Genomic DNA, 222,939 nt, shown 5'->3' on the forward strand with positions numbered 1-222,939 from the left:
GCCCTGTCTCCCGTTTTTTTCTCTCCTGGGGGGACTCTACCACACTTGTCCTGGCCCCCCCCACCACCCCATTGCTAGTACGTCGGGGCGTCGTTGACGACGAGGCGGGCCGGCACCTCCAGGCGCTGCGGGGCACGGGTCGGGTCGGCGAGGCGGTCGAAGAGGAGCTGCGCGCCGGCGCGGCCGACGTCGTACGGGTCGCTGTCGATCACCGAGACGCCGAACGCCGCCGCCAGTTCGAAGCGGTCGAAGCAAACCGTGTCGATCCGGCGGTTCGCGAACGCCTGCGACTGCAGCAGCCCGGTGCAGAGCCGGTTGTTGTCGACGAACACCGCGTCCGGCGCGGCCGACGGGAGCAGGTCGTCGGCGGCGCGCCGGGCGTCGTCCTCACTGACCAGGTTGTCCCGGACGAGCGCCGGGTCGACGGCGATCCCGGCGGCGCCGAGCGCGGCGACGTACCCGGCCCAGCGTTCCTCGGCACCGCTGCCGCTGCGCGGGTGCCCGAGGTACGCGATCCGCCGGCGGCCTTTCGCGAGCAAGTGCTCGATTCCGGCGCGGGTGCTGGCCGCGTTGGTGGTGGTAACCGAGTCCATCGACTCACCGAGGCCCGGGGGAGGGGAGTCGACGAACACGATCGCGGATCCGAAGCGCGCCTCGTTCGCCAGATACCCGAGGTCGTTCCCGACCGGCGCGATGATCAGCCCCGCGACCCGGTGAGCGAAGAACGACCGGATCGCCCGGTGCTCCAGCTCCGGGTCGTTCTGCGCGTCGGCGGTCAGGACGAGGTACCCGCGCTCCGAGGCGACCGAGTGGATCCCGCGCAGCATCGGCGCGAAGAACGGATTCGTACAGTCGCCGAGCGTGACCCCGATCGACGTCATCGCCTGGTTCTTCCGCCGCAACCCCGCCGCGACGTCGTTCAGCTGTACGCCGAGCCGATCCGCCTCCGCCACGATCCGCTGCCGCGTCGACTCCCGCACCTTAGGATCCCCACGCAGCGCCCGCGACACCGTCTTGATACTGACACCGGTAGTCGCCGCCACATCCTCGAGCCGCGGCCGCCGCGGAGTTTCACTCATACCCTGCATTGTAATGTCAACGTTGACATCGCAGCTCCGTCCATCCCAGCAGAGTACGACGACAGCTGACCGCGCCACGGTATTTCGGATAGGCGACGAGCACCTGGCGGGTCCGTCCTCTGCACGGCAACGGCACTCGCCTTCCAGACGAACACCGACCTCCCCACCACCAACACCGGTCGCCCACCACCACCCCGTCACCTCAGCCGCCCAACCACCCGCCCAACCACCCGCCCAACCACCCGCCCAACCACCCGCCCAACCACCCGCCCAACCACCCGCCCAACCACCCGCGCTGGCTACCCGCGCTGGCTACCCGCGTCGGCTACCCGCGTCGGCTACCCGCGCTGGCCACCCGCGTCGGCTACCCGCGCTGGCCACCCGCGCTGGCCACCCACGCCGGGCTCCCGGCCGGACACCGGCGGCGGGCATCCGCCCCGCTGACCCCTGGCCCGTTCCCCGCCGAGTCGTGCCGATCGGCTCCCGCAGCACCTGCCGAGTCGTGAGGTACGGCTGCCAAATCACAACCACCTCCCACGACTCGGCGGGCGGCGCCACCAGTCCTGTCGATGTTCGTGGAGAGGCGCGTGCTCGGCGCGACCACCTCGCCCGGTGGTGCCTTCCAACACGCCACCGAAGCCGGCCAACAGCTGCAAGCGACGTCCGCGCTGGTCTCGCGGACGGTTGCTGCCGCGGGACGGTTTCGGCTCGGGGTTCGGCTCGGGGTTCGGGGCGGTTGGTGCGGCCGGGTGGTGTCGGCTCGGGCTTGAAGCGGCGTTCCGCTTGGCGCCGGCGCCTTCGCCCGGGAGTACGTCCCGCGCACGCCGCCGAAGGCGGCCAACAGATGAGCCGCCGTGTAGCGGTGTCCGCTCTACCTGTCCCGGGGTGGTTGCTGCGGGCGGGGTCTACCCGCGGAGCAAGTCACTCGGCGCCGGCGCCTCCGCCCGTTAGCACCTTCCCGCGCGCCGCCGGACGCGGTAGACATGTGAGTCGCCGTGTCCGCCCTGCCTACCCCGGGGATGCGCGCGGGGTACCTCGCCCCACCCGCGGAGGAGGTCGCTTGGCGACGGTGCTTGCGCCCGGTAGCACCTGCCCGTGCACGCCGCCGGGGGCGGCCGACGGGCTGTCGCCGCGGAGCGGTGTCCGCTTTGCGTTCCCTTGCGCGTGGTTGCTGCGGGCGGGTCGGCTTGGTCCCGTCTACGGTGGGCGTTTGCTTGGCGCCGGTGCCTGCGCCCGGTGGTACCTTCCCGCGCGCCGCCGGAGGGGGCCGATAGATGAGCCGCCGCGGAGCGGTGTCCTTTGGGTTAGTTCTTTTTGGGGGCGGAGGTGGCTCGGATGTGGAGTTCGGTGCGGAGGGTGACGGTGGAGGGTGGGCGGCCGGGGGCGGTGGTGCGGTCCTTGAGGAGCATGCCGGCGGTGCGGCCGAGTTCGTATGTGGGCTGGGCGACCGTTGTCAGGCTCGGGATCACCAGGTCCGCCCACGGGATGTCGTCGAAGCCGACCAGGGCGATGTCGTCGGGTGCGCGGAGCCCCTTGCGGGCCAGACATTCCAGCGCGCCGACGGTCATCAGGTTGTTGGTGGCGAACAGCGCCTCGGGCGGATCCGCCAGCTCCAGCAGGCTCTCCATCGCGGCGTACCCACCCGCCTCGCGGAAGTCGGCGTGGCGCACCAGGTCCTTGTCGTACCGGATCCCACCCGCCCGTAGCGCCGACCGGTACCCGGCGAGCCGGTCCATTGCCGTCGACACCTTCCGCGGACCGGTGATGCACGCGATCCGCCGGTACCCGCCGTCGATCAAATGCTTGACGCCTTCGAAGGCCCCGTGCTCGTTGTCGACCAGCACCGTGTCCGCCTCGACGCCCTCGACCCGCCGGTCGATCATCACCAGCGGGATCTTCGCGTCCGCGAGCAGTTGCACGCCCTCCGCGGTGGAGGTCGGCGAGATCACCACCCCGGCCATCTGGTCGGTCAGCACCGCCGAGGCGTACGCCGCTTCCTTCGCCGGGTCCTCGTCGGAGTTGCACAGGACGACGTGGTATCCCTCGGTCTGCGCGACATCCTCGAGCCCGCGGACCAGCGAGGTGAAGAACGGGTTCTCGATGTCCGAGATGACGACCGCCCACAGGTTCGTGGAGGACTTCCGCAGGTTCCGGGCCACGCCGTTCGGCCGGTACCCGAGTTCGGCGACCGCCGCGCGGACCTTCTCGGACAGCTCGGGGTCGACGTTGCGCCGCCCGCTCAGCACCCGCGACACCGTCGCCGGCGACACCCCCGACCTACGCGCGACGTCGTAGATCGTCGTCATACCCGCTCCCCGCTGGAGATCCGATGGTCGTCTGGATCGCACTCTAACCCCGATCCCGCCCACAGGATCTCATGGAGAACGGGGAGTTGTGGGTGTGGTGCTCTGGAGCAGGGTGAGGGCGGCGGCGTGGGTGGGGGCGGAGGCGGCGGCGCCGTTGACGGTGGTGGAGAGGGCGCCGGCGGCGTTGGCGAGGCGGACGGCGTCGACGAGCGGGGCTCCGGCGGCCAGTGAGGCGGCGAGGGAGCCGCAGAAGGCGTCGCCGGCGCCGACGGTGTCGATGGTGTCGACGGTGTACGGCGCGATCCGTTCCTCGAAGCTGCCGGCCCGGTCGAGGACGTACGCGCCGCGCGCCCCGAGCGTGACGACGCAGCCGCGCAGGTCCCAGTCCTCGGCGAGTTTGCGGGCGATCATCGGGACCTGCGACTCGTCGTCGCAGTCCAGCCCGGTGAGCGCCGCGGCCTCGACCTCGTTCGGCACCAGGATGTCGACGTACGTCGCCAGCGCCGGGTCGATCGGCCCGACCGGGGCCGGGGTGAGGATCGTGGTGACGCCCGCGGCCGAGGCGAGCCGGAGGGCGGCGTGGCTCGCCTCGACCGGGAGTTCGAGCTGCACGCTGAGTACCTTGCTGCCGGTCAGGATGTCGCGCGCGGCCTCGACCTCGACGGCGGTGATCGCGGCGTTCGCGCGGGACACGATGATGATCGAGTTCCCGCCGTCGGGCAGTACCAGGGGCAGCCCGACGCCGGTCCCGAGCGACGGGTGCCGGACGACCCAGGACGTGTCGACGCCGTTGGACCGGAGCAGTTCGAGGAACTCCTCGCCGTACCGGTCCTCGCCGATCGTGCCGACGATCGCCGTCCGGGCGCCCATCCGGGCCGCCGCGATCGCCTGGTTCACGCCCTTCCCGCCGAGGTGCTCCGCGAACCCGGTGCCGTGCAACGTCTCGCCCGGCAACGGCCGCCGTTCCGCGGACGCGACCAGATCCTTCATGAACGACCCGAGCACACAGACGTCGTTCATCAAGACTCCTCCGACAGGCGCTTGCCGAGGGCACCGGACGGGTGGAACTGCGCGAAGTCCTGGTGGCTGAACTCCCGCAGTACGACGAGCGCGCACGCCAGCGCGTCGCCCATCGCGAGCGAGGCGGTGGTGGACGCGGTCGGCGCGAGGTTCAGCGGATCGGCCTCACGCAGCACCATCGTGTCCAGCGTGTACGTCGCCAGCTGGGCGAGGGTGGACTCCTCGCGCCCGGTCATCGCGATCACCGGGATCTGCCGTTCGCGCAGCATCCGGGCGAACGCGACCACCTCGGCGGTCTCGCCGGACGCGGACAGCGCCAGTACGAGGTCCCGCGACGTGACCGCACCGGAGTCGCCGTGCAGCGCGTCGCCGGAGTGGATGAACGTGGCCGGCGTACCGGTACTCGCCAGGGTCGCGGCGATCTTCCGCCCGACCAGACCCGACTTGCCCAGGCCGGTCACCACCAGGTGACCTTCGCACCGGGCGACCGCTGTCAGCACCTCCAGGAAGACTCCGTCCAGCCGGTCGGCGAGTGCGGACACGGCCGCTGCTTCGGTCTCGATGGCGTCTCGCGCCGCCTGCAGCCCCCGTGCCACCAGGTCCCTGGACAGCTCGTCGGCCGTGCGGTGGGCGGACGCACGGTTCGGCACAACTGGCATCCCCAGCGCCTCTCATCTCAGAAATCGATTTCCGCAGATTAGGCAGTGGGATGAGCCGGTGTCAACGTCTACGGCCAGCACAAAACCCTGTGTGCACGCGGGAATCGGCAGAGTTGATCACATCGTCACCCCGGCGGCCCTTGACCGGCCTGGATGGGCGCTCGTAGATTGCGAGAAATCGATTGCCCTTCGAGCTGACTGCTGCCGGGCTGACGGGAAAGGCCTCCTATGTACGGCGACTACGGGAGCAGTCTGCGTGACCTGCCGCGGCTGCGGGACTCCAAGCGCCGCCGGGCGTCCAGCTGGGACCGCACCGGCGGCAACGACGACCGGTTGACGATCCGCCCGGGCGAGACCGCCGTACTGGCGGACATCGAAGGGCCGGGCTCGATCAACCACATCTGGTGCACGGTCGCGCGGGACAGTCCGTGGGGGCCGGACGAGGCGGACGGGGACTACCTGCGGAAGCTGATCCTCCGGATCACGTGGGAGGACTCCGATCAGCCGAGCGTGCTCGTGCCGCTCGGCGACTTCTTCGGCGTCGGACACGGGAAGACCGTGAACTTCGTGTCCGCGCCGCTGCAGATGAGCCCGCAGGACGGGAAGGGCTTCAACTGCTGGTTCCACATGCCGTTCGCCTCCCGGGCCCGGGTCGAGATCGTCTCGGAGCTGACGGCGGCGCCGGTGTTCTTCTACTACTACGTGGACTACGAGCTGTACGACGGCGTACAGGACGGGCTCGGGTACTTCCACGCGTCGTACCACCGGCAGCACCCGACCGACGGGGTCGAGCAGGGCGCCGAGACGCTGCGGCAGTACCAGGTCGAAGGCACCAACCTGACCGGCGACGGGAACTACGTCGTCCTCGACACCGAAGGGAAGGGGCACTACGTCGGGTGCGTGGTGAGCATCCGGAACCTGCGCGAGTCGCCCGAGTGGAACTGGTACGGCGAGGGCGACGACATGATCTTCATCGACGGCGAGCCGTTCCCGCCGACGCTGCACGGCACGGGGACCGAGGACTACTTCAACACCGCGTGGTGCCCGAGCGAGGCGTACTCCGCGCCGTACCACGGCATCACGCTGCCCGGCGGACCCAACTGGAGCGGCGAGATCTCGCTGTACCGCTTCCACATCGAGGATCCGATCACGTTCTTCACCTCCATCCGCGTGACCATCGAGCACGGGCACGCGAACAAGCGCAGCGACGACTGGTCGTCGGTCGCGTACTGGTACCAAACCCTGAAGGGATAGCTCATGAAGCGTGGGGCTCTGCTCGCTGTCCTGCCGCTGGTCTTCGGAACGGCGGCACTGCTCACCCAATCCTCCGCCACCCCCTCCCCGACGCCCGCGACCACACCGATCGGCACCGTCCAGGTCGAGTCGAAGGGCACGCCGAGCAACAGCGACGGCGATCTCTGGCCGTCGTGCTGGGCCGGCAACGACAAGCTGTACGCCGCGAACGGCGACGGCAAGGGCTTCAGCACCGACGGGGCCTTCGCGGACGTCGCGGTCAGCGAGATCGACGGCACGCCCGGAAACTTGTCCGGGGCAACGATCTCGAAGGGCGACCAGGTCGGTCAGATCTGGAGCGGGGCCGGGTACAACCGGAAGCCGACCGGGATGGTGTGCGTGGGGGACACGCTGTACCTCGCTGTGCAGGACCTCGCGCTGGACTTCAACGACGTACCGGCGGCGACGATCCTGAAGTCGACCGACCACGGGCGCACCTGGACGTGGGACAAGTCCCGGCCGATGTTCTCGAACCACGAGTTCACGACGATCTGGTTCGCGGACTTCGGGCGCGGTGGTGCGTTGGCTCCTGATGGTTATGTCTACGCCTACGGCCTGGACGGGAACTGGCGGGACTCGTTCGACGACACGGTCGCGGATCCGCAGTCGGTGTTCCTGGCGCGGGTGCCCAAGGACGAGGTGCAGAACCGGAGCGCGTGGAAGTTCTACACCGGGTCCGGGTGGTCGCCGAAGCTCGCTGACCGGAAGCCGGTGCTGACGGACACGCGGCGGTTGTACGCGCAGACGTACGGCGCGAACGCGTCGAACCTCAGCGTGATCAGTCAGGGCGGTGTCACGTACCTGCCGGCGCAGAAGCGATATGTCTACACGTCGTGGACCGAGTACACCTTCGAGTTCTACGAGTCGCCGACACCGTGGGGTCCGTGGAAGCACTTCCTGTCGAAGGACTTCGGCGGGTATCCGTGGTCGACGTCGAAGTACGGCGGGTACGGCGTGACGATCCCGTCGAAGTTCGTCCAGCCAGACGGTAAGACGATGTACATCCAGGCCAACGTGTGCCCGTGCGGCGGGGGTGGGATCGGGACGTCGGTGTACAACTTCAACCTGCGCAAGCTGGTGCTGACGCCGTCGGTCGATACCCCTGCTGCCAACCTGCCCGGGTCGGACAACCTCGCGGCTGACGGTGTGGCGATCTCCAAGTCGTCGCAGTCGGGGAGTCTCGCGCTGATGAACGACGGGGCGCGGACGGGGAGCGAGTCGGACTTCGACGACGAGGTGAAGGGCGCTTCGTGGTGGGGGTACGAGTGGCCGGCGCGGCACAAGGTGAACAACGTGGAGTTCACGTCGGGGGCGGTGTCTGCTCAGGGCGGGTACTTCACCGGGCGGCCGCGGGTGCAGGTTCGTCGCGACGGGGAGTGGGTCGAGGTCGGTTCGCAGACGGTGTCGCCGGCGTACCCGGGTGATGCCTCGGCCGGGGCGAACACGACGTACACGATCACGTTCCCGACGCAGGAGACGGATGGGGTGCGGGTGATCGGGCTGCCGGGTGGGACGCGGTCGTACACGACGGTGTCGGAGCTGGCGGTGCGGTATGTGTCGCAGGTCGCGGACGGTGGGTTCGAGGGGACGGGCGGTGGTAAGCCGGCCTGGCTCTTCGAAGGTACGGCGGCCAACGGCGTCGACCGTGGCCTGGGTTTCGCCCACTCCGGCGCCAACAACGGCTGGATCCGCTGTACCTGCACGGGTTTCAGTGACCTCTACCAGAGCGTTCCGGTCGTTCCTGGGACGACGTACACCTTCGGCTCCTGGATCAACGCCTCGGCCAACCTCCCCACTGACCAGGGCCGCTTCGGCGTCCGTAACGGCACCACTGATGTGGCGAGCACGACGTTCGGCGCCGGCACGGGCTACGTCCACCACGAGGTCACCGTCAAGGTCCCACCAGGCGTCCACGAACTCACCGTCTACGCCGGCTTCAACGCCCCCAACAAAGACACCTGGATCCAGGTCGACGACTTCACTGTGAGCTGAGGTGCCGGAGAGACCCGGCTGCTCAGGCTGCCGTCAGCGCCGCGAGGGCGCGGTCCATCGCGGCGTTGAACTCTTCCGGCGTCAGCGGCAGCCGGCGCTTGACATCCCGGCTCCACTGGTCGGCGAGGACTTCGGCGGAGCCCGCCTCGATACCGTCGAGCGCCGCGTCGGCCAGGTCCGACGGCGCGAGCTTGTCCACTGGCCAGCCCGCGGACATGTCGGTGTCGGCCAGGCCGAGGTGCACCGCGGTGACGAGCGTGCCTTGGTCCGCGAGCTCCAGGCGGACGCCGTTGGTCATGGCCCACGCGGCGGCCTTCGTCAGATGGTAGGCGTTGGCTCCCTTCGTCCCGAACCACGACATGGCGGAGAGGACGTTCACGATCGCGCCGCCGCCGTTCCTGGCGAGCGCCGGCGCGAACTCCCGGATCATGCCCAGGTGGCCGAGCACATTGGTTTCCAGTTCGAGCCGCACCGCGGTCAGTGAGCCGGTCACCAGATCGGTACCGGTCTGGATGCCCGCGTTGTTGACGAGCAGGGAGACGTCAGGGGCAGCCTCGGCGGCGGCCCGCACGGAGGCGGGATCGGCGATGTCGAGCGGCAGCACCTCGACCCCGGGCAGATCCACGGTCTCCGGCCGGCGTGCCGTCGCGTAGACCTTGCGAGCGCCGCGTTCGAGCAGGCGCTGGGCGAAGGCGCGGCCCAGGCCGCGGTTGGCTCCGGTGACGAGAGCGACCGAGTCGTTGATATCCATGTCCGGTACGCTAAAACCTGACGTTGACGTCAGAGGCAAGTGTCGGTCGTCAAGATCGGAGTGAGAGGCATCACCATGACTGTCACGGAGACCTCGGCCGAGCGGCTGGTCCGCATCGGCGAGGTGGCGCGGGGTGCCGGCGTCTCGGTGCGCGCCGTGCGCTACTACGAGCAGCAGGGGCTGCTTGTCGCGGAGCGCAGCCCGTCCGGCCAGCGCCTGTACCGGCAGGACGCTGTCACCCTGGTGCGCTTCATCCAGCAGATGTACGCCGCCGGCCTGAGCAGCCGGAGGATCGCGGAACTCCTTCCGTGCTGGGACTCCGGGCACACCGATGCCGAGCAGCGAGCCATGCTGCGAGCCGAGCGCGACCGCATCCAGTCCAAGGTCGACGACCTACAGGCCGCCCTGGACCGCCTCGACGAAGTCATCACCATCACGGACAACCACCCGTAGGGCTGGATCCAGGCAGACGACGTCACAGTGTCATGACCATGAGCAGACAGGGGTTGCTTCCCCAGAACCCTTGCAGTTCCTCGAGCGAACGGAAGCCCACAGCTCGGTAGAACTTCCTGGTGGCCGCGTAGCCGGGCCCGGTGCGGCGGTGATGTGCACTTACGGCCAGGGAAGGAGGTCGGGGAGGGGGCCTGTGATGGGGGTTGGGGTGGGGCGGCCGGCATACCAGGCGGTGAGGGAGGTCAGGGGGCCGGTGAGGAGGACCTCGGCGCCGGTGCCGTTGTCCCAGGTGGTTTCCGGGGACTGGAGGATCAGGTGGGTGTTGTCGGGGGTGCGGGGGCGGAGGAAGTCGAGCAGGTGGAGGCAGAAGTCGTCGGGCCAGGTGGCGGGGGTTACGCCTAGGTCGAGGTCTGAGGTGTGGATGGTGAGCTCGCGCCAGGTCGCCTGGAGGCCGGCGGAGAGGTTGCTGTTGCGGTGCAGGATGGGGAGGGGCCAGTCCGTCGGGCTGACCTTGTCCCAGGAGGCGAGCAGGGCGGTGACCGCCTGCGTCAGGTGGGACTTGAGCTCGGCGGCTGGGCGGTCGGCGCCGGCTTCGATGGCGGCGTCGCGGGCGGGGCGGCCGCCGTCGTACACCTCGACGAGCCGGCCCTGGAGGGCTTCCTCGACCTGGCGGGTCATCGCCTCGGAGAAGTACGCGAGGTGCGTGATCACGTGACCGCGGGACCACCCGGGCAGCACCGACTCGCCGCGGGCGGTCGGGTCGTCGAGGTCCGCGGTGAGCGCGAGCAGCTGGTCGGCGATCGCGTGTACGTCGTTCAGGGCCACAGGAGCTCCTTCGTCCAGGTGTCGTCGAGGGTGTACCGCAGACGTACGTGCCGGCGGTCCGGGTCGGCCTGCCAGAACTCCACCTCGTCCGCGTGCAGCGTGTACAGGGTCCAGTTCGGCGCGACCAGGTCCGGGTCGAGCGCGATCCGGTCCTGCTGTTCCTTGACCGCGGCGTCGATGTCCGAGCGATCCGTGAGTACGGCGCTCTGCTTGCCGACCAGCGCCTCCGCCCGGGCCGCGACCGGCCGCAGCAGGAAGTCGCGCGCGGAGTCCTCGGCCGACGCGGGCACGACCCGCCCCGACACGCGGACCTGCCGGCCGAGCGGGATCCAGTAGAAGGTCAGCGCGGCGTACGGCGAGGTCGTCAGCTCCTGGCCCTTCCGGCTCGTCGACGTCGACGCGAACTGCCAGCCGTCCGGGGTGACGTCCTTGAGGATCAGCACCCGCGCGTTCGGCCGGCCGTCGGGGCGGACCGTCGAGAGGGTCGCGGCGCACGGCTCGGCGACCGGGTGGTCGATCGCGGCCAGCAGCCAGTCGACGAACAGCTCGTGCGGTGCGTCCGGGGCGGTCGACAGGTCCCAGCCTGGTGGGGTCCCGGTGAGCGTCGGTACGGCGCGCAGCCGGGTACGAAGGTCGGTCACGCTCCGAGACCCTAGGACAGGTATTCACATGGCAGCAACATGTTTTCCCATTAGTATCACCAGATGACCACCCTGGCCTTCGCCCTGGCCGCCACCATCAAGCACGACGGCCACGGCGGCATCGCCGACCTCCTCTCGACACCGGAGCAGACGGCCGCCTGGCTGCGTGATTGCCCAACCGACTTGGGGAAGTTTTTGCCCCCGATCGGGGCAGAAATCCTCCCCACCCTGGACGAGTGCAGGGTGTGGCGTGAGTTGGTGCGGATCAGGAGGGCGGTACGGGCGTTGTTCGCGCGGGCGGTTGCGCCGGGGGCGCCGTCCAAGGCTGATGCGGATCGGTTGATGGATCCGCACGAGGCACTGCGGATGGTGAACGAGGCGGCGGGGCGGTTGGGAGTGACCTACCTGGAGTGGGACGAGGCGCCGAGTACAAGGTGGGCCTACGCGACCGACGACCCGGTGGAACTGCTCGGTGGCGCGGTCGGGCGGTCGGCGATCGAGTTCTTGACCGGGCCGGATCGCACCAGGTTGCGGGCGTGTCCGGCGGCGCGGTGTGTGAAGTACTTCCTGCAGGACGACCCGCGGCAGACCTGGTGCTCGCCCGCGTGCGGGAACCGCGAGCGGGTGAACCGCCACTACCGGAAGCGGACCGCCGGATAGCCTTGGCGTTATGACTGTGGCGCGGTTCAAGGACCTGTGTGTGGACGTCGCCTGTCCGAGTGAGATGGCCGCGTTCTGGGGGCGGGTGATCGGCCTCACCGCGCCCGCCGACAACCCGAACATGCTGGTCGGCGACGTACCGGAGAAGACCGTCTGGATGTGCCAGGTCCCGGAGCCGAAGACTGTGAAGAACCGCGTTCACCTGGACGTGCACACCGGCGCCGTCGCGGACCTGGAGGCGGCCGGCGCGACCGTACAGATCCCGCAGTCCGACCAGCAGCACTGGAACGTACTGACGGACCCGGAAGGCGGCGAGTTCTGCGGATTCGTCCGCGACACCGACCCGGCGTACCGGCTGATGGAGCTGGTGGTGGACTCGGCCGACCCGGAGCGGCAGGCGCACTGGTGGGCGGACGCGGTCGGCGGCGAGGTCGCGAGTACGCCGGAACACCCGTGGTACTGGCTTGAGAACGTCCCCGGCCTCCCGTTCCCGTACTGGGTGTTCGTCCCCGTCCCGGAGCCGAAGACCGTGAAGAACCGCGTGCACTGGGACGTCACCGCACCCGCGCTGCGGCCGGTCCTCGACGCGGGTGCGACACTGCTCCGGCCCCGGGACAGCGAGATCGGCTGGCACGTCTGCGCCGACCCCGAAGGCAACGAGTTCTGCGTGTTCCTGCCCCCGGAGGCCTGATGACCAAGCTTGATCTCACTACCAGTGCACCCGATCTGACGGAGGCGCTCGTCAACGTCTCCTCGGTCAGCGGTACCGAGGAGAAGCTCGCCGACAAGGTGGAGAAGGCCCTTTCGGCGTACCCGCACCTGAAGGTGTTCCGGCACGGCAACACGGTCGTCGCGCGGACGGACCTCGGTCGCGACGAGCGGGTCGTCCTCGCCGGTCACCTCGACACCGTGCCGCTCAACGACAACCTCCCGGCCCGCCGCGCCGACGGGCTGATCCACGGCCTCGGCGCCTGCGACATGAAGGGCGGCGTCGCGGTCGCTCTCCGCCTCGCTGCGACCCTCGACGCGCCGAACCGGGACGTCACCTACGTCTTCTACGACTGCGAGGAGATCGAGGCCGAGCGGAACGGGCTGTACAAACTGACGCGCTCCAACCCCGAGCTGCTCGAAGGCGTGTTCGCGGTCGTGATGGAGCCGTCGAACGCGGTCGTCGAGGCCGGCTGCCAGGGCACGATGCGGATCGAGGTCAGCACCCGCGGCGAGCGCGCGCACTCGGCCCGCTCGTGGATGGGGTCGAACGCGATCCACGCCGCCGGCGAGGTGCTCGCCCGGCTGCAGGCGTACGAGCCGCGCCGGGTGCCGATCGACGGGCTCGAGTACCGCGAGGGGCTGAACGCGGTCGCGATCAGCGGCGGCGTCGCGGGGAACGTCGTACCGGACCTGTGCACGGTGACCGTCAACTACCGGTTCGCGCCGAGCCGGTCGGAGGCGGAGGCCGAGGCGCACCTGCGGGAGGTGTTCGAGGGGTACGACGTGGTCGTCACGGACTCGGCGCCCGGCGGACTGCCCGGGCTGGAGCGGCCGGCCGCGGCGGCGTTCCTGCAGGTGGTGGGCGGGGACCCGCGGCCGAAGTTCGGGTGGACGGACGTGGCGCGGTTCACGCTGCTCGGCGTACCGGCGGTGAACTACGGGCCGGGCGACCCGCTGTACGCGCACAAACAGGACGAATTCGTGCCGGAGGCCGAGATCGAGCTGTGTGAACAGCGGCTGAGGACTTGGTTGACAGACCGCGGATGAGCAGGACCGGTTACCGGTCAGGCAATAATCTGGAGGCATGTCAGAACCATCGATCCACCCCGACCGTCCGGTCGGCCAGCAGCAGCGCGGGCCGGTCACGATGCGGCGCAAGCAGGTGCAGCAATCCACCTCCGAGCAGCGGCTGCTGGACAGCCGCGGGCCGTCGGACTGGGTGCACACCGACCCGTGGCGGGTGCTGCGGATCCAGTCGGAGTTCATCGAGGGCTTCGGGATGCTGGCCGAGCTCGGGTCCGCGATCAGCGTGTTCGGGTCGGCGCGGACCAAGCCGGACGACCCGATGTACGCCGCCGCGGAGGAGTTCGGCCGGAAACTCGTCGACGCCGGGTACGCCGTGATCACCGGCGGCGGGCCGGGCGTGATGGAGGCCGCGAACAAGGGCGCGTCCGAGGCCGGCGGCGTGTCGGTCGGGCTCGGCATCGAGCTGCCGTTCGAGAACGGCATGAACGAGTGGGTCGACATCGGGATGAACTTCCGGTACTTCTTCACCCGGAAGACGATGTTCGTGAAGTACGCCCAGGGGTTCGTGGTGATGCCGGGCGGGTTCGGCACGCTGGACGAGCTGTTCGAGGCGCTCACGCTGGCGCAGACCCGGAAGGTCACGTCGTTCCCGGTCGTGCTGTTCGGTACGTCGTATTGGGGCGGCCTGGTCGACTGGCTGCGGACGACGATGCTCGAGGACGGGAAGATCTCCGCCGCCGACCTCGACATGTTCGTGGTCACCGACGACGTCGACGAGGCGATCAGCTACATCGTCAAGGCCGGCGAACTGGCCGACGCCGCCGCCGACGAAGCCGCCACAGCCCGCGACGGGAGCTGAAATCCTGGGTGATTGTGCGGGTGACTCGGGCGGCATGGCACGATCGGTCCCGTGATGTGGTTCTTCGGGCTGATCGTGGTGCTGTTGATCGGGGCTGTCGCGGTAGTGGCCTCGGGGCGTTGGGGTGCCATGAGTACGGCGTACGACGACCGTCCCGACATGACCGTGCCTGCGCGGCAGGCGCTGACCTCGACCGACATCGAGTCGGCCAGGTTCGCGGTCGGGGTGCGCGGCTACCGGATGGACGAGGTCGACACGCTGCTCGAACGCGTCGCGAAGGAGGTCGCCGAACGCGACCGCCGGATCGCCGACCTCGAACGTGCCGTCGCGCCGATCGTCGAGTCCCCCGAGGGCCACGGCTTCACGTCGAACCCGTACCGCACCCCCGAGTTCGACGACACCGGCACCCAGAAACCCATCCTCGTCGGCGGCGACTTTCCGGACCAGGCCGCCGACCCCACAGTTCCGCTGGCCGCCGCCGACGCGACCTCCACGGCCGGCGAGCCGGACGAGCCAACGGCGGCAGCTGCCACCGGCACGCCGGACGACAACACCACAGGTACGGCGAGCGCCGGCACGCCGGAAGGCACCGCGGCTGGTGCGTCCGCTGGTGGTGAGACAGCTGCTCCCGCGGAAGTAGCTGCAGATACGTCGGACCCTGCGGCGGATGACGAGCCGGAGACGCGGGAGTTGCCGCGGGCGAGCCAGGTGGCCGCGGACGAGTACGAGCGCCTGCAGGCGGAAGCACGCGCTGTACTGGAAGCCCAGTCCCAGCCGGTGACCCCCCGCCGTACCCCCGCCCCACAGCCGCCGCCGTACCAGCCTTCGCCGGATGCTTACCACCAGGCCGCGCAGAAGCCGTCGCAGGCGCCGCTGACTCCGGCGCAGCAGTACGACCAGTTGAAGCTCAGTCAGCCGACTGCTTCTGATGGAAACGCGAGTGCGACGCACTGGACCGCCCAGCCGGCACCTCAAACCGAGCAGCAGCCCCAGCAACAGGCAGGCCCAGCGCAGGACGCCCAGCAGGCGGACGCCGAGGAGCAGCAGTCGGCCAACGGACCGGCCGGTGACGCACAGCCTGGGTCGGCCAACGGGCAGGCGGCAGACGGCACGGCTGGCTCGGCCGGGGGCGAGGCGGTTGAGGGTGAGGAAGGGTGGCGGTTCTGGCCGCCGTCGGGGCAGGAGGGCGAAGGGGCTTATCAGCGGCCCAGCTGATGAGTGCTTCGGGGAGTTGTCACGCTGAGGCGTCGGTGGAGTTGGGGCTGGCGCCGGAGGTGGCGTGGGCGGTGGTGACGGACTGGGAGCGGCAGTCGCGCTGGATGGTGTTCACCCGGGTGTGGACGACCGCGAACGGCGGGTCCGGTGTGGGCGGGGGAGTCGCGGCGCGCACTTCTGTCGGTGGCGTCGGGTTCACTGACGACATGGTCATCACGCACTGGGATCCACCGCGCGAGTGCACGGTGAAGCACCTCGGCAAGATCGTCCGCGGCACCGGAACGTTCACCGTCGGCCCAGCCACGGCCGGCAGTACGTTCACCTGGTCCGAGGACGTCGTGCCGCCGTTCGGGCGGCTCGGGGTGCTGGCCTGGCCGGTCGTGCGGCCGGCGTTCGAACTCATGATGCGGATCTCGCTCCGCCGGCTCGTGCAGGAGGTCCAGTGACGGTGGCAGGCCCGGACGGGCAGCAGCGGTGCGGATGGGCGACGTCGGCCCCGGAGTACATCGAGTACCACGACACCGAGTGGGGCAAGGAGATCCGGAACGACGTCGGCCTGTTCGAGCGGATGACGCTCGAGGGGTTCCAGTCCGGGCTGTCCTGGATCACGATCCTCCGCAAACGCGAGAACTTCCGGACGGCGTTCGCGCGGTTCGACCCGGAGACGATCGCGAAGTACGGCGACGCCGACTTCGACCGGCTGATGGCCGATCCTGGCATCGTCCGGAACCGGTTGAAGATCAACGCGACGATCTCGAACGCGCGCGCCCTGCTCGACCTGGCGGACGGCGAGTTCACCGAGCTGCTCTGGTCGTTCAAGCCCGCGAAGCACAAGGCGCCGAGGACCCTCGCCGACGTACCGGCGACCACACCCGAGTCGGTGGCGATGTCGAAGGCACTCAAGAAGCACGGTTTCGTGTTCGTCGGACCGACCACGGCGTACGCGCTGATGCAGGCCACCGGCATCGTCAACGACCACCTGAAAACCTGCATCGCACGCTGAATCTCGTGCACGTGCATCTGCAAACGGCAACTGCATAAGGCTTTTTGCCGATTCCCAAAGACAAACGGCTGAACGAGTTGTGTTCCGGGCACAGAACGTGATGTGGTGTTCAGCGGGCTCCCCGACTGTCAGGTGGTTGTCCGGCCGTGACTCGCCCGGCCGGAACGCGGTCGTGGAGCCCACCAAACGTGTTACGGGTGTTTGTTCGTACCGTCCGCGGTGAAGCCGGTCCGGAACACATCGGTTGCGGTCAGCCCACTCAACTGCACGCCGTCCGCGGTAGTGCTGAGGTACAGGTTCGCTTCCGCATAAGCGTCCGCGGCGTCGTCGTCCGCGGTGCCGAACTGCCGCGTCCAGCCGCGCGCGTGATCCGGCGAGTACTTCGCGAGCACGCCGTCGAACCTGCCGAGCGGCGTCTCCAGCGCGCCGTCCGTGAACCCGCCGACGTACAGCGAACCGCCTGTGTCCACAGCGATCGCGGCGCCCTTGTCGTTCCCGGTCGTCCCGAACTGGTCGCGCCAGGTCAGTACGCCGTCCGCGTCCGCGCGCGCGACGACGATGTCCTTGTCGCCGATCAGTGTCCGCGCGAAGTCGCCGGCCGTGTACCCGGTCAGGTACACCCCGCCCGACGGATCTGCCGCGAGCGCCCACACCTCGTCGGACTCCGACGTACCGATCTGCTTGGTCCACACCGCTTCACCTGCGGCCGAGTAGCGCGCAAGCAGCCCGTCGGTGCCGCCCGTCATCCCGCCCAGGTACACCGAACCGCCCGACACCGCGACCGCCATGCCTTTGTCCTCGCCCGCGCCGCCGTTCTGCCACAACCACACCTGCTTCCCGTCGCCGTCGTACCGCGCGACGAACGTGTCCTTGTCGCCTTGGTTCGCCCCACCCAGAGCGCCCTTCGTATAACCGCCGACGTACACGTCCGTCCCGTCGACAGCCACCGAATAGCTGCGATCCGCCACCCCTGGTACGCCGAACTGCGTCAGCCAGCGCCGATTCCCGTCGCCGTCGTACTGCGCCACGAACGCGTCGTCGGTGCTGTTCCCCGGATGCGCCCCGTCCAGGTCGCCGTTCGTGTACCCGGTCACCACGACCCGCCCGTCGGCGTCCACGGCAACGCCGTACGCGCGGTCCGTCCCTGCCGACCCGAGCGTCCGCGTCCACGAACGCGAGCCGTCCGGGCCGTACTTCGTCAGCGACACGTCCGCGCCCGCGGCCGCCTGGTAAACGTTGCCTGAGGCATCGGTTGCGATCCCGCCCGCGCGGGTCGTCGCCGCCGAGGTCGGTGATCTCGGCCTGCATCGGCGTGGCCGGCGGCTTCCCGAGGTACTGGAAGACGTACTTCGCGCCCTCGGCGAACGTCGGCCCCCACACGTCCCAGTCGTGCCCGCCGTCGACGACGCGGAACTCCGAGGTCAGGTTCGGCACCCGGGACGCCTGGTTGTACACGAGGTGCGCCTCGAAGTCGAGGTCGTGGGTGGCGTCGATCGCCTTCGGGTTCTTGTACTCGTCGTCGCCGACCGCGATGAACAGATGCGACTGCTGCCCGCTCGCGGCGAACGACTTCAGCGCCGCCGGCCAGTTCAGCCTCAGGTACGTCGCCTCGACGAACGGGTCCTTACCCTTGCCGAAGGCACCGAAATCGCGGGTACTGGAATCGCCTGGCGGCAACGGGAAGTACACGGCCGGGCTGAGCACGATGCCCGCGCCGAACACGTCCGGGTGCGCCAGCGTGTAGCGCAGCGCGCCGGCGCCGCCCATCGAGTACCCGGCGATCGCGCGCCCGGTCCGGTCGGCGATCGTCCGGTACGTCGCGTCGATCTGCGGCACCAGGTCCTTGAAGAACGCGGTCTCCACCGGGCGGCCCGGGTCGGTGCCCTGGTACGCCGAGTCGACGTACCAGCTCGCCCGGCTGCTCCACGGCGCGTCCGGCATGACCGCGATCGCGGGCGGGATCTCACCGCTGCCGATCAGTTCGTCCAGGCGGCTCTTCACCTGGGTCCACGCGCTCATCGAGTCGCCGCGGCCGTGCAGCAGGTAGATCACCGGGTAGCGCCGCGTGGACGCGTCGTACCCGGCCGGGAGGTAGACGTTGTAGTTGATGTCCTCACCGAGCGTCGCGGACCGGACGGCGGCGGACTTGATGGTCCCGGGCTCAGCAGCGGGGGCGGCGCTGGATCCGGGGACGACGAGACTCCCGACCAGCGTGGCAGCGGTCAGGACAGGCGGCAGCAGTTTCCTCACACGGCTGTTTGTAATCGCTTACGTAAACGATTACAAGCCTTCGTTCACCGGCCGTGGAAAGTGGGCTTCTGCTTCGCGACGAACGAGGCGACGGCGTTGTGGTGGTCCTCGGTGGCGCCGGTCTCCTGCATCTTGCCGGCCTCGAAGGCGAGCGCCTCCGCGAGCGTGTGACTCGCCGAGTAGCCGAGCGACTGCCGGACCGCGCCGTACGCGACAGTCGGTCCGACGGCGAGCTTCCCCGCCAGCTCGGCCACTGTCCGCGCAAGCTCGGCAGCCGGTACGACGGACGTCGCCAGGCCGAGGTCCAACGCCTCCGCGGCCGGAACCGTGCGCGGGAAGTACAGGAGCTCGAGCGCGCGAGCATGCCCGATCAGCCGCGGCAGCGTCCAGGAGATCCCGGTGTCGCAGGACAGTGCGATGCCGGTGAACGCGAGGTTGAAGCCGGCCGTGTCCGCGACCACCCGGAAGTCGCAGGCGAACGCCATCGACGCGCCGGCCCCGGCGGCCACCCCGTTCACCGCGGCGATCACCGGCTTCGGCATCTCGGCGAGCGCCAGTGCGATCGGTGCGTAGTGGTCCGGCACCGTGCTCCACAAAGCGGCCTGGTCGTTGGCCTGCAGCAGACCGATGTGCTCCTTCAGGTCCTGCCCGACGCAGAACGCCCGACCGGTCCCGGTCAGTACGACGACGCGTACGGCGGGATCGTCGGCGGCGGCCTGGATCGTGTCGCGGAGCAGCACCTTGGTCGGCGTGTCGAGCGCGTTCATCGCGTCCGGCCGGTTCAACGTGACGGTCGCGACCCCGTCGGCGACGGAGTACGTGACGGAATCACTCATCGTGGTCAGCTCCTTGACTGTCAGTAAGAGGATTTTCAGTGTTGCGTCAGGCAGTCGTCGACGAAACGCCCGGCCGCGGGGCCCAATCGATCGGCGTGGAAATCGAAGAACGCGGCGGCCTTGGTCCCGGCCCAGCCGGCCGGCAGCAGCTCGTCCGGCAGCCCCGGATCCCGGAACAGGAACTTCCGCCATTCGTGCACCAGCTCGGACCGGACCGCGAACGCCTGCTCGTCGCCGGTGCCGGCGCAGTCCAGGCCGCCCGCGTCGACCAGCGCCTTCGCCTCTATCAGCCAGGCGTCGTACGACGCGCCGAGCTCGTCCAGCTTCCAGACCCGCCGGGCGAAGGCCGGAGCGCCGGCGTCGACCGGCGCCCGGAACCGGTCCGCGGCGACGCCCTCCATCTCGAGGATCTGGTCCACCTCGGCGTCGTTGCGCAGCCCGACCCAGGCGCCGTCGGACAGCGGAGCCCAACCCAGGAAGGAGAGTTGGCTCGCCAGCTGGTCGCGGCGCCGGGCGTTCGGGACCTCGCGGAGGATGCCCAGGTGCCAGTGCCGGTCCCAGTCGCCCGGGCCTTCGGCTCCGGTCACCACCGGGGTGCCGTCCGGCGCGGTCCGGTAGATCCGCGCGGCGGCGTCGTCGAGCCGGCGACGCGCCCGGGAAGTCAGACCGTATCCGGGCTGTCCCTCGATCCGGACCGGCTCCAGCCAGCCCTGCCGGACCATCCGCGACACGGCGGTCCGGACGGCCGGTGGATGCACACCCAGCGGTGCGAGCAGCCGGACGAGGGCCGCGACCGGAGCCTGCGCGCCGCGCGCGCGCAGGTGGTCGCCGTACAGGTCGAAAAGGGCTGAACGGGCGTGCACAAGACTCGAGTCTGCCGTATGGTGCACGGCCTTGGCCTGAGATCGGGAATAATGGGGTGCGGTACACACCGATTAACACTGCGATACGCGCCGACGGCGCATCACCGCAACGGCGCCGGCCACGGTCCCCCGCGCGGTGTCGTCGCTCAACACCGACACTGGGAAGGGGTGCGCGCATGGCGGCGATGAAGCCGCGGACGGGCGATGGTCCGCTCGAGGTCACCAAGGAGGGCCGCGGGATCGTGATGCGGGTTCCGCTCGAGGGCGGCGGACGGCTCGTCGTCGAGCTGAACGCCGACGAGGCGACCGAGCTCGGCAACGCACTGAAGGCCGTCGTCGGCTGACCACAACCTCCGGGGGTGCCAGCGCCCCCGTCTGTCACTCCGACCCCGGTGGGTGCCTTCGCAGGCACCGGCCGGGGTCGTTACGGTGGTCCAACTCTCTTTGATCAAACACCAGTGAGGTCGTCCTAGTGGCTCGCCGCAGCAGCTCGTCCCCTTTCCCCAGTCTTCCCGGTGTCACCTGGCAGCCCGGTCTGCCGGTGCACGGTTCCTCGACCTGGGTGGTCCTCGTTGGCGACGAGTTGCCGGCCGCCGCGAAGGAGGCGGGCGAGCGGCTCGGGGTCGACCTCGGCCGGCTGCTCGAGGTGCAGCGCGAGACCGGCTTCACGCCGTCCGCCGGCAGTACGGCGGCGTACCCGCTGCTGACCGGCGACGTGACCGAGATCCTGCTGGTCGGGGCCGGTGACGGCAGCGCGAAGGACCTGCGACACGCCGGGGCGGCGATCGCCCGGTTCGGCCGCGGCAAGGACGAGCTCACCACCGTCGTTGCCGAGGGCATCGATGACGCGGCGCTCCAGGCGTTCGCGGAGGGCGTGGTGCTCGGCTCGTTCACGTACACCCAGAAGACCGTCGACCCGGGCAAGCCCGCGGTCGGCACCGTGACGCTGACCGACGGTACGGACGCCGCACGGCAGGACGTGCTGGACCGCGGCGTCGTGGTCGGCCGCACCGGCTGGCTGGCGCGGCAGCTCGCGATCACCCCGTCGAACGAGAAGGACCCGGCCTGGCTGGCCGCGCGGGCGACCGAGATCGCCGCGGCGACCGGCCTGGTGGCGACGGTCTGGGACGAGCAGAAGCTGGCCGCCGACGGGTTCGGCGGGATCCTCGCGGTCGGCCAGGGCTCGACCCGCCCGCCGCGGTTCATCCGGCTCGACTACGCCCCGGCCGGCTCCGGCAAGGACACGCCGTACGTCGTGCTGGTCGGCAAGGGCATCACGTACGACACCGGCGGCCTGTCGCTGAAGCCGCGCGAGGGCATGGTGTCGATGAAGCGCGACATGACCGGCGGCGGCTCGGTGATCGCGACGATGTCGGCGCTCCGCGACCTCGGTGCGAACGTCCGGGTGACCGGCCTGGTCTGCGCGGCGGAGAACATGCCGTCGGGTACTGCGTACCGCCCGGACGACGTGATCCGGCACTTCGGCGGCCGCACCACCGAGGTGAAGAACACCGACGCCGAGGGGCGCCTGGTGCTCGCGGACGGGCTCGCGTACGCCGTCCAGGAGCTGAAGCCGGACGTCCTCGTCGACATCGCCACGCTGACCGGCGCGATCAAGGTCTCGCTCGGCGCGATGCTGTACGGCGGCCTGTTCGCGACCGACGACGCGCTCGCCGACAACCTCGCCGACGCCGGCCGGATCTCCGGCGAGGAGCTGTGGCGGATGCCGCTGCCGGCCGAGTACGAGGACCTGATCTCGACCCCGGTCGCGGACTCGGTGAACAGTTCGAAGGGCCCCGGCTCGATCACCGCGGCCCTGTTCCTGAAGGCGTTCGCGGGCGACCTGCCCTGGGCGCACCTGGACCTGTCGTCGATCGCCGAGTCCCCGGGCGAGAACTTCGAGTACTCCACCGGCGCGACCGGCGCCGGCGCGCGGCTGCTCAGCACCTGGCTGGCCTCCGACGCGCCGACCTCCGGCATCAGGTGAAGGCACCTCTGCTGGGTTGACGCCCCAGGTGCAGGGTTTGCGCCCAGGATCTCGGGCGCAAACCCTGCATCTGATGGGTGGACCCACCAAAGGGTTATCCACAGAGCGGGCTGAGGGGGCAGCGCGGAGGGCGTTCGGCGTCTGATGCTGGTGAGATGAACGGACGACTGAAGGCGATCGCGACGCGGCAGGGCGGCGTGGTCAGCCGGGCACAGGCGATGAGCGCCGGATATACCCGGGAGCAGATCCACCGGCGCCTGACCGACGGGCGCTGGGAGCGGATCAGGTACGGGCAGTACGCCGAGCGCTCGGACACGCGCCACCTGCCCTCCTGGGAGCGCGGTCTCGTCGCGCACCGGCGTCTCGTTCACGCCGCGATGAACTCCATGCGCCCCGGCACCGCGGTCGTGAGCCACCACTCGGCACTCGTCCTGCATGGCGTGCCTGTCTGGCTGGCCGATCTCTCGGAGGTCCAGCTGACGCGGACCGCGGGTGCGCGGAGCGGGCCGAGGACCGGCGTACGGCATCACTGGTCGGCGCTCAGCGCGTCGGACCTGACCACGGTTGACGGGCTCGCTGTGACCGCGTTGGCGCGCGCTGTGGTGGAAGTTGCCAGTACGTCGTCCTTCGAAGCGGCGGTGGTGAGTGCCGACGCGGCCTTCCGGAGGTCCGACGTGAACGGCGACGAGCTGCGGCGGCTGCGCGAGCTCACCGACAACTGGCCGGGCGGGCCGAGGATTCGTGCGGTGCTCGACTTCGCCGATCCCTTGTCCGAGTCCGTCGGCGAGACCAGGCTCCGGATCCTTCTCCACAACGAGGGCTTTCCGGCGCCGACGTTGCAGGCGGAGTTCGTGGATGCGGACGGCTTCGTCGGACGGGTGGACTTCTGGTTCCCCGAGTACAACACCGTCGTCGAGTTCGACGGCCTGACGAAGTACGGCGAGGGTTCACGCGAGGTGCTGATCCGGGAGAAGATGCGCGAGGACCGGCTCCGGGCGCTGGGGCTGGAAGTCGTCAGGATCACCTGGGCCGACCTCGAGCATCCGGCCCGTACGGCGATGCGCATCCGGCAGGCGTTCGACCGAGCCCGCCCACGCCGCTGGCCGGCTGATCTTTCGTGGGTTGACGTCCGAGATGCAGGGTTTGCGCCCAGGATCTCGGGCGCAAACCCTGCATCTGGTGGGTGGACCCACCAAAGGCCGGCTACCTGAACTTCGCGCAGAGGAAGTCGACGATTCGGTCGCGGGCCGGTTTTGCCTGGGGGACCAGGCTGGGCATGCTGATGAAGGCATGCCCGGCTTTGTCGTACTCGCTGACCTCGACCGGGGTGCCCGCCGCGCGCAGGTGGTCGGCGTACACGCGGCTGTGGTCCGCGACCGGGTCGAGCGTCGGGACCACCATCAGCGTCGGCGGCAGCCCGCTCAGGTCGTCGGCGTACAGCGGCGACAGCTCCCGCGGATCGGTTCCTTCGGGTACGGCGAGACGCCGGAAGAACTCAAGGCCCTCGCGGGTGAGCGTCGGCGTCTCCGGGTACTGCGTCACCGAGTCGTAGTCGAGCGCCGTCGAGGTCACGTCGACGCAGGCGTTGACCAGGACCTGTGCCCGCAACGACAGGCCGGCGTCCCGGGCCCGGAGCGCGGAGAGCGCCGCGACCATCGACCCGGCGCTCTCGCCGGCGACCGCCACGCGGGTCGGGTCGATGCCCCAGTCGGCGGCGTGCTGGAACACGTGCCGCAGCACGTCCCAGCCGTCGTCGACGATCGCCGCGAGCGGCGTGCCGTGGTCCATCAGCCGGTGCTCGACGGACACCACGACCGCTGACACGCGGGCGGCCAGGTGGCTGTTGATCCAGTCGCACTGCACCGCCGTACCGACGTAGCCGCCGCCGTGGACGTGCAGGATCAGCGGGAGCTTGGCCTGGGTGTCCGGGCGGTACACGCGGACTCGGATCGTGCGGTCGGCGAGCTGGACCTGCTGCCAGCCGATCGTCACGCCGCGGTGCGGGAAGCCGGTCAGCAGGTGCGCGAACCGGGACGTCACGATCCGGTGCGCGGCCTCGCCGAACGCGGCCAGCTCCGCGGGCGACATCGTGCGGTAGTCGGGCTCCTTGCGGAGCGAGTAGACCAGGCGGACGCCCAGCGGCGGCTGCTGCGTCGTGGTGGCGGCGGTCTTGAGCATCGGGCACCGTCCTGCGGTTTCGCTACGATTAGTATCGATACCGAAGGTAGCATAACTAGGTAGGGTGGGCCCATGGCTTCCAGCACCCGGCCGCCCGGCCGGCCCCGGTCCAGCGTCGACGCGGAGGTGTTCGCGGCGACACTGCGGACGATCCACGAGCTCGGGTACACCCGGGCCACGGTGGACCGGATCGCCGCCGCGACCGGGATCGCGAAGACGACGATCTACCGCCGCTGGCCGACGAAGGGCGCGCTGGTCACCGCGACGCTGGTGGATTCGTTCGGCCCGTTGCCGCTGACCGGGCAGGATCGCGACGCGGACATCGCGGCCGCGGTCCGGTACGGCGTTCGCGCGGTCGCCGAGCCCGGTGTGGCCGCGGCGTTCGCGGGTGTGTTCACGGACGCGATCGGGGATCCGGCGCTGCGGGAGATCCTTGCCGGACAGCTGCAGGACCCGTACCGGAAGGTGCTGATGGAGACGCTCGGGCTGTCCGAGCAGCGGGTGCTGTTCGTGATCGACGTGGTGATCGGGACGCTGCTGCACCGGATGGGCATGACCGGCGAGCCGATGGTCGAGGCCGATGTCGAGGACCTCATCCGGATGCTGCAACGCGAACTGCGCTAGCTTTCCGGAACTTTTCCGTCGCTCAGCGCCGGAAAAGTTCCGCTCAGACCGCGTCGAGCTCCGCGACGGCGTCGGCGGGGAGGACCAGGTCGCGGGCGGCGATGTTCTCGCGGAGGTGGGTCAGCGAGGAGGTGCCGGGGATGACGACGCTGGTCGTGGAGCGCTGCAGCAGCCAGGCGAGCGCGACCTGCTGCGGGGTGGCGTCCAGCCGGGCGGCGACCTTCGCGAGCGTCTCCGACTGCAGCGGGCTGAATCCGCCGAGCGGGAAGAACGAAGCGAACGCGATGCCGTGCGCGGCGCAGTACTCGACGATGTCGTCGTCTGCGCGGTTGACCAGGTTGTAGAGGTTCTGGACCGTGACGAACGGCGCGATCGCCGCCGCCTCGCGGACGTGCTCCATCGTGACCGCGCTCAGTCCGAGATGCCGGATCAGCCCTTCCTGCTGCAGCTCGGCCAGCACGGTGTACGGCTCGGCGATCGAGTCGCGGTTGACCTCCTCACGGGCCGCGGTCCGCAGGTTGACCACGTCGAGTACGTCGAGACCCAGGTGCTCGAGGTTCTCGTGCACCTGCCGCCGGAGGTCCTCCGGTTCGAGCGCCACGTCCCAGGACGCGTCGGGACCGCGCCGGGCGCCGACCTTGGTGACCAGGTGCAGACCCTCCGGGTACGGGTGCAGCGCCTCCTTGATGATCTCGTTGACCACAGTCGGGCCGTAGAAGTCGCTGGTGTCGATGTGCGTGACGCCGAGGTCGACGGCCTGCCGCAGTACGGCGATCGCCTGGTCACGGTCCTTCGGCGGTCCGAAGACGCCGGGGCCGGCGAGCTGCATCGCGCCGTACCCCATCCGGGTGATGGTGAGGTCGTCGGCGAGGGTGATGGTTGAGTTCGTCATGTCTCCACTGTTCGTCGGTACGCGCGGAACAGGGAGTACCCCGTCGTTCCTGGTAGTGCCAGGGCACAGGCTGTCACGGCGTACCCGGTCTACGGTGGAGGCATGGAGAACGCGCTGGGCGACTACCTGCGGGCGCGCCGCGAGCAGGTCGGTCCCGACGAGGTGGGAATCCGCAGCGCCGGCCTCCGCCGGGTGCCTGGGTTGCGCCGCGAAGAGGTCGCGATGCTCGCCGGGATCAGCTCGGACTACTACCTCCGGCTCGAGCAGGGCCGGGACCGGAACCCGTCGGCGCAGGTGCTCGAGGCGCTGGCCGGCGTACTGCGGCTCGACGCGGACGCGCGGAACTACCTCCTCGGTCTCGCCCAGCCGGCGCCGCACCCGCGGACCCGGGCGGAGCAGGCGCCGGAGAGCATCGTCGAGCTGATCGACGGCTGGCCGAACAACCCGGCGTACGTGCAGAACAAGTACACCGACGTGCTCGCGGTGAACGCGTTCGCCGCCGCCCTCTCGCCGAACTACCGGGTCGGCGTCAACCTGCTCACCGCCGTCCTGCTCGATCCGCGCGAACGCGACCTGCGCCGGGACTGGGAGGACCTCTCCGAGGAGGGCGTCGCGGTACTGCGCGCCGAACTCGGGCCGAACGTCGACGACCCGCGGCTGAAGGAACTGGTCGGCGACCTCTCGGTCCGCAGCGAACGGTTCCGCCAGCTCTGGGCGCGCCACGAGGTCCGCCCGCGCCGCGGCCGGCTCAGCCGGCTGACCCATCCGGAGGTCGGCGACCTCGACCTGCGCTCGGACAAGCTGACCGTGGGTGGGACCGACAGCGTCACGCTGGTCGTCTTCCACGCCGTCCCCGGATCGCGCGACGCGGAGTCCCTCGCCCTCCTCGGCAGCCTGGTGGCTAGGCCTGTCGAGCGAAGGCCCGAATGATCTCCGGGTACGCCGCGAACGCCGTACCGGTGTGGTCGACCGCGCCCATCGAATGCACCGTCACCTCCGCCCCGCGCCGGCGCAGCGAGACCGCGCACGAGTCGGCGTTGGCGGCGACGACGTCGGTGTCCTTGGTCCCGCTGTACAGGTGCACCGGTACCCGCGGCGTCCAGTCCTGGCAGACCTGATCGGCCGCCTGGACGGCCCGTAGCAGCTTCCCGGTCGGGTGCTGCAACCGAGCGGCGAACTCGGGCGTGAGCAGCTTCTCCGGTGCGTCCGGCAGCCCGGCGACGATCTCCTCGTCGCTGTGGGAGCCGTCGAACAATTCCTCGACCGTCGACGCGTACGGCGGCTGGAACGCCTGGCGCGGGTCGTCGTACAGGCCGACCGTCCGGTTCCAGGCGGTCACGAGGTACCCGAGGTAGAACGTGGCGGTCGGCGGGATCACGCGGCCGTCGAAGGCGGCCGGCAGTTCCTCGCCGAGCAGGTCGTACGGACCCGCGACCGCGCGCAGCGCCCCGAGCCGGAACGGCCCGACCTCGCCGCGACTCAGCGCGCGACCGAATGCGAGCGACGCCCGGCCGCCCTGCGAGAAGCCGGTGACGAGTACGTCGCGCTTGAAGGCGACGCCGTGCTTGGCCGCGAACGTGCGGGCCGCGAGCAGCAGGTCCGCTGACGCCGACGTCTCGGTCTTCGTGTCGAGGTACGGGTGCGGGCCGGGGCCTAGGCCGAGACCGAGGTAGTCGGGGGCGACACCGACCAGACCCTGGCCGGCGAACAGGGCCGTGACCAGGCGATCTGTGGACAGGTCGTCGACGGAGGCAGCGGCGGCCTTGGTCGCGTTCGTGCCATGCAAGTACTCCGTGACGGTGAGCGCGCCGCGGCGTCCGTCGGGGAGTACGACGATCCCGCTGGCTGTCGTCGGGCGGCCGTGGGTGTCGGTGGTGCGGTAGATGAGGCGGTATGCGGTGACGGCGTACGACGCCTTCGGGGCGCCGGGGAAGTCTGCTGCCGCCGCGTCGAGCTGAGCCGCTGTCAGGTGGGCGATCGGGGTTGCCGAGACGACCGTTCCGCGTTGGCCCAGAACTGTGGAGTGGGTGGGGCGGCCCGTACCCGCGAAGGCGGTGGTTGGGTGGGCGGTCGCGGCGAAGGCGGTGGTTGGGTGGGCTGTTGCCGCGAGGGCCGACGCGGGGTAGGCGAGGAGGGCGGCGGTGGCGAGGGTGGCGGCGACTGTCTTGGTGAGGCGTGGAGTCATAGGCCAAGCCAACCGTCGCGCGCCACCCCGGAGAATGGTGCGAACTCCCTGATGGCGGTGGGGTTTTGCCTACCCGAGCAGGCTGTTGTACAGCTCCACGGTCCGCTGCGCCACCGCGTCCCAGCCGAACTGCGAGACCGCGCGTTCACGTCCCGCCTTGCCCATTGCCGCGGCGCGGGACGGGTCGTCGACCAGCGCGTTGATCCCGTCCGCGAGCCCGCGTTCGAACGTGTCGGTGTCGTTCTCGTCGTACGGCACGAGGATGCCGGTGACGCCGTCGTCGACCACCTCGGGGATGCCGCCGACCGCGCTCGCGACGACCGCGGTCTCGCAGGCCATCGCCTCCAGGTTCACGATGCCGAGTGGCTCGTAGATCGACGGGCAGCAGAACGCCAGCGCGTGCGTCAGGACCTGCCGGACCTCCTCGCGCGGCAGCATCTCCGACACCACGAACACGCCGTCGCGGGCCAGCCGCAGGTCCTCGATCAGCGCGTCGGTCTCCGCCTTCAGCTCGACCGTGTCGGCCGCGCCGGCGAGCAGCACGAGCTGGACGGACGGGTCCAGCCGCAGACCCGCGCGGAGCAGGTGCGGCACGCCCTTCTGCCGGGTGATCCGGCCGACGAACGTCACGTACGGCCGGCTCAGGTCGACGCCGAGCCGCTCGAGCACGTGCGTCGCCGGGTCCGGGTGATAGAAGTCCGCGTCGATCCCGTTCGAGATCACGTGCACCTTCGCCGGATCCACGGCCGGGTAGCAGGCGAGTACGTCGTCGCGCATCCCGCGGCTGACCGCGACGACCGCGTCGGCGGCCTCGTACGCGGTCCGCTCCGCCCAGCTGGACAGCCGGTACCCGCCGCCGAGCTGCTCGGCCTTCCACGGCCGCCGCGGCTCCAGCGAGTGCGCCGTCGCCACGTGCGGGACGTCGTACAGCAGCTTCGCCCAGTGGCCGGCCATGTTCGCGTACCAGGTGTGCGAGTGCACGAGGTCCGCGTCGCCGACCGCCGCGGTCATGGTCAGGTCGGTGGACAGGATCCGCAGCGCCGCGTTCGCGTTCGGCATCCGCGGGTCGTCCTCGGAGTGCGCGGTCGCGCCCTGCCGGGGCTCGCCCATGCAGTGCACGTCCACGTCGATCAGCCGGCGCAGCTCGCGGACCAGGAAGTCCACGTGCACCCCGGCCCCGCCGTACACGTCCGGAGGAAACTCACGCGTCAGAATGGCGACCTTCACAATCCCCGACCATAGGTCATCCAGCGAGCTGTGTCGGCACCCAGAAGCGCAGCTTTCCGTGTCGTTCGTCTTCCAGTTCGCCACCAGCTGCCTCGATCACCTTGCGCGATCCGGTGTTGTCCACATCGCACGTGACCAGCGCGGGGTCGATTCCGAGCGCGGCCGCGATCGGCAGCGACTGGGCGAGCATCTGGGTCGCGTACCCCTTCCGGCGCGCGGACGCCCGGACCCAGTACCCGATGTGGCCGCCGACCTCGGTCAGCGCGGGCGTCAGGTCGTGGCGGATCGAGAGCCGGCCGAGCAGCTCCACGCCGTCGACGAACCACAGCACGGTCTGGTGCACGATGCCGGGCGGCATCACGGTCTCCGGCTCGGCCTCCCGCCGGATCGCCTCCACCAGGTGCCGGAACTCGGCCGGATCGGCCGCCCGGTCCCGGCTCCACAGCTCGTCGTCCCCGGCCACCGACTTCGGGCCGAGCCAGTGCAGGTCCTCCGGGGCGAGCTCGTCCCAGGCCTCGAGGAACGAACGGTGAACGGCAACGGTCGGAACGACGAGGATCGGCATCTTCACAGTGTCGCGACACTCGCAACCGCTTATGCAGCGGGGCATCGAGAGCTAAGGTGCCGACATGGCAAAGGCGCCCAATGTTCTCGGAATCGTGCTGGCCGGTGGTGAGGGGAAGCGGTTGATGCCGCTGACGGCGGACCGGGCCAAACCGGCTGTGCCGTTCGGCGGCAGTTATCGCCTCATCGACTTCGTGCTGTCGAATTTGGTCAATGCGGGCTATCGAAATCTCTGTGTGCTGACCCAGTACAAGTCGCACTCGCTCGACCGGCACGTCACGCTGACCTGGCGGATGTCCACCTTCCTCGGCAACTACGTGACCTGTGTCCCGGCGCAGCAGCGGCTCGGCCCGCAGTGGTACCAGGGCAGCGCGGACGCGATCTACCAGTCGATGAACCTGATCAACGACGCGGACCCGGAGTACATCGTGGTCTTCGGCGCCGACCACGTGTACCGGATGGACGCGTCCCAGATGGTCGCCGCGCACATCGAGCGCGGCAACGGCGTGACGGTGGCCGGCATCCGGGTGCCGCGGGTGGAGGCGACCGAGTTCGGCGTGATCAAGACCGGTGCGGACGGGCACGTGATCGAGGAGTTCCTGGAGAAGCCGGCCGACCCGCCGGGGCTGCCGGACTCGCCGGACGAGACGTTCGCGTCGATGGGCAACTACGTGTTCAGCCGCGACGTCCTGGTCGAGGCGCTCCGCAAGGACGCCGCCAACCCGGCGTCGCGGCACGACATGGGCGGCGACATCGTGCCGATGCTCGTTGCCGAGGGCAAGGCGGGCGTGTACGACTTCCAGGAGAACGACGTACCGGGCGCGCTGGACCGGGACCGTTCGTACTGGCGCGACGTCGGGTCGCTGGACTCCTACCACGAGGCGCACATGGACCTGGTGTCGATCCAGCCGGTGTTCAACCTGTACAACAACGAGTGGCCGATCTTCACCTCGCACCCGCAGTTGCCGGGCGCGAAGTTCACCGACAACGCGACCGTCGGCGAGTCGATCGTCTGCCAGGGCTCGATCGTGTCCGGTGCGCATGTCGACCACTCGGTGCTCGGGTCGAACGTGGTCGTCAGCGCGGGCGCCGACCTGCAGAACTGCGTGATCATGGACAACTGCAAGATCGGCCGCGACGTGGTGCTGAAGAACGTCATCCTGGACAAGAACATCGTGGTCCCGGACGGCACCGAGATCGGCGTCGACCCGGACTACGACCGGCAGCGCGGGTTCATCGTCTCCAAGGGCGGCGTCACGGTGCTCGGCAAGGGGCAGGTGATCCCGGCGGCCGTTGCTCCGGCCGCCGAGGAGGTTGCCTCGGAGGTTGCTGAGGCGTGACGCTCTCCGAGGCGGGTGCGCTAGCACTCGATGCGGCGGATCCCGGGCATCGGGAGCTCTTCGACGTACCGCCGGCGCAGGGTGGCGACTATCCCGAGGTGGCGTACTTCGCCGGGAACTCGCTGGGCCTGCGCCCGAAGGCGACCCGGACCGAGCTGCTCGAGGACCTGGACGCGTGGGCCGCGCTCGGCGTCGAGGGGCACCTGGACGCGGCGCGGCCCTGGCTGCCGTACCACGAGCTGCTGACCGGTCCGGCCGCGCGACTCGTCGGCGCGCTGCCGAGCGAGACGGTCGTGATGAACTCGCTGACCGTCAACCTGCACCTGCTGATGGTGTCGTTCTACCGGCCGACCCGGTCGCGGCACCGGATCGTGATCGAGGACGCGGCGTTCCCGTCGGACAGTTACGCCGTCCGGTCGCAGGTCCGGTTCCACGGGTACGACCCGGAGGACGCGGTGATCCGGCTGCGGCCGCGGCCCGGTGAGGACACTCTCCGAACGGCGGATGTCGTCGAGCAGCTCGGCGGCGACGTGGCGCTCGTACTGCTCGGCGGGGTCAACTACCTGACCGGCGAGTTGATGGACATCCCCACGATCACGAAGGCCGGGCACGTGGCCGGCGCGGTGGTCGGGTGGGACCTCGCGCACGCGGCCGGCAACGTGCCGTTGTCCTTGCACGACTGGGACGTGGACTTCGCAGCGTGGTGCTCGTACAAGTACCTGAACTCCGGGCCGGGGGCGCTGGCCGGGGCGTTCGTGCACGAGCGGCATCTCGGCGGGGACCGGCCGCGGTTCGAGGGCTGGTGGAGTACGGAGGCGTCGACACGGTTCGAGATGACGCCGGAGTCGCGGCCGCCGGCGACCGCGGACGCGTGGCAGGTGTCGAACCCGCCGATCTTCTCGATGAGCCCGGTGCGGACGTCGCTGGAGCTGTTCGACAAGGTCGGTATCGGCGTACTGCGGGAACGGAGTCTGCGGCTGACGGGCCGGCTCTCGGAGTTGCTGGCGGGCTTCGAGGTGATCACGCCTGACGATCCGGCGCGGCGCGGCGCTCAGTTGTCGGTGCGGGTCCCGGGCGGAGCCGGTGCGTTGTCGCGGCGGCTACGGTTCGAGTACGGCGTGATCGCGGACGCGCGGGAGCCCGACGTACTGCGGCTCGCGCCGGTGCCGCTGTATTCGACGTACCACGACTGCTGGCGGGCCGCCGCCGCGTTGACCGAGGTGATGGCATGAAGGTCGCGATCGTCGGGGCCGGGCTGACCGGGTCGCTGCTCGCCTGTTACCTGGCGCGGCGCGGGTTGACGGTGACGCTGTACGAACGGCGCGCGGATCCGCGGGTCGCCGAGGTCGAGCGCGGGCGGTCGATCAACCTGGCGATCTCCGAGCGCGGGCTGGACGCGCTGCGGCGGATCGGGCTCGTCGACCAGGTGATGGCGGACGCGCTGCCGATGAAGGGCCGGATGATCCACCCGGTCGCGGGCGAGCTGGACTTCCAGGCGTACTCGGCGTCGGGGGAGCGGGCGATCAACTCGATCAGCCGGGGTGCGCTGAACAACGCGCTGCTGTCGGCGGCGTCGGCTGCTCCTGGTGTGACGGTGTCGTTCGAGCATCGCTTGGTCGAGCTGGACTCGGCGGCGGGGGAGTTGGTGTTCGCGACGCCCGCGGGGAAGGTGTCGGCGGCGGCCGACGTGGTGCTGGGCGCCGACGGTGCGGGGTCCGCCGTACGGGAGCAACTGCTTGCCGAGGGCATCGTCGCGGAGAACGTCGAGTTCCTGGACTACGGGTACAAGGAGCTGTCGATCCCTGCTGCCGCGGGGGAGTTCGCGCTGGATCCGGGGGCGTTGCACATCTGGCCGCGTGGCACGTCGATGATGATCGCGCTGCCGAATCCGGATCGGTCGTTCACCTGCACGCTCTTCTGGCCGGCCGGGTCGTTCGACGCGTTGACCACGGCTGCTGGGATCTCGGCGCATTTCGAGGAGAACTATCCGGATCTGTTGCCGTTGGCCCCTGACCTGGTCGACGACTACCTGAACAATCCGGTCGGCGTCCTGGGCACGGTCCACACCTTGCCGTGGCAGGCGCACGGCCGCACGGCGTTGGTCGGCGACGCGGCGCATGCGATCGTCCCGTTCTACGGCCAGGGCGCCAACTGCGCGTTCGAGGACGTGGTCGAGCTCGACCGCTGCCTCGACGACACCGGCGGCTCGTGGGCCCGCGCGCTGCCGCTCTTCGAAGCCCGCCGCCGCGAGAACACCGAGGCGATCGCGGAAATGGCCCTGGCCAACTTCGTGGAAATGCGCGACAAGGTGGCGTCCCCCGTCTTCCGCCTCCAGAAGCAACTGGAACACACCCTCGAACGCCTCCTCCCCGGCCGCTACGTCTCCCGCTACGAACTAGTCTCCTTCACCACCACCCCCTACGCCGAAGTCCAACACCGAGTCCACCGCCAGCACCAACTACTCGCCGCCGCGGGAGCCGCAGCCGCCGGCGCCCTCCTCACCCTGGCCCGCGCCCGGAAACACCGATGACCCCGCCCACCGCGCACCGCGCGTCCCCCGCGCACCCCGCGCCCGCGGCGGGGCGGGCTGCCGCGTTTGGATGGTGGGGAGGTGGCGGGGCATGAACCTCTGGTCGCCTGAGCTGTTGAGCGGGCAGCCGTCGTCTGTTGGGGTGCTCCGGCACTTCGTGGACGGGGCGTTTGTCGAGAGTGCCTCCCGGTTCGCGAAGGTTTCGCCCGTGACGGGCGAGCAGATCTTCGACGTCTGTGAGGCTGATGCCGCGACCGTTGATGCGGCTGTAGGCGCGGCGCGGGCCGCCTTGAACGGCCCGTGGGGGCGGATGAGTGAGCAGGAGCGGGCCGTCGTACTGCGGCGGGTCGCGGACGGGCTCGAGCGGCGGTTCGAGGACCTGGTTGCGGCCGAGGTGGGGGACACCGGGAAGTCGATCAGCCAGGCGCGGACGCTGGACATCCCGCGCGGTGCGGCGAACTTCCGGGCGTTCGCGGACTTCGCGACCACGGTGCCGACCGAGTCGTACACCACCGTTCTCCCGGACGGGCGGCGCGCGCTGAACTACGCCGTACGGAAACCCGTCGGCGTCGTCGCGATCGTCGTACCGTGGAACCTCCCGCTGCTGCTGCTCACCTGGAAGGTCGCCCCGGCGCTTGCCTGCGGCAACACCGTGGTCGTGAAGCCCTCGGAGGAAACCCCGTCCTCGGCGACCGTACTCGCCGAGGTGATGGCGGAGGCCGGCGTACCGAACGGCGTCTTCAACGTCGTCCACGGCTTCGGACCGTCCTCGGCGGGGGAGTACCTGACCAAACACCCCGGCGTCGACGCGATCACCTTCACCGGCGAGTCCGCCACCGGCACCGCGATCGCCAAGGTCGCCGCGGACCGCGTGAAAGCGGTCTCCTTCGAGCTCGGCGGCAAGAACGCCGGCCTGGTCTTCGCCGACGCGTCGCTCGACGACGCGATCGAGGGCTCGCTCCGCTCGACCTTCACGAACGGCGGCCAGGTCTGCCTGTGCACCGAACGCCTGTACGTCGAACGCCCGATCTTCGACACCTTCGTGGAGAGGCTGGCCGCCCGCGCCGCCGAGCTGACCTACGGCTGGCCCGCCGACGAGGCCACCACCAACATGCCCCTCATCTCCAAACAGCACCGCGACAAGGTCCTCTCGTACTACGCCCTCGCCCGCACCGAGGGCGCCGAGGTCCTGACCGGCGGCGGCGTACCTACCTTCGGAGACGCCCGCGACGGCGGCAACTACATCCAGCCAACCGTCGTCACCGGGCTGCGCGCGGACGCCCGTACCAATCGTGAAGAGGTGTTCGGCCCGATCTGCCATGTCGCACCATTCGACACCGAAGAAGAAGCCTTCGCCCTCGCCAACGACTCGGAGTACGGCCTCGCGGCAACCGTCTGGACCCGAGACGTAGGCCGCGCCCACCGCTCCGGCGCGGCGTTGGACGTCGGCCTGTGCTGGGTCAACACCTGGTTCCTGCGCGATCTCCGGACGCCCTTCGGCGGGGTGAAGCTGTCCGGTGTCGGGCGCGAGGGTGGGCGGCATTCGGTGGACTTCTACACCGAGACTACGAATGTCTGCGTGGACCTGACATGACCCTTGTGCCTGGAAAAGCGGTGCCTCGTGGGCGCTTTCCGCATGTGCAGGTGTCCGGCGGGTTCGCGTTTGTTTCGGGTACGTCGAGCCGGCGGCCGGACAACTCGATCGCCGGGGCCTCCGTCGACGAGTTGGGCACGGTGGCGCTGGACATCCGGGTGCAGACGCGGGCCGTGCTGGAGAACATCCGGGACATCCTCGGCGCGGTCGGGGCGGGGCTCGAGGACCTGGTCAGCGTGACGACGTACCTGGTGTCGATGAACGACTTCGGGGGGTACAACGAGGTGTACGGCGAATTCTTCGACGAGACCGGTCCCGCGCGGACGACGGTCGCAGTACATCAGCTGCCGCATCCCCAGCTGCTGATCGAGATATGCGGAATCGCGGCGATCCCGCAGAAGGAGTAAGGACATGGCCAACCTGGAGTCGACGAACTTTCCGCAGTGGATCGAGGACAACAGGCACCTGCTGAAGCCGCCGGTCGGCAACAAGCAGATGTTTCCGACGGGGGACGACTTCATCACGATGGTGGTCGGCGGACCGAACCAGCGAACCGATTTCCACGTCGACCCGTACGAGGAGTTCTTCTACCAGATCAAGGGCACCATGCACGTCGACGTGATGACCGACGACGGACCGGCCCGGGTGGACATCAACGAGGGCGAGATGTGGATGCTGCCGCGCAGCATGCCGCACTCGCCGCAGCGGGACGCGGACTCGATCGGCCTGGTGATCGAGCGGGTCCGCGAACCCGGCACGCTGGAGAAGTTCCGCTGGTACTGCGCGAACTGCAACGGCATCGTGCACGAGGTCGAGCTGCAGGTGAACGACATCGTCGCGGACCTGCCGCCGGTGTTCAAGGCGTTCTACGAGAGCGTGGAAGCCCGCACCTGCCCGGCCTGCGGCACGGTGCACCCAGGTAAATGACTGTCGACGTCCACACCCATCTGGTCCCGCACGGCTGGCCTGATCTCGCCGCGGCCTGCGGCGGGGACGGCTGGCCGTGGCTGCGAATCGACTCCGAGCGGGCCGCGATGATCATGGTCGGGTCGACCGAGTTCCGGCCGGTCGGGCCGCAGGCCTGGGATCGCGGCGTACGGCGTGCCGATATGGATGCCGACGGCATCGACCTGCAGGTGGTGTCGCCGACGCCGGTCTTCTTCTCCTACGAGCGGCCGGCGAAGCAGGCGGTCAAGCTGGCCGAGATCTTCAACGACCTGACGCTGGAGACGCTGGCCGGCGATCCGCGGTTCGTACCGTTCTGCCAGGTCCCGTTGCAGGACCCGGACCTGGCGTGCACCGAGCTGGACCGGGCTCGCGCCGCCGGGCACGTGGGCGTGGAGATCGGCAACCACGTCGGCGACAAGGACCTCGACGACGCCGGGATCGTTGCCTTCCTCAAGCACTGCGCGGAGACCGGTACGCCGGTCCTCGTGCACCCGTGGGACATGCCGGGGGGACCGCGGCTAGACCGCTGGATGGCCCGCTGGCTGACCGGGATGCCCGCCGAGACGCATCTGTCACTGCTGGCGATGATCCTCGGCGGCGCGTTCGACGTACTGCCTCGGGAGCTGAGGATCTGTTTCGCCCACGGGGGCGGGAGTTTCGCGTTCTGGCTCGGCCGGCTGGAGAACGCCTGGCACCGGCGCGGCGACATCGTCCGCGGTTGCTCGGAGCACCCACCGTCGACGTACCTGGACCGGATCCTGGTCGACACGGTGGTGTTCGAATCAGCACCTTTGCGACTACTTGTCGATACCTTGGGGGAAGACCGCGTTCTGGTCGGCAGTGATTATCCCTATCCACTGGGTGAACGGCCGGTCGGGGAGGTGGTACGGAAGTCCGGCTTCCTGACCGCGGAACAGCAGCACAAACTGCTGACAGCGAACGCCTTGCGCTACCTCGGGAGGTCGGAATGAGTGAGGACCGGTCGGTTCTGTCGCGCAAGGCGCCCGATCCCGATCAGGAGCTGCGGTACGGCGACCACGCGGACCAGGTGATCGACTACTGGCACGCGAAGGACTACCGGCCGCTCGTGGTGTTCATCCACGGCGGGTTCTGGCGTCCGCAGTACGACCGGGTGCACGCCCGCTCGCTGGGTGCTGCCCTGTCCGACCTCGGCTGGCCCGTGCTGCTGCTGGAGTACCGCCGCGAGCCCGGCAACCCCGACGTCTCCACGGCCGACATCCGTACGGCGCTGGACGTGCTGCCGGACCTGGTCGACGTACAGGCCGGGTACGTCCTCATGGGCCACTCCGCCGGGGGACAGTTGGCGCTCTGGGCCGCAGCCACCCTCAACCCGGTCCGCCTGCGCGGCGTGCTCGCCCTTGCGCCGGTAGCCGACCTCTTGATGGCGGACCAGCAGAAACTCGACAAGGGCGCCGTACAGGCCTTCATCGGCGGCGGCGTCCGCAACGACCTCGACCCGGTCCACCTCCCCGCCCCGATAGCCCCCGTCACCCTCCTCCACGGCGTCAACGACTCGGTGGTCCCCATCTCCCTCACCGAGTCCTACCACTCCGCCCACCCCACCTCCCACCTCCACCGCGTCGACAAGTGCGGCCACTACCAACTGATCGACCCCCAGTCCGACCCCTGGCACGAGGTAACCACCGAACTGACCCGCCTCACCGCATGACCCTTCGGGCCCTCTCGAAAGGGTTGGTCCTACCTCCACCACCAGCCAGACTGGCCCAGACCAGTAAATCGAGTGTTGGAGCCGAACGTGCGAAAGCTGATTCCCGCGGCGGCCGCCGTCGCGCTGGCAGGTAGTGCTCTGATGGCAGCGCAGCCCGCGCAGGCCACGACGTTCCCCGCCGCCTGCACAGTCATCCATGACGGCGCGCGCTGGGTCTATGCCGGCGGCCAGATGGTCGGGGTCGCGTCGTACGGCGACACCTTCTACGCCGACCACGAGGCCGCCGGCAACGTGTACGGCGCCTTCAGCCCTTCCGGCGGCACCCTCTGGCAAATGCAAGCCACCGACCTCAGCTGTCCCTGACGGGCGCGCCGGGCATTCAGCTCTCCTCGGGGATCCGTCGCCAGACAGCTGCCGTCCGGTGCCTTCGGGGCTGACCTTCTGCTCGGCCTTGGGTTCGCAGTCTCGGACCACAGCAGTCGGTGGAGGAGCAGACCGGTGTACAGCGGGTGCCAGTCCTCCTGGAACAGGTAGCCGAGCGACTTCCGGTAGTCGGCCAGATCTTGCGCGCTCCGGTTCCGCAGCACACCGGCCGTGCCGTCGTCCAATAGAACCAACAAACCTACTAATCGACGTAGATCTTGGTGTATTTGGTGGTTCTATTGGCTGATTTTGAAGGCCGTTCGCTACTGACTGCGTCCAGGCGAGTGCCGTGCGACTGCGCCTACTTCAGGCGTTTGGCGGCGGTGAGGAGGCCTTCGGAGGTCGGGAGGAGGGCGGAGACCAGGTTGTCGTCGTCGCGGACGGCGCGGATCAGGTCTCGGAGGGCCATCGTGTCGGGGTCGCGGTGGGCGGGGTCGGCGACCTTGCCGCCGGTGAGGATGCCGGCGAAGGCGACCGTGCCGCCGGGGCGGAGCAGGCGGAGGGCCTCGTGCAGGTACGCCGTGTTCTCGCGGCGGTCGGCGTCGCAGAAGACCAGGTCGTAGTGGCCGTCGGTGAGCCGGGTGACGACGTCCAGGCCGGCGCCCGCGATCAGCCGGAACCGGTTCGAGGCGACGCCGGCGTCCAGGAACGTCTTGCGGGCCAGCCGCTGGTTCTCGGCGTCGATGTCGACCGTGGTCAGGGTTCCGTCGCGGCGCATCCCGCGGAGCAGCGCGAGACCGGAGACGCCGGTACCGGTGCCGATCTCGACGACCGCCTTCGCGCCGGCGCCGGCGGCCAGCAGGCTGAGCGCGGCCGCCGTGCCGGGGCCGATCGGGGCGACACCGCTGTCCGCGGCGCTCGCCCGCGCGCCGGTGACGACCTCGTCCTCACCGGTGTAGTCCTCGGCGTACGCCCAGGACGTCGGGTCGATGCCGGTGGCGATGGCGTCCTCCCAGTGGTCGGCTGGCTGATGTGCGGCTGCGGTACCCATGCTGCACCGAAGCCTAGCGGTTGGCCGTGCGCTTTCCGTGCTGCACGCGCGGAGGTTGCGCACTCCTGCTCATAACAACCTTGCCCTGATCAGATATGATCGTCTTATCGAGACGTGGCTCACCTGGTGAGGGAGGTGTGTTGAGTTGGGATCAGGCCCGGATGACGTCGATGCCGGCTTCCTTGAAGACCGTCAGCTGGCTGTCGTCGGCCTGCGCGTCGGTGACCAGGGTGTCGATCTCGCTCAGCTCGCAGATCCGGGCGAAGGCGCGCTGCCCGAGCTTGGAGGAGTCGGCCACCACGACCACCTTCGCGGCGCGGCTGACGATCAGTTGGTTGATGTTCGCCTCGCCCTCGTGGTGCGCGGTGGCGCCGGTCTCGTCGATCCCGTCGACGCCGATGAACGCGATGTCCAGCGACAGGTCGGACAGGATCCGGTGCGACAGCGGCCCGATCATCTCGTAGGACTGCGGCCGCGCGACGCCGCCGGTCAGCACCATCTTCACGTGCGGCCGGACGATCAGCTCGTTGGCGATGTTCAGCGCGTTGGTCACCAGCGTGAACGCCGGCTCGCCGTGCTCCGCGGACAGCTCCGGCCGGGTCGCGAGCGTGCGCGCCACCTCGGAGATCGTGGTCCCGCCGTTCATCCCGATCACCATGCCGCGGCGCACCAGCGTGGCCGCCGCCTGCGCGATCCGCTGCTTCTCGGACGCGAAACGCGCAGTCTTGTAGCGCAGCGGCAGGTCGTACGACACCGCGTTGGCGACCGCGCCGCCGCGGGTCCGGGTGAGGAGCTGCTGCTTGCCGAGATGGTCCAGGTCACGCCTGATCGTGGCCGCGGACACGTGCAGCTGCTCGGCGAGCTCGTCGACGTCGATGGCGCCTTTCTCGGCGAGCGACTCGAGCAAGGTGTTGAGGCGTTCATAACGCTTCACCCGGGGCTCCTCCTTCACACAATCGGTCAGCCGGGTGGCGGCTGGTTGGCACCATTCGATCACGTTCGAGCAGTTTCGACCATGACAAGTGCGGAGACGACATGACCCAAGAGCCATTTGTGAGCACTGAGATCGCCACTCAGCCGGACCTTTGGCGACAGGTCTCGGAGGGTTTCGCGCAGTACGGCGGTTCACTTCCGACGGCCGGTCAGCGCGTCGCCGCGGTCGGCTGCGGTACGTCGTGGTTCATGGCGATGGCGTACGCCTCGCTGCGCGAGGACCTCGGCCAGGGCGAGACCGACGCGTTCGCGGGCTCGGAGTTCCCGGCGGACCGGACGTACGACGCGGTCGTGGTGATCAGCCGCTCCGGCACCACCACCGAGGTGCTGGACCTGATTCGCGACACCGAGCTGCCGACCGTCGCGATCACCGCAACCGCCGGGTCGCCGATCTTCGACCTGGCCGACCGGACGATCCTGCTCGACTTCGCCGACGAGCAGTCCGTCGTCCAGACCCGGTTCGCCACCACCACGCTGGCGCTGCTCCGCGCGTCGCTCGGCGAGGACCTGTCGAAGGCCGCCGCGGACGCTCAGACCGCGCTGACCCTCGACGTCGACGACCTCGCGAAGCTCGAGCAGGTCACGTACGTCGGCACCCGCTGGACCGTCGGGCTGGCCCACGAGGCCGCGCTGAAGCAGCGGGAGGCCGCGTCGGCGTGGACCGAGGCGTACCCGGCGATGGACTACCGGCACGGCCCGATCGCGATCGCGCAGCCGGGCCGCGGTGTCTGGATCTTCGGCGAGGCACCGGCCGGCCTGATCGACGACGTGAAGGCCACCGGCGCGACGGTCGTGCAGCACCCCGAGCTCGACCCGATGGCGTCCCTCGTCGTCGCCCAGCGGGTCGCCGTCGCCAAGTCGCTCGCCCTCGGCCTGAATCCGGACCAGCCGCGCAGCCTGACCCGCTCGGTCATCCTCGACGATCAGCAGTAGACCCGCCCGAACAAGGCGAAGAGGGTCGTCGCCGGATCGGTGTCCGAGCGGGTTGTACGACAGGTGGAGGCGCTGCAGCCCGAGGCCGTAGTCGATGAGCGGGGTTGCGGAAACGTAGCCCCGCAGCTCGCCGCGCCTCGCGGCGCTGAGCAGCGCCGCGAAGAACCTGTTCAGGTCGCCGGTGGTGGAGATCATCTCGCCCGCGGCGCCGTCGAGCGACGCGTTCATCAGCGTCCCGTCGACCAGCCGGCCGTCGACCTCGGCGTACCCGCGGGCGTGCGGGGCCGGCAGACCGGGACGATCGTCGTACTGAAGCTGACCGGCAGTCCGCGCTGTGCCACCCGTATGCGGGTCGCCGCGCACCGCGCCCGCCAGGGCTGAAGCCAAATCGTTGCGAAAGCAGTTTCGCTTGAGGTCTGGTATCTGCGAAAGCGCTTGCGCTACCGTGCGGAACGGGCGGCCGGTAGACCGATACCGCCGACCGACATCCCCGCAGAGGAGTTCCGATGAACAGGTTTGCAATCCGTTGTGCTGCAGGGCTTTCCGTGCCGTTCCTGCTCGTGGCCTGCTCGAGTGCGCCGTCCGCGGGCGGCGATTCCGGTACCGGATCAAGCCCAGGCGGGCAGGTCACGATCACGGTCGGTGACCGGCCGCCGAGTTCCGACCCGGAGAACCGCAAGCAGTTCGACGCGCGGGTGGCCAACTTCGAGAAGGCTAACCCCGACATCAAGCTGAAGCCGGTCGAGACGATCTGGGACCCGACCACGTTCCAGGCGCAGGCGGCCGGCGGGCAGCTCCCCGACGTACTGAACGTGCCGTTCACCGAGCCGCAGGGCATGATCGCCCGCAAGCAGGTCGCCGACCTGACCAAGGTGCTCAAGGACGACGGCCTGCTGGACCAGCTGAACCCGAACGTGCTGAAGATCGCCCAGGACCAGTCCGGCAACGTGTTCGCGGTCCCGACGGCCGCCTACTCGGTCGGCCTGGTCTACAACCGGGACCTGTTCACGAAGGCCGGGCTGGACCCGAACAAGCCGCCGGCCACCTGGGACGAGGTGCGCGCGGACGCCAAGCTGATCGCGCAGAAGACCGGCCAGGCCGGATACGCGCAAATGACCACGAAGAACACCGGCGGCTGGATGTTCACCACCCAGACGTATGCGTTCGGCGGGTCGATCGAGAACGCCGACGGCAGCAAGGCGACGTTCGACGACGCGCCGTCGAAGGCAGCGCTGCAGGCGTTGCACGAGATGAAGTGGGTCGACAAGTCGATGGGGCAGGCGGTGCTCTACGACGTCGACGGGATCTCCAAGGCGTTCGCGGCCGGCAAGATCGGGATGTACATGTCCGCGCCGGACGCGTACCACACGCTGGTCGACATCAACGGCCTGAAGGCGTCGTCGCTCGGTGTCGGCCCGATGCCGCAGCAGGACGGCGACCACGGCACCCTGTCCGGCGGCAGCGTGCAGATCGTCAGCCCGAGCGCGACCGACGCCGAGAAGGCGGCCGCGATCAAGTGGATCCGGTTCAACTACCTGAACAAGTACGTCGACGAGACCGCCGCGGTGACCAGCGCCAAGAACGGCGTGGCGGCCAAGCTCCCGGTCGGCGTACCGGGGCTGCCGGTGGTGGCGGCCGACCAGTACTCGAAGTACCAGTCCTGGATCAAGCCGTACGTCAACGTGCCGCTGGAGAACTTCGCGCCGTACACGAAGGTGGCGGCCGGCCAGAAGATCATCCCTGAGCCGCCGGTGAAGGCTCAGGAGGTGTACGCCGCGCTCGACCCGGTGGTGCAGACCGTGCTGGGCAACGAGAAGGCCGACATCCCCGGGCTGCTCAGCAAGGCCGCGGGCACCGTGGACGCGAAGCTCGGGCGCTGAGTTGCTCCGCCGTCTGCGCAACGGAGTACCGGCGGTGCTGTTCGCACTGCCGGTGCTCCTGGTCTTCGTGGTGTTCTCGTGGGGCCCGATCGTCAAGGGCCTCGTGATGAGCCTGCAGCAGACCAACCTGGTCGATCCGGTGAAGTGGGTCGGGCTGGACAACTTCAAGTACGTGCTGACCGACCCTGGTGTCGGTCAGGCGTCCTTGAACACGCTCTGGTTCACCTTGCTGGCCTTGCTGTTCGGCTTCCCGGTGCCGGTGCTGCTGGCGATGTTCCTGTCCGAGCTGCGTGGCAAGTCGTGGCTGTACACCACACTGGCGTATCTGCCGGTCATCACGCCGCCCGTGGTCGCCATCCTGCTCTGGCGGTTCTTCTACGACCCGTCGCCGACAGGAATGTTCAACAGCATCCTCGGCACCGTAGGACTCGGCCCGTACCCGTGGCTGGACAGTCCGTCGTCGGCGATGCCGTCGATCGTGCTGGAGGCCACCTGGGCCGGTGCCGGCAACGCAGTGATCATCTATCTGGCTGCCCTGACGTCCGTACGCGCTGATCTTTACGAGGCGGCCGAGCTGGACGGTGCAGGAGTCGTACGCCGGGTGTGGCACGTCATGCTGCCGCACCTGCGCGGCGTACTGCTGCTGATGCTTCTGCTGCAGGTGATCGGGACGATGCAGCTGTTCACTGAGCCACTGCTCTTCACCGGTGGCGGACCACAGGGGTCGACGATGACGATTCTGTTGCTCATCTACAACTACGCCTTCGTCAACGGGGACTACGGCGCGGCCACCGCGTTGAGCGTCCTCCTGGCACTGGCACTCGCCGTACTGTCGGCTGTGTTCCAGCTGGCGACACGTGGTTGGAGCACCGAGTGAGTGACGAGCGCGGTGCGCTGTCGGACGCGGACCGCAGGCTCTCACGAGTACGGGTGCCGTTCGTGATCGGACAGGTCGTCGTACTGATCGCGCTGGTCGTTGCCGGTCTCGGACCGATGCTGTGGTTGCTCAAGGCAGCTATCTCGCCGACACAGGACAGCATCCGCTCACCACTCGGCTGGTTCCCGTCCGGTCGCGTGGAGTGGCAGAACCTTGCTACCGCATGGCAGCAAGGCCACATCGGCTACTACCTCACCAACACCGCCTACATCGCAGCAGGTACGGCGGTTGTGTCGCTGATCGTCTGTACGACGGCCGGCTACGTGTTGAGCGTGCTACGACCGCGTTGGGGTGTGCTGTTGTCCGCGCTGATCCTGGCAACGCTGTTCGTACCGCACATCGTTTCGCTCGTCCCGCTGTACCTGACCGTGCTGAAGCTGCCTTTGGTGCACACCAACCTCACCAACACGTTCTGGGCGGTGTGGCTGCCACCAGCGGCCAGTGCGTTCAACGTGCTCGTCGTGAAGCGGTTCTTCGACAGCATTCCCCGTGAGTACTTCGAAGCGGCGCGCATCGACGGCGCCGGGTCGCTCCGGGTGTTCACGTCGATCGTGCTCCCGCTGTCGCGGCCGATCCTCGGCGTGGTCGTGCTGCTCAGCATCATCTCCTCGTGGAAGGACTACCTGTGGCCCCTGCTGGTGCTGACGAATCCGGATCTGCAGCCGGTCTCGGTGGCGTTGCCCAAGATCGCCAAGGTGACGGAGCTCAACATCCAGTTGGCGGGGCTGTTCCTGGCGCTGCTGATCCCGGTGCTGCTGTTCCTGGTCTTCCAGCGAGCATTTCTGCGTGGCGTGGGCCTGTCTGGGGGAATCAAGGCGTGAAACGCGTTCTGGTCACCGGTGCCGACGGCTCGATCGGCCGTGCCGCGGTCATCGGCCTGCAGCAGGCGGGGTACGACGTGACCGGCCTGTCGCTGCGCTACGACCACACCAGTACCGCGGACCGTCCACTGGTCGGCGACGCACGGTCGGCGACGGACGTGGCCGCCGCACTCGACGGTGTGGACGCAGTACTGCACCTGGCGGCCATTCCGCACCCCAGCCTCGGCACGCCGGAGGAGGTGTTCGAGAACAACGTTGCTGCGACGTTCAACGTGCTGGCACAGGCAGGACAGCAGCAGGTACGCCGGGCCGTGATCGCGAGCAGCATCAACGCTTTCGGCGTACCGATGAACGTGAACGACGTGGTGCCGGCGTACTACCCGCTGGACGAGGACGTGGAGGCTGACATCGCCGACGCGTACTCGTTGTCCAAGAGCGTCGACGAGCAGAGCGCACGGATGGCCTGGCGGCGCTGGGGTACCAACGTGATCGCCCTGCGGTTCCCACTGGTCAAGAACCGCGACGAGCTGCTCAAGTTCGCGGCCATGGCTGACCGGGACCCCTCCATCATGGCCCGGGAGGGCTGGGCGTACCTGGACCTGCGGGACGGCGTACGGGCGATCATCGCCGCGCTGGAGTCACCCGCGGCCGGAGCGCACGTCGTAGGCCTCGCGGCTGACGACATCCTCATCGACAGGCCTACCGAAGAGCTCCTGCGCGAGTACGCGCCGACCGTGCCGTTGCGGCGACCTGTCCAGGGACGTGACTCGCTCGTCGACACCAGCCGGGCGCGTGAGCTGCTGGGATTCACCCCGCGGCACTCGATCCACGATCAGACGGTGTCCGCCATCACCACATGAGGCTCGACGTACTCGACGCCGGGCTCGAGGTCGCCCTCGAGGAGGCGGTTCGCGACCCGGCGGCCGATCTCCTCGAGGCCGACGTCGATCGTGGTCAGGTGCCGGGTGCCGCGCTGGTCGTGCATCAGGCTCTCCCAGTTGTCGACGCCGATCAGCGCGACGTCGCCGGGCACCTGCCGGCCGCTGGCCGCGATGACCCGCTCGACACCGCGGCCGATCGCGTCGCTGCCGCAGAAGATCGCGTCGATGTCGGGGGCCTCGGCCAGCAGCTCGGCCGCGGCCTGCTCGCCCCACTCCTCGCGCCAGCGGCCGAAGCGCACCGGTGCCGCCCAGCGCAGCCCGGCGTCGGCGAGCAGTCGCTCCGCGCCCTCGGCCCGGCGCTGCGCGGCCATGTCGTACGGCTCCGCGGTCAGGTGCGCGATCCGGCGCCGCCCGCTGGTCAGCAGATGGCTGATCGCGAGCCGCCCGATCGCGTGGTCGTCGGCGGTGATCGTGGTGTCCCGCGGGTCGTCCGGGACCGTGAACGCGTTGATCACCGGGACGTCGAACCGGCTCGTGAACGACGGCGTGCGGAACGACGTGCTGGTGCCGATCACGATCACACCGTCGATCCGGCGGGCCCGGAGCTGCAGGATGCTCTCGTTGACGTCGTCCTGCTCCTCCATCCGGGCGTCGTACAGCAGGATGGCCTGTTCCTTCGCGCCCAGCTCGGTGGCGGCGGTGGCCAGCACCACGCGGGTGAACGGGTTCGACGCGCGGTGCGTGAGCACGCCGATGGTCTGGCTGCGGCCGCGGGCGAACGAGCGGGCCAGCGCGTTGTGCCGGAAACCGAGCCGGTCGGCGGTCACCCGTACGTGCTGGCGGGTGGCGTCGGAGATCCGGTCGGTGCCGTTCAGCGCCTTGGACGCCGTCGACAGCGAGACTCCGGCCGCGGCGGCCACATCGGACAGTGTGATCACCTGGTCGGCCATCTTCCCATCGTAGTCAGCAACGAGCCGTTGACACGGGGCGCGCCGGGTATCAGGGTGTGATCTGCGAAACCGCTTTCGCTCACCCCTGAGAGGAGCATTCGATGACCCGTCGCCGCACCGGCGCAGTCAGTCTGCTCACGGCCGGCCTGTTGCTGGCCGCCGTACTTCAGTCACCCGCCCGCGCGGCGACCACCGCCGCGCCCAGCCTCACCATCACGCCGACCACGGTCGGCAACACCTTCACCGTCGGCCAGCAGGTGAAGCTTGGCTTCAGCACCGACGCGGCCACCGTCACCTGGACCGTCCGGAACGCCGACGGCACCGAGGTCGCCAAGGGCTCCGCTGCCGCCTCAGCGCTGAACGGCCAGCTGCCCCTGTCGATCAGTACGCCCGGCTGGTACCAGACCGACCTGAGGGCGGTCGCCGCGGACGGTACGACGACCCTCGGCGGCACGGACTTCGCCGTACTGACGCCGCACGACTTCTCCACGTCGACGGACACCCGGATCGGTACGGCGACAGCGTTGGGGTTCGGGGGAGCCGCCAACCCCGGGCTGGACGCCGTACCGCTGCTGGCCAACGGTGGAATCTCCACCGCGCGTGACGAGGCGTTCTGGGCGGCCGCGGAGACCACCAAGGGCGTCATCCAGTTCCCGCAGAACGTCAAGAACTACAAGGCCGCGCTGGACGCGAACCACGTCGACTTCCTGAACATCCTCGACTACGGCAACCCGCTGTACTACCCGGACGAGGCACCGTCGACGGACGAGCAGCGGGCCGCGTTCGCGCGGTACGCCGTCGCCGCGGTGGACGAGTTCGGGACCGAGCACACGACGTACGAGCTGTGGAACGAGTGGAACCTGCGAGACCCCAACGGTGCCGCCAAGGCCAGCCCGGAGAACTACGTCGCACTGCTGAAGACCGTGAGTGCCGCCGTACGGGCGAAGCACCCGGACGTGAAGCTGACGGGGCCGTCGCTGGCGGTCATCAACGACTGGCAGGGCTGGTTCACCAAGTTCGCCGACCTCGGTGGGCTGGACTACGTGGACGCGGTCACCATCCACCCGTACGTGCAGCCGCTGGACCCTGAGGCCTCGGTGGCGTACGTGAACACCATCCGCAGCATCATGGCGGCGCATGGCTCCACCAAGCCGATCTACATCACCGAACAGGGCTGGGCGACCGGTACGAACCCCAGCGCGGTGTCGGAGCCGGCTCAGGCGCGTGACCTGATCCGTGGGCAGCTGCTGTCGTACGGCAACGGTGTGGCCCGCTACAGCTCCTACAACTTCATGGACTCCGGCAACGACCCGTCGAACGTGGAGCACCGGTTCGGCATGGTGCGCAACCGGCTCGACGCCCGTGGTGCGCTGGTACCCAAGCCGTCGTACGTCGCCACGGCCGTCCTGGCCCGGCAGATCGATGAGTTGCCGCTGACCGGGCAGACCCGCTTCGGCACCAACGGGTACGACGTGGCGTTCAACGCCGGTGGTGGACAGAGCGTGCACGCGGTGTGGTCGACGACGCCGGGCCTGGTGAACCTGGCGGCGCCTGCCGGCTCACAGGTCCAGATCACCAGCCTGTACGGCGAGACGTCCACGCTGACGGCTGACGCCGGTGGCCACGTATGGGTGAGTGCTGGGCCGGACCCGTTCTACGCGAAAGGTGCGATTACCGGTGTCGCGCCGTCCAACCGGTTCGCGCTGTCGGTGGGGCCGGAGATCGCTGGTGACGCGGCTACGGGCACGCTGACGTTCAGCAACCCGGACGCTGTCGCGCACCCGTTCACTGTTGCCGCAGGTGGCGCTGAGACGAGCGGGTCGGCTGCTGCTGGCGGTACTGCGACCGCTGCGGTCACCTACCCGGCGCAGGACTCGACCGGGGCGCGCACTTACCGCGCAACTGTCAGCGTTGACGGACAGGCTGTCGGCCTGGTGTCGGCCAGCGGGTCTGCGACGCCGCCGCTCTCGGTGACTGCTTCTCACGTGCTCAACGGGAGTGGGAAGGACCTGCTGCGGTTCCGGGTCACCAACGCTTCCTCACATGCGATTCCGGTCGCGGGGCTGGACTGGCAGTCCGGTACGGCGTCCGGGACGTTGCTGGCTGGTTGCACGATCGCTCCGAATGCCACGCAGGAGGTTGACGTTCCGATTGCCCTGACAGGTGCTTCCAGTTGGTCCGCGAGCTTGCGGCGGGTGGGGGAGACGGCGATTGGCGCGTCGGGCACGTTGGCGCTCGCGAGTCCGTTGACTGTCGCCAATCGGTACAGCGTGAAGCTGGACGGAGTGATCGACCCGGCAGTGGCTGCGCAGCCGGCTATCGCGCTCGAAGGGACCGGTACGCCGCCGGTTACCGGCTGGGGTGGGCCTAGCGACCTGTCCGGGAAGCTATGGCTCACGCACGACGACCAGAACCTGTACTTGTCGGCCCAGGTCACCGACGACGTGTTCTCGCAGCCCAACCGCGGCGGGAACATCTGGGGCGGCGACGGGATCCAGCTCGGCATGACCGCCGGTGCGCCGGGTGAAGCCACGGCGGCGCAGGAGATCGGTGTCGCGTTGACGGACGCCGGCCCGGTGGACACCTGGCGCTGGACACCGACCAGCCAGACCGGTGTGCCGCCGGGCGTCGACGCCAAGGTCGTACGGGACGAGGCCGCGCACACCACGACGTACGAGATCGCGGTGCCGTGGAGCACGCTCGGGTTCGCGGCCAAGGACCGGCTGCTGTCGGCCACCGTCGTCGTCAACGAGAACGACGGCACCGGCCGCCGCGGCTGGCTGAGCTGGGGCAAGGGGGTCGCCGAGACCAAGAACCCGGCCCTGTTCAACGCGATCCGCCTCGACCCGGCCGCCCTTCGGTAGCCGACCCGAAACTCGGCGTAGGTGCCCTGGAACGCTGCCCGAGGGGCACCTACGCCGAACCTCCGGCGCCCGCCTAGGATCGGTTCATGAGTCACACCGTGCTGGCCGAGCTGGTCGCCAACGTGCTGAAGGTCACAGCCAAGGCCGGGGATACGGTGGGTCCGGATGACACGCTGGTCATCCTGGAGTCGATGAAGATGGAGATCCCGGTGCTGGCCGAGGTGGCCGGCACCATCGCCGAGCTGAAGGTCGTCGAGGGCGAAGTGGTCCGCGACGGGGATCCGATCGCCGTGATCGAGGAGACCTGATTCAACCGAAATGCCCGTCAACGCGTCTTTACCGGTGAAGGCACCGGCCGGGAACTTCCGGTCGCGGCGCCGCGTTGAGCCGTCGTACGAACAAACCAGGGTCCGACCCGGGTTTTCCCGACGTGCGCAGAGGACGGTGACCGCGGCACCATGGCCTTCACGCTCATTGCCGAGAGGACCCAGGGAGGCGTCGCGGTGAAGCCGTCGACGGTGCAGGTGGCGCCGGAGGTGCTGCCGTCGTGGGACGAGATCGTCCGGACCCACTCGGCCCGGGTCTACCGGCTGGCCTACCGCCTGACCGGTAACAAGCACGACGCCGAGGACCTCACCCAGGAAGTGTTCGTCCGGGTCTTCCGTTCGCTGTCGTCGTACACGCCGGGCACCTTCGAGGGCTGGCTGTACCGGATCACCACGAACCTGTTCCTGGACGGCGCCCGCCGCAAGCAGCGGATCCGCTTCGACGGTCTCCCCGAGGACGCCCACGACCGGCTGCCGGCCAAGGGCGAGGGGCCGGCCGAGAAGCTGGACTCCGACCTGTTCGACCACGACGTACAGGACGCGCTCGACGCGCTGCCCGAGGACTTCCGCGCCGCCGTGGTGCTGTGCGACATCGAGGGCATGACGTACGACGAGATCGCGGACGTGCTGGACGTGAAGCTCGGCACCGTCCGGAGCCGGATCCACCGCGGCCGGTCGATGCTGCGCAAGCACCTGGAGCACCGGGCCCCGGGGCCCGGGCAGACCCGGGTCGGCGGCCCGCCCACCGACGGGCTGTTCGACGGGGGTGACCTCGGATGACGCACCCGCTGGACAAGCTGAGCGCCGTCGTCGACGGTGAGCTCGACCACGACTCCCGGGACAAGGTCCTCAGCCACCTGGTCAGCTGTGACAGCTGCCGCACCGAGGTGGACGCGCAGCGCCGGCTGAAGGCGCGGATGGCCGCGCTGGACACCCCGGACGCACCGACCGACCTGATGCAGCGCCTGATGGGCGTCTCGTCGTTCTCGACCGAGCCGCGCGAGGAGGTCCGCCCGGTGCTCACGCCGGCGGTCAGCCTGTTCCCGCAGCGGTCCGCGTTCCCGGCCGGGCGGTCGGGTGGCACCCGGCCGGGAACCACCCGCACGCGCTCCCGCCGCCGCGCCGGCGTGCTCGGGGCAGCCGGCTCGGCCGCGGCCGTGGCCTCCCTGCTCGGTACGGCGTTCGTCGTCGGCGACCCGTCCCGCTCGGAGCAGCCGCCGGCCCTGCAGCCGCCGGTGGCGAGCTTCTCCTCCGACCACGCGACCACGTCCGGCGGAGCGCCGTTCGCGGACCCGGTCGCGCTGATGAGCACGTACAGCCCGACGGGGTATGCCGGGCTGGGCTCCACGCTGCGGCCGGTGGCCCTCGCAGGGCGCTGACCGGTGAGCCTCTCCCGGCTCGCCATTCTGGTCAGCACCGCCCTGATCGGTTTCGGCCTGCCCACGTCCGCTGCCGCCGTACCCGCGGTGTCGAAGGCTGATTCACCCACTGCGGTCAGTTGGTTGCGGAGGGCGGCCGCCGCGCCGAACCATGTCTCGTACCACGGCACCCAGATCATCACGTCCTGGGGACCGCAGGGGGCGAGTTCGGCGATGTTCGACATCCTGCACGCGGCGTCGCAGGGGTCGGAGATCAGCGTGCTCGGGTCGTCCGCGCCCGGGGCGAAGGCGTTCGTGCAGCGGGCGACGACCACGGACGCCGCGATCGACGGCGGGCCGCTGGCGTTGCTGCAGTCGACGTACCAGCTGGTCGACAAGTGCTGCACCGACCTGATCGGGCGGGCCGCCGTACTCGTGGAGGCACTGCGGGACGACCAGACGCTGGCTGCGCGGTTCTGGATCGACAAGGCGACCGGGTTGCTGCTGCAGCGGCAGTTGTTCAGTGCGGACGGTAAGACGATGGTGCGGGCGACCGTGTTCACGGAGCTGCACATCGAGAGCTCGGAGTTCCTCGGTCACTTGCCGCCGATGCTGCCCAGCGGTGTCGAGGCGGTCGGGATGGGGAAGGTCGACGATCTGCGGTCCGCGGGCTGGGTCTGTGCGCCGGATCTGCCGGCGTCGCTGAAGCTGTACGACGTGCACCAGGACACCACCAACGGCTCGTTGCAGTTCTCGTACTCCGACGGGTTGTTCAACGTGTCGGTGTTCGAGCAGCGTGGGGCGTTGGATCCGTCCGCTGTGCGGGGGTACAGCACCACGGACAGTCCTGGGGTGTACCTGCGGTACGGGATGCCGTCGTACGTCGTTTGGTCGTCCGGGGGGATCGTCTACACGCTGATCGGGGACCTGCCGGCGGATGAGCTCGGACAGGTGGTTCGGTCGTTCCCGCACGACCTGCCGGAGAAGCTGTCCGCGATCCAGCGGCTGGGGACCGGGCTGGCGAAAATCGCGACCTGGCTCACTCCGATGGGTGCACTGTCCCCGAAGCTGGGATAATCAGATCTGGAAGCACCTCCGGTTACCTCCGGCCCGGGCTTCCGACCGACGACCACGACGAAGACGTGAGGCGGGGACCGTCAATGACCGACGACGCCGAGCCGACAGTTCCAACCCCGGCAACCGCGGACCCAACCGCACCCCTGCCGCTCACCCCTGCCTCCCCGGACCCCCTCGCCACCACCCCACCCCCGCCGGCAAGCGGCCCCTCCACGCCGGGTTCTGGACCCGCCCCGGCCCATGGAACGAGCGGCCCCACCGCGGGGTATGCAGCGGGCGGCTCCGCCGCGCAGGGTTCCGGAACGGGCGGCTCGGTGGCCGGAGCAGGTCCGCTGACGGCGGGGCCTGTGGTGGGTGGGGGATCGCCGTTGTCGGCGTTGACGCCGCCTCCGGTGGGGGCGGGGGCTATGCCTCTGCAGACTCCGGGGTCGGATGCTGCTTATCGGCAGACGAACGGTGGGCGGTCGACCACGCAGCGCAGTTTCGGGCGGCCTGAGCCGCAGCAGCAGGCCAGCTTCCGCCCGCTGTACCAAGGGCAGGCCTGGCCGACCGAGCAGCCGCCGTACCGTCCCGCCTACCTCCCGCCGCCACCGGCCGACTGGCACCAGCAGCAGGCGCGCTCCTACACCTCCGAGCCGCCGAAGGTGAACCGCGTCGTCACGATCGCCGCACTGGTCGCCCTTGTCATCGGCGTCCTCGCCGGTGCCGGCGCAGCCACCGCGGTGGTCGCCCTGGACGGCAACAACGCCCCGATCGCCCAGCAGCCCGACCCGCCGATCGGCACCGGCGCCGACCCGCGGATCAAGACCGGCTCGGTCTCCGCGGTCGCCGCAACCCTCCTCCCGAGCGTCGTCCAGCTCAAGGTCCAGGGCGCCGACAACTCCGACGCCACCGGCTCCGGCTTCGTGATCGACAACCTCGGGCACATCCTGACCAACAACCACGTGGTCGAGTCCGCGGCCAAGGGTGGCTCGATCCAGGTCGTCACCAACGACAACAAGACCGCGACCGCCCGGCTCGTCGGCCGCTCCCCGGCGTACGACCTGGCCGTCGTCCAGGTGGCCGGCCTGACCGCGCCGTCGGTGCAGTTCGGCCGCTCCGACGCGGCGATCGTCGGCCAGGACGTGGTCGCGATCGGCTCGCCGCTCGGCCTGGCCGGCACCGTCACCTCGGGCATCATCTCGGCGAAGAACCGCCCGGTGACGACCGGCGACGACACCGGCCAGGCGTCGTCGTACATCAGCGCGCTGCAGACCGACGCGGCGATCAACCCGGGCAACTCGGGCGGTCCGCTGGTCGACATGAACGCGCGGGTGATCGGCATCAACTCCGCGATCGCCACCGTGGCCGGAGCCAGTGGCGGCCAGAGCGGCAGCATCGGGCTCGGGTTCGCGATCCCGATCGACCAGGCCCGCCGGACCGCGCAGCAGATCATCGCGACCGGTCAGGCGTCCTACCCGGTGATCGGGGCCAGCGTCGACATGACGTTCGAGGGCGGCGGCCGGGTCAGCGCGGTGACGCCGCGGTCGCCGGCCGCGAAGGCCGGGCTGCGGGTCGGCGACGTGATCACCGCGATCAACAACCAGGCGGTGGACAGCGCCGAGGTGCTGATCGTCGCGATCCGCACGCACCAGCCGGGGGAGGCGGTCCGGCTCGCGTACGAGCGCGCCGGACGTTCCCGCACGGTGACGCTCACCCTCGGCCAGCAGATCGGCTGAGGCGCCACAGCCGGCCTGGGGATAGGCTGGTCCGGGAACGTACGGAGAGGTGAGGACATGTTCGGCATCGGGCCGCTGGAACTGGTCGTGATCGCGATCGTCGCCGTACTCGTCTTCGGACCGGATCGGCTGCCGGAGTTCGCCCGGACGGCGGGCCGGCTGCTGCGCCAGGTCCGGCAGATGGTCAACAACGCGCAGAACGACCTGCGCAACGAGCTCGGCCCGGAGTACGCCGACCTCGAGCTCCAGGACCTGAACCCGAAGAACTTCGTCCGCAAGCACCTGCTCGACCCGATCGAGGACGAGGTCAAGTCCGTCACCGAGATGAGCAGCGACAACACCCCGCAACGCCTCCCGGCCGGCGCCAAGCCCCCGTTCGACCCCGAGTCGACCTGATCACCTCCGCCGGAACAACAAGCCGGTAGCGACCGCACCGGCGACCGCGGGCAGGAGTGTCAGCAGGCCCCAGAGCGGCGGGTACGGGTGGACGCCGTACTCCGAGGCCGCGAGCAGTGTGATGCCCAGCGAGGCGGTCAGCAGTACGACGAGTACGCCGACGCCGGCCGCGATCAGGCGGTGTGAGCGGGCCAGTCCCGCGACGAGCAACCAGAGCAGGGCGTTGACGACGGCAACGCCGTACAGCATGCCGTAGAGGGCGCCAGCGGACGCGTGCTTGCCGTACGCCGCGTACCCGCGGGACGCGTGCTCGAACAGGCTGCGGCTGCCGGTCTGGTCGACGATCGCGATCACTGCGACCAGGACCGAGAGGCCGACGGCGATCAGTGCTGTGCGCTTTTCTGAAAGTGACTGTCTCATGCAAGTGACTGTACGAACGGCAGTGACGCCTGGTCAAGAGTTTTAGAGAGTCACTTGCTGAAGCGCGGAACTGTCTCTAAGGTCGGGGCATGGCTACCGGTCTGCGGGAACGCTGGCGTGTGAAGGCGCGGCGGACGATCCAGGAGCGCGCGCTCGACCTGTTCGACGAGCGCGGGTTCGGCGCGGTGACGATCGAGGAGATCGCCGCAGCGGCCGAGGTGTCGCCGTCGTCGGTGTACCGGTACTTCGGCACCAAGGAAGGGCTGATCGTCGCCGACGAGTTCGACACGATGAGCGAGGAGGCGCTCCGGGAGCTGTTCGACCCGGCGGACCCGGTCGGCACGATGACGCGGATCGTCCGCGACTACGAGGTCGCACCGGATGACCGGGAGCCGATCCCGTGGCGGCGGATCAGGTACTTCTTCAAGGAGCCGTCCGTCCGGACGGCGTTCTGCGCCTCACTGGACCGCGCGAGCCAGCGGATCGCGCCGCTGATGACCGGCGGGCACCTCAGCGACACGCAGGCACGGGTGGCCGCGAACGCCTTGGTTTTCGGGTACTTCTCGGCGCTCGAGCAGTGGTACCTGGACGGCGGTGTCCGGCCGGTCGCGGAGTACGTCGCGGAAGGGCTCGACGTACTCCGTCCGATCTGGTCAGCGACCGGCGGGGGAGAGTCCTAGCTGGCGGCCGAGCAGCCCGCGCGGCTTGCCGCCGAGCGTTGCCGCGATCTTGTCGAGCATCTGCGCGGCCGGGGTGTCCGGGTCCGCCAGCGTGAGCGGCTGACCGAGGTCGCCGCCGGAGCGGAGCCGTTCGTCGAGCGGGATCTCGCCGAGCAGCGGGATCTGGTATCCGAGCCGCGCGGACAGCGTCTCCGCGACCCGGGTGCCGCCGCCGGAGCCGAAGATCTCGATCCGGTGCTCCGGACCGCAGTGCGGGCAGGGCAGGTACGACATGTTCTCGACCACGCCGGCGACCCGCTGGTGCACCATCTGCGCCATCGTGCCGGCCCGCTCGGCCACCTCGGCGGCGGCCTCCTGCGGGGTGGTCACGACGATCACCTCGGCGCTGGTCAGCCGCTGGCCGACCGAGATCGCGATGTCACCGGTGCCGGGCGGCAGGTCCAGGAGCAGTACGTCGAGGTCGCCCCAGTACACGTCCGCGAGCATCTGGACGAGCGCGCGGTCCAGGATCGGGCCGCGCCAGGCGACCACCTGGTCGCGCTTCGGCTTCAGCATGCCGATCGAGATCACCTTCACGCCGTGCGCGGGCACCGGCATGATCATGTCGTCCACGGCGGTCGGGCGCTCGTCGGCGACCCCGAACATGGCCGGCACCGAGTGGCCGTAGATGTCCGCGTCCAGGACGCCGACCGACAGGCCCTGGCGGGCCATCGCGACCGCCAGGTTGACGGTGACCGACGACTTGCCGACGCCGCCCTTGCCGGACGCGATCGCGAACACCTTGGTCAGCGAGTCCGGCCGGGAGAACGGGATCTCCTTCTCGGCCACGCCGCCGCGCAGCTGGGTCTGCAGGGCTGCCCGCTGCTCGGTCGACATCACGCCGAGGTCGATCTCCACCCCGGTGACGCCGTCGAGCTTGCTCACCGCGGCGGTGACGTCGCGGCGCAGCGTGTCCTTCATCGGACAGCCGGCGACGGTCAGCAGGATGCGTACGGCGACCACGCCGTCGTCCCGGACGACGACGGACTCGACCATGCCGAGATCCGTGATCGGTTTCTTGATCTCCGGGTCCAGCACACCACCGAGCGCGGTGGTCACCTGATCAGCAGTGGGAGCCATGCCCCCAGGCTACGTGCTCGCCCCGATCCACCCGACCACGGTCCATGTGAGATACCCCCCCAACCACCGCCTCCGCTCCCAGCCCGGCATTTGAGTGGTTAACCTCTCAAACGGCCCGTTCGCAGCTCGCATGCGGCGTGTGAAGGGGCAACTTGAGAGGTTAACCACTCAAACGGGGGCCGGGAGTTTGGCTGGGGGCTGGGCCTGGGGGCGGGGTTATAGGCCGGGAGCGCCGTAGATGGGGAACCAGCGGGACAGGTCCTGCTCGAAGTTCAGGTCTGCGCCTACGACCGACTTGATCTGGAGTTCCTTGGCGTTGTCGCGGCGGTCGGCGCCGACCGGGACGAACGGGTACCAGGAGCCGCGTTTGTACAGGTAGACCAGGCCCAGGGGCTCGGTGCCGTCGGTGAAGGCGACCAGGGTGCACAGGAGCGCGTTGCCGAAGCCCGCGTCGACCAGGGACGTGTTGACGGCGTGCAGGTCGGTGACGAGCGTTTCCAGGTCGTCAGGTGCCGTCTGCCGGACCAGCCAGGTGAAGCCGTACGAGTCCGTCGTACTGGTGAACTTGCCGTTGTCGAGGGCGAGCAGCTTGTCGACCTCGTCCCGCAGCGCGGTGAACCCACCACCCTCGGCCGCCTTGAAGCACACGGACCCGCTGCCGGTCGGACGGTAGTCGGCCGCGGTCTCCAACGTGATCGCGGCCGACGGAAGCGAGAACAACTGGTCGAGGTTCGGCGGCACAGCCTTGCTGCGCCCGAGCAGGATGTCGAGAAGGCCCATGTGTCTAAGCTTGCTCGCCCAGCTCGCGGGAGAGTGCACCGAGGCGGTCGAGGCGTGTCTCCAGCGACGGGTGCGTGGAGAACAGTGCCGACACGCTCTTGCCGCCGGAGATCGCGGGGGCGAAGAAGAACGCGTTGAACGCCTGCGCCTGGCGCAGGTCGCGCGACGGTATCCGGGCGATGTCGCCGCTGATCTTCGTCAGCGCCGACGCCAGTGTGGACGGTCTGCCCGTCAGCATCGCGCCGGCTCGGTCGGCGGCCAGCTCGCGGTACCGCGACAGCGCCCGGGTGAGCAGGAACGAGATCGCGTACACCGCGACCGACACCGCGATCACGGTCAGCATCACCAGCGCCGCGTTCTGGTCGCGGTTGCCGCGGCCGAGGCCGCCGTACAGCCCGAAGCGGGTGATCAGGCCGGCCAGTACGCCGAGGAACGACGCGATCGTCATCACCGCGACATCCCGGTGCGCGACGTGCGAGAGCTCGTGCGACAGCACGCCCTCCAGCTCGTCCTGGTCGAGCCGGCGCATGATGCCGGTGGTCACGCAGACGACCGCGTTGTTCGGGTTCCGTCCGGTGGCGAACGCGTTCGGCAGGTCGACGTCGGCGATCGCGACCCGCGGCTTCGGCATGTCGGCCAGTGCGCACAGCCGGTCGATCGTGCCGTGCAGCTCCGGCGCCTCCTCCGGCGTGACGATCCGCCCGTGCATCGCGTACAGCGCGATCCGGTCGGAGAACCAGTACTGCACGAACAGCATGCCGCCCGCGATCACGACCGCCAGCACGGCGCTCCTGGTCAGCGCGATCAGCACGCCCACGAACGCGACGTACAGCAGTCCGAGCAGGAAGCTCGTGATCACCATCCGGCTGGACAGCCCCCGGTCGGGCGCGAATCGAGTCTTCATCCCACGTCCTTCTTCCTCACCTGATAGCGAGGGTAGCTCGGGGTCAAACCCGATCGTCCTCGCGCGTGTCCAGATCCGCCAGCAGCGACCGCAGCTCGGAGCGCAGGAAGTCCCGGGTGGCGACCTCGCCGACCGCCATCCGCAGCGACGCCATCTCCCGGGCCAGGAACTCCATGTCCGCGCGGGTCCGGGCGTCGACGTCGCGGTCCCGCTCGTACTGCACCCGGTCCCGGGCCTCCTGCCGGTTCTGCGCGAGCAGGATCAGCGGGGCGGCGTACGACGCCTGCAGGCTGAGCGCGAGCGTGAGGAAGATGAACGGGTAGGTGTCGAAGCGCAGGCCGGCCGGCGCGAAGATGTTCCAGCCGATCCAGAACAGGATCGTCACGGTCATGTAGACCAGGAACTGCCCGGTGCCGAGGAAGCGCGCGATCCGCTCGGACAGCCGGCCGAACGCGTCCGCGTCGTAGGTCGGCCGCGGTACGAACGTCCGCCGCCAGTCCCGCGGTATGTCGAGCCGGGTACTCCCGCGGAGCGTCCTGCGGTCGTCACGTGCCATCGTGGCCCACCTCCTGCGGCGTGTCCGGGTGATCGTGCTCCCGCCAGTCGTCCGGGAGCAGATGGTCGAGTACGTCGTCCACGGTGACCGCCCCGAGCAGCCTGCCCTCGTCGTCGAGCACGGGTGCGGCGACCAGGTTGTACGTCGCGAGGTACTTGCTGACGGTCTGCAGGCTGTCGTCCGGACGCAGTCCGTCCAGGTCGGTGTCGAGTGCTGCGGACACCAGCTCGGACGGGGGTTCCCGGAGCAGCCGCTGGATGTGGCCGATGCCGATGAACCGTCCTGTCGGTGTCTCGAGCGGGGGCCGGCAGACGTAGATCATGGCGGCCAGTGCGGGGCTGAGGTCCGCGTTGCGCACGTGGGCGAGTGCGTCGGCCACGGTGGCGTCCACAGGCAGGATGACAGGCTCCGACGTCATCAGACCGCCGGCCGTGTGTTCCTCGTACGTGAGCAGCCGCCGTACGTCTTCTGCTTCGTCAGGCTCCATGAGCGTCAGCAGGCGCTCGGCGGTCTCGGTCGGCAGCTCGGCGATCAGGTCGGCCGCGTCGTCCGGGGACATCTCCTCCAGCACGTCCGCGGCACGTTCGGTGTCCATGCCGTCGAGGATCTCGACCTGGATGTCCTCGGGCAGCTCTTCGAGTACGTCGGCCAGCCGCTCGTCGTCCAGCGCCGCCGCGATCTCCTTACGGCGCTTGGGGGACAGGTCATGCAGTACGCCGGCCAGGTCGGCCGGGCGCATCGACTCGAAGGCCGCGAGGATGTGGGTCGCGCCCTGGCCTTCCTCCACCTGGGTGAACCCGCTGACGTCGCTCCAGTCGAACACATGCGTCTGGCCGCGCCGACGGAACCGCTTGGAGCCCTCCCGCACCGCCACCTTGGTCAGCAGCCAGTCCCTGGTCCGCCACTGCTCCATGGCCATGTCGAAGACGACCGCGGTGGCACCTGTGTCGGCGATGGTGACGGTCCGGTCCAGCAGCTCACCCAGCACGAGTACTTCGGTCGGCCGCTGCTCGAAACGCCGCATGTTCAGCAGGCCGGTGGTGATGACGTGCCCGACGTCCAGGGAGGTCACCCGGGTCATCGGGAGGAAGATCCGGCGCCGGGTGAACACCTCGACGACCAGGCCGAGGACCCGCGGCGGCTGGTCGCCCTGGCGCATCATGGCGACCACGTCCCGGAGCTTGCCGACCTGGTCGCCGTTGGGGTCGTACACCGGCAGCCCTGCCAGCCGAGCGACGTACACCCTCGACGGTGATCCAGTCATGCCGGAAGGCTAACCCGCCGAGCCGGAGTCCCGGCTGAGGACGCTTCGTAGACTTTGTCCCTCGGGCGAGGACGAAGTGGGGTGGGGATGCTGGGAACCACCGGGCTGGGTGTGGACGAGGAGACGGCGTACCTGGACCTGGTCCGGCGTGGTGCCGCCGCGCCCGCGGACCTGTGCAGGCGGCTCGGCCGGCCGCTGCCGGACGTCCAGCGGGCGATCGACGTGCTGCTGGCCGAGGGGTTCGTGCACCGGACGCCGCCACCGGGCGAGCTGATCGTCCCGGTGCCGCCGGAGCTGGCCGTGGAGCAGCTGATCCGGCGGCAGGAGGAGGAGTTCGAGCGGATCCGGAAGTCGGCGTACCGGCTGGCCGCCGAGGCGACCCGGCAGGGCGGGGTACGGCGGACCGAGGAGCTGATCGAGATCGTCACCGGCGAGTCCGCGGTGGCGCTGGCGTTCGACCGGGTGCAGCGGACGGCCCGGGCCGAGATGCGCGAGCTGGTCGCCCCGCCGTACGTCGCGACGGCCGAGGTGAATCGGACGCAGCTGGACCGGCAGGTCGCGGGCGTGGCGTACCGGGTGGTCTACGACAACTCCGCACTCGCCGACGCGGTGCTAGCCGCGAGCGCGGTCAGCCATGTCCGGGCGGGGGAGCAGGCGCGGATCGCGGACATGCTGCCGACCAAGCTGGCGATCGCGGACCGCGAGCTGGCGCTGCTACCGCTCGACTGGGCCACCCCTGCTCAGGACGCGGCGCTCCTGGTGCACGCTTGCAGTCTGCTCGACGCCCTGGTCGCTCTGTTCGAGACCGTGTGGAACAGGGCGAGCCCGCTGAGCGTGACCGACTCGGACAGCCTGGAACCGGAGGAGGCCATGTCCGCGGAGGACAGGCATCTTCTGTCGTTGCTGGTCGCAGGACTGACCGACGACGCCGCGGGCGCCCGCCTGGGCATCAGCCGCCGTACTGTCGCCAGACGCGTCCAGCAACTGATGGAACAGACCCACTCGCGCTCCCGCCTGCAGCTGGGCTGGCACGCCCGCGACCGCGGCTGGCTGTGACGATTGCTGACGGCAACTAGCTGAGCTTGGGGCGTCGGCGGACCCGCCGATGGAGGGTTGTCGGCGGCTTGCCGCGGGTGGTGGCCCTCGTCGGTGCCGGTGCTTCGGCCCTGGGCGAGTCGTCGGTCAGTCCGGTGAAGTCACCCGTGGGATCGAGGACCAGTACGTCGGCCTGGGTGCGCCAGCGCTCCAGCTGGGTGTCCAGGTCGGCTGCGTTGAGCCGCTCGGTGCGTAATACCTGCGCGGCTGCCGTCCACTCGTCGCTGCTGGGGTCCAGACGTCGTACGGTCGCCGTCCAGCTCGCCAGGCGGTTCATGGCGGGCTTGGCCGGTACGACGACCGTGACGGAGCCTGCCGTTGCGAGTCCGGGGAGTGGTTGCTCGGCGCCGTCCGCCGAGTCCGCCAGTACGACGTACTGCCCGTCGACGTTCGCGAACCAGGCCGGGACCGGGCGGCGGCCGTCCCAGGCCAGCCAGACCAGTCCGGCCTTCTTCATCACGCCGGCGATGTCCTCGATGCTCACAGGCCTCAGTGTTTCACGGTGAATCGGGACACACTCGGAGAGGAAGTGAGCCGGGTCACCGGGACAGCGGCGGCGGACGCCGTACGCTGCCGGTGACCGGTGGGTAACCGAGTGGAGGGCGACCGTGGTGGACAAGGTGACGGACAAGGGTTTGCGCAGCAGGCGGTCGTGTCTGGCCACCCCGGGGTCGAACCCGCGGTTCCTGGAGAAGGCGAAGGGGCTCGACGCCGACCAGGTGTTTCTGGACCTGGAGGACTCGGTCGCGCCGCTCGCCAAACCGGACGCCCGGAAGAACATCGTCGCCGCGCTCAACGAAGGCGGCTGGGGGAACAAGCTCCGCGTCGTCCGGGTGAACGACTGGACCACCCAGTGGACGTACGCCGACGTGATCGAGGTCGTCGGCGGCGCCGGCGCGAACCTCGACTGCATCATGCTGCCGAAGGTGCAGACCGCCGAACAGGTGGTCGCGCTCGACCTGCTGCTCACCCAGCTGGAGAAGGTGCACGGGTACGAGCCCGGCCGGATCGGCATCGAGGCGCAGATCGAGAACGCGCTCGGCCTCACCAACGTGAACGCGATCGCCACGGCCTCGCCGCGGGTCGAGACGATCATCTTCGGCCCGGCCGACTTCATGGCCTCGATCAACATGAAGTCGCTGGTGGTCGGCGAGCAGCCGCCCGGGTACGACGTCGGCGACGCGTACCACTACATCCTGATGCAGATCCTGATGGCGGCCCGCGCCCACGACAAGCAGGCGATCGACGGCCCGTACCTGCAGATCAAGGACGTCGACGGCTTCCGCCGGGTGGCCGGCCGCTCGGCCGCCCTCGGCTTCGACGGCAAGTGGGTCCTGCACCCCGACCAGATCGCCGCCGCCAACGAGGTCTACTCCCCGCGCCAGGAGGACTACGACCACGCCGAGAACATCCTCGACGCCTACGACCACTACACCTCGGCCGCCGGCGGCGCCCGCGGCGCGGTGATGCTCGGCGACGAGATGATCGACGAGGCCAGCCGCAAGATGGCCCTCGTCATCTCCGCCAAGGGCCGCGCCGCCGGCTTCACCCGCACGAACGTCTGGACGCCCTAGACCTGGGACATGATCGCCAGCAGTTGACCGTCGGGGTCGGGGAAGAACGCCATCCATTCCTCGACCCCGTCGTCGTGCTTGTGGATCAGGTGCGGCGCATTCTCGAACACCACGCCGCGCTCCCGGAGCTCGTCGTACGCCGTGTTGATGTCGTCGACGCGGAAGTACAGCGTCGACGCCGCGCCCTCGCCGACGCTGAGGAACAGCCTGGTCCCGCCGCAGTCGAAGAATGCCAGGTCGCCGAACGTGTAAAGATGCGGCAGCCCGAGGACGTCGCGGTAGAACTCGACCGCCTTCTCGATATCACTGACCGGGCGGGCAATCTGCCCGATCGCACCTAGCTGCGTCATCTCGGCGTCTCCTTGTCCTCGTAGCGCGCTGTCGAAGGGCACGCCGCGCCAGGTCCGCAGTTCGGCCCGGCGATCCAGGCCGAGCTTCCGCAAGGCGTTCGCGACGTGGAACTTGACCGCGTCCACGCTGACCCCGCGGCGCCGCGCGATCACCCGGTTCGACATTCCGTGCCGCACCATGTCGACCACTCGCCACTCGGCGGGGGTGAGTACGTCGGGATGCCGCGGCCGGCCACGCTTGCCCACACCGTCAAGGTAGCGGCGCGGCCGCGGAATTACCCTCCCCTAGCGCGTCCACACCTTGTAGATGCGGATCGGCTTCGCGGGCGGGCCGTCCTGGTCGGGGTCGGCGATGCCGGCCGCGACCATGCGGTCGAAGGTGGACATGCCGGCGATCACATGGCCGAGGACGGTGTAGTTCGGGGCGATGTGGGCGAAGGAGTGGACGACGAAGAACTCCGAGCCGTTCGTCCCCGGGCCCTGGTTGCCGTAGGCAACGGTGCCGCGGTCGTAGGTCTCCTGCCCGGTGACCTCGTCGGGGAACTTGTACCCCGGACCGCCTTCCTCCTGGCGGTAGATGTCGCCGCACTGCAGGACGCCGAGCCGGGCCGAGTTCGTCAGCCGGAAGCACTGGGTGGCGTCGTAGAACCGGCTCTGCACCAGGTGCACGAAGTTGTGGACGCCGCACGGCGCGTTCGCGCGGTCCATCCGGACCACGAACGGTCCGTAGTTCGTCACGAAGTACACGTCGACCGTGCCCTTGGCACGGGCGTTCGCGGACGGGATCCGGACCGGTTTCGCGGCCGGGTTGTCCGGCGTCGGGGTGAACTGACACTTCACCACCGGGCGCGGATGCCGGTCCGGCGCGGCGGAGGCGGTGGTCGTGGTGAGGGTGGTCGCGACCAGCGCGGCCGCGAGCAGGGCGGGTAGCTTCATCCACCCACCGTAGTACTCCGATCGCTGTCCGCAGAGGTTTCTGAAGCTTTTCGCCGCGGACTCGATCATCGGGCGGTTCGCCGCCTAAGGTGATGCGGTCCACTGCGGAAGGTGAATGCGTGAACGGCGAGGTACTGGCAGGTCGGTACCGGTTGCTGACCCTGCTGGGCAGGGGCGGTGCGGGCGAGGTGTGGCAGGCCGAGGACACGGTCCTCGACCGGCAGGTGGCGGTGAAACTGCTGCGCAGCCTCGACGGCGACCCGATGGACGCCGTGGAGCGGTTCCGGGCCGAGGCTCAATCAGCCGCTCGATTGACGCACCCGAACGTCGTGGCGACGTACGACGTCGGCACCGAGGGCGACCGCGTGTTCCTGGTCATGGAGCTCGTCCAAGGCCCAGACCTGGCCAAGCTGATGCGTACGTCGGGACTCCCGCCCGCCAACCTGGTCGAGAAGATCGCCGTCCAGGGCGCCCGCGCGCTGGATGCCGCGCACGAGGCCGGCATCGTGCACCGCGACGTGAAGCCGGGCAATCTGCTGCTCGCACCTGACGGCACGCTCAAGATGACCGACTTCGGCATCGCGAAGCGCGCCGGCAACGAGACGACCGGTCTGGGCGTCCTGCTCGGTACGGCGTCGTACGTGTCGCCGGAGCAGGTCCGTGGCGAGCCCGCGACGCCGGCCAGCGACTGGTACTCGTTCGGCTGCGTCCTGCACGAGCTTCTGACGGGTACGCCGCCGTTCACCGGGCCGACCGCCGACGTGGTGATGCGACAGCACCTGGAGGCACCGCCTCCGCCCGTGACGCGTACCGACGTACCGGCTGAGCTGGCTGGGCTGGTCACGCACCTGCTGGCGAAGAACCCGGCAGACAGGCCTGCCTCGGCCGCTGACGTCGCAGCGCTGCTCGCACCGGCCAACCAGACCCAGGTGCTCGCCTACACACCGCCAGCCGCGGCTGAGGTCGTTGGAGTAGGGAAGTGGCAAGAGGACGAGACCCGAACGCACCGTGCGGCGCCGAGCGGCGGGTTCCCGCTGGCAAAGGTGGGCGTAGCCGCAGGTCTGGTGGTGGCTGCCCTGGTTGGAGCGCTGTTGCTCCGTTCAGGCCTGTCGAACGATCCGCCGACAGCACAGGCGGGCGGTTCGCCGTCTGCGCCGGTTCAGAAGGCCACGGGCGCGCCCAAGACGACAACGACCACCACACCGAAGCCCACGCCGACGCCTACGAAGACCACGCCCACCAAGAAGCCCACGCAGAACCCGCAGGCTGTCCTGGTGCAACGACTGCGGACGCTGGCCGCTCAAGTGCGGGCAACGCAGCAGCAGGGGAAGAACAGCAAGGCTCCTCGTGACGCCGCGCGCCAGCTGGACGAGGCGGCGCAGGCAGTGGACCAGGGCAACCTGCAGTCGGCCGCACAGCACTTCTACGAGGCCAGGCAGCGCCTGTTCGAGGCTCAGCAGCACCACCGCTGGCAGGCCACCCAGCAGATCGCCACGTTGGTCCAGACGATCGGGCAGTCGCTGCCCCGCCCGAACGGCGGCGACCACAACGAGTGAGCCACGCGACCTCCCCCGGGTGGCCGGTGTCACAGCGGGTGTCAGGCTGGTACCACGATACTCACTGGTACGCAGGCCAAGGAGGCGCAGATGAGCAGGTTGCAGCAGACCGACGGGCTGACCGACGTCCAGGAGGAGATCCTGAAGACGGTCCGGGCCTTCGTCGAGGCGGAGATCCTCCCGGTCGCCACCGAGCTCGAGCACCGCGACGAGTACCCGACCGAGATCGTCGAGGGCCTCAAGGAGCTCGGCCTGTTCGGGCTGATGATCCCCGAGGAGTACGGCGGACTCGGCGAATCGCTGCTCACCTACGCCCTCTGCGTGGAGGAGATCGCCCGCGGCTGGATGAGTGTCTCCGGCATCGTCAACACGCACTTCATCGTCGCGTACATGCTGCTCCAGCACGGGACCGACGAGCAGAAGCAGAAGTACCTGCCGCGGATGGCGACCGGCGAGGTCCGCGGCGCGTTCTCGATGTCCGAGCCGGGCTGCGGATCCGACGTCTCCGCGATCAAGACCAAGGCCACGCGCGAGGACGACGGCTACGTGATCAATGGCCAGAAGATGTGGCTGACGAACGGCGGCTCGTCGAACCTGGTCGCGGTGCTGGTCAAGACCGACGAGGGCCAGGAGTCGGTCTACAAGAACATGACCACGTTCCTGGTCGAGAAGGAACCGGGCTTCGGCGAGGTCGACAAGGGTCTCACGATTCCCGGCAAGATCGAGAAGATGGGCTACAAGGGCGTCGACACCACCGAGCTGGTGTTCGACGGGTACCGGATCGACGCCGGCCAGATCCTCGGCGGCGTACCGGGCAAGGGTTTCTACCAGATGATGGACGGCGTCGAGGTCGGCCGGGTGAACGTCGCGGCCCGCGGCTGCGGCGTGGCGCGGCGGGCGTTCGAGCTCGGGATCTCGTACGCCCAGCAGCGCGAGACGTTCGGCAAGAAGATCGCCGACCACCAGGCGGTGCTGTTCCGGCTCGCCGACATGGCGGTCAAGGTCGAGGCCGCGCACGAGCTGATGGTGAAGGCCGCGCGGAAGAAGGACAGCGGCTCCCGCAACGACTTCGAGGCCGGCGTCGCGAAGTACCTGGCCAGCGAGTACTGCGCCCAGGTCGTGGAGGACTCGTTCCGGATCCACGGCGGGTACGGGTTCTCGAAGGAGTACGAGATCGAACGCCTGTACCGCGAGGCCCCGATGCTGCTGATCGGGGAGGGAACCGCCGACATCCAGCGGATGATCATCGGCCGCCGGCTCCTCGAGGACTACAAGCTGTGAGCTGCCGGCGCGCTGGGTCGACGGGCGGGGCGGTGCCGGTCGGCCCAGCGCGCATTGGGGCAGGGCTCAACGGGACGGGCTAGGCGGGCGCCCGTCCGGGGATGGGGGTCGGGACGCGGCCGGAGCCGTGGCCGGACAGCAGCCAGATGCCGAGCTGGGTGATCTCGTGCCGGACCGAGGCGCCGGAGCGGCGGGTGGTGATCAGCCCGGCTTCCCGCAGTACGGTCGCCTGGTGGCTGGCGGCGGCCGGCGAGATCTTGCAGCGCTTCGCCAGCTCGGTCGTCGTACAGCCGCTGACGGTCGCTTCCAGCGCGGCGGCCCGGGTCGAGCCGAGCAGGGACCCCAGCGGGTCGCTCGACGGCGCAGCGTCCGTCGACGCCTGCCGCAGGATGCCGGGCGCGTGCTGGATCGGGTAGACCAGGATCGGTTTCAGATCTGGATCCCGCAGCTTCGTCGGTACCTGCCAGCAGAACGCCGAGGGCTGCAACTCGATTCCCCTGCCATCGAGATACAGATCGCGGTCGTTCATGTCCAGCACCTGCAGCACCGGTGCGACCCACCGGACCCGCGGGTGCAGCGACGACAGCAACCGGTGGACGCCGTGCCGCGCAAGCGTCTCGCCGCGGTGCGCGTGGTCGGCGGACACGTGGGTGCCGATCGACTTCCAGTACGGCCGGATCGCCACGTCGTGGTATGTGCGGATCGCCCGGCCGAGCTTCTGCATCGACGTACGGTCCCCATGCGCGAGCTCCCGGGTCCACGGCGACGACGGGCGCCATTTCTGCAGCAGGTCGAGCTGGCTTCGCACCTGGTGCCGCGGGGTCGCCAGCGTCTGCTCCAGCGCGGTGTCGAAGTCCGGCGCGGCCTCGGCAGGGGTCAGGAAGTCCGGCGAGTACCCGTGCGCCGGGGTGAGCTCGAGCAGCAGCCGCATCTGGTCGGGGCCGACCGTCGTACGGACATGCCGGCGCCAGTCCTCGAAGATCAGCCGGCCTTCCGAGTGCTGGAGCATGTGCAGGCTCAGCAGCACCTCCCAGAGCGGTGCCGGCCGGGTGGCCACCGTGACCCGGGTCAGGTCGCGCGGCGTGAAATGGATTCGCAGCATCGCAGTCCCCTCCCGTTCCTCGTTGTCACCACGTCCCCCGGCGCGATCGCGGAAAGTAGTCAGCTCCTGACCGAACGCGACCCCGGAATTCAATCAAGGCAGGGGAGCGGGCGACAACTGTTTGAACAATCCAATGCGGTAGTACTCCTGGCCATGGCAAAAGGTTGCCACCTCACCTCAACGCGTCGAGCGGCGCCGGAGGTTCAAAGCCAGTGGTTCCGCTTGAACAGTCGGTAAAGGGTGAAACAAGCGCAGACCATCACGCCGAGCACCACGAAGTACGCGTACTTGAGGCGCAACTCCGGCATGTAGTCGAAGTTCATCCCGTAGATCCCGGCGATCATCGTGGGTACGGCGAGGATCGCGACCCAGGCGGAGATCCGGCGCATGTCCTCGTTCTCGGCCACCTGGACCTGGGCCAGGCCGGCCTGCAGGATCGAGCTGAGCAGCTCGTCGAACGAGATCACCTGCTCCTTCACCCGCTGCAGGTGGTCGTCCACGTCGCGGAAGTAGTTCCTGGTCTCGTCGGTGATCAGCGGATGCCGAATGGTCGCCAGCGCGCGCATCGGCCCGGTCAGCGGCGCCACCGCCCGCTTGAGCTCCAGCACCTCGCGCTTCAGCTGGTACACCCGGTCGATGTTCCGCCAGCCGCGCGGCGTGAACATGTCGGTCTCGATCAGGTCGATGTCGGCCTGTACGGCGTCCGCGACCTCCAGGTACCGGTCGACGACATGGTCCGCGATCGCGTGCAGAACGGCGCCGGGGCCGGTCGCCAGCCGGTGCTGCTCCTTCTCCAGGTCCTGCCGCAGACCGGTCAGTTCGCTGTGTTCGCCGTGGCGGACCGTGACCACGAAGCCGGGGCCGCAGAACACCATCACCTCACCGGTGGCCACCACCTCGCTGGTCGCGGTCAGGTCCCGGTGCGGGACGTACGTGACCGTCTTGAACACGGCGAACAGCGTGTCGCCGTACCGCTCGAGCTTGGGCCGCTGGTGCGCCTCGGACGCGTCCTCCAGCGCCAGCGGGTGCAGCCCGAACTCGGCGCCGACGATCGCGAGCTGGTGGTCGGTCGGCTGGAACAGGCCGATCCAGACGAACCCCTGGCCGCGGCGCGCCCGGTCGAGCGCCTCGGTGTAGGAGTCGACCCGGTGGTCGCGGACGCCGTCGCGGTACAGCCCCCAGTCGACCAGGGCGCCCTCGAGCTTGCCGCGGACCACCTCGTCCGACGGGCGTCCGGCAGCGCCGCCGCGGCGGGCGAACACTCGTCCCACACGGCGTGTCGCGCCCATGTCCCATCGTCGCCCGGCCATCAACGGCGAGGCTATCAAGACGTGGTAACCAGCCGTCGGCAATGATGGGGGTGGAAGCACGTGGAGAGGAACGACGATGACCGCGCAGGGCATGCCCTCGATGGACCCCAGGCCGACCGGCCTGACGATCGGGACGTACGACACCTACCGGGAGGCGCAGCGAGCAGTCGACTACCTCTCGGACGAGAAGTTCCCGGTCGAGCACACGACCATCGTCGGCAACAACCTCCGCCAGGTCGAGAAGATCACCGGGCGGCTCACCTGGGGCAAGGCGCTGACCGCCGGTGTCGCCAGCGGCGCCTGGTTCGGGCTGTTCGTGGGGCTGCTGCTGGGGCTGTTCACCACCAACAACTGGATCGCCGCGGTGATCACCGGTGTGGTGCTGGGCGCCTTCTTCGGGCTGGTGTTCGGCGGGCTGAGCTACGCCCAGTCGGCCGGGCGGCGGGACTTCACCTCGCGGACGGCCGTGGTGGCGACGACGTACGACGTACTCTGCGACTTCAAGTTCGCCGAGGAGGCCCGCAACCACCTGGCGAAGCTCGCGCTCAAGGGCGAGGTGCACCCGCTGCTGCCGCAGCAGACGCACCCGCAGCAGGACCTGCCGTGACCTATCTCTCCTCCGTTGCCGCAGCGTGGTGAGATCCAGACCACGGTCCGGATGCGCCCGGACCCGGCAGCATGGGGAATCCAGGAGCTGAGGAGGAACCGGGATGCAGTTCGGGCGGAGCTACGAGGAGTTCGAGGTCGGTGCGGTCTACAAGCACTGGCCCGGCAAGACGGTGACGGAGTACGACGACCACCTGTTCTGCCTGCTGACGATGAACCACCATCCGCTGCACCTGGACGCGAACTACGCCGGGGAGACCACCCAGTTCGGCAAGAACGTTGTGGTGGGCAACTACATCTACTCGATCCTGCTCGGGATGTCGGTCCCCGACGTGAGCGGCAAGGCGATCGCGAACCTGGAGATCGAGTCGCTGCGGCACGTCGCGCCGACCTTTCACGGCGACACGATCTACGGCGAGACGGTCGTCCTGGACAAGTGGGAGTCCAAGTCCAAGGACGACCGCGGCGTCGTCTACGTCGAAACCAAGGGCTACAAACAGGACGGCACCGTCGTCTGCCTCTTCCGCCGCAAGGTCATGGTCCCCAAGAACAACTACCTCGAAGCCCGAGGCGGAGAACAACCAGGCCGCCCCACCCCGGCCTCCTGACCCGCAAACCCTCCAGTTGAGGGGGCATCCCCTCAGCTGGAGGGTTGCCCACTGAGAATTCGAGGGGGCAACCCTCCAACTGAGTGGGCAAGGTCAGGTGAGGAAGAGTTCGATCACCGGGACCAGGACGTTCGGCCTCTGGATCGGGAGCTTCAGCGTCAGGGTCTCGCCAGACACCCCGCCCATCGTGGTGTTCTGGGCCTGCTGGTGCGGGTCGTTTTCGATGCGCTTGATCTCGGAGGCGTCGTTCAGGAGTTGGGCGTACTTGACCTTGCCGGCCAGGCCCTGCAGGTGGATGTGGCCCATCGGCCAGGAGAACAGGTGCAGGTACAGCCGGTTGCCCTTCTGGGTGAAGCGGCAGTCGACCGGGGCGACGTAACCGTCCGCCGGCCGCGCACCGCGGATCGACCGTTCGTGCAGCCGCATCCACTCGCCGATGGACGACAGTGTCGCCAGCGCCCGCGGGTCGAACTCGCCTCGCCCGGTCGGGCCGACGTTCAGCAGCAGGTTGCCGTCCTTGGAGACCGAGTCGACGAGCATCTTCACCAGCGTCTCGGGCGACTTCCAGTCCAGGTTGTCCCGGTCGTAGCCCCAGCTGCCGTTCAGCGTCTGGCACGCCTCCCACAGCACCGGTACGCCGTCGCGCTGCATCGGCCCGTCCGGCTGGTACTGCTCCGGCGTCACGAAGTCGCCCGGGATGTCGAGCCGGTCGTTGATCAGGATGCCCGGCTGCAGCTCCCGGACCATCGCCATCAGCTTCTCCGACTGCCAGTCGTCGCGGCCCTTCCCGTGCCCGTCGCGGCCGTCGTCGTACGTCCGGCCCGGGTACGAGAAGTCGAACCACATGATGTCGATCGGCCCGTAGTTCGTCAGCAGCTCCCGGGTCTGCGCGTGCAGGTACTCCGCGTAGACCTCGATGTCCCGCCCGGCCGCCTTCGCAATCGCCTCCTCGTCGTCGCGCTGCGGGTGCACCAGGTCGATCGGGAACTCCGGGTGGTGCCAGTCGATCAGCGAGTGGTAGAACCCGACCCCGAGCCCCTCGGCCCGGCACGCCTCGACGAACGGCCCGACCAGGTCCTTGCCCCAGGCGGTCTTCGCGACCGTGTAGTCCGACACCTGCGAGTCCCACAGGCAGAAGCCCTCGTGGTGCTTGGTCGTGAGTACGGCGTACTTCATCCCGGCCTCGCGCGCCGCCTTCGCCCACGTGCTCGGGTCGTACAGGTCCGGCTCGAAGTGGTCGAAGTACGGCTGGTAGTCCTCGTCGGTGAGCCGCTCGCGGTTCTTCACCCACTCGTGCCGGGCCGGCAGCGCGTACAGCCCCCAGTGGACGAACAGGCCGAACCGCCAGTCGCGGAACTTCTCCACCGAAGCCGCCGGAGGCGTGTCAGTCATCAGAACACTCCTTAAGTGAACGCAATAAGTGAGAAGAAAAGAAAAGGCGGGTGTGGGGCGGGTGGTTTAGCGGCCGCCCAGACCAGTGACGAGCAGGCCGCGGACCAGGTGTTTCTGTAGCAGGACGACGAGCAGCACGGTGGGCACCATTGCCATCACCGATGCGGCCATCATCAGGTTCCACTGGGTGCCCTGCTGGCCGACGAACTGCGCCAGGCCGAGCGGGACGGTGCCCTTGTCCTCGACGCTGTTGATGATGATCAACGGCCACAGGAAACTGCCCCAGAAGCTGATGAACGTGAAGACGGTCAGTACGGCGATGGCCGGCCGCGCGAGCGGCAGCATGATCCGCAGGAAGGACCGGAACGGGCCACAGCCGTCCACCCGGGCCGCCTCCTCGATCTCGGCCGGGACGGTCAGGAAGAACTGCCGCAACAGGAACGTGCCGAACGCGGTGAAGGCCCACGGCAGGATCAGCGCCCAGTAGCTGTCCACCCAGCCGAGCGACTGCATCAGCCAGTACATCGGCACGATCAGCACCTCCTGCGGCACCATCAGCGTACCGAGGAACAGCACGAACAGTTGCTCCCGGCCCCTGAATTTCAGCCGCGCGAAGGCGTACGCCGACATGCTCGACGCGCACACCACCACCAGCGTCCCGGTGACCGCGACGAACAGGCTGTTCAGGAAGTACTTGCCGAACGGCGCGAACGTGAACGCGTCGGCGTAGTTCTGCCAGCGGATCTGCGACCCGAACAGGTGCGGCACCGGCGTGAACACCTCGTCCGCGGGCTTCAGCGACGTGGAGACGGCGTACACCAGCGGGCCGAGGAAGACGATCGCGACCGCGACCAGCAGCACGTGGGAGACCACCCGGCGGACATTCTCAGACGTCATAGTTGACCCACTTCCGCTGGCCGACGAACTGGATCGCGGTGATGCCCATGATGATCACGAACAGCACCCACCCGGCCGCCGAGGCGAGTCCCATGCTGAGGAACTGCCAGCCCTGGTTGTAGACGTACATGACGATCGTCTGGGTGGCGACGCCCGGCCCGCCCTGAGTGAGGATGAACGGCTGCGCGAACACCTGGAACGACGTGATCAGCGTCATCGTGGTGGCGAAGAACAGCGACGGCGTGATCATCGGCCAGGTCACGTACCGGAACCGCTGGAACGGGCCGGCGCCGTCGATCTGCGCCGACTCCAGCTGGGACTGCGGCACCTGGTCGATGGCCGCGGAGAAGACCAGGAAGTTGTACCCGAACCCCTGCCAGATCGACATCGCGACGATCGCCGGCATCGCCCAGTTCGAGGAGCCGAGGAAGTTCGGCGCGTGGATCCCGAACCAGCTGCCGAGGCCCGCGTCGAGCAGCCCGCCGGGCTGGAACAGCAGCCGCCAGACCATCACGTTCGCGACCATCGGCGTCATCACCGGGATGAAGAACAGCACCCGGAACGCCTGCCGGCCCTTGATCTTCGGGCCGAGCCAGGTCGCCAGCCCGAGCGATACGACCACGTTCAGCGGCACGTACAGCACCACGAACAGCGCGGTGTTCAGGACGACGCGGCGGAACACCGGATCGCCGAGCAGGTGCGAGTAGTTGCCGAACCCGAGGAACTTCCGCTCGCCGAACACCGGCCAGTCGAACAGGCTGATCGCGAGCGCCATCGCGGTCGGGAACAACGTGAACAGTGCCAGCCCGCCCAGGCTCGGGGCGAGGAACACCGAGGCGTAGCGCCCGTCCCGGCGCAGCGCGGGCCGGCGCCCCGGCCGAACCTTCTCGGCCGGGGCGACGGATTCCTGAACGGTCACCATCAGGAGCCAGCGCCTGCCTGGTCCTGGATGGTCTTCAGCGCCTGGTCCGGTGGGATCTCGCCGTTCAGCGCCTGGGTACCGAACCGGGTGAGCAGGTCGTTGACCTGGACCCAGTTCTTCGAGGTGACCAGCGGCACCGAGTTCTGCGACGCGTACTCGATGACCTCCTTGGCCTCCGGGATCTTCGCGGCGGTGAACCAGGCCGGGTGCGCAGCGGTCCGGGCCGGGTACGCGCGGCCTGCCGAGGCCAGCGTGGTGAGGGGGCCCTCGCTGGTCATCGACATGATCGCCTGGAACGCGGCGTCCGGCGTCTTGCAGGACCGGGAGATGCCGAACCCGGAGCCGGCCGTGAAGGTCTTGGACCCGTCCGGCCCGGCCGGGATCGGCGCGATCCCGAGGTTGAACTTGACCTTGCCGAGGGTGTCGATCAGCGACCACGGGCCGTTCAGCTGCATCGCGGACTTGCCCGAGGTGAACTGGGTGGTCTCGAAGTCGCCGTTGCCGGACGGCACCTGCGGCGCGATCTTGTCGGTCCGGACGAAGTTCGCGTACGTCGTGAACCCGTCGACGAACTTCTGGTCGGTGAGGTTGAGCTTGCCGTCGGCGAGCGGCTCCGCACCGGTCAGCGTCCGTACCCAGGAAGTCACACCGAGATCTCCGGGCGACGTCACCAGGCCGGTCCGGCCCCCGGTCGTGAGCTTCTTCGCGGCGGCCTCGAACTCGTCCATCGTCCAGCCGGGCTTGGGATCCGGGACGCCGGCGGCCTTGAACAGGTCCTTGTTGTAGAAGATCACCATCGGGCCGGAGTCGTACGGGATCGCGACCTGCTTCCCGTCCGACTTGAGGCCGTCCATGATCGGCTTGTCGAAGTCCTCGGTCTTCAGGCCGTACTTCTTCATCAGGTCGTCCAGCGGCAGCATCGCGTTCGCGTACGACGCCAGCCGCAGCGACTGCATGCCGATGATGCAGGGCGCCTTGCCGCTGGCCAGCAGGGTGCCGATCTTGGACCAGTAGTTGTTCCAGTCGGTGCCCTGGAGCTTGACGGTGATGCCGGAGTGGTCGGTGTGCGCCTGGTCGGCGACCTTCTGCCAGGCCGCCTGGTCCGCCGTACCGCCGATCCAGAACTGCCAGGTCAGATCGGCCTTGTCGGCCGACCCGGACGCGCTGCTGCCGCCGTTCCCGCCACCGCAGGCGGCCACGGCGGTCAGGGTCAGCACCGCACCGGCCGCGGTCAGCCAGCGGCGTGCCCGCGCTGGTGTTGCTCTCATCCTGACCTCCAAGGAAAGCTGTGAGTCATCCGATCAATATGTTGGATTCTTGGGCGGAGTCAACAGCTCGTGACCTTATTTCAGGAGAAAAACGAACCCGCCACACTCTAGCGGACTACCTAGACGTCCGATGTATGGTCCGAATACATCGGACGTTTCGAGGCAGTGGGGAGGTGGTGCCATGGCGGTCACCGACACCGCGATCGAGGCGATCAAGCAGATGATCGTGAGCGGCGAGCTGCGGCCCGGCGACCGGCTGCCGCGGGAGGCCGACCTGGCCGCGCGGCTCGGCCTGTCCCGGAACTCGCTCCGCGAGGCGGTCAAGGCGCTGGCGCTGATCCGGGTCCTCGAGGTCCGGCAGGGCGACGGCACCTACGTGACCAGCCTGGACCCGGCGCTGCTGATGGAGACGATGGCGTTCGTCCTGGACCTGCAGCAGGACGCCTCCGTGCTGGAGTTCTTCGAGGTACGCCGGATCCTCGAGCCGGCCGCGGCCGCCCGGGCGGCGCTGCGGATGCCGGACGCCGACGTGGCCGCGATGCGCGCGCTGCTCGACGACCTCGGCGACGACCCGTCGGCGGACGACCAGCTGGCCTGCGACGTGGAGTTCCACCGGCTGCTCGCGATCGGCAGCGGCAACCGGACGCTGGCCTCGATCATCGAGAGCCTGCGGCAACCGACCTACCGGGCCCGGATCTGGCGCGGGCTGACCCAGACCGGGGCGGTGCACCGCTCGATGGCGGAGCACCGCTCGATCCTGGACGCGATCGCCACCCGCGAACCGGAGGTCGCCCGGGCCTGGGCGACCGTACACATCGCGGGCGTCGAGCGCTGGCTCAACGAGATGGTCAGTCCCGAGCCGGACGCAGCTCCAGCAGCACTGCGGACGGCATCGGCAGCGTCACCTCGACCGACGATCCGTTCCATTCGGCGGCGGTCGTGACCAGTTGGGTGCGCTCGGCCAGGCCGGCCAGCTCCGCGTCCGCCGGCCAGTCGGGCAGTCCCGCGGCGGCGGTGGCCAGGTCCGCGGTGCCGATCGCGAGCGTGGTGGTGCTGAGCTGCCAGGACGGGTCCGCGCCGGGCAGCTGGACGCGGACCGTCCTGGTCAGCGCGGGGTCGCCGTCGGCCTTGGTCTGATCGAGCGTCAGGTTCCACAGCAGTACGGCGATCCGGTCGCGGTCGCGGGACGCCCACGCTTCGACGAGGCTGCCGCCGCCGTCACCGTCGTACGTCACCGGGAGCTCGACCGGGCCGAGGCGGCTGAGCAGCGTCAGTGCGTGGTACCGCGGTTTGCGCAGTCCGCCGACGGTCTGCAATCCGAACCCGCCGTGCAGGAACCGCGGCGGCCGGCCGAGCTCCTCGAAGTGGTCGGAGGCGACCCAGTACGAGAGCGCGTCGATCCGCCCGGACGCGGACCGCATGCCGCGGAGCAGGAAGATCCCGGAGAACACCGAGTCGTTGATCGGGTTGAAGTGCGTCGGCGTGACGCCCCACTCGGTCCAGAGGATCCGCGCGTCCGGGTACCCGTGCCGCTCCAGCGACGCCCGGACGTCGAGCGGCGGACTCCCGTAGGTGTGGGTGGACACGAAGTCGACCGGCGTACCATACCGTTTGGTATGTTCGAGCAGGTCGTCCACCCAGCCGGCCGCGGCCGACGACGGGCCGCCGACCTGCAGGCGCTGGTCCACGGACTTCACGGCAGCGGCGGACACGTCGTACAGGTGCAGGTACTCGGCCTTCGTGCCGGACCAGAACACCTCGAGGTTGGCTTCGTTCCACACCTCGAAGTCCCAGGTCAGCACCTCGTCCAGCCCGTACCGGTCGACCAGATGCTGGACGAGCGCGCGCACCAGGTCGTACCAGCGGTCGTACGACGCCGGCGGCGAGATGATCGCGCCGTACGCGAACACGGTCCTGGCGGGATCGCTCGCCAGTTCGCGGGGCATGAACCCGAGCTCGACCACCGGCCGCAGGCCGATCCCGAGCAGCTTGTCGTAGATCTGGTCGACGACGGAAAAGTCGTAGGTGTCGCCATCGATCACGTGCGTGTCGTCGTGGAAGATCGCGTGCGCGCGCACCGTCCGCACACCGAGCTCGTCGTGCATCCGGCGCAACGCGTCCTCGAGTTCCACACCGATCTCGTGACCGCCCGTGAGGTCCTCGCAGAGCAGCTGGCTGAGGCGTTCGCTGCCGACCATCGGCGTCCACGGCCGGTGCAGCTCGGTGCCCTCGGCAACTACGTCGATGGTCACGCCAGTGGTCGGGGCGATGCTTCCGGCCACCAGCGGTACGGCGCCGACCGGCGGGCTCGGGCGTCCGTGGGTCGTCACCTCGGGCACGCTCGCGACCGCGTAGCGGTACGGCGTACCCGGGGTGCACGTGGTGTCGACGTACGGCGGCGACGGCACCGAGAGGACGTCGCCGCTGTGGTGATCGACCGGTTCCAGCGGACCGTGCGCGCCGGCGCCGCGGAGGATCAGGTAGCCGGCCGCGCCGTCCACCGGCGACCAGTCGATCGTCACCTGCCCGACGCCGCCGACCGCCCGCACCTCCTTCGGCGGATCGAGGTCCGGGAAGGCGAACTCGCGCTCCTCGTCACTGCGGAGCGCGATCCGCTGGTCCCAGTCGGTCTTGGCGTCTTCGTGCATCTACAGAACTCCCGATTCGAACTGCTCCCTGGCGATCAGCGGCCGGATCCGCTGCTCGACCGTCCGGCTCGCGAAGTTCCGCCGGATCAGGTCGTTGCCGAAAACGTTGCCGATCGCACCCATCACCATCGCCTGGTCGAGCGACAGGTACCGTTTCGCGATCAGCCCGGACTTCGTCGCCACCGAGTCGTAGAACCCGCCGGCGCCGTACGCGTGCAGTGTGTTCTCGATCTTGCTCAGGTTCTCGATCGCCTGCGCCGGGGCGTACGCCATCGCGAGGAACGCCGCGTGCGGGGTGACCACGCCGTCGCCGTACGTCGGGTTCGGGTTGGTGCCCGCACGGCAGCCCTCGAAGCCGGCGTCGTAGTTCGTACCCTCGAGGTCGGACGGGTAGCCGCCCGGGTCCATCCCGATCGGCTCGACGCCATACACGGAGTACCCGCCCTTCGGGTTCGACGCGGGGGAGAAGCCCCAGTAGCCGTACTTCGCGTCGTACAGCCCGTGCTCGATCTGCGCGCGGACCGTCAGCGGGTGGTTGATACCCCAGCTGCGCGGCGCCCAGGTCGCCTCCGGGACGAACAGGTCCGGCATCAGCGACTCGAACATGTCGCCGCCCCAGGACGGGACCAGCCGCATCCCGCGGTACTCGTACGTGCCCTCGAAGACGTCCAGGCCGAGGTACGTCCGGTGCACGCCCTTCGGTTTCTGCTCCACCCACGACCAGTCGCAGGTGTCGGGGAAGGTGCGGTACGTCGCGAAGTACTGCGTGTGCGGGACCTGGTTGAGGGCGAACCCGACGTACCCGGCGATCCGGGCCTCGGTGTTGCACGTGTCGTAGTGGAACTTGCGGTAGTACACGTCCGGGCCGACGCCGGCGTGGTTGCCCTTGTCGGTCGCCTCGTCCGGCGGCGGAGTCTCGAAGAAGCCGCCGCGCATGAGGCCGCCGGGGCGGGCCGCGGGGTTGTAGTAGTACTTGAAGTTCATCCGGTTGAGGAGCAGGTCCGCGAGGGCGCGGGCGCGCGGTTCGGCGTTCCGGACCACCATCAGCGCGCAGGCGAACCACGCGTTGTCGACGCTGGACACGAACGGCGTGATCGGCCGGGTCCCGTCCGGGTCGACGTACCGCACCTCGCCGGTCGCCTCGTCGTACCAGTTGAAGTACATCCCACTGGGCACGTGATGGACGGCGTCCCGCATCGTCGTGAGCGTCTGGGTGATCCGGCGCAGCGACTCCTGCGGCGAGATGATCCCGAGATGCCTGGCAACGACGGTGCTCCACAGATACCCACCGATGTTGGTGGGCGAGGTGTAGTTGCTCCGCACCGGGTTGGTCACCGAGTCCCCGATGTTGTCAGCAGGCAGCCCAGTGCGGTCGTCCGTCATAGCAACGATGCTGCGCCAGGTATCCCGAGCCCACCGCCCAACCAACGCCCTGTCGGATCGGCTAGGACTCCAACTGCTCTCGGATTGCTGTGCATACGCGGGAGTTCCTCCGAAGGCAGGTGATTCGCTCCCCGCAAGCGCCAACGCTCCGGTTGAAGCGAGTATCGTTCGGCGACTGATGATGGCGGTCATCTGAAACCTCTCCTACTTGAGTCCGGTAATGGCAATGCCCTTGGTGACGTGCTTCTGGAAGGCCAGGAAGATCACCAGCACCGGTACGACGACCACGACCGCGCCGGCCATCAACAGGCCGTAGTTCTGCGCGTTCTGTCCGGTCGAGTACAGCGCGAGGGCGACGGGCAACGTGTACTTGTCCTCGGTCTGGGCGATCACCAGCGGCCAGAGGAAGTTGTTCCAGGAACCGAGGAACGTGAGGATGCCGAGCGTGGCCAGCGCCGGGCGGGTGAGTGGCAGCATGATCCGGGCGAAGATCCCGAGCTCGCTGGTCCCGTCGACGCGGCCGGCGTCCATCAGGTCGTCGGGCAGCCCGAGGAAGAACTGCCGCATCAGGAACACGCCGAACGGCGAGACCAGGAACGGCAGGATCAGCCCCGGGTACGAGTTCGCCAGGCCGGCGTTCGTGACCAGCACGAACAGCGGGACGAACGTGACCATGCCCGGGATCATCAACGTGGCCATGACCAGCACGAACAGCGCGTTCCGGCCCTTGAACCGGAGCTTCGCGAGCGCGTACCCGATCATCGAGCAGAACGTCAGGTTGCCGGCCGTCACCACCAGCGCGACGAACGCCGAGTTGAAGAAGTAGCGCGGGAAGTTCGCCTTGCTGAACAGGTCTCCGTAGTTCTGTGACGTCGGCTGCTCCGGCCACCAGGTCGGCGGCACCCGCAGCAGCTCGCCCTGCGTCTTGAAACTGCCGAGCACCATCCACAGGAACGGCGCCGCGACGGCGATCAGCCCGAGCACACCGATCAGATAGATCCACCAGGTACGGCGCATCACTTCTCCCTCAGCAGCCGGAACTGGATGAACGTGATCACCGCGATGACGACGAACAGGATGTAGGCCATCGACGTCGCCAGCCCGTAGTTGCCGAAGCCGAACTGGTTGTAGGTGTACATCGACACCGAGAGCGTGCTGTCCAGCGGGCCGCCCTGGGTCATCACGAACGGCTCCTCGAAGAACTGCAGGTAGCCGATCCCGGTGGTCACACTCGTGAACAGGATCGTCGGCCGGAGCAACGGCACGATCAGGTACCGGAACCGTTGCCATGGGCCCGCACCGTCGATCTGCCCGGCCTCCTCGACGGTCTCCGGGATGCCCTGCAGGCCGGCCAGGAAGATGATCATCGCGGAGCCGAAGTTCCGCCAGACGGCCATCGCGATCAGCGACGGCATCGCCCAGGTCTTGGACGCCAGCCAGTTCGGGCCGTGGATGCCGACCCAGCCGAGCACCGTGTTCACCAGACCGTTGTCGGGCGAGAGTACGAACCGCCAGATCACCGCGATCGCGACGATCGACGTGACGACCGGGAGGTAGTACCCGACCTTGAACAGCGCCTGGAACCGCTTCACACCCCGGTCCAGCAGCACCGCCGCCGCCAACGCCACGACCAACGTCAACGGGACGCCGAGCACCACGAAGTACGCCGTGTTGAACGCGGCCTTCCGGAACGTCTCGTCCGACAACGCCTTCACGTAGTTGCCGAACCCGACCCCGTCCACCGAGAACGGCGTCCGCAGATCCCGCTGCCTGATATCCGTGAACGACATCCCGAACGACCCGAGCACGGGTCCCGCCGTAAACGCGAGAAACAACACCACGAACGGCAAGACCAACACCCAAGCAGCCACCGTCTGCCGATCCAGGCGTCTGCGCCCGTCCGGTGCCCCACGCCGTCCACCGCTCGTCACCGCGTTTCCTCCACCCGGCGAGGCGCGCAGCGCCTCGCCGGGTGCTGTTTTCTGACTCATCGGGATCAGCTACCGCCGGTCCCAATGGCGGTCGCCTTGGTCTGGATTGCCTTGGCGGTGTCGGCGGGGGACTGGCCGGACTTGGCCATCTTCTCGACCTCGGTGTCGAACGCCTTCGCCACCTGCTCCCAGTTCACGATCGCCGGCGGCGCCTTCGCGTCCTCCAGCTGCTTCCCGAACACCGGCAGCAACGGATCCGACGCGATGCTCGGGTCCTGCCACGCGCTCTTCACCGCCGGCAGGTCCGACGACAGCTTGAACCACGAAGCCTGCGTCTTCGCATCCGACAGGAACTTGACCAGCTTCCACGCGCTGTCCTTGTTCTTCGACGACTTGAACACCACGAAGTCCGACCCACCCACGAACGACGTCGCGGTCTTGTTCTTCGGGATCTGGAACACCCCGATGTTCGGCTTGATCGCGTCCCCGCCGGCCTTCGCCACCGACCCGGCCATCCACGGACCGGAGATGAACATCGGCACCTGCCCGTTCACGAACTGCGCCTCGGTCTGGTTCGGCGGCAGGTCGGTCCCGGCCAGCTTCTCGGTGAAGAAGCTCTGGTAGTACTTCAGCCCCTCCTGCATCTGCGGGGTGTCGAACGTGAACTGCTTCTGGTCGTCGTTCGTGATGTTCGCCCCGGCCGACCACGCGAACGGCATCACGGTCTGCCACGAGCCGTCCCCACCCGGCTGCAGGTTGATCCCGTACTTCGCGCCGGCCTTCTCCTTCATGGCCTTCGCCATCGCCTTCAGGCCGTCCCAGTCGGTCGGCGGGGTGCTGAAGCCGGCCTTCGCGGCGAGGTCCTTGCGGTAGAACACCAGCCGCGTCTCGACGTACCACGGCACGCCGTACTGCGTCCCGCCGACCTTCGTCGTGTCGAGCGCACCCTCGTAGAACCCGGAGTTGTCGAAGCCCTGCGGTGTCGGGTCGAGCGCGCCGAGGTCGGCGAACTCGCCCATCCAGGTGGTGCCGACCATCGCGGCGTCCGGCGGGGTGCCGGCCGCGATCGCGGTGGTGAACTTGTCGTGCGCGGCGTCCCACGGGATCGGCGTCACGGTCACGTTGACGCCCGGGTTCGCCTGCTTGAACTGGTCGATCAGCTTGGGCAGGTTCTCGCCCTCGGTGCCCATCGCCCAGACGGTCAGGTTGCCGGTCGCCGGTCCTTCGCTGACCGTCGTGGTCGGCTGCGAACCGGAGCCGGTGCCGGTGCCGGTGTCGCTCGAGCGGCCACAACCGCCGAGCGCGAGCGCCGCCGCGGTCAGTGCAGCGCTGCCGATCACCAGCCGGCGGCGGATGCTGTGGGTGAACATCAATTGTCTCCTCACTCGGTTACTGCTGGTTTGCATCCCCCGCGCGCGTGCCACAGCTGTCCCGCAGCACCAGTTGCGTTGCCAGTACGTCGTTCCGCGCCCGGGTACGCGCCCCGGTCACACGCTCGTGCAGCCGCTCCGCCGCCGTCCGCCCCAGCTCGGCCATCGGCTGCCGCACAGTCGTCAACCCCGGCGACACATACCGCGCCGCCATCACGTCATCCCACCCCGTCACCACAATGTCGTCCGGAACCCGCACCCCACCCGCCCCGAACGCCACCAGCACAGCCAACGCCAACTCATCGTTGGCACACACCAGCCCATCCGGCCGCCCGCCCACCCCACCGCCCGCTCCCGCGCCGCCCGCCCCGCCGGGCGTTCCCGTGCCGCCCGCCTCGGCGGGGCGCGGCTGCTCGCCTTCTAACTCCCCGCCCGCCGCGCGCGCAGCGCGGGGCGGGCGGGTCATTGCCTGGAGCACCTTTTCGGCGACGTCGCGTCCTGCTTCTTCCGTGAGGGGTACGCGGATCGGCTTCGGTGGCTGGATTCCGCGGAGTTCGTGGGCTTTCGCGAACCCGGCGTACCGCTCGGATACGTCGTACGAGCTGGCGGGGTCGCCGACGAAGTGCAGGTTCCGGCGACCGTGGTCGAGCAGTCTCGTGGTGAGCTGCTCGGCGCTGGCGGCGCTCTCGCTGCGGACCGAGTCGCACCCGGTCGCGGGTGGATGCGCGATCAGCACCACCGGTACGTCGGCCTTCCGCAGGCTCTGCACCGTCGGCAGGTCCAGAGCGTTGCCGTGGACAACGATCCCGTCGACCCGCCCGGCCAGGTCCATCACGCTGCGTCGCGGGTCCGGGTTGCCGTGCGTGACCGTGATCACCACGCTCTGCCCGTGCTCGCCGGCCCACCGCTCGTACCCCATCAGCAGGTCCCCGTAGAACGGACCGGCGAGGTCCGGCAGCACCAGACCGTGCGCCTCGTGCCGCTGTACGGCGAGACTCCGGGCGGCCCGCAGCGGTACGTAGTTCAGCTCCTGTGCCGCCTGGTCCACCCGCGCCCGCGCCTTCGCCGACACCGGTCCGGTCCCTTGCAGGACACGCGAAACCGTCGCGATCGACAGCTTCGCGCGGGCCGCGACGTCGTAGATCGTCGCCGGCCGGCCGGTGGGTCCGGAAGGCATCGGGATCACTCCTGGGCGAAAAGTGGAAGCGCTTACAGTTTCAGTACCCTGCCCTGGATCGTTCCAACGGTCAAGACCTCGTGACCGGTCTGAGAGGATGCGGGCGTGACTACAGAGGAGCGAGTGGACCGGGTCTTCCTGGTCCGGCACGGGGAAACCGAGTGGAGCAGGTCCGGACGGCACACGTCCGTCACCGACCTTCCGCTGACGCCCGAGGGCGAACGCGTCGCCGCGAGTTTGAAGGAGCGCCTGGCGGGGGAGTCCTTCGACCTGGTGCTGACCTCACCGCGGCAGCGCGCCCGGCGTACGGCGGAACTCGCCGGCTTCCCGGACGCGCAGGTCGACGACGACCTGGTCGAGTGGAACTACGGCGACTACGAGGGCATCACCACCGCCGAGATCCGCGAAACCGTCCCCGGCTGGACGATCTGGGACAGCCCCGTCCCGAACGGCGAGACCCCCGACCAGGTCGCCGCCCGCCTCGACCGCGTCAACGCCCGCCTGGCCGCGGTCCCCGGCGACGTCCTGGTCTTCGGCCACTCCCACGCCCTTCGTTCCCTGACCGCCCGCTGGCTCGACCTCCCCGTCACCGAAGGCCGCCACTTCGTCCTCGACACCGCCACCCTCTCCACCCTCGGCTGGGACCGCGACGCCCCCGCCATCCTCCACTGGAACAGCTGAGCCTCTCCGGAAACTTTCCCGCGCTATCCAGCAGAAATGTTCCGTGAAGCGGCGATGGGACACCCCGCCGAGCACGCGACCGCGCGGAGCGACGGCTCCGTACGCCGAAGTACCTGCAGTACTTGTACCGCGGCATCGCACGGCCGATTCGTCACGTCGAACCACCCGTACCGCAGCGTTGCCTCGGCGCGCAGCGTGGCGCGGTTGTCGCGGTCGAGATCCCGCCACCGCTGCTGAGGTACCAGGTGGAGTCGTCCGTCGAGCTCGACGTTCAAGCCGACGTAGTACACGTCGGTGAACGTCCCGTCGACGGAGCGCTGCCGTTGTCCGCGGGGCAGTCCGTGCCGGCGCTCGACATCGCGGAGATAGCGAAGCTCCAGCAGCGAATGCGACCCGGCGACGACATCGGCGATGATCGGCCGAAGGCTCCCGCGATGCCGCAGCCGCCGTCGACCGGCGAGCGCGTGCAGGAGATCGTCGGCGCCGACCCGCCCGCTCTGGCATGCCTCGGCGACCACCCCGGCCGCCTTGTCCAGCGACGGCATGATCCCGACGATGTCCAGAACGGCGTCCGCCGGCGTACGGCGCGGTGGCGCGACGCCGGCGAGCCGATCCGCCCAATGCGCGTCCCGCCGGATCACCAGGCCGGGCTGCGATCGCACCCTCCGGTACTCAGGGATCGTCACGTAGACCTGTCGGTCGGGGTCGGGTTTGATCAGCCCGAGCTGTTCCGCGGCGCTGTAGTGGCTCCACGCGGCCTCGGGTCCGGCGTACAAGAGCGCGGCGAGCAGCCGTTCGGTGTACCCGATGCCTCCGGTATGGACGACGTACACACCGGGATGAACCGCCCGCCAGCGCTTGTTGCGGAGTGACTTCCGGATGTGCGGCTCGGACCACCCCGCCGCGAGCAGCTGGGTCCGCGAGACGATCTGGTCCTGGTCGTCGATCAGCGCGTCGAGACCGCCCTCGCGCAGGCGCCGCACCCACCACCACTCCACCCGCCCAGCATGCCGGATCGCCCCGCCGGCCGCTCCCGCCCTGTGGACAACCGGCTTTGCGGAACTTAATCGTCGGATAGCGCGGGAAAGTTTCCGGAAAGGTGGGAGACGAGCACGTCCGCACGAGCACGGGTGTGCGTAGGGCGGAGGCGGCCGGTCCGGTTGAGCGTGGCTTGCCCATGGAGCGAGCTCCACAGAACCTCGGCGAGCGTTTCGGGGTCGGCGGCGGGTTCGACGGCGGCGATGAACTGGTCGAAGGCGGACTTCAGGGCGGCGGGGCTGTCCGGCGTACCGAAGGACAACGCCGTCGGGCGGACGAACATCGCCTCGTAGACGGCCGGGTGGTCGGCGGCGTAGTCGAGGTACGCGTGGGCCAGGGCGCGGAGGCCGCCGGACTCGCGGGCTCGGCGGAGTACGTCGGTCATTTCCGCGATGCCCTGGAGGGCGACGGCGTCGGCGATCGCGTTCATGTTCTTGAAGTGGCCGTAGAGGACTGGCTGGCTGTAGTCGACGGCCTCGGCCAGGCGGCGGGTGGTGACCGCGTCCCAGCCGTCGGCCTCGGCGAGCTCGCGGGCGGTGCGCAGGATCAGCTCGCGGCGCTCCTCGCGGGCCCGCTCGCGGCGTGACGTGGTCGGCATAGTCCGGATACTAGCACTGCTAGACAATCTAGCGACGGTAGGGTTAGCATCGCTAGGAAAGTTAGCACTGCTAGTTCAAGGAGTCTTCCGATGCGCCGCTTCACCACCGTCCTGACCGTCCTGCTCGGCGTCTTCCCGCTCACGTTCGGGACCCAGTTCCTGGTCGCCGGGCACACCGCCGCCCCAACCTTCGGCATCGCCGAGTGGCCGACCGGCGTCGCCGCCGGGTACTTCGCGGTGAAGGGCATCCGCGACATCGTCCTCGGCCTGAACCTGCTCACGCTGTTCGCGCTCCGGCAGCGCCGCGCGACCGGCGTCCTGATGGCGATCTCCGCGCTGATCCCGATCACCGACATGATCACGGTCTTCACCCACGGCGGCCCGGCTGCCACCGCGCTCGGCGTGCACGGCCTCACCGCCCTGGTGATGCTGTTCGACGCGTTCCTGCTGATCCGCGAACGTCAGTCGGCCGAGGTGCTCGAGCCGGTCCACTCGTAGAAGTCGATCGTGCAGTACTCGCGGAACCCGAGCGACTCGTACACCGGGCGCCCGGCCGCGGACGATCCGAGTACGGCGTACTCCGGGCCGGCTTCCCGGAGTACGCCGTACGTGAGGGCCGCCCCGATCCCGCGCCGCCGCAGCGCGGGGACGGTCATCACGAAGTACAACCCGGCGACGCCCGCGCCGAGGAACACCGTCGCCGTCCCCACCGGTGCGCCGTCCAACCAGGCGAGGTAGTGCCGCCACGGGTCGTCGTACCCGAGCTTCCGGTACGTCGACGCGACCCACCGCGCCTCCCGCTCGCCCTCGCCGAACCCCTGCCCGAGCGTCGCCTCCCACACGCCCAGCGCCTCGTCGTCCACGACCCGCGTGATGGTCAGTCCTGGTACGTCGCGCGGCGCTTCCAGTTCGGCGATCCGCACGGCCATGCCCGGCTCCGCGCCAGCCGGCGTGAATCCGGCCGCCGTCAGCGCCGTACGGTCGATCCGCATCGACGGACCCACATGCCAGGTGCCCGGTACGTCGTGTTTCGTCAACTCCGCAAGGGATTCCGCGACCACGTCGGTGTCCGACGCGCGGACGACGGCGTTGTGGTAGTCGAGTGGCGAGCCGCCGATCGTCCAGGTCGCGCGGTCGTCGGCGCGTTGCGATCCGCCGCCGGCCGCACCCATCGCCATCAGCAGTTCGGCCGCGTTGTCCTCGATCGCCCGTACGACGTCCATCGGCCCAGTCTGGCGGTCAGCCGAAGGACGCGCGAGCCCATTCCCGGAAGGTACGTGCGGGCCGGCCGAGGACGCGTTCGACGTCGTCGGTGACGGTCTCCTCGCCGCCCGAGCGGATCAGCTCCGCACCGCGGAGCGCGACGCTCACCACCGCCTCGTCCAGCCCGGCGGCGCGGAGCTGCTCCGCGTAGACCTCCGGCGGTACGTCGACCACGCTCAGCGGCGAACCGAGTACGTCGGAGAGTACGGCGACCTGGTCCGGGACGCTCAGCAGTTCCGGGCCGGTCAGCGTGTAGGTGTGGTCGTGGTGGTCCGACAGCAGCGCCTCGGCGGCGACGGCGGCGACGTCGTACGGATCCACGAAGGCATGCCGTCCGCTGCCGGTCTGGTTGGGGATCGGCTGTCCGGCCTGGATCGCGGGGAGCCAGCGCAACGCGTTCGACGCGAACCCGGCGGGACGCAGAATCGTCCAGGTCAGGCCGCTGTCCCGGACCGCGCGTTCGCCGGCCGCGTGCCAGTTCGCCGGCATCTCGTCGTCGGTGCTGCCGATCGCGGACAGCTTCACGATCTTCTGTACGCCGACCTCCACCGCCGCGTCCACCAACGCCCGGTCGTGCGCCGGGACCCACGGGCCGGGCGCGGTCAGGGCGAACACCGTGTCCGCCCCGTCGATTGCCTTTCGCAACGAGTCGGGGTCGTCGAAGTCGCCGTGGACGAAGAACTCGTGCGGCTTCCGGGTCATTCCGCGGACCTGCGCCCCGCGGGCCTCCAGTTGGCGGACGAGTTCACTGCCGATGGTGCCGGTCGCACCCGTAACCAGGATCATGCCGCCACCTTGCCCACGGCGCCTCGGTCCCGGATAGGAACTTTCGGTACTACGGAACGCGCCCGGCGGGTGGCTACGCTCGAAGCGTGCACCCGTGGATCGAGACCGTCACGCTGACGCCGGCGACCACGCCGATCACCGTCCTCCCGCCCGACCCGGCGACCACGGTGGTCTGGCGGATGACGCCCGCCGGGGACAGCGACGTACTGGTAGCAGGCCCGCGTACGACGGCGGCGTACCACACGACCAAGGACCTGCCGGTCTGTGTACGCCTGCGGATCCGCCCGGGCGGGGTGATCCCGTTGCTCGGTACGCCACCGGACCAGCTGGTCGACCAGGTCGTACCGCTCGAGTCCCTCTGCGGCGCCTCGGCAACCAGCCTCGCCGAGCAGCTCGTCACCTACCGCAACCGCCCTGCGCGCGCGGCCGACGTACTGTCCGACTACTTGACTGCGCGAGTGCCGACGTACCTTCCTGAGCGGTTGGCGTTGGTTCGTACTGCGGTTGCTGACCTGCCGGGCAGGAGAGTGGATGAGGCTGCTGCTCGGTTGGGGGTCAGTGAGCGGTATCTGCGGCGCGTGTTCCGGCAGGCGGTGGGTGTTTCGCCGAAGCACTTCGCGCGGATCGCCCGCGTACGCAGGGTGATCGGCACCAGGCACTCGTGGGCCGACACCGCGGCGTACGCCGGCTACACCGACCAGTCGCACCTCATCGCCGACTTCCGCGCCCTCATGCACGTGACCCCAAAGGCCTACGCGACCGGCAACGTCCCGCTCAGCACCTGCTAACCAGGTAGCGCGTTCCACTGCTCCAACGTGGAAACCAGCAAACTGGCAGTCGGCAGCGACGTGAACTCCGATCGCGTGACGAACCGCGCGTCCGACGCGTCGTCGCCCGCCGTGAGCGTCCCGCCGACCGCCGTCGCCTCGTAGTCGCGGATCACGTACAGCTGCCCGCGCGGCCCCGGACGCTCCACCTCGCCGACGAGTTCACCGACGACGACCCGCAGCCCGGTCTCCTCCGCGACCTCCCGCGCCACCGCGGCCGGATCGTCCTCGCCGGGTTCGACCCGCCCGCCCGGGATCGACCACAGACCCCGTCCCGGCTCGTTCGCACGACGTACGACGAGGAGCCGGTGCTGCTCGTCGTACACCAGGGCACCCACACAGTCGACGCGCTCCATGCACCCCGAGGATAGGGGTTCTGTGTACAACTACCAGGGCACGGGCGGGATCGCGGATAGCATCAGCGGTGACAACCGGCTCTCGGCGAAGGGACTAGGCCAGCTCGTGCGCATCGACCTGCACACCCACTCGAACCGTTCGGACGGCACCGATCCGGTGCCGGTCCTGATCAGGCACGCGCACGAGGCGGGGCTGGACGTGATCGCGCTTACCGACCACGACACCGCCGACGGCTGGGTGGAGGGCCGGCAGGCCGCCGAGGAGCTCGGGATCGGGTTCGTGCCGGGGCTGGAGATCTCCTGCAAGCTGAACGGGATCAGCGTCCACCTGCTCGGGTACCTGCCGGATCCGTCGTACGCGCCGCTGGCCGAGGACCTGCGGATCGTCCGCGAGGGCCGCACCGACCGGATCCCGGCGATCGTCGCCCGGCTGAACAGCATCGGCGTCCCGCTGACTGTCGACGAGGTGCTCGCCCAGGCGACCGGTACGCCGTCGGTCGGCCGCCCACACGTCGCCGACGCCCTGGTCGCGAACGGCACGGTCGCGAACCGGACCGAGGCCTTCGACAAGTATCTCGCCGACGGCCGCGCCGGGCACGTCCCGCACTACGCGCTGGAGCCCGGCCACGCGATCGACCTGGTCCGCGAGGCCGGCGGCGTCCCGGTGATCGCGCACCCGTGGGGCCGGTCGAGCTACAAGGTGATGACCGAGGAAACCCTCGGCCGGCTGGTCGACGACCACGGACTGGCCGGCATCGAAGTCGACCACCAGGACCACTCGCCGGAGTCCCGGGAGGCGCTGCGCGCGATCGCCCGGAACCTCGGCATCATCTACACCGGTTCCAGCGACCACCACGGCGTCGGCAAGATCGACCACGACCTGGGCGTGAACAGCACCGAGCCCGAGCAGCTCGACCGGCTGCTCGAGGTCGCCAAGACGAACGCCGCCGCTTCGAACGACGCCGCAGTACCCGAGGCCTACCTCCCGTGAACAGTGTCATGAACGTCGGGCTGTTCACGTCGGTCTTCGTCACGCTGTTCGTGATCATGGACCCGCCGGGAACGGTCCCGTTGTTCATCTCGCTGACCGCGGGTCAGTCGCGCGCCGTACGGAAGAAGGCGGCGTGGCAGGCGGTGCTGGTCGCGTTCGGCGTGATCGTGGTGTTCGCGGCGTTCGGGCAGCAGATCCTGAAACACCTCGGCATCACGCTGCCGGCGCTGCAGTGCGCGGGCGGTCTGCTGCTCCTGCTGATCGCGTTGCAGCTGCTGACCGACACCGCCGAGGACCCGGTGCAGACCAAGAACGTGAACATCGCCTTCGTCCCGCTCGGTACGCCGCTGCTCGCCGGACCGGGCGCGATCGTCGCGACGATGGTGTTCGTGCAACGGGCCAACGGCTCGCTGCCGGACGTGGTCGCGATCTCGGCCGGGATCGTCGCGATCCACCTGGTGATGTGGCTGACGCTGCGGTTCTCCGGCGTGATCATGCGGATCCTCGGCGAGAACGGCGTACTGCTGATCACCCGGATCGCCGGTCTGCTGCTGAGCGCGATCGCCGTACAGCTGGTCGCCGGGGCTGTTCGAGACTTCATCAAGGCGGGTTGAGCGTGCTTCCTGGAATGCCCACCCGGTTGTTCGTGGCGACGCCGACGAAGCTGCTCACGTTCGCCGACTGCAAGCGGAAGTACCGGTACACCTACCTCGAGACGCCGCGGCCGCCGAAGGGTCCGCCGTGGGCGCACAACACGGTCGGCGCGATCGTCCACGAGGTGCTGGCGGACTTCTTCGGCCGCTGGCCCGCTTCCCGCCGTACCCCGGACGAGGTGGTCGCGAAGATGCGGTCGAGCTGGCGCAGCGAGGGGTTCCGCGACGAGCAGCAGTCGCTCGACTGGCGGGACCGCTCGACCGAGATGGTGCTCGGCTATCTGCGCGACTCCGACCCGTACTACGAACCCCGCGGTGTGGAGCGCACCGTCGCCTTCACCACCGAGCGGGCGTCGCTGCGCGGCCGGGTCGACCGGATCGACGAACGCCCGGCCCGCGACGGCAGCGGCGACACCGAGCTCGCGATCGTCGACTACAAGACCGGCCGCCGCCCGCTGACCTCGACGGACGCCCGCTCCTCGCTGGCGATGGCGCTGTACGTGCTCGGCGCCCGACGCGTCCTGCACAAGCCGTGCACCCGGGTCGAGCTGCACCACCTCCCGACGAACACCATCGCCGCCGCCGACCACGACGACGCCTCGCTGGCCAGGCACCAGAAACGCGCCGAGTCAATGGCCGACGACGCAGCCGCCGCCGAAGCCCGCTGGTCCAAAGGCCTCACCCCAGCCGAGGCCGACGAGGCCTTCCCACCCGAGCCATCACCCCTCTGCGGCTGGTGCGACTTCGCCAAAATCTGCCCCCAAGGCCGCCGCGAAGCACCAACCCGCGACCCCTGGGCAGGCCTCGACGAACCGGCCCAAGTCCCACTCGACGAGACAGGCTGACCCCTTCACCGCCGCCCGCCCACCGGCTCCACCGCCCGGCCGCCCACCGCCCGGCCGCCCACCGGACCGCCATTCGCCGGCCCCGCCGCCACCCTCCGGCCCCGGCCGCCCACCGGCTCCACCGCCGCCGGGCGGCTCCGCCCACCGCAGTCCGTCCACGGGTCCGCCGCCCGCCGGGCCTACCGGTCCCGCCGCCCACCGGGCCCCACCCAACCGCCCACCGGGCCCCACCCCGCCGCCCGCCGGGCCTACCGGTCCCGCCGCCCACCCGGCCCCACCCCACCGCCCGCCGGCTCGCCGCCCGCCGGGTCCACCGCCGCCGCCGGCCGGCTTCGCCGTTCGCCGCGTGGGGGCGTGTCAGCGGCGTGTGCGTGTGGTGCCAGCGGGTGGGTGGACGCTGAGGGTGGACGAAAGGGGTCGGAAGTATGGGTGCGAAGACTGTGAACAAGCTGGCGGTGCCGGGGGTGGCGTTGCACTACGAGGTTGCCGGGGACGGGCCGGTGTTGTTGCTGATTGCCGGTGACGGGGCGGACGCGGGTGTCTACTCGGGGATCGTCGGGCAGCTCGCGGCGGAGTACACGGTCGTGACGTACGACCCGCGCGGCAACTCGCGGAGCCGGTACGACGGGGAGCCGGCGGACGAGTCGGTCGCGCAGTCGGCCGCGGACGCGCTCGCGCTGATCGACGCGGTCGCCGGCGACGAACCGGCGGACGTGTTCGGCAGCGGCTCCGGCGCGATCACCGGGCTCGAGCTGATCACCCGGCACCCGGACCGGGTCCGGATGCTGGTCGCGCACGAGCCGCCGTGCACCGAGGTACTCGCGGACGCCGCCGACGCGCGGGCCTTCTTCGAGGAGGTCCGCAGCACGTACCACGAGGACGGGCTGACCGCGGCCGACGTGGTGTACATGATGGGCACCGGCATGGACGGCGACGCGATGCCGCCGATGGTGGACCTGCTGCCGGAGTACCGCGAGCTGGCCGAGCGGATGCAGGCGAACGCGGCCACCTTCTACGAGCACAAGCTGTTGCCGTACACCCGGTACGTCCCGGACCTCGACGCGCTGCGCCGGGTCGCGGACCGCGTCGTACCGGCGGCCGGGCTGGACTCCTACCCGCACCTGCCGGGGCGGCCGATCGAGGTCATCGCCGACCACCTCGGCTGGCCGGTGGTGATGTTCCCGGGCGGGCACGGCGGCTACTCCAGCCACCCGGCGCCGTTCGCGACCCACCTGGCGCAGCTGCTGAAGACCGGCACGTTGTAGGTTTCCCCGGCACGGTCCGGGCGCGGGTCTGAGGGGTCCCGCGCCCGGACCGGTTATTTGTTTGACGTTGCGGGTGGACCGGCGTAGCGTCCCTCCTCTGCCTTGACAACTTCGGTGTGGATCAGCCACGCCGTCACAGTGGTGTCCGAACCCCCGGGTCGTTCTCGAACCGGGGCGGTTCCGCATGCCGCTGGGGCTCTCGGACACCACCTTCCGCGGTGCGAGAGGAGGTAGTTGTGGGTGTCTACTGGGCGATCGCCGTACGGTCCTTCCGGCGGTTCTCGACGTACCGGATCGCCACCGTGTCGGGTGTGTTCACCAACTCGGTCTTCGGGTTCATCCTCTGCGGCGTGTACCTGACGCTGTGGCGCGAACGACCCGGCCTCGGCGGGTACGACGTACCGGACGCGCTCACGTTCGTGTGGCTGCAGCAGGGGATGCTCGCGCCGGTCGGGATCTTCGGCGCGACCACGACGAACGAGCTCGGCGAACGGGTCCGCAGCGGCGAGATCGCGGTCGATCTGTACCGGCCGACGCAGCTGTTGCTGTGGTGGCTGTCGGTCGACCTCGGGCGCGCGGTGTTCCAGCTGTTCGCTCGCGGCGGGATCCCGATGGTGGTCGGCGCGCTGGTCTTCGACCTCAAGTTCCCTTCCAGTGTGTGGCTCTGGCCGGTGGTCGTGCTCGGGCTGGTGCTCGGGATCGTCGTCAGCTTCACGATCCGGTACCTGGTCGCGCTGTCCGGGTTCTGGATCACGGACTCGCGCGGGATGGAGCAGCTCGCGCTGGTGCTGTCGCTGTTCTTCGCCGGCACGATCCTGCCGCTGGTCGCGTTCCCGGGCTGGATCGGTGTGGTCGCGCGGGCGACACCGTGGGCCGCGACCATGCAGGTGCCGATCGACATCTGGCTCGGCCGGAACCCCGGCGGCACCGGTCAGGCCCTGCTCTTCCAGCTGGGCTGGCTCCTGGTGCTGCTGCTGACCGCGCAGTTCGTCACCACGCTCGCGACCCGGAAGGTGGTGATCCAGGGTGGTTGAGCGAGTGCTTCGGGCGCCGGCGCAGTACTGGATGCTGGTCGTGATGTGGATCCGGTCGGTGCTGGCGTACCCGGCGTCGTTCGTGATGATGCTGATCGGGTCGACGCTGGTCAACCTGACCGATTTCGTCGCGGTGCTGATCATGTTCAGCCACATCACCGCGTTCGGCGGGTTCACGTTCGGGGAGATGGCGTTGCTCTACGCGACGTCCTCGATGGCGCTCGGGCTCGCGGACCTGATCACCGGGTCGGTCGAGCGGGTCGGCGAGCGGATCCGGACCGGCGCGTTCGACGCGTACCTGATCCGGCCGATCCCGGCCCTGCTGCAGACCGCGGCCGACGGGTTCGCGCTCCGCCGGCTCGGGCGTCCGCTGCAGGCCGGGACCGTGCTGGTGATTGCCCTGAGCAAGGTCGACATCGACTGGACGGTTGCCCGCGGCATCGTGTTCGTGGTGTCGATGGTCACCGGCGCGATCATCTTCGGGTCGCTGTTCGTGCTCGGCGCCGCATTCCAGTTCGTGTCGATCGACTCGGCCGAGCTGGCGAACTCGGCGACGTACGGCGGGATGGCGCTGACCCAGTTCCCGTTGACGATCTTCGGCAAGGAGATCGTCCGGGCGGTCACGTTCGTCGTACCGCTTGCCTTCGTCAACTACTACCCGGTGCTGTTCGTGCTGGGCAAGCCGGCACCGCTGGGGTTGCCGTCCTGGATCGGTCTGCTGTCGCCGCTGGTCGCCGCGGCGATGGCCGGGCTGGCGTCGCTCGGGTGGCGCGCCGGCCTTCGTCGCTATCGCAGTACAGGGAGCTGAGCTGTGTCAGTCATCGAGTTGCAGGATGTGTCGCGGACGTTCACGGTCTCGTCGCGGACCGGGCTCCGGCGTACCCGCCGTGAGGTGCGGGCGGTCGACGGGCTGTCGTTCACCGTCGAACCGGGGGAGGTGGTCGGGTACATCGGCCCGAACGGCGCCGGCAAGTCCACCACGATCAAGATGCTGACCGGGATCCTGGTGCCGTCCGGCGGCACGATCCGGGTGGCCGGCGTCGACCCGTCGAAACACCGGCTGAAGCTGGCGAAACGGATCGGCGTGGTGTTCGGCCAGCGGACCACGCTGTGGTGGGACCTGCCGCTGAAGGACTCGTTCGCCGTACTGCAGAAGATGTACGGCGTACCGCTCGCGCGGCACCGGGAGAACCTGGCGACGTTCGTCGAACTGCTCGACCTCGGCGACCTGCTCGACGTCCCGGTCCGGCAGTTGTCGCTCGGCCAGCGGATGCGCGGCGACATCGCGGCCGCGCTGCTGCACGACCCGGAGATCGTCTACCTGGACGAGCCGACGATCGGGCTCGACGTGATCAGCAAGGCCCGGCTCCGCGAGTTCCTCGCCGAGGTGAACGCGGAACGCCGTACGACGATCATCCTCACCACCCACGACCTCGACGACATCGAGGCCCTCTGCACCCGCGTCATGGTCATCGACCACGGCCGCCAGATCTTCGACGGCACCCTGACCGGACTGAAATCCAGCCAGTCGGCGCCCCGCACCCTGGTCGTCGACCTGGCCACCTCCCTGCCCCCGATCGAGGTCCCCGGCGCCACCGTCACCAAGGTCAACGGCCCCCGCCAGCATCTGACCTTCCCCACCACCACAAGCGCGGCCCCGCTGCTGGCCGAGATCGCCGCCAACTACCCCTTGGTCGACCTCTCCGTCTCCGAACCCACGATCGAGTCCGTCATCACCCAGCTCTACACGGTCAACAGCACCGTCGACTAGGCGAGGTCAGCGGCTGAGCCCCTTCGGCCGCGTCGCCTTGGTCGCCCTGGTGGCCTTGGCCGCGGTGACGTCCGCCGTCTTGGGCTCGGGCGCGATGCGCAGTTGCTCACGCATCACCTGGTTGAAGCCCTCCTGCCCGCGGACCATCCCGTCCAGATCGATTGCCTGCGGCAACACCGGCGCCGCGTCGAACACCCGGGCGTGCGCCGCGACCAGGAACGTCCGCATGATCGCGTCGCTGCCGCGCTGGAACTCCGGCCCCTGGACGAGGAAGTACGCCGCGTCCGCGAACGCCTGGCGGTGCGCCGGGTTCTTCGGATCGGCCTTCAGTTCCTCGAGCTCCGCGAGGGTCTCGAACGACGCCCGCCGCAGCACCTCCCGGTCCTCCGGACCCGCGGTCTGCGTCTTCACCTCGTCCGGGAGACCGTCCGGGAAGAACCGCCGCGTCGCCTCGTCGTCCGGCGCGGGCACGAAGTGCAGGATGTTCCCGTTGACCGTGCTGCCGTCCCGCAGCGTGACGACGTTCTGCAGCTCGTGCCGCCCGTCCAGCCGGTCGAGCGCGACCCGCTCCAGCTCGGTCAGGAACGTGTACGCCGGCGACCCCGGCTCCCGCCGCCCCACGGCCGGCGACAATCGGTAGTTCATCCCGAACTCGATCCGCGCCCGCACATCCTCCGCACTGGCCCCCGGCCGAACCCACTTCCCCTCGACCGCCAGCTGGTACCGCCACTCCGCCACATGCCGGTACGCCGCCTCGAACCCAGCCACCCGCTCCGCCCGCGTCCCGGCCCCCGCCAGCTCCCGGTCCAGCACCTGCAACGCCGCAGTCGCCTCAACAGCCTGCACCGCAGCAAACCCCCGCAGCTGATCCGCCACCGCCGGATCAACCGAAGTCATCACCACCGCCGGCGTAGGAAAACACCGCCCAGAGATCCACACCATCCCCGCACCCTACAAACCCACCGGCCCACCTCGCCGGCGACCTAGGCGAGGTCGGCGGCCAGGGAGGCGAAAACAACCTCTGGGTCCATGCCGTCAGCGTCCTGACGCCAGCCGTCGAGCACATCGGGGTACTGCGTCTCGTCGACCTGCCCCACGCCATCGGCGATCAGCCGCTTCGCCTCGGCGATCCCGATGTCGACGTAGCTCGCCTCGTTGTCCGCGAAGTAGTCGTCCCGCACACCTTCGTTGCGATGGAACTGCCCGGTGTTCCCGACGTACGTCCAGACATCCTCGTCCACCAACGCCGCGACCCACACCTTCCGCCCACCCTGACTGACGAGGAACAACCGCGTCATTTCGCCATCCCGCCTTTCCGCTTGTAGTCGATCGACTGAATCGGAGCAGACCGCTCCTCGAGCATCGGCCCGGATGCCCGGTTCCGTCGTGGGGACCGGCGGTCCTGCCTACCGTAAACTCTGACTTCGACCGGCACCCCGCCCAGGGTGGTCAGGTCGTCGATGCCACGGGGCTGACGCAGTTCGGCCGACATGGCGATTGCGGCCTCCCTCGCCTCCGCTCGCTTGTCTCGCGGTTGCGTCGCATCCCGTTCGACGACGTACAGCGCAGTTGTCCGGTTCTTCACGTCGATCGACTCGTGCGAGTGCAGCTGCAACTCGGCTCGTTGGCCGTGCTTCTCCAAGTAGAGGTGTAGTCCCTTGTACCTGCTGCCGTCGGCGTACGAATGGACGGCGCCGTTCGTACTCCAACCGTGCCGGCGCAACGAGTCGTGTGCTTCAACCGCTCTCGGCACCAGGTCGTCCGGATCGGGCGCGACGATCGTGTAGCGCACGACATCTTCCAAGGGCTGCTTGCCGAACTGCGTGCCGGCCAGCTTGCGGATCTTTCGTGCCAGCGACTGTGGCGACTTCACCCGGTTCTGGAGTTGGTACGTCGTGGTGTCATCGCGGATCGCGGCAACCAGATCGTCCGTGAGCTCCGCCTCGACCTTCGCCGCACGTGTCAGCAGCATCAGGCTCTCGACGGCGGCTTTGGACCCGTAGAGGCCGGCGATCTGCGCCTTGGTGGGAATCGGCTCTCCCCAGTCCAGCGGGCGGGCCCTCGTCAACCGCGCGTGCAGGTCGGCAGGTTCCGGCAGGTCGTCGAGGCCGGGTTCCATCTCTCCCCCAGGAATGTTCGGGCTTTCCAACGACGGTAGAGACCTGGGGAGGGGCTGTGGGGTGGGTTTTGGGATCTGTGGATAACTCGGGTGGGTTACGGAATGGGGTTGGGGGTGACGTGGGGGTGGTGGGGGTCGTTGTGCGGGTAGGACGCGACCGGTGGTGGGGCCTGGGGTTGGCGTGTGGGCGGCGGAACGACTGTGGAGGGTGTGGGATGGAGCCGGTCGACGAGGTGGAGGAGTTGCTCGCGCGGGCGGGTGCGCGGTGGCGGGCCGAGCAGGAGGTGCCGACGGAGCTCCAGCCGGAAGTCGGACCGGTGGCCAGGCCGGGGGTCGGACCGGTGCAAGGTCCGGGGGCCGGGTTGGAGGTCAGGTCGGAGGTCGGGCCGGTGCGAGGGGTGGAGGTTGGGCTGGGGTGTGGGGTGGGTGGCCGGTGGAGGTGGTGGGTGGTTCCGGTGGTGGCGGCTGTGAGTGTGGTTGTGGTTGTGGCGGGGGTGCTCACGGTGGGGCCGAAGCGCATCATGGCCGGGGGAGGTGGGGCGGCGATGAGTGGTGAGTTGGCTGTGCCGCGGGCGCAGGGGGACAACGAGGCGCTGTTGGTGAAGCCGGGGGATCGGGTGCAGGTCAGTGGGCTGGTGATTGCCGCGCCGGGGACGAAGCCGGTGTTCTGTGCGTTCGAGGACGGGATGGGCGTCGGGTACGCGCCGGAAGACGAACCGGCGCCGACGTGTGCGCCGGAGTTCTCGATCGGGCTGACCGGGGTGGACGTGGATCGGCTCAGCGACGCAAAGACGACGCAGGGGGTGCGGAGCGGGCGGGCGAAGCTGGTCGGGATCTGGGGTGATCGGACCGGTGCCGGCGAATCGGTCCGGACGATCGACGTACAGGAACAGTCCGCGCCCGAGGCCCGGGCGCCGTGGACGTTTCCGAAGCTGCCGTGCCCGGCGCCGGAGGGCGGGTGGGTGTCAAAGCCGAGCAACATCTACTCGCCCGCGGTGACCGCGTTCCTGGCGGCGCACGCCGACCAGATCTACGGGCCGGTGATCCACTACCCGAACGGTCACTCGCGGAACGCCCCGGTGGTGATCATGGTCGGTGTCGCGCACGGTGACCTGGACGCGTTCCGGCTGGCGTTCGAGCAGGTGTACAGCGGGAACCTCTGCGTCGCGCCGGTGCGGCTGAGCCGCGCCGACAACGAGCGGATCGTCGACGCGGTCGTCGCGCTCACGCCGGACAAGTCGCTCGGCATCCTGGCGGTCGGCGGCTCGGAGCCCGACGGCGGCCGGGCGGGGGTTTCGGTGATCGCCTACACCGAGCGGTTGCGTACCGCGCTGGCCCCGATCGGTCTCGACGACCTCAAGGTGATGCCGGTGGTCGAGCCGGTCCTGCGGTAAGAATCTTTCGACCACCGTCGAAACGGCGGACGTTCTCGCCCTCCCGTGTCATCGTGTGAGCATCCGTTCGCCCACGGTGAGGTAGGGATCCATGGCCAAGTTCGCGACCGCGGCCGTCGGAGTGGTCACGCTGGTGGTATCGGCGTTCCTGCCGATCACCGCTGACCACGTCGCCGGCGGTACGACGGCACCGGAAGTCTCCGGCGTACCACTGCCGGCCCCGCCGAACACCGCGCGGAACCCGGTCCGGGAGAACGCCGCCGACCCGTGGATGGTGTTTGCCGAAGGCAACTACAACCTGCTCTACACGCACGGCGACAAGCTCGTCGGCGTCGCGAGCCCGTCGGTCGACGGACTGGCCGCCGCGCCGGAGCAGACGCTCTGGCAGCCGCCGCCGGGGGAGGCGTGCTGCAACCTGTGGGCGCCGGAGATCCACCAGCTCGACGGCAAGTGGTACCTGTACTACACCGCCGACGACGGCACCGACTCGCACCACCGGATGTTCGTCCTGGAGGCGGACCACCCGATGGGGCCGTACGCGTTCAAGGCCAAGCTCGACACCGGCAACGAGCACTCGATCGACGGCAGCGTCCTGCAACTTCCGGACGGCCGCCTGTACCACCTGTGGTCGAGCGGCCGCCCCGACGGGCAGAACCTGTACATCGCCCCGATGAGCAACCCGTGGACGATCAGCGGCCCGCCCGCCCTCCTCGCCCGCCCGGACCAGCCGTGGGAGCAGAACGGCCGCAAGGTGGCCGAGGCCCCGAACGCCCTGGTCCACAACGGCAAGGTGTACGTCTACTACTCCGGCAGCGCGTGCGAGTCCCCCGACTACGCCCTCGGCGTACTCGAACTCACCGGCACCGACCCACTCGACCAGAGCGCCTGGACCAAGTCCGGCCCGGTGTTCAAACGCAACGACGCCAACTGGGTCTTCGGCACCGGCCACAACGGCTTCTTCACGTCCCCCGACGGCAAGGAGACGTGGCTGGTGTACCACGCCGTCACCAGTTCCAGCGGTACGCCTACCGGCAGCTGCAACGCCGGCCGCGCCGTACGGATCGGCAAGGTCACGTACGACGCCGCCGGCAGACCTCAACTCGGTACGCCGGCCGCGGCCTGGACCACGATGACGCTGCCGTCGGGCGACCCGGGCGCCGGCATCGTTGCCGACGGCATCTACGAGATCTCCCCGAAGAACGCGCCCACGAACCGGCTGGAGGTGGACGCCTGCTCGGCCGCCGACGCCGCGACCGTCCAGGTGTACACCCGGATCGCGGACAGCAGATGCCAGAAGTGGCGGCTCAGCTACCTCGGCGACGGCTCGTACAAGTTCCTCAACAACGACAGCGGCAAGGCGCTCGACGTCGCCGGGTGTTCCGGCGCGAACGGCGTGAAGGTCATCCAGTGGCCGTACTGGGGCGGTGACTGCCAGGAGTACTACCTGGACGCGATCGGCAACGGCTACTACAAGGTGACGTCGAAGGTCGGCGGCCGCACCCTGGACGTCGGCGGCTGCTCCACCGCCCCTGGAGCAGACGTCGACGTCTGGCCGTACTGGCAGGGCGACTGCCAGCAGTGGAAGCTGGAGAAGGTCGGATGAAGCGCTGGATCGCGGCCCTCGCCGCCGTCGCCCTGGTCGCCGTCGGCCAGCACGCGACCGCCCAGGAACACCAACGGCAGCAGGCCTTCCCGGACGTCAAGACCCGGGCCAAGGGCATCATCCCGCCGGGCGGAATGCTCAGCTCGAAGACCGGCGGCAACACTATCGACGCCAAGCTCCGCGAAGAGACGCCGCGCGCGGACGGCCGGCACCACTACGACTCGCGCAAGCTGGTCGAACGCCTCAAGGCGATGCACGTGAACACGTACCTGTTCGGCATCTGGGAGTCGCCGACCGACTGGGACGACCTGCGCAGCGAGTTCGCGCCGCTCGCCCGCGCGGCCGGGATCGACATCTGGGTGGACCTCGTCCCGCCGAGCGAGTGTCAGACCGATCGCCCGGAAGGCGCGTACCTCGAGGGCTACTGCTCGCGCCCGTTCAAGCTCGACTTCATCGCGTGGGCGCGGAACATCGCCACGTTGTCGCTGCAGTACCCGAACATCAAGGCCTGGCAGGTCGACGACTTCCTGGTCGCCGAAAACGCGAAGCTGTTCACGCCCGACTACCTCAGCAAGGTCAAGGCGACCCAGGACGCGATCAACCCGAACCTCGGCCTGCTCACCACGATGTACCGCTGGGACTACTCCGACGCGAACCTGGACCGGCTGGCGCCGTACATCGACGGCGCGATCTTCCCGTACCTCGGCGGCTCCCAGAGCGCCAGCGACCCACGGTACGTCGCCACCCAGCTCGACGAGCTCCGCGCCAAGCTGAACCCGCGGCACCTCGACCTGATCCTGCTGCTCTACACCGACCGCTTCCTCGACGCCGCGCTGCCGCCGACTCCCGAAGCCGTCAACGAGGAGCTGCAGCAGGCGATGCCGTACGCCGCCGACGGCCGGATCGGCGGGATCATCGCGTACGGCGCGCCGGTGAACTACGACCGCCGCCCGACGATCGCCTCGAACAACCTGGCGCAGACCGGCGACGGCCGGCTGAGCTTTGCCCAGGGCAACTACACGACAGCGGCCGCCGGCGGGTACGCCGAGGCGTCGCAGCAGGTCGCCGTCGACCCGAATGCGGGCAGCTGGAAGCTCGACTTCGCGACGTACGACCAGGTCAGCCGGACCCCGTCGAAGTCCGGGAAGCTCTTCAAACAGGTGCTGGTCGACGACAAGGTCGTCTGGCAGTCCGACGTCGCCGACGAGTTTGGCTTCACCTGGGCGCCCGCGTCGGTCGACCTGACCGCGGCGCTCAAGGGCAAGACGTCGGCCAAGCTCAGCCTCCGCCTGTACACGCAGGCCGCGGCCAACTTCCCGATCGACGTCGGGTTCGACAGCCTGGTGCCGACCGGGTTCACCGTGCGGAACTTCGGCTTCGAGGACGTCAACCCGGCGACCCGCGCGTGGCAGCTCAACCAGCAGAGCGCGAGCATCATCGGCTCGTTCGAGAAGGTCACCCCGCACCAGGCGAAGGACGTGTACGACGTGATCGCCGCGGCGTACGCCGGCCTGCCCGCTCCCGCCGTACCGACGACGCCGTCCGACCCGATCCCGGGCAACCTGCCGCGGACCGGGTCGCCGTACCAGCCTGGTGGTGCGAACACGATCCACGACAGCGCGATGTACGGCAAGGGCCGGTTGAGCCTGTTCGTGCCGGAGAAGACCGCGACCGGGACGAGTACGTGCATCTGGGCCGAGCAGCGGATGGCGGTCGACCCGAACGCGCCGCGGTACGAGATCTCCTGGTGGGACTACGACGAGTACGCCGCCGACCTGTTCGGGTACCACCTGAAGCAGGTCACGATCGTCACGTCGAAGGGCAAGAAGCTGCTCAGCAACGTCGACGCGGCGAGCGCCCCGAAGCTGTGGATGAACGGGCAGGGCGGCTGGGGGCCGATCGACATCACCGAGTTCGCCCGGGGTGAGAGTTCCGTCGTACTGCAGTTCGCGCTGTGCGAGCAGCAGGGCGTGGGCGATTGCCTGATCGACGTCGGGTACGACGACATCACCGCCGTCGGGCTGACCGTGACGAACGGCGACTTCGAGCAGGGCAGCACCGGATGGACGATCGTCAGCCCCCATCCGGGTATGCAGGCCAAGATCGTCACCGCACCCTGACGTTGGCGCTCAGACCGTCCTGAGGGTCGGGTAGTCGTGGAAGAAGTCGACGAGCATCCGGGCGGTCTTCGCCGGCTGGTCGATCGCCGGTGAGTGACCGGCGTCCGGGATCACCTCGGCCTCGACACCCAGCGTGGCAGCCATCGCCTGCTGCGCCGGGATCGGCCAGCCGTCGTCGGTGGCGCCGTGCAGGACCTGCTTGCGGACGGTGGCCTTCGCCAGCAGCTCGGTCTTGTCCTCGGCGTCGGTCAGCCGGTGGGTGATCTCGGCCAGGCTGGTCGGCACGTTGCTGGTGAACCGCTTCCGCAGGAACGCCGCGACGTCCTCGGGCGGGGCGACGTACCCGGGAGCCTTGCTGTCGTGGTCGAGCTTCAGGTCGTACACCTGCTCGATCGGGACGTTCTCCAGGCCGTACGCGAGCATCTGTAGGCTCTGCAGCGTCGCCTCGTCGGTGAACGCGCCGGGGCCGGAGCAGAGCAGGCTGATCGTGGAGAACACCGACGGGTCGGTCAGCACGGCCTCCCGCGCCACGAGCCCGCCGAACGAGTGCCCGACCAGCTGGCTGAACCCGCCGAGCGCCTTGCTCATCGCGACGACGTCGGCTCCGAGCTCGGCCAGCGAGTACGCCGACTTGTCGTTCGGGCCGGCGGTCTCGTACTGCCCGCGCTGGTCGACGGCGACCGTACGCCAGCCGTAACGGCACAGGTGGTCGACGAGGGGCGTGAAGTCCTCCTTGCTGCCCGTCCAGCCCGGCACGAGCAGCACCGTGCCCAGCGGCGTACCGATCGACGGCACAGCGGTCAGCGTGGCGAACGGGCCTCGCTCGGTCTCGAGTGTCACGGGGTGAACCCCGTCGGGCAGCGTCAACGTACGCGGCGTACTCACAGGTAGAGAGCCTAACCGGTCATTGCGCAGCGTTCGAAGTACGGCACAATGGCCGCGTGCCTCGCACTCTTGCGGTCGCGAATCAGAAAGGCGGCGTGGCCAAGACGACCACCGTCGCCACCCTCGGCGCGGCCCTGGCCGAGCTCGGCCTCCGCGTGCTGCTCGTCGACCTGGACCCGCAGGCCTGTCTGACGTTCTCGGTCGGCATCGACCCGGAGGACCTGGACAAGTCCGTCCACGACGTACTGCTCGGCGGCGTCCGGGCGCGCGACGTACTGATCGAGCTCGACGACGGCCCGGACCTGCTGCCCGCGACGATCGCGCTGGCGACGGCGGAGGTGCAGCTCGCCCGGGAGAGCGGCCCGGAACAGGTACTGCGGACCGCGCTGCGCCCGCTGCGTCCGGCGTACGACTGGATCATCGTGGACTGCCCGCCGACGCTCGGCCTGCTCACCGTGAACGGGCTGTCCGCGGCGTCCGACGTACTGATTCCCTTGCAGTGCGAGACCTTGGCGCATCGTGGCGTAGGGCAACTACTCGACACCGTGCACGACGTACAGCGGCTGATGAACCCCGGGCTGCAGGTGCTCGGGGTGCTGCCGACCCTGTACGACGGGCGGACCACACATGCGCGCGCCGTACTCGAGGGGATCGCGGACACGTACTCGTTGGACGTGCTGCAGCCCGCGATCCCGAAGTCGATCCGGTTCGCGGAGGCGCCGGCGATCGGGGAGACCGTGCTGACTACGGCCCCGACCTCGCCCGGTGCGAAGGCGTACCGGGCGTTGGCCGGGGCGTTGGCTCACTGACTGGCGGGCTGCTTGCGCAGTTTGTGGCGGAAGCGCCACAGCGGTACGGCGATGATCGCGAACAGGATCAGGAACGGCAGGACGGCGCCGGCCGCGGTCGCTAGTGCTGAGAAGACTGCGGTAAAGGCGTTCCAGCCGCCCTTGAGGCCGGCGACGAACCCGGTGTCCTTCTTCGGTTCCGGGGGAGCCGGTTTGCCCTTTTCGGTCAGAGTGAGCGTGAGGGTGGCGAGGTCGGTCTGCAGGGAGAGGTTCTTTTGCTTGGCCAGCAGGGCTTCCAGGTCGGACTCGCGGCGGGTCAGTTCGCTCTCGACCGAGACGATGTCGCCGATCGTGTTCGCCTTCGTCATCAGGGCGCGCATCCGGTCGAGGCTGGCGCGCTGCGACTCGATCCGGCTGGCGACGTCGACGACCTGCTCGGTGACGTCCTGGGACTCCTGCTGGATCTGCAGGCGTTTGCCGAGGTCCGAGAGTTGCTGGATCGCGGTCTCGAAGGACTTGGTCGGAACCTTCAGGACGAGGTTCGACCGGGTGATGTTGCCGTCCGAGTCGCTGCCGGTGTCCTCGGACGCGACCGTACCGTCGAGCCCCGCGACCGCGGTGACAGCCTTCTGCCGCATCGCCGACACGTCGTCGCCTTCGACCGTCAGCGAACCGGTCTTGATGATCGCCCGCGTGATCGTCGGATCATCCTGCCCGGCCGACTTTCCCTGCGCGGACGCCTGCGGCTTGCTCATCGCCCCCGCGTCCTGCTTGGCCGGCGCGGCCGCCCCACTACTCGCATGCTCGTCGGTGGAGGCCCCACCACACCCCGCCAACACCAACACACCCACCACAACAGCAACCAGCCTGATCCGCCCCATCACCCAGCCCCTCTCATCGTGATTACCGCCCTAGGACGGCGTACACGTGGGTGGGTGTTGCACCTTCAGATCACCATTAGGAAACGTTCCAGACCTCCACCGCCCGAGGGGCGCCCACGCCCCGGCACTAGCCGCCCGCCCCGAGCCAGCCGTTCCGAGAGCTGCCCCCCAGGCGGGTACGGCGCTCCGCCAACGGGCTGATTCAGGAGGCGCCGGCCGGATGGGTACGGCGACCCGGGGTGCCGCCAACAGGCTGATTCTGGAGGTGCCGGCCGGGTGGGTGCGGCGACCCCGGGGTCCGCCAACGGTCTGATCCGGGAGGCGCCGGCCAGCTGGGTACGGCGACCCGGGATCCCCAACGCGGTGACTCGGGACGTGCCCCGGAAGGTGCCGGCGGGGTGACTCGGGACGTGCCGCGGGAGGTGCTGCGGGGTGATTCGGGAGGTGCCGGCCGGGTGGGACCCGGCCGGCGGTGCCTCATTCGGGTGCTTTGAAGAGCGGCGCGGAGGCCGCTTTCGTGGCTCGCTTGGCCGGGGCCTTGGTCGCCTTCGCGGCGGCCTTCTTGGCTGGCTTCGTCGCGGCCTTCTTAGCCGGAGCGTCTGAAGCCGCGGTCGCCTTGGCCGTGGTCTTCCGCGCCTGCTTGACCGGCGCCTCCGCAGTCTCGGTCGCCTTGGCCGTTGTCTTTCGGGCCTGTTTGACCGGTGCTTCGGTTGTCTTGGCTGTTGTCTTGCGGGTGCGCGTGGCCGACGCCTCGGCAGGAGCAGGCTCGGCGGCCTTGGTGGTGGCCGTCTTGCGGGTGCGCTTCGCGGGGGCTTCCACGACCGCCGCCGGCTCGGTGGCAACTGCCTTTCGCGTACGGGCTCGCTTGACCGGCGCCTCCGCAGCAGGTGCTTCAGCAGCCGGCTCGGCTACCTTCTTCGCGGCAGTCTTGCGGGCCGGCTTCGCAGGTGCTTCCTCGACCGTCTCCGGCTCGGCGACGGCTGCCTTCCGGGTGCGGGCTCGCTTGACCGGAGCGTCGGCGGCAGGTGCTTCAGCTGCCTTCTTCGCGGTGGTCTTGCGAGTGCGCTTCGCGGGGGCTTCCTCGGCCGCCTCCGGTGCCTCGGCGGCCGCCTTCCGAGTGCGCGCCTGCTTGGTGGGTGCTTCCTCGACCGGCTCCGGCGTACCAGCAGCTGCCTTCCGGGTGTGGGCCTGGGGTGCTTCCGAGATCGCCTCCGGCGTACTGGCGGCTGCCTTCCGTGTGCGTGTCCGCTTGGCCGGCGCCTCAGCAGCAGGGGCCTGAGCAGCCGGTGCTTGGGCAGCAGGTGCCTCGGCGGGGGCTGCTGTCTTTCGGGTGCGGGTGCGCTTGGTCGGCTGGTCCGCGGTGACCCCCGGGGTGGTCGGCTCGGCTGGTGCTGTCTCGGCGACGGCGGGGCTCGGCTGGACGGTCTCGGCGGGTGCCTCGGGCGTGGACTTGGCATCCACGGACTTGGCTTCCACGGACTCGGCCGGGCGGGTTTCGCCGGAGCGGCGGTTGCGGTTGCGTTTGCGGGGCTTGCGGGCGGGGGCCTCGTCCGAGATGACCGGCGGTACTTCGGTCTTCGTCGTGACGTCGGCGAGTTCCTCGACGGGCTGGCCCGCGCGGGTGCGCTTCCGGGTGCGGTTGCGCTTGCGGTTCCTGCTCCGGCCGGAACGCTCGCTGTCGGCCTCGGTGTGCTCGCGCCGCGGACGGGGCTCGCGCCGCGGACGGGGCTCGCGGTGCTCACGGGGCTCGCGGGAGTCGCGGTGTTCACGGGGTTCGCGGACCTCGTGGGACTCGCGCGCGGCACGGATCCGGCCCTTCGCCTCGGACGGGATGCCGAGGTCGTGGTACAGCTCCGGCGAGGTCGAGTAGATCTCCTGCGGCTCGTCGTACGGCAGGTCGAGCGCCTTGTTGATCACCTTCCACCGGGTGACGTCCGGCCAGTCGACGAACGTGACGGCGATACCGCTCGCCCCGGCGCGACCGGTGCGGCCGATCCGGTGGATGTAGGTCTTCTCGTCCTCGGGGCAGGTGTTGTTGATGACGTGCGTGACGCCCTCGACGTCGATGCCCCGGGCCGCGACATCGGTACAGACCAGTACGTCGATCTTGTCGCCGCGGAACCGGGTCAGCGCCCGTTCCCGCGCCTGCTGGTTCAGGTCGCCGTGGATCGCCGCCGCCTTGAACCCGCGGTCCTGCAGGTCGTCGGTCAGCCGCGAGGCCTCGCGCTTGGTCCGGCAGAAGATCATCACCCGGCCGCGGTCGTCGGCCTGCAGGATCCGGGCCACCACCTCGGGCTTGTCCAGATCGTGCGCGCGGTACACGAACTGCGCCGTGGTCGGCACCATCTCGGTGTCCTCGTGGGACTCCGCGCGGATGTTCAGCGGGTGCCGCATGTGGGTGCGCGCCAGGCCGATCACGGCCGACGGCATCGTTGCCGAGAACAACATCGTCTGGCGCAGCTCGGGCGTCTTGCGGAGGATCCGCTCGACGTCCGGCAGGAAGCCCAGGTCGAGCATCTCGTCGGCCTCGTCGAGGACCAGGACCTTGATGTGGCCCAGGTCGAGGACGCCGCGATTCGCCAGGTCCAGCAGGCGTCCCGGCGTACCGACGACGACGTCGACGCCCTTCTTCAGGGTGTCCAGCTGCGGCTCGTACGCGACCCCGCCGTAGATGGTCAGGATCCGCACCTGGCGGACGGTGGACGCGGTCTCGAGGTCCTTGGCGACCTGGATGGTCAGTTCCCGGGTCGGCGTGACGACGAGCGCCTGCGGCTTGCCGGGGGCGACCAGTTCGGCGTAGTCGGCCTCGTTCGGCGCGATCGTGCGCTGCAGCAGCGGGATGCCGAAGCCGAGCGTCTTGCCGGTACCGGTACGGGCCTGCCCGATCAGATCGGTGCCCATCAGGGCCACCGGGAGGGTCATCTCCTGGATCGGGAAGGGTTCGACGATGTTGACGCGGTCGAGCGCGTCACAGATCTCGGGGAGCACCCCGAGCTCTCGGAAGGTGGTCAGGCTGATCGCCTCTCACATGCTTGTGCGGACAGATGCTCTGTGGCCGGGCGCCTGGGGCCGGACAGCCCCGATCGTGAGGCGCGGGGACACTGTGCAAGCACCTCGCACCAGCTTGCCCATCTGGGCGCGTCACCGGCGAATCGCCCACCAGTGTAACCACAGCAGCTGTCAACGCCGCCTCGTGTGGCATGCACCACTCGCGTAACGGGTGCCTGCAGGGTGCCGCGCGTCACGGTTGCGGACAGATAAGGTGCCGGGCATGGAGCAGACGGCCTTTGACGATCCCGCCTACCGGGCCGCGGCGGTGGACCTGCTGGGTGTGCTCGCGTACGGCGAGCTGACCGCGTTCGAGCGGATGGCCGAGGACGCCAAGCTCGCGCCGACGCTGGACGACAAGGCGGAGCTGGCGGCGCTGGCGACCACCGAGTTCGGGCACTTCCAGCGGCTCCGCGACCGGCTGGTGCAGCTCGGCGTGGACCCGATGGACGCGATGCGGCCGTTCGTCACGCCGCTGGACGCGTTCCACGACCACACCGCGCCGTCGGACTGGCTCGAGGGCCTGGTGAAGGCGTACGTCGGGGACGGCCTGGCGAACGACTTCTACCGGGAGATCGCGTCGTTCGTGGATGCCGAGACGCGGGCGCTCGTACTGGACGTGTTCGCGGACTCCGGGCAGGCGTCGTTCGTGGTGGACCGGGTCCGGGCCGCCATCGACGAGGACCCGAAGCTCGGCGGCCGGCTCGCGCTCTGGGGGCGCCGGCTGGTCGGCGAGGCGCTCAGCCAGGCGCAGCGGATCGCCGCCGACCGGGACTCGCTGGCCGCGTTGCTGGCCGGCAGCGTGGACCGTCCGGGGCTGGACCTGGCCGCGATCGGCCGGATGTTCACCCGCCTGACCGAGGCGCACACCGCCCGGATGACCGCCCTCGGTCTCCAGGCCTGACCCCGGACAGGGCAACGGCCGCCCTCCCCGGGTGGGGTGGCGGCCGTTTGGTGGTGCTGCCTGCGTCAGGCGGTCTTGGCCTTACCGCCGTTGCGTGCGGAGATGATCGCGATGACGACCGCGGCGCAGACGATCTGGATCAGGTACTGGATCCAGTCCGGGCCGGGAGTGTCCTTGACACCGAGGAAGTAGGCGATCAGACCACCGATGAAGGCGCCGATGCCGCCGCCGAGGATGGTCCAGCCGAGGCTGATGTTCTGCTTGCCGGGGAGCACCAGCCGGGCCAGCGGCCCGAAGATGATGCCCGCGATGAGGCTGACGATGAGCATCCAGACCCAGTACACGGTTCCTCCTTGTGAGGGTTGGTGACCTGCGGCCCGGCCTGGTGCCCCGTGACAACCAGACCACTGCGGACGCAGGTCTACCGTAATCGTGCCCTCTGAATGCTGCCGTGCAACCCGGACACGCGCGACTGTGTCCGGAACGCGATGTGAACGGATGCCGCCTAGATCGCGCCGAAGCCGACCTTGCGGGTCGAGACCTCGCCGATCTCGACGTACGCGAGCCGGTCGGCCGGGACCAGGACCTTGCGGCCCTTGTCGTCGGTCAGCTCGAGCAGACCGGACTTCCCGCCGAGCGCGTCCGCGACCAGCTGCTGGACCTCTTCCGGGCTCTGGTCGCTCTCCAGAACCAACTCGCGATTGGCGTGCTGTACGCCGATCTTGACCTCCACGAAACCCTCCGGGCACACGCTCCGACCGGCGGCTCTCGCCGGTGACGCTTCGAGCCTATCCGCTAGCAACCTCCGGCCCGCACCCGTCCGCCGAGAGCAGAACCTCCAAACCCCACCCGTCCAGCGACAGCAACTGTCCCGTGGGAGGAGAGGAGGGGGCGCCGGCCATGCGTGGAGAGAAGGGGGAGGGGGCGCCATCCACGCATGGGAGGAGGGGAGGGTGCGCCGTCCGCGGGTGGGAGGAGAGGGGATGTCGTCCGTGCGTGGGGAGGGGACGGCGTCCGCGGGTGGGAGGAGCGGAGGGGGCGCCGTCTGTGGGTGGGGAGGGGACGGCGTCCGCGGGTGGGAGGAGCGGAGGGGGCGCCGTCTGTGGGTGGGGAGGGGACGGCGTCCGCGGGTGGGAGGAGCGGAGGGGGCGCCGTCCGTGCGTGGCAAGGGGACGGCGCCCGCGAGTGGGAGGAGGAGGCGGGGGCGCCGTTCGTATGTGGGGAGGAGGGGCGGGGCGTGTGTCGGTGTGGGGTTGTGGGGGTGTCAGCCGTCGGTGCGGGGGAAGCCGCGGATGCCGCGCCATGCCAGCGAGGCGACGAGGTCGGCGGCGTGTTCCTGGGGGAGCGTGGGGTTGCCGGCGCCCAGCCAGTAGCGGGCGCTGACCTGGGCCATGCCGACCAGGCTGACGGCCAGCACCATCGACTGCTCGCGGTTCAGGCCGGCGTCGGCGCTGATCACCTCGGAGACCGCCTCGGCGCAGGCGTGGGTGACCCGGTCGACCCGCTCCCGGACGGCCGGCTCGTTGGTCAGGTCGGACTCGAACACGAGCCGGAAGGCGCCCTGCGCGTTCGCCACGTAGTCGTAGAAGGCGTGCATGGTGGCCGCGACCCGGAGCTTGTTGTCCTCGGTCGACTTGAGCGCGTCCTGGACGGAGGCGACGATCGCCTCGCAGGACGTGTCCAGCAGCGCCAGGTACAGCTCGAGCTTGCCGGGGAAGTGCTGGTAGAGGACCGGCTTGGACACCCCGGCCCGGTCCGCGATGTCGTCCATCGCGGCGGCGTGGTACCCGTTCGCGACGAAGACCTCCTGGGCCGCCTCGAGCAGTTGCGCGCGACGCGCCAGCCGGGGCAGGCGGCTGCCGCGCTTGGGTGCGGTCTCCGGTGTCGTCGACACGGCGGGCTCCTTCGTGGGGTGCGCTCCTGGTACCGGTCTGCGTCCGTCACCAGGTCGTTCCACGAATCCTACCCAGCAGTGCTCCCGGCCAGTAGCTTCCCCGCCGTCCGGTCTTCCATCGTGGTAGAGCGCGGACGTTCCAACGTGGTAACGATCACGTCACTCAGCGGTAGTCGTCCTCGCCCTCGTCGCCGACCTCGCGGCGCTGTTCCTCGACGTCGGCAGGGTCGGCCTCGACCGGGATCGGATCCGCCGCGGGCTGCTCGTCCTCGTCGCGCGGGTCCTCGGAATCGGTGGTGGTCATGCCGGCTCGTCTCCTTCCGGTCAGCTCTGCGGCAGTGGTTGCGGGTCGTCGTACAGGCCCTCGAGCACGTCACCGTACTCCTCGATCCGGGCGAGTACGTCGTGCGGCAGGAACTTCAGGTCCTGCGGTGTGGTGGCGGCGGCCACCTCGTCCCAGTCGATCGGTGTCGACACGCGGGGTTCGTCGGCGCCGCGGAGCGAGTACGGCGCGAGCGTGGTCTTGGCGCTGGCGTTCTGGCTCCAGTCGATGAAGACCTTGCCGGGCCGGAGCGCCTTCGTCATGTTCGCGGTGACGTTCTCGGGCAGGGCCTCCGCCAACTGCTCAGCCAGCTGCTTCGCGAAGGCACTGGTGTCCCTTGACGACGCGGGCTCGATCGGCACGTAAAGGTGCATGCCCTTGTTGCCGGAGGTCTTCGGCCAACCCTCAAGGTCGTAGTGGTGCAGCAGTTGCCGCAGGGCCAGAGCCACGTCGCAGCACTCGACGATCGACGCTCCCGGACCAGGGTCCAGGTCGAACACGATCAGATCGGCCTGCGGGTCCTTGCCCTGGTCGGACAGCCCGATCCGCCACTGCGGAACGTGCAGCTCGAGCGCGGCCAGGTTCGCCAGCCACACCACGGTCTGTACGTCGTCGCAGACCACGAAGCTCATCTCGTCGCGTCCGGTCGAGCTCCCGGGGGTCGGCAGCGTCTCCGTCCGCACCCAAACCGGCGTACCGCGAGGAGCGTTCTTCTCGAAGAAGAACGGCGCATCCGTCCCGTCAGGCCACCGTTTGCGGGTCAGTGGACGGTCGGCCAGATGTGGCAGCAGCAACGCCGCCACCTGGTGGTAGTAGTCGATCACCTCGGCCTTGGTGAACCCGGACTGTGGATACAGCACCTTGCCGAGGTTCGTGAGCTTCATGGTCTGCCCATCGACCTCGGTCGTCAGCTGCTGCTGCGCACCCGCCATAGGTCCCAGTCTCCATCAGCGAAGCGTCCTACCATGGGTCCTGTGGAGAGTTACGGGTCAGTAACCGGGGATGCCGTACCCGTGGAACTGCAGGAGTGGCCGGAGCGGCGGGTGCCGGTCGCAGGGGTGGAACTGCTGGTCAGGGACGTGCCTGGGGCCGCACCGGACCTGCCGCCCGCCCTGTTCGTGCACGGGCTCGGTGGGTCTTCGCTGAACTGGACAGCGCTCGGGCTGCTGCTCAACGACACCGTGCGCGGCATCGCCCCCGATCTCCCCGGATTCGGCCGTACGCCGTTGTCGGGCGAGACCGGGATCGCCGAGCAGGCCGAGGTGCTGATCCAGTTGCTGGAGCGCGAGTACGACCAGCCGGTCCACGTGTTCGGGAACTCGATGGGCGGGGCCTCATCGGTAGCACTGGCCGCGCAGCGCCCTGACCTGGTGGCGTCGCTGACCCTCGTCTCGCCCGCGCTGCCCCATCCACGGGTATCTGCGAGCGCCCTGTGGTTCACGGTGCTGGCGACGCCGCGGCTCGGTCCGACGGTGCTCGAGCGCACGCAGCGACTGCCGTTCGACCACCGGTTCGAGGCGTCGCTGGCGATGGTTTTCGGGAACCCTCGGGCGCTGGCGCCGGAGGTGCGGGCAGCCTACGAACAGGAGCTGCGCCGGCGTGACACCGACCCGTGGGGCCGGCAGGCCACCGTGCAGGGGGCTCGCAGCATCCTGCGCTCCTCGCTCGCCAGACCGCGCCGGTCGCTGTGGGCGGACGCAGCCACGGTGCAGTGCCCGGTGCTGTTGATCTACGGCGGCAAGGACCGTCTGGTCGACGCGCGGATCCGTACCAAGGCCCAACGCACGTTCCCGAACGCACGCCTGCTCTACCTGCCGCAGTCCGGTCATGTGGCGCAGATGGAACACCCTGACGAAGTGGCCCGAGCCTTCCGGCAGCTGATCGAAGGGATTCCGAGGCGCCACTGAGACACGACCGAAGGTCTCGTCAGGTCAACTTGGGCGCGTGATTGGCAGAACCGCCCGAAATCTGTCGTTGGGGATCGCCGTACTGCTGGGGGTGGGGTCGCTGCCGGCGACCGCCGCGCCGCCAGTTGTTGCTCAAAGCAACCAATGGGACGTGCGACCACTCGCAGCGGGCTACCAAGTGACCCTGCACCTCGACGCGCCAGCACCGCTGCGCGCGTCCCTTCCCTTGCTGGAGGTCGACGGTACGCCGCTGGGCGTCGCCAAGCAGTCGCCCGACCGCAGGACGATGACCCTGGTCACCACCGACCCGGCCGTCCTGACAGCACATGACGTACGCCTCGTCTGGTCCGGAGACCTGGGCAAGGAGGCGGGTAAGAGTCGCAGTATTACCGCCGCGGCCGGTCCGACCGACGCCTACTGGCTGAAAGCACGGCGTGGTCCGCTGCTACCGGCCGACCCTGGCGCACTGGGCAAGTACAAGGTGGACACCGCCGAGTACAACCTGGGCGACGAGGCCGTGTATCTGCCTGGCCTCGGCCACCGGTCCGAGCTGCTCGGCAAGGTCTACACACCGCGCGGTGCGATCGGACCGCGACCACTGGTCGTCTTCCTGCACGGCCGGCACCAGAACTGCTACGGGGATCCCACTGATCCCAACGGCCTCGACAAGCCGTGGCCGTGTCCCAAGGGCATGAAGCCTGTCCCTAGCTACCGCGGGTACGACGGTCCGGCGACAGCGCTGGCCAGCAACGGCTACCAGGTCGTGTCGATCAGCGCCAACGCCATCAACGGCTGGGACGGTGACGCGTACGACGCCGGTGCGCAGGCGCGGGCCGAGCTGATCCTGGACCACCTGGCGCTCTGGCGGAAGTGGTCCACGGTCGGAGGCGGACCTTTCGGTACCCGCTTCGTCGGCAAGGTGGATCTGCAGAACGTCGGCCTGATGGGTCACTCACGTGGCGGCGAGGGCGTTGCCCGGGCCGCCGTACTCAACGCGGACCGCGGCGGCCTCTACGGCATCCGCGCGGTCCTCCCGCTCGCGCCCACGGACTTCGCGCGTGCCACGGTGCCAGGCGTTGCCATGAGCGTCGTACTGCCGTACTGCGATGGGGACGTGTCCGATCTGGAAGGCCAGCAGTTCTACGACGACACCAGGTACTCCGTGACCGGTGACACCGCGCCGCGGTCGACCGTCACGGTGCTGGGCGCGGACCACAACTTCTTCAACACCGAGTGGACGCCAGGGCAGTCGGTAGCCCCGTCCAACGACGACTGGGCCGGTGACGAGAAGGAGTCGCCGTGTGGTGCGAAGACTCCGGGCCGGTTGACGGCAAAGCAGCAGCAGGCCGTCGGTACGGCGTACATCGCGGGGTTCTTCCGGCTGCAGCTGGGACATGAGAGGCAGTTCATGCCGCAGTTCGACGGTTCTGACTCACGGGCCGCGTCTGCCGGCAAGGCCGTCGTACGGGTGGTGTCGCAGGCGCCGTTGGCGTCGCGGGAGGACCTGAACCACTTCGACACGGCTCTACCGGCCGGAGCGGTCACCGGGAACGCTACGGCGACAGTGTGCGCTGGTGTGACCAGTACGGCGGTCAGGGCCGCGCTGCCGACGTGCATGAGCACCGACGACTGGGCCAACGCGCCGCACTGGACCACAGCATGGTTCGCGTCGAAGACACCGACCACCGCAGTCACCAAGCTCAAGTGGAGCGGCACCAACGGGGTAGTGCGCGTTCCTGTCCCTGCTTGGCAGCGTGACGTACGGCGGTTCGCTGCCCTCACGTTCCGCGCCGCACCGGACCCGGCTGGTAAGCCGACGACGGACCTGACCGTCCGTGTGGTCGACGGGCACGGACGGGCGGCCGCCGTACCGGTGTCTACCGTCAGCGACGCACTGGTACGGATGCCTGGCGCCAACGGCAACGGGCTGCCGAAGAACCTGCTGCGGACGGTACGGATCCCGTTGACGTCGCTGAAGGGCGTGGACCTGAGCGACGTACGCAGCGTGGAGCTACGGACGGACAGGGTCGCCACGGGGTCGGCGTACGTGAGTGACTTGAGCTTCTCGAGCCCTGGGCTCGGGCTGTCGGCTCCGGCGGTCCTGCTGCCCCAGGTGTCCGCGTCCAACGTCACGGTGAAGGAAGGCGACAAGGGCACGCACACCGTGGACTTCTGGGTCCGGCTGTCGCGGCCGAGCATCCGGCCGGTCACGGTGTACGCCGAGACCAACGGGGAGCTGGGGGAGTCCGTAGGCGAGGTAGCGCGCCGGCTTGTGTTCAAACCGGGACAGGTACGTCAAAAGGTGACTGTGTCGATCACGGGGAACACCCGGGACAGCTACGACCTCCCGTTCAGTCTGGTGCTGTCCGCACCGCACGACGCGCTGCTGAACGAGTCCTTCGGGCACGGGCTGGTCCTTGACGACGACCCGACGCCGACGCTCACGCTCGGCAACGTCAAGACCGTGGAGAAGGCGGGCGTCGTCGACTTCCCGGTCAAGCTGTCCGCGCCGAGCGACAAGTACATCACCTTCTCCGGCGTGCTCAAGGACGGTACGGCGGTGATCCGGAAGGACTACGCCAGCGTCAACGACGACGGCACCGGGCCGGTGATCCGGGCCATCGACGGGTACGTCGAACCGGGGAAGACCACCGGCGAGCTGCAGGTGAAGATCCTCGACGACAAGGTCAAGGAGCCGACCGAGACGTTCAGCGTGGTGATCGGCACCGTCGACGGCGCCGTACTGAAGGTCCCGACCACGCTCACCGGCACGATCACCGACAACGACTGAGACAGGGGTACCGGGATGTGGACTCTGTCGGGGGCTGTTGGGATAGTGCGGGAACATGGAGGCGGGAGAGTTGGTTGAAAACCATCAGACCCCGTCCGATGTCTTCCTGAGGAGCCGACACGTGTCTTTGCCACCGCTGGTCGAACCGGCCGACGAGCTCACGATCGACGAGGTGCGGCGGTACTCGCGGCACCTGATCATCCCCGAGGTCGGGATGGCCGGGCAGAAGCGGCTGAAGAACGCCAAGGTGCTGGTGATCGGCGCCGGCGGCCTCGGCAGCCCCGCGCTGCTCTACCTGGCCGCCGCCGGTGTCGGCACGCTCGGCATCGTCGAGTTCGACACCGTCGACGAGTCCAACCTGCAGCGCCAGATCATCCACGGGCAGTCCGACGTGGGCAAGTCCAAGGCGCAGTCGGCCAAGGAGTCCATCCTCGAGGCCAACCCGTACACGAACGTCGTCCTGCACGAGACCCGGCTGGACAACGACAACGTGTTCGAGATCTTCGAGCAGTACGACCTGATCGTCGACGGCACCGACAACTTCGCCACCAGGTACCTGGTGAACGACGCCGCGGTGCTGCTGCACAAGCCGTACGTGTGGGGCTCGATCTTCCGCTTCGACGGACAGGTCAGCGTGTTCTGGGCCGACAACGGCCCGTGCTACCGCTGCCTGTACCCGGAGCCCCCGCCGCCCGGCATGGTCCCGTCCTGCGCCGAGGGCGGCGTGCTCGGCGTGCTCTGCGCGTCGGTCGGCGCCGCGCAGGTCACCGAGGCGATCAAGCTGCTCACCGGGATCGGCGACCCGTCGCTGGGCCGGCTGAACATCTACGAGGCGCTCGACCTCAACTGGCGTTCGCTGAAGGTCCGCAAGGACCCGAACTGCGCCATCTGCGGTGAGCACCCGACCGTCACCGAGCTGATCGACTACGAGAGCTTCTGCGGCGCGATCACCGAGGAGGCGGCCGACGCGGCCGTCGGCTCGACCATCTCGGTGAAGCAGCTCAGCGAGTGGATCAAGCTGAAGGAGAACGGCGAGAAGGACTTCGTCCTGATCGACGTCCGGGAGCCGAACGAGTACGAGATCAACCGGATCCCGGGCTCGGTGCTGATCCCGAAGGCGGACTTCCAGACCGGCGTGGCGCTGGAGAAGCTGCCGCAGGACAAGCAGTTGGTCTTCCACTGCAAGTCCGGCGTCCGCTCCGCCGAGGTCCTCGCCATCGCCAAGGGCGCCGGCTTCTCCGACGCCGTGCACGTGGGCGGCGGCGTGGTCGCCTGGGTCGACCAGATCGACCCGAGCCAGCCTTCGTACTAACTAGAACGGCATCCTGCAAGAAGCGACCGCCTCAGTGGCTACGGGATCACCTGTAACCGCTGGGGCGTCGTCGCGTCCGGACAGGGTTCGCATATAGCCGACCGCGTCCACAGCGGCGCGACCTACTGGTTCGCCTCTTCCGAGCTGATAGGTGCCGCCCGCCGGGCCGGTGAGTTCGACCTCGACCGCGGGCCGGTCGCCCCACCACGGGCCGTCGATCACGTCGTACATCACCTGCGCGACCAGCTCCTCGCCGTACAGCCCGGCGTCGAACGGCCGGTCCAGCGCCTGGCAGACGTCGTCACGGTGCATCCACAGATCCCGCGCCAGCAGGATGTCGTGGATGTACCCGAGGTTCATCCGGAAGCCGTTGAACGTCATCGACATCCGCCGCAACAACCCCGGCTCCGTCGAGATCCGCTCCGTCGCGCGCGCCCACACCTCGTCGAACGACGTCCGCAGCCGCGCCGGCGGCGTACCCCGGTGCTCGTCGGCCTGCACCATCATGTGCGCGTCGATCCGTGGCACGTCCGGATAGACCCGCTTCGCCTTCCGGTACCGCCGCGGGAACGACGTCAGGTGATCCACGTCCTCCGCCTGCCCGATCAGGTGCCCGGCGATGTCCGCGACGTCCCACTCGTCGCAGACCGTACGGCGTTGCCAGTCGTCCCCCTCGATCGACGCGAGCAGTTCGTGCCACGCCCGGAGCTCGGCGTCCCGGTGAGTCCGGCACTGCGGGCGCCCGGCCCGCCCGATCCGCTCCGCGAGTACTGCGGTCATCACTACCCCCTGGTTGGTGCGTAGTACCGGTAGAACATCTCGAGTACGACGGGGAGCAGCCGGCTGAACCGCCCCTCGTCGAACGACGCGTCCGGCTCGTTCGCCAGCTGCTGCGAGAGCACGCCGGCCGTGATCGACGTGAACACCGCCAGCCCCTCCTCGCTCGCGGCGTCCGGATGCAGCCGGCCGGCGTCGACCCCCGCCTGGAGTTGCGCGCGTACGTCGGCCAACGCCTCCTGCGCCGGCGCGTACGCGTCCGGGCTCGGCACGAACCCGGGAATCGTCCGCCAGAACAGCAGCTGCGTGTAGACCGGGTTCCGCATGCTCCAGCGCGCGAACGCGGTGGTCCCGATCCGGTGCAGCTCCATCGGGTCGTCGGTCGCCGCCCCCGCGACCGCCTCCCGCTGCGCGGCGAGGAACAGCTCGGCGCCGCGCTGGAACAACGCGTCGTAGATCGCCATCTTCGACGGGAAGTACTGGTACAGCGACGGTGGCTGCAGGCCGAGCCGCCGCGCCACCGCGGACAGGCTGAGCGCCGCGACCCCCTCGCTGCTCATCAGCTCGATGGCGACGTCGAGGATCTCCGCGATCGTCCCCTGACGACGGCGGGTACGGCGGTCCGGCGCGGCAGTGCTCATACCCTGAGGAAAACCTAACGGCGTTAGGGATGTCAATACCTCGTAGACTGTCCCCGGCGGCGCGTACTGTCTGAAGGCATGTGCAGAAACATCACCGTGCTCCGGGGACTCGAGCCGTCCGCGACCTCCGAGGAGATCTACGCGGCCGCGCTGCAGTACGTCCGCAAGGTGACCGGCGTCGGCTCGCTGAGCGCGACCACCCGCGGCCCCATCGAACGCGCCGCCACCGAGGTCGCCCGCATCACCGAACAACTCCTCGAGGAGATGCCGGCCCGTCGCACCCCACCCCAGACCGTCCCCCCACTACGCCGCCCCGAAGTCCGCGCCCGCCTCGGCCTCGACTGAGGGGTAGTGTCGCCCTCGGGAAACGGTTACCTCTGAGGGAGGCGCGGGATGCGGTTCGCGATCAAGACCAGGCCGGAGCACACCACCTGGCAGCAGATGCGGGACGTGTGGGTCGCGGCGGACCAGTTCGAGATCTTCGAGTCCGCCTGGCACTGGGACCATTTCTATCCGCTGACCGGTGACATGCAGGGCCCGAACCTGGAGGCCTGGACGACGCTTGCCGCGCTCGCGCAGGCGACCTCGCGGATCCGGCTCGGCTGCCAGGTGACCGGGATGATCTACCGGCACCCGGCGGTGCTGGCGAACATGGCTGCGACCACGGACATCATCAGCAACGGCCGCCTGGAGCTCGGCATCGGCGCCGGCTGGAACGAGATGGAGACCGCGGCGTACGGCATCGAGCTGTACGGGCTGAAGGAGCGCTTCGACCGGTTCGACGAGGGTACGCAGGCGATGATCGCGCTGCTCACCGAGAAGGTCGCGAACTTCGACGGCAAGTACGTCAAGCTCACCGACGCGTACTGCAACCCGAAGCCGGTGCAGACGCCGCACCCGCCGATCACCATCGGCGGCAGGGGTCCGAAGCGGACACTCGGCGCGGTCGCCAGGTGGGCGCAGCAATGGAACGCGATCGTCCAGGGCGCCGAGGACTGGAAGTCGCTCAAGGACGTCCTGGTCCAGCGCTGCGCGGAGGTCGGCCGCGACGTCGGCGAGATCACCTGCTCGGTCAACGTCCGGATCGACCCGGACAGTCCGCTCGACAAGGCGGTGTCCGAGGCAGCGGCGTACGGCGAGGCCGGCGTCGATCTGGTCATCATGAACCTCCCCGTGGACGCGCCGCCGTCGGTCCTGGAGCCGCTCGCGAAGGCGCTCGCCCCACTCGCCTAGATTGGGCCTGTGGATCGGGAGGAGTACGTCGAGGCGGTACTGCAGGCCGTGGAGTCGATCCCGGAGGGCAGCGTCGCGACGTACGGCGACATCGCCGAGTACGTCGGCCAGGGCGGACCGCGGCAGGTCGGCGCGATCATGCGCGAGTACGGCGCGAGCGTGCCGTGGTGGCGGGTGATCCGTGCGTCCGGCGTACCGGCCGGCGAAGTCGGTGACGAGCAACTGCACCGGCTCCGGTCGGACGGCGTCCGGATCACCAACGGCAGGGTGAATCTGCGCGAGGTCCGTTGGGATCCGCGTCCGCTTTCCGGCTGACCGGGCGAACGCCGGGGCGCCGGTTCGCGAACTGTCGGTGGTGTCTGCTGGGATGATGCGATGGTCGGCAAACAGGGTTCCCGGTACCGGTTGGTGCGGGAGGTGCAGCACAAGGCGCAGACGCCTGTCCTGGATGCCGATCAGCAAGCTGTGGTGGATCACGCCGGCGGGCCGTTGCTCGTGCTCGCCGGGCCGGGGACCGGGAAGACGACGACGTTGGTGGAGGCCGTCGTCGACCGCGTCCGGAACCGTGGTCTCAGTCCGGACGAGGTGCTCGTACTGACCTTCGGGCGCAAGGCGGCGACCGAGCTGCGGGACCGGATCACCGGGCGGCTCGGGCGGACGACGCGGGTGATGCCGTCGATGACGTTCCACTCGTTCTGCTACGCGCTGCTGCGGCGGTTCACGCCGGCCGACGCCTTCGACGTACCGCTGCGGCTGCCGTCCGGGCCGGAGCAGTCGTTGCGGTTGACCGAGGCGTTGTCGGGCAGTCGCGAGGTCGGCGCGGTGCACTGGCCGGGCAGCCTGCATCCGGCGCTGAAGACGCGCGGCTTCACCGACGAGGTGCAGGCCGTGATCGGCAAGGCGCGGCAGCTGGGGCTGGACCCGGAGGACCTGTCCGCGATCGGGCGGTCGGCGGAGCGCGCCGAGTGGGTCGCGGTCGGCGACTTCTTCGAGGAGTACCTGCAGGTCCTCGACGCGGAGCAGGTGCTGGACTACTCGGAGCTGATCCATCGGGCGGTGATCCTGGCGCAGCAGCCGTCGGTGCAGGCGAAGCTGCGGACCGAGTTCAAGGCCGTGTTCGTGGACGAGTACCAGGACACCGACCCCGGGCAGACCAAGCTGCTGCAGGCGATCGCGGGCGACGGGCGCGACCTGGTCGTGGTCGGCGATCCGGACCAGTCGATCTACACGTTCCGCGGCGCGGACGTGCGCGGGTTGCTGCGGTTCACCGACGAGTTCCGGACCCGGGACGGCGCGGAGGCGGCGCAGATCGCGTTGGGTACGACGCGGCGCTTCGGGACCACGCTGCAACGGGTGTCGCGGAACGTCGTCAACCGGCTCGGCGTACCGGGGTCGCTGGACCGGGACACGTTCGAGCGGTTCCGGAACCCGGATGCGTCGTCGTGCGTGTACGGTCCCGGCAAGGTCGAGGCGAACCTGTACTCCACGAGCGGAGCCGAGCTCGAGCACATCGCGGACCTGCTCCGCCGCGCGCACGTCCAGGACGGCATCGGGTGGAACGAGATGGCAGTCCTCGTCCGGTCCGGCAGCCGGTCGATCCCGCCGTTGCGCCGGGCGCTGGCGGCGGCCGGGATTCCCGTCGACGTCGCGGGTGACGAGTTGCCGCTGTCGCGGGAGCCCGCCGTACGGCCGATGCTGCTGGCGCTGCGGGCGGTCGCGGATCCCGAGACGCTGACCGTGGACGTCGTACGGGCGTTGGCGCTGTCGCCGTTGGGGGCGATGGACGCGGGGCAGTTGCGGCGGCTGGCCCGGGTACTGCGACGGCGCGACCGGGAGGCGGCGGGTGGTCAGCGGTTGCCGCGGTCGTCGGACGAGCTGATACGGGAAGCGTTGCTGAATCCGTTGCTGCTCGACGAGGAGGCGTCGCCGGCCGAGGCACGGTTCGCGGCGCTGGGCGAGCGGTTGCTCAAGGCAAGGAATATCGTGACCGCGGGTGCCGCGCCGGACGAGGTGATGTGGTCGCTGTGGGCGGACTCGCCGTGGCTGCGGCGGTTGCGCGGTCAGGCGTCGTCGGGCGGCGAGACCGCGCGGACCGCGAACCGGGACCTGGACTCGTTGTGCGCGCTGTTCGACGCGGCCGGGCGGGCCGAGGAACAGGTCGGTTTCAAAGGGGTTTCGGCGTTCCTGTCCGAGTTGGAGTCGCTGGACATCGCGGGCGACAACCGGTTCGACGGGACGTACCGGGAGGCCGGCGTCCAGCTGATGACCGCGCACCGGTCGAAGGGTCTGCAGTGGCGGCTGGTCGTGGTGGCGTCGGTGCAGGAGGGACAGTGGCCGGACCTGCGGCGGCGCGGATCGCTGCTGGAGCCGGACCGGTTGGGCCCCGATGGGCTGATCGATCCGTTGTCGGCGGGCGCGTTGCTGGCCGAGGAGAGACGGCTGTTCTACGTCGCGATCACGCGGGCGCGCGAGCGGTTGATCGTGACCGCCGTCCAGGCGCCGGAGGCGGACGGCGATCAACCGTCGCGGTTCCTGGCCGAGCTGGACATTCCTTTGAAGTTGGTGGCGGGGCGGCCGCGGCGGCCGTTGTCGTTGCCCGGTCTGGTCGCGGATCTGCGGTGCGTGCTGGCGGATCCGGCGTCGTCGCCCGCGTTGAAGCGGGTCGCCGCGGACCGGCTGGCGCAGTTGGCCGATGCCGTGGACGACCGGGAGCAGGCGTTGGTGCCGACAGCCGACCCGGCGCGGTGGTGGGGCGTGCGGGAGCGGACCGAGTCGGTGCGGCCGATCGCGGATCCCGCGCAGCCGGTGCCGCTGTCGGGCAGTGCGCTGACGACGATCGTGGACTGTCCGTTGCGGTGGTTCCTGACCCGGCGCGCGGGCGGGGAGACGCCGAGTACGTCGGCGATCGGGTTCGGCATGGTGCTGCACACGCTGGCGGACGCGGTCGCGACCGGGACGCTGCCGCCGTCGGTCGACGAGCTGAACGGGTGGCTCGACAAGGTGTGGACGCAGCTCGAGTTCGAGTCGGCGTGGATCTCGGACCGCGAGCGGGTGGAGGCGGAGCTGGCGCTGCGGCGGTTCGTCGCGTGGCACCAGGGCCGGCCGGATCGGACCTTGGTCGGTACGGAGGTGGACTTCGACGTACTGCTGCCGGACGAGGAGCACCCGTCGGTCCGGGTGAAGGGCCGGATGGACCGGGTCGAGACCGACCCGGAGGGGACGGTCCGGGTGGTCGACCTGAAGACCGGGCGGAACGTCCCGACCAAGCCGGCGCTGGCGCGGCACGTGCAGCTGGCGATCTATCAGCGCGCGATCAACTCCCGCCAGTTGAAGAACCTCGCTGAGTCCGGCGGCGCCGAGCTTGTCCAGCTGCGCCACGACGACAACGGCGGCTTCCCGAAGGTCCAGCATCAGGGCCCGCTGGAGACCGACGAGGACGGCCGGACCTGGCTCGACGAGGCCGTCGACGACGCGGAGAAGCTGATCCGCTCCGAGGATTTCGTTGCCACCCGCAACGACGGCTGCGCCCGCTGCGAGGCCCGCGCGCTCTGCCCCATCCAGCCCGAAGGTCGGGAGATCGTCTGATGGCCGTCGAACTGCGCACCACCGCCGACCTGTGCGAGCTGCTCGGCATCCCGTTCTCCGATCAGCAACTGGCCGCGATCACAGCACCGCTGGCGCCGGGCGTGATCGTGGCGGGCGCCGGTTCCGGGAAGACGACCGCGATGGCGGCGCGGGTGGTGTGGCTGATCTGTACGGGCCAGGTCAAGCCGGAGGAAGTGCTCGGGCTGACGTTCACGAAGAAGGCGGCGAACGAGCTCGACGTCCGGATCCGCGAGGACCTGACCAAGGCCGGCGTCCTCGGCTCGACCCTGCCCAAGGACCTGCACCCGATCCTCGCCGCGCACCTGCGCAGCAACGTCCCCAACTGGGAGCCCGAGGAGCCGGGCGAGCCGGTCGTCTCGACGTACCACGCCTTCGCCGGGACGCTGATCGCGGAGCACGGGCTGCGGTTGGGCCTCGAGCCGGACTCACGGGTGCTCGCGGACGCGACCCGTTTCCAACTCGCGGGTCGCGTCGTACGGCGGTCCGCCGGGCCGATCCGGTTCGCGTCGCACCACGTGCCGACGCTCGTGAACAGCCTGCTCGCCCTCGACGGTGAGCTCGCGGACCACCTGCTCCGTACGGACGACATTCGCGATCACGACGACGCCGTACGGCAGGAGGTTGCCGCGGCGCGGAAGCAGACGGTCGAAGTACGGAAGCTGGCCGAGACCGCGTTGAAGCGTGGCGAGATCCTGCAGCTCGTCGAGGAGTACCAGGCGTACAAGGGGGAGCGGGGCGTCGTCGACTTCGCCGATCAGATGGCGCTCGGGGCGCGGCTGGCGGAGGAATGCCCGGAGGTCGCGGCCGTCGAGCGCGGGCGGTACAAGGTGGTGCTCTTGGACGAGTACCAGGACACGTCGGTATCGCAGCGGCGGATGCTGACCGCGCTGTTCGCCGCCGGTGACGGTCGCGGGCATCCGGTGACCGCGGTCGGCGACCCGTGCCAGGCGATCTACGGCTGGCGTGGCGCGTCCGTCGCGAACCTGGACGAGTTTCCGGCGCACTTCCCGCAGGCCGACGGCTCGCCGGCGTCGCGGTACGTGCTGAGCGTCAACCGGCGATGCGGCAGTCGCATCCTCGGCGCCGCGAACGAGCACGCCGCCGAACTGTACGAGCAGCACCCCGGGGTGATCCCGCTCGAGGCACCTGCCGACGCGCCCGAGGGCACGATCACGGTCGGGCTGTTCGAGACGCGCTCGCAGGAGATCGAGTGGGTCGCGGACGCGATCGTCTCCGCGCACCGCACCCGGAACCGCCGCTGGAAGGACATCGGCATCCTGATGCGGACGAACGTCGACCTCAGCGCGGTCCACGAGGCGTTGATCGCGCGCAAGGTCCCGGTCGAGGTCGTCGGGCTCGGCGGACTGCTCGCGCTGCCCGAGGTCGTCGACGTGGTCGCGACGCTGCAAGCCGTCAACGACCTCACCGCGAACGCCGCGATGCTGCGGATCCTGACCGGTCCGCGGTACCGGATCGGCCACCGCGACCTCGCGCTGCTCGCCACCCGGTCGCGGATGCTCGCCGACGCCGGTGCGCATCCGCAGGCCGAGGATCTGGTGTCCGCGCTGGACGCCGCCGTCGCCGGGATGGACTCGACCGAGGTCAGTTCGCTCGCCGAGGCCGTCGACGATCCGGGACCGCTGGAGTACGCGCCGGAGGCATTGGTGCGGTTCAAGGAACTGTCTGTTGAGCTTCGCGAGCTGCGCGCGCACGCGGGGGAGCCGCTGCTCGATCTGGTCCGGCGGGTGATCAGTACGATCGGTCTCGACGTCGAGCTGACCGCGACGCCAGACCACGTCGACGCCGGCCGGCGGGACCACCTGGCCGCGTTCCTCGATGCCGTCGGCAACTTCGTGTCGACCGAGTCCGACGGTTCGCTGGACGGTTTGCTCGCATACCTGGCCGCCGAGGAGGAGTACGCCGCCGGCCTCGACCTCGCCGTACCGAGTGAGGCCGACTCGGTGAAGCTGCTGACCACGCACCGCTCGAAGGGGCTCGAGTGGCCGGTCGTGTTCGTGCCGACGCTGGTGTCGAAGGTGTTCCCGTCCGACCGCGGCCGGGACAAGTGGACCACGAACGCGAAGGTGCTGCCGTGGCCGCTGCGCGGTGACGCGGACACGCTGCCGGACATCCACGACCTGACGAACGCCGGGCTCAAGGCGTTCGCCGACGAGTGCAAGGACATGAACGCGCTGGAGGAACGCCGGCTCGGGTACGTCGCGTTCACCCGCGCGAAGGAGCTACTGGTCGCGACCGGTCACTGGTGGGGCCCGACGCAGAAGCGCCCGCGCGGACCGTCGTCGTACCTGTCGACGTTGAAGAAGCACGCCGGCGAACGCGTCGTGCAGTGGGCCGAGCAGCCCGACCTGTCCGCCGAGAACCCGGAGCTCGCCGAGCAGACCCAGGCGCCGTGGCCGACGCCGTACGACCGGGACTCGTTCCAGCGGCGGCTCGACTCGGCCGCCCTGGTGCAGCAGGCGCGGGCGGAGGGGCCGTCGGCCGACGCGGAGGAGTCGCTGCTGCTCGACGAACAGGCGACCGTCGCGCGCTGGGACTCCGAGCTCGAGCGACTGTTGTCGGAGGCAAAGGAAAGCCGCAGCCGGAAGGCGTACGACGTGACGCTGCCGGCCGCACTGTCCGCGACCCAGCTGATGCGCCTCGCGAAGGACCCGAACGGCCTGGCCGCCGACCTCGCCCGCCCGATGCCCCGCAAACCCAACCGGGCGGCGCGTTTCGGCACCCGCTTCCACGCCTGGGTGGAGAGCTACTTCGGCCAGCAACTGCTCCTCGACCCCGACGACCTCCCCGGCGCCGCGGACGAGGACATCGTCGACGACACCGACCTCACCGACCTGATGGACGCCTTCCGCGACGGCCCGTTCGGCGACACCACGCCGTACGAGATCGAGGCCCCGTTCGCCCTTGCCCTCGACGGCCGCGTCGTCCGCGGCCGGATCGACGCCGTCTACCGGGTCGTCCGCCCCGACGGCTCCCGCGGCTACGACGTCATCGACTGGAAAACCACCCGCGGCGAAACCGCCGACCCCCTCCAGTTGGCCATCTACCGCGTCGCCTGGGCCGAACTCCTCAACATCCCCCTCACCCACATCACCGCCGCCTTCTACTACGTCCGCACCGGCGACGTCATCCGCCCCGAAAACCTCCCGAACAAACAAGAACTCATCAACCTACTGAACGGCTAGACGACAAGGTCTGCCGGAACGAGGCGGACCGTGAACGGCAGTTCGGCGTCGAACGCTTCCTTGCCGGTGACAACAGCCCGCTCGACGTAGGTGTCGCCCTCGAGCTCGAGCACGGTGAGTTCTTCGTTGGCCGGATCAAAGATCCAGTACGACGCGACGCCGGCCTGCTCGTACAACCGCCGCTTGAGCACCCGGTCAGCAAGACTGGTGGACTGCGACAAAACCTCAACCGCAAGCAGCAGCGGTTTCTCCAACGTCCTGCCTTCGATATCCCTCCGGCGGCAGACGAGCACGTCTGGCTGCACAGACCGTGTCGCAGTCGGCCGGAAGTCCAGCGGCGCGACGAACACCTTGAGATCTTCTGGGCAGTTGTGGCGAAGAGCAACCGCGAGTTCGAGAACCGCGGTCTGATGGAGTGGCAGCGGCGCGGGCGTCACCAGCAACATCCCGTCGACCACCTCGTACCGCTTCCCGTCGTCGGGGAACGTTTCGAGATCTGCCACTGTGTATTGACCCGGCTCATGTGTTTCCACGTACACCATGGTGGTGCCTCCCTTCTCGATCACACAACCAGCATCGCAGCGCGGCGCGGGTGGTTGGTGCCGTTTGAGCGATCTGCCCCAGGTTGCCCCGGAATGCCCCGGTTTGGCGGCCGATCTGCCCCTGGATGCCCTTGGAAACCCCGATCTTGTTAACCGCACAGGTTTCCCGGGGTGAGGGTCAGCGGGAAGGGGACGGTGGTTTTGAAGGATTCTTCGGCTTGGAGGACGGCCTCGCAGGTGTAGCCGGTGGGGGTCAGGGTGAGGAGGGTGAGTTCTTGGGTGGTGGGGTCGAGGAGCCAGTAGGACGGGATCCGGTGGGTCTCGTAGAGGGTGCGTTTGAGGACCACGTCGGTGGTGCGGGTGGTGGGGGAGATGACCTCGACGGCGAGCACGGGTGGTTCGGTGACGGGCGCGTTGCGCTGGCTGACCATGAGGTCGGGGCGGAGGGTTGTGGTGGGGGTCGGGCGGAACGCGCGGGAGCCGACGGTCACCAGCAGGTCCGGTGGGCAGGCGTGTTTCAGCTGCACCAGCAGCGCGATCACGGCCGCGTGGTGGGCGGGTGGCTGGGGTCCGGTGACCAGGAGCCGGCCGTCGAGGATCTCGTAGCGGCGGCCGTCCCGGGTGGCTTCTGCTGTCGGCATCACACCAGCGTGGACTACTTCGCCGTACCACCGCGGGAGTTATCCACAGGCCAGCGGATTGTCCAGGGTGCCGGCGAACTGCAGTGAGCCGCCGACGTCGGTGAGGTCGACCATCTGCTGGTTGTTGCGGAGTTGCAGCCGGTTCAGGCACGACAGGGCGAACGCCGGCGCGAAGATGTCGTACTTCGCGAACGCCTCCGCCAGTTCCGGGGTCGCCGCCTGGTAGTCGCGGATCGACGACGCCACCACGGCCCAGAACTCGTCCACGGTCAGCACCCCCTCGCGGTCCAGCAGCGGCGCGAGGAACCGGAAGATGCAGTCGAACACGTCCGTGAAGATCGACAGCAGCTTCTCGTCGTCCGGTACGTCGGCCCGCACCCGCTCCGCCTCGTCCGGCAGGTCGGTCGACGGACTCAGGACGGCGATCTCCTCGGCGATGTCCTTCATCACGACCCGGATCGGGATCGCGTCCCGCAGTACCAGGATGAGGTTCTCGCCGTGCGGCATGAACACCAGTTCGTACGCGTAGAAGCTGTGCAGCAGCGGGATCAGGTACGCGTCGACGTACGCGCGCACCCAGTCCGCCGGCGCCAGCCCGGACGCGCGCACCAACGCGGCCGCCAGTGACGCACCGTGCCGGTCGACGTGCAGCAATGACGCCATCGTCGCCAGCCGTTCACCCGGCTCCAACGACGGCACCGGGCTTTCCCGCCACAGTGCCGACAGCATCTTCCGGTACGGCGAGGTCTTGTCCGTCGCGTTCTCGTAGTACCGGTTGTGGTACCCGACGGCCGCGATCTCCCGCAGCACGCTGAACCCGTACCGCTTGAAAACGACGTCGTTCGAGACGACCGAATGCACCCAGTCGTTGATCGCCGGAGTCGCCGCCATGTACGACGGCGACAGCCCGCGCATGAACCCCATGTTCAGCACCGACAGCGCGGTCTTCACATAACACCGCGCCGGCTCCGACCGGTTGAAGAACGTCCGGATCGACTGCTGCGGCTGGTAGACGTCGTCCGTCGGCCCGAGGTGAACGATGTGCCGCTGCGCGATGTCCGCCGCGAACGTGATCGACGTCTTGTTGTCCCACTGCCACGGGTGCACCGGCAGGTATACGTATTCACCCGGATCGGCGATCTCGGCCCACCGCGCGAGCACCTCCGAGCCCAGCTCCGACCGCTGCAACTCGTCGAACGTCAGGGCGGAACTGCAGGACACGGTCGTCCGGTCCCGCCGGGTCGCGATCCACGTCAGCTGCACCCCCGCGCCGGTCTCGGGCGCATACGCCAGGTAGTCCGACCGCCCGAACCCGAGCCGCCCATTGTTCGCCACGAAGCACGGATGCCCCTCGGTCATCGCGGCCTCGATCGCCTGGAAGTCCGCACCGACCAGGTCCGCCGCGGTCAGATCGGGTTTCGACAGCTTGTACGCCGCCGACGCCAGCGTGCTGCTGATCTCCTCCAGGTACACGGGCAGCATCTCCCGCCCGATCCCGAGCTGCTCGTGGAACTCCGTGATGAACTCCAAGGCATCGACCGGCCGGCCATCGGAGCGCACCACCGAGGAGACATCCCAATGGTTCAGCGGATAACGCCGCGCCGCGAACCGGTACCGCCCGACGACATACTCATTGCCGTCAGCCACAGGATCCAGAATGCGTTCGTGGGTGAATTCCGACAACGCTTTCCGCACCAGCGCCTCGTTGACCACCGGCCACGTGTCCATCAGCCCGCCTCGTTCATCCGCAGTGCGTCGCCGTACTGGTCGCGGGTGCAGAAACTCAGCCACGCCTGCTTGTCCGGCAAGGTCACGATGCTGTGCTTCCGGAATCCCATCCGCGCGTTCAGGGCCTGGATCTTCGCGTTCCGTACGTCGGGCTCGACCACGACCCGGTCCACCAGCGGATCGCTGAACAGGCTGTCCATGATCGTCTCGAAGACCGCCCCGGTGAACCCGGCGATCCGCAGAATCGGCGGCCCGGCCAGCACGTGCATCCCCACATCGCCCGGCGCTACGTCGTACACCTGCCCGACCGCGTCGTAGGCCGGCGCGTACCGCTCCATCAGGAACGCGGGCCGCCCGTCGTGCTCGCCGAGAAAGGCGCGGTGGTGCGCGGTCGAGGCGATCCGCCGGTACTCCGCGCGTACGTCGTCGACCGACGCGTCCAGCAGCCCCCAGTACCGCGCGTACGGCTGGGTGACCCAGCTGTGCAACACCTCCACGTCCGCGTCGAGGTCGAACGGCCGGAGGCTGAGGGTGCCGACGCCGGCAACGAACCGCCGGTAGGTCGGCTCGGGCACTGCTCTGGTCATAGCGACTCCAAGGGCGGCTGGGGTTAGCTAAGGCTTACCTTACTCGACCCGGAGGTGGATTCATCAAGTAGTCCGCGAGGCGGATGCGTCACACTGCCCGCGCTGCCTACGTTGGTGACATGTTGATCGCAGAGGACCTGCTGCTGCTCCTGTACGACGACCAGACCGGCAAGCCGATCACCGGCGCGCCCGGGCTGGACTTCTCGCTGGCCGGAGCTGTGCTGATCGAGCTGACGCTGCAGCAGAAACTGGACATCACGACGGACGGCAAGGCCGGGCGGTTGCGAGTGCTGGACGGCGCACCGACCGGTGACCCGATCCTGGACGAGCGCTTGTCGTACGTGATCGACAAACCGGGCAAGAAGCCCAAAGACCAGATCAAGCCGCTCTCCAAGCACCTGCGTGACCAGCTGCTTGCCAGGCTCGCTCAGCGGGGCGTGCTGGAGGCTGATCAGGGCAAGGTGCTCGGGCTGTTCCCCGTGACGCGCTGGCCGGCCAAGGACGCGCGGCACGAGCTGGAGGTACGTGCTCAGCTGGAGAGCGTGCTCACGCAAGGCCTAGCGCCCGACCAGCGCACCGCGGCGCTCATTGCCCTGCTCAGCGCGCTCAACGTCGTACCGAAGGTCATCACCGACGCGGTGGACAACCGTGCACTCAAACAGCGTGCCAAGGAGATCGCCGACTCCGACTGGGCCGCGGCTGCGGTCAAGAAGGCGGTCGCCGAGATGCAGGCCGCCGTAACGGCAGCCATTGTGGTGTCAGTAACCGCTGGAGCGTCAGCCAGCAGCTAGGCGGGCCTTGATGTCCGGCTTGACCACCTTGCCGACCTTGGAGCGTGGCAGGTCGGGCCAGACCAGCACTTCCTTCGGTGCCTTGACGCTGCCGATGCGTGCCTTCGCGAACGCGATCAGCTCGGCAGCGTCCACCGAGGCGCCCGGCTGCAGCTGTACGACGGCCACGACCCGCTCGCCCCACTTCTCGTCGGGCTGACCGATCACGGCGCAGTCCTGGACGGCGGCGTGCGCCATCAGCGCCTGCTCGACCTCGGTGGAGTACACGTTGAAGCCGCCGGTGATGATCATGTCCTTCGCCCGGTCGACGATGTACAGGTAGTTGTCGTCGTCCAGGTACCCGATGTCGCCGGTGTGGTGCCAGCCGTACGCTGACGCGGCCGCCGTGGCGTCGGGGTCGCGGTAGTACCCCTTCATCACCAGCGATCCGCGGACGACGATCTCGCCGCGTTCACCGTGCGGCAGCAGCGCACCGTCCGCGCCCATGATCGCCACCGTGACCAGCGGGGCCGGCCGCCCCGCGGACGACAGCCGGTCCCGCGCGATGTTGCCCGCGGCATCGAAGTGCGCGGCCGGCGGCAGCATCGAGATCATCATCGGCGCCTCGGTCTGCCCGAACAGCTGCGCCATCACCGGACCGATCCGCTCCAGCGCCTCCTCGAGCCGGGCGACCGACATCGGCGCGGCGCCGTACCAGAAGCACTGCAGCGACGAGAGCTCTGTGGAGTTGAGCTCCGGCGCTGCGAGCACCATGTAGATCAGCGTGGGCGGGAGGAACGTGTGCGTGACCCCGTGCCGCGGGATCAGCTCCAGGAACGCATGTACGTCGGGAGCGCGCATGATCACGATCTCGCCGCCGCACGCGAGCACGGGGAAGCACAGCACGCCGGCCGCGTGCGTGAGCGGCGCCAGCGCCAGGTACACCGGCCGTGTGCCGAACGGGTACCCCATGAGCGTCAGCGCGGTCATGGTCTCCAGGTTGGAATTGCCGAGCATGACTCCCTTCGGGCGTCCCGTCGTACCTCCGGTGCCGACGATCATCGCCAGGTCGTCGGGGGAGGTCAGATCAGGTGCCGGCTGGGACGCGCCCCCGCAGAACGCGTCCCAGCCGACAGTGCTCCGGCCACTGGGGTGGGGGTTTGGGCCGGAGCTGGAGGGCTCACCGTCCAGGCACACAAAGGTGTGCACCTTCGGCAATGAGTCCCGTATGTGGTCCACCAAGGGCGCGAACGCCGCTTGGTAGATCAGTACTTCGCAGTCGAACTGGTCGAGTAGCTCCCGGTTCTCGGCAGCCTCGTTGCGCGGGTTGATCGGGCACCAGACCGCACCGGCCCGGCTGATCCCGAACACGCAGCTGAACGCCACCGGGTCGTTCGCCGACAGGATCGCGACCTTCCCGCCGGGCTGTACGCCGGTTGCCGCCAACGCGCCCGCAATGACGTACGAGAGCTCCTCTACGTCGGCGTACGTCAGCGTCTCGCCGTCCGTGGTGAGACAGGCGGCGTCCGGCGCGAGCGAGGCGCCTTTGTCCAGGTACTCGACCAGTCGCATCAGCGTTGTACCGTCAGCTGCGGCTCAGACACCAACCCGAAGCTGCGCAGCACGCCGAGCAGCTCGCGATGGCCGAACGCCTGGCAACCGCTGGCAAAGCCGACCCGCTTCGGTGGCGTCTGCAGCAGCGAGTACGCCGCGTACGCCTGCAACAGGCCGGTCTGCTGGTAGTTGCTGTTGCCGTGGATGACACAGTGCGCCCGCCCGAGCGGCCCTGACGCATGGACCGAGTCCAGCGACTTGTTGACGCGCGGGTTCTCGCGAGGCGGCATCTGGTTCATCACCTGACGTGCCGTCTCGGTCAGAGCAGCGTTGCGGTCGTCAGGCGCCATGTCCTTCGTGGCTTCCAGCGCGGCCGCGACGATCTGCGGTACGCCGTTCATGAGCGCAGCGTTGAACACACCACCCTGTGCCTTGCAGTTGGCGACCCGTGGGTCCCGCTTGAACCAAACGGGATGCGAAGTACCTCCCCAAGGCAGTGACAACGCCAGCTCGTGCTGCCCTGGAACCACCAACGGCACCAGACCCTGCTCGGGGAACTCGACGTACGCGTTCTGGTCGAGGTAGTGCGCCTTGGACGTCGCAGCGTTCACCAGGATCGTGCGGGTCGAGGCAATCGTCGGACTGCCTCCCCAGAACACTGCGATGTCGAGCGTGTCGAGCCCAGGCTCTTCAAGACACAGCTGAGCAGCGATTTCACCAGTCGTGTACATCTGCGCAACACCAGGCGCCAGCAACAGACCAGCCGCGGCGAACTGTGCGCCGTACTTCTCGTCACAGGTGATCAGCCAGTCCTGCTCGCCGGACGTGTCCGTGTAGTGCGCGCCCGCCGCCAGGGCCGCTTCTACGGCAGCAGGGCCGAGCTCACTGAACGGGCCGACGGTGTTGAGCACGACGGAGGCGCCGTTGAACAGTTCTGTCAGTGCCGCGACGTCATGGTCGACAGCAGCGATCTCGTAGTCCGCGGTCTCGATGCCGGGGACGTTGGACTCCATCGACGCCTTGAGCTTGTCCTCACTGCGCCCAGCAGCGACGAACGGCACGTGATAGTGCCTGAGGTACTCGCACACCAGGCGCCCGGTGTAGCCGGAGGCGCCGTAGACAACAACAGGCTTGGTCGCCATCACATCCCCATTCCGCCGTCGACCGGCAGACCGATGCCGGTGATGAACCGCGCCTCGTTCGACGCCAGGAAGACGACCGCGTCGGCCATGTCCGAGACCTCGCCGAGCCTGCCGGCCGGGGTCAGCCCGACGACCGCGGCGACCGCCGCGTCCGGCGACTCGAACAGCCCGAGCTGCGCGACGTCGTTGGCCAGCCCGGCGCCCATCGCGGTCGGGACCAGGCCCGGATAGATGCAGTTGACGCGTACGCCGTACCCGAGCTTGCCGGACTCCATCGCCGCGACCCGGGTGAGCCGGTCGACGGCGGACTTGGTCGCGGAGTACACCGCGATGCCCGGGAACGCGATCGTGGCCGCGACCGACGCGACGTTGATGATCGCGCCACCCTGACCGGCGAGCCCCTCGGGCCGCATCGTCCGCAGGCCCCACTTGATGCCGAGCGTGGTGCCGAGCACATTCACCTCGAGCATCTTGCGGATCTGGTCCGCGGTGACCTCGGTGAGCAGGCTGGTGATCTCCACCCCCGCGTTGTTCACCAGGATGTCGAGGCCGCCGAGGATGTCGTTGGCGGCGACCACCGCGTTCTCCCAGTCGCCGTCGTCGGTGATGTCGTGCGCGACGAAACCGTTGCCGCCGCCGTACTCCTGGTCGAGGGCGTCGGCGACCGCTTCGCCGGCGTCCTTCTGGATATCGCTGATCACGACCTTGGCGCCGGCCGCCGCGAGGGCGCGCGCCATGCCCTCGCCGAGGCCCTGCGCGCCGCCGGTGACCAGGGCCTTGCGGCCGGTGAGATCGAGTGCGCCCATCTGAAGCTCCTTTGCTCGCACGGGTTGTTCACACTGTGCTCAGCCTTTTGACACTCGTCAAGACTTTGTTTGACAGTTGTCAAGAAAATTCGCACGAGGGGACGCGCCCGGTCCGGCGCCGGGGTACTCTGACGCAACCGACCCGAGAGTGAGGTGATTGCGATGGCGTCCACGGCCGAGGAGCGGCCCGCCCGCGTCTCCGGGATCGACAAGATCGAGCGCCGCCGCGTCGCGCTCGCGGAGTCCGCGCTGAAGACGCTCGGCGAGCTCGGGTACGCGCGCACCAGCCTGCGCGAGATCGCGAACAACTCCGAGTTCACGCACGGCGTCGTGCACTACTACTTCCGCGACAAGATCGACCTGATCAGCTACTGCGTGCGCTACTACAAGACCAAGTGCGCCCGGCGGTACGACGAGGTCGTCGAGACCGCGACCTCCGCGGCGGAGCTCGCGACCGGCTTCCTGGGCAAGATGACCCAGACGCTGGTCGAGGAGACCCCGATGCACAAGCTCTGGTACGACCTGCGCGCGCAGAGCATGTTCGAGGACCAGCTCCGCCCGGACGTCGAGGAGATCGACAAGCTGCTCGAGGCGATGATCTGGCGGATCCTGTCCCGGTACGCCGACCTCACCGGGACGGTGCCGTCCGTCGACGCGCCGACGGCGTACGCTCTGGTCGACGGCCTGTTCGAGCAGGCCGTCGTGGGCTACGCGGCGAACCCGGACAAGACCCCGGCCCTGCTCAGCGACCGGATCATGCAGGTCCTGCCCAAGCTCGTCACGACGTAGTTCTCACTCCGCTCCGCAGTCGACCTTGCAGAGGGTGTCGGTGAGGGTGAGGATGGCGCCCGGCTGTTCGCTACCGGACTCGGTGGAGTACTCGACTGTCCAGCTGCCGGCGGTTGTCTTGCCGGCTGTCTTGCTGGACTGCTGTTTGAGCCAGTCGACGATCTGACCGCGTGGGTTCACGTGCGCCAGCTCCAACGCCTCCGGTGCGAACTCGGTCAGCGCGGCAGCCGCCTCTGCTGCGGCGCCGGTCGCCTGCAACGAGAACACTGCCGGGCGCGGCTGGGTACCGATCAGCACCTGTGCAGAGGTGGTGCCCTTGGTGCAGGTCTGGTACGCCTCGTCGGTGCTGCACTGGTACTGCCGGCCAGTGAACGCGGCCACGACCTGTGCGGGCGTCAGGTCCGGCAGCTTCTCCTCCGGTCCGGAGGGTGTGCTGCCGCTACTGGCTTGAGCTGACGGTGTGCTGGAGGTGCTCGGGCTGCTCCCCGACTCGGGCTTGCCGCCCGAGCAAGCCGTGGTGCCGGCGAGCAGCGCGCAGGCGAGTGCTGCGACGAGCCGGCGGTTCAGACCGGCACCTCGATCGCCGCGTCGAGCGCGATCGTGATCATCTCGGAGAACGTCGTCTGGCGCTCTTCAGCGGACGTCACCTCGTGCGTGATCAGGTGATCCGACACAGTCATGATGCCGAGCGCGCGGCGGCCGAACTTCGCGGCGAGGGTGTACAGCGCGGAGGCCTCCATCTCGATGCCGAGAACGCCGTACTCCGCGGTCCGCGAGACCAGGTCCGGGCGGTCGTTGTAGAACAGGTCGCCGGAGAACACCTGGCCGACGTGTACGTTCAGCCCGGCCGCCTCGGCCGCGTCGACGGCCGCGCGGAGCAGCTGGTAGTCGGCGGTCGGCGCGTAGTCGATGCCGTGGAAGCGCAGCCGGTTCATCTGCGAGTCGGTGCTCGCGGACATCGCCACGATCACGTCGCGGACCCGGACCGACTCGGTGAGCGCGCCGCAGGTACCGACCCGGATCAGGGTCTGTACGTCGTAGGACTCGAACAGCTCGTGCGCGTAGATGGACGCGGACGGCTGGCCCATGCCGGAGCCCTGGACGGAGATGCGCTCACCCTTGTAGGTGCCGGTGAACCCGAACATGTTCCGGATCTCGGTGTAGCAGATCACGTCCGACAGGTAGGTCTCGGCGATCCACTTGGCCCGCAGCGGGTCCCCCGGGAACAGCACTCGCGGTGCGATCTGCCCCTTCTCGGCGGCGATGTGAATACTCATGCCGGGATGCTCTCACGCGCCCGGGGTAGGTTGTGCGACGTGGCCTACTCCATCGCACCTGGTTCGCTGACTCTGTCCCGGTCCGTTCTGGACCGTGCCGCCGACCGCAGGCGGGACAACGACTGGCTGGAGAAGGCGTGGGGCGCCGCTGACACCCAGGTGGTCGCGGTGGCCGGCGACAAGATCCAGGTGACCGACGACCGGACCGCCCTGCGCTTCGTACAGCCGTCTGAGGCACCCGAAGGCCTACGCGTCTTCTTGGGCATCGACCGGGTCTCGGGTGCCGGTATGACGGCAGACGGCCGGGCCGTGTTCGCCGTACTGGTCAAGGACGAGCCAGACGAGTCGTACGCCGGTCTGCGTGAGGTCGGCGGCGTCCTGGACGACCGGGAGGCCGGGGCCGCGGTGCATGTGATCGGACTGGCCAACTGGCACGCCGTGAACACGCACTGCGCCAACTGCGGCGAGCACACCGAGGTGGCGGAGGCCGGCCACGTCCGGCACTGCCCGAACTGCGGTGCATCGCACTTCCCGCGCACGGACCCCGCGATCATCGTGCTGGTCACCGACGACCAGGACCGTGCCCTGCTCGGCCGCAACGAGAAGTGGCCGGAGGGGCAGTACTCCACCCTGGCCGGCTTCGTGGAGCCAGGGGAGTCGCTGGAGGGCGCCGTACGCCGTGAGGTGCTCGAGGAGAGCGGTGTGATCGTGGGGTCGGAGGTCGCGTACGCCGGCAGCCAGCCGTGGCCGTTGCCTGCCAGCCTGATGCTCGGGTTCTACGCGAAGGCGACGAACTTCGACATCGAGGTGGACGGCGACGAGATCTCGGACGCCCGATGGTTCACCCGGGAGGACCTTCGTGCGCTGATCGAATCCGGCACGATGCGCCTCCCGGGCGCCATCTCGATCTCCCGCCGCCTGATCGAAGGCTGGTACGGCGAGAGCCTCGGCTGACTACTTCCCGACGTTCGACCTGGCCGCGGCGACCAGGATCAGGACGCCCTCCCAGTGCTCGATCGAGCCGTCCTTCTCGAGCTGACGGACCTTGACGCCGACGGCAGCGACGTAAGCGCTGTGGCTGGGCCAGTTGGCCTTCGCACTGGGCAGTACGTCGGTCAGCGTGCAGCCGTATGTCAGGAAGCGGTTCTGCACGTGGCTGTCGATGTTGCCGGTCCACACCGTCGGCCGTACGTCGGACTGCGGACACGGGTCCACGGGCGGGGTGTACGACGCCAGGTTGGTCGGGTTGATGTAACCGTCCGGACGCAGCAGCGTGTAGTAGGTGCCGTCCGGCGTCTGGGCGAGCCGGTTGAGACCGTGGTCGCGCAGGATCGTCGAGTGGCCGCTCAGGATGTCCAGAACGAACAGCCGCCCACCTGTCACGCCGTACAGGTACCCGTCGCGCCAAGAGAGCGCGCCGTCCTGTGAACCGGTCGCTCCGCTGAACACAGGCAGCAGGCGCTGCACTGCACCCGTGGCAGGGTCGACAGCGAACACGATGCCGTCAGCCAGGCCCCACACGTTGCCGTCCGGCCCGTCGATGAGCTCGTTGATGCTGGCAGCGCCTGGCACCGGTACGACGTCGGTCAGTACCTGACCCGTAGCCGGATCCACCTTGACCAGGTGCGCCTCGGTGGCCTTCGGGTCGGTGCCCTGGCCGCCCTCGATGCTGGAGCCGAGCCAGACGTCGTTCCCGTCCGGCACGATCGACGCGATCGTCTGATCGGTCACGAGGTTCCGGTAGACCGTGTGGGCTCCGGTCGGTACGTCGTACACGGTCAGGGCGCCGCCGTACTCGCCGTACGCCGGTGTGGTGCCGACGTACACGTGGTCGCCGTCGGGTACTACGGAGACAGGGCGGTTCTGGTGGTCGCTGTCGACGAGGCTGAACAGTTCCTTCGGGTTCGTGGCGCTGTCCGGCTGCGTCGGATCCCAGAGCGAGAGCCTGCCGTACGGGTAGATACCGACGTACATCTTGCCGTGGCCGTCCCACGCCCAGCCCTCCACCTGGCCCTGGCGGGTCGTCACGGTGGACTTGCCCGTGGCTGGGTCGTAGATCGCGGTAGAGCCGTTCAGATAGACGTTGACGAAGACCTTGCCCGTGCTGGGGTCGGCCAGCTCGTGCATGAGCGGCGACGGTACGTACTGGAACGGGGAGCTCCACTGCGCGAGTGTTCCGTCCGCGGGGTTGTAGCGGAACGTTCCGCCGGAGTAGTTCCCCGCCAGGCCGTACAGGACGGGTACGCCGTTCTCTGTGACCCAGCCGTACCCGATAGATGCTCCACGGGTCAGCGTGCGAGCCGGCGTCACCGGGCCGACCGTGTTGGTGTCCAGGTCGTAGTGCGTGAGCTTGAGGGTGTTGTCGGTGAAGTAGACGCCACCCGGGCCGGCCGCGGACACACCACGGGCGGCGATCGGGTAATCCATCACCTGTTGGCCCGTGGTTGCGTCGGTGTACTTGACCTGCTCACCGGTGACCGCGTCCACCACAACCAGGCGACTGCTGGCGTTCGCGAACACCTTCCCGCCCGCGTAGTCCAGGTCGATGAAGTCCTTGGCCGTCGTACCCGGCGGAGTGATGTCCTCGACGGCCTTGGTGGCGACGTCGATCCGGAGCAGCCGGGCGTTCGGCGTGGAGACTCCGACGAACAGCTTGTTGTGGTCGGGGTCGTAGACGGTGGACCGCGCGTACTGCTGCACCGGGTCCAGCGAGCCGTAGTCCGTGACCTCACCGGTGCTCGGGTCGTACTTGAACGCGTGGGCGTTGGGGTACGTCCCGGCGTACACGTTGCCCTCGGGGTCGGCGGTGAGACCGTAGATCTGGGACTGGTCCGGGATGGGCTGTCCCAGGTCGGTCACCTCGCCGGTGACCGGGCTGTAGCGGTAGAGGTGCGCGTTGGCGTACGTACCGAGGTACACGTCGCCGTTCGGCACCACGACGATCGCCCAGCCGCCGGCGGCTCCCGGCAGCGGGACGGTGCGCAGCAGTTCGCGCGAATGCAGGTCGACGACGTTCAGCCGGGCGTTCTCACCGGCGGGTACGGCGTACACGACGTCGCGGCCGTCCGGTGTACGCCCGACGGCGCCCTCCATGATCGTCAGCGAGCTGACCGGGGAGCCGAGGTCCTTGACGACGTCGGTGGACGGCGCGAACGGTTTGACCGCCGGGCCGAGCGGCCAGTTCTCCGAAGGGAAGGGATGCGGCACATCACCCGGCGGGGCCGCCGTGGCGCGCAGCCCACCCAGGGCCAGCAGGCCGAGCACGGCGGCGGAAGTAACTAGGGCATGGCGGAGTTGTCGGCGCGAGAACATGGGCGGACTCCCTGCGACGTGGTTCATCGCAAGGTATAACGGTCATGGCCGTAAAGTCCATAACCCAGGAATTATGGCCTCAGGCCGTAATTACGCGGCGAGCTTCTCCGCAACCTGGGCGAGCGACGGGTTCGTCATCGCGGTGCCGTCCGGGAAGACCACGGTGGGCACCGTCTGGTTGCCGTTGTTGATCTTCTCGACGAGCTCCGCGGCCCCCGGGACCTGCTCGATGTCGACCTCGGTGAACTCGATGCCGGCCCGGTTCAGCTGGCCCTTCAGGCGGTGGCAGTAGCCACACCACGGCGTCGAGTACATCGTGAAAGCGGACATCGGCGGACTCCTTCTGAGGTTTCTGTCGGACGACCCGTCTAGGGTTGCCCTCGACGTATTCGAACCATGGTCCAGGTGGTGCTGTTCCCGCATGTCTCAGTCCGTGAGCGACTTCACACGACCGGTCTCCGCCGACGACCTCTTGGAGGCGCTCGATCCGGAGCAGCGGGCGGTCGCGACCGCCCTGCACGGGCCGGTCGTGGTGATGGCCGGCGCGGGCACCGGGAAGACCCGGGCGATCACCCACCGGATCGCGTACGGCGTGCGGACCGGGACGTTCGACCCGGTCCGGGTGCTCGCGGTGACGTTCACCCAGCGCGCAGCGGGGGAGATGCGTGGGCGGCTCGCCCAGCTCGGCGTCCAGGGCGTCCAGGCTCGTACGTTCCACTCCGCGGCGCTGCGGCAGGCACGGTTCTTCTGGCCGAAGGTGTACGGAGGGGAGCTGCCGCCGATCGCGGACCGGAAGTTCCCGCTGCTGACCGAGGCCGCGTCGCGCTGCCGGATCCGCGTCGACACTCCGGCGCTGCGCGACCTCGCCGGTGAGGTCGAGTGGGCCAAGGTGAGCAACGTCCGCCCGGACGACTACGCGAAGGTCGCGCCCCGGTCGGGCCGGACGCTCGCGGCGTTCGACCCGGCGACGATCGCCCGGGTGTTCGCGGCGTACGAGGACGTCAAGATGGAGCGCGGGCGGATCGACCTCGAGGACGTGCTGCTCTGCGCGGTCGCGCTGCTCGCGGAGGACGAGCGGGTGGCGGCGGAGATCCGGCGGCAGTACCGGACGTTCGTCGTGGACGAGTACCAGGACGTCTCGCCGCTGCAGCAGTCGCTGCTCGACCTCTGGCTGGGTGGCCGCGAGGACGTGTGCGTGGTCGGCGACCCGGCCCAGACCATCTACTCCTGGGCGGGCGCCGAGCCGGAGAACCTGGTGCGGTTCGCGTCCCGGCATCCGTCCGCGACGCTGATCAAGCTGGTCCGCGACTACCGGTCGACCCCGCAGATCGTCGACGTGGCGAACAAGATCCTCGACGCGGCCGGCCCGACCGGGCTGCCGGGGCGGGTCACGCTGCGCTCGCAGAAGGACGCCGGCCCGGTGCCGGTCTACCGGGAGTACTCCGACGAGGTCGCGGAGGCGGACGCGGTCGCGCGCGCCGTCGCCCGGCTCCGCGACGAGGGTGTGGCGCTGCGCGACATCGCCGTACTGTTCCGGACCAACGCGCAGTCGGAGAACTTCGAGCAGGCGCTGGCCGAGCGGAAGATCCCGACCGTGCTGAAGGGCGCGGAGCGGTTCTTCGAGCGGGCCGAGATCCGGCAGGCCGCCGTACTGCTGCGCGGGCAGGTGAAGGCCGGCGGGGCCGGGGACGACCTGCTGAGCACGGTGACCGGGGTGCTGGGCGGCGCCGGGTGGACGGCCGAGCCGCCGGCCGGGACCGGCGCGGTGCGGGACCGGTGGGAGTCGCTGAGCGCGCTCGTGACCATGACGTCCGACTTCGCGGCGGCGCACCCGGAGGCGCGGCTGCCCGAGCTGATGGCGGAGCTGGACCGGCGGGCGACGATCCAGCACGCGCCGCTGGCGGAGGGCGTCACGCTGGCAACGCTGCACGCGGCGAAGGGCCTGGAGTGGGAGTGCGTCTTCATCGTCGGCGCGCACGAGGGGACGCTGCCGATCGCGTACGCCCAGACTCCGTCCCAGGTGGAGGAGGAGCGGCGGCTGTTCTACGTCGGTGTCACGCGGGCGAAGCAGCAGCTGTTCGTCAGCTGGTCGACCTCCCGCTCGCCGGGCGGCCGGGGTACTCGCGGCCCGACGCGGTTCCTGGACCCGATCGGCGTCCGTACGGCGCGCACCGAGTGGACGCCGCCCTCGTCGGCCGGCTGGGAGCGCCCGGCGCGGTCGCAGCGCTCCGACCGGCCGATCCCGAAGTGCCGGGTGTGCGGCAAGGGCCTGCTCGAGCCCGGCGCCCGCAAGCTCGGCCGCTGCGAGGACTGCCCGTCGGCGATGGACCAGAAGCTGTACGACGCGCTGATCGAGTGGCGCACCGGACAGGCGGAGTCCGAGAAGATGCCGGCGTTCGTGATCCTCACCGACGCCACGCTCACCGCGATCGCCGAGACCCGGCCCGCCGACGCCCAGGCGCTCCGGCAGATCCCAGGCATCGGGCACACCAAGATCTCGAAGTACGGCGAGCAGATCATCAACCTCTGCACCCGCTGACAAATCTGTTGCCAGGCACAGAGAGCCCGGCGCATGCTGGACGACAGGCCGTGTTCTGCTGCTGGCAGACGTGGCAGTTAGATGACACAGGCAACGATCCCGGAGCGTGCCGGAAACGTTGCGGTCCGCGGTGCGAACCGGTCGCAACAGCCAGATCCGGCCGCCGCGGCGGCAACTTCCGGCCAACTTCGCGAACTGGCGTTAAATAGTTTGCGGGCTCCGATGGGGACGGCGTACTGTTCTTTCTGCGGTCGAAGCCTGGCCGAAAACTTCAAACCACCATAGCGATCGAGCCAACCGCCCGCTTCGCCACAACGAGAGGAGGTGCCCTGGAAATGATTACCAACACGGTCAAGAAGCCGTTCAGCGACGCTGCCGCGCTGCCGTGCGCCCAGATCCCGGGTGCCTCGCCGCGCCTGCACGTCGCGACCGTTGTGCTCATGGCTTCCGGCGCTGCCCAGTTCAAGGGCGGAGCTGTCGGCGATGTGAAGTACGGCGGTTCGGGTTCTCGAGCATGGAGTCCACCGGTCTGACAAGCGTCAGAGCCGGCACCTCCAGGCCGCGGAACCCACCCAAGGGTCCCGCGGCCCTTTTGTTTGTCAGCACAGTTTTGGCGGCTACCAACCGGTAGCCGTCGAGGACGACAAGAGATCAGCATCAAACAGTCACTGGGAGGTGACCGGAATGAGCGTGAGCTTCCTCGATGTCTTCACCGAGGTGGCAACGTCGCAGGACCTGCCCTGTCGGTCCTACGCGCCAGAACTCTTCTTCGCCGAATCGCCGGCGGACGTCGAGTACGCGAAGTCACTCTGCACGACCTGCCCGCTGCAGGCCGAGTGCCTGGCCGGAGCGCTCGAGCGTTCCGAGCCGTGGGGTGTGTGGGGTGGCCAGCTGTTCGTCCAGGGTGTGGTGGTTCCGCGCAAGCGGCCCCGTGGGCGTCCCCGCAAGAGCGACACCGTTACCGCTGCCTGACGACGACAACCCCTACGAAAACGAGTCCGAACGATGACTACCCAGACTTTCACCAGGAGCACCGAAATGCATTTACTTCATGAAGATCTCGCCCGTGCTCATTGTCGTACTTCACTGAAGGACGCAGAGCAGAACCGGCGCTTCCGCCTCGCCCAGAAAGTTGAGCGGGCGCAGAAGCAGGCCGAGCGGGCAGGCCGGCGAGCTGAGAGGGCCAGCGCACGCGCGCGCCTCGCACTCGCCCGCCTCGTCTGATCCACAGAACCATCGCCTGACCAGCACTGAGGGGCGGCACCCAAAGGGGGTGCCGCCCCTCAGCTGTCCAGCCGCAGCTGGAGCAGTCCGATCAGCGTGATCCCGCTGACGATCTCGTGCCGGGCGATCATCCCGGCGAGGTCCGCGACCGGGATCCACTCGATCCGGTCGGACTCGTTCCGCTCGGTCGGCTCACCGACGTACGTCGCGCTCGTCGCCCGGAAGACGAAATGCCGCGAGTCCATGATCCCGGCGGCCGGCTCCGACCGGATCAGCTCGGTCAGCCCGTCGGCCCGCCAGCCGGTCTCCTCCAGCAGTTCGCGCCCGGCCGCGGTCTCCGGGTCCTCCCCGGCCTCGATGATCCCCATCGGGATCTCCCACGCCCAGGTGTCGGTCAGGAACCGGTGCCGCCACATCAGCAGCACGTGGTCGTCGCGCGTGACAACCGCCGCGGCGATGTCCTGCATCCGTACGGCGTGGTAGTCGTACCGCTCACCGTCGGGCTGCTCGACGTCCAGCCGTCGTACGCTCATCCACTGGTTTCCCCAGACTTCACCCTCGCCGTGAACCGTCCATCGCACACGGTGCAGACTAGTGGCATGGCAAGTGCTACCTGTGCGTTGTGTGGTGTTCAGGCGGAGTCGGAGGAGGCGCCGCTGACCTGGGCGACCTCGTTCGAGGACGGCCGCAAGCTCGTGTACTGCGACCGCTGCGCCCGCGAGAACGTCCGCAACATCGAGGGAAAGCTCGACACCGTCTACTGGTGATCAGCATTGGTCGGGTGAAACAACCTCGGGGAGTGTCATCACGGTCTGCACTTCCTGGACAGAAGTTCCTTTCGACGGCATGTCGATGTCGGGTCGCTCCGATCGACGCGCTGAGTGAAGGAACTTCTCGAAAGGACCCGGATCATGACCCTCGCACCCGGACTGGACACCGTGACAGCTGGCAGGCGGCAGTGGATCGCGCTGAGTGTGCTCTGTCTCGCCACCCTGCTCGTCTCGCTGGACCTCTTCGTGATGCTGCTGGCGATCCCGGCCGTCACCGAGGCGCTGCACGCCAGCGGCACTCAGCAGCTGTGGATCCTCGACGTGTACGGGTTCATGGTGGCCGGCCTGATGATCACGATGGGCACCCTCGGCGACCGGCAGGGGCGGCGCCGGCTGCTGCTGATCGCCGCGGCCGTCTTCGGGGTCGCCTCGGTCGTCGCGGCGTACTCCATGAGTCCGGGCATGCTGATCGGCGCCCGCGCGGTGCTCGGGATCGCCGGCGCCGCGATCGCGCCGTGCACGCTGTCGCTGATCTCCACCCTGTTCCCGGATGAGCGGCGGCGGGCGACGGCGCTCGGCGTCTGGGGCGGCTGCTTCACCGTCGGCGCCATCGTGGGCCCGATTGTCGGCGGCGTCCTGCTGAACCACTTCTGGTGGGGGTCGGCGTTCCTGATCGGCGTGCCTGCGATGGTCGTGCTGCTCGCGGTCGGTCCGGTGCTGCTGCCGGAGTACCGCAACGAGCACGCCGGGCGGATCGACGTACCGAGCGTGCTGCTGTCGTTGCTGGCGATCCTGCCGGCCATTCACGGTCTGAAGCGCCTGGCGTCGCACGGGGCCGACCTGCAAGCCGTCGGGGCGCTGGTCGTCGGTGGGGCATTCGGCTGGGTCTTCGTACGGCGGCAGCTGCGCCTGGACGACCCGCTGGTCGACGTGCGGCTGTTCACGCGGCGTACGTTCAGCGTGACGCTCGGGAGCATGACGGCGTACTCGATGCTGTCCGGTGGCGTGATGGTGTTCGTGGCGCAGTACTTCCAGCTGGTCAAGGGGATGACGCCGCTGCAGGCAGGGCTCGCGCTGGTACCGGGGATGGTCACGTCGACCATCGGGTTCCAGCTGGCGCCGCGGCTGGCGCAGCGCATCCGGCCGGGCGTGCTGATTCCGGCGGGGGTCGCGTTCACGGTGATCGGGATGATCGTGGTCAGCCTGACGACGTCGACGACCGTGCTGGTGATCGCGTTCGCGTTCGAGTGCTTCGGGCCGGGCGCGCTGGTCATCCTGGGGACGAACCTGGTGATCGGGTCGGTGCCGCCGGAGAAGGCGGGCTCGGCGGGTGCGCTCACGCAGACCGGGAACGAGTTCGGTTACTCGCTCGGCATCGCGGTCCTGGGTAGCGTGGTGACCGCTGTGTACCGCGGGCGGACCGGCGGCAACTCGCTCGGCGAGACGATCGCCCAGGGCGCCACGGGCGACGTACTGGCCCAGGCTCGCGACGCGTTCACGTCCGGGCTGCACCTCGCCGCCGGCATCACGGCGCTGGTGCTGGCCGGGATGGCCGTCCTGCTGGCTGTCACGCTCCGGGCGCTGCCGGCCCTCAGCCGTCGGTGAAACCGGGCAGGAACTCCTCCAGGACCGACCGGAACGGCGCCTCCGCCTCGAGCTGCGACAGGACGGCGATGCCACCGATCCACACCCGGTGGATCAGCAGGTACGACGGCGGCATGTTGAGGCGCAGGGCGAGCGACGCGTTCGGCGACCGGAAGTCACCGGTCCGGTTCGCCTGCGCGCGCATCCAGGCCCGGCTGAACTGGAACGTCTCCTCCCGGGCCGGCTCCGCGAACGGCGCCAGGTAGTCCATCAGCTGCTCCGGGTCGATCTCCATCCGCGGCTTGATGAACCCCTCGGCCTTCAGCCCGTCCCGGACCGCGACACCGTCGCCCTTCAGCGAGATCCGCAGCAGCCGCCCGATCGCCGGCGGCAGCCCGTCCGGGAGCCGCGCGCAGAGGCCGAAGTCGACCACGCCGAGCCGGCCGTCGGCCAGCACCCGGAAGTTCCCCGGGTGCGGGTCCGAGTGCAGCAGACCGGCGTACTTCGGCCCGCTGAACATGAACCGGACGTACTTCAGCCCGATCGCGTCCCGCTCCTCCTGGGTGCCGTCGCTGATGTACGACGACAGCGGGCGGCCCTCGATCCACTCGGAGACGATCACCGTGGGGGAGTGCTTCACCACCCGCGGGACGACGAACTCCGGGTGGTCCCTGAACGCGTCGGCGTACTGCTGCTGGGCCTGCGCCTCGCGGTCGTAGTCGAGCTCCTCGCCGATCCGCTCCTGGAGCTCCGCGACCAGCGGCTTCACATCCAGGCCGGGGATCAGCGTGCCGATCGTACGGCCGAACCGGCCGAGCTGGCGGAGGTCCGCACGGAGCGCCTCGGCGGCGCCCGGGTACTGCAGCTTGACCGCGACCTCGCGGCCGTCCTTCAGCCGTCCGCGGTGCACCTGGCCGATCGACGCGGCCGCCGCGGGGACCTCGTTGAACTCGTCGAACCGGTCCCGCCAGCGCCTGCCGAGCTCCGCCGACAGGATCTTGTCCACGGTCGCCGCCGGCATCGGCGGGGCGGAGTCCTGCAGCTTGGTCAGGGTGGCCCGGTACGGCGCCGCGAGCTCCTCCGGCATCGCCGACTCCATCAGGCTCAGCATCTGCCCGAACTTCATCGCGCCGCCCTTGAGCTCGCCCAGGACGGCGAACAACTGGTCCGCCGTACGGCGCTGGAACTCGGCCAGCACGGCCTCGGCGGGAGCGCCGCCGATGCGCTTGCCCAGGCCGACCGTTGCCCGCCCGGCGGCGCCGAGCGGCAGGCTGGCGAGTTTCGCGGTCCGGCTCAGCGCCTTACGAGGAAGGTCCGACACTCCTCCATTCTGTCCGGTCGCCCAAGCCGGGACGACGGAGGGGCGGTGCCGGACCCGTGTTGCAGGTCCGGCACCGCCCCTACGACTTGGTGCGTCAGGCCTTGCCGAGGATCCGGTTCAGGTTCGTACCGCACTCGGGGCACTTGGCCTTCGCCATGCGCGTGCCCTTGTCGTTGACCTTGACCTCGCCGTCGGCGGTGCGCTTGGCCTTGCACTTGACGCAGTAAAACTCGCCGCTCCAGGTCTCTGCCATGAGGGCCCTCTCCTTGCTCTGAATTCCAGCCCGGGGTCTTGCCCCGGGCAGTCGTTGGATGCTAGCGGCAGACCGTCCTGCCGTAGGCCGTTCGGCCCAGTCGGGATTCACCCTACGGCCTCCTGGCGCAGGCTCAAGCGCACCGGGTGGCCCGCGCGCCGCCGGAATCCCCCGAGGAAAGCCCTTACCGAAACTTTCGCCGGCACGGAACAGGCTCCCGGTGATCCGCCTCCGCAACGACTCGGCTTCCCCTCCGAGCAGTCCCGGAAGCGGTCCGGGAGCCTGTTGCAGACGACGCTAGGAGGACCTGGCCACCGAGGCAAGCCCAGGTTGTCCACGCCTGTGGATAACTCTGTGGGCAACATGTGGGACGCGCCGCGCGATGCTGTGGACGGGCGGGGGAACACGGTGTGAACAACCGGGATCGACGGGATCAAGATCAGGCGTCTGACCTGCGGAAACGATGATCCACAGGGTGTGCACCGAAGAAAGTTGTCGGATTCGGGGGGTACATTTTTGAGCCATGGCCGACTCCCCACCGCGCCCGATCCCGCCGTACGTCGACATCCGCCGCAGCAAGCGCCGCAAGCGGACGGTCAGCGCCTACCGGGACGGCGAGCGGGTGGTCGTGCTGATGCCCGACCGGCTGTCCGCCGCCGAGGAGGCGCGCTGGGTCGAGACCATGCTGGCGCGGCTCGAGAAGCAGCGCAGCCGATCGCGCGTGTCGGACGAAAAATTGTTGGCCAGAGCACACGAACTCGCGTGTCGCCACCTCCCCGAAGTGCCCGAACCTGCGTCTGTGAGGTGGGTTTCGAACCAAAACAGACGGTGGGGATCCTGCACTCCGGCGGACCGGTCGATCCGGTTGAGCACCCGGCTCCAGTCGATGCCGGGCTGGGTCGTGGACTACGTCCTGGTCCACGAACTGGCCCATCTGATCGAGCCGACGCACAACGCGAACTTCTGGGACCTGGTCCACCGCTACCCGAAGGCGGAGCGTGCCGAGGGGTATCTCGAGGGCGTTTCGGCGGCCGCCTCGCTGGACTTCGAGGACTTCTGACGCCCTCGGCGGACATCCGATCACCGGGTGCGTACGCCGTACGGAAAAGGGGTGGGTGGGGTTTCCCCCAGGGGTGACTCGGGGGCTTCCTGCATGGTCCCGGAGGGTTCCTCCCGGCGAGGCTTTGTCCCGTAGCCAGCGCCGCGCCAGGTGCGCTGGGTGGGGCGCCGGTGGGGGCGCAGAGGGGCAGGGAACGTATGGCCAGGGGACAGATCACGGTTCGGGCGGCGCGCTGGAGCGCTACCCATCCGTGGCGGGCGATCGCGATGTGGCTGGTGGTCGTGGCCGCCTGTTTCGCGCTCGGCTCGATGACCGGGACCAAGAAGTCGACCGATGAGGGGAACATCGGCGAGGTCACCCGGGCGGACAACATCGTCAAGTCCGGCAACTTCGACGACCCGGACGTGGAGAGCGTGCTGATCACGGCACCGTCCGGACAGCTCGACCAGGCAGCCGCCCGGACGGCGGCCGGCACGGTGATCCAGCAGATGCGCGCCCTCGGTGGGGTCGCGGAGGTCGCTCAGCCGATGCCGTCGCCGAAGGGTGACGCGGTGATCGTCCGGGTGACGCTGAAGGACGGCGCCGGGGACAACCGGGTCAAGCCGTTGCTGGACACCACGGCGCAGGTCCAGGAGCAGTACCCGGACCTCCGGATCGAAGAGGTCGGCGGACTCTCGATCGGCAAGGCGCTCAACGAGACGCTCGGCAAGGACTTCAAGCGCGCGGAGATGTTCAGCCTGCCGGTGACGCTGGCGATCCTGCTGATCGCGTTCGGTGCACTGATCGCCGCCTCGGTGCCGCTTCTGCTCGCGCTGTCCGCCGTCGCGGCCGCCATCGGTCTCTCGGCCGCGGCCTCCCAGCTGGTACCGGCGGTCGACGCGGTGAACAGCGTGATCCTGCTGATCGGGATGGCGGTCGGCGTCGACTATTCACTCTTCTACCTGCGCCGCGAACGCGAGGAGCGCGCCAAGGGCCGCGGCCACGTCGACGCGGTCGAGATCGCGGCGGCGACCTCCGGCCACGCGGTCGTGGTCTCCGGTACGGCGGTGATCATCTCGATGGCCGGCCTGTTCCTGGCCCGGGACGCGGTGTTCTCGTCGTTCGCGGTCGGCTCGATCCTGGTCGTCGCGGTCGCCGTCGTCGGTTCGCTGACCGTGCTCCCCGCCGTACTGGCGAAGCTCGGCCGCTGGGTGGACCGCCCGCGGATCCCGCTCCTGTGGCGGCTGACCGCCGGCAACCGGCAGCCGCGGTTCTGGCCGACCGTGCTGAAGCCGGCCCTGAAGCACCCGATCGCCACGCTGCTCGTCGCCGTCACCGCGCTGCTCGCGGTCGCGTCGCCGGCGTTGGGTATGACGCTGAAGTTCCCGGGCACCGAGGACCTGCCGCGGACGACGTCGGTGATGAAGGCGTACGACCGGTTGACCGCCGCGTTCCCGAGTACAGGCACGAGCCACGAGGTCGCCGTACGGGCGCCCGCGAACGAGCAGGCCGCGGTCAAGGCCGCGCTGGCCGAGCTTCAGGAGAAGACCAAGGGGGATGCGTTGTTCGCGTCCGACGGTCTCGAGGAGCCGCGCTTCTCCAAGGACGGTACGGTCGCCACGCTCGAGGTGGCCACGCCGTACGAGGGCGGCAGCCAGCAGGCCCGCGACTCACTCGCCAAGCTCCGCAAGGACCTGATGCCGGAGACCGTCGGCAAGGTGCCCGGCGTCGAGTACGCGGTCGGTGGCTTCGTGGCCGCGGACGTGGACTACGCCGCCCACACCCGCGACAAGCTTCCGCTGGTGATCGGCTTCGTCCTGCTGCTGACGATGATCGTGATGATGGCGACGTTCCGTTCGGTGGTCGTCGCGGTCACGGCGATCCTGCTCAACCTGCTCAGCGCAGGAGCGGCGTACGGCGTCGTCACAGCCGTCTTCCAGAACCCGTGGGCCGAAGGCCTGCTGCACTTCCGCTCCAACGGCTCGGTCGTCAGCTGGCTCCCGCTGTTCCTCTTCGTGGTCCTGTTCGGTCTCTCGATGGACTACCACGTCTTCGTGGTCAGCCGAATCCGCGAAGCAGTCCTCCGCGGAGTCCCGACCCGCCAGGCCGTCGCCGAGGGCATCACAGGCTCAGCAGGCGTCGTCACCAGCGCAGCGGCGGTCATGATCGGCGTCTTCGCAGTCTTCGCCACCCTGAGCACCCTGGACATGAAACAACTCGGCGTAGGCCTCGCGGTAGCAATCCTGATCGACGCAACAATCATCCGCGCCGTAGTCCTCCCCAGCATCATGACCCTCCTCGGCGAAGCCAACTGGTGGGCCCCCAAGTGGCTCCGCCCCAAGCCCCCCAAACACTCCACAACCCCCACCCCCGACCGCGAACTAACCCCAGTCGCCTAACCCAAGACCGTCCCACCCGGCCCGTTGCCGGGTGGGACGCCATCGCGTTCTAGGGTCGACGGAGTTGAGCAGCAGTGGGACGACATCGGGACGGCTCTGCCGGCGAGGGGGAGTTTCCCGATGCTCAGCCGAGTGGATGCGTACGGCGACGTGGTACTCGCCCAAGACGACCTGAGCGAGCTGGCGGCGGAGGTTCGACGGTTCTTGCCGCGGGCGCCTCAGGGCGCGCTTCCTCGGCGACTGAAAAGCGTTCGAGCTCGGCGGTTGGGGGATGGAGGATGTGGTCATGGGACACCGGGCTGTGGTTCTGGGGAAGGTGGCGGAGGAGGTGCTCTCGGTTGAGCGGGGGCATCCGGTGCGGGTGGCGGTGGATGGGTGTTCGGCGGCTGGGAAGACGACGTTGGCGGACGAGTTGGGCGGCGTACTGCGCGGGCGTACCGAGCGGGAGGTGATCCGTGTCGGGTTGGACTACTTCAAGCGCGCGCCGGAGTTGCGGACGACGTACCCGATCGAGTCGCCGGAGAGCTACTACTACGAGGTGTACGACAACGAGGCGATCCGCGCGCGCCTGCTCGAACCTCTCGGTCCCGGCGGCGACCGCAGCTACACGACCGCGCTCCGCGAGGCCAACGCCGTCACCGTCGTGGACGCACCGGTCCGCACTGCTTCACCACAAGCGATCGTGATCGTCGACGGTTGCTTCCTGCAACGACCTGAACTGGACGACTGCTGGGACCTCCGCCTGTACGTCCACGTCTCCTTCGAGACCGTCCTCCACCGAGGCGCCCAACGCGACGCCGCCTGGATGGACTCCCCGGAGGCCGCCGCCCACCGCTACCGCACCCGTTACATCCCCGGAGAACGCCTGTACGTCAACGAAATCAGCCCCGCCACCCACGCCGACCTCCTCATCGACAACGAGGACCCAAGCACGCCAGTTCTCACCCGCGCCGAGTAGTCCGTCAGCGCTCCAGTTGTTCGAGACACGCCTGACGTACAACGCCCGCCAGCTCGTCGCTGGACCGACTCCAGGGCTCGCCAGGTTCGTCGTTGACCTCCCAGAGCTCTCCGAGCGGTTGCTCGAACGGTTCGTCGCCACCTCGAGAGCTGCCTGCCGTGACGAAGGCATGACGACGCCGGCATCCGTGAGCGCGGCCGGCAGCGTGTTCAGGGTTAGCCAGGCGGCGACGAGCGCGGGCGTCGGTGTCTCTCCGTCCCGAGCGGTCTGCTCGAACATGCTCATACTGTGGACTGGCGGGCTCGGTGGGCGGCGGCTTTTACTCGGCTTTGGCATTGGGGGGAGTGGAAGCGGCGTTGGCCGTTCTTGGAGGTGTCTACGAAGACGCGGTCGCAGTGGGGGGCTGCGCAGACGCCTAGGCGGCCGGCCAGGTCGCTGCCTACTGCTAGGGCAAGGCCTGCGGCGCAGCCGGCGGCCCAGCCGTTGGCAAGTTGTTCGTCGGGGCCGTGGAAGTGGAGGCTCCACGGGCGGTCGCGGCCGCGGTCCAACTGGGGGCGGGCGTTGGTGTCGAGGAGCAGGGAGTTGATCTCGGTCGCCGCCGCGTCGAGGTCGCCGGAGCTCGCGGCTTCGAAGACGCTGCGCATCCGGCCCGCGAGGTCGACCAGCCGGCGCGAGTCGTCGACCGGCGGCGGGGAGCTCGGTGGGTAGCCGATCGCGGTCAGCGCGTCGGCCACCGCGGACGTGACCGACTCCGGGTCGCCGGCCCGCGCGGAGTACGGCGTACCGCCGGAGTATCCGGGCGTCAGCCGGTTCACGTACTCGACCGCCGCCGCCAGCACGCTCCGGGCATGACTATCAAAAGAGACTTGACCAGTCACGCGATACCTCCGTAGGCTCGGGCTTGCGTGACCGATCATAGCCACTTAGACAGTCATGGGGGTTCGGTATGAGCGTCGTCGCCGCGACCAGAGGACTCTCGCGCACCGTCTGGATCCTGATCGTCGCCCGGGCGGTCAACAAGATCGGGGCGTTCACGCTGCCGTTCCTGGGGGTCGTGCTGGCGGTCGAGTTCAAGGCCTCGCTGACCGAGACCGGGGTGATCCTCGCGGTGTTCGGCGCGGCGACAATTCCGTCGCGGTTGCTGGGCGGCCAGCTCGCGGATCGGCTCGGGCGCCGGCGGACGATCGTGCTCGGGCTGGTCGGTTGCGCGGTCTCGCAGCTGTGGATCGCGCTGAGTCACGCGTTGTGGTCCGCAGTACTCGCGACGGTCCTGCTCGGGCTTGCATTCGAGATCTACGAGCCGCCGAGCCAGGCGATGATCGCCGATGTCACCGAGCCCGAGAATCGCCCCGCGGCCTACGGTCTCTACAGCGCGGCCCTTGCTGGGGCTGGTGTTCTCGCGGGCCTGCTCGCCGCGGCAATCAGCCACTGGGACCTCCGCTGGCTCTTCGTCGCCGACGCGGCCACCTGTCTGGCCTGCGCCACCCTCGTCGCGCTGGCGTTACCAGCTGACGTACGGCGGGCCGCGACGGACCGGCAAGACGTGGGCCACCAACTGGAGCGGAGCCCATGGCGGGACAAGCGACTGCTGTTACTGCTGGCAAGCGGCACGGTCTTCGCGACGATCTACATGCAGCTCGTCATCGGCATTCCGCTGACGCTGCTCGAGCAAGGCGTCCCCAAGTCGGGCACCGGGGTGATTCTCGCGGTCTCCGCCGCGGTCCTGATCGTCGCCCAGCGTCTCCTGCGCGTCCAGAAGCTCGACGACTTCCGGTCGATCGCGATCGGCTACGTACTCCTCGCCATCGGCCTCCTGACCAGCGCGTTCGCCCACACGTTGCTGGTCTTCGTACTCGCCGCCGTCCTGTGGAGCCTCGGCGACCTCTTCCTGCTGACCCGCTACCTCACGCAGGCGTCCGGCCTCGCCCCCGACGAGGCGCGCGGCCGGTACCTCGCGATCTTCGGCCTGAGCTGGGGCATCGCGACCACGATTGCCCCGCTCACAGTCACTCAGCTGCTCAAAACATCCGGCCCCACAGGACTCTGGCTCACCAGCGCCGCAGTGGCCGCCGTGCTCGCCGTACTGCAGCCATGGTTCAGGAAGCGACTAGCCGGACGGTGATGCCCTTCGCGACCGGTGTGTTGCTGCCCTTCGCGAGGTCATCGGCCGACATCAGCACGTTGGTCTCCGGGTAGTACGCCGCGACGCACCCGCGAGCCGTCGGGTACGAGACGAGCCGGAAGTGCGAGGCCCGCCGCTCGACGCCCTGGAACTCGCTCACGATGTCGACGTACTGCCCGTCCCGCAACCCGAGCTCCGCCAGGTCGTCGGGATGCACGAACACCACCTCGCGCGTCCCGTGAACCCCGCGGTACCGGTCCTCGAGTCCGTAGATCGTCGTGTTGAACTGATCGTGACTGCGCAACGTCTGCAGTAACAGCCGGCCAGGTGCCGTCGGCAACCAGGTCAGATCGTTCGCGGTGAACTGCGCCCGCGCGTCCGACGTCTTGAACTCGCGCTTGTCCCGCGCCGCATGCGCCAGCAGGAACCCGCCGTCCCCGTCCCGCAGCCGGTCCTCGTACTTCTCGTACCCGTCCGCGACCCGCCCGATCCGCTGCCGGATCAGACTGTAGTCGTCGGCGAAGTCCGCCCACGGAATCTGCCCGACCTCCGGTACGACGGCCTGCGCCAGCCCGCAGACGATCCCGATCTCGGACTTCAGCTCGGGCGCCGGCGGGATCAGGTTCCCCTTCGACAGGTGTACGGCGCCCTGCGAGTCCTCGACCGACACGGACTGCGGGCCTGCCGCGGTGTGGTCGTGGTCCGTCCGCCCGAGCGTCGGCAGGATGAGCGCCTCGCGACCGGTGACGGTGTGCGACCGGTTCAGCTTGGTCGACACGTGGACGGTGAGATCGCACTGGCGCAACCCGCGGTGCACCACGTCGGTGTCGGGCGTCGCGGACGCGAAGTTGCCGCCCATCGCGAAGAACACCCGGACGTCGCCGTCCCGCAGCCGCTTCACGGTGGCGGCCGCGTCGATGCCGTGCTCCCGCGGCGAGGTGAACGAGAACTCGTGGTCGAGCTTGTCCAGGAACGCGTCGGGCATCTTCTCCCAGATCCCCATGCTGCGGTCGCCCTGGACGTTGGAGTGCCCACGCACCGGGCACGGCCCGGCACCTGGCTTGCCGATGTTTCCCTGCAGGAGCAGCACGTTGACGACCTCGCTGATCGTCGCGACCGCGTCCCGGTGCTGGGTCAGCCCCATCGCCCAGCACACCACGGTCGCCTTCGACGCGAGGAACCGCTGGGCCAGCTCCTCGATCTCGGCGCGCCGCAGCCCGGTGGCCTGCTCGACGGCCGGCCAGTCCAGCTCGGCGTTGTGCTTGGCGTACAGCTCGAAACCGCTGGTGTGCGAGTCGATGAACGACTTGTCCAGCACGGTGCCCGGATTCGCCGCCTCGGCCTGCAGCAGGAGGTGGCCGAGGGCAAGGAACAGCGCCTGGTCGCCGCCGATCCGGATGCCGAGGTGCTGGTCGCTGAGCTGTGTCCCCTTGCCGGCCAGGCCGCGCGGCTTCTGCGGGTTCATGAAGCGCATCAGGCCGGGCTCGGGCAGCGGGTTGACCGAGACGATCGACGCGCCGTTGCGCTTGGCGACCTCGAGGTGGGTGAGCATCCGCGGCGCGTTGGTGCCCGGGTTCTGCCCGACGACCACGATCAGCTCGGACTCCTCGAGCATCTTCAGCGTGACCGCGCCCTTGCCGCTGCCGATCACCCGGGACAGCGCCGTACCGGAGGACTCGTGGCACATGTTGGAGCAGTCCGGGAGGTTGTTGGTCCCGTACGCGCGGACGAACAGCTGGTACAGGAACGCGGCCTCGTTGCTGGTCCGGCCGGAGGTGTAGAAGACGGCGTCGTTGGGGTCGACGAGCGCCTTGAGGTGTCGCGCGACGACCTGGAACGCCTCGTCCCAGCCGACCGGCTCGTAGTGCGTGGCGCCGGCCCGGAGCAGCATCGGCTCGGTGATCCGGCCGAGCTTGCCGAGGTCGAACTCGGAGATCCGGTCCAGCTCGGCCACCGAGTGCTGCGCGAAGAAGTCGCGCGACACCCGCTTGCGGGTCGCCTCCCAGGCCACCGCCTTGGCGCCGTTCTCACAGAACTCCGCCGTGTGCTTGTGCTCGGGATCCGGCCACGCGCAGGACGGGCAGTCGAACCCGCGGTCCTGATTCATCTTCAGGAAGACCCGGCCGCTGCGGACGGGTCCCATCTCGCGGAGACCGAACTTGAACGACGACAGCACGGCAGGCACGCCGGCGGCCTTCTGCTTCGGCGGTTCGATATCGACCATGTTTCAACAATAGGCCTGCCTATCGTGCCGCGCTGCTTTGATAGGCCGGGTTGTGGATAAGTGGCGCACACCACCACGGTCGAGGCGCCGGATATGTGCTCCCATCCCATAGTCCTCGCGGTCGCTGATTCCTACAGTCGTCCGCCATGGAGACCCGTCGAGCCCTAGTCACCGGTGCAGCGTCCGGTATCGGCGCAGCGTGCGCCCAGCGTCTGGCAGCAGACGGTGTGCACGTAGTGGCCGTCGACCTCGACCAGGCCGGTCTTGACGCGCTGGACGGCGTTGAGACGGTAGTAGCCGACCTGTCGGACCTGGAATGGCTCCAGGAGCTCCCGACGGACGTAGACATCCTTGTGAACAACGCGGGCGTCCAGCAGGTCGCACCGGTCGAGCAGTTCCCGCCCGAGCGCTTCAGCTACCTCATCCGGCTCATGCTGGAGGCACCGTTCCGGCTGATCCGCCAGACGTTGCCCCACATGTATGGCGCCGGCTGGGGCCGCGTGGTGAACATCAGCTCGGTCCACGGACTACGGGCCAGTCCTTTCAAGGCGGCGTACGTCGCTGCGAAGCACGGGCTCGAGGGACTCAGCAAGGTAGTCGCCCTGGAAGGTGCTGCGCACGGGGTGACCAGCAACTGCGTGAACCCGGCGTATGTCCGTACGCCGCTCGTCACCGCGCAACTGGCGGATCAGGCCGCGACACACGGTCTGTCCGAGTCAGAGGTACTGGACAAGGTCCTGCTCGAACCGGTCGCGGTGAAGCGGCTGATCGAACCGGCCGAAGTGGCGGAGCTGGTCGCCGTACTGTGCGGCCCTGCGTCCGCCTCCATCACGGGGAGCTCGTTTGTACTCGACGGCGGCTGGACCGCCCACTAATTCAGGAGCCCGCCATGACGGCAACACAACCAGTCCAGACACGTACGTCGATCGTCCGGGTGGTCGGCGCGAGTCTCGTCGGTACGACGGTCGAGTGGTACGACTTCTTCCTGTACGGGGTCGCCGCTTCGGTGGTGTTCGGCGACCTGTTCTTCCCGAAGGGCGAGCAGCTCACGGGGACCCTGCTGAGCTTCGCCACGTTCGCGGTGGGGTTCTTTGCGCGTCCTATCGGCGGTGTGGTGTTCGGGCACTTCGGTGACCGCTTGGGCCGCAAGCAGCTGCTGGTGTTGTCGCTGCTGATGATGGGGCTCGCTACGTTCGCCATCGGCCTGCTCCCGACGTACGCACAGGTCGGTGCGCTCGCCCCGATCCTGCTGACGGTGCTGCGGCTCATCCAGGGGTTCGCGCTGGGCGGGGAGTGGGGTGGGGCGGTTCTGATCGTGTCGGAGCATGGTGATCCCGCACGGCGTGGTTTCTGGGCGTCCTGGCCGCAAGCGGGAGCTCCTGCGGGTCAGTTGATCGCCAATGGTGTGCTGGCCGGCCTGGCTGCGTTCCAGTCGGACGCTGACTTCAACCGTTGGGGCTGGCGCATTCCGTTCCTGTTGTCCGCAGTACTCGTGCTGGTAGGCCTTTGGGTGCGGTTGCGGATCGAGGAGTCGCCGGTGTTCAAGGAGGCGCGGGCCAAGCAGGAGCCTGCGGACAAGCTCCCGGTGCTCGAGGTGCTCACGCGGTACCCGCGGGAGGTGCTGACGGCGATGGGCGCGCGGATGGCGGAGAACGTCAGCTACTACATCTTCACGATCGTGATCGCGACGTACGCGAAGGAACACCTCGGGATGGGCAAGTCGTTCGCGCTCAACGCGGTACTGATCGGCGCGGCCGTGCACTTCTTCGCGATCCCGCTGTGGGGCGCGTTGTCGGACCGGATCGGCCGGCGGCCCGTGTACCTGATCGGCGCGATCGGCGTTGGGGTCTGGGGTTTCGTCTTCATCACGCTGGTGGACACCAAGAACTTCGCCCTGGCCGCTCTTGCCGTCACGGTCGGCCTGGTGCTGCACGGTGCGATGTACGGGCCGCAGGCGTCGTTCTTCACCGAGCTCTTCGGGACACGGGTGCGGTACTCCGGTGTCTCGGTCGGGTACCAGCTCGCATCGATCATCGCCGGCGGACTGGCGCCGTTCATCGCGGTCGCCTTGCTCAAGGCGTACGACTCGGGCTATGCGATCGCGGTCTACATCGCGGTCTGCGCGGTCATCTCGATCGTGGCAGTGACGTCGTACTCCGAAACGCACCGCCGGGACCTCACTACGCTGTAGCACCATGGAGGAGCTGCTGCGCCTACTGGCCGAGGACGCGCCCGGGAGCGAGCTGGCCCGGGCGGCAGGCGCGGATGCGGTCGCACGGGAGCTCGCCTTGCGCATCCGGGCCGGCATAGACGCCAGCAAGAAGCGTGAGGCTGAGCTGTCCGCCCTGGTCGACGTGGCACGGGAGCTGGCGTCAGCCCGGGACCCTGGCGGCGTACTGCACACCATCGTGCACAGGGCCCGCACTCTTGTCGGTACGGACGTCGCCTACCTGACCCTGTACGACGAGACGCGTGGCGACACGTACATGCGGGCCACCGACGGCTCGGTGTCCGCGGCGTTCCAACAGCTGCGGCTACCGTTGGGTGCTGGGCTGGGCGGGCTGGTCGCCGAAACGTACAAGCCGTACTGGACGGCGGACTACCCGTCAGACCGGCGCTTCCGGCACACCCTGCCGATCGACGACGCTGTCGGCGAGGAGGGTCTTGTAGCCATCTGCGGTACGCCGCTTGTCGTGGACGGGGCGTTCGTAGGCGTGCTGTTCGCGTCCAATCGGACGCGGCGGCCATTCAGCCGCGATGAGGTGTCGCTGCTCGGTTCACTCGCAACGCTGGCCGCGGTGACGCTGGTACAGGTGCGCGCCGCGGCTGAGACCGCCGCGGCGCTCGACCAGCTGTCTGCCGCACATGCGGGCGTGGAACATGCAGCCGCAGCACATGACCGCTTCGCCGAGATCGTCTTGTCCGGCGGGGACGTGGATGCCATTGCTGCCGCGTTGGCCGAGCTGCTGGGTGTGTGGGTTGTCCTGGTCGATGCCAGCGGCAACGAGCTGGCCAACGCCGGCCAGGTGCCTGGTACGCCGGTTCCGTGGCAGGAGTCCTCATCTGGTCGTTTGACGCGCACCGGTGACTGCTGGGTCGTGGCTGCAACAGCCAAGGGTGAACGGCTCGGTGCGCTGGTCATTGGCGGCGCTGACGACCTGTCCGGTGCTGACCAACGCATCGTCGAGCGGGCGGCCGTTGTGACTGCATTGGTCCTCCTCTTCCGACGACAGGCGGCTGAGCAATCTCAACGTGCACAGGCAGATCTGCTGGCCGACGTACTCAGCGGAAGCGCCGACCCGCGCACCCTGACCGAAAGACTCCGCCTGCTGGCCCCGCATCACCGGAACGACCGCCTAGTAGTCGCAGTGTGCCGCGGCGACCACACCGGCGTACTGGCGCGCTTGTCTGCCCCGTTGGAGGACCGCCTGGTGCTGGCCGGCCCGTACGGCGGGGACCTGGTGCTCCTGTTCGCTCGTACGACGCCAACGTCTGCCGCGCGGGACCTGTCCGAGCTGGCGAAGCGTACGGGCGTCACCGTAGCCGTAACAGGACCCGCGGCGTGGGGAGAGCCGTTGGTGGAGGCGCACCGGCAGGCCGCGCGCCTGGTCACCACGATGGTCCGGCTGGGCCGTACGGCCGAATCCGCAACGCCTGACGACCTCGGCGTGGCAGGACTCGTGGGAGCGTCCGAGGTCGACGTACACGCGCACCTGCAGCACGTACTCGGGCAGGTGCTCGACTACGACACGGGCCGCGGCACCGACCTCATCGGCACGCTGCAGGCATACTTCGCCGCCGGCCAGAGCCCAACCCGCGCTGCGACGTCCCTGCACATCCACCCGAACACCGTTCAACAACGACTCGACCGGATCACGGCCCTGCTCGGCGAGGGCTGGCAGTCACCATCGCGCGCGCTGGATGTGCAGGTGGCGCTCCGGCTCCACTCCGCACTCGGCTGAGCGCTGTCGTCCGTTCGGCCGACAACAGGTCGGCCGAACGACACGCTCTGTCATCCGTTCACCCGCTGTGACGATCTCCCGGTGAACACCACTCTTTAGGCAGCGTCGCCGCGGAGCGCGGTGACAGAGAGTGGCGCCGGGGGTGACATGTCCAGAGGACGCATCATCACGGTCTTCGCAGCCAGGGGCGGCTGCGGTAAGACGACCGTCGCCACCAACCTGGCGGTCATCTTGTGCGCCCTCGGCACCCGGCGCGTCTGCCTGGTCGACCTCGACCTGGAGTTCGGCGACGTCGCCTGCATGCTCGGTCTGCGCGCGGACCGCAGCATGTGCGACGCGGTGCAGTCGGCCGGCCCACTGACTTTGGAACAGGTCGCGGCGCTCATGACGCCGTTCCGCCCAAGCTTGGACTGCTTGCTGGCACCAACCGGTCCGGGAGACGCGACACAGATCCCGCACACGCTGGTCAGTGAGCTGCTGTCCTTGCTGCCCGCGCTGTACGACTACGTCGTCATCGACACGCCGGCTGTGTTCAACGCGTTGGTACTGGCGGCGCTGGACGCGTCGGACCACCAGGTGGTGGTGGCGACGCAGGAGCGGCCGTCGCTGAAGCATCTCCGGCTCACGCTCGACGTACTGGACCTGCTGTACGACGCCGGCACCCGGACCGTCGTCGTGAACCGGTTCGACAACCGCGCCGGTCTGACGGCGACCGATGTGGACCAGTTGGTGCGCACCCCGGTCGCGATCGCGCTGCCGAACTGGACCGACGTACCGGCCTCCATCAACCGCGGGGAACCGATCACCATCGGCTACCCGGACCACCCCGTCAGCCGGGCGATCGGCCACCTCGCCGACACCCTGGCCGCAACCGACGGGAGGTGCAGCCGCGACCCGCCCTCCGCGTAGCACCGCCACATCCATCAAACCCTTTGCACAGAAAGAAAACCCACCATGCTCAACCGAATCCGCGAAGCCCGGCACAACCAGTCCGGCTTCACCCTGATCGAACTCCTGATCGTCATCGTCATCCTCGGCGTCCTCTCCGGCATCGTCGTCTTCGCCGTCCAGGGCATCCAGGACCGCGGCGTCGCTGCGGCCTGCAAGTCCGACCTCAAGAGCGTTGAAGTTGCCGTCGAGGCCTACTACGCGAAGGAAGGCAAGTTCCCGCAGGCGCAGGCCGACCTCACGGCCGGCACCGACCAGTTCCTGCGCGGCTGGCCGAGCAGCACGAAGTACACGATCGCCATCGGCCCGGGGGACGGCGTAGTAACCGCGACGCCCGCGAACTGCGCCGGGCTCTGATCGCCTGAACCCCGGTGGGGAGGGGCGACCCCAAGCGTCTCTCCCCATCGGTTTCCGTCTACTACCTGGAGAGCACCATGATCAGTCTTGCTCGTGGCGGTCGGGTTGACCTGCTGCTGGAAGAGCTGTGGAAGGCCGGCGGCACCGACCTGCTGCTGACCGCGGGTATGCCGCCGCAGATCCGCGTCCACGGCAGCCTGTACTCCGTCCACGGCGTGGACCCGCTGACCCGCGACGACACCGACAGCCTCCTCGGCGAGGTCCTCACGGTCGAGCAGGCGGCGGAATGGAACACCAAGCACGAACACGACTTCTCGTTCTCCTGGCGCGACGAGGCCCGGATCCGCGGCAACGCGTTCACGCAGCGAGGCGACACGGCGGTGGCGCTCCGGATGATCCCGCGCCAGATCCCGGCCATGGAGGAGCTCGGCCTGCCGCCGGTCCTCTACGAGTTCGCGCGCAAGCACCAAGGCCTCGTCCTGGTCACCGGCCCGACCGGCTCCGGCAAGTCGACCACCCTGGCCGCGATGATCGGCAAGATCAACGCCGACCGCGCCTGCCACATCATCACCGTCGAGGACCCGATCGAGTACGTCCACGATCACAACCTGTCCGCCGTGAACCAGCGCGAGGTCGGCAGCGACACCGCGAGTTTCCCGGACGCACTCCGTTCGGCGCTCCGCGAGGACCCCGACGTACTGCTGGTCGGTGAGATGCGTGACCTGGAGTCGATCCGGTTCGCCCTGACGATCGCCGAGACCGGCCACCTCGTCTTCGCCACCCTGCACACGAACGACACGGCGCAGTCACTCGCCCGCATCATCGATGTCTTCCCGGCCGAGCAGCAGGCGCAGATACGAGTCCAGCTCGCCGCCGCGCTGACCGGGGTCGTGTACCAGCGGCTGATTCCGCGGATCGGCGGCGGCCTGATCGCGGCGTACGAGGTGATGGTCGCGGACGCCGCCGTACGCAACCTGATCAAGGAGGGCAAGACCCACCAGCTGCGCAACTCGGTGGTCACCGGACAACGCGACGGCATGCTCACCCTGGAGCAGTCGCTGTCCACCCTGGTACAGAACGGCTTCGTCACGTACGACGACGCCGTCGCGCGCAGCCTTTACCCGAGGGACGTCGAGGCACGGCCGCGACTGCGGGCGGGGGCACCGGCATGAAACTTCGCAGAGCCGGCCAGCCGGAGCCTCGGCACGCGGCACCGAACCCGCGTCCGGAGGTCATCCCGGCAGCGACCGAGCAGGATCTCCACATCGAACGCACCAGGGCCCGTCATCTCGCGGAGGAACACAACCTGGAGCTGGCCGATCTGCGCACGGTCAGCCCGGATCCGGCCGCGGCCGCGCTCCTCGACGAACGGGTCGCGCGCGATCTGGTCGCTGTACCGCTGGAAGTCCACGACGACGTCGTCACCGTGGCTGTCGCCGACCCGGCGCTTGCCAACGATCTGCGGGCCGCGCTCGGTCGGCGGGTGATCCTGAAGCTGGCGGCGCCGACCGACGTCCTGCACGCGATCGGTACGGCGTACCGTGCGCTGACCGGCATCGACGACCGGGTCAAGGTCTTCGAGGCCCGTGACGCGGTCCGCAAGGACGTTCGCGACGTCGCGTCCGGCGCCAGCGACGAAGCGCCCGTGGTCCAGGTCGTACAGCTGGTGATCACTCAGGCGCTGCGCGACCGGGCCTCCGACGTACACATCGAGCCGCACGGCGATCGGGTCCGGGTCCGCTACCGGATCGACGGCGCGCTGCACGACGTACTGGAGCTGCCCGGCTCCATCGGCCCGGCGGTGGTCAGCCGGATCAAGATCCTCGCCGACCTCAACATCGTCGAGCGCCGCCGCCCGCAGGACGGCCAGATCAGCATGGACGTCGAGGGCCGGCCGGTCGACATCCGCGTCTCCACCACCTCGGTGGTCGGCGGCGAGAAGGTGGTACTCCGGCTGCTCGACAAGAGTCGTCCGTTGTTCCGGCTCGGGCAGCTCGGGATGCCGGACCGGATGGCCGCGGCGTATTCGAGCCTGCTCAGAGCGCCGTACGGCATGGTCATCTGCGCCGGCCCGACCGGCAGTGGCAAGACCACGACCCTCTACGGATCGCTCGGCGAGATCAACAGTCCCGAACGCAACATCATGACGATCGAGGACCCGGTGGAGTACACCTTCGACTCGATCAACCAGATCCAGATCAACGAGCCGGCCGGCATCACGTTCGCGGGCGGCCTCCGGTCGATCCTGCGGCAGGACCCTGACGTCATCCTGGTCGGCGAGGTCCGTGACGTGGAGACCGCGCGAATCGCCGTACAGTCCGCCCTGACCGGGCACTTCGTGCTGTCGTCGTTGCATGCGACCGACGCCGCCACCGCGCTGCATCGCCTGCTGGACATGGGGATCGAGACCTTCCTGATCGCGTCCTCGGTGACCGCGGTGGTCTCCCAGCGTCTGGTACGGCGGGTCTGCACGAACTGCCGCGAGTACTACCGGCCGAAGGCGGAGGAGCTCGCGTTCCTCGCGACCGCGGGCGGCGCCGCGCCGGCGGACGGGTTCGTGCGGGGTGCGGGCTGCAACTTCTGCGCCCAGACGGGTTTCCTGGAGCGGACCGGGGTGTACGAGCTGATGCCAGTCACGGACGCGATCCGTGAACTCGTCGTCGACCGGGCCTCGCACGACGAGATCCGCAAGGCGGCCCGCTACGAGGGCATGCGCACCCTCACCGAGGAAGGCGTCGGGCTGGTCGAGCAGGGCGTCACCACGGTCGGCGAGGTCATGCGAGCCATCTACATGGTCGGGAGCTGACCGATGACCAGGTACGCGTACGTCGCCATCGCGCCGGACGGCCAAGTCGCCAAGGGCACCACCAAGGCCGGCACCCGCGAGGACGCCGAGCTGGCCCTGTACGAACGTGAACTGCGAGACATCCGGGTCACCGAGAAGCGCGGTGTCCTCCAGTTGGAGATCACACCGCGCAGGGTGAAGCGGGAAGAGGTCATGCACCTGTCCCGCCAGCTCGGTGCCTTCATCAAGGCCGGGCTGCCACTGATCGACGCGGTGCACTCACTCGGCGAGGAGTCCGACAACGCGTCGGTGCGCCGGATGATGGCCGAGGTCGAGCACGGGTTGCGCGGCGGCGAGAAGCTGTCCGACTGTTTCGACCGGCACCCCAAGATCTTCCCCGAGTTCTACCGCGGCATCCTTCGCTCGGCCGAGCTGAGCGGGCAGCTGGACACAGTGCTGTCGCAGCTGGCGAAGTACCTCGAGCGCGACCTCGAGGCCAGGCGCAAGGTCAAGCAGGCCATGATCTACCCGTCGATCGTCGCCGTCATGTCGATGGTCACGGTCGTCGTGCTGGCCGCGTTCGTGCTGCCCCGCTTCAAGGACTTCTTCGCCAGCCTGCACGCGACCCTCCCGCTGCCGACGAGGATGCTGCTCGCGGTGACGGACTTCGTCACCACCTGGTGGTGGGCGCTCGGCGGCGGGTTCGCCGTACTTGCTCTGCTGGTCGCCGGCCTCGTACAGACCCACGGCGGCCGCTATCTGCGGGACAGGCTGTTCCTGGCGCTACCTGTGCTCGGCGACACGATTCAGTTCGCACTGGTCGAACGCTTCTGCCGCATCTTGGCGTCGATGGTCGGCGCAGGGGTACAGCTCCCGGAAGCACTGCGCGTCGCCACCGGCTCGCTGCCGAACCTGGTGTTCCGGCGATCCCTCGGCGTGGCGGGCGAGGCTCTGCTGGAGGGAGAGGGCCTCGCCCGTCCACTCGCGGCGACCAAGCTGTTCCCGAAGACGGCGGCGCAGATGATGCGGGTCGGCGAGGACACCGGCACCCTGGACACCCAGCTGGAGGTCACCGCCGAGTACTACGAGGGCGAGCTCGACTACAAGCTGAAGAAGCTGATCGGTCTGTTCGAACCCCTCGTGATCGTTGTCATGGGCATCATCGTCGGCTTCGTCGCCGTAGCCCTGGTGTCCGCCATGTACGGCATCTTCCGCCAGGTCCAGACATGAGCGGCCCCCGAAGTGAGCAGGGCGAGTCGCTGCTCGAGGTACTGATAGCCGTCGCGATCATGGGGATCGCCGTCGTCGCGATCATGGCCGGTCTGACGACGTCGATCCTGATGTCCGACATCCACCGCAAACAAGCGACGGCCGGTGAGTACGCGCGCGACTACGCCGAGGCGATCCAGTCCGCACTCACGTCGAGCAGCTGCACCAGCCCCACTCCGGCGGCCGGGTGCTACCGGCTCTGTGCGGCCGGGTCGTGGTACGAGAACCCGAGCGGCTTCAGCGTTCCGGCCGGGTACGGCAAAAGCGTCGTAGCGGGCACGTCGAGGTACTGGAACGGCACCGCCTGGCAGTCGGCTTGCAGTACGGACGCAGGCCTCCAGCAGCTGACCGTGCAGGTGGCGAGCGCGGACGGTCGCGCCAGCGAGCGGGTGGTCGTCGTACTGCGAAGGCCTTGCCGGATGGAGGACTCGCTATGCGGTTGACGAGCCGTGCCTCGCGCCGCGAGGCCGGGTTCACCTTGGTCGAACTGTTGGTCGCCGTAGCGATCCTCGGCATCATCACGGTGCCGCTCGCCAACGTGGTCATCGGAATGCTGCGGAACACCACCGACACCTCGGATCGGCTCGCACTGTCGCACGACGCGCAGATCAGCGCGACGTACTTCGGCGCCGACGTCGCGGCGGTCGGACTGCGTGACTACTCCCTCGTCGTCACTCCGGACACGCCCGTGCCGTACCTGAAATCGGTCGAGCTGAACGCGGCTTTCGACGCCGACGGGCATGTCTGCGGTACGTCGGCGACACCGGTCGCGGCGGTCCGCCTGCTGTCCGACGACTGGGACACGTCGGTCAGCCCACCAGCCGCCCGAGTTGCGGTCATCGGCTACTACCTCTCGCCGGCAGGCACCGTGCGGGAGTTGCACCGGATCAAGTGCGTCGGCTCGGCCCCTCCCGTCGACGTGATCGTCGCGCACTACGTCGACCCGGCCAGCCTCTTGGTGACCTGCTCCAGCACGTGTGAGTCGGCGACGGTCCCACAGCAAGTCACGGTGTCGTACACGTCCACGAAGGGGGCGGTGGCTGCCTACCCGGTCACCCTTATCGGTCAACGGAGGCAGTCATGATCCGCCGCGTCCTACGTATCCGCCAAGATGACGGCGGGGCTGCTCTGGTACTGGTTCTTGTCGTCATCACGGTACTGGCACTCGGCCTGTCCGCCCTGCTGTCATTGTCGGACACCAGCATCCGCACGACGGTCGGCCTGCGCAGCCAGGCGTCGGCGACGTACGGCAGCGACGGAGCGACGCAGGCCGCGGTCAACGCCATACGCAACAGCACCTTCGACGGCAGCGCCGGTACGCACTGCTTCGGCCAACCGGATGACACGCTGCACCTTGACCACTTCTACGGTGCTGACTCCGCAGCGGTGAAGTGCTTGCCCGATCCGGCGCGGGTTCCCATCCACTGCACCTCGCTGTCCGTCTGCAACCGGCCCAGCAACGCCATCCTGACGTTGGGGACCGCCGCCGGCGAGGACGGCCTGCACATCGACCAGCCGAACAGTGGCTCGACGTTCCGGGTCCACGGCCGGATCTTCTCCAACTCGACCATCAACGTCACCAGCGGCGTACTGAGCACGAACACCCGCGTGTACGCCCGGGGAGCATGCGCCGGCACGATCCAGAGCACCCCGCCGCCGGCGACCTGCAACTACACCGGCTCGGACCCGGATGGGCCGGACCCGGGCTACCAGCCGGCCTCCGGTATCGCGGGCGTGCCATACCGCGCTCTGCCGACGTGCAATACGCCGAACTCCGTCGTGACGTTCCTGCCGGGCTACTACGACGACGCCAAGGGGCTGTCCGACATGATGGCCGGCAACAGTTCGTGCAAGCACAGCACCTGGTGGTTCAAGCCCGGCCCCTACTACTTCGACTTCCACAACACAGGCCAGAACGCGAACCCACTGCTCAGCTCGACCGGAGGCAACGTCTGGACCGTCAATGACGGCTATCTCGTCGCGGGAACGTCGACCGACGCGTCAGGTACGCCTCCCGTCGCCCCGACGATCCCCGGTGCCTGCCGCAACCCGATCGACCCGAGCAACGTCCAGGACCCGGTGCCCGGCGTGCAGTTCATCTTCGGCGGTGACAGCCAGTTCGTCGTCAAGGCCGCGGCGGCGGAGATCTGCGGGTCGTACAGCAGGGACACGGTACCGGTCGCCGTCTACGGCTTGAGCACCGGAAGCGAGACAACGACAGCGTTGACCGGCGCGAACGCGCTGCGAGCGACCGGCGCCACACCAGGCGACTTCAGCAACGCCAACGCCAGTACCCTGGCCGACGCGGGCCACGGGTTCGCGACCTGGACCGCCACGACGCGGAACGCCCGCGGAGTGGTCACTGCCAGCGGCTTCGCACCAGCCAGCCCGATTCCGGCCGGTTCGGTGCTCCAGTCGGCGACGGTGAAAGTGACCCATCGGCACACTGATCCGACGTCGACGGACGATCTCAGCGTCTCGGTCGCGACCGGGGCGGGGCCCAGCCTGGTCGGCGCCGTGACGGGACATCCCGGTCAAACGCCGGCGGGTGCCTTCGTCACCGACTCCGTCCCGATCGACACGGCGCGGACGGGGACGCTCGCCGCCGCGATCCATGCGGGCACGTTCACCGGGGCAAGCATCGCGGTCACCGCCGGCCTCACGACCAAGCCGGACACCGACGACATCGACGCGATTCAGCTCGAGCTGACCTACGTCGCGCCGGCCTTCCGCGCACCTACCGGCTGCGTCGTGGCGGGGCCCTACACCGGTGGCGGCAGCGGGAGATGTGCGGTGGTCAGTACCGTCAACACCTCGGGTAACAAGTTCTACGTCCAGGGAACGACCTACGTTCCGAAGGGCGTCGTCGACATCACCCTGAACAACGCGATCGAGCAGGTCTTCCGGTTCGGTCTGATCGCGCGGTCGGCGTGGATCAAGCTCACAGGCAGTTTCACCTTCACCGGGGCTGTCATCGAGGTGCCGGACGACACTCCGGGCTCCCTGTTCAGCGTCTACCTCACGACATACGTCTGCCCGGCAGCCGCCACCTGTGACACCGGCGGGACGCCGGTGCTGCGATCCAGAGTTGCCTTTGGCGACAGCGATCCAGCGGCTCCGGTCGCCGGCCAAAGACAGGTCTCCGTGCTCAGTTGGTCGAGGCCGGGATGAGCGTGTACGTGGCTTTTGTGGCTGGCCTGCTCGGGTTGGTTGTCGGGTCGTTCCTGAACGTGGTGGTGTATCGGGTGCCGCGCGGGGAGTCGGTGGTCAGGCCGCCGTCGCACTGTCCGCGGTGCTCGCGACCTGTGCGTAACCGGCACAACATTCCGGTCGCCGGATGGCTGATGCTGCGCGGGCGGTGTGCGGACTGCGGGTTGCCGATCAGCGTGCGGTACCCCCTCGTCGAGTTGACGACCGGATTGCTGTTCGCGGCGGTCGCTGTCCGGCTCGGAACGGTGGCCACGCTTCCGGCGTACCTCTGGTTCGCCGGGACCGGGGTGGCACTCGCCTTGATCGATCTCGAAGTACGGCGGTTGCCCAACGCAATCGTGCTTCCGTCGTATCCGGTACTCGCCGTACTGCTGGCGGGTGCGGCGGCGTGGCAGCACGACTGGTGGGCCCTGGTCCGTGCGGCGATCGGCGCGGCGGCGTTGTTCGCGTTCTACTTGTCGCTCGTGCTGGTGTATCCGGCCGGCATGGGGTGGGGAGACGTGAAGCTCTCGGGGCTCGTCGGCGGCGTACTGGCGTTCCTCTCGTGGCAGGCTTTCGTCGTCGGCGCCTTCGCCGCGTTCTTGCTCGGGGCAATCGTTGGCATCGTTGTCGTTGCGAGCCGGCGTGGTGGTCGCCGGACCGCGCTGCCGTTCGGGCCGTTCATGATCGGCGGCGTTCTGCTGGCGGTGTTCGCGGGTGCGCCGCTGGCTTCCTGGTACAGCGCCTTGGCTGGTTGAGTTCGCAACTTGGTAACCAGGTGTTTAGGGCGTTTAGATTAAAAACACCTAGCGTGAGCGGCGTAACAACCTGTTACGGATGCCCGATCATCATTACAGCAGGTGATACTCGTCATGCTGCGCTGGGGCTTCCACGGGGGCAAATCATGAGCGGACCGATCACCGTCGTCGTTGTCGACGGACACACCTTGACCAGGTACGGGCTGGTCGAGCTCGTCAGCGCCGACGCGGAGATCAGCGTCGTCGGCGAGTGCGGCCTGGCGGCGGAGGCGCCCGCCCGGATCGCGGCGGCTCATCCTGATGTGGTGGTCCTCGACGTGGTGCTGCCGGATGCCGACGGCCTTCGGCTCGCCCGCGAGCTGCGCGATCGGCACCCGGCGCTCGGCATCGTCGTACTGACGTCGCACGACGAGGACGGCGTCCTCTTCCGTGCCCTGGAGACCGGGGTGTCCGCGTTCGTGGCCAAGACCGCCCCGAACACTGAAGTGCTCGGGGCGATCCGGCACGCAGCAGTGGCGGCCGCGTCCTTCACTGCGACAGGCCTTGCATCGGCTCTCGCCCGTCGTGGACAGGCCGGCCTGCCGACGGTTGCCACTCTCGCGCTGAGCCCGAGGGAGCGAGAAGTCCTGTCGTTGCTGGCAAAGGGGCAATCGGTGCCGGCCATCGCGGGCTCGATGTACGTCAGCCTTTCGACGGCGAAGACGTACGTGTCGCGGCTCTACGACAAGCTCGGTGCCACGAACCGGGCGAACGCGATCATGACCGCATTACGCCTCGGCCTCATCACCACCGAGCAGCCGGCGGCTGTTTAGGGCACTAGTACGAGCCGCCCGCGTACCCCGCCCTCCGCGAATCGCTTGTACGCCTGCTGCGCGTTGCTGAGGTCGTAGGCGTCAGCAACCCTCGTTGAGATCGCCTTGGTTTCTACGAGGCGGGTGAGCTCCGCCAGCTCGTCGCGGTTCACGTGGACGAACAGTTGCTCCACCGTGATGCCCCTCAGATGCGGTGGCCGAGGACCGCCCTGCAGGTGTACGTGCCGCCCGCCGCTGCGGACCGCCTCCTGCGCACCGATTCCCACGACGGCTGCGTCGACGACGCCGTCGACCCCGGCGGGAGCGATCCGCCGTACCGCTGCCGCGAGGTCCGCGGTTCGCTCTACGAAGTGGTCCGCACCAAGTCGACGTACCAGCTCCTCGTCGGCTGCTGCCGCGCTGGCGATCACTGTCTTGCCCAGGTGCTTCGCCAGCTCCACGGCGCACCCGCCGACACCTCCTGCGGCTCCGGTGATCAGTACTGACTCTCCTTGGACAGCATTGACCGCCTGCAGCGCTGTGAGCCCGTTGAGCCCGTACGTCGCTGCGTTTAGGAGCTCGACGCCCTCGGGCGCTCGGGTGATCGCGGCTTCGTCCAGTACGACGTACTCCGCGTGGGTCTTGAGCGTCTGCGCCAGGAGGTCCGCGATGCCGACAACCGGCGTACCTACCTGCAGCTCAGCGCCCGTCCCGACCGCGTCCACGTGCCCGGCCACGTCCCAGCCGAGGCCGAACTGCTCCCGTGCTGCCGTCAGCCCGAACTCGACCAGCGCCCCGCTACTCACCGCCAGATCCACCGGGTTGACCGCGGCCGCCGCCACCTTGATCCGTACCTGCCCCGCCGCCGGCTCGGGTACGTCGGTCTCGATGAGCTCGATCGCATCCGGCCCGTCGAGCCGCCGGGCCACCAGTGCGCGCATATCGTTCACTCCTTGATTCGTGGATTTGAACACCACTGTCGGAGAGCTACTCTCTGCTGGGAAGTACGCACTTCGGAGTGCCTAGCGAACGACGAGGAGAGCCATGCCGACCCGCACCGCAGCCCAGCGTCGTGAAGAGGCAGCCCGGGAGTACGACGCGTTCCTGGCGACCTGCCCCGCGCGGCAACTCCTCGACCGCATCAGCGACAAGTGGGTGACCCTGATCCTCACGGCCCTCGCCGACGGCCCCCAGCGGTACTCCGACCTGTCGCGCCGCATTGCGGGCGTCAGCCAGAAGATGCTCACCCAGACGCTGCGCTCCCTGGAGCGAGACGGTCTCCTGACGCGCTCCGTCACTCCGTCCGTGCCGGTCCGCGTCGACTACGACCTGACGCAGCTCGGCCGCACGTTGATGCCCCTGATCTCCGCCATCAAGTCCTGGGCCGAGTGCCACATGCCCGAGGTCAACGCCGCGCGCACCGACTACGACCACGAGCCCCCCACCTCCGCGGCCCTAGCGCCCGACCCCACCCGCCCGGCTTCCGCAACCGCCCGCCCGGCCTCTGGAACTGCGCGTCCGGCCTCCGGAACCGCCCGCCTCGTTTCGACCGCCGCCACCGGCTCTGCCGCCACCACCGGCTCGACCACCGGCTCTGCCGTCACCGGCTCCACCGCCGCCACCGGCTCGACCACCGGCTCGACCACCGGCTCTGCCGCCATCGGCTCCGCCGCCGCCACCGGCTCCGGCGGCCTCGCGACCGGCCCTGCCGGCCTCAGCACCGGCGGTTCCGCATGACCTCGTCGGATCGCCGCGTGGTGGTTGTCGTCGTACCCGGCACCGGAACCTGGGCCCCGCCAGGCCGAGACGCCGAGGCGTGGCGACTCGCGCTGGCCGAGGACACATATGAAGTGCTCGCCGCCTTGGACCGGGTGGATGTCGCCGTCGCGGTCGCCGGCGACGACGCAGCCGTTGCCGCCATGAGTGCGCTGACCTGGCCGGGTACGCCGACGTACGCCGTCGACCCCGCGCGGCCCGTCCTGCACGCAGTCGAACTCGCCGGGCCGGCCGCGGCGGTCGTCGCGGTGTCGCACGACGTACCTGATCTGCCGGGGCTGCTGATCGGCAAGTTGTTCCGCGCCCTTGCGCACGCCGACGTCGCGGCGACGCCCGCCGAGGACGGCACGATGGCGGCGATCGGGGTGAACGTGCCTGTCGCCGACTGGGTCGGCGAACTCGCACCCACCTTCGACACGCCACTCGCCGAACTGGACGCCCGAAAGCCTCGTCGTCACGCCGTCGCCATCGGACCTGGCTGGCACCGTCTGCGATCGAACGCTGACATAGCGCGGTTGGATCCGGGGCTCGAAGGATGGGACGCCACAAGATCCATACTTCGTCACTCCTGAGCCGTCACCTTCTTCTCAGCCGCTCGTTCACCATGCAGCAGGGACTTCGAGGGAAGCCCGGCACCCGTCGCCGATGCCGTTCAGGGGCGGTACGCGGCGAACTCGGCCGCATCGGGGGGATGCGGCAGGGACAGCACCAGATGAGGCACATCGCGCGGTCGGGGGACCGCGCCACCCTGAAGACGCCACATCAACCGAGGGACAGGAAGACGGCACGGTCAGCGGACCGGACCGAGGGCACGGGGGAGCACGAACGCGGGGTCAACGGGGCGCGGCTCAAGCGGGGATCACGGGGCGCGGCTCAAGCGGGGATCACGGGGCGCGGCTCAAGCGGGGATCACGGGGCGCGGCTCAAGCGGGGGACACGGGGCGCGGCTCAAGCGGGGGACACGGGGAGTGGCAACAGCGGGGACACGGGGGTCATGCCAGAAGGGCACGGGGGAGCACGAACGCGGGGCAACGGGGGCGCCGCACAAGCGGGGATCACGGGGGAGATGCCTGCAAGGGCAGGAGGGTAGTACCGGCGGGGGACGGGGAGCGGTATCGCTGGGGATGCAGAGCTGGGGCGGGGTGCTCTGCTGTGGGGAGGTGGGCCGGCTGACTTGAGCCGGCCCACAGGTCTGTCAGCCAATCCCGTGTCAGGGTTGGGGCATGTGCTGAAGTGCGCGCGCCGCGAGGGCTTGGACGCTTGTGTCTGTGCGCTGTGGGAGCGCGTCGATGGGGAACCAGGCGAGGTCGTCCGATTCGTCGCTGACGACGTACTGCGTGTCTGTTGTGGCCGTCACCAGGAACTGGACGTCGAGGTGGTATGCGCCGGCACATCCACCCGCTTCAAGCAGATGGCGTGACAGTTGGAGAGGTTGCGGGCTGACTGTCAGCCCGGTCAGGCCGGATTCCTCGGTTGCCTCGCGGAGAGCGGCGCCTGCCAGCGTGGTGTCGCCGGGCTCGCAGTGGCCGCCCAGTTGGAGCCATCGACCTACGGTCTTGTGCAAGGTGAGAAGAGTCTTCTCACCGAGCGCATCAACCACCAGGGCGCTCGCCGTCACATGCTCCGGGCGGCAGGTCCGCCACATACCGTCCGCGTGCTCACTCAGATGCCGCAGATAGTGCTGCCGCAACTCCTCCTGCTCCGCATCCGGCGCACTCCACGCCTCCAAAACCCCAATCGCATCCACAAGAAGCATGCGGCCAGTCTCCCCGCCCATCGCCGCATCCATCGCCCCGGGTCACACATCCATCCCCGAGTCACACACCGAGCATCCCCGAGTCACACGCCGAGCCCCGAGACCAGCCACCACCCCACCTTCAACCGGTCCGCCGCGCCTCATCCCACAACAACTTCCCGACCGACGCCGCGCGCGCCATCAACCCCACCCACCGGGTGCCGCTGCCGAGCTTGCAGGGTGAGGCGGTTACGCAGCCCAGTGGGGGTGCCGCCGGTGGCGGGCTTTGTAGGTGTGCTGCGACGAACCCGGTCTGCCGGGCAGGGCGGATGCCCGGTCCGGTGGATGTGGAGCAGTTTCCCCGCCTGTGGCGGCGGGGCGTCTACCCAGGCCGTGGGGGATGGGGTGGAGTGCGTTGGCGACGAGGTGTTACTTGGAGGTGTCGTCGGGGTTGTCGTTGGGGGTGGTGGGGGGTTGTTCGTCCAGGAAGTCGGTGATGTCTATGTCGGAGAGTTCGCCGGCGTATTGGGCGAAGCCGATGGGGTCGTCGAGGTCGCTGGTGCTGGGCATCAGGTCGGGGTGGGACCAGAGGTTGTCGCGGCCTTCGGTGCCGCGGGCGTCGCGGACGGCGGCCCAGAGGTTGGCGGCGTCGCGGAGGCGGCGGGGGCGGAGCTGGAGGCCGACGAGGGTGGCGAACGTCTGCTCGGCGGGGCCGCCGGCCGCGCGGCGGCGGCGGACGGTCTCGGCGAGCTGGACGGCGGCCGGCATCCGGTCCTTGGTGGCTTCGCGGACGACGTCGTCGACCCAGCCTTCGACCAGCGCGAGCGTCGTCTCGAGCCGGACCAGGGCGGCCTTCTGCTGCTCGGAGTCCTCGGGCTCGAACAGTCCGCCGGCCAGCGCCTCCTGCATGGCTTCCGGGTTCTGCGGGTCGAGGTCGGCCATCGCGCGCTCGATCTTGCCGGAGTCGACCTCGATGCCGGCCGCGTAGTCGGCGACCGAGGCGAGCAGGTGCTGCCGCAGCCACGGCACACCGGCGTACAGCCGCTGGTGTGCGACCTCGCGGAGCGCCAGGTACAGCCGGACGTCCTCGTCGGTCAGCCCGAGACCCTCGGCGAACTTGGCGACGTTGTCCGGCAGCAGGATCGCCTGGCCGGTCGGGCCGAGTGGCAGGCCGATGTCGGACGAGCTGACGACCTCGCCGGCGAGCTCGCCGAGACCCTGGCCGACCTGGGCGCCGAACACCGATCCACCGAGCTGCCGCAGCATCCCGGCCATCGGACCGGCGAACTGCTGCGCCTCGGCGGGCAGGGCGTTGCCCATCGCGCCGGCGACGTGCTCGGCCACCGGGTCGACAATCGTCTGCCAGACCGGCAGCGTGTTCTCGACCCACTCGGCGCGGCTCCACGCCTGCGACGTCGCGGAGACCTCGGGCAGCGTGGTCGCGTCGTCCAGCCAGTGCTCGGCCAGCCGGACCGCGTCGGCGACCCGGTCGCTGTCGGTGGCCGTCATCGACCGGTCCCCGGCGGCGGAGACGGTCTTGCGGGCAATGTCCTTGGCCAGGTCCCAGTTCACCGGCTTGCCGTCGGCCGAACCGCTGAGCAGTTGCTGGACCTGGGCGAAGATCGCATTCAGGTCCGGGGTGCCGCCCGCGCCGGCCGCACCGGAGAACTGCGAGAACATGGCCTCGAACGGCGTTCCCTTGAACGGGTTGTCCGGGTTGTCCGGTTCGTCGCTCATCGATGGGCCTTCCTGTGCGGGTGGGGCGTACTACTCCAAACGTACTGGTTCGCCCCACCAGTTCCGCCCCGGGTGAACGCAGTACTTCTCCTGTTCGCCGCAGGCAGAGCCCGGAGGCGGCCCCGTAACTAGGTGAGCTGGGCAACAGTTCCTCCGGGTGTACGCCGGACCACGCACCGCAGCGCCCGAGGACGCCGAAGTGGGAGCGGATGTCGGAGAACTCCGGGCCGGGAGGGAGAATTGTGTGGCGGGGGATGGAATGGTGGGGTGTGCAGGTCGGTGACCCGGCGGGAATGAGGAACGGATGAGCGACGCGATCAGGCTGCTGGACATTCGCGACGGCGCGCTGTCCAGCGACGAGGTGCTGGCCGCGGTCGCCGATCCGACGGCGGGCGGAACCGCACTCTTCATCGGCACTGTGCGCAACCACGACCAGGATCAGCCGGTCGACCGGCTGAGCTACGAGGCGCATCCGGACGCGCTCGAGCACCTGCGGAAGGTCGCGCAGCGTGTCTGCGACGACCCCGCGGTGACCGCGCTGGCCGCCGTGCACCGGACCGGGGACCTGGTGATCGGCGACGCCGCGGTGATCGTCGCGGTGGCCGCCTCGCACCGGGACGTCGCGTTCGCCGCGTGCCGGCAGTTGATCGACGACCTCAAGGCCGAGGTCCCGATTTGGAAACACCAGCACTTCGCCGACGGTGGCAGCGAGTGGGTAGGAGCGCACTGACACGTACTCTGGGCGCATGAAGGTGGCCGGATGAAGGTTTTGGCGTGGCTGGCGTTCCCGCTGGTCGCCACGCTCCTCGCCATGTGCTGGGCAGGCTGGCGCGGGTGGCGCAGCCGCGAGCCACGCCGGTCCGGTGGTCCGTTCGCCTCGGTGGACGAGTTCCGCCGCTTCAACGCCGCGCTGGCGGCACCCGGTCCGCGGGCCACTCCGGAACGTCGCCGGGGCCTGGGTCGTCGTAATCATCAGCCGGTTTCCGAGGACCGTGGCTCCGGCTCCACCAAGATCGCAGGGCAGGGTTCGTGACACGTCGTACCGCCACATTGGTCACCTCGATCGTCGTGCTTGTCGTCTCGCTGGGGCTGGTGACCGCCTTCCCGGTGCCGTTCGTCTCGTTCAGCCCGGGGCCGGTCAAGGACACCCTCGGGTCGGCGAAGGACAAGCCGGTCATCGAGATCACCGGCCACGAGACGTTCCCGACCTCCGGACAGCTGGACCTGACCACCGTGTCGGTCACCTCGCCGGACCGGCAGTTGACGCTTCCGCAGGCGATGCGGAACTGGCTGGACCCGCACCACGACCTGTTCCCGCGCGACATCATCTATCCGCCGAGCCAGAGCGCCGACGAGGTGGAGCAGCAGAACACCGCGGAGATGACCGGATCCCAGGACAGCGCGGTCGCGGCCGCGCTGCAGGCGGCGAACGTCCCGTTCCACACCAAGGTGGCGAGCGTCGCCGACAAGTCGCCGGCCCAGGGCAAGCTGAAGGCCGGCGACCTGGTGCTGGCCGTCGACGGTCACACCGTGACGCAGATCCCGCAGGTCGGTGACCTGGTCCGCAAGCACAAGGTCGGCGAGAACGTGGTCTTCCTGATCCGCCGCGGCACCGCCGAGCAGACGGTCGAGCTGAAGACCGCCGCGACCCCCGGCGACCCGACCCGGCCGATGGTCGGGATCACGATCGGCGTCGACTCGCCGGTCAAGGTGACGGTGAACCTCGGCCAGGACATCGGCGGACCGAGTGCGGGCACCGCGTTCGCGCTGGCCATCTATGACAAGCTGACCCCGGGTGCGCTGCTGAACGGGAAGCACGTCGCCGGCACCGGGACGATCGACGCACTCGGCCAGGTCGGCGCGATCGGCGGTATCCAGCAGAAGATCGCCGGCGCCAGGAACGACGGCGCCACGGTGTTCCTGGTCCCGGCACCGAACTGCGAGGCCGCGCTGCACGCGGACGTCGACGGCATCCAGCTGGTGAAGATCAGCACGCTGAGCGGCGCGATCAGCGCGCTGAAGGCGGTCGCCAGCGGCACGGGAGATGTCCCCTCGTGCAGCTGACGAGCCACCTGAACGACCTGAACGAACCGGCCAGCCGAAGGGAAGATCAGCCGGCATGGAATCCGTAGGAACGCTGCCTCCTGATGCACTCAGCACCGCGGTCGTCGAGATCGAGAAGCACGTGAGCAGCGCGGGCTGGGACCAGCCCGCGCAGCTGTTCGCGCTGGTCCCGACCGCTGAACTGCTCCGGGCCGAACCCCAACTGGCCGCCGAACTCGGCGCCGAGGACGCGTCCCAGCCGCTGACCCCGGTCGCCCAGGGCGAACTGCCCGGCGGCGTCGACGACGACAACCTGGCTGACACCCTCGGCCGGATCGAGTGGCCGGAAGGAGTCGCCGGCTGTGCGCTGGCGATCGAGCGGATCGTGCTGCCGGCGGCGGCCGAGTCCGGGCTGTCCAGCGTCGAGTCGGACGCCGAGCTGGCCCGGCTGGCGGGCAGCGACCCGCGCCGGCACGAGGTCCGGATGGTCGCGGCGGTGCTCCGCGAAGGCGGCCGGTTCGGCGCCGTCCGGTTGCGCGCGCACGACGAGGACAGCGCGGTGCTCACCGGCGTCGACTTGGTCCCCACGCTGTGCGAAGTACTGTCTTTGACATTCGAACCTTCGGTCGGCAGCCGGTCCGGCGCGGGGTCCGGGGTCGATGGCGACGACGAGGAGAAGCGACCATGAGCGACGGCGTCTACGACATGCCGGACGAGCCGGCTGCCCGCAGGACGCGACGACCCGGCGGTCGCCCTCGTGCTCTGCTGCCGACAATCGCCACGCTGATCGTCCTGCTGATCCTGTTCAGTGTCTTCACCGACGTCTGGACCCAGCGGCTCTGGTACCGGTCGATCGACTTCGGCACGGTGTTCAGCACGGTGCTCGGCACCCGGGTGCTGCTCTTCGTGGTCGTCGGCCTGCTGATGGCCGCGGCCGTCGTCGCGAACATCATCGTTGCGTTCCGCACCCGGCCGCGGGTCGCCCTCGCTCCGTCGCCCACCCCGGGATTCGAGCGGTACGGCGATCTGCTGCAGCAGCACGCGAAGATCGCCGTCGGCGTGGTCGCGACGCTGATGCTGATCTTCGGCGGCTCGGCCGCGTCGGGGGAGTGGAAGGTCTTCCTGGCCTGGAAGAACCGGACGCCCTTCGGTGTCACCGACAAGCACTTCAACAAGGACATCTCGTTCTTCGTCTTCGACTACCCGTGGCTGCGCGTGCTGCTCGGCTTCGGCTACTCGATCGTGTTGCTGTCGCTGGTCGCCGCGATCATCACGCACTACCTGTACGGCGGGTTCCGCCCGTCCGCGAAGGGGCAGAAGGCCTCGGGCGCGGCGCAGGTGCAGTTCTCGGTGCTGCTCGGGCTGCTGGTGCTGCTGAAGGCGTTCAGCTACTGGCTGGACCGCTTCGGCCAGGCGACCTCCGACGGCAGGCTCTTCACCGGTATCTCCTATACCGGTGACAATGCGATCCTGCCGAGCAAGGAGATCCTCGCGGTCATCGCGGTCCTCTGCGCCGGTCTGTTCTTCGCGAACGTGGTCCGGCGGACGTGGCTGCTGCCCGGCGTCGGCACGGTCGTGCTGATCCTGTCGGCGATCCTGCTCGGTGCGCTCTGGCCGGCGGCCCTCCAGCAGCTGCGGGTACGCCCGAGCGAGCCGGTGAAGGAAGCGCCGTACATCACCAAGAACATCGAAGCCACGCGGCAGGCCTACGGGCTGGAGAACACGCAGGTCAAGGAGTACGAGGCACAGACCACGGCGAAGCCGAGCGAGCTCACCGCGGACGCCGAGGTGCTGCCCGGGATCCGGCTGATCGACCCGACCGTGATCGGGCCGACGTTCGAGCAGCTCCAGCAGGTCCGCGGGTTCTACTCGTTCCCGACCGATCTGGACGTCGACCGGTACAAGATCAAGGACAAGACCAGCGACACCGTCATAGCGGCCCGCGAGGTCCAGATCGACAAGCTGCCGGCCGGCCAGCGGAACTGGAACAACGACCACACCGTCTACACCCACGGCTACGGCGTGGTCGCGGCGAACGGCAACCAGCGGGCCGCCGACGGTACGCCGGTGTTCACCGAGAAGGACCTGCCGCCGAAGGGCGATCTCGGCACCTACGAACCGCGGATCTACTTCGGTGAGCAGTCGCCGGACTACTCGATCGTCGGCGCTCCCAAGGGGTCCTCGCCGGTCGAGCTGGACACCCCGGAAGGCAAGAACGGCGGCGACCCGACGCTGAACACCTATGGGGGCAAGGGCGGCGTCAAGATCGGATCGTTCTTCAACCGGTTGCTCTACGCAACCAAATTCCGGGACGCGAACATCCTGCTGTCCAGCCGGGTGAACACGGACTCCAAGATCCTCTACGACCGCAGCCCGCGCGACCGGGTCGAGAAGGCGGCGCCGTGGCTGACGCCGGACGGCGACCCGTACCCGGCGATCGTGGACGGCCAGGTGGTCTGGATCGTGGACTGCTACACCACCTCGGACAACTACCCGTACTCCGAGAAGGTGGCGCTGGACGACAGTACCCGGGACACCACCACCGGCCGCGGCACGATCGCGCAGCAGCCGAGCGAGAAGATCAACTACATCCGGAACTCCGTCAAGGCGGTCGTGAACGCCTACGACGGCACGGTCGACCTGTACGCGTGGGACGACACCGACCCGCTGCTGAAGACCTGGATGAAGGCCTTCCCCGGCACCGTCAAGCCGAAGTCGGACATCTCGCCCGCGCTGATGTCGCACCTGCGCTACCCGGAGGACATGTTCAAGGTGCAGCGCGACCTGCTCGCGAAGTACCACGTCACCGACGCCGGCACCTGGTACCAGAACAGCGACCTGTGGCGCGTGCCCGCTGACCCGACCGCGGTGTCGGCCAGCGGCGATTCGTCGACGCAAGTCAGTCAGCCTCCCTTCTACCTCTCGTTGCGGATGCCGGATCAGACCGATCCGAAGTTCTCACTGACCTCGGTGTACGTGCCGAACGGTGAACGCGAGAACCTGACGGCCTTCATGGCGGTCGATTCCGAGGCCACGTCGCCGGACTACGGCAAGTTCCGGATCCTGCGATTGCCGGGGAACCTGCAGATACCCGGTCCGGGGCAGGTGTACAACAAGTTCCAGACCGACGAAGGCATCAGAACCGCGTTGCTGCCGATCAACCAGCCGAACAGCGGCGCAAGAGCTCAGTTCGGGAACTTGCTGACGTTGCCGCTCGGCGGCGGGTTGCTCTACGTCCAGCCGGTGTACTCGTCGCGGACCAGCGGGCCGGGTAACTACCCCGTCCTGCGGTACGTGCTGGTGTCCTTCGGGGACAACGTCGCCTATGGAGCGACGTTGCAGGAAGCCCTGGGCAAGGTGTTCAACACCAACGTCGACACGGGTGAGAACCTGCCGGGGACCAAGACCCCACCGGCACAGACGAACCAGACGGTCAAGCAGGCCCTCGCCGATGCGGAGGCCGCCTACGAGCGGGCCCAGGCTGCCCTCAAGAGAGGCGATCTCGCCGGTTACCAAACGAACGTGAACCAGATGAAGGCCGCGCTCGACCGCGCCTCCGCCGGTGCAGCGGTGACGCCGAGGCCGTCGGCGACCCCGTCACCGACGCCGTCCGGGAGCCCGTCGGCCTCGACGACACCGTCGAGTCCGCCGAGCTCTCCGACCGGCTGACCGAGGACCGGCCGACCGCCAGGACCGACCGCGAGGACCGGCCGGTCGCGAGGACCGGCTGACCGAAGGGCTGCTCCCCGGGGCGGCGACACCGACCACATGTCGGCGTCGCCGCCCCGGTCGTCTGTCCGGGTGGTTGCCTACGGCATCAAGACTGCTCGGGACGGAAGCCGGCCGCGGTGTCGAGCACGTCCTCGTCGGTGAAGCGCTCGTGGTCGATCGTCACCTCGGCCGCGACGCCCGGCTCGATGAAGTAGAACACCTCGTCGCCGGCGAACAGGCCGTCGTACCCGCCGACCTTGACCGGGGTGAGCTGCCAGCCCGGATCCTTCTCCTCGTACTCGACGAGGAAGTCCTTCAGGGTCTCGAGGTCGGTGAGCTGCTCGCCGCGGATCGTCTTCACGGTCAGGTCGACCTTGAACGCGCCCTCCGCATTCGGACCGGTCTCCCAGACCCGGCTGTGGAAGGACACGTCGCTCCACTCGTACTCGAAGTCGCTCGGCGTACCGATGCCGTCGGGAAGGTTCTCGATCACAAAGCCGTCCAAGGTGCCAGCCTTCTGCTCGGTGGATGGTGCTACGGAGGCATACGACGGTGCTGCTGACCCGGTGGTCGTGGACAGCCCCAACGAGGCCAGGACGACCGCGGTCCCGGCCACGATACGACGGGCGGACGGCATGACTCGGGAACCGAAAGATGAACGCGACATGACTGCCTCCTGGGGAAGGACGGCGTCCCGCCTGCTGCGAGACGCCCTTCGTGACCAAGAAGGTGCCGCGATCCACACGCCTCAGGACCGGCGAATCCGGACCTGTGGACAACCGCGATCAGTAGCCGATCAACCGATGCAGCCGATGGAACGTCTGCCGGAACCCGAGCCGCGGCCACGTCCGCGACGACAACAGGTTCGTCACCCGCCAGTCCGTCACCACCGAGGTGTACCCGGTGTCCGCCGACCACTGCAGCACAGCCTCACCCAGCGCCCGCCCGGCACCGAGCCCGCGTGCCGACGGCAGTACGGCGGCGAACCCGAGGAACCCCGCGTTGTCCGGCTTCGCGAGCCCGCTGTGCGCACTCGACCGGTCCAGCGAGCACCCGATCGACGAGCCGACGACCTGACCGTTGTGCACGGCAACGAACGTCGCGTAGTCCGGATCGTCGATCGACTCCTCCCAGTCCGCGACCGCCTCCTCGTACGTCCCCAGTTCCCCGGCCGAGAACACCGGCGACCGGCCCTGATGCCGGGGCAGTTCCAGGTCGAGTTCCGCGAGTACCGGGATGTCCGCGCGCAGCGCCCGACGGACGACGAGATCGCGCGGAGGCGCCACGCGGTACGACGGCACCGGGCGGATCGCGTGCGCGTGCTGCGCGCCGAATCCCAGCCGGAACCACGCGTCCACGAGTTCGGCATCGTCGGGCACCAGCACGTAATGCGCCGTACGCCCCGCGTCGACCCAGGCCGCGGCCGCGGCGCCGTACAGGTCGCGGATGTGTTCCGGCTCACGTACGGCGTGACCGGCCGCCTCGACCCAGATGTTCGGGCCCCACATCGCGGCGGGCTTCGGTGCCGCCAGCAAGTAACCGGTCAGCTCGCCGTCCTCGGCCAGGACCGCACCGGACGCACCCTCGGTCTCCCACACCGCGGTGACCTCGGCGAGCGCGAGCCGTTCGTCCTCGTAGTCGGCAGGAAGCAGTGGGTGACGCTTGCGATGCGCCCGATGTCGCTGAGCGAGCAGGCCGGCCGCAGCCGGAAGATCCGCCTCCTCGAACGGCCGGAGGACTGGTCGGGACATACTCGGACGGTACGCCCGGCGCCGCCCCGCCGGTACGAGTTTTCGCCGCTCCGGGAGCCGATTTGGTTGCTCGGCCCGGATCCTCTAAACTAAAGACACAACGACGCGGGGTGGAGCAGCTCGGTAGCTCGCTGGGCTCATAACCCAGAGGTCGCAGGTTCAAATCCTGCCCCCGCTACTTGGAAAGGCCCTCTGACCAGGGGAAACACTGGTCAGAGGGCCTTCGTTATTCGCGTCAGATCGGGACGACTACGGTCTAGGCTACGGTCTAGCGATCGCGTTACTGGTTCTCACTGGGGTTGATCTGGGGTGACGTACTCCCGATTGATCCGCTCCGCCAGGGCCTAGGATCCCAGTCAGGTGGGTTGGGTCCGGTGAACCCAAAGCGGATCACGGCCCAGTGCCAAGCCTGCTGGAGGAGCACGGGGGACGTCCTTGCGATCTTTCCAGATGGTCGCTCACGACAACCGCGGATGCGACTAGTCGGGTTCGGGGACGGTGACGGTGGTTCGGGCTTCTACTTCGAGGACGGCTTCGGCGTAGGTGTGGACGTGGCGGCTCATGCGGCGGGACGCGGCGTCGGGGTCCTGGTCGCGGACGGCTTTGGTGACGGTGCGGTGGGCGCGCAGGGTGGTCTGGCGCACGGCGTTGTCGACGAAGCCCTGGTTGTCGGTGGCGTCGTAGATGCTGCGGGACAGCGCGAGCATGATGCCGGTCAGTAGCTCGTTGTGGCTGGCCGTGGCGACGGCGATGTGCCAGTCGACGTTGGCCTGCAGGAAGTCCGCGAGGGTCCCGTCGGCGGCGATGTCGGTGTTGGCCTGGTCGAGGCGTTCGAGGTCCTGGTCGGTGCGGTTCCGGGCGGCGAGCTGCGCGCAGTACGGCTCGATCGCCTCGCGGGTCTCGAGGAGCGCCGGGATGCGGATCTGGCGGCCGCGGATCAGCAGGTTGACCGAGTCGGCGACGGTGTCTTTGCCCGGCTTGTAGACGAATGCCCCGCCGGACCGCCCGGTCTTGACCCGCACGAGTCCCTGGACCTCGAGGATGCGGAGCGCCTCGCGGACCGTGGTGCGGCTCATCTTGGTCTGGTTGACCAGCTCCCGCTCGGGTGGCAGCGCCGTACCCTCGGGGAACTCGCCCCGCAGGATGCGCTCCCGGAGGTCGTCGGCGAGTACGTCGGACGCCTTGGGTACCTGCATCGGGGCGAGCTGGACGGGATGCCGCCGCGGCCCGGTCTCCGAGCTGGGTTGAGCGGCCATGAGTTGTCTCCCGACTGTCCAAACATATGGTCATACCTAAATTAGCATTCCCGCGGTGCGATCGCGCTGCTAGTATTTGGCCCTACCATTGATCCAATGGAGGCGCCGGTGAAGAGCCTGACCGCGACGTACGAGACGCTCCTGCTGGATGAGCCGCGACCTGGTGTCGTCGTCATCATCCTGAACCGGCCCGCGCGCAGCAATGCGATGACGAACATGATGTTCGCCGAGCTCGAGCGGGCGGCCGAGGCGTTCGACGGCGAGGACGACTGCCGCGTCGTGATCCTCACCGGAGCGGGTACGGCGTTCTGCGCCGGCTACGACCTCGCGGACGCGGACGAGCTCGCCGGGCTCGGCGCTCTGGGCATGCTCGACCAGCAAGAGCGGGCCGCCCGGGCACTCCTGGCGGTGCGGTCGCTGCGAGTTCCCGTGATCGCCGCGGTCAACGGCGCCGCTGCCGGTGGGGGACTGTCGCTGGCGCTCGCCGCCGACATCCGGATCGCGTCGCCCACCGCGAGGTTCAACGCCGCGTTCGTCCGGATCGGCCTGTCTGCCGGCGATCTCGGTACGTCGTGGCTGCTCACACGGCTCATCGGCCCGGCCCATGCCAGTGAGATCTGCTTCACCGGACGACTCGTCGCGGCGCACGAGGCGGCCAGGCTCGGACTGGTCAACAGCGTCAGCGACGAGCTGCTCGACGACGCGATCACCCTCGCCGGCCAGATCGTACGGAACTCGCCAGGCGGCGTTCAGCTCTCGAAGCGCGCCCTCCAGGCCAATCTGGAAGTTTCCTCGTACGCTGCCGCCCTCGAGTTGGAGAACCGTGGCCAGGCACTGCTGACCAGAGGCGCCGACATGGCCGAGGCGCTGAGCGCGTTCAAGGAGAACAGGCCGGCGGTGTTCACCGGACGATGAACTTCCCTGAGCTCGAAACCCTGACCTTCGAGCCGCTCGACGGCGGCATCGGCGTACTGCGGATCAACCGCCCGGACCGGATGAACTCCCAGACTCTACGGATGTTCACCGAGCACGGCCGGGCCGCCCGGGCGCTGCGCGACAGCGGGCTGCGGGCGCTGATCCTGACCGGCGCCGGCGAGCGGGCGTTCTGCGCGGGCTTCGATCTCGACGAGCTGGACGTGATCACTGCGATGGGCGTCCTGGAGTTCCTCAGGTTCCAGGAGACCGCGACCGGTGGCATCCAGGCGATCCGGCACCTGCCGTTCCCGGTCATCGCGGCGATCCACGGACCCGCGACCGGCGGCGGGATGGCGCTGGCCCTGGCGGCCGACATCCGGTTGGTCGCGCCGACGGCGAAGTTCAGTACGGCGTTCATCCGCGTCGGCCTGTCGATCGGTGAGCTCGGTACGTCGTACAACCTGAGCCGGCTCGTCGGTCCCGGCCGTGCTGCCGAGATCGGCTACACGGGCCGCATCGTCGGGGCCGAGGAGGCGAGCCGGATCGGTCTCGCCAACCGCATCGTCCCGACCGAGGCGCTCTTCGACGAGGCGATCGTCCTTGCTCGGATGATCGCGGCCAACTCACCGGGCGGCGTCCGCATGTCGAAGCGCGCGATCCAGCACAACCAGGAGATCAGCTCGTACGCCGCCGCGCTCGAACTGGAGAACCGCGGCCAGGCACTGCTGACCCGCACCGCCGACATGCCCGAGGCGCTGGCCGCGTTCAAGCACAAACGCGTGCCCCGCTTCACCGGGACCTGACGCCGATGCCCTGGGACTGGACGCCCGAGCCGCGCGCCCGGCTGGCGTCATACCTACAGGATCGAGGCCTGACCGACGGCGAGATCACCACCACCCCGATCGGCGACGGCCACTCGAACCTCACCCACCTCGTTGCTGATGGCAAGCACGTCGTGGTGGTCCGCAGGCCGCCACCGCCACCCTTCCCACCCGGTGCGCACGACGTCCTGCGAGAGGCCCGCGTCATCGGCGCGCTCTCGAGCACGCGAGTGCCGGTGGCGCAGTTGCTGGCCACTGCGCAGGCGGGCGAGGTGGTCGACGTACCGCTGTATGTGATGACCTTCGCCGCCGGCCAGATCGTCACCACCGAGACACCGCCGGCATTGGCCTCGGCACATCGCCGGATCGGTGAAGCGCTGGTGGACACTTTGGCCGACCTGCACACGGTCGACTGGCGATCGGCCGGCCTCGAGGACTTCGGGCGGCCGGAAGGCTTCAACGACCGGCACCGGCGCCGCATCGCACAGTTGGTGACAGACAGCCGACTCGCCGAGATCGACGACTGGCTGGCGGCGCACGTCCCGGCCGAGTCCGGGGCGTCGATCATCCACAACGACTACCGGATCGGCAACCTCGTCCTGTCGGCCGAACACCCAGGCGAGCTCGTCGCCGTTCTCGACTGGGAGCTGGCCACGATCGGCGACCCGCTGCTCGACCTCGGCTACTTCCTCGCCTCGGTCCCCGACGAGGACGGTCCACTGACGCCGACCCAGGAGTTCGGACGAGCGATGCTCGAGCCTGGTTACCCGACCCGCAAGGAGCTCGCCGACCGGTACGCCGTACGCACCGGGACGACCCTGGACAACCTGAACTGGTACATGACTTTCGCGCTGTGGAAGCTCGCGGTGCTCTATGAGTACAGCCGCCGGCAAGGCAAGGATCCGTACTACGCCGACCCGGCGCACGTGCCGTCGTTCCTCGAGGCCGCAAGCCGCGCAGCCGGTCTGGAGCTGTGATGCACTTCGACCGCTTCATGTTCAACCTCCACCCCGCCGACGCGACAGCACCCTGCGTCATCCTCGGCGTCGGCGCGTACCCGGACCACAAGCGCACAGACGGGTTCATGATCGCCTGCATCGCGGATGAGCAGCGCAACCTCCGGTTCGGCAGCACGATCGACGGTTCGAGCTGTGGACCACTCACCTGGCAAGTCGATGACTCAACGTGGCACCTGACCCTCGGCGCGAATCCAGCCGGCGTCGAATTCGACCTCACCTGGCGTGCCCGTACGCCGGCATGGTCGGGCGACATCACGGTCGGCGAATCGACCAGGTTCGAGCACCTCTTCCAGTCCGGCCGGTACGACGGAACTCTCAGCATCGACGGTGCCGCCCAGCAGGTCGACGGCTGGTACGGGCAACGCGACAGATCACGCGGTGTTCGGACGATGAGTGGCGGTCACGGTCTGCATCTCTGGCACCAGGCGCAGTTCCCGGATCGCTCGGTCGGCTTCCTGCTCGTCGAGGACCGCTCAGGCGAACGGCTCCTGCTGGAGGGCGCCGTGATGCACACCGACGGACGGCTCGATCCTGTCGTCGACGTACGCCACGGCCTGGTCTTCGACGAAACCCTCGACCTGAGGTCCGGCACGGTCGAGGTGACCACCAAGGCCACGAGCTACACGATCAGCGTCGACGCGTCGGGCCGCGGAGCGTTGATGGCCGGCGGCGGGTACGGCGGGCGGCACGGATCGCTACAGGGTCTGGAGTACGACGTCTACCCACTCGACGGCACGGTCACCCCACGGACGGCCGGGACCTCACTCACGGACAGGCTGTGCGAGTTCGACCACGGCGGCACTCCGGGCATCGGGATCTTCGAGTTCGCGCTCACCCGGAGTCCGTCGTACATGTACCGCCCGACACTCAGGTAGAACGCTGCGCCTTGCTCGCGGCCGTGGCGGCCTTGCTGCGTTCCTTGATCTCATCCCAGTCTGCATCGGTGAGGTTGGTGAGTCCGGCGAAGGTTGCCGGGCCGGCGAGCATCTGGCCGCCGTCCATCGCGATCGTCTGTCCGGTGAGGTAGTCGCACCCGTCGGACAGCAGGAAGATCGTCAGGTTGGCGAGTTCCTCGATCGTCCCCGCCCGGCCGGCCGGAACCGTGTCGGTCTGTGTCGCGCCGACGGAACTGTTGTCTGTCGGGTTGAGCATCTCCCAGGCATAGTCGGTCGGGATCGGTCCTGGTGCGATCGCGTTGATCCGGATACCGTACTTCGCCCACTCGACCGCGAGTGACATCGTCATCGCGTGCACCGCGGCCTTCGCCATCGAGGACGGCACGACGTATGCCGATCCGGTCCAGACCCACGTGGTCAGCGTCGACAGCACGCTGCCAGGCAGGCTGTCGCGGATCCACCGTCGCCCGGCGGCCAGCGTGGTGTGGAAGGTCCCGTTCATCACCGTGCCGGTGACGGCCTCGAACGCACGCGGGCTGAGCTTCTCGGTCTGGGCGATGAAGTTCGCCGCCGCATTGTTGACGACGCCGGTCAGCGGCCCGTACCCGGACCAGATCGACTCCATCGTCGCGTCCACCTGCTCGAAGTCGCGCACGTCGACAGCATGCGCGTGGACGCGGCCCGGCCCAGCGGCGGCGGCGGCCTCTTCCAGCACGGCGAGGCGGCGACCCCACAGGTGAACCTCGGCGCCGTGCTCGACGAGATGTCTGGCCACGCCGCGTCCGAGGCCCGTCCCGCCGCCGGTGATCAGGATCCGCGACCCGTCGAGTGCGTCCTTGCTGAACATGTCAGTTACCGCGGTACACCGAGAAGTCGGGACTGCGCTTCTCGTTGAACGCGGTGATGCCCTCCTGCGCCTCGGTGGTCTCGCCGAACAGTTTGAGACTGGAGTACGCCATCTGACCGATCCCGGCGAAGTGCTCGGTGTCGGCGTTGAACGACTGCTTCAGCACCTTGAGCGCAGTGGGGGAGAGCTGCAGAATCTCGTCGGCCCACGCCCGGACCTCCTTGTGCAGTTGGTCCGCCGGCACCACCTTGTTGGCCAGACCCCAGTCGAGCGCCTGCTCAGCGGAGTACTTGCGGCACAGGAACCAGATCTCGCGGGCCCGCTTCTCGCCGATCGCCCGGGCCATCAACCCGGTGCCGAAGCCGGCGTCGAACGAACCGACCCGCGGACCGTTCTGCCCGAACGTCGCATTGTCGGCAGCAATGGTCAGATCGCACAGCAGATGCAGCACGTGCCCGCCGCCGATCGCGTAACCGTTGACCGCGGCAATGACCGGCTTCGGTACGTCGCGGATGACGCGGTGCAGTGAATCCACCTCGAACAGCCCGCTCTGCGAGGGACCGTAGTCGCCGGTCTCCATCCGCTGCTTCTGGTCGCCGCCGGTGCAGAACGCCTTGTCGCCCGCCCCGGTCAACGCGATCACTCCGACCTCGTCACTCGCCCACGCCCGCTTGAACGCCAGCACCAGCTCGTCGACCGTCCGGGCCCGGAACGAGTTGTACCGCTCCGGGCGGTTGATCGTGATCCAGGCCAGGCCGTCCTCGACCTGGTAGGTCACGTCGGTGAAGTCGTCCATCGGCTCTCCTCGTTGACGCTCAGCTTTTGGTCTGACCATAATACCGCTACGCGGAAGTCGGCAAGGCCGAGGAGGATCGATGATCGAGCTGACGGTGGCCGAACTCGCGGAGGTGGCCGAGCTGGATCTCGGCGCCTCGCCCTGGCGCCGGGTGGATCAGGCGATGGTCGACCTGTTCGGGCCAGGCGGAACCGGCTACCTCGCGCTGTCGCTGGTGCCGGTGATGTTCAAGGACCTGCTGCGGATCAAGGATCACGCCCGCGGCACCAACTACGGCGTCGACGACGTGCGTTTCCTGGCGCCGGTGCCGGTGGGGTCCGAGGTCCGGTTGGCTGCGTCGATCACGGATCCGGTACGACGCGACGACGGCGGCGTGCGTTATCGATTACGTCTCCGGGTCGAGGTCCGCGGCCAGGAACAACCCGCGGCCGTCGGCGAGTCCATCTACCTCACCTATGCGAGGTGACCGGGATGCGCGCCGTGGTGATGAAAGAGTTCGGCGGTCCGGAAGTCCTGCAGCTCGCGGAGATGCCGGACCCGCGACCTGATCCCGACTGGGCGGTCGTACGGCTGAAGGCAGCAGCACTCAACTGGCACGACGTGCTGGTCCGGCAGGGCCGCTACGGTTCGCCACTTCCGCACATCGCCGGAGCCGACGGCGCCGGTGTCGATGTCGAGACGGGCGAGGAGGTCGTGATCCTGCCCTCGCTGTGCTGGGGTGACGACGAGTCGGCCCCTGGCCCGCACTGGGAGATCCTCGGCGACCATCAGCCCGGCACCTACGCCGAATATGTGCGAGTTCCGCCGAGTTGCGTCGTACCGAAGCCGCATGGCTTGAGTTGGCCGGAAGCCGCCGCGTTGCCGCTCGTTGGGCTGACCACGTATCGAGCGCTGTTCTCCCGCGCCAGACTGCAACGCGGCGAGTCCTTGCTCGTGCTCGGAGCGGGTGGTGGCGTGGCGACGATGGCCGTCTCGCTGGCTGCCGCGGCGGGTTGCCGAGTGGTTGTCACCTCGTCGTCGGAGGACAAGATCGCCCGTGCCCGGGAGCTGGGCGCGGTCGACGGCGTCCGGTACGACGACCCCGCCTGGCCGGAGGCGGCGCAGAAGCTCGTGAGCGGTGGATTCGACGTCGTTCTCGACTCGGTCGGCAACTGGAGCGAGTCGTTGTCGGCGCTACGCCCGGGCGGCCGGCTGGTAGTCCTGGGAGCGTCGCACCGCGATCGCGCGGAACTGGACATCCGTCCGTTCTACTTCGGGCAGTTCGAGCTGATCGGCACCACGATGGGCAGCCCGCGCGACTTCGCCGGTCTGCTGAGTTTCCTCGACCGGTACGACGTACGCCCGCCGGTGATCGATCGCGTCTTCGGACTGGCCGAGGCCGCGGACGCGCATGCCTACCTCGAGAGCGGTCAAGGATTCGGAAAGGTGGTGCTCTCGCCGTGAACGTCCGCTACGACGTGGATGACCAGGCGATTGCCTTCATCACTCTTGATTCGCCCCAGACTCGCAATGCGCTCTCCGACGAGTTGCTCGACGAGTTGCTGACCGCGCTGGACGCCGCGGCGGCGGATCAGGCGATCCGGGTGGTCGTGCTCGGGTCGTCGCACGACCGGATCTTCTCGGCCGGCGGGGATCTCAAGGCTTTCGCGGGCGAGACCCCGACGATCAGGAAGTACGCAGGGCTGGATCGCTTCCCCCGCCTTTACCGGAGGCTCGGGGAGCTCGGGAAGCCGGTGATCTGTGCCGCCGGTGGTGACGTCCTCGCCGGGGCGTTCGGCCTTGCCCTCGCCTGCGATCTGGTGATCGCGAAGGAAGGCGTCCGGTTCGGCTGTCCGGAGATCAACGTCGGCGTGTTTCCGTTCATGATCTCGGCGCTGATCTACCGCAACGTCGACCGCCTGAAGGCGAACGAGCTGATGATGCTCGGCGAACCCATCGACGCCACCGAGGCGGCCCGGCTCAACCTCGTCAACGCCGTCGTTCCGGCGGACAGCTTCGACGCCGTGGTCCGCGACTGGGCGCACAGGCTGGCGGCGAAGTCGCCGTTGCTGATGCGGATGGGCAAGGACGCCATCGCCGCGACCCGCGATCTCAGCCTGCCGGACGCGTTGTCGGCGCTCCGCTCACAGCTCGCCCTCGCCTTGACCACCGAGGACATCGTCGAGGGCGTGACCGCGTTCCGTGACAAGCGCGATCCGGTCTGGAAGCAGTGTTAAAATTTATGGTCAGACCATTGAACTATTAGTCCGAATGGCGCATGCTCGGGGCATCAGCTACCTCGGGAGGGGCGGGATGACTGCCTTCATGATCGACGGCACGGTGGGCGACGTCTTCGTTCGCACGTGGAGTGCCGAACAGCCGTCGTACGGCGTGCTCCTCGCGCACGGCATCGGTGAGCACAGCGGCCGGTACGACCACGTCGCGCAGCGGCTCGTGGCCGACGGCGCGGTCGTGTACGCCGGAGACCACCACGGCCACGGCGGGTCCGCGGGGGAGCGGGCCGAGATCGAGGACGTCGACAAGATGGTCGCGGACCTGCACAAGGTCGCCGACCGCTTGCGGGCCGACCACCCTGGACTGCCGATCGTGCTGATCGGTCATTCGCTGGGAGGCATCATCGCGACCCGGTTCGCGCAGTCGTTCCCCGGCGAGCTCACCGCGCTGGTGCTCACCGGCCCGGTGGTGGGCGGCAACCCGGGCTTCGAGGCGCTCCTGTCGATGGACCCGATGCCGGAGGTGCCGATCGACACGGCGATGCTCTCGCGCGACCCGGCCGTTGGCGAGGCCTACCTGGCCGACCCGCTCGTCCATCACGGACCGCTGAGCCGCCAGACCCTGTCGGCGATCTTCACGGCCGTTGCCGACATCGCTGCCGGCCCCTCGCTCGGCGATCTGCCGACCCTGTGGCTGCACGGCGAGCTCGACCCGCTGGCGCCGTACGACGTGACCGCGAAGGCATTCGAGCACCTGGCCGGCTCTGCTCTCGAGCGGAAGGTCTATCCGGGCGCGATGCACGAGATCTTCAATGAAACCAACCAGGACGAAGTCATCGCGGACGTCCTGGCCTTCCTGGCCAAGGAAGTAAGGAACGAATCATGAGCGCACCGACCAGGACCGTCAGGGATCGGTACTCCGAGGAGCAGATCACCGGCTACTACACAGCGGGCTATTGGGCACCGACGAGCTTCAACGCACTCGTCGCCGAGCAGGCCGAGCAGCGCGGCGACCAGACCTTCGTCTTCGACAGCACGACGTCGCTCACCTATGCCGACTTCCGGGAGAAGGCACTGCGGCTCGCGGTCGGCTTCCACCGGCAGGGTGTGCAGCGTGGCGATCGGGTCGCCGTTCAGTTGCCGAACTGGACCGACTTCGCCGTCGTCGCGGCAGCACTGTCGAGAATCGGCGCGATCCTGGTCCCGATCATGCCGATCTACCGCGAGGAGGAGGTCGGGTACGTCCTCAGGCACTCCGGTGCGGTGGCAGCGGTGACGTGCGAGGAGTTCCGCGGCTACGGGCACCTGGCGATGTTCGAAGAGCTGCGGTCGACGACGCCGGACCTCCGCGCGGTGTACGTCGCGCGGGCTGCCGGATCCGAGCAGTCGCTCGACGGTCTCGTGGTCGACGGTGACCTGTCCGCACTGGAGGCAGAGGCAGGTCCCGACTCGGAGCCGGACGACGGTTTCCTGATCGTTTACACCTCGGGTACGACGTCCCGCCCGAAGGGCTGCTTCCACACCTTCAACACCGTGCGGGCGAGCGCGACGGCGATCATGAAGAGCCTCGACTACACCGAGAACGACGTCCAGTTCGGGCCGTCCCCGATCACCCACAGCACCGGCCTGGTGACGAGCGTTGTGCTGCCCCTGATCGCCGGCGCGAAGTCGTACCTGATGGAGGCCTGGGACCCGCAGGAGGGTCTCAACCGGATCGAGCAGCACGGCTGCACGGTCACCGTCACGGCGACCCCGTTCCTGCAGATGCTGATGGGGGCCTATGACCCGGCCAAGCACGACGCGAGCAGCATGCGGCTGTGGGTCTGCGCCGGCTCGCCGATCCCGGGCGCGATCGTGGAGAAGTCCCATGACCTGCTCGGCTTCCGGACGCTGAGCCTGTACGGACGGTCGGAGAACTTCCTCACCACGATGTGCACGGTCACGGATCCGCCGGAGCGATCCGCGACGTCGGACGGCTCGGCGCTCCAGGGTGCCGAGGTCAAGGTGGTCGGCGGTGACGGACTTGAGCGCTCGCGCGGCGAGGAGGGTGACATCGCGTACCGCGGCCCGAGCCACATGATCGAGTACTACGACGACCCCGAGCAGACCGCGGAGTTGTTCACACCGGAAGGCTTCTCGCGCTCCGGCGACCTCGGCCGGATGGACGCCGACGGGTTCGTCCGGGTGACCGGACGGCTCAAGGACATCATCATCCGCGGCGGCCTGAACATCAGCGCCCGCGAGATCGAGGACCACCTGTTGCGGCATCCGTCGATCGCGAATGTCGCGATCGTGGGGATGCCGGACGAACGGCTCGGCGAGAAGGTCTGCGCGTACGTCGTACCGGCCGAAGGGCAACCGGCGATCACGCTCGACGACATCTCCGCGCTGCTGCGCGAGCACAAGGTAGCCACCCAGAAGCTGCCGGAGCGGCTGGAGATCGTGCCGGCGATGCCGATGACCGCGACCGGGAAGATCCAGAAGCACGTGCTGCGCTCCGACATCCAGGCGAAGCTGGGCTGATGGACCTAGCCGACGCCCCCGACGAGGCCCGCTTCCGGCAGCAGCTGCGCACCTGGCTGGAGAAGCGCCTGCCCGAGCTGCCCTGGCCCGAGCCCGCGGACCTGACCGAGAAGCCGGCGTTCTGGCGTGCCTGGCAGGCCATGTTGTACGACGCCGGATACGCCGGCCTGACCTGGGCTCGCGAATACGGCGGCCAAGGGCTGGACGAGCGGATGCGGGCGATCTTCGGCGAGGAGTGCGACCTGGCCGGAGCGCCCGAGCGGCTCAACACGATCGGCGAGGACTTCGCCGGCCCGACCATCGCGCATTTCGGATCGGAGGCGCAGCGGCAGCGTTACCTGCGTCCGATCCTCGCCGGCGAGGAGATCTGGTGCCAGCTCTTCTCCGAACCCGACTCGGGCTCCGACCTCGCGTCCCTGCGGACCAAGGCGACGAAGGTGGACGGCGGCTGGCGGATCCAGGGCCAGAAGATCTGGACCAGCCGGGCGCAACTGGCCGCGCATGCGATCCTGCTGGCGCGTACGGGCGGCGGCCCGCGGCACAAGGGAATCACCTACTTCCTGCTGCCGATGGACAGGGAAGGCGTCACGGTGCGTCCGCTCGCGCACCTGCTGGGCGAGTCGGAGTTCAACGAGGTGTTTCTCGACGATGTCTTCCTTCCCGACGACGCTGTCGTAGGTGACGTCGACGGCGGCTGGAAAGTTGCCATGGGCACCTTGTCGTTCGAGCGGGTGGCGATCGCCACCGGCCGGGTCAACACGACCAAGGCCGTCGATGACCTGATCGCCGACATCCGCGAGCTGGGTGTCGGTGATGATCCGCAGATTCGTCAGCGGGTGGCCGATCTGTGGGCGCGCGCCTTCGTGCATCGCACGATCAGCCAGCGCGTGATCAGCGGCGCGTCCGGACCGCCCGGCCCGGTCGCCTCGATCGGCAAGCTGTACTTCTGTCCGCTCGTCGAGGACCTGGCCGACTTCCGGCTGTCCCTCGAACCGCTCGCCGGTCAGTTCGATCTCGACGACACCTCCGACGAGGCGGTCCGGTCCCGGCGCTGGCTGCGGCTGGCGAACCAGGCCCGCGGTACGGCGATCGCGGGCGGCTCCACGTTCATCCAGCGCAACATCGTCGCCGAACGAATCCTGGGGATGCCGCGATGACATATACCTGGCGGCCGACGCCCGACTACCTCCAGGACTCCAATGTGGCTCGCCTGATGCGCACTCTCGGTGTCGCATTCGCCGACGAGTTGCGAGCACGTTCGGTCGCGGACATCGGATCGTTCTGGGACTCCGTGGTGGCAGACCTCGGCATCGAGTTCCGGTCGCCGTACAGCCGGGTGCTCGACCTCAGTCGCGGTATCGAGTATCCGGGGTGGTTCGTCGACGGCACGATCAACATCGTCGACGCCACGCTCGGGCGCTGGTCCGCTGCCACGCCCGACGCGATCGCGGTCGTGCACGAGACCGAGGACGGAACGGTACGGCGGCTGACGTTCGCGGAGCTGGATGACCAGGTTGCGCGAGTCCGGGCCGGACTGCGGGCGCGGGGCATCGGCAAGGGCGACGCGGTGGCGATCTACCTGCCGATGACGCCTCGGGCGGTCGTCGCGATGTACGCGGTGGCGAGTATCGGCGCGATGGTGGTGCCGTTGTTCTCTGGGTTCGCCCCGGCCGCGATCGCCGCGCGGATCCAGGACGCCGACGCCAAGGCCGTCATCACGACGAGCGGCACGATGCGCCGTCGCCGTACCGTCGCCTTGCAGGATCAACTGGACGAGGCGCTGAAGACCTGTCCGAGTGTCGAGTTGGTGGTGACCGACGACGTGTGGGCGGACCTGCTCGCGGCCGATCCTGATCCGGTCGTCGAGCCCACGTCGGCCTCGGATGTGTTCTTGCTGGCCTACACCTCCGGGACCACCGGGCGGCCGAAAGGTGCGGTGCACACGCATGCCGGGTTCCTGGTGAAGGTTGCGAGTGAGGTGGCCTACGGGTTCGAGATGGCACCCGGGCGGACGTTCTGCTGGGTCACCGACATGGGCTGGATCATGGGGCCACTGTCGATCATCGGCACGCACGCCTGCGGTGGGACGCTGCTGCTGTACGAAGGCTCGCCGGATGTGCCGGACACCGGCCGGTTGTGGGACCTGGTCGAGCGCCATCGGGTGTCGATGCTCGGGGTCTCACCCACGCTGATCCGCACGTTACGTGCCGCTGGCAACGATCCTGCGGGTGACCTGTCGTCGGTCCGCATCCTCGGGTCGACCGGCGAGCCGTGGGATCCGGAGTCGTACGAGTGGCTGGCGCGAGACGTCTTCGGCGGCCGGGTCCCGGTGATCAACTTCTCCGGTGGGACCGAGGTGGGTGGCTCGTTCCTCTGCCCCTATCCGGTCGAGGACATCCGCAGCTGCTCGCTCGGTGGACCCGCGTTGGGGATGGACGTCGACGTGGTCGACGACGACGGGCGGCCGCTGCGGGGGAGTGTGGGCGAGCTGGTGTGCCGGCAGCCGTGGCCGTCGATGACGCGCGGAGTCTGGAAGGACGACGAGCGTTACCGTGACGCCTACTGGTCGACGTACCCGGGCCTGTGGCGGCACGGCGACTACGCCTTGGTGGACGACACCGGCTGGTACATCCTCGGCCGCTCGGACGACGTCATGAACGTCGCCGGAAAGCGGGTCGCGCCGGCCGAGATCGAATCCGTGCTCGCCACCGATCCAGATGTGGCCGAGTGTGCGGTCGTCGGCGTTCCCGACCCGGAGAGGGGCGAGTCGGTCTGGGCCTTCTGGGTACGGCGCGCCGCCGCGGATGCCGACGACCGGGCGATGGCGATCCGTCTCACCGACCTGGTGGCCGGCGAGCTCGGGAAGCCGTTCGCGCCGGCTCGTGTGGTCCGGGTCGAGCAGTTGCCCAAGACGAGGTCCGCGAAGATCCTGCGCCGGGCCGTCCGTGCGGCCGTGCTGGACGCGGATCCGGGCGACCTGTCCGGCGCGGAGAACCCGGAGGCCGTGGAGGAGATCCGCCTGCAGGTGAAGGGACTGTCCTGATGCGCTGGCAACTGTCCGAGGAACAGGACGCCTACCGGGAGAGCCTTGGCGGCTGGCTCGCCGGCATCGCCCCACCGGACGTCGTACGCCGATGGCTCGACGCCGGCGACTCGCGCTCGTTCGCCGACCGGTTCACCGCCGACGGCTGGTCCGGCGTCGGCCTGCCCGAGTCGATCGGCGGCCAAGGCGGCGGCCTCGTCGAGCTCGCGCTGACGTCCGAACTTCTCGCGAGCGCCTGCGCCCCCTCCGCGACCTGGCTCGCAACCACCCTGGCCCTGTCGGCTCTCGCCGGCGTCCCCGCCGCGGCTCCTGCCAGTCAGCCGGTGGTACTGCTGTCTCCCGCGGAGAGCATCCCCGGCGAGGGACCGCGCCTCACGCTGGACGCGGACGGTCGCCTGCACGGGACCGTTCGCCGGGTGCTTGCTGCTGACTGCGCAGCGAGCTTCATCGCAGTGGTCGAGGGGCCCGAGCTGAGGCTCGTGCCGGCCGACGGTGTGCGTGTTGTCGCTCGGCGACTGCTCGACCGCAGTCGGTCGGTCGCGGACCTGGTTGTCGATGGTGCGACCTCCGAGCGACTCGACGTGGATGCTTCGGCATTCCTCAGGGAGTGTGCGGCGCGGGCCGCCGTACTGGTCGCTGCGGACACGTTGGGTGCGATGGGCAAGATGCTCGAGATGGCGGTTGCCTACAGCAAGCAGCGGCAGCAGTTCGGCGTACCGATCGGCTCGTTCCAGGCGGTGAAACATGCCGCCGCGACGATGCTGGTCGAGGTCGAGGCGGCCCGGTCGGCGGTCTACTTCGCCGCCGCGTCGGTGGAGGGTGCCGGGCCGCAGTCCGACCTGCACGCCGCTGCGGTGAAGGCACAGGTCACTGCGGCGGGAAGCCGAGTGGCCGACAGTGCTCTGACCCTGCATGGAGCGATCGGCTACACGTGGGAGCACGACCTGCAGCTCTTCTACAAACGAGCCAAGCTCGACGAAGCCCTCTACGGCCGCCCGGCCACCTGGAACGAACGACTCGCGGACGCACTCACCCTGGTCTAGTTTTTTGGTCTGACCATTTGTTATGATCGGGCCGCAGCCAAACGAAAGGGACGGTCGTGGACTTCGAGCTCACCGAGGACCAGGCGACGATCCGTCGCGCTGTCGCCGAGCTGGCCGCCAAGTTCGACGACCAGTACTGGATGGAGAAGGACGCCGCGCACGAGTTCCCGGCCGAGTTCTACCAGGCCTTCGCCGACGGCGGCTGGCTCGGCATCACCACACCGGAGGAGTACGGCGGACACGGCTTCGGCATCAGCGAAGCCGCACTGCTGCTCGAGGAGGTCTCGGCTTCAGGCGCCGGCATGAACGGCGCAAGCTCGATGCATCTGTCGATCTTCGGGATGCACCCGGTGATCCTGCACGGCTCCGAGGAGCTGAAGCAGGAGAACCTTCCCCGCATCGTCACCGGCGACCTGCATGTCTGCTTCGGCGTCACCGAGCCGGGCGCGGGCCTGGACACCACGCGGATCACGACCTTCGCCAGACGAGACGGCGCGGACTACGTGGTGAACGGACGCAAAGTGTGGATCTCCAAGGCGATGGAGTCGGAGAAGATCCTGCTGCTCACCCGCACGACGAAGTTCGAGGACGTCACCAAGAAGACCGACGGTCTCACCCTCTTCCTGACCGACCTGGACCGCGATCACGTCGACATCCGGCCGATCGCGAAGATGGGCCGCAACGCGGTCACCTCGAACGAACTGTTCATCGACGACCTGCGCATCCCGGCCGAGCATCGGATCGGCGAGGAGGGGCAGGGTTTCAAATACATCCTCGACGGTCTGAACCCTGAACGGATGCTGGTGGCGGCCGAAGCCCTCGGCCTGGGCCGGGCGGCGCTGCGGCGTGCGGTCCGCTACGCGAACGAACGCGTGGTGTTCGAGCGGCCGATCGGTATGAACCAGGGCATCCAGTTCCCGCTGGCCGACTCCTTGGCCAGGCTCGACGCGGCCGAGTTGGCGTTGCGCAAGGCAACGTGGCTCTACGACAACGGCCGCCCCTGTGGTCGCGAGGCGAACACCGCGAAGTACCTCTGCGCCGACGCCGGCTTCGACGCCGCGGACCGGGCGCTGCAGACGCATGGCGGGATGGGGTACGCCGAGGAGTACCACGTCGCGAGGTACTTCCGGGAAGCGAGGCTGCTCAAGATCGCGCCACTGAGCCAAGAGATGGTCCTGAACTATCTGGGCTCGCACGTCCTCGGCCTTCCGCGGAGCTACTGATGTTCTCACTGGAAGGCCGGTCGGCCCTTGTGACGGGTGCGGGCAACGGCATCGGTGCAGCGGTCGCCAGAGCCTTCGCCGCCGCGGGCGCTGCCGTTCTCGTGACCGACCTCGACAAGGACTCGGCGGCGGCCGTCGCCGACGAGATCGTCTCGGCCGGCGGCCGGGCGGAGTCCGCGGTGCTCGACGTCCGTGATGCCGAGCAAGCCGCCCGTGCCGCCGGCCAGGCTGCAGATCTGACCGGCGGCACCCTGCACATCGTGGTGAACAACGCCGGGGTGATCGCCCCGGCGATGTTCCCGAAGCTGACCGCCGAGCAGTTCCAACTGGTCCTTGGCGTTCATGTCGGCGGAACCTTCACCGTCAGCCAGGCCGCCTTGCCGTACCTGGCTACGAACGGCACCGGCCGCATCATCAACGTCACCTCAGCTGCCGGTCTGGTCGGGACCATTGGCCAGGCCAACTACGGCGCGGCCAAGGCCGGAGTTGTCGGCCTGACCAAGTCGCTGGCCAAGGAGCTGGCCCGCAAGCAGATCACCGTGAACGCGCTCGCGCCGTTGGCGGCGACCGCGATGACCGAGAACATCCGCGGCAACGAGAAGCTCGCCGAGCTGACGCTGGCACGCATCCCGCTCGGACGCTGGGCCGATCCGGACGAGATCGCGGCGACGTTCGTGTTCTTCGCCTCCGACGCCGCGTCGTACATCACCGGCCAGGTGCTGCCGGTCGACGGAGGGACGGTCATCTGATGACCCGCATGACAGGCCGGGAAGCGCTCATCGTCGAGGCGCTCCGTACTCCGATGGGCAAGGCACACCCCGAGCGTGGCTGGTATCGCGACACCCACCCCAATGAGCTGCTGGGCTCGGTCTACAACGCCCTGATCACGAGCACGGGCCTCGCGCCGTCAGCGGTCGAGGACCTCGTCATCGGCTGTACGGCGCCGTTCGGCGAGCAGTCGCGCAATGTCGCCCGCAATGCCTGGCTGCAGGCGGGCCACCCGCCGGAGGTTCCGGCCACCGTGCTGGACCGCCGCTGCGGCTCGGCGCAGACCGCGGTCGAGATGGCGGCCGCATTGGTTGCCTCGGGCACGCATGACGTCGTGATCGCCGGTGGCGTCGAGCACATGGGACACGTGCCGATGAACTCGCCCGCGAAGATCTCCGAGCTGTACGGCGATCCCTGGCCGGCGGCACTGCGGGAGCGGTACGACTTCGTGCCGCAGGGGGAGAGCGCGGAGCTGATCGCCGAGCGCTGGGACCTGAGTCGCACGCAGCTGGACGACTTCGCGGTCCGGTCGCATCGGCTCGCTGCCGAGGCGGTGGCGGCCGGGCGGTTCGAGCGCGAGATCATCCCGCTCGATCTCGACGGCGAGCGTCGTACCAGTGATCAGGCCATCCGCCCGGAGACGTCGCTCGAGACGCTGGCGGGTCTGAAGACCGTCTTCCGGGCGGACGGGCGGATCACGGCGGGTACGTCGTCGCCGATGTCGGATGGTGCGGCCGGCCTGGTGATCGCATCACCGGAAGGTGCCGAGCGCCACGGGTTGCGGCCGCGGGCACGGATCCTCGACCAGACGACGGTCGGCGTCGATCCGATCATCATGCTGACCGGTCCGATCCCGGCGACCCACAAGCTCCTCGAACGAAACGGGATGACGATCGACGACATCGACCTGGTCGAGATCAACGAGGCGTTCAGCTCGGTGGTGCTGGCCTGGGAGCGTGAGCTCAAGCCCGACATGGACCGCGTCAACGTCAACGGTGGCGCCATCGCCCTCGGTCATCCGGTCGGCGCATCAGGTGCGCGTCTGTTCGGCACCCTGCTCGCCGAGCTGGAACGCCGGGACGCCGAGATCGGGCTGGTCACCATGTGCTGCGGAGGCGGTCTCGGTACGGCGACGCTCGTCCAGCGGGTGGATCCATGATCGACCTGAGCAAGTACGTGTCGTCCGGCGACGGCGTCTGGTGGGGTCAGGGCGGGGCCGAGCCGGAGCCACTCGTCAACGCGCTGCTCGACCAGGTCGACGCTATCGGTCCGATCCGCGTGTTCTGCGGCCTCACCTGGAACGACCGGCTGTCGGGCGATCTGCCCGATTCGGTGCCAGATGGCCTCACTGTCCTCTCGTACGGCGGTCTGGGGGAGCTGCGACGACTGTCGCGGCACGGCCTGCTGGACGTCGTACCGTGTCACTACTCGGCGTTGCCGCGGATGTTCGAGCGCGGACTGCTGCCGTGTGACGTCGGACTATTGCAGGTCTCGGCGCCGGACGCGGACGGGACGGTGTCGCTCGGCATCGGCGTGGAGTACGTCGCCGACGCGCTGAGATACACCCGGACTCTGGTTGCCGAGGTCAACCATCGGATGCCGCGCACGAAAGGCAGCCCGAGCCTGCCGTTGTCCGCGTTCGCCGGTGTCGTGGAGACGGACCGGCCCCTGCGTGAGGCACCCGTCCGGGAGCCGGACGCGGTGGACCGGGCGATCGCCGACAACGTGGCGGGACTGGTCGGAGACGGCGACACTCTGCAACTCGGGGTCGGCTCGCTGCCCAACGCCGTACTCGAATCGCTCACCGGACACACCGACCTCGGCTTCCATACCGGCATGGTCACCGACGGGGTCGTCGCCCTGGTGGAGAAGGGCGTCGTCACCGGGGCGCGCAAGGAGATCGATCCGGGTGTCGTCGTGACCGGTGCGGCCCTGGGAAGTACACAGCTGTACGACGCATTGCCGCAATATCCGATCGAGTTTCGGCCGGCCAGCTATACGCACGCGCCGGCGGTGCTGTCGCAGCTGCGTTCGCTTGTCTCGATCAACTCGGCGATCGAGGTCGATCTGCTCGGCCAGGTAGGCGCCGAACTGCGCCGTGGGGTCCACATCGGTGCGGTCGGCGGTCAGGTCGACTTCAGCCGGGCCGCGTCACTCACCGGTGCCCGGTCGGTGATCGCACTGCGCTCGGAGATCGCCGGAGAGTCGACGATCAACGCCAGGTTGCGTGGCGCAGTGGTGACGACGGCACGGGTGGATGTCGACGCGGTCGTCACCGAGTATGGCGTTGCCCTGCTCACCGGCTGCACAGTCGCCGAGCGCGCCCGCCGGCTGATCGCGGTCGCGGCCCCGGCGCACCGCGAAGCCCTCGAACAGACCTTGGCGGAGTTGTCATGACGAGTGTTCGGATCCGGGAGGTCGGCCCGCGGGACGGCTTCCAGAACGAGCCGGAGACGATCGCGACCGCGGACAAGATCCGGCTGATCAATGCCCTCGGCCGGGCCGGGTTCACCCGGATCGAGGTGGCCAGCTTCGTCCGCCCGGACGTGATCCCGCAGCTGTCCGACGGGATCGCCGTACTGCGGGGGATCGACCTGCCGGACGGTGTCGACCGGATGGTGCTGGTGCCGAACAGCAAGGGCCTCGACAATGCGCTGGCGGTGCGCGAGCTGTTCGAGGAGGTGGCGCTGTTCGTCAGTGCGTCGCAGACTCACAACAAGCGCAACATCAACCGCACGGTCGAGGAGACCATGGCCGACGTGAAGGTGATGGGCAAGCGGATCGTCGCCGACGACCTGCGCTTCTGCGCGGTGATCGCCACCTCGTTCGGGTGCCCGTACGAGGGCCACGTGCCGATGGACCGCGTACTCGGTCTCGCCGAGGACTTCGCCGAGTCGGGCGCGACCGAGATCGGGTTCGGCGACACCACCGGCATGTGCAATCCGGCGTACGCCTCGAAGTTCTTCGCCGCGGCGCTGGAACGGCTGCCCGGTGTCGAGGTCACCGCCCACTTCCACAACACCCGCGGACAAGGACTGGCCAACGCGTACGCCGCGCTGCAGGCCGGCTGCACCAGCTTCGAGTCCAGCTTCGGCGAACTCGGCGGCTGCCCGGTGCCGGCCGGTTCGACCGGCAACATCGCCACCGAGGACCTGGTCAGCATGTTCCACGAGATGGACGTCGGCACCGGCCTCGACCTGGAGGCCGTGATCGACGCCGCCCGGCTGGCGCAGGACGTGCTCGGCCGCAAGCTCACCAGTCACTCGATCGTCGCCGGTCCGGTGCGCTGGTACCCGTCACCTTCGGAGGAGAACGCATGAGAGTCGCCATCGTCACCGGCGCCGCGCAGGGGATCGGCAGGGGGATCGCCACGTCCCTCGCGGAGGCCGGCTTCAAGGTCGCTGTCGCCGACCTGAACCTGCCGGTCGCCGAGCAGACCGCGAAGGAGATCACCGCTGCCGGCGGTACGGCGATCGCGGTCGAGATCGACGTGACCCGGACCGACTCGGTCCAGGCGGCCGTCCGCACGGTCGAGGCCGAGTTTGGCCCGATCGAGGTCGTGGTGAACAACGCCGGGTGGGACGACTTCATGCCGTTCCTCGACACGACCGAGGAGTTCTGGGACAAGATCCTCGACATCAACTTCAAGGGCGCGCTGCGCGTGCTCAAGGCGGTCGTACCCGGCATGGCCGAGCGAGGCTTCGGGCGGGTAGTCAACATCGGTTCGGACGCCGGCCGGGTGGGCTCGTCGCTGGAAGCCGTGTACTCAGGTGCGAAGGGCGGCATCATCGCTTTCGGCAAGACACTTGCCCGTGAGGTGGCAGCGAAGGGCGTGACCGTGAACACCGTGTGCCCCGGGCCTACGGACACGCCGGCCCTGCGGAAGTTCGCCGAGGGCGCGGGCGACGCGGAGAAGGTGATCGCCGGGATGACCCGGGCGGTCCCGATGAAGAGACTGGGCAGACCGGACGACATCGGCCCGGCAGTCGCCTTCCTTGCCTCCGACGGCGCCGCGTTCGTGACCGGTCAGACGCTGTCGGTCAGCGGCGGCCTGACCATGGCCTGAGGGGGTCGAATGCCTGAGGTGGTGAGCTGGCGCGCAGCGAGTCCCGGTGTGTGGATCGTGACGATGGATCGGCCGCCCGCGAACGCGCTCGGCGTGCCGATCCTCGATGGGCTGCACGCCGCCCTCGACGCGGCGGAACAATCCGGCGACGTGAAGGTGATGATCATCGCGTCGGCGCTCGACGGGTTCTTCGCGGCCGGCGCCGACATCTTGCACCTGTCCACCATCGACGCGGAGTCGTTCCTTGCGTACGGCAACCAGATGCGCGCGGTCAACGACCGCTTGGCCGGCGCCGGGTGGATCTCCGTCGCCGCCGTCGACGGTCTGGCCCTGGGCGGTGGTCTGGAGCTGGCGATGGCCTGCACGCTGCGGGTCAGCGGACCGCGTGCTGCCTTCGGGCTGCCTGAGGTGAAGCTCGGCCTGATCCCGGGCGCGGGCGGCACGCAGCGCCTGCCTCGCCTGGTCGGTCGCGGTCGAGCCTTCGACATCATGCTCACCGCGCGCCAGGTCCCTGCTGCTGAAGCCTTGGCCATCGGTCTGGTCGACCGCTTGACAGACGACGATGTCGTGAAGGAGGCACTTGCCCTGGCAGCCGACCTCGTCACGTCGTCGCTCCCGGCCCAACTCGCCGTCATCCGCGCGGTCGACACCTCCTACGCGCTGCCCCTCGACGAGGGCCTCCAGGCCGAAGCCGACGAAGAACAAGGGCTCTTCGAACACGGCGAGGCCACGGAAGGCATCCAGGCTTTCCTCGCCAAACGCCCACCGAACTTCAGCTGACTGCGCGCGGGCATCGGCGAAGATGGGCGGGTGACCTCCGCAGACCCCATCGAGTCGCCTTTGCCGCGCGCCAGTGCGCGGTCCTATCTGCTCACGGTGCTGGGGGAGTTCACCTATCCCGACGGGGCGGCGTGGACGACTGTGCTGCTGAAGGTCCTCGGTGGGCTGGGCGTCGAGGAGCACGCGGCACGGCAGGCGATCGCGCGGTCGGCGGCGGCCGGGTGGATCGAGAGCGAGCGGCAAGGTCGCGCGGTGCGCTGGCGACTCACGAACGCAGGACGCGCGGTGGTCGAGGAAGGGCAGCGCCGCTCGGAGGAGTTCATCTCCGCACCGGTGTCCTGGGACGGACGCTGGCTGATCCTCCTCGTCTCGCTGCCGCAGAACGAACGCACCACCCGCAAACGCCTGTACGGCGGCCTGACCTGGCTCCGGATGGGCAACCCGACTCCCGGCCTGTGGCTGACCCCGCACGCCGAATCGGTCGACGAGCTCCGGGACCTGATCACCCGCTTCGAGCTCACCGACACCGCGATCTGCTTCTCCGGCCGCACCGAGGACGTGGGACTGACCGATGCACAGATCGTCCGGCGTGCCTGGGATCTGACCGAGCTGGCCGATCACTACCGAAACTTCCTCGAGCAGTACGGCGGCCACCGGCCGGCAGGAGGTGACGACGTGCTGCTCCGCCACATCGAGCTCCGCAACCTGCTCCAGCGGTTCCTCCGCCTCGACCCGCAACTGCCGGAGCAACTCCTGCCGAACTGGGTCGGTCGCGAGGCTGCCGAACTCTTCCGCACCCGCCGCGACCAGTGGTCCACCGCCGCCCACACCCGCTGGAACGACCTGCTCAACGCCTGAGGTTATACATCTTTGGGCACTGAGTATTGGCAATCGTGCAGGTTTGAGGTAGACAAGAGTTATTGGTCAGACCGAAAACCAGAGGCGGTGGCACTGTGGCGGACGAGCTCGCCCTACTGCGGGAGGTCGCGAACGACCCGGACGGCTACGTGCGGAGCTGGAAGCAGCGCACCGGAGGCAAAGCGGTCGGACTGTTTCCAATGAACTTCCCGGCCGAGATCGCGCACGCGGCCGGCGTCCTGCCGGTGGTGATCCAGGAGAACCGCGAGCCCGACGTCCACGGACGCCACCTGCTCGCGGAGTTCTACTGCGGCTACAGCCGGAACCTGGCGGACCAGGCGGCCAAGGGCAACCTGGAGATCTACGACGGCTTCCTGCTCGCCGACCACTGCATCCAGCTGCTCGGCGCCGTCGACGTCGTCCGCGCGGAACTGCCGGACAGGCCGCTGTACTTCGGCCAGCTCGAGCCGTCACTCGACAAGGCGGCCGAGGCGGTCCCGGCGAAGATCCGGGCCTTCGTCGCCGAGCTGGAAGCCCTCACCGGAACGCGGATCACCGACGACGCTCTGTCGGTCAGCATCGCGCTCCACAACGAGAATCGTCGGCTGCTCCGTGGACTCTTCGCCGCCAGGCGAACGGGTGGCTCGAGTCTGTCCGCGACCGACCTGCAGGTACTGGTCAAGTCCTCGATGGTGATGGACAAGGCGGAGCACACCGAGGCACTCAGGGCGATTCGGGCGGAGCCCGCGGAGGCCGGCGGCCGCGTCCGGGTGCATCTGTCGGGTCACTTCTGTCACGCGCCCAAACCCGAGCTGCTGCAGGCGATCGAAGACTGTGGAGCGGTCGTCGTCGACGACGACCTGTACCACGGGAACCGGTACCTCACCACGGATGTTGCCGAGGGCATCGACCCGGTGGTGGCGCTCGCGGACTGGTACCTGCGCCGCGACGCCGACCTGCCGTGCCCTACCCGGGTCAAGCACGAGACCGACTGGGAGGACCAGTTGGTGCAATCGGTCCAGGTCAGTGGGGCCCAGGCCGTGATCGTGCTGATGGCGAAGTTCTGCGAGCCGCACATGCTCTACTACCCGGAACTGCGGCGGCGACTGATCGAGTCCGGCGTACCGCATCTGCTGCTCGAGACCGAGCATGAAGGCGTCCCGGTCGAGTCGATCCGGACGCGGGTCGAGGCCCTGCTCGAACGAGTCCGCCGTACCCAGTTCGTGAGCTCATAGGAAGTGATCAGATGGACAACTCCAATCGGCTGAGCATCACCAAGGCGGGCGGCCAGATGGTCGCCGACTACTGGGACGGCGTCTTCACCGCGCGGGAACGCGGCGAGAAAGTCGTCTGGTACAACGGCTCCGCGGTCAACCCGATCTTCCAGGCCGCCGGACTCGTGTGGTGCCACGGCGAGGCCTTCTCCGCACGACTGGCCGCGCAGCACCTGGAGGGACCGGCGCAGCTCGCCGGTCAGGAGTACGGCTACATCGGGGAGCTGTGTTCGTACGCGCGGACCCACCTCGGATGCGCCGTGCTGACTCGGCAGGGCAGCAACGAGGACCACACCGGCGTCGTCGGACTGCATGACCAGCAGGAGCTCGCGAGCCGGTTGCCCAGTCCCGACTTCTTCGTCAACGCGTACGCCGGATGCAGCACCGGGCAACAGTGGGACGAGATCTCGTACCGGGTGTTCGGCAAGGAAGTGCCGATCTTCAACGTGTCGCTGCCGTTCCTGTGGGGCAACAAGCCGGACGCCGGCTACCTGGTCGGCGAGGAGTGGAATCAGGCCTCGCGGTACGTCGCCGACCAGCTCCACCAGCTGATCGAGTTCGTCGAGACCATGACCGGTCGTCGGTTCGACTGGGATGCACTGCGGCAGAACATGGCCTACATCAAGCGCGCCTCGGAGCTGCGCCGGGAGGCGATGGCGTTGTGCAAGGCGGCGCCGACGCCGGCGACGTACTTCGACTGGACCGCGAGTATCGCGCAGATCAACTTCCTGCCGGCTGGGCAGCCGCTGGTCGACTACTTCGCGGCCGTCAAGGCGGAGATCGAGCGGCGGATCGCCGAGGGGGTATCCGGGGTCCGGGACGAGCGCTACCGCGTGTACTTCGACGGGATGATGAACTGGAACAAGCTGGGCTGGCTGGCCCGGAAGTTCGCGGCCCACGACGTCGCGGTGGTGGCCGGCCGCTACACCCATCAGGCGTTCTGGCAGGAGCCGCACCTGATCGACCCCGAGGACCCGATCCTCGGCATGGCTCAGCATTACCTGCTCTGCCCGACGAACCACGGGACGAAGACGCTCCAGCACTTGCTGCTGAGCGACTGCGAGGAGTACGGCGTCGACGGCATCGTGTTCCACTCGTCGCGGACCTGTCGTGCGTTCACGAATCCGCAACGCCTGCTGGCGAAGGCCGCACAGCGCGAGCTCGGCATCCCGTCGATGTTCTTCGAAGGCGACGTCGCGGACGCGTCGTTCTACAAGGACGAGATCCTGGAGAGCCGCCTGGTCGCGATGCTCGAGGGCATCGACGTACGGCGCGGGGCCGTCGCGGCGGCGGGGTGACGGTGCAGTGACGGCGTACTACCTGGGTGTCGATCTCGGGTCGACGACGGCGAAGTCGGTGGTCGTCGACGACGCCGGTGCGATCCTGGCTGCCGAGGTTGTGCAGATGGGCGCGGTCAGCCGGGCCGGCCTGGCGCGGTCGATGGCCGGAGCGTTGGCGGCCGTGGGGATCGGCGTGGCTGACGTCACGGCGACCGTTGCCACCGGCTACGGTCGCCGGCTGGTTCCCGGCGTCGGTCGTACGTTCACGGAGATCACCTGTCACGCGCGCGGCGTCGTCGCGCTGCATCCAGGCGTGCGGCTCATCGTCGACATCGGCGGTCAGGACAGCAAGGCGATCCTGGTCGACGAACTGGGGTTCGTGGAGAACTTCGCGATGAACGACCGCTGTGCGAGCGGGACCGGACGGTTCTTCGAGGTGCTGGCTCGTGCGCTCGAGTGCGAACTCGACGAACTCGCCGCTCTGGCGCTGGCGGGTGCCGAGGACCTCGAGATCAGCAGTATGTGTGCGACGTTCGCGGAGACCGAGATCGTGTCGCTGCTGGCCCGCGGTGAGGATCGCGCCGATATCGCGGCGTCGGTCCATCGTGCCGTCTCCGCGCGGACGCTCGGTCTCGTTGCTCAGGTCGGTAGACACGCGCCTGTCGTGATGACCGGTGGGGTCGCCCGGAACGCTGCCGCCGTGCATTTCCTGTCCGAGAGCCTGGGCGCCGAAGTCGTCGTACCGGCTGAGCCGCAGATCACCGGCGCGTACGGCGCCGCCCTCCTGGCCCGCGAGAGCGCCGGCCACGCGCTGGACGTCGAACTGAATCCGGACGCCCGCCCGGCACCGTCCTGTTCGACCTGCTCGGCTTCGATCGAACTCACGCTCGGTCCGACCCGGAGGCTCTGATCTTGGACCGATTCGGCGTCTCAAGGTATTGCTAAGTCAAATATAATGGTCTTACCTTTACAGCAAATACCGTTCCGGGATCGCACCGAGGGAGTCGGCATGACGAAAAGCCCGAAGGCCGCCGACGGCTTCGACTTCTCCGGTACGGCGGTCCTGATCGCGGGCGGGACCTCGGGAGTCGGGCTGGCAACCGCGGTCGTCTTCGCACAAGCCGGCTGTCGGCGGCTGATGCTGCTCGGCCGGAACGAGGAACGTGGCAAGCGCGCGATCGACCACCTCCTCACGGCGGTCCCGGGCGCGAGTGCGGAGTTCTTCGCCGCCGATGTCAACGATCCCGGGGCTGCCGAGGGCGCGGCGCAGGAGGCGCATCGCCGACTCGGTGCCATCGACGTCCTGGTCTGCTCGACGGTGGCGCCGTACCAGCCGACGCTGCTGCACGAGATCCCGATCGAGGATGTCCGACACATCCTCACGCAGCAGGCGCTCGGTCCGCTGCTGATCAGCCGGGCGGTGCTGCCGTTCCTGCGCGAGCAGGGCTCCGGATCGATCATCACGATCGCCTCGGACGCCGCCAAGGTGCCGACACCGGGGGAGACCTGCCTCGGTGCCGCGATGGCCGCCATCGTCACGTTCTCCCGCACGCTGGCCCTCGAGGCGAAGCGGTACGGCGTCCGCGTCAACGCGATCACCCCGTCGCTGATCGTGGACACCGGCTCGTACGACCGGGCCATGGACCAGGAGTTCAGCAAGAAGATCTTCGACCGGATCACCGCGCAGGCCCATCTCGGTCTCACCGAGCCGGTGGACCTGGCCAATCTCGTGCTCTTCCTCGCCTCGCCCCTGTCCCGTCTCATCACCGGGCAGGTCGTGAGCGTCAACGGAGGGATTTCGATCGCATGACCGGCATCGTGCGCCGCAGGGTCACCGCACCGGAGGACGTCGCCGAACTCGAGCGACTCCGGCCGGAAGACCTGCGGCCTGGCGACACCATCCACGCCTGCCTGGTCGCCGCCGCGACCGAAGAACCCGGCAAGCCTGGCGGCGTACGAGTTCGCCAGCAGCGTGCAGACTCGGCACTTGGAGAAGACATGACTGTGTTGACCACGTCGTACTGGCCCGCGGACGACCGCGCGGGCCACCTGGACGTCACCTTGGGTGACCTGCTGCGTAAGGCCGCGACGACGGTCCCCGATCGCCTCGCGCTGGTCGACGCGGTCGAGGATCCGGCCGCGCGCAGGAGCTGGACCTACGCCGAACTGCTTGCGGATGCGGAACGAGCGGCCCGGGCACTGCTGGCTCGTTTCGACCGGGGTGCCGTGATCGCGATCTGGGCTCCGAACAGCGCGGACTGGATCGTGCTCCAGCACGGGATCAGTCTTGCGGGCATGATCACGGTCGCGGCCAACCCGGCGTACCGCACCCGGGAGCTCCGCTACATTCTCGAGCAGTCCGGCGCGGCCGGGCTGGTGCACGCTGACACCTACCGCGGCTTCGACATGACCGGCGTCGTCGACGAGCTCCGGCCGAAGCTCCCGGGGCTTCGTGAGGTGATCTCGTTCTCGGACTGGCCCCGCTTTCTTGCGAGTGGCAACGATCGGCAGAAGCTGCCCGCGGTGGCCTCGACGGATCCGATCCAGATCCAGTACACGTCGGGTACGACGGGATTCCCGAAGGGAGCCTTGCTGCATCACCGCGGCCTGATCAACGCGGCGGTGCTCGTCGCCGAGCGCGCCGGGATGCGGGACGGCGGCGTGAACGTGAACGCGATGCCGATGTACCACATCGGCGGCGGCGCGGTGACGTCGTTCGGTGCCCTGGCCAAGCGCGGGACGTTCGTCCTGCTGCCGGGATTCGATCCGGCTCAGGTCCTGGAAGCCATCGAGACCTATCGCGGGACGCATACTCTGCTGGTGCCGACGATGCTGCTGGCTGTGCTCGACCACCCGGACCGGACAGGCCGCGACCTGAGCAGCCTGGAGGCCGTGATGAGCGGCGCGGCGGTGGTGCCGGCCGCCCTCGTCCGGCGGACGACGGAGACGCTCGGATGCCGGACGACGATCCTGTTCGGTCAGACCGAGATGCACGGTGTGGTCACGCAGACGCGACTGACCGACGCACCCGAGGATCAGGCCGAGACCATCGGGCAGCCGCTGCCGCAGCTGGAGCTGAAGATCGCCGACGTGACGACCGGCGAGATCCAGCCGATCGGTGCGGCGGGGGAGATCTGCTGCCGGGGGGACCAGACCATGATCGAGTACTACAAATTGCCCGAGGCAACCAACGCCGCAGTGGACGGCGATGGCTGGCTGCACATGGGCGATCTGGGCACGATGGACGAGCGGGGATTCGTCCGGATCACCGGCCGGTTGAAGGACATGATCATCCGGGGCGGCATCAACATCTATCCGCGCGAGATCGAGGAACTGCTGCAGACGCATCCGGCGGTGGCTGAGGTCGCGGTGGTCGGCGTACCTGATGAGACCTGGGGTGAGGCGGTCGCTGCCGTCATCCGGCTCCGGCCCGGTGTCGAGCAACCGGACGTGGCGCAGTTGCGGGCCTTCTGCCGGGCCGGGTTGTCCGCACACAAGACGCCGGTGCACTGGAGTTTCGTGGACGCGATGCCGACCACGGCGACCGGGAAGCTGCAGAAGTTCGTCCTGCGCGATCTGATCACGACGGGTGAGCTGCCGATGGAGCGGGCGCCCCTGGCGCGACCGTCGGCGCGCGGTTATAATTGGTCAGTCCATTTGCAATTGGAGGTGGCCGGCGTGTTGTCGTTCGCGTTCAGCCCCGAGCAGGAGGACTTCCGCACACAGTTGCGGAAGTTCGCGACGGCCGAGCTCGCGCCGCACTACATCGAGCGGGCGGCGCGTCCGGAGTTCAGCTGGGAGGCTCACCGGCGGCTCGCGGAGCTCGGTGTGCTCGGCATCGGGCTGCCCGAGAAGTACGGCGGCACCGGCGAGCTCGATCCGGTCACGCTCGGACTGGCCACCGAGGCGCTCGCGTACGGCGACGTGAACGTCGCCTCGGCGCCGGTGCTGTCCGGACTGGTCGCCGCGCAGCTCGCCGTGAACGGGCAGGAGTCGCTCGTCGACGAATGGCTGCCGCGGCTCGTCGCCGGTGAGGCCCTGGCCGCGATCGCGGTCACCGAGCCGTCCGGTGGGTCGGACGTGTCGAGCATGCGGACGGAGGCGCGGCGGGTTCCGGGTGGCTGGCGGATCAACGGGGAGAAGATCGCCATCACGTTGGCGACTGCGGCAGCCGTGGCCTTGGTGTACGCGCGCGAGCCGGGGTCGGAGGGCCATCGCGGGATCAGCTGCTACGCCGTACCGCTCGATGCTGACGGGGTCACGCGAACGCACACGCCCGGCATGGGTGCGTTGCCGTTGTGCTGGGGACAGCTGTCGTTCGGCGATGTTTTCGTGCCCGAGGATCACCTCGTCGGCGAACCCGGGCGTGGATTCGCCGCCGCGATGGAGCACTTCGACTTCAGCCGGCCCGCTCTGGGGCTGCTCTGTCTGGGGGCCGCGGAGGCGAGCATCGACGAGGCGTGTGCGTGGGCCGTGCAGCGGGAGGCGTTCGGCCGGCCGCTGGCAGCGTTCCAAGGGGTGTCGTTCCCGCTCGCCGAGCAGGCGACGTACCTGGAGGCAGCGCGCTGGCTGTGCTACCGATCGCTGTGGACGCGGGAGGCGGGGGCGAAGCACACCCAGTACGCTGCGATGTCGAAATGGTGGCCGCCGATCGTTGCGAAGGATGCGATCGAGACTGCCCTGGTGACGTTCGGGAATCTCGGTTACTCGACCGAGCTCCCGCTGCAGCAGCGGTATCGCGACGTGGCGAGCTACCTGATCGCCGACGGCACGGCCGGGATCCAGAAGCGGATCATCGCCACCGCGATGCTGGGCAAGGTCGCCGCCTCGTGAAGGTCGGCGTCGCGGTCAACGAGGACCTGCTGATCCCCGATCCTGCCGCGCGCCGCCGCTTGCTCGCTCACGTGGCCGACGTGGGCCTGGATCACGTGACGACGGGCGACCACATCAGCTTTCATGGCGGTGCGGGATTCGACGGGCTGGTGTCGGCGACCTCGATCCTGACCGGGCACGACACCCTCGACGTGGTGGTCGGGGTCTACCTGGCGGCGTTGCGGCACCCGATGCTGATCGCGCGGCAGCTGTCGACGATCTCGCAGCTCGCGCCCGGACGACTGGTGCTCGGGGTCGGTGTCGGTGGCGAGGACCGCGGCGAGGTCTCGAACGCCGGCGTCGATCCGGCGACGCGCGGCCGCCGCCTCGACGAGACGCTCGGGCTTCTCCGGCGGCTGTCATCCGGCGAGGCGATCGATCACGACGGCCGGTTCTTCTCGTTGCGGAAGGCAAGCATCCTGCCGGTTCCCGATCCGCCGGTGCCGCTGGTGGTCGGTGGATCCGGGGATGTCGCCGTACGGCGTGCGGCGACGTACGGCGACGGGTGGCTCGGGATCTTCTGCTCGGCCCGCAGGTACGCCGAGACCGTCGAGCGCATCCGGTCCGCGACCGCGGAGGTCGGCCGTCCGGAACCGTCCTGGTTCGGTCTGAACATGTGGTGCGGTCTGGGGCCCGACGCCGATCGGGCCCGCGAACTGCTCGATCGGCGGCTCGAGGCGATGTACAACCTGCCGGCGGAGAAATTCGAGCACGTCACGGCGTCGGGCACTCCGGAGTTGGTCGCTGCGAGACTGGCGCCGTATATCGCTGCCGGCGCCGAGCACGTGACGCTCGTCATCGCGGCCGACTCCGTCCACGAAGGAATCGACCACGCGGCCGAGGTCCGCAGCCTGCTTCAGCCGGTCAGTGGGTTACCAGCGTCGTGACAGTGCAGCTCTTACCTGCCTCGTCGGAGCCGGTGACGTGGACGACACCGAGCGTGCGACCGGCATGCACGACATGACTGGTGAAGCGGAGTCGAGTACCTACTGGGACAGGGCGCAAGTAGGCCACCTGTACGGACGCGGCCGTCAACGGACTGCCGACGCGGTCCAGGGCCAGCGCGCCCGCCCACTCCGAAATGCAGAAACTCACACCGCCATGCAGGTTGCCCATCGGGTTGGCCAGGACCGGAGTCGTCGTCACGTCCAGTGCATCCGCCGATGTGGATACTCCGAGCCGGCTCATCAGATCGCCGTCGGTCAGCGGCACCTCGGTCCACCCGCTGGTCGTGACCGGCGATGGGACGAAGCGGCCCCGTTGCCGGCAGTGGGCGATGACAGTGCCGGCGGAATCGACCACCTGGCCGGTGGCGAAGGCGCCGATGGCGTCCACCTCGAGTGCCTCGACCCTCGCCCGGACGACGGTGCCATCGGCCGGGACCGGTCCGACGAGGTCGATGCCGATCTCGGTACTGACCGACCAGCGCCCGCTGGGATGGGCCGCAGAGATCGTCGTGCCGAGGACGTTGTCGACCAGTACGCCGAGCGCGCCGGCCCGCGGGATCTCGCCTGGCCCGGCGAGCCACGGCCCGGTCGTCATCGATCCGGTCCGGCGCCCGTCCGCCTGGTGGGGCCGGAAGCCGAAGAGCCGCTCAGGTCCGCCGTCGACGGCCAGATGTGGTGACACGGAGCATCCTCCGACGATTGTCCAAAAGGTCATACCATTCTACAATAGGCCCGTGAGTCTGGTCGAGGTTCACGCGGCACTGCGTCGCTTGCGCTCGAGGGGCTCGGTGGCTGAGCTCGCCGAGTCGGTCCCGCGCGTCGTGCAGGGACTCGGGTTCAACCGGGTCCTGCTCTCGCGGCTCCATGGGACGACCTGGATCGCGCGGTCCGGCCTGGTCGCGGGTGACGTGGCGATGACCGAGGAGATGCTCCGGATCGGTCTCTCGACACCAGGCCGCACCGACGTCGGCTGGCCAGAGCGCGACGTCGTACGGCATCGCCTACCGGCGCTGGTCCATGACGCGCAGGGCAACCCGCGAGTGCATCCGCAACTCAAGGCACTGATGAGTACCAGGGACTACGTCGTCGCGCCGGTGATCGCCGACGGAGCCGTGATCGGGCTGCTGCACGCGGACCAGAACGGAACGACCGGCATCCTCACCGCAGGTGACCGGGAAGCGCTCGGCCTGTTCGCCGAGGGTCTGGGGTGTGCGTTCGAACGCGCGATCCTCCAGGAGCAACTGACCGCGCTCAAGCGACGCCTGGAGGACCAAGCTCGTTCGCTGGGCGATCTGATCGACGGTCTCTGCAGTGGCGATGTCCTCGAGCCCGAGCGGCTGGCGGCACCGCGACCGTCGTACGTCGTCAGTGGGCCGCTGGCAGAGCTCACGCGACGTGAGCTCGAGGTGCTGACGCATCTTGCCGCGGGGGAGTCCAACGATCAGATCGCCGCCGACCTGTACATCTCTGCCGGCACGGTCAAGACCCACGTCAAGCATCTGCTGCACAAGCTCGGCGCCGCCAACCGCGCCGCGGCCATGGTGCGCTACCACCAGCTGACCTCGTAGGGGTACGAATCTCTCCCCTCGGGGTGATGTATCTCTCCTGTTAAGGGCCCAAGTATTGGACCAAACGTCTCCGATCCTGGTGGGAGAGACCGATGACCACAGCCGAGAGTGCCGACGTCCTGGTGACGCCGGAGGAGGTGGCCCGGCGCATCGTCCTGCCCGAGGGGCACCGTGACGACGCCGAACTGTTCGAGGCCTATCGCTGGCTGCGCGAGAACAACCCGCTCGGGAAGGTCTCGGTGGCCGGCTACGACCCGATCTGGCTGGTCAGCAAGCACGCCGACATCATGGAGATCGAGCGACAGCCGCACGTGTTCACGAGCGGTGGCGGTGACCGGCCCGGCTCGCACAACCCGATCCTGCAGAACCAGGCCGGCGACGCCTTCACCCAGCAGTTGACGGGTGGCAGCCTGCGCATCCTGGACACGCTGACCTACCTCGATCCGCCGGAACACACCGCGGTCAAGGACATCGCCGCCGACTGGTTCCGGCCGGCGAACCTGAAGAAATGGGAGGACCAGATCCGCGTCCTCGCCCGGGAGGCGATCGGCAACTACCTCCGGCCAGGTAGGAACGAGCTCGACTTCGTCCAGGACTTCGCGCTGTTCTACCCGTTGCACGTGATCATGACCCTGTTCGGCGTACCGGAGTCCGACGAGCCGCGGATGATGGCGCTCACCCAGGAGTTCTTCGGTACGGCGGATCCGGACGCGCAGCGTGCCGATGTCGAGCCGCTGACGCCGGAGGCCGCGGCACAACAGTGGGCTGCCGCCATCCAGGACTTCTACACGTACTTCGACGTCCTGGTCGCCGATCGCCGGACGAACCCGCGGGAGGATCTCGCGACGCTGATCGCATCGGCTCGAACGCCGGAAGGGGAGTACTACGCCAATACCTTCGCCTACGGCTGGTTCATCGCGATCGCGACCGCCGGGCACGACACGACCTCGAGCACGATGGCAGGCACGATCGAGCAGCTGGCTCTGCACCCGGAGCAGCTCGCCGCGGTGCAGGCTGAGCCGGCGCTGACTCCTGATCTCGTCAACGAAGGGCTGCGCTGGTCGTCGCCGGTCAAGCAGTTCACCCGGCAGGCGACGCAGGACTACACCTTGCGGGGCCAGGAGATCCGCGCGGGTGATCGCTTCATGCTGCTGTACCAGTCGGCCAACCGCGACACCGACGTGTTCGAGGAGCCGGACACCTTCCGGCTGCAGCGCCGGCCGAACAAGCACATCGCCTTCGGCTACGGGCCGCACATGTGCATCGGCCAGCACCTGGCGAAGCTCGAGCTGCGCGTGCTGTTCGAGGAGCTGCTGCCGCGGATCAAGAGCATCGCGGTGACCGGCGACCCGAAGGTCGTGCAGACCAACTTCGTCGGCGGGCTGCGGAACCTGCCGGTTCGGTTGGAGCTGACGTGAGCCCGCGCGTCGTGATCGTCGGCAACGGTCACGCTGGTACGACGCTCGCGGCGCTGCTGCGGCAGGGTGGTCATCGCGGCGAGATCGTCCTGTTCGGCGACGAGGCCAACCTTCCGTACCATCGCCCGCCGCTGTCGAAGAAGTTCACCGGCGAGCTCGCACAATGGTTGCGTCCGGCCCCTTTCTACGCGGAGCAGGGCATCGACCTCCGGCTCGGTGATCAGGTGGTCTCGATCGACCGGACCGCGCGCCGGGTGCACGCCTCGAGTTCGTGTCCGTACGACGTACTCGTGCTGGCGACCGGGGCACGGCCACGGGAGCTGTCGGTATCGGGCGCGGGCGTTGGGGGAGTCGTCATGTTGCGGACGCTCGAGGATGCTAGAGCGTTGCGCAAGCACCTTGTCGCCGAGCGTCGGATGGTCATCATCGGCGGCGGCTACATCGGACTGGAGGCTGCTGCGGCGGCTCGCGCTCAGGGCGTCGACGTGACGATCGTGGAGCGCGAGGACCGGGTGCTCGCCCGGGTCGCGAGTCCCGAGCTGTCCGCGATGCTGGCGGCGTACCACCGTGAACGGGGGACCACGATCGTGACGAACGCGGTCGTCCGCCGCTTGACCAGCCGGGACCGCCAGGTGCGCGCCGTCGTTCTCGACGACGGTACGGCGATCCCCTGCGAGGTCGTCGTGGTCGGGGTCGGCGCCGAACCGCGGGACGAGCTGGCTGCCGGCGCCGGGCTGGTCTGTGAGCGGGGGATCGTCGTCGACGAGTGCGCGCGGACGGGCGATCCCGCCGTCTTCGCGATCGGTGATGTCACCCGGCGGCCGGTGCCCGGTGTCGACGGGGCGATGCGGCTGGAGAGCATTCCGAGCGCGACCGAGCAGGCGCGGCAAGCGACTGCCGCGATCCTCGGTCTTGATCCGCCCTCGCCCGAGGTGCCGTGGTTCTGGTCGGATCAGTTCGACCTGAAGCTCAAGATCGCCGGCGTGGTCCAGCCGGGAGGTGAGGTCGAACGGCGCGGCGATCCGTCGTCGGGGCGCTTCGCGCTGTACCACCGCGACGAGACGGGCGACGTCACCGCGGTCGAGACCGCGAACGCACCCGCCGATTTCATGGCCGCCAAGTCGTTGCTGAGGAGTCGCCATGCCCGCAGTCGTGTATGAGCTGCCCGACGGTTCCGTGCACTCGGTCGAGGTGCCGTGCGGGCAGAGCGTGATGGACGGGTCGGTGCGCAACAACCTCAGCGGCATCGTCGCCGAGTGCGGCGGCAGCTGTTCTTGTGCCACCTGCCACGTGTACGTCGAGGACGGGCAGTTCGACGAGATCTCGGACGAGGAGCGCGAGCTGCTCGAGTTCGCGGAAGGGGCCCGGCCGGAGTCGCGGCTGTCGTGCCAGCTGATCGTCGGCGAGGGCTGCGGTGGGATTCGGGTCCGGGTGCCGGACACCAACTGAACGGAGAACGTGATGGAAATCAGCGCGGCAGTGGTGCGGGAGCTCGGTGGGTCGTTCTCGGTCGAACAGGTCACGCTCGATGACCCGCGGGCCGGCGAGGTGCTGGTCGAGATCGCCGGCGTCGGCCTGTGCCACACGGACCTCGCAGCAAAGGACGGCCACCTGCCGTTCCCGTTGCCCGGTGTGTTCGGGCATGAGGGGAGCGGTGTGGTCGTTGCCGTCGGCCCTGGTGTGTCGAAGGTTGCCCGAGGCGACAAGGTGGCGTTGACGTTCAACAGCTGTGGGGAGTGCGTGCAGTGCGTCGGCGGCGAGCCGTCGTACTGTCAGAGCTTCATGCCGCTCAATTTCGCCGGCGTACGGCCGGACGGCAGCAGCACGCTGCGGTCCGGTGACACGGTGCTGGGGTCGGAGTTCTTCGGCCAGTCGTCGTTCGCGACGCATGCGATTGCCCACGAGCGCAACGTGGTGAAGGTGCCCGATGATGCGCCGCTGTCGCTGGTCGGTCCGCTGGGGTGTGGCGTGCAGACGGGGGCCGGCGCCGTACTGAATTCGTTGGACTGCGCGCAGGGGTCCTCGTTGCTGGTTCTCGGTGGTGGGTCGGTCGGTCTGTCCGCCGTACTGGCGGCCGGGGTGCGCGAGCTCGGCACGGTCATCGTGGTCGAGCCGCTCGTCCAGCGCCGCGAGCTCGCGCTGGCACTAGGCGCGACGCATGCGGTCGACCCCGCCGACGGACCGCTGTCCGAACAGGTCCGGGAGATCATCAGCCGCGGTGTCGACTACGTGATCGACACGACCGGCGTAGTGAGCGTGCTGGAGCAGGCGATGCTGGCGCTCGCGCAGCGCGGGACGGTCGGGATCATCGGCGTACCCTCCGATCCGGCGGCCGCGTTGCCGGTCGGCCTGATCCAGGCACAGATGCTCGGGGCAACGATCACCGGCATCGTCGAGGGCGACAGTCTCCCCGACGTGTTCATTCCGCAGTTACTGGAACTGCACCGGGCCGGCCGGTTCCCGTTCGACAAGCTCATCACCACGATGCCGTTCGCCGGCATCAACGAAGCCGTCGCCGCCCAGCACCGCGGCGATGCCGTCAAGATCGTGCTCGTGCACGACTGATCCGAGGACAGAGCTATGATCGAGTACGACCAGTTGTACATCGGCGGCGAGTGGACCTCGCCGGCCGGATCGAGCACGATCCCCGTGCACTCCGCGACCTCCGAGGAACGGATCGGCGTCGTACCAGAAGGGTGCGAGGCCGACATCGACGCCGCGGTCGCGGCCGCGCGCAAGGCCTTCGACGATCCTGCCGGGTGGTCGCGATGGGAGCCGTCGCAGCGGGCGGAGGTGCTCGAGCGATTCGCGGTCTCGCTGGAGAAGCGCAGCGAGGAGACTGAGCGGCGGGTGAGCCTGCAGAACGGGATGCCGATCTGGCTGGCGCAGCAGTTCGAGGGACCGTTTCCTCCGCTGCTGCTGCGGTACTACGGGGCGCTCGTGCGGGACGTGGCGCAGGAAGAGATCCGGCCGGGCATGCTCGGTGGCAAGTCGGTCGTGGCCCGCGAGCCGATCGGTGTCGTCGCGGCGATCGTTCCCTGGAACGTGCCGCAGGCAATCACTTTCCTGAAGCTCGCGCCGGCGTTGGCCGCGGGCTGCACCGTCGTACTGAAGCCGGCGCCGGAGACCGTGCTCGACGCCCTGCTGATGAGTGAGGCAGCTGTCGAGGCGGGGCTTCCCGCAGGGGTGCTGAACGTCGTTCCTGGTGGGCGTGAGGTCGGCGCCTATCTGGTGGCGCATCCGCAGGTGGACAAGGTGTCGTTCACCGGGTCGACCGCGGCCGGACGCGCGATCGGCGCGACCTGCGGGCAGCTGCTGCGGCCGGTGACGCTGGAGCTGGGCGGGAAGTCGGCCGCGATCGTCCTTGACGACGCCGACCTGCAGTCGTCGATCGAGAGCTTCTTCGCCGCGACCCTGCTGAACAACGGCCAGATCTGCTGGCTCGGCACCCGCGTCCTCGCGCCTCGATCGCGGTACGACGAGGTGGTGGACACCGTCACCGGCCTCGCCGGATCCCTGCGCCTGGGCGACCCGATGGACGCCTCGACCCAGGTCGGCCCACTCGTTTCCGCACGCCAGCGGGATCGGGTGGAGTCGTACATCGCGAAGGGCCTGAACGACGGCGCCCGCCTGACCACCGGTGGCGGCCGGCCGGCCGATCTGGACCAGGGCTGGTTCGTCGAGCCGACGGTCTTCGCCGAGGTGGACAACCAGCACGCCATCGCTCAGGAGGAAATCTTCGGCCCGGTGCTCGCCGTGATCCCTTACGGCTCCGAGGACGAGGCGATCGCGATCGCCAACGCGAGCGACTACGGCCTCGGCGGCTCCGTCTGGACCACCGACCCCGACCGCGGCGAGTCCGTCGCCCGCCAGGTCCACACCGGCACCATCGGCATCAACGCCTACGTCAACGACCCCACCGCCCCCTTCGGCGGCATCAAGGCCAGCGGCACCGGCCGAGAACTGGGCCCCGAGGGCCTCCACGCCTACCAACACCTGAAAACCATCTACCTGGCCCCGTGACAGCAGGTCCACCCAGCCCGAGGGCTTGCCTCCGATCAACCGCTGTGGGGCGCCGGCCGTTGCCGTCACGTCGACGGAGGAGGTGCGGAGGTGTGGCGCCGGGCCAGGCTCAGGAGGGCGAGGAGTGCGATGAAGACCATGCCGTACACGGCCAGGAGGGTCGAGGTCTCGTAGATGTCGGCAGTGTTCCAGGTCGCTCCGGTTGCGTCGGTGACGGTGGTGCGCTCGCCGGGCGTCACGAGGAACGGGATGGTCGTCGCCGCGTAGAGGAGCACTGCCTGCAGGTCGCTCGGAGTCCGCTCTTGCTGCGTGGACGGGAGCGGGCCGCGGCTGCGGAGGTAGAGGGCGAAGACCTGCATGAACAGATAGACGGTGAACGTCCAGCCCAGGTAGTTGACCAGTGGTACGCCGAAGAAGCCGCCGCCGTTCTCCCAGATCCAGTTCTGGTGGATGGTCGAGGCGGTGGGGTCGAAGGCCAGGTCCCACGCGGTCATCGCGAACGCGCCGACCATGGGAGTTCCGATGGTGGTCAGCCACGACGAGTTGCGCCGTACGTCGTCCAGCAGCACGGTGGCCACGATCCACGCGAGGTAGCCGGTGGCGAGGTAGGCGGGACCGATGAACCACGGGACCTGGAAGATCTTGCCGCCGCCGGTGTAGTGGTAATGGCCGAAGGGAAAGCC

Annotated in this window: 215 protein-coding genes, 1 tRNA gene and 2 pseudogenes (1 of these 218 running past the window's edge); 133 read left to right on the forward strand and 85 right to left on the reverse strand. The window is 68.9% G+C overall.

Annotated features, from left to right (window positions below):
* Positions 1-74: 74 nt before the first annotated feature.
* From ACFV9C_RS15065 to ACFV9C_RS15080, 4 genes are all read right to left on the reverse strand, one after another.
* On the reverse strand, positions 75-1,079 hold the full coding sequence (locus ACFV9C_RS15065; protein WP_380193928.1) for a LacI family DNA-binding transcriptional regulator: 1,005 nt from the start codon (positions 1,077-1,079) through the stop codon (positions 75-77).
* Between the two features lie 1,304 nt (positions 1,080-2,383).
* On the reverse strand, positions 2,384-3,385 hold the full coding sequence (locus tag ACFV9C_RS15070; RefSeq protein WP_380193930.1) for a LacI family DNA-binding transcriptional regulator: 1,002 nt from the start codon (positions 3,383-3,385) through the stop codon (positions 2,384-2,386).
* A gap of 69 nt (positions 3,386-3,454) precedes the next feature.
* Positions 3,455-4,405: a ribokinase gene (locus ACFV9C_RS15075; protein WP_380193931.1), complete on the reverse strand. Its 951-nt coding sequence runs from the start codon at positions 4,403-4,405 to the stop codon at positions 3,455-3,457.
* The gene (locus ACFV9C_RS15080) at positions 4,405-5,064 is read right to left on the reverse strand and encodes an SIS domain-containing protein (protein ID WP_380193933.1); all 660 of its coding nucleotides are present in this window, start codon (positions 5,062-5,064) and stop codon (positions 4,405-4,407) included. Before ACFV9C_RS15080 ends, ACFV9C_RS15075 begins: the two co-directional genes overlap by 1 nt.
* A 228-nt stretch (positions 5,065-5,292) precedes the next feature.
* On the opposite strand from ACFV9C_RS15080, the gene ACFV9C_RS15085 reads away from it, so the two are divergent.
* Together ACFV9C_RS15085 and ACFV9C_RS15090 are read left to right on the forward strand one after the other, a co-directional pair.
* The gene (locus tag ACFV9C_RS15085) at positions 5,293-6,318 is read left to right on the forward strand and encodes a glycoside hydrolase family 172 protein (protein ID WP_380193935.1); all 1,026 of its coding nucleotides are present in this window, start codon (positions 5,293-5,295) and stop codon (positions 6,316-6,318) included.
* A 3-nt stretch (positions 6,319-6,321) separates the two neighbouring features.
* Entirely contained in the window at positions 6,322-8,349 is a 2,028-nt protein-coding gene (locus ACFV9C_RS15090) for a DUF4185 domain-containing protein (RefSeq protein ID WP_380193936.1), read from the forward strand.
* A gap of 22 nt (positions 8,350-8,371) precedes the next feature.
* On the opposite strand, the gene ACFV9C_RS15095 is transcribed toward ACFV9C_RS15090, so the two are convergent.
* A complete protein-coding gene (locus tag ACFV9C_RS15095; protein WP_380193938.1) occupies positions 8,372-9,100 on the reverse strand; it encodes an SDR family oxidoreductase in 729 nt (242 codons plus the stop codon).
* A 75-nt stretch (positions 9,101-9,175) separates the two neighbouring features.
* On the opposite strand from ACFV9C_RS15095, the gene ACFV9C_RS15100 reads away from it, so the two are divergent.
* Positions 9,176-9,553 (forward strand): MerR family transcriptional regulator, encoded by a 378-nt coding sequence (locus tag ACFV9C_RS15100; RefSeq protein WP_380193940.1) that lies wholly within the window; start codon positions 9,176-9,178, stop codon positions 9,551-9,553.
* Positions 9,554-9,712: 159 nt separating this feature from the next.
* Here the strand turns inward: ACFV9C_RS15100 and ACFV9C_RS15105 are convergent, their stop codons facing one another.
* Together ACFV9C_RS15105 and ACFV9C_RS15110 are read right to left on the reverse strand one after the other, a co-directional pair.
* Positions 9,713-10,378 carry a maleylpyruvate isomerase family mycothiol-dependent enzyme gene (locus tag ACFV9C_RS15105; RefSeq protein ID WP_380193942.1) on the reverse strand — a complete coding sequence of 222 codons (666 nt, stop codon included), beginning with the start codon at positions 10,376-10,378 and terminating at the stop codon, positions 9,713-9,715.
* Complete coding sequence (locus ACFV9C_RS15110; RefSeq protein ID WP_380193944.1) at positions 10,369-11,019, reverse strand: pyridoxal 5'-phosphate synthase; 651 nt, start codon at positions 11,017-11,019, stop codon at positions 10,369-10,371. Before ACFV9C_RS15110 ends, ACFV9C_RS15105 begins: the two co-directional genes overlap by 10 nt.
* 63 nt (positions 11,020-11,082) lie before the next feature.
* On the opposite strand from ACFV9C_RS15110, the gene ACFV9C_RS15115 reads away from it, so the two are divergent.
* Genes ACFV9C_RS15115 through ACFV9C_RS15145 form a run of 7 tightly spaced genes read left to right on the forward strand, consistent with a single transcriptional unit; the run spans position 11,083 to position 16,493 of the window.
* Complete coding sequence (locus tag ACFV9C_RS15115; RefSeq protein WP_380193946.1) at positions 11,083-11,679, forward strand: CGNR zinc finger domain-containing protein; 597 nt, start codon at positions 11,083-11,085, stop codon at positions 11,677-11,679.
* Positions 11,680-11,689: 10 nt separating this feature from the next.
* Positions 11,690-12,370 carry a VOC family protein gene (locus ACFV9C_RS15120; protein ID WP_380193947.1) on the forward strand — a complete coding sequence of 227 codons (681 nt, stop codon included), beginning with the start codon at positions 11,690-11,692 and terminating at the stop codon, positions 12,368-12,370.
* Positions 12,370-13,437 (forward strand): succinyl-diaminopimelate desuccinylase, encoded by a 1,068-nt coding sequence (dapE, locus tag ACFV9C_RS15125; RefSeq protein WP_380193949.1) that lies wholly within the window; start codon positions 12,370-12,372, stop codon positions 13,435-13,437. The genes ACFV9C_RS15120 and dapE overlap by 1 nt, the downstream gene beginning before the upstream one ends.
* 37 nt (positions 13,438-13,474) lie before the next feature.
* On the forward strand, positions 13,475-14,275 hold the full coding sequence (locus ACFV9C_RS15130; protein ID WP_380193951.1) for a TIGR00730 family Rossman fold protein: 801 nt from the start codon (positions 13,475-13,477) through the stop codon (positions 14,273-14,275).
* A 54-nt stretch (positions 14,276-14,329) separates the two neighbouring features.
* Complete coding sequence (locus ACFV9C_RS15135) at positions 14,330-15,490, forward strand: DivIVA domain-containing protein (protein WP_380194584.1); 1,161 nt, start codon at positions 14,330-14,332, stop codon at positions 15,488-15,490.
* A 35-nt stretch (positions 15,491-15,525) separates the two neighbouring features.
* Positions 15,526-15,936, forward strand: a complete 411-nt coding sequence (locus ACFV9C_RS15140; protein WP_380193953.1) for an SRPBCC family protein — start codon at positions 15,526-15,528, stop codon at positions 15,934-15,936.
* Entirely contained in the window at positions 15,933-16,493 is a 561-nt protein-coding gene (locus ACFV9C_RS15145; RefSeq protein ID WP_380193955.1) for a DNA-3-methyladenine glycosylase I, read from the forward strand. Before ACFV9C_RS15140 ends, ACFV9C_RS15145 begins: the two co-directional genes overlap by 4 nt.
* A 191-nt stretch (positions 16,494-16,684) precedes the next feature.
* Here the strand turns inward: ACFV9C_RS15145 and ACFV9C_RS15150 are convergent, their stop codons facing one another.
* From ACFV9C_RS15150 to ACFV9C_RS15170, 5 genes and pseudogenes are all read right to left on the reverse strand, one after another.
* Entirely contained in the window at positions 16,685-17,281 is a 597-nt protein-coding gene (locus tag ACFV9C_RS15150; protein ID WP_380194586.1) for an SBBP repeat-containing protein, read from the reverse strand.
* 327 nt (positions 17,282-17,608) lie between these two features.
* A pseudogene (locus ACFV9C_RS15155) lies at positions 17,609-17,701 on the reverse strand (hypothetical protein); the annotation flags it as partial.
* Positions 17,702-17,858: 157 nt separating this feature from the next.
* Positions 17,859-18,743, reverse strand: a pseudogene (locus ACFV9C_RS15160) (alpha/beta hydrolase); the annotation flags it as partial.
* A gap of 44 nt (positions 18,744-18,787) precedes the next feature.
* Positions 18,788-19,579, reverse strand: a complete 792-nt coding sequence (locus ACFV9C_RS15165) for an enoyl-CoA hydratase/isomerase family protein (protein ID WP_380193956.1) — start codon at positions 19,577-19,579, stop codon at positions 18,788-18,790.
* Positions 19,580-19,614: 35 nt separating this feature from the next.
* On the reverse strand, positions 19,615-20,442 hold the full coding sequence (locus ACFV9C_RS15170; protein ID WP_380193958.1) for a PaaX family transcriptional regulator C-terminal domain-containing protein: 828 nt from the start codon (positions 20,440-20,442) through the stop codon (positions 19,615-19,617).
* 176 nt (positions 20,443-20,618) lie between these two features.
* On the opposite strand from ACFV9C_RS15170, the gene ACFV9C_RS15175 reads away from it, so the two are divergent.
* From ACFV9C_RS15175 to ACFV9C_RS15185, 3 genes are all read left to right on the forward strand, one after another.
* Positions 20,619-20,786, forward strand: coding sequence for a DUF3117 domain-containing protein (locus ACFV9C_RS15175; RefSeq protein WP_012923066.1), 168 nt, complete (start codon positions 20,619-20,621; stop codon positions 20,784-20,786).
* 218 nt (positions 20,787-21,004) lie between these two features.
* A complete protein-coding gene (locus ACFV9C_RS15180; protein WP_380193959.1) occupies positions 21,005-22,429 on the forward strand; it encodes a leucyl aminopeptidase family protein in 1,425 nt (474 codons plus the stop codon).
* A 155-nt stretch (positions 22,430-22,584) separates the two neighbouring features.
* The gene (locus ACFV9C_RS15185; RefSeq protein ID WP_380193960.1) at positions 22,585-23,640 is read left to right on the forward strand and encodes a type IV toxin-antitoxin system AbiEi family antitoxin domain-containing protein; all 1,056 of its coding nucleotides are present in this window, start codon (positions 22,585-22,587) and stop codon (positions 23,638-23,640) included.
* Here the strand turns inward: ACFV9C_RS15185 and ACFV9C_RS15190 are convergent.
* A complete protein-coding gene (locus ACFV9C_RS15190; protein ID WP_380193961.1) occupies positions 23,633-24,607 on the reverse strand; it encodes an alpha/beta hydrolase in 975 nt (324 codons plus the stop codon). The genes ACFV9C_RS15185 and ACFV9C_RS15190 overlap by 8 nt on opposite strands.
* 72 nt (positions 24,608-24,679) lie before the next feature.
* On the opposite strand from ACFV9C_RS15190, the gene ACFV9C_RS15195 reads away from it, so the two are divergent.
* Positions 24,680-25,231 (forward strand): TetR/AcrR family transcriptional regulator, encoded by a 552-nt coding sequence (locus ACFV9C_RS15195; protein ID WP_380193962.1) that lies wholly within the window; start codon positions 24,680-24,682, stop codon positions 25,229-25,231.
* Between the two features lie 43 nt (positions 25,232-25,274).
* Here ACFV9C_RS15195 and ACFV9C_RS15200 read toward each other — a convergent pair whose 3' ends face one another.
* Positions 25,275-26,123 carry an oxidoreductase gene (locus ACFV9C_RS15200; RefSeq protein WP_380193964.1) on the reverse strand — a complete coding sequence of 283 codons (849 nt, stop codon included), beginning with the start codon at positions 26,121-26,123 and terminating at the stop codon, positions 25,275-25,277.
* Positions 26,124-26,225: 102 nt separating this feature from the next.
* Here ACFV9C_RS15200 and ACFV9C_RS15205 point away from each other — a divergent pair, with 102 nt between their 5' ends.
* The gene (locus ACFV9C_RS15205; RefSeq protein WP_380193966.1) at positions 26,226-27,053 is read left to right on the forward strand and encodes a helix-turn-helix domain-containing protein; all 828 of its coding nucleotides are present in this window, start codon (positions 26,226-26,228) and stop codon (positions 27,051-27,053) included.
* Here ACFV9C_RS15205 and ACFV9C_RS15210 read toward each other — a convergent pair.
* The 3 genes from ACFV9C_RS15210 to ACFV9C_RS15220 form a co-directional block, all read right to left on the reverse strand.
* On the reverse strand, positions 27,025-28,308 hold the full coding sequence (locus ACFV9C_RS15210) for a hypothetical protein (protein ID WP_380193968.1): 1,284 nt from the start codon (positions 28,306-28,308) through the stop codon (positions 27,025-27,027). The genes ACFV9C_RS15205 and ACFV9C_RS15210 overlap by 29 nt on opposite strands.
* Before the next feature lie 69 nt (positions 28,309-28,377).
* Complete coding sequence (glgA, locus tag ACFV9C_RS15215; protein ID WP_380193970.1) at positions 28,378-29,535, reverse strand: glycogen synthase; 1,158 nt, start codon at positions 29,533-29,535, stop codon at positions 28,378-28,380.
* Positions 29,536-29,551: 16 nt separating this feature from the next.
* Positions 29,552-30,100 carry a GNAT family N-acetyltransferase gene (locus ACFV9C_RS15220; protein ID WP_380193972.1) on the reverse strand — a complete coding sequence of 183 codons (549 nt, stop codon included), beginning with the start codon at positions 30,098-30,100 and terminating at the stop codon, positions 29,552-29,554.
* A 64-nt stretch (positions 30,101-30,164) separates the two neighbouring features.
* Here ACFV9C_RS15220 and glgC point away from each other — a divergent pair, with 64 nt between their 5' ends.
* From glgC to ACFV9C_RS15265, 9 genes are all read left to right on the forward strand, one after another.
* A complete protein-coding gene (gene glgC / locus ACFV9C_RS15225; RefSeq protein WP_380193973.1) occupies positions 30,165-31,439 on the forward strand; it encodes a glucose-1-phosphate adenylyltransferase in 1,275 nt (424 codons plus the stop codon).
* Positions 31,436-32,671, forward strand: coding sequence for a kynureninase (gene kynU, locus ACFV9C_RS15230; RefSeq protein ID WP_380193974.1), 1,236 nt, complete (start codon positions 31,436-31,438; stop codon positions 32,669-32,671). Before glgC ends, kynU begins: the two co-directional genes overlap by 4 nt.
* Positions 32,668-33,969, forward strand: coding sequence for an FAD-dependent oxidoreductase (locus tag ACFV9C_RS15235; RefSeq protein ID WP_380193975.1), 1,302 nt, complete (start codon positions 32,668-32,670; stop codon positions 33,967-33,969). The genes kynU and ACFV9C_RS15235 overlap by 4 nt, the downstream gene beginning before the upstream one ends.
* 91 nt (positions 33,970-34,060) lie before the next feature.
* Positions 34,061-35,563, forward strand: coding sequence for a 2-hydroxymuconic semialdehyde dehydrogenase (locus ACFV9C_RS15240; protein WP_380193977.1), 1,503 nt, complete (start codon positions 34,061-34,063; stop codon positions 35,561-35,563).
* Complete coding sequence (locus ACFV9C_RS15245) at positions 35,560-35,970, forward strand: RidA family protein (RefSeq protein ID WP_380193979.1); 411 nt, start codon at positions 35,560-35,562, stop codon at positions 35,968-35,970. Before ACFV9C_RS15240 ends, ACFV9C_RS15245 begins: the two co-directional genes overlap by 4 nt.
* Positions 35,971-35,974: 4 nt before the next feature.
* Positions 35,975-36,490 carry a 3-hydroxyanthranilate 3,4-dioxygenase gene (locus ACFV9C_RS15250; RefSeq protein WP_380193980.1) on the forward strand — a complete coding sequence of 172 codons (516 nt, stop codon included), beginning with the start codon at positions 35,975-35,977 and terminating at the stop codon, positions 36,488-36,490.
* Positions 36,487-37,482, forward strand: a complete 996-nt coding sequence (locus ACFV9C_RS15255; protein ID WP_380193982.1) for an amidohydrolase family protein — start codon at positions 36,487-36,489, stop codon at positions 37,480-37,482. The genes ACFV9C_RS15250 and ACFV9C_RS15255 overlap by 4 nt, the downstream gene beginning before the upstream one ends.
* On the forward strand, positions 37,479-38,201 hold the full coding sequence (locus ACFV9C_RS15260) for an alpha/beta hydrolase family protein (protein ID WP_380193983.1): 723 nt from the start codon (positions 37,479-37,481) through the stop codon (positions 38,199-38,201). Before ACFV9C_RS15255 ends, ACFV9C_RS15260 begins: the two co-directional genes overlap by 4 nt.
* Before the next feature lie 87 nt (positions 38,202-38,288).
* Positions 38,289-38,564 carry a hypothetical protein gene (locus ACFV9C_RS15265; RefSeq protein ID WP_380193984.1) on the forward strand — a complete coding sequence of 92 codons (276 nt, stop codon included), beginning with the start codon at positions 38,289-38,291 and terminating at the stop codon, positions 38,562-38,564.
* Between the two features lie 361 nt (positions 38,565-38,925).
* On the opposite strand, the gene ACFV9C_RS15270 is transcribed toward ACFV9C_RS15265, so the two are convergent.
* Both ACFV9C_RS15270 and ACFV9C_RS15275 read right to left on the reverse strand, forming a co-directional pair.
* Entirely contained in the window at positions 38,926-39,615 is a 690-nt protein-coding gene (locus ACFV9C_RS15270; RefSeq protein WP_380193985.1) for an O-methyltransferase, read from the reverse strand.
* Between the two features lie 151 nt (positions 39,616-39,766).
* Positions 39,767-40,549, reverse strand: coding sequence for a DeoR/GlpR family DNA-binding transcription regulator (locus ACFV9C_RS15275; protein ID WP_380193987.1), 783 nt, complete (start codon positions 40,547-40,549; stop codon positions 39,767-39,769).
* A gap of 119 nt (positions 40,550-40,668) precedes the next feature.
* On the opposite strand from ACFV9C_RS15275, the gene ACFV9C_RS15280 reads away from it, so the two are divergent.
* The 6 genes from ACFV9C_RS15280 (at position 40,669) to ACFV9C_RS15305 (ending at position 46,039) form a co-directional block, all read left to right on the forward strand.
* Positions 40,669-41,541: an SIS domain-containing protein gene (locus tag ACFV9C_RS15280; RefSeq protein WP_380193988.1), complete on the forward strand. Its 873-nt coding sequence runs from the start codon at positions 40,669-40,671 to the stop codon at positions 41,539-41,541.
* 39 nt (positions 41,542-41,580) lie between these two features.
* Positions 41,581-41,922 carry a hypothetical protein gene (locus ACFV9C_RS15285; RefSeq protein WP_380193990.1) on the forward strand — a complete coding sequence of 114 codons (342 nt, stop codon included), beginning with the start codon at positions 41,581-41,583 and terminating at the stop codon, positions 41,920-41,922.
* Positions 41,923-42,047: 125 nt separating this feature from the next.
* The gene (locus ACFV9C_RS15290; protein ID WP_380193992.1) at positions 42,048-43,421 is read left to right on the forward strand and encodes an extracellular solute-binding protein; all 1,374 of its coding nucleotides are present in this window, start codon (positions 42,048-42,050) and stop codon (positions 43,419-43,421) included.
* A gap of 34 nt (positions 43,422-43,455) precedes the next feature.
* Positions 43,456-44,298 (forward strand): carbohydrate ABC transporter permease, encoded by an 843-nt coding sequence (locus ACFV9C_RS15295; protein WP_380193994.1) that lies wholly within the window; start codon positions 43,456-43,458, stop codon positions 44,296-44,298.
* Positions 44,295-45,179 carry a carbohydrate ABC transporter permease gene (locus ACFV9C_RS15300; protein WP_380193996.1) on the forward strand — a complete coding sequence of 295 codons (885 nt, stop codon included), beginning with the start codon at positions 44,295-44,297 and terminating at the stop codon, positions 45,177-45,179. Before ACFV9C_RS15295 ends, ACFV9C_RS15300 begins: the two co-directional genes overlap by 4 nt.
* On the forward strand, positions 45,176-46,039 hold the full coding sequence (locus tag ACFV9C_RS15305; RefSeq protein WP_380193998.1) for an NAD-dependent epimerase/dehydratase family protein: 864 nt from the start codon (positions 45,176-45,178) through the stop codon (positions 46,037-46,039). The genes ACFV9C_RS15300 and ACFV9C_RS15305 overlap by 4 nt, the downstream gene beginning before the upstream one ends.
* Here ACFV9C_RS15305 and ACFV9C_RS15310 read toward each other — a convergent pair.
* Positions 46,012-47,010, reverse strand: coding sequence for a LacI family DNA-binding transcriptional regulator (locus ACFV9C_RS15310; RefSeq protein ID WP_380194000.1), 999 nt, complete (start codon positions 47,008-47,010; stop codon positions 46,012-46,014). The two genes, ACFV9C_RS15305 and ACFV9C_RS15310, sit on opposite strands and share 28 nt — an antisense overlap.
* Before the next feature lie 101 nt (positions 47,011-47,111).
* Between ACFV9C_RS15310 and ACFV9C_RS15315 the strand changes: the two genes are divergently transcribed.
* The 7 genes from ACFV9C_RS15315 to ACFV9C_RS15345 all read left to right on the forward strand — a co-directional run bounded on the left by ACFV9C_RS15315 (position 47,112) and on the right by ACFV9C_RS15345 (position 54,749).
* Positions 47,112-49,874, forward strand: coding sequence for a sugar-binding protein (locus tag ACFV9C_RS15315; RefSeq protein WP_380194002.1), 2,763 nt, complete (start codon positions 47,112-47,114; stop codon positions 49,872-49,874).
* 86 nt (positions 49,875-49,960) lie between these two features.
* Complete coding sequence (locus tag ACFV9C_RS15320) at positions 49,961-50,182, forward strand: biotin/lipoyl-binding carrier protein (protein WP_380194004.1); 222 nt, start codon at positions 49,961-49,963, stop codon at positions 50,180-50,182.
* 150 nt (positions 50,183-50,332) lie between these two features.
* A complete protein-coding gene (sigE, locus tag ACFV9C_RS15325) occupies positions 50,333-50,980 on the forward strand; it encodes an RNA polymerase sigma factor SigE (RefSeq protein ID WP_380194006.1) in 648 nt (215 codons plus the stop codon).
* Complete coding sequence (locus tag ACFV9C_RS15330; RefSeq protein ID WP_380194008.1) at positions 50,977-51,579, forward strand: anti-sigma factor family protein; 603 nt, start codon at positions 50,977-50,979, stop codon at positions 51,577-51,579. Before sigE ends, ACFV9C_RS15330 begins: the two co-directional genes overlap by 4 nt.
* A 3-nt stretch (positions 51,580-51,582) precedes the next feature.
* Positions 51,583-52,635, forward strand: coding sequence for a sigma-E factor regulatory protein RseB domain-containing protein (locus ACFV9C_RS15335; protein ID WP_380194010.1), 1,053 nt, complete (start codon positions 51,583-51,585; stop codon positions 52,633-52,635).
* A gap of 407 nt (positions 52,636-53,042) precedes the next feature.
* Positions 53,043-54,353 (forward strand): S1C family serine protease, encoded by a 1,311-nt coding sequence (locus ACFV9C_RS15340; RefSeq protein ID WP_380194012.1) that lies wholly within the window; start codon positions 53,043-53,045, stop codon positions 54,351-54,353.
* Between the two features lie 57 nt (positions 54,354-54,410).
* Positions 54,411-54,749 carry a sec-independent translocase gene (locus tag ACFV9C_RS15345; protein WP_380194014.1) on the forward strand — a complete coding sequence of 113 codons (339 nt, stop codon included), beginning with the start codon at positions 54,411-54,413 and terminating at the stop codon, positions 54,747-54,749.
* On the opposite strand, the gene ACFV9C_RS15350 is transcribed toward ACFV9C_RS15345, so the two are convergent.
* Positions 54,750-55,169: a hypothetical protein gene (locus tag ACFV9C_RS15350; protein ID WP_380194015.1), complete on the reverse strand. Its 420-nt coding sequence runs from the start codon at positions 55,167-55,169 to the stop codon at positions 54,750-54,752.
* A gap of 89 nt (positions 55,170-55,258) precedes the next feature.
* Between ACFV9C_RS15350 and ACFV9C_RS15355 the strand changes: the two genes are divergently transcribed.
* Complete coding sequence (locus ACFV9C_RS15355; protein ID WP_380194016.1) at positions 55,259-55,849, forward strand: TetR/AcrR family transcriptional regulator; 591 nt, start codon at positions 55,259-55,261, stop codon at positions 55,847-55,849.
* Here ACFV9C_RS15355 and ACFV9C_RS15360 read toward each other — a convergent pair.
* The 5 genes from ACFV9C_RS15360 to ACFV9C_RS15380 form a co-directional block, all read right to left on the reverse strand.
* Positions 55,823-56,968 carry an Mrp/NBP35 family ATP-binding protein gene (locus ACFV9C_RS15360; RefSeq protein WP_380194018.1) on the reverse strand — a complete coding sequence of 382 codons (1,146 nt, stop codon included), beginning with the start codon at positions 56,966-56,968 and terminating at the stop codon, positions 55,823-55,825. The two genes, ACFV9C_RS15355 and ACFV9C_RS15360, sit on opposite strands and share 27 nt — an antisense overlap.
* Positions 56,969-57,184: 216 nt before the next feature.
* Positions 57,185-57,748 (reverse strand): hypothetical protein, encoded by a 564-nt coding sequence (locus ACFV9C_RS15365; protein WP_380194020.1) that lies wholly within the window; start codon positions 57,746-57,748, stop codon positions 57,185-57,187.
* A gap of 4 nt (positions 57,749-57,752) precedes the next feature.
* The gene (htpX, locus tag ACFV9C_RS15370) at positions 57,753-58,652 is read right to left on the reverse strand and encodes a zinc metalloprotease HtpX (protein ID WP_380194022.1); all 900 of its coding nucleotides are present in this window, start codon (positions 58,650-58,652) and stop codon (positions 57,753-57,755) included.
* Positions 58,653-58,695: 43 nt separating this feature from the next.
* Entirely contained in the window at positions 58,696-59,208 is a 513-nt protein-coding gene (locus ACFV9C_RS15375) for a DUF1003 domain-containing protein (RefSeq protein ID WP_380194024.1), read from the reverse strand.
* Positions 59,198-60,472, reverse strand: coding sequence for a magnesium transporter MgtE N-terminal domain-containing protein (locus tag ACFV9C_RS15380; RefSeq protein ID WP_380194026.1), 1,275 nt, complete (start codon positions 60,470-60,472; stop codon positions 59,198-59,200). Before ACFV9C_RS15380 ends, ACFV9C_RS15375 begins: the two co-directional genes overlap by 11 nt.
* A gap of 87 nt (positions 60,473-60,559) precedes the next feature.
* Here ACFV9C_RS15380 and ACFV9C_RS15385 point away from each other — a divergent pair, with 87 nt between their 5' ends.
* Positions 60,560-61,528 carry a helix-turn-helix domain-containing protein gene (locus ACFV9C_RS15385; protein WP_380194028.1) on the forward strand — a complete coding sequence of 323 codons (969 nt, stop codon included), beginning with the start codon at positions 60,560-60,562 and terminating at the stop codon, positions 61,526-61,528.
* 16 nt (positions 61,529-61,544) lie between these two features.
* Here the strand turns inward: ACFV9C_RS15385 and ACFV9C_RS15390 are convergent, their stop codons facing one another.
* On the reverse strand, positions 61,545-62,051 hold the full coding sequence (locus tag ACFV9C_RS15390; RefSeq protein ID WP_380194029.1) for a hypothetical protein: 507 nt from the start codon (positions 62,049-62,051) through the stop codon (positions 61,545-61,547).
* A 136-nt stretch (positions 62,052-62,187) separates the two neighbouring features.
* Between ACFV9C_RS15390 and ACFV9C_RS15395 the strand changes: the two genes are divergently transcribed.
* Positions 62,188-63,141: an HpcH/HpaI aldolase/citrate lyase family protein gene (locus tag ACFV9C_RS15395; RefSeq protein WP_380194031.1), complete on the forward strand. Its 954-nt coding sequence runs from the start codon at positions 62,188-62,190 to the stop codon at positions 63,139-63,141.
* Here the strand turns inward: ACFV9C_RS15395 and ACFV9C_RS15400 are convergent.
* Positions 63,138-63,737 carry a VOC family protein gene (locus tag ACFV9C_RS15400; protein ID WP_380194033.1) on the reverse strand — a complete coding sequence of 200 codons (600 nt, stop codon included), beginning with the start codon at positions 63,735-63,737 and terminating at the stop codon, positions 63,138-63,140. The two genes, ACFV9C_RS15395 and ACFV9C_RS15400, sit on opposite strands and share 4 nt — an antisense overlap.
* 39 nt (positions 63,738-63,776) lie before the next feature.
* A complete protein-coding gene (locus ACFV9C_RS15405; RefSeq protein ID WP_380194035.1) occupies positions 63,777-64,427 on the reverse strand; it encodes a peptidylprolyl isomerase in 651 nt (216 codons plus the stop codon).
* A gap of 119 nt (positions 64,428-64,546) precedes the next feature.
* Here ACFV9C_RS15405 and ACFV9C_RS15410 point away from each other — a divergent pair, with 119 nt between their 5' ends.
* Together ACFV9C_RS15410 and ACFV9C_RS15415 are read left to right on the forward strand one after the other, a co-directional pair.
* On the forward strand, positions 64,547-65,983 hold the full coding sequence (locus ACFV9C_RS15410; protein ID WP_380194037.1) for a serine/threonine-protein kinase: 1,437 nt from the start codon (positions 64,547-64,549) through the stop codon (positions 65,981-65,983).
* A 90-nt stretch (positions 65,984-66,073) separates the two neighbouring features.
* Complete coding sequence (locus ACFV9C_RS15415; protein WP_380194038.1) at positions 66,074-67,264, forward strand: acyl-CoA dehydrogenase family protein; 1,191 nt, start codon at positions 66,074-66,076, stop codon at positions 67,262-67,264.
* 79 nt (positions 67,265-67,343) lie between these two features.
* Here ACFV9C_RS15415 and ACFV9C_RS15420 read toward each other — a convergent pair whose 3' ends face one another.
* Together ACFV9C_RS15420 and ACFV9C_RS15425 are read right to left on the reverse strand one after the other, a co-directional pair.
* On the reverse strand, positions 67,344-68,366 hold the full coding sequence (locus ACFV9C_RS15420; RefSeq protein WP_380194040.1) for an ArsR/SmtB family transcription factor: 1,023 nt from the start codon (positions 68,364-68,366) through the stop codon (positions 67,344-67,346).
* Between the two features lie 203 nt (positions 68,367-68,569).
* Entirely contained in the window at positions 68,570-69,676 is a 1,107-nt protein-coding gene (locus ACFV9C_RS15425; RefSeq protein WP_380194041.1) for a magnesium and cobalt transport protein CorA, read from the reverse strand.
* A 76-nt stretch (positions 69,677-69,752) separates the two neighbouring features.
* On the opposite strand from ACFV9C_RS15425, the gene ACFV9C_RS15430 reads away from it, so the two are divergent.
* Both ACFV9C_RS15430 and ACFV9C_RS15435 read left to right on the forward strand, forming a co-directional pair.
* A complete protein-coding gene (locus ACFV9C_RS15430) occupies positions 69,753-70,283 on the forward strand; it encodes a general stress protein (protein WP_380194043.1) in 531 nt (176 codons plus the stop codon).
* Positions 70,284-70,386: 103 nt separating this feature from the next.
* On the forward strand, positions 70,387-70,890 hold the full coding sequence (locus ACFV9C_RS15435) for a MaoC family dehydratase (protein ID WP_380194045.1): 504 nt from the start codon (positions 70,387-70,389) through the stop codon (positions 70,888-70,890).
* A 93-nt stretch (positions 70,891-70,983) separates the two neighbouring features.
* On the opposite strand, the gene ACFV9C_RS15440 is transcribed toward ACFV9C_RS15435, so the two are convergent.
* The 4 genes from ACFV9C_RS15440 to ACFV9C_RS15455 all read right to left on the reverse strand — a co-directional run bounded on the left by ACFV9C_RS15440 (position 70,984) and on the right by ACFV9C_RS15455 (position 75,369).
* Positions 70,984-72,282, reverse strand: a complete 1,299-nt coding sequence (locus tag ACFV9C_RS15440) for an alpha-L-fucosidase (RefSeq protein WP_380194047.1) — start codon at positions 72,280-72,282, stop codon at positions 70,984-70,986.
* A 66-nt stretch (positions 72,283-72,348) separates the two neighbouring features.
* Positions 72,349-73,179 carry a carbohydrate ABC transporter permease gene (locus ACFV9C_RS15445; RefSeq protein WP_380194048.1) on the reverse strand — a complete coding sequence of 277 codons (831 nt, stop codon included), beginning with the start codon at positions 73,177-73,179 and terminating at the stop codon, positions 72,349-72,351.
* Positions 73,169-74,098, reverse strand: a complete 930-nt coding sequence (locus tag ACFV9C_RS15450) for a carbohydrate ABC transporter permease (protein ID WP_380194050.1) — start codon at positions 74,096-74,098, stop codon at positions 73,169-73,171. Before ACFV9C_RS15450 ends, ACFV9C_RS15445 begins: the two co-directional genes overlap by 11 nt.
* Positions 74,099-74,100: 2 nt before the next feature.
* Positions 74,101-75,369 carry an ABC transporter substrate-binding protein gene (locus ACFV9C_RS15455; RefSeq protein ID WP_380194051.1) on the reverse strand — a complete coding sequence of 423 codons (1,269 nt, stop codon included), beginning with the start codon at positions 75,367-75,369 and terminating at the stop codon, positions 74,101-74,103.
* 181 nt (positions 75,370-75,550) lie between these two features.
* Here ACFV9C_RS15455 and ACFV9C_RS15460 point away from each other — a divergent pair, with 181 nt between their 5' ends.
* Positions 75,551-76,312, forward strand: a complete 762-nt coding sequence (locus tag ACFV9C_RS15460; protein ID WP_380194053.1) for a FadR/GntR family transcriptional regulator — start codon at positions 75,551-75,553, stop codon at positions 76,310-76,312.
* Here ACFV9C_RS15460 and ACFV9C_RS15465 read toward each other — a convergent pair.
* Genes ACFV9C_RS15465 through ACFV9C_RS15490 form a run of 6 tightly spaced genes read right to left on the reverse strand, consistent with a single transcriptional unit; the run spans position 76,218 to position 83,878 of the window.
* Positions 76,218-78,017, reverse strand: coding sequence for a xylan 1,4-beta-xylosidase (locus ACFV9C_RS15465; protein ID WP_380194055.1), 1,800 nt, complete (start codon positions 78,015-78,017; stop codon positions 76,218-76,220). The genes ACFV9C_RS15460 and ACFV9C_RS15465 overlap by 95 nt on opposite strands.
* Positions 78,018-79,592 (reverse strand): glucoamylase family protein, encoded by a 1,575-nt coding sequence (locus ACFV9C_RS15470; protein ID WP_380194057.1) that lies wholly within the window; start codon positions 79,590-79,592, stop codon positions 78,018-78,020. It lies immediately after the preceding gene.
* 12 nt (positions 79,593-79,604) lie between these two features.
* Positions 79,605-80,417, reverse strand: a complete 813-nt coding sequence (locus tag ACFV9C_RS15475; protein ID WP_380194059.1) for a carbohydrate ABC transporter permease — start codon at positions 80,415-80,417, stop codon at positions 79,605-79,607.
* The gene (locus tag ACFV9C_RS15480) at positions 80,417-81,391 is read right to left on the reverse strand and encodes a carbohydrate ABC transporter permease (protein ID WP_380194060.1); all 975 of its coding nucleotides are present in this window, start codon (positions 81,389-81,391) and stop codon (positions 80,417-80,419) included. The genes ACFV9C_RS15475 and ACFV9C_RS15480 overlap by 1 nt, the downstream gene beginning before the upstream one ends.
* A gap of 5 nt (positions 81,392-81,396) precedes the next feature.
* Positions 81,397-82,701 carry a sugar ABC transporter substrate-binding protein gene (locus ACFV9C_RS15485; RefSeq protein ID WP_380194062.1) on the reverse strand — a complete coding sequence of 435 codons (1,305 nt, stop codon included), beginning with the start codon at positions 82,699-82,701 and terminating at the stop codon, positions 81,397-81,399.
* A gap of 19 nt (positions 82,702-82,720) precedes the next feature.
* Complete coding sequence (locus ACFV9C_RS15490) at positions 82,721-83,878, reverse strand: LacI family DNA-binding transcriptional regulator (protein ID WP_380194063.1); 1,158 nt, start codon at positions 83,876-83,878, stop codon at positions 82,721-82,723.
* 105 nt (positions 83,879-83,983) lie between these two features.
* On the opposite strand from ACFV9C_RS15490, the gene ACFV9C_RS15495 reads away from it, so the two are divergent.
* Complete coding sequence (locus ACFV9C_RS15495) at positions 83,984-84,559, forward strand: histidine phosphatase family protein (protein WP_380194065.1); 576 nt, start codon at positions 83,984-83,986, stop codon at positions 84,557-84,559.
* Positions 84,560-84,582: 23 nt separating this feature from the next.
* Here the strand turns inward: ACFV9C_RS15495 and ACFV9C_RS15500 are convergent, their stop codons facing one another.
* Both ACFV9C_RS15500 and ACFV9C_RS15505 read right to left on the reverse strand, forming a co-directional pair.
* Positions 84,583-85,557, reverse strand: coding sequence for a hypothetical protein (locus tag ACFV9C_RS15500; RefSeq protein ID WP_380194067.1), 975 nt, complete (start codon positions 85,555-85,557; stop codon positions 84,583-84,585).
* A gap of 65 nt (positions 85,558-85,622) precedes the next feature.
* A complete protein-coding gene (locus tag ACFV9C_RS15505) occupies positions 85,623-86,195 on the reverse strand; it encodes a TetR/AcrR family transcriptional regulator (protein WP_380194068.1) in 573 nt (190 codons plus the stop codon).
* Positions 86,196-86,285: 90 nt separating this feature from the next.
* Between ACFV9C_RS15505 and ACFV9C_RS15510 the strand changes: the two genes are divergently transcribed.
* Positions 86,286-86,693, forward strand: coding sequence for a DUF4267 domain-containing protein (locus ACFV9C_RS15510; RefSeq protein ID WP_380194070.1), 408 nt, complete (start codon positions 86,286-86,288; stop codon positions 86,691-86,693).
* Here ACFV9C_RS15510 and ACFV9C_RS15515 read toward each other — a convergent pair.
* On the reverse strand, positions 86,657-87,418 hold the full coding sequence (locus tag ACFV9C_RS15515; protein ID WP_380194071.1) for a GNAT family N-acetyltransferase: 762 nt from the start codon (positions 87,416-87,418) through the stop codon (positions 86,657-86,659). The two genes, ACFV9C_RS15510 and ACFV9C_RS15515, sit on opposite strands and share 37 nt — an antisense overlap.
* Before the next feature lie 16 nt (positions 87,419-87,434).
* Positions 87,435-88,244 carry an NAD(P)H-binding protein gene (locus tag ACFV9C_RS15520; protein WP_380194073.1) on the reverse strand — a complete coding sequence of 270 codons (810 nt, stop codon included), beginning with the start codon at positions 88,242-88,244 and terminating at the stop codon, positions 87,435-87,437.
* 86 nt (positions 88,245-88,330) lie between these two features.
* On the opposite strand from ACFV9C_RS15520, the gene ACFV9C_RS15525 reads away from it, so the two are divergent.
* Positions 88,331-89,032 carry a helix-turn-helix domain-containing protein gene (locus ACFV9C_RS15525; RefSeq protein ID WP_380194074.1) on the forward strand — a complete coding sequence of 234 codons (702 nt, stop codon included), beginning with the start codon at positions 88,331-88,333 and terminating at the stop codon, positions 89,030-89,032.
* Here ACFV9C_RS15525 and ACFV9C_RS15530 read toward each other — a convergent pair.
* The gene (locus ACFV9C_RS15530) at positions 89,029-89,427 is read right to left on the reverse strand and encodes an NUDIX domain-containing protein (protein ID WP_380194076.1); all 399 of its coding nucleotides are present in this window, start codon (positions 89,425-89,427) and stop codon (positions 89,029-89,031) included. The genes ACFV9C_RS15525 and ACFV9C_RS15530 overlap by 4 nt on opposite strands.
* Positions 89,428-89,533: 106 nt before the next feature.
* Here ACFV9C_RS15530 and ACFV9C_RS15535 point away from each other — a divergent pair, with 106 nt between their 5' ends.
* The 7 genes from ACFV9C_RS15535 to ACFV9C_RS15565 all read left to right on the forward strand — a co-directional run bounded on the left by ACFV9C_RS15535 (position 89,534) and on the right by ACFV9C_RS15565 (position 95,986).
* On the forward strand, positions 89,534-90,418 hold the full coding sequence (locus ACFV9C_RS15535) for a PHP domain-containing protein (RefSeq protein ID WP_380194588.1): 885 nt from the start codon (positions 89,534-89,536) through the stop codon (positions 90,416-90,418).
* An 8-nt stretch (positions 90,419-90,426) separates the two neighbouring features.
* The gene (locus ACFV9C_RS15540; protein ID WP_209696011.1) at positions 90,427-91,032 is read left to right on the forward strand and encodes a MarC family protein; all 606 of its coding nucleotides are present in this window, start codon (positions 90,427-90,429) and stop codon (positions 91,030-91,032) included.
* A 2-nt stretch (positions 91,033-91,034) separates the two neighbouring features.
* Positions 91,035-91,916 (forward strand): RecB family exonuclease, encoded by an 882-nt coding sequence (locus ACFV9C_RS15545; protein ID WP_380194078.1) that lies wholly within the window; start codon positions 91,035-91,037, stop codon positions 91,914-91,916.
* Positions 91,917-92,341: 425 nt separating this feature from the next.
* A complete protein-coding gene (locus tag ACFV9C_RS15550) occupies positions 92,342-93,181 on the forward strand; it encodes an alpha/beta fold hydrolase (RefSeq protein ID WP_380194079.1) in 840 nt (279 codons plus the stop codon).
* A gap of 236 nt (positions 93,182-93,417) precedes the next feature.
* Positions 93,418-94,215: an ABC transporter permease gene (locus ACFV9C_RS15555; RefSeq protein WP_380194081.1), complete on the forward strand. Its 798-nt coding sequence runs from the start codon at positions 93,418-93,420 to the stop codon at positions 94,213-94,215.
* Positions 94,208-95,023, forward strand: a complete 816-nt coding sequence (locus ACFV9C_RS15560; RefSeq protein ID WP_380194083.1) for an ABC transporter permease — start codon at positions 94,208-94,210, stop codon at positions 95,021-95,023. The genes ACFV9C_RS15555 and ACFV9C_RS15560 overlap by 8 nt, the downstream gene beginning before the upstream one ends.
* A 3-nt stretch (positions 95,024-95,026) precedes the next feature.
* Positions 95,027-95,986 (forward strand): ATP-binding cassette domain-containing protein, encoded by a 960-nt coding sequence (locus ACFV9C_RS15565; RefSeq protein WP_380194085.1) that lies wholly within the window; start codon positions 95,027-95,029, stop codon positions 95,984-95,986.
* A gap of 6 nt (positions 95,987-95,992) precedes the next feature.
* Here ACFV9C_RS15565 and ACFV9C_RS15570 read toward each other — a convergent pair whose 3' ends face one another.
* Genes ACFV9C_RS15570 through ACFV9C_RS15580 form a run of 3 tightly spaced genes read right to left on the reverse strand, consistent with a single transcriptional unit; the run spans position 95,993 to position 98,105 of the window.
* Complete coding sequence (locus tag ACFV9C_RS15570) at positions 95,993-96,928, reverse strand: hypothetical protein (RefSeq protein ID WP_380194086.1); 936 nt, start codon at positions 96,926-96,928, stop codon at positions 95,993-95,995.
* A gap of 41 nt (positions 96,929-96,969) precedes the next feature.
* Complete coding sequence (locus tag ACFV9C_RS15575) at positions 96,970-97,284, reverse strand: hypothetical protein (protein WP_380194088.1); 315 nt, start codon at positions 97,282-97,284, stop codon at positions 96,970-96,972.
* On the reverse strand, positions 97,281-98,105 hold the full coding sequence (locus ACFV9C_RS15580; RefSeq protein ID WP_380194090.1) for a hypothetical protein: 825 nt from the start codon (positions 98,103-98,105) through the stop codon (positions 97,281-97,283). Before ACFV9C_RS15580 ends, ACFV9C_RS15575 begins: the two co-directional genes overlap by 4 nt.
* A gap of 467 nt (positions 98,106-98,572) precedes the next feature.
* Between ACFV9C_RS15580 and ACFV9C_RS15585 the strand changes: the two genes are divergently transcribed.
* The 3 genes from ACFV9C_RS15585 to ACFV9C_RS15595 all read left to right on the forward strand — a co-directional run bounded on the left by ACFV9C_RS15585 (position 98,573) and on the right by ACFV9C_RS15595 (position 103,222).
* Positions 98,573-99,499, forward strand: a complete 927-nt coding sequence (locus tag ACFV9C_RS15585) for a hypothetical protein (RefSeq protein WP_380194092.1) — start codon at positions 98,573-98,575, stop codon at positions 99,497-99,499.
* Positions 99,500-99,590: 91 nt separating this feature from the next.
* On the forward strand, positions 99,591-101,102 hold the full coding sequence (locus ACFV9C_RS15590) for a family 43 glycosylhydrolase (protein ID WP_380194093.1): 1,512 nt from the start codon (positions 99,591-99,593) through the stop codon (positions 101,100-101,102).
* Complete coding sequence (locus ACFV9C_RS15595) at positions 101,099-103,222, forward strand: hypothetical protein (RefSeq protein ID WP_380194095.1); 2,124 nt, start codon at positions 101,099-101,101, stop codon at positions 103,220-103,222. The genes ACFV9C_RS15590 and ACFV9C_RS15595 overlap by 4 nt, the downstream gene beginning before the upstream one ends.
* Before the next feature lie 9 nt (positions 103,223-103,231).
* Here ACFV9C_RS15595 and ACFV9C_RS15600 read toward each other — a convergent pair whose 3' ends face one another.
* The gene (locus ACFV9C_RS15600; protein ID WP_380194097.1) at positions 103,232-104,062 is read right to left on the reverse strand and encodes an alpha/beta fold hydrolase; all 831 of its coding nucleotides are present in this window, start codon (positions 104,060-104,062) and stop codon (positions 103,232-103,234) included.
* Positions 104,063-104,163: 101 nt separating this feature from the next.
* Here ACFV9C_RS15600 and ACFV9C_RS15605 point away from each other — a divergent pair, with 101 nt between their 5' ends.
* Entirely contained in the window at positions 104,164-104,916 is a 753-nt protein-coding gene (locus tag ACFV9C_RS15605; protein ID WP_380194099.1) for a ParA family protein, read from the forward strand.
* On the opposite strand, the gene ACFV9C_RS15610 is transcribed toward ACFV9C_RS15605, so the two are convergent.
* Positions 104,910-105,776: a DUF4349 domain-containing protein gene (locus ACFV9C_RS15610; protein WP_380194101.1), complete on the reverse strand. Its 867-nt coding sequence runs from the start codon at positions 105,774-105,776 to the stop codon at positions 104,910-104,912. The genes ACFV9C_RS15605 and ACFV9C_RS15610 overlap by 7 nt on opposite strands.
* Positions 105,777-106,253: 477 nt before the next feature.
* Complete coding sequence (locus ACFV9C_RS15615; RefSeq protein WP_380194103.1) at positions 106,254-108,764, reverse strand: DEAD/DEAH box helicase; 2,511 nt, start codon at positions 108,762-108,764, stop codon at positions 106,254-106,256.
* 283 nt (positions 108,765-109,047) lie between these two features.
* On the opposite strand from ACFV9C_RS15615, the gene ACFV9C_RS15620 reads away from it, so the two are divergent.
* The gene (locus ACFV9C_RS15620) at positions 109,048-109,728 is read left to right on the forward strand and encodes a ferritin-like fold-containing protein (protein ID WP_380194104.1); all 681 of its coding nucleotides are present in this window, start codon (positions 109,048-109,050) and stop codon (positions 109,726-109,728) included.
* 65 nt (positions 109,729-109,793) lie between these two features.
* On the opposite strand, the gene ACFV9C_RS15625 is transcribed toward ACFV9C_RS15620, so the two are convergent.
* From ACFV9C_RS15625 to ligD, 5 genes are all read right to left on the reverse strand, one after another.
* Entirely contained in the window at positions 109,794-110,072 is a 279-nt protein-coding gene (locus ACFV9C_RS15625) for a GlsB/YeaQ/YmgE family stress response membrane protein (RefSeq protein ID WP_380194106.1), read from the reverse strand.
* A gap of 161 nt (positions 110,073-110,233) precedes the next feature.
* Entirely contained in the window at positions 110,234-110,461 is a 228-nt protein-coding gene (locus tag ACFV9C_RS15630; protein ID WP_380194107.1) for a DUF3107 domain-containing protein, read from the reverse strand.
* A gap of 531 nt (positions 110,462-110,992) precedes the next feature.
* On the reverse strand, positions 110,993-111,622 hold the full coding sequence (locus tag ACFV9C_RS15635; protein WP_209693503.1) for a TetR/AcrR family transcriptional regulator: 630 nt from the start codon (positions 111,620-111,622) through the stop codon (positions 110,993-110,995).
* Between the two features lie 163 nt (positions 111,623-111,785).
* Positions 111,786-111,926: a hypothetical protein gene (locus tag ACFV9C_RS15640; protein ID WP_380194108.1), complete on the reverse strand. Its 141-nt coding sequence runs from the start codon at positions 111,924-111,926 to the stop codon at positions 111,786-111,788.
* Between the two features lie 20 nt (positions 111,927-111,946).
* Positions 111,947-112,876 (reverse strand): non-homologous end-joining DNA ligase, encoded by a 930-nt coding sequence (gene ligD, locus ACFV9C_RS15645; protein WP_380194109.1) that lies wholly within the window; start codon positions 112,874-112,876, stop codon positions 111,947-111,949.
* A gap of 42 nt (positions 112,877-112,918) precedes the next feature.
* On the opposite strand from ligD, the gene ACFV9C_RS15650 reads away from it, so the two are divergent.
* The 3 genes from ACFV9C_RS15650 to moeZ all read left to right on the forward strand — a co-directional run bounded on the left by ACFV9C_RS15650 (position 112,919) and on the right by moeZ (position 117,954).
* The gene (locus ACFV9C_RS15650; protein ID WP_380194110.1) at positions 112,919-113,851 is read left to right on the forward strand and encodes an alpha/beta fold hydrolase; all 933 of its coding nucleotides are present in this window, start codon (positions 112,919-112,921) and stop codon (positions 113,849-113,851) included.
* A 37-nt stretch (positions 113,852-113,888) separates the two neighbouring features.
* Positions 113,889-116,642 (forward strand): Calx-beta domain-containing protein, encoded by a 2,754-nt coding sequence (locus tag ACFV9C_RS15655; protein ID WP_380194111.1) that lies wholly within the window; start codon positions 113,889-113,891, stop codon positions 116,640-116,642.
* Positions 116,643-116,763: 121 nt separating this feature from the next.
* Positions 116,764-117,954, forward strand: a complete 1,191-nt coding sequence (gene moeZ / locus ACFV9C_RS15660; protein WP_209693507.1) for an adenylyltransferase/sulfurtransferase MoeZ — start codon at positions 116,764-116,766, stop codon at positions 117,952-117,954.
* Here moeZ and ACFV9C_RS15665 read toward each other — a convergent pair whose 3' ends face one another.
* A complete protein-coding gene (locus ACFV9C_RS15665) occupies positions 117,955-118,734 on the reverse strand; it encodes a maleylpyruvate isomerase family mycothiol-dependent enzyme (RefSeq protein WP_380194113.1) in 780 nt (259 codons plus the stop codon).
* A 2-nt stretch (positions 118,735-118,736) separates the two neighbouring features.
* Entirely contained in the window at positions 118,737-119,372 is a 636-nt protein-coding gene (locus ACFV9C_RS15670) for a TetR/AcrR family transcriptional regulator (protein ID WP_380194115.1), read from the reverse strand.
* A gap of 78 nt (positions 119,373-119,450) precedes the next feature.
* On the opposite strand from ACFV9C_RS15670, the gene ACFV9C_RS15675 reads away from it, so the two are divergent.
* From ACFV9C_RS15675 to ACFV9C_RS15695, 5 genes are read left to right on the forward strand one after another with little or no spacing between them, the layout of a single operon-like run.
* The gene (locus ACFV9C_RS15675; protein WP_130439916.1) at positions 119,451-119,717 is read left to right on the forward strand and encodes a DUF2277 domain-containing protein; all 267 of its coding nucleotides are present in this window, start codon (positions 119,451-119,453) and stop codon (positions 119,715-119,717) included.
* Between the two features lie 48 nt (positions 119,718-119,765).
* A complete protein-coding gene (locus ACFV9C_RS15680; protein ID WP_380194117.1) occupies positions 119,766-120,605 on the forward strand; it encodes a TIGR03560 family F420-dependent LLM class oxidoreductase in 840 nt (279 codons plus the stop codon).
* Positions 120,606-120,614: 9 nt separating this feature from the next.
* Positions 120,615-120,920: an MGMT family protein gene (locus ACFV9C_RS15685; protein WP_380194119.1), complete on the forward strand. Its 306-nt coding sequence runs from the start codon at positions 120,615-120,617 to the stop codon at positions 120,918-120,920.
* A 60-nt stretch (positions 120,921-120,980) separates the two neighbouring features.
* Positions 120,981-124,190, forward strand: coding sequence for an ATP-dependent helicase (locus ACFV9C_RS15690; protein ID WP_380194121.1), 3,210 nt, complete (start codon positions 120,981-120,983; stop codon positions 124,188-124,190).
* Complete coding sequence (locus ACFV9C_RS15695; RefSeq protein ID WP_380194123.1) at positions 124,190-127,414, forward strand: UvrD-helicase domain-containing protein; 3,225 nt, start codon at positions 124,190-124,192, stop codon at positions 127,412-127,414. The genes ACFV9C_RS15690 and ACFV9C_RS15695 overlap by 1 nt, the downstream gene beginning before the upstream one ends.
* On the opposite strand, the gene ACFV9C_RS15700 is transcribed toward ACFV9C_RS15695, so the two are convergent.
* The 4 genes from ACFV9C_RS15700 to ACFV9C_RS15715 all read right to left on the reverse strand — a co-directional run bounded on the left by ACFV9C_RS15700 (position 127,411) and on the right by ACFV9C_RS15715 (position 130,912).
* A complete protein-coding gene (locus ACFV9C_RS15700; RefSeq protein WP_380194125.1) occupies positions 127,411-127,917 on the reverse strand; it encodes a Uma2 family endonuclease in 507 nt (168 codons plus the stop codon). The two genes, ACFV9C_RS15695 and ACFV9C_RS15700, sit on opposite strands and share 4 nt — an antisense overlap.
* Positions 127,918-128,105: 188 nt before the next feature.
* On the reverse strand, positions 128,106-128,597 hold the full coding sequence (locus ACFV9C_RS15705) for a Uma2 family endonuclease (RefSeq protein ID WP_380194127.1): 492 nt from the start codon (positions 128,595-128,597) through the stop codon (positions 128,106-128,108).
* Positions 128,598-128,636: 39 nt separating this feature from the next.
* The gene (locus tag ACFV9C_RS15710) at positions 128,637-130,325 is read right to left on the reverse strand and encodes an IucA/IucC family protein (RefSeq protein ID WP_380194129.1); all 1,689 of its coding nucleotides are present in this window, start codon (positions 130,323-130,325) and stop codon (positions 128,637-128,639) included.
* On the reverse strand, positions 130,325-130,912 hold the full coding sequence (locus ACFV9C_RS15715; protein WP_380194131.1) for a GNAT family N-acetyltransferase: 588 nt from the start codon (positions 130,910-130,912) through the stop codon (positions 130,325-130,327). Before ACFV9C_RS15715 ends, ACFV9C_RS15710 begins: the two co-directional genes overlap by 1 nt.
* Before the next feature lie 119 nt (positions 130,913-131,031).
* Between ACFV9C_RS15715 and ACFV9C_RS15720 the strand changes: the two genes are divergently transcribed.
* Entirely contained in the window at positions 131,032-131,703 is a 672-nt protein-coding gene (locus tag ACFV9C_RS15720) for a GPP34 family phosphoprotein (RefSeq protein WP_380194133.1), read from the forward strand.
* Here the strand turns inward: ACFV9C_RS15720 and ACFV9C_RS15725 are convergent.
* The 3 genes from ACFV9C_RS15725 to ACFV9C_RS15735 are packed head-to-tail and all read right to left on the reverse strand — an operon-like array spanning position 131,689 to position 135,184.
* On the reverse strand, positions 131,689-133,254 hold the full coding sequence (locus tag ACFV9C_RS15725; protein WP_380194134.1) for a long-chain fatty acid--CoA ligase: 1,566 nt from the start codon (positions 133,252-133,254) through the stop codon (positions 131,689-131,691). The two genes, ACFV9C_RS15720 and ACFV9C_RS15725, sit on opposite strands and share 15 nt — an antisense overlap.
* Positions 133,254-134,378, reverse strand: coding sequence for a DUF5938 domain-containing protein (locus ACFV9C_RS15730; protein ID WP_380194136.1), 1,125 nt, complete (start codon positions 134,376-134,378; stop codon positions 133,254-133,256). The genes ACFV9C_RS15725 and ACFV9C_RS15730 overlap by 1 nt, the downstream gene beginning before the upstream one ends.
* The gene (locus ACFV9C_RS15735; RefSeq protein WP_325037992.1) at positions 134,378-135,184 is read right to left on the reverse strand and encodes an SDR family oxidoreductase; all 807 of its coding nucleotides are present in this window, start codon (positions 135,182-135,184) and stop codon (positions 134,378-134,380) included. The genes ACFV9C_RS15730 and ACFV9C_RS15735 overlap by 1 nt, the downstream gene beginning before the upstream one ends.
* A gap of 162 nt (positions 135,185-135,346) precedes the next feature.
* Here ACFV9C_RS15735 and ACFV9C_RS15740 point away from each other — a divergent pair, with 162 nt between their 5' ends.
* Positions 135,347-135,973 (forward strand): TetR/AcrR family transcriptional regulator, encoded by a 627-nt coding sequence (locus ACFV9C_RS15740; protein WP_380194138.1) that lies wholly within the window; start codon positions 135,347-135,349, stop codon positions 135,971-135,973.
* A gap of 3 nt (positions 135,974-135,976) precedes the next feature.
* Here the strand turns inward: ACFV9C_RS15740 and ACFV9C_RS15745 are convergent, their stop codons facing one another.
* Positions 135,977-136,354, reverse strand: coding sequence for a hypothetical protein (locus ACFV9C_RS15745; protein ID WP_380194140.1), 378 nt, complete (start codon positions 136,352-136,354; stop codon positions 135,977-135,979).
* 182 nt (positions 136,355-136,536) lie between these two features.
* Positions 136,537-137,250, reverse strand: coding sequence for a purine-nucleoside phosphorylase (gene deoD / locus ACFV9C_RS15750; RefSeq protein WP_380194141.1), 714 nt, complete (start codon positions 137,248-137,250; stop codon positions 136,537-136,539).
* Between the two features lie 39 nt (positions 137,251-137,289).
* Between deoD and nudC the strand changes: the two genes are divergently transcribed.
* Entirely contained in the window at positions 137,290-138,204 is a 915-nt protein-coding gene (gene nudC / locus ACFV9C_RS15755; protein ID WP_380194143.1) for an NAD(+) diphosphatase, read from the forward strand.
* On the opposite strand, the gene ACFV9C_RS15760 is transcribed toward nudC, so the two are convergent.
* Both ACFV9C_RS15760 and ACFV9C_RS15765 read right to left on the reverse strand, forming a co-directional pair.
* Positions 138,205-140,562, reverse strand: coding sequence for a hypothetical protein (locus ACFV9C_RS15760; protein WP_380194144.1), 2,358 nt, complete (start codon positions 140,560-140,562; stop codon positions 138,205-138,207).
* 90 nt (positions 140,563-140,652) lie between these two features.
* Positions 140,653-140,892: a mycoredoxin gene (locus ACFV9C_RS15765; RefSeq protein WP_380194146.1), complete on the reverse strand. Its 240-nt coding sequence runs from the start codon at positions 140,890-140,892 to the stop codon at positions 140,653-140,655.
* Positions 140,893-140,983: 91 nt separating this feature from the next.
* On the opposite strand from ACFV9C_RS15765, the gene ACFV9C_RS15770 reads away from it, so the two are divergent.
* The 3 genes from ACFV9C_RS15770 (at position 140,984) to ACFV9C_RS15780 (ending at position 144,073) form a co-directional block, all read left to right on the forward strand.
* A complete protein-coding gene (locus ACFV9C_RS15770) occupies positions 140,984-143,101 on the forward strand; it encodes an ATP-dependent DNA helicase UvrD2 (protein ID WP_380194147.1) in 2,118 nt (705 codons plus the stop codon).
* A 335-nt stretch (positions 143,102-143,436) separates the two neighbouring features.
* Positions 143,437-143,634, forward strand: a complete 198-nt coding sequence (locus tag ACFV9C_RS15775) for a hypothetical protein (RefSeq protein WP_344193297.1) — start codon at positions 143,437-143,439, stop codon at positions 143,632-143,634.
* Between the two features lie 151 nt (positions 143,635-143,785).
* Positions 143,786-144,073 (forward strand): WhiB family transcriptional regulator, encoded by a 288-nt coding sequence (locus ACFV9C_RS15780; protein ID WP_130383944.1) that lies wholly within the window; start codon positions 143,786-143,788, stop codon positions 144,071-144,073.
* 311 nt (positions 144,074-144,384) lie between these two features.
* Here ACFV9C_RS15780 and ACFV9C_RS15785 read toward each other — a convergent pair whose 3' ends face one another.
* Positions 144,385-144,858 (reverse strand): NUDIX domain-containing protein, encoded by a 474-nt coding sequence (locus tag ACFV9C_RS15785; protein ID WP_380194150.1) that lies wholly within the window; start codon positions 144,856-144,858, stop codon positions 144,385-144,387.
* 66 nt (positions 144,859-144,924) lie between these two features.
* Between ACFV9C_RS15785 and ACFV9C_RS15790 the strand changes: the two genes are divergently transcribed.
* The gene (locus ACFV9C_RS15790; RefSeq protein WP_380194152.1) at positions 144,925-145,092 is read left to right on the forward strand and encodes a hypothetical protein; all 168 of its coding nucleotides are present in this window, start codon (positions 144,925-144,927) and stop codon (positions 145,090-145,092) included.
* A 144-nt stretch (positions 145,093-145,236) separates the two neighbouring features.
* Complete coding sequence (locus ACFV9C_RS15795; protein WP_380194154.1) at positions 145,237-146,700, forward strand: MFS transporter; 1,464 nt, start codon at positions 145,237-145,239, stop codon at positions 146,698-146,700.
* Here the strand turns inward: ACFV9C_RS15795 and ACFV9C_RS15800 are convergent.
* Positions 146,687-148,000, reverse strand: a complete 1,314-nt coding sequence (locus ACFV9C_RS15800) for an ABC1 kinase family protein (RefSeq protein WP_380194156.1) — start codon at positions 147,998-148,000, stop codon at positions 146,687-146,689. The genes ACFV9C_RS15795 and ACFV9C_RS15800 overlap by 14 nt on opposite strands.
* 94 nt (positions 148,001-148,094) lie before the next feature.
* Entirely contained in the window at positions 148,095-148,253 is a 159-nt protein-coding gene (locus ACFV9C_RS15805; RefSeq protein WP_012922897.1) for a DUF5679 domain-containing protein, read from the reverse strand.
* Between the two features lie 523 nt (positions 148,254-148,776).
* On the opposite strand from ACFV9C_RS15805, the gene ACFV9C_RS15810 reads away from it, so the two are divergent.
* The 3 genes from ACFV9C_RS15810 (at position 148,777) to ACFV9C_RS15820 (ending at position 152,649) form a co-directional block, all read left to right on the forward strand.
* Positions 148,777-149,313, forward strand: a complete 537-nt coding sequence (locus ACFV9C_RS15810) for a YgjP-like metallopeptidase domain-containing protein (protein WP_380194158.1) — start codon at positions 148,777-148,779, stop codon at positions 149,311-149,313.
* 197 nt (positions 149,314-149,510) lie between these two features.
* Positions 149,511-151,691 (forward strand): MMPL family transporter, encoded by a 2,181-nt coding sequence (locus ACFV9C_RS15815; protein ID WP_380194160.1) that lies wholly within the window; start codon positions 149,511-149,513, stop codon positions 151,689-151,691.
* A 286-nt stretch (positions 151,692-151,977) separates the two neighbouring features.
* Positions 151,978-152,649 carry a uridine kinase gene (locus tag ACFV9C_RS15820; protein WP_380194162.1) on the forward strand — a complete coding sequence of 224 codons (672 nt, stop codon included), beginning with the start codon at positions 151,978-151,980 and terminating at the stop codon, positions 152,647-152,649.
* A gap of 281 nt (positions 152,650-152,930) precedes the next feature.
* Here the strand turns inward: ACFV9C_RS15820 and ACFV9C_RS15825 are convergent, their stop codons facing one another.
* Complete coding sequence (locus ACFV9C_RS15825) at positions 152,931-153,527, reverse strand: CGNR zinc finger domain-containing protein (RefSeq protein ID WP_380194164.1); 597 nt, start codon at positions 153,525-153,527, stop codon at positions 152,931-152,933.
* A 68-nt stretch (positions 153,528-153,595) separates the two neighbouring features.
* Between ACFV9C_RS15825 and ACFV9C_RS15830 the strand changes: the two genes are divergently transcribed.
* On the forward strand, positions 153,596-154,771 hold the full coding sequence (locus ACFV9C_RS15830) for an MFS transporter (RefSeq protein WP_380194166.1): 1,176 nt from the start codon (positions 153,596-153,598) through the stop codon (positions 154,769-154,771).
* On the opposite strand, the gene ACFV9C_RS15835 is transcribed toward ACFV9C_RS15830, so the two are convergent.
* Positions 154,746-156,995 (reverse strand): FdhF/YdeP family oxidoreductase, encoded by a 2,250-nt coding sequence (locus ACFV9C_RS15835; RefSeq protein WP_380194168.1) that lies wholly within the window; start codon positions 156,993-156,995, stop codon positions 154,746-154,748. The two genes, ACFV9C_RS15830 and ACFV9C_RS15835, sit on opposite strands and share 26 nt — an antisense overlap.
* 146 nt (positions 156,996-157,141) lie before the next feature.
* Here ACFV9C_RS15835 and ACFV9C_RS15840 point away from each other — a divergent pair, with 146 nt between their 5' ends.
* From ACFV9C_RS15840 to ACFV9C_RS15900, 13 genes are all read left to right on the forward strand, one after another.
* The gene (locus ACFV9C_RS15840) at positions 157,142-157,870 is read left to right on the forward strand and encodes a 3-hydroxybutyrate dehydrogenase (RefSeq protein WP_380194170.1); all 729 of its coding nucleotides are present in this window, start codon (positions 157,142-157,144) and stop codon (positions 157,868-157,870) included.
* A gap of 14 nt (positions 157,871-157,884) precedes the next feature.
* Positions 157,885-159,186 (forward strand): MFS transporter, encoded by a 1,302-nt coding sequence (locus ACFV9C_RS15845; protein ID WP_380194172.1) that lies wholly within the window; start codon positions 157,885-157,887, stop codon positions 159,184-159,186.
* 4 nt (positions 159,187-159,190) lie between these two features.
* The gene (locus ACFV9C_RS15850) at positions 159,191-160,957 is read left to right on the forward strand and encodes a helix-turn-helix domain-containing protein (RefSeq protein ID WP_380194174.1); all 1,767 of its coding nucleotides are present in this window, start codon (positions 159,191-159,193) and stop codon (positions 160,955-160,957) included.
* A gap of 147 nt (positions 160,958-161,104) precedes the next feature.
* Positions 161,105-161,866, forward strand: a complete 762-nt coding sequence (locus ACFV9C_RS15855) for a CpaE family protein (RefSeq protein WP_380194176.1) — start codon at positions 161,105-161,107, stop codon at positions 161,864-161,866.
* A gap of 45 nt (positions 161,867-161,911) precedes the next feature.
* The gene (locus tag ACFV9C_RS15860) at positions 161,912-162,262 is read left to right on the forward strand and encodes a type II secretion system protein (RefSeq protein ID WP_380194178.1); all 351 of its coding nucleotides are present in this window, start codon (positions 161,912-161,914) and stop codon (positions 162,260-162,262) included.
* A 77-nt stretch (positions 162,263-162,339) separates the two neighbouring features.
* The gene (locus tag ACFV9C_RS15865) at positions 162,340-163,434 is read left to right on the forward strand and encodes a type IV pilus twitching motility protein PilT (protein ID WP_380194180.1); all 1,095 of its coding nucleotides are present in this window, start codon (positions 162,340-162,342) and stop codon (positions 163,432-163,434) included.
* Entirely contained in the window at positions 163,431-165,068 is a 1,638-nt protein-coding gene (locus ACFV9C_RS15870) for a GspE/PulE family protein (RefSeq protein WP_380194182.1), read from the forward strand. Before ACFV9C_RS15865 ends, ACFV9C_RS15870 begins: the two co-directional genes overlap by 4 nt.
* 3 nt (positions 165,069-165,071) lie before the next feature.
* Entirely contained in the window at positions 165,072-166,277 is a 1,206-nt protein-coding gene (locus tag ACFV9C_RS15875) for a type II secretion system F family protein (protein WP_380194184.1), read from the forward strand.
* Positions 166,274-166,759, forward strand: coding sequence for a prepilin-type N-terminal cleavage/methylation domain-containing protein (locus tag ACFV9C_RS15880; protein ID WP_380194186.1), 486 nt, complete (start codon positions 166,274-166,276; stop codon positions 166,757-166,759). Before ACFV9C_RS15875 ends, ACFV9C_RS15880 begins: the two co-directional genes overlap by 4 nt.
* A complete protein-coding gene (locus ACFV9C_RS15885; RefSeq protein WP_380194188.1) occupies positions 166,750-167,400 on the forward strand; it encodes a type II secretion system protein J in 651 nt (216 codons plus the stop codon). Before ACFV9C_RS15880 ends, ACFV9C_RS15885 begins: the two co-directional genes overlap by 10 nt.
* Positions 167,397-169,487 (forward strand): hypothetical protein, encoded by a 2,091-nt coding sequence (locus ACFV9C_RS15890; RefSeq protein ID WP_380194190.1) that lies wholly within the window; start codon positions 167,397-167,399, stop codon positions 169,485-169,487. Before ACFV9C_RS15885 ends, ACFV9C_RS15890 begins: the two co-directional genes overlap by 4 nt.
* Positions 169,484-170,263, forward strand: a complete 780-nt coding sequence (locus ACFV9C_RS15895) for a prepilin peptidase (RefSeq protein WP_380194192.1) — start codon at positions 169,484-169,486, stop codon at positions 170,261-170,263. Before ACFV9C_RS15890 ends, ACFV9C_RS15895 begins: the two co-directional genes overlap by 4 nt.
* Positions 170,264-170,409: 146 nt before the next feature.
* Positions 170,410-171,075 carry a response regulator transcription factor gene (locus ACFV9C_RS15900; protein ID WP_380194194.1) on the forward strand — a complete coding sequence of 222 codons (666 nt, stop codon included), beginning with the start codon at positions 170,410-170,412 and terminating at the stop codon, positions 171,073-171,075.
* On the opposite strand, the gene ACFV9C_RS15905 is transcribed toward ACFV9C_RS15900, so the two are convergent.
* Positions 171,072-171,995 (reverse strand): NADP-dependent oxidoreductase, encoded by a 924-nt coding sequence (locus ACFV9C_RS15905; protein WP_380194196.1) that lies wholly within the window; start codon positions 171,993-171,995, stop codon positions 171,072-171,074. The genes ACFV9C_RS15900 and ACFV9C_RS15905 overlap by 4 nt on opposite strands.
* A gap of 103 nt (positions 171,996-172,098) precedes the next feature.
* Between ACFV9C_RS15905 and ACFV9C_RS15910 the strand changes: the two genes are divergently transcribed.
* Positions 172,099-172,791 carry a winged helix-turn-helix transcriptional regulator gene (locus ACFV9C_RS15910; RefSeq protein WP_380194198.1) on the forward strand — a complete coding sequence of 231 codons (693 nt, stop codon included), beginning with the start codon at positions 172,099-172,101 and terminating at the stop codon, positions 172,789-172,791.
* Entirely contained in the window at positions 172,788-173,402 is a 615-nt protein-coding gene (locus tag ACFV9C_RS15915; RefSeq protein WP_380194200.1) for a DUF2064 domain-containing protein, read from the forward strand. The genes ACFV9C_RS15910 and ACFV9C_RS15915 overlap by 4 nt, the downstream gene beginning before the upstream one ends.
* Before the next feature lie 638 nt (positions 173,403-174,040).
* Here ACFV9C_RS15915 and ACFV9C_RS15920 read toward each other — a convergent pair.
* Both ACFV9C_RS15920 and ACFV9C_RS15925 read right to left on the reverse strand, forming a co-directional pair.
* Positions 174,041-174,607, reverse strand: a complete 567-nt coding sequence (locus ACFV9C_RS15920; protein WP_380194202.1) for an NUDIX hydrolase — start codon at positions 174,605-174,607, stop codon at positions 174,041-174,043.
* Positions 174,608-174,994: 387 nt separating this feature from the next.
* Positions 174,995-176,302: a zinc-dependent metalloprotease gene (locus tag ACFV9C_RS15925; RefSeq protein ID WP_380194204.1), complete on the reverse strand. Its 1,308-nt coding sequence runs from the start codon at positions 176,300-176,302 to the stop codon at positions 174,995-174,997.
* Between the two features lie 304 nt (positions 176,303-176,606).
* Here ACFV9C_RS15925 and ACFV9C_RS15930 point away from each other — a divergent pair, with 304 nt between their 5' ends.
* The 5 genes from ACFV9C_RS15930 to ACFV9C_RS15950 are packed head-to-tail and all read left to right on the forward strand — an operon-like array spanning position 176,607 to position 182,014.
* The gene (locus ACFV9C_RS15930; RefSeq protein WP_380194206.1) at positions 176,607-177,032 is read left to right on the forward strand and encodes a molybdenum cofactor biosynthesis protein MoaE; all 426 of its coding nucleotides are present in this window, start codon (positions 176,607-176,609) and stop codon (positions 177,030-177,032) included.
* A gap of 30 nt (positions 177,033-177,062) precedes the next feature.
* Positions 177,063-177,335, forward strand: coding sequence for a hypothetical protein (locus tag ACFV9C_RS15935; protein WP_380194208.1), 273 nt, complete (start codon positions 177,063-177,065; stop codon positions 177,333-177,335).
* Positions 177,332-178,366 (forward strand): PDZ domain-containing protein, encoded by a 1,035-nt coding sequence (locus ACFV9C_RS15940; RefSeq protein WP_380194210.1) that lies wholly within the window; start codon positions 177,332-177,334, stop codon positions 178,364-178,366. The genes ACFV9C_RS15935 and ACFV9C_RS15940 overlap by 4 nt, the downstream gene beginning before the upstream one ends.
* Before the next feature lie 55 nt (positions 178,367-178,421).
* Positions 178,422-179,033: a PPA1309 family protein gene (locus ACFV9C_RS15945; protein ID WP_380194212.1), complete on the forward strand. Its 612-nt coding sequence runs from the start codon at positions 178,422-178,424 to the stop codon at positions 179,031-179,033.
* Entirely contained in the window at positions 179,030-182,014 is a 2,985-nt protein-coding gene (locus tag ACFV9C_RS15950; protein WP_380194214.1) for a UPF0182 family protein, read from the forward strand. The genes ACFV9C_RS15945 and ACFV9C_RS15950 overlap by 4 nt, the downstream gene beginning before the upstream one ends.
* Before the next feature lie 148 nt (positions 182,015-182,162).
* Here the strand turns inward: ACFV9C_RS15950 and ACFV9C_RS15955 are convergent, their stop codons facing one another.
* A complete protein-coding gene (locus ACFV9C_RS15955; RefSeq protein ID WP_380194216.1) occupies positions 182,163-182,723 on the reverse strand; it encodes a hypothetical protein in 561 nt (186 codons plus the stop codon).
* A 118-nt stretch (positions 182,724-182,841) separates the two neighbouring features.
* The gene (locus ACFV9C_RS15960; protein WP_380194218.1) at positions 182,842-183,807 is read right to left on the reverse strand and encodes a GNAT family N-acetyltransferase; all 966 of its coding nucleotides are present in this window, start codon (positions 183,805-183,807) and stop codon (positions 182,842-182,844) included.
* Between the two features lie 104 nt (positions 183,808-183,911).
* On the opposite strand from ACFV9C_RS15960, the gene ACFV9C_RS15965 reads away from it, so the two are divergent.
* A tRNA-Met gene (locus ACFV9C_RS15965) sits at positions 183,912-183,985 on the forward strand.
* 301 nt (positions 183,986-184,286) lie between these two features.
* Here the strand turns inward: ACFV9C_RS15965 and ACFV9C_RS15970 are convergent.
* Positions 184,287-185,063: a FadR/GntR family transcriptional regulator gene (locus tag ACFV9C_RS15970; protein WP_380194221.1), complete on the reverse strand. Its 777-nt coding sequence runs from the start codon at positions 185,061-185,063 to the stop codon at positions 184,287-184,289.
* Between the two features lie 96 nt (positions 185,064-185,159).
* Between ACFV9C_RS15970 and ACFV9C_RS15975 the strand changes: the two genes are divergently transcribed.
* From ACFV9C_RS15975 to ACFV9C_RS15990, 4 genes are read left to right on the forward strand one after another with little or no spacing between them, the layout of a single operon-like run.
* Positions 185,160-185,978, forward strand: a complete 819-nt coding sequence (locus tag ACFV9C_RS15975) for an enoyl-CoA hydratase/isomerase family protein (protein ID WP_380194223.1) — start codon at positions 185,160-185,162, stop codon at positions 185,976-185,978.
* The gene (locus ACFV9C_RS15980) at positions 185,975-186,781 is read left to right on the forward strand and encodes an enoyl-CoA hydratase/isomerase family protein (RefSeq protein ID WP_380194225.1); all 807 of its coding nucleotides are present in this window, start codon (positions 185,975-185,977) and stop codon (positions 186,779-186,781) included. The genes ACFV9C_RS15975 and ACFV9C_RS15980 overlap by 4 nt, the downstream gene beginning before the upstream one ends.
* Positions 186,782-186,786: 5 nt before the next feature.
* Positions 186,787-187,776 (forward strand): phosphotransferase family protein, encoded by a 990-nt coding sequence (locus ACFV9C_RS15985; protein WP_380194227.1) that lies wholly within the window; start codon positions 186,787-186,789, stop codon positions 187,774-187,776.
* Positions 187,776-188,693 (forward strand): hypothetical protein, encoded by a 918-nt coding sequence (locus ACFV9C_RS15990; RefSeq protein ID WP_380194229.1) that lies wholly within the window; start codon positions 187,776-187,778, stop codon positions 188,691-188,693. Before ACFV9C_RS15985 ends, ACFV9C_RS15990 begins: the two co-directional genes overlap by 1 nt.
* Here ACFV9C_RS15990 and ACFV9C_RS15995 read toward each other — a convergent pair.
* Together ACFV9C_RS15995 and ACFV9C_RS16000 are read right to left on the reverse strand one after the other, a co-directional pair.
* Positions 188,686-189,561 (reverse strand): SDR family oxidoreductase, encoded by an 876-nt coding sequence (locus tag ACFV9C_RS15995; protein WP_380194231.1) that lies wholly within the window; start codon positions 189,559-189,561, stop codon positions 188,686-188,688. The genes ACFV9C_RS15990 and ACFV9C_RS15995 overlap by 8 nt on opposite strands.
* A gap of 1 nt (position 189,562) precedes the next feature.
* Positions 189,563-190,357, reverse strand: coding sequence for an enoyl-CoA hydratase-related protein (locus ACFV9C_RS16000; RefSeq protein ID WP_380194233.1), 795 nt, complete (start codon positions 190,355-190,357; stop codon positions 189,563-189,565).
* Positions 190,358-190,436: 79 nt separating this feature from the next.
* On the opposite strand from ACFV9C_RS16000, the gene ACFV9C_RS16005 reads away from it, so the two are divergent.
* The 22 genes from ACFV9C_RS16005 to ACFV9C_RS16110 all read left to right on the forward strand — a co-directional run bounded on the left by ACFV9C_RS16005 (position 190,437) and on the right by ACFV9C_RS16110 (position 215,187).
* A complete protein-coding gene (locus ACFV9C_RS16005; RefSeq protein ID WP_380194235.1) occupies positions 190,437-190,823 on the forward strand; it encodes a hypothetical protein in 387 nt (128 codons plus the stop codon).
* A gap of 5 nt (positions 190,824-190,828) precedes the next feature.
* Complete coding sequence (locus tag ACFV9C_RS16010; RefSeq protein WP_380194237.1) at positions 190,829-191,800, forward strand: zinc-binding dehydrogenase; 972 nt, start codon at positions 190,829-190,831, stop codon at positions 191,798-191,800.
* Entirely contained in the window at positions 191,797-192,573 is a 777-nt protein-coding gene (locus ACFV9C_RS16015; protein ID WP_380194239.1) for an enoyl-CoA hydratase/isomerase family protein, read from the forward strand. Before ACFV9C_RS16010 ends, ACFV9C_RS16015 begins: the two co-directional genes overlap by 4 nt.
* A 76-nt stretch (positions 192,574-192,649) precedes the next feature.
* Entirely contained in the window at positions 192,650-193,456 is an 807-nt protein-coding gene (locus ACFV9C_RS16020; protein ID WP_380194241.1) for an alpha/beta hydrolase, read from the forward strand.
* Entirely contained in the window at positions 193,453-195,093 is a 1,641-nt protein-coding gene (locus ACFV9C_RS16025) for an AMP-binding protein (protein WP_380194243.1), read from the forward strand. The genes ACFV9C_RS16020 and ACFV9C_RS16025 overlap by 4 nt, the downstream gene beginning before the upstream one ends.
* Positions 195,093-196,250, forward strand: a complete 1,158-nt coding sequence (locus tag ACFV9C_RS16030; RefSeq protein ID WP_380194245.1) for an acyl-CoA dehydrogenase family protein — start codon at positions 195,093-195,095, stop codon at positions 196,248-196,250. The genes ACFV9C_RS16025 and ACFV9C_RS16030 overlap by 1 nt, the downstream gene beginning before the upstream one ends.
* On the forward strand, positions 196,247-198,136 hold the full coding sequence (locus tag ACFV9C_RS16035) for an AMP-binding protein (RefSeq protein WP_380194247.1): 1,890 nt from the start codon (positions 196,247-196,249) through the stop codon (positions 198,134-198,136). The genes ACFV9C_RS16030 and ACFV9C_RS16035 overlap by 4 nt, the downstream gene beginning before the upstream one ends.
* Positions 198,136-199,179 (forward strand): acyl-CoA dehydrogenase family protein, encoded by a 1,044-nt coding sequence (locus ACFV9C_RS16040; protein ID WP_380194250.1) that lies wholly within the window; start codon positions 198,136-198,138, stop codon positions 199,177-199,179. Before ACFV9C_RS16035 ends, ACFV9C_RS16040 begins: the two co-directional genes overlap by 1 nt.
* A 56-nt stretch (positions 199,180-199,235) precedes the next feature.
* Complete coding sequence (locus tag ACFV9C_RS16045; RefSeq protein ID WP_380194252.1) at positions 199,236-200,402, forward strand: acyl-CoA dehydrogenase family protein; 1,167 nt, start codon at positions 199,236-199,238, stop codon at positions 200,400-200,402.
* A complete protein-coding gene (locus ACFV9C_RS16050; RefSeq protein WP_380194254.1) occupies positions 200,402-201,151 on the forward strand; it encodes an SDR family NAD(P)-dependent oxidoreductase in 750 nt (249 codons plus the stop codon). The genes ACFV9C_RS16045 and ACFV9C_RS16050 overlap by 1 nt, the downstream gene beginning before the upstream one ends.
* Complete coding sequence (locus ACFV9C_RS16055) at positions 201,151-202,329, forward strand: thiolase family protein (RefSeq protein ID WP_380194256.1); 1,179 nt, start codon at positions 201,151-201,153, stop codon at positions 202,327-202,329. The genes ACFV9C_RS16050 and ACFV9C_RS16055 overlap by 1 nt, the downstream gene beginning before the upstream one ends.
* Positions 202,326-203,567, forward strand: coding sequence for an acetyl-CoA hydrolase/transferase family protein (locus ACFV9C_RS16060; protein WP_380194258.1), 1,242 nt, complete (start codon positions 202,326-202,328; stop codon positions 203,565-203,567). Before ACFV9C_RS16055 ends, ACFV9C_RS16060 begins: the two co-directional genes overlap by 4 nt.
* Positions 203,564-204,490, forward strand: coding sequence for a hydroxymethylglutaryl-CoA lyase (locus ACFV9C_RS16065; RefSeq protein ID WP_380194260.1), 927 nt, complete (start codon positions 203,564-203,566; stop codon positions 204,488-204,490). Before ACFV9C_RS16060 ends, ACFV9C_RS16065 begins: the two co-directional genes overlap by 4 nt.
* Complete coding sequence (locus ACFV9C_RS16070) at positions 204,487-205,236, forward strand: SDR family NAD(P)-dependent oxidoreductase (protein WP_380194262.1); 750 nt, start codon at positions 204,487-204,489, stop codon at positions 205,234-205,236. Before ACFV9C_RS16065 ends, ACFV9C_RS16070 begins: the two co-directional genes overlap by 4 nt.
* A gap of 9 nt (positions 205,237-205,245) precedes the next feature.
* Complete coding sequence (locus ACFV9C_RS16075) at positions 205,246-206,016, forward strand: enoyl-CoA hydratase/isomerase family protein (RefSeq protein WP_380194264.1); 771 nt, start codon at positions 205,246-205,248, stop codon at positions 206,014-206,016.
* A 30-nt stretch (positions 206,017-206,046) separates the two neighbouring features.
* Positions 206,047-206,874, forward strand: coding sequence for a PaaX family transcriptional regulator C-terminal domain-containing protein (locus ACFV9C_RS16080; protein ID WP_380194266.1), 828 nt, complete (start codon positions 206,047-206,049; stop codon positions 206,872-206,874).
* A 95-nt stretch (positions 206,875-206,969) separates the two neighbouring features.
* Entirely contained in the window at positions 206,970-208,109 is a 1,140-nt protein-coding gene (locus ACFV9C_RS16085) for a 2-hydroxyacyl-CoA dehydratase subunit D (RefSeq protein WP_380194268.1), read from the forward strand.
* Positions 208,110-208,120: 11 nt separating this feature from the next.
* Positions 208,121-209,446 (forward strand): 2-hydroxyacyl-CoA dehydratase subunit D, encoded by a 1,326-nt coding sequence (locus ACFV9C_RS16090; protein ID WP_380194270.1) that lies wholly within the window; start codon positions 208,121-208,123, stop codon positions 209,444-209,446.
* 7 nt (positions 209,447-209,453) lie between these two features.
* Positions 209,454-210,338 (forward strand): acyl-CoA dehydratase activase, encoded by an 885-nt coding sequence (locus ACFV9C_RS16095; RefSeq protein WP_380194272.1) that lies wholly within the window; start codon positions 209,454-209,456, stop codon positions 210,336-210,338.
* Positions 210,339-210,437: 99 nt separating this feature from the next.
* A complete protein-coding gene (locus ACFV9C_RS16100; RefSeq protein WP_380194275.1) occupies positions 210,438-211,238 on the forward strand; it encodes an SDR family NAD(P)-dependent oxidoreductase in 801 nt (266 codons plus the stop codon).
* On the forward strand, positions 211,235-214,261 hold the full coding sequence (locus ACFV9C_RS16105; protein ID WP_380194277.1) for an AMP-binding protein: 3,027 nt from the start codon (positions 211,235-211,237) through the stop codon (positions 214,259-214,261). Before ACFV9C_RS16100 ends, ACFV9C_RS16105 begins: the two co-directional genes overlap by 4 nt.
* A complete protein-coding gene (locus ACFV9C_RS16110) occupies positions 214,258-215,187 on the forward strand; it encodes an LLM class flavin-dependent oxidoreductase (protein WP_380194279.1) in 930 nt (309 codons plus the stop codon). Before ACFV9C_RS16105 ends, ACFV9C_RS16110 begins: the two co-directional genes overlap by 4 nt.
* Here the strand turns inward: ACFV9C_RS16110 and ACFV9C_RS16115 are convergent.
* Positions 215,165-215,929, reverse strand: coding sequence for a PaaI family thioesterase (locus ACFV9C_RS16115; RefSeq protein ID WP_380194281.1), 765 nt, complete (start codon positions 215,927-215,929; stop codon positions 215,165-215,167). The genes ACFV9C_RS16110 and ACFV9C_RS16115 overlap by 23 nt on opposite strands.
* 52 nt (positions 215,930-215,981) lie before the next feature.
* Between ACFV9C_RS16115 and ACFV9C_RS16120 the strand changes: the two genes are divergently transcribed.
* The 6 genes from ACFV9C_RS16120 (at position 215,982) to ACFV9C_RS16145 (ending at position 222,256) form a co-directional block, all read left to right on the forward strand.
* Positions 215,982-216,815 (forward strand): LuxR C-terminal-related transcriptional regulator, encoded by an 834-nt coding sequence (locus tag ACFV9C_RS16120; protein WP_380194283.1) that lies wholly within the window; start codon positions 215,982-215,984, stop codon positions 216,813-216,815.
* 92 nt (positions 216,816-216,907) lie between these two features.
* Positions 216,908-218,233: a cytochrome P450 gene (locus tag ACFV9C_RS16125; RefSeq protein WP_380194285.1), complete on the forward strand. Its 1,326-nt coding sequence runs from the start codon at positions 216,908-216,910 to the stop codon at positions 218,231-218,233.
* A complete protein-coding gene (locus ACFV9C_RS16130; RefSeq protein ID WP_380194287.1) occupies positions 218,230-219,393 on the forward strand; it encodes an NAD(P)/FAD-dependent oxidoreductase in 1,164 nt (387 codons plus the stop codon). The genes ACFV9C_RS16125 and ACFV9C_RS16130 overlap by 4 nt, the downstream gene beginning before the upstream one ends.
* Positions 219,374-219,682 carry a 2Fe-2S iron-sulfur cluster-binding protein gene (locus ACFV9C_RS16135; RefSeq protein WP_380194289.1) on the forward strand — a complete coding sequence of 103 codons (309 nt, stop codon included), beginning with the start codon at positions 219,374-219,376 and terminating at the stop codon, positions 219,680-219,682. Before ACFV9C_RS16130 ends, ACFV9C_RS16135 begins: the two co-directional genes overlap by 20 nt.
* A gap of 12 nt (positions 219,683-219,694) precedes the next feature.
* Entirely contained in the window at positions 219,695-220,798 is a 1,104-nt protein-coding gene (locus tag ACFV9C_RS16140) for an NAD(P)-dependent alcohol dehydrogenase (RefSeq protein WP_380194291.1), read from the forward strand.
* A 15-nt stretch (positions 220,799-220,813) separates the two neighbouring features.
* Positions 220,814-222,256: an aldehyde dehydrogenase gene (locus ACFV9C_RS16145; RefSeq protein WP_380194293.1), complete on the forward strand. Its 1,443-nt coding sequence runs from the start codon at positions 220,814-220,816 to the stop codon at positions 222,254-222,256.
* A 65-nt stretch (positions 222,257-222,321) separates the two neighbouring features.
* Here the strand turns inward: ACFV9C_RS16145 and ACFV9C_RS16150 are convergent, their stop codons facing one another.
* Positions 222,322-222,939 carry the 3' portion of a carotenoid biosynthesis protein gene (locus ACFV9C_RS16150; protein WP_380194295.1) on the reverse strand. The gene runs 192 nt beyond the window's last position, so the window shows 618 of its 810 coding nt (coding positions 193-810); its start codon lies beyond the right edge, outside the window; its stop codon occupies positions 222,322-222,324.

Source organism: Kribbella sp. NPDC059898 (assembly GCF_042730855.1).
Taxonomy (GTDB): domain Bacteria; phylum Actinomycetota; class Actinomycetes; order Propionibacteriales; family Kribbellaceae; genus Kribbella.

Excerpts from the sequence above, each read along its gene's own strand:
- ACFV9C_RS15065 (WP_380193928.1), bottom strand. The coding sequence starts at position 1,079 with ATGAGTGAAACTCCGCGGCGGCCGCGGCTCGAGGATGTGGCGGCGACT.
- ACFV9C_RS15070 (WP_380193930.1), bottom strand. The coding sequence starts at position 3,385 with ATGACGACGATCTACGACGTCGCGCGTAGGTCGGGGGTGTCGCCGGCG.
- ACFV9C_RS15075 (WP_380193931.1), bottom strand. The coding sequence starts at position 4,405 with ATGAACGACGTCTGTGTGCTCGGGTCGTTCATGAAGGATCTGGTCGCG.
- ACFV9C_RS15080 (WP_380193933.1), bottom strand. The coding sequence starts at position 5,064 with ATGCCAGTTGTGCCGAACCGTGCGTCCGCCCACCGCACGGCCGACGAG.
- ACFV9C_RS15085 (WP_380193935.1), top strand. The coding sequence starts at position 5,293 with ATGTACGGCGACTACGGGAGCAGTCTGCGTGACCTGCCGCGGCTGCGG.
- ACFV9C_RS15090 (WP_380193936.1), top strand. The coding sequence starts at position 6,322 with ATGAAGCGTGGGGCTCTGCTCGCTGTCCTGCCGCTGGTCTTCGGAACG.
- ACFV9C_RS15095 (WP_380193938.1), bottom strand. The coding sequence starts at position 9,100 with ATGGATATCAACGACTCGGTCGCTCTCGTCACCGGAGCCAACCGCGGC.
- ACFV9C_RS15100 (WP_380193940.1), top strand. The coding sequence starts at position 9,176 with ATGACTGTCACGGAGACCTCGGCCGAGCGGCTGGTCCGCATCGGCGAG.
- ACFV9C_RS15115 (WP_380193946.1), top strand. The coding sequence starts at position 11,083 with ATGACCACCCTGGCCTTCGCCCTGGCCGCCACCATCAAGCACGACGGC.
- ACFV9C_RS15120 (WP_380193947.1), top strand. The coding sequence starts at position 11,690 with ATGACTGTGGCGCGGTTCAAGGACCTGTGTGTGGACGTCGCCTGTCCG.
- dapE (WP_380193949.1), top strand. The coding sequence starts at position 12,370 with ATGACCAAGCTTGATCTCACTACCAGTGCACCCGATCTGACGGAGGCG.
- ACFV9C_RS15130 (WP_380193951.1), top strand. The coding sequence starts at position 13,475 with ATGTCAGAACCATCGATCCACCCCGACCGTCCGGTCGGCCAGCAGCAG.
- ACFV9C_RS15135 (WP_380194584.1), top strand. The coding sequence starts at position 14,330 with ATGTGGTTCTTCGGGCTGATCGTGGTGCTGTTGATCGGGGCTGTCGCG.
- ACFV9C_RS15150 (WP_380194586.1), bottom strand. The coding sequence starts at position 17,281 with ATGGCGGTCGCGGTGTCGGGCGGTTCGGTGTACCTGGGCGGGATGACG.
- ACFV9C_RS15165 (WP_380193956.1), bottom strand. The coding sequence starts at position 19,579 with ATGAGTGATTCCGTCACGTACTCCGTCGCCGACGGGGTCGCGACCGTC.
- ACFV9C_RS15175 (WP_012923066.1), top strand. The coding sequence starts at position 20,619 with ATGGCGGCGATGAAGCCGCGGACGGGCGATGGTCCGCTCGAGGTCACC.
- ACFV9C_RS15185 (WP_380193960.1), top strand. The coding sequence starts at position 22,585 with ATGAACGGACGACTGAAGGCGATCGCGACGCGGCAGGGCGGCGTGGTC.
- ACFV9C_RS15190 (WP_380193961.1), bottom strand. The coding sequence starts at position 24,607 with ATGCTCAAGACCGCCGCCACCACGACGCAGCAGCCGCCGCTGGGCGTC.
- ACFV9C_RS15195 (WP_380193962.1), top strand. The coding sequence starts at position 24,680 with ATGGCTTCCAGCACCCGGCCGCCCGGCCGGCCCCGGTCCAGCGTCGAC.
- ACFV9C_RS15200 (WP_380193964.1), bottom strand. The coding sequence starts at position 26,123 with ATGACGAACTCAACCATCACCCTCGCCGACGACCTCACCATCACCCGG.
- ACFV9C_RS15205 (WP_380193966.1), top strand. The coding sequence starts at position 26,226 with ATGGAGAACGCGCTGGGCGACTACCTGCGGGCGCGCCGCGAGCAGGTC.
- ACFV9C_RS15210 (WP_380193968.1), bottom strand. The coding sequence starts at position 28,308 with ATGACTCCACGCCTCACCAAGACAGTCGCCGCCACCCTCGCCACCGCC.
- ACFV9C_RS15220 (WP_380193972.1), bottom strand. The coding sequence starts at position 30,100 with ATGCCGATCCTCGTCGTTCCGACCGTTGCCGTTCACCGTTCGTTCCTC.
- glgC (WP_380193973.1), top strand. The coding sequence starts at position 30,165 with ATGGCAAAGGCGCCCAATGTTCTCGGAATCGTGCTGGCCGGTGGTGAG.
- ACFV9C_RS15235 (WP_380193975.1), top strand. The coding sequence starts at position 32,668 with ATGAAGGTCGCGATCGTCGGGGCCGGGCTGACCGGGTCGCTGCTCGCC.
- ACFV9C_RS15240 (WP_380193977.1), top strand. The coding sequence starts at position 34,061 with ATGAACCTCTGGTCGCCTGAGCTGTTGAGCGGGCAGCCGTCGTCTGTT.
- ACFV9C_RS15245 (WP_380193979.1), top strand. The coding sequence starts at position 35,560 with ATGACCCTTGTGCCTGGAAAAGCGGTGCCTCGTGGGCGCTTTCCGCAT.
- ACFV9C_RS15250 (WP_380193980.1), top strand. The coding sequence starts at position 35,975 with ATGGCCAACCTGGAGTCGACGAACTTTCCGCAGTGGATCGAGGACAAC.
- ACFV9C_RS15255 (WP_380193982.1), top strand. The coding sequence starts at position 36,487 with ATGACTGTCGACGTCCACACCCATCTGGTCCCGCACGGCTGGCCTGAT.
- ACFV9C_RS15260 (WP_380193983.1), top strand. The coding sequence starts at position 37,479 with ATGAGTGAGGACCGGTCGGTTCTGTCGCGCAAGGCGCCCGATCCCGAT.
- ACFV9C_RS15270 (WP_380193985.1), bottom strand. The coding sequence starts at position 39,615 with ATGGGTACCGCAGCCGCACATCAGCCAGCCGACCACTGGGAGGACGCC.
- ACFV9C_RS15290 (WP_380193992.1), top strand. The coding sequence starts at position 42,048 with ATGAACAGGTTTGCAATCCGTTGTGCTGCAGGGCTTTCCGTGCCGTTC.
- ACFV9C_RS15310 (WP_380194000.1), bottom strand. The coding sequence starts at position 47,010 with ATGGCCGACCAGGTGATCACACTGTCCGATGTGGCCGCCGCGGCCGGA.
- ACFV9C_RS15315 (WP_380194002.1), top strand. The coding sequence starts at position 47,112 with ATGACCCGTCGCCGCACCGGCGCAGTCAGTCTGCTCACGGCCGGCCTG.
- ACFV9C_RS15320 (WP_380194004.1), top strand. The coding sequence starts at position 49,961 with ATGAGTCACACCGTGCTGGCCGAGCTGGTCGCCAACGTGCTGAAGGTC.
- sigE (WP_380194006.1), top strand. The coding sequence starts at position 50,333 with ATGGCCTTCACGCTCATTGCCGAGAGGACCCAGGGAGGCGTCGCGGTG.
- ACFV9C_RS15330 (WP_380194008.1), top strand. The coding sequence starts at position 50,977 with ATGACGCACCCGCTGGACAAGCTGAGCGCCGTCGTCGACGGTGAGCTC.
- ACFV9C_RS15340 (WP_380194012.1), top strand. The coding sequence starts at position 53,043 with ATGCCTCTGCAGACTCCGGGGTCGGATGCTGCTTATCGGCAGACGAAC.
- ACFV9C_RS15345 (WP_380194014.1), top strand. The coding sequence starts at position 54,411 with ATGTTCGGCATCGGGCCGCTGGAACTGGTCGTGATCGCGATCGTCGCC.
- ACFV9C_RS15350 (WP_380194015.1), bottom strand. The coding sequence starts at position 55,169 with ATGAGACAGTCACTTTCAGAAAAGCGCACAGCACTGATCGCCGTCGGC.
- ACFV9C_RS15355 (WP_380194016.1), top strand. The coding sequence starts at position 55,259 with ATGGCTACCGGTCTGCGGGAACGCTGGCGTGTGAAGGCGCGGCGGACG.
- ACFV9C_RS15360 (WP_380194018.1), bottom strand. The coding sequence starts at position 56,968 with ATGGCTCCCACTGCTGATCAGGTGACCACCGCGCTCGGTGGTGTGCTG.
- ACFV9C_RS15365 (WP_380194020.1), bottom strand. The coding sequence starts at position 57,748 with ATGGGCCTTCTCGACATCCTGCTCGGGCGCAGCAAGGCTGTGCCGCCG.
- htpX (WP_380194022.1), bottom strand. The coding sequence starts at position 58,652 with ATGAAGACTCGATTCGCGCCCGACCGGGGGCTGTCCAGCCGGATGGTG.
- ACFV9C_RS15375 (WP_380194024.1), bottom strand. The coding sequence starts at position 59,208 with ATGGCACGTGACGACCGCAGGACGCTCCGCGGGAGTACCCGGCTCGAC.
- ACFV9C_RS15380 (WP_380194026.1), bottom strand. The coding sequence starts at position 60,472 with ATGACTGGATCACCGTCGAGGGTGTACGTCGCTCGGCTGGCAGGGCTG.
- ACFV9C_RS15385 (WP_380194028.1), top strand. The coding sequence starts at position 60,560 with ATGCTGGGAACCACCGGGCTGGGTGTGGACGAGGAGACGGCGTACCTG.
- ACFV9C_RS15405 (WP_380194035.1), bottom strand. The coding sequence starts at position 64,427 with ATGAAGCTACCCGCCCTGCTCGCGGCCGCGCTGGTCGCGACCACCCTC.
- ACFV9C_RS15415 (WP_380194038.1), top strand. The coding sequence starts at position 66,074 with ATGAGCAGGTTGCAGCAGACCGACGGGCTGACCGACGTCCAGGAGGAG.
- ACFV9C_RS15420 (WP_380194040.1), bottom strand. The coding sequence starts at position 68,366 with ATGCTGCGAATCCATTTCACGCCGCGCGACCTGACCCGGGTCACGGTG.
- ACFV9C_RS15425 (WP_380194041.1), bottom strand. The coding sequence starts at position 69,676 with ATGGCCGGGCGACGATGGGACATGGGCGCGACACGCCGTGTGGGACGA.
- ACFV9C_RS15430 (WP_380194043.1), top strand. The coding sequence starts at position 69,753 with ATGACCGCGCAGGGCATGCCCTCGATGGACCCCAGGCCGACCGGCCTG.
- ACFV9C_RS15435 (WP_380194045.1), top strand. The coding sequence starts at position 70,387 with ATGCAGTTCGGGCGGAGCTACGAGGAGTTCGAGGTCGGTGCGGTCTAC.
- ACFV9C_RS15440 (WP_380194047.1), bottom strand. The coding sequence starts at position 72,282 with ATGACTGACACGCCTCCGGCGGCTTCGGTGGAGAAGTTCCGCGACTGG.
- ACFV9C_RS15445 (WP_380194048.1), bottom strand. The coding sequence starts at position 73,179 with ATGACGTCTGAGAATGTCCGCCGGGTGGTCTCCCACGTGCTGCTGGTC.
- ACFV9C_RS15455 (WP_380194051.1), bottom strand. The coding sequence starts at position 75,369 with ATGAGAGCAACACCAGCGCGGGCACGCCGCTGGCTGACCGCGGCCGGT.
- ACFV9C_RS15460 (WP_380194053.1), top strand. The coding sequence starts at position 75,551 with ATGGCGGTCACCGACACCGCGATCGAGGCGATCAAGCAGATGATCGTG.
- ACFV9C_RS15465 (WP_380194055.1), bottom strand. The coding sequence starts at position 78,017 with ATGCACGAAGACGCCAAGACCGACTGGGACCAGCGGATCGCGCTCCGC.
- ACFV9C_RS15470 (WP_380194057.1), bottom strand. The coding sequence starts at position 79,592 with ATGACCGCCATCATCAGTCGCCGAACGATACTCGCTTCAACCGGAGCG.
- ACFV9C_RS15475 (WP_380194059.1), bottom strand. The coding sequence starts at position 80,417 with ATGCGCCGTACCTGGTGGATCTATCTGATCGGTGTGCTCGGGCTGATC.
- ACFV9C_RS15480 (WP_380194060.1), bottom strand. The coding sequence starts at position 81,391 with ATGAGTCAGAAAACAGCACCCGGCGAGGCGCTGCGCGCCTCGCCGGGT.
- ACFV9C_RS15485 (WP_380194062.1), bottom strand. The coding sequence starts at position 82,701 with ATGTTCACCCACAGCATCCGCCGCCGGCTGGTGATCGGCAGCGCTGCA.
- ACFV9C_RS15490 (WP_380194063.1), bottom strand. The coding sequence starts at position 83,878 with ATGCCTTCCGGACCCACCGGCCGGCCGGCGACGATCTACGACGTCGCG.
- ACFV9C_RS15505 (WP_380194068.1), bottom strand. The coding sequence starts at position 86,195 with ATGCCGACCACGTCACGCCGCGAGCGGGCCCGCGAGGAGCGCCGCGAG.
- ACFV9C_RS15510 (WP_380194070.1), top strand. The coding sequence starts at position 86,286 with ATGCGCCGCTTCACCACCGTCCTGACCGTCCTGCTCGGCGTCTTCCCG.
- ACFV9C_RS15515 (WP_380194071.1), bottom strand. The coding sequence starts at position 87,418 with ATGGACGTCGTACGGGCGATCGAGGACAACGCGGCCGAACTGCTGATG.
- ACFV9C_RS15520 (WP_380194073.1), bottom strand. The coding sequence starts at position 88,244 with ATGATCCTGGTTACGGGTGCGACCGGCACCATCGGCAGTGAACTCGTC.
- ACFV9C_RS15530 (WP_380194076.1), bottom strand. The coding sequence starts at position 89,427 with ATGGAGCGCGTCGACTGTGTGGGTGCCCTGGTGTACGACGAGCAGCAC.
- ACFV9C_RS15540 (WP_209696011.1), top strand. The coding sequence starts at position 90,427 with ATGAACGTCGGGCTGTTCACGTCGGTCTTCGTCACGCTGTTCGTGATC.
- ACFV9C_RS15550 (WP_380194079.1), top strand. The coding sequence starts at position 92,342 with ATGGGTGCGAAGACTGTGAACAAGCTGGCGGTGCCGGGGGTGGCGTTG.
- ACFV9C_RS15570 (WP_380194086.1), bottom strand. The coding sequence starts at position 96,928 with ATGGTGTGGATCTCTGGGCGGTGTTTTCCTACGCCGGCGGTGGTGATG.
- ACFV9C_RS15575 (WP_380194088.1), bottom strand. The coding sequence starts at position 97,284 with ATGACGCGGTTGTTCCTCGTCAGTCAGGGTGGGCGGAAGGTGTGGGTC.
- ACFV9C_RS15580 (WP_380194090.1), bottom strand. The coding sequence starts at position 98,105 with ATGGAACCCGGCCTCGACGACCTGCCGGAACCTGCCGACCTGCACGCG.
- ACFV9C_RS15590 (WP_380194093.1), top strand. The coding sequence starts at position 99,591 with ATGGCCAAGTTCGCGACCGCGGCCGTCGGAGTGGTCACGCTGGTGGTA.
- ACFV9C_RS15595 (WP_380194095.1), top strand. The coding sequence starts at position 101,099 with ATGAAGCGCTGGATCGCGGCCCTCGCCGCCGTCGCCCTGGTCGCCGTC.
- ACFV9C_RS15610 (WP_380194101.1), bottom strand. The coding sequence starts at position 105,776 with ATGGGGCGGATCAGGCTGGTTGCTGTTGTGGTGGGTGTGTTGGTGTTG.
- ACFV9C_RS15620 (WP_380194104.1), top strand. The coding sequence starts at position 109,048 with ATGGAGCAGACGGCCTTTGACGATCCCGCCTACCGGGCCGCGGCGGTG.
- ACFV9C_RS15640 (WP_380194108.1), bottom strand. The coding sequence starts at position 111,926 with ATGACCACCACCGATTCCGAGGACCCGCGCGACGAGGACGAGCAGCCC.
- ligD (WP_380194109.1), bottom strand. The coding sequence starts at position 112,876 with ATGGCGGGTGCGCAGCAGCAGCTGACGACCGAGGTCGATGGGCAGACC.
- ACFV9C_RS15665 (WP_380194113.1), bottom strand. The coding sequence starts at position 118,734 with ATGACCGCAGTACTCGCGGAGCGGATCGGGCGGGCCGGGCGCCCGCAG.
- ACFV9C_RS15670 (WP_380194115.1), bottom strand. The coding sequence starts at position 119,372 with ATGAGCACTGCCGCGCCGGACCGCCGTACCCGCCGTCGTCAGGGGACG.
- ACFV9C_RS15675 (WP_130439916.1), top strand. The coding sequence starts at position 119,451 with ATGTGCAGAAACATCACCGTGCTCCGGGGACTCGAGCCGTCCGCGACC.
- ACFV9C_RS15680 (WP_380194117.1), top strand. The coding sequence starts at position 119,766 with ATGCGGTTCGCGATCAAGACCAGGCCGGAGCACACCACCTGGCAGCAG.
- ACFV9C_RS15690 (WP_380194121.1), top strand. The coding sequence starts at position 120,981 with ATGGTCGGCAAACAGGGTTCCCGGTACCGGTTGGTGCGGGAGGTGCAG.
- ACFV9C_RS15695 (WP_380194123.1), top strand. The coding sequence starts at position 124,190 with ATGGCCGTCGAACTGCGCACCACCGCCGACCTGTGCGAGCTGCTCGGC.
- ACFV9C_RS15705 (WP_380194127.1), bottom strand. The coding sequence starts at position 128,597 with ATGCCGACAGCAGAAGCCACCCGGGACGGCCGCCGCTACGAGATCCTC.
- ACFV9C_RS15710 (WP_380194129.1), bottom strand. The coding sequence starts at position 130,325 with ATGGACACGTGGCCGGTGGTCAACGAGGCGCTGGTGCGGAAAGCGTTG.
- ACFV9C_RS15715 (WP_380194131.1), bottom strand. The coding sequence starts at position 130,912 with ATGACCAGAGCAGTGCCCGAGCCGACCTACCGGCGGTTCGTTGCCGGC.
- ACFV9C_RS15720 (WP_380194133.1), top strand. The coding sequence starts at position 131,032 with ATGTTGATCGCAGAGGACCTGCTGCTGCTCCTGTACGACGACCAGACC.
- ACFV9C_RS15725 (WP_380194134.1), bottom strand. The coding sequence starts at position 133,254 with ATGCGACTGGTCGAGTACCTGGACAAAGGCGCCTCGCTCGCGCCGGAC.
- ACFV9C_RS15730 (WP_380194136.1), bottom strand. The coding sequence starts at position 134,378 with ATGGCGACCAAGCCTGTTGTTGTCTACGGCGCCTCCGGCTACACCGGG.
- ACFV9C_RS15735 (WP_325037992.1), bottom strand. The coding sequence starts at position 135,184 with ATGGGCGCACTCGATCTCACCGGCCGCAAGGCCCTGGTCACCGGCGGC.
- ACFV9C_RS15740 (WP_380194138.1), top strand. The coding sequence starts at position 135,347 with ATGGCGTCCACGGCCGAGGAGCGGCCCGCCCGCGTCTCCGGGATCGAC.
- deoD (WP_380194141.1), bottom strand. The coding sequence starts at position 137,250 with ATGAGTATTCACATCGCCGCCGAGAAGGGGCAGATCGCACCGCGAGTG.
- ACFV9C_RS15760 (WP_380194144.1), bottom strand. The coding sequence starts at position 140,562 with ATGTTCTCGCGCCGACAACTCCGCCATGCCCTAGTTACTTCCGCCGCC.
- ACFV9C_RS15765 (WP_380194146.1), bottom strand. The coding sequence starts at position 140,892 with ATGTCCGCTTTCACGATGTACTCGACGCCGTGGTGTGGCTACTGCCAC.
- ACFV9C_RS15770 (WP_380194147.1), top strand. The coding sequence starts at position 140,984 with ATGTCTCAGTCCGTGAGCGACTTCACACGACCGGTCTCCGCCGACGAC.
- ACFV9C_RS15775 (WP_344193297.1), top strand. The coding sequence starts at position 143,437 with ATGATTACCAACACGGTCAAGAAGCCGTTCAGCGACGCTGCCGCGCTG.
- ACFV9C_RS15780 (WP_130383944.1), top strand. The coding sequence starts at position 143,786 with ATGAGCGTGAGCTTCCTCGATGTCTTCACCGAGGTGGCAACGTCGCAG.
- ACFV9C_RS15785 (WP_380194150.1), bottom strand. The coding sequence starts at position 144,858 with ATGAGCGTACGACGGCTGGACGTCGAGCAGCCCGACGGTGAGCGGTAC.
- ACFV9C_RS15790 (WP_380194152.1), top strand. The coding sequence starts at position 144,925 with ATGGCAAGTGCTACCTGTGCGTTGTGTGGTGTTCAGGCGGAGTCGGAG.
- ACFV9C_RS15795 (WP_380194154.1), top strand. The coding sequence starts at position 145,237 with ATGACCCTCGCACCCGGACTGGACACCGTGACAGCTGGCAGGCGGCAG.
- ACFV9C_RS15805 (WP_012922897.1), bottom strand. The coding sequence starts at position 148,253 with ATGGCAGAGACCTGGAGCGGCGAGTTTTACTGCGTCAAGTGCAAGGCC.
- ACFV9C_RS15810 (WP_380194158.1), top strand. The coding sequence starts at position 148,777 with ATGGCCGACTCCCCACCGCGCCCGATCCCGCCGTACGTCGACATCCGC.
- ACFV9C_RS15815 (WP_380194160.1), top strand. The coding sequence starts at position 149,511 with ATGGCCAGGGGACAGATCACGGTTCGGGCGGCGCGCTGGAGCGCTACC.
- ACFV9C_RS15820 (WP_380194162.1), top strand. The coding sequence starts at position 151,978 with ATGGGACACCGGGCTGTGGTTCTGGGGAAGGTGGCGGAGGAGGTGCTC.
- ACFV9C_RS15830 (WP_380194166.1), top strand. The coding sequence starts at position 153,596 with ATGAGCGTCGTCGCCGCGACCAGAGGACTCTCGCGCACCGTCTGGATC.
- ACFV9C_RS15835 (WP_380194168.1), bottom strand. The coding sequence starts at position 156,995 with ATGGTCGATATCGAACCGCCGAAGCAGAAGGCCGCCGGCGTGCCTGCC.
- ACFV9C_RS15840 (WP_380194170.1), top strand. The coding sequence starts at position 157,142 with ATGGAGACCCGTCGAGCCCTAGTCACCGGTGCAGCGTCCGGTATCGGC.
- ACFV9C_RS15845 (WP_380194172.1), top strand. The coding sequence starts at position 157,885 with ATGACGGCAACACAACCAGTCCAGACACGTACGTCGATCGTCCGGGTG.
- ACFV9C_RS15850 (WP_380194174.1), top strand. The coding sequence starts at position 159,191 with ATGGAGGAGCTGCTGCGCCTACTGGCCGAGGACGCGCCCGGGAGCGAG.
- ACFV9C_RS15855 (WP_380194176.1), top strand. The coding sequence starts at position 161,105 with ATGTCCAGAGGACGCATCATCACGGTCTTCGCAGCCAGGGGCGGCTGC.
- ACFV9C_RS15860 (WP_380194178.1), top strand. The coding sequence starts at position 161,912 with ATGCTCAACCGAATCCGCGAAGCCCGGCACAACCAGTCCGGCTTCACC.
- ACFV9C_RS15865 (WP_380194180.1), top strand. The coding sequence starts at position 162,340 with ATGATCAGTCTTGCTCGTGGCGGTCGGGTTGACCTGCTGCTGGAAGAG.
- ACFV9C_RS15870 (WP_380194182.1), top strand. The coding sequence starts at position 163,431 with ATGAAACTTCGCAGAGCCGGCCAGCCGGAGCCTCGGCACGCGGCACCG.
- ACFV9C_RS15875 (WP_380194184.1), top strand. The coding sequence starts at position 165,072 with ATGACCAGGTACGCGTACGTCGCCATCGCGCCGGACGGCCAAGTCGCC.
- ACFV9C_RS15880 (WP_380194186.1), top strand. The coding sequence starts at position 166,274 with ATGAGCGGCCCCCGAAGTGAGCAGGGCGAGTCGCTGCTCGAGGTACTG.
- ACFV9C_RS15885 (WP_380194188.1), top strand. The coding sequence starts at position 166,750 with ATGCGGTTGACGAGCCGTGCCTCGCGCCGCGAGGCCGGGTTCACCTTG.
- ACFV9C_RS15890 (WP_380194190.1), top strand. The coding sequence starts at position 167,397 with ATGATCCGCCGCGTCCTACGTATCCGCCAAGATGACGGCGGGGCTGCT.
- ACFV9C_RS15895 (WP_380194192.1), top strand. The coding sequence starts at position 169,484 with ATGAGCGTGTACGTGGCTTTTGTGGCTGGCCTGCTCGGGTTGGTTGTC.
- ACFV9C_RS15900 (WP_380194194.1), top strand. The coding sequence starts at position 170,410 with ATGAGCGGACCGATCACCGTCGTCGTTGTCGACGGACACACCTTGACC.
- ACFV9C_RS15905 (WP_380194196.1), bottom strand. The coding sequence starts at position 171,995 with ATGCGCGCACTGGTGGCCCGGCGGCTCGACGGGCCGGATGCGATCGAG.
- ACFV9C_RS15910 (WP_380194198.1), top strand. The coding sequence starts at position 172,099 with ATGCCGACCCGCACCGCAGCCCAGCGTCGTGAAGAGGCAGCCCGGGAG.
- ACFV9C_RS15915 (WP_380194200.1), top strand. The coding sequence starts at position 172,788 with ATGACCTCGTCGGATCGCCGCGTGGTGGTTGTCGTCGTACCCGGCACC.
- ACFV9C_RS15920 (WP_380194202.1), bottom strand. The coding sequence starts at position 174,607 with ATGGGCGGGGAGACTGGCCGCATGCTTCTTGTGGATGCGATTGGGGTT.
- ACFV9C_RS15925 (WP_380194204.1), bottom strand. The coding sequence starts at position 176,302 with ATGAGCGACGAACCGGACAACCCGGACAACCCGTTCAAGGGAACGCCG.
- ACFV9C_RS15930 (WP_380194206.1), top strand. The coding sequence starts at position 176,607 with ATGAGCGACGCGATCAGGCTGCTGGACATTCGCGACGGCGCGCTGTCC.
- ACFV9C_RS15935 (WP_380194208.1), top strand. The coding sequence starts at position 177,063 with ATGAAGGTTTTGGCGTGGCTGGCGTTCCCGCTGGTCGCCACGCTCCTC.
- ACFV9C_RS15945 (WP_380194212.1), top strand. The coding sequence starts at position 178,422 with ATGGAATCCGTAGGAACGCTGCCTCCTGATGCACTCAGCACCGCGGTC.
- ACFV9C_RS15950 (WP_380194214.1), top strand. The coding sequence starts at position 179,030 with ATGAGCGACGGCGTCTACGACATGCCGGACGAGCCGGCTGCCCGCAGG.
- ACFV9C_RS15955 (WP_380194216.1), bottom strand. The coding sequence starts at position 182,723 with ATGTCGCGTTCATCTTTCGGTTCCCGAGTCATGCCGTCCGCCCGTCGT.
- ACFV9C_RS15960 (WP_380194218.1), bottom strand. The coding sequence starts at position 183,807 with ATGTCCCGACCAGTCCTCCGGCCGTTCGAGGAGGCGGATCTTCCGGCT.
- ACFV9C_RS15970 (WP_380194221.1), bottom strand. The coding sequence starts at position 185,063 with ATGGCCGCTCAACCCAGCTCGGAGACCGGGCCGCGGCGGCATCCCGTC.
- ACFV9C_RS15975 (WP_380194223.1), top strand. The coding sequence starts at position 185,160 with ATGGAGGCGCCGGTGAAGAGCCTGACCGCGACGTACGAGACGCTCCTG.
- ACFV9C_RS15980 (WP_380194225.1), top strand. The coding sequence starts at position 185,975 with ATGAACTTCCCTGAGCTCGAAACCCTGACCTTCGAGCCGCTCGACGGC.
- ACFV9C_RS15985 (WP_380194227.1), top strand. The coding sequence starts at position 186,787 with ATGCCCTGGGACTGGACGCCCGAGCCGCGCGCCCGGCTGGCGTCATAC.
- ACFV9C_RS15990 (WP_380194229.1), top strand. The coding sequence starts at position 187,776 with ATGCACTTCGACCGCTTCATGTTCAACCTCCACCCCGCCGACGCGACA.
- ACFV9C_RS15995 (WP_380194231.1), bottom strand. The coding sequence starts at position 189,561 with ATGTTCAGCAAGGACGCACTCGACGGGTCGCGGATCCTGATCACCGGC.
- ACFV9C_RS16000 (WP_380194233.1), bottom strand. The coding sequence starts at position 190,357 with ATGGACGACTTCACCGACGTGACCTACCAGGTCGAGGACGGCCTGGCC.
- ACFV9C_RS16005 (WP_380194235.1), top strand. The coding sequence starts at position 190,437 with ATGATCGAGCTGACGGTGGCCGAACTCGCGGAGGTGGCCGAGCTGGAT.
- ACFV9C_RS16010 (WP_380194237.1), top strand. The coding sequence starts at position 190,829 with ATGCGCGCCGTGGTGATGAAAGAGTTCGGCGGTCCGGAAGTCCTGCAG.
- ACFV9C_RS16020 (WP_380194241.1), top strand. The coding sequence starts at position 192,650 with ATGACTGCCTTCATGATCGACGGCACGGTGGGCGACGTCTTCGTTCGC.
- ACFV9C_RS16025 (WP_380194243.1), top strand. The coding sequence starts at position 193,453 with ATGAGCGCACCGACCAGGACCGTCAGGGATCGGTACTCCGAGGAGCAG.
- ACFV9C_RS16030 (WP_380194245.1), top strand. The coding sequence starts at position 195,093 with ATGGACCTAGCCGACGCCCCCGACGAGGCCCGCTTCCGGCAGCAGCTG.
- ACFV9C_RS16035 (WP_380194247.1), top strand. The coding sequence starts at position 196,247 with ATGACATATACCTGGCGGCCGACGCCCGACTACCTCCAGGACTCCAAT.
- ACFV9C_RS16040 (WP_380194250.1), top strand. The coding sequence starts at position 198,136 with ATGCGCTGGCAACTGTCCGAGGAACAGGACGCCTACCGGGAGAGCCTT.
- ACFV9C_RS16050 (WP_380194254.1), top strand. The coding sequence starts at position 200,402 with ATGTTCTCACTGGAAGGCCGGTCGGCCCTTGTGACGGGTGCGGGCAAC.
- ACFV9C_RS16055 (WP_380194256.1), top strand. The coding sequence starts at position 201,151 with ATGACCCGCATGACAGGCCGGGAAGCGCTCATCGTCGAGGCGCTCCGT.
- ACFV9C_RS16060 (WP_380194258.1), top strand. The coding sequence starts at position 202,326 with ATGATCGACCTGAGCAAGTACGTGTCGTCCGGCGACGGCGTCTGGTGG.
- ACFV9C_RS16065 (WP_380194260.1), top strand. The coding sequence starts at position 203,564 with ATGACGAGTGTTCGGATCCGGGAGGTCGGCCCGCGGGACGGCTTCCAG.
- ACFV9C_RS16070 (WP_380194262.1), top strand. The coding sequence starts at position 204,487 with ATGAGAGTCGCCATCGTCACCGGCGCCGCGCAGGGGATCGGCAGGGGG.
- ACFV9C_RS16075 (WP_380194264.1), top strand. The coding sequence starts at position 205,246 with ATGCCTGAGGTGGTGAGCTGGCGCGCAGCGAGTCCCGGTGTGTGGATC.
- ACFV9C_RS16090 (WP_380194270.1), top strand. The coding sequence starts at position 208,121 with ATGGACAACTCCAATCGGCTGAGCATCACCAAGGCGGGCGGCCAGATG.
- ACFV9C_RS16100 (WP_380194275.1), top strand. The coding sequence starts at position 210,438 with ATGACGAAAAGCCCGAAGGCCGCCGACGGCTTCGACTTCTCCGGTACG.
- ACFV9C_RS16105 (WP_380194277.1), top strand. The coding sequence starts at position 211,235 with ATGACCGGCATCGTGCGCCGCAGGGTCACCGCACCGGAGGACGTCGCC.
- ACFV9C_RS16125 (WP_380194285.1), top strand. The coding sequence starts at position 216,908 with ATGACCACAGCCGAGAGTGCCGACGTCCTGGTGACGCCGGAGGAGGTG.
- ACFV9C_RS16135 (WP_380194289.1), top strand. The coding sequence starts at position 219,374 with ATGCCCGCAGTCGTGTATGAGCTGCCCGACGGTTCCGTGCACTCGGTC.
- ACFV9C_RS16140 (WP_380194291.1), top strand. The coding sequence starts at position 219,695 with ATGGAAATCAGCGCGGCAGTGGTGCGGGAGCTCGGTGGGTCGTTCTCG.
- ACFV9C_RS16145 (WP_380194293.1), top strand. The coding sequence starts at position 220,814 with ATGATCGAGTACGACCAGTTGTACATCGGCGGCGAGTGGACCTCGCCG.